This window comes from Pseudoalteromonas luteoviolacea NCIMB 1944 (assembly GCF_001625565.1).
GTDB lineage: Bacteria > Pseudomonadota > Gammaproteobacteria > Enterobacterales > Alteromonadaceae > Pseudoalteromonas > Pseudoalteromonas luteoviolacea_F.
Window position 1 is genome coordinate 57,672 of the sequence record NZ_AUXS01000032.1, and the last position, 230,686, is coordinate 288,357.

The 230,686-nt window shown below is 41.6% G+C and carries 184 protein-coding genes and 1 pseudogene (2 of these 185 only partly in view); 84 read left to right on the forward strand and 101 right to left on the reverse strand.

Features of this window, described 5'->3' with window-relative positions; all coding sequences use genetic code 11:
- The 6 genes in view from N483_RS11710 to N483_RS11735 are tightly spaced (at most 9 nt apart) and all read left to right on the forward strand, a layout consistent with a single transcriptional unit that may run on beyond the window.
- Positions 1-1,777, forward strand: the 3' portion of a protein-coding gene (locus N483_RS11710; RefSeq protein WP_023401665.1) for a methyl-accepting chemotaxis protein. Its footprint begins 206 nt before the window's first position; only the last 1,777 of its 1,983 coding nucleotides appear in the window; the start codon falls outside the window, past its left edge; its stop codon occupies positions 1,775-1,777.
- Positions 1,778-1,782: 5 nt separating this feature from the next.
- Positions 1,783-2,373, forward strand: a complete 591-nt coding sequence (locus tag N483_RS11715) for a chemotaxis protein CheW (protein ID WP_023401664.1) — start codon at positions 1,783-1,785, stop codon at positions 2,371-2,373.
- Positions 2,366-2,911 (forward strand): chemotaxis protein CheW, encoded by a 546-nt coding sequence (locus tag N483_RS11720; protein WP_023401663.1) that lies wholly within the window; start codon positions 2,366-2,368, stop codon positions 2,909-2,911. The genes N483_RS11715 and N483_RS11720 overlap by 8 nt, the downstream gene beginning before the upstream one ends.
- A gap of 9 nt (positions 2,912-2,920) precedes the next feature.
- Positions 2,921-3,724, forward strand: a complete 804-nt coding sequence (locus N483_RS11725) for a CheR family methyltransferase (protein ID WP_023401662.1) — start codon at positions 2,921-2,923, stop codon at positions 3,722-3,724.
- Positions 3,721-4,794, forward strand: coding sequence for a protein-glutamate methylesterase/protein-glutamine glutaminase (locus N483_RS11730; RefSeq protein WP_023401661.1), 1,074 nt, complete (start codon positions 3,721-3,723; stop codon positions 4,792-4,794). The genes N483_RS11725 and N483_RS11730 overlap by 4 nt, the downstream gene beginning before the upstream one ends.
- A 2-nt stretch (positions 4,795-4,796) precedes the next feature.
- The gene (locus N483_RS11735) at positions 4,797-6,422 is read left to right on the forward strand and encodes a bifunctional diguanylate cyclase/phosphodiesterase (RefSeq protein ID WP_023401660.1); all 1,626 of its coding nucleotides are present in this window, start codon (positions 4,797-4,799) and stop codon (positions 6,420-6,422) included.
- Positions 6,423-6,439: 17 nt separating this feature from the next.
- Here N483_RS11735 and N483_RS11740 read toward each other — a convergent pair whose 3' ends face one another.
- From N483_RS11740 to N483_RS11750, 3 genes are read right to left on the reverse strand one after another with little or no spacing between them, the layout of a single operon-like run.
- Positions 6,440-7,669 carry a lipoprotein-releasing ABC transporter permease subunit gene (locus N483_RS11740; protein WP_023401659.1) on the reverse strand — a complete coding sequence of 410 codons (1,230 nt, stop codon included), beginning with the start codon at positions 7,667-7,669 and terminating at the stop codon, positions 6,440-6,442.
- Positions 7,662-8,369, reverse strand: coding sequence for a lipoprotein-releasing ABC transporter ATP-binding protein LolD (lolD, locus tag N483_RS11745; protein ID WP_023401658.1), 708 nt, complete (start codon positions 8,367-8,369; stop codon positions 7,662-7,664). The genes N483_RS11740 and lolD overlap by 8 nt, the downstream gene beginning before the upstream one ends.
- Positions 8,362-9,564, reverse strand: a complete 1,203-nt coding sequence (locus N483_RS11750; RefSeq protein ID WP_023401657.1) for a lipoprotein-releasing ABC transporter permease subunit — start codon at positions 9,562-9,564, stop codon at positions 8,362-8,364. Before N483_RS11750 ends, lolD begins: the two co-directional genes overlap by 8 nt.
- 156 nt (positions 9,565-9,720) lie before the next feature.
- Between N483_RS11750 and N483_RS11755 the strand changes: the two genes are divergently transcribed.
- The gene (locus N483_RS11755; RefSeq protein ID WP_023401656.1) at positions 9,721-11,385 is read left to right on the forward strand and encodes a SulP family inorganic anion transporter; all 1,665 of its coding nucleotides are present in this window, start codon (positions 9,721-9,723) and stop codon (positions 11,383-11,385) included.
- Here the strand turns inward: N483_RS11755 and N483_RS11760 are convergent.
- Positions 11,382-12,257, reverse strand: a complete 876-nt coding sequence (locus N483_RS11760; RefSeq protein WP_023401655.1) for a LysR family transcriptional regulator — start codon at positions 12,255-12,257, stop codon at positions 11,382-11,384. The genes N483_RS11755 and N483_RS11760 overlap by 4 nt on opposite strands.
- Positions 12,258-12,355: 98 nt before the next feature.
- Between N483_RS11760 and N483_RS11765 the strand changes: the two genes are divergently transcribed.
- A complete protein-coding gene (locus N483_RS11765) occupies positions 12,356-13,477 on the forward strand; it encodes an S-(hydroxymethyl)glutathione dehydrogenase/class III alcohol dehydrogenase (RefSeq protein WP_023401654.1) in 1,122 nt (373 codons plus the stop codon).
- 81 nt (positions 13,478-13,558) lie between these two features.
- On the forward strand, positions 13,559-14,401 hold the full coding sequence (gene fghA, locus N483_RS11770; protein WP_023401653.1) for an S-formylglutathione hydrolase: 843 nt from the start codon (positions 13,559-13,561) through the stop codon (positions 14,399-14,401).
- Between the two features lie 65 nt (positions 14,402-14,466).
- Here fghA and N483_RS11775 read toward each other — a convergent pair whose 3' ends face one another.
- Positions 14,467-16,368, reverse strand: a complete 1,902-nt coding sequence (locus N483_RS11775; protein ID WP_023401652.1) for a beta-ketoacyl synthase — start codon at positions 16,366-16,368, stop codon at positions 14,467-14,469.
- Between the two features lie 120 nt (positions 16,369-16,488).
- Here N483_RS11775 and N483_RS11780 point away from each other — a divergent pair, with 120 nt between their 5' ends.
- A complete protein-coding gene (locus N483_RS11780; RefSeq protein ID WP_023401651.1) occupies positions 16,489-17,478 on the forward strand; it encodes a GlxA family transcriptional regulator in 990 nt (329 codons plus the stop codon).
- On the opposite strand, the gene N483_RS11785 is transcribed toward N483_RS11780, so the two are convergent.
- The 7 genes from N483_RS11785 to N483_RS11815 all read right to left on the reverse strand — a co-directional run bounded on the left by N483_RS11785 (position 17,467) and on the right by N483_RS11815 (position 26,076).
- Positions 17,467-18,066, reverse strand: a complete 600-nt coding sequence (locus N483_RS11785; RefSeq protein ID WP_023401650.1) for a class I SAM-dependent methyltransferase — start codon at positions 18,064-18,066, stop codon at positions 17,467-17,469. The genes N483_RS11780 and N483_RS11785 overlap by 12 nt on opposite strands.
- 234 nt (positions 18,067-18,300) lie before the next feature.
- Positions 18,301-18,564, reverse strand: a complete 264-nt coding sequence (locus N483_RS11790) for a hypothetical protein (RefSeq protein WP_023401649.1) — start codon at positions 18,562-18,564, stop codon at positions 18,301-18,303.
- Positions 18,565-18,673: 109 nt separating this feature from the next.
- Complete coding sequence (locus tag N483_RS11795) at positions 18,674-19,201, reverse strand: GreA/GreB family elongation factor (protein ID WP_231105448.1); 528 nt, start codon at positions 19,199-19,201, stop codon at positions 18,674-18,676.
- Between the two features lie 9 nt (positions 19,202-19,210).
- Complete coding sequence (locus tag N483_RS11800) at positions 19,211-21,100, reverse strand: hypothetical protein (protein WP_023401647.1); 1,890 nt, start codon at positions 21,098-21,100, stop codon at positions 19,211-19,213.
- A 9-nt stretch (positions 21,101-21,109) separates the two neighbouring features.
- A complete protein-coding gene (locus tag N483_RS11805) occupies positions 21,110-22,162 on the reverse strand; it encodes a hypothetical protein (protein WP_231105449.1) in 1,053 nt (350 codons plus the stop codon).
- A gap of 81 nt (positions 22,163-22,243) precedes the next feature.
- The gene (locus tag N483_RS11810; RefSeq protein WP_155735412.1) at positions 22,244-25,309 is read right to left on the reverse strand and encodes a hypothetical protein; all 3,066 of its coding nucleotides are present in this window, start codon (positions 25,307-25,309) and stop codon (positions 22,244-22,246) included.
- 482 nt (positions 25,310-25,791) lie between these two features.
- The gene (locus N483_RS11815) at positions 25,792-26,076 is read right to left on the reverse strand and encodes a hypothetical protein (protein WP_155250821.1); all 285 of its coding nucleotides are present in this window, start codon (positions 26,074-26,076) and stop codon (positions 25,792-25,794) included.
- A 505-nt stretch (positions 26,077-26,581) separates the two neighbouring features.
- On the opposite strand from N483_RS11815, the gene ccoN reads away from it, so the two are divergent.
- The 11 genes from ccoN (at position 26,582) to N483_RS11870 (ending at position 40,108) form a co-directional block, all read left to right on the forward strand.
- The gene (gene ccoN / locus N483_RS11820; protein ID WP_023401643.1) at positions 26,582-28,015 is read left to right on the forward strand and encodes a cytochrome-c oxidase, cbb3-type subunit I; all 1,434 of its coding nucleotides are present in this window, start codon (positions 26,582-26,584) and stop codon (positions 28,013-28,015) included.
- Positions 28,016-28,027: 12 nt separating this feature from the next.
- Entirely contained in the window at positions 28,028-28,648 is a 621-nt protein-coding gene (gene ccoO, locus N483_RS11825) for a cytochrome-c oxidase, cbb3-type subunit II (RefSeq protein WP_023401642.1), read from the forward strand.
- 6 nt (positions 28,649-28,654) lie between these two features.
- A complete protein-coding gene (locus tag N483_RS11830) occupies positions 28,655-28,840 on the forward strand; it encodes a cbb3-type cytochrome oxidase subunit 3 (RefSeq protein WP_023401641.1) in 186 nt (61 codons plus the stop codon).
- Positions 28,837-29,802 carry a cytochrome-c oxidase, cbb3-type subunit III gene (ccoP, locus tag N483_RS11835; protein ID WP_023401640.1) on the forward strand — a complete coding sequence of 322 codons (966 nt, stop codon included), beginning with the start codon at positions 28,837-28,839 and terminating at the stop codon, positions 29,800-29,802. Before N483_RS11830 ends, ccoP begins: the two co-directional genes overlap by 4 nt.
- 124 nt (positions 29,803-29,926) lie before the next feature.
- Positions 29,927-30,418, forward strand: a complete 492-nt coding sequence (locus tag N483_RS11840) for a FixH family protein (protein WP_023401639.1) — start codon at positions 29,927-29,929, stop codon at positions 30,416-30,418.
- Between the two features lie 5 nt (positions 30,419-30,423).
- Positions 30,424-32,796: a heavy metal translocating P-type ATPase gene (locus N483_RS11845; RefSeq protein ID WP_023401638.1), complete on the forward strand. Its 2,373-nt coding sequence runs from the start codon at positions 30,424-30,426 to the stop codon at positions 32,794-32,796.
- Positions 32,793-32,966 carry a cbb3-type cytochrome oxidase assembly protein CcoS gene (ccoS, locus tag N483_RS11850; RefSeq protein ID WP_023401637.1) on the forward strand — a complete coding sequence of 58 codons (174 nt, stop codon included), beginning with the start codon at positions 32,793-32,795 and terminating at the stop codon, positions 32,964-32,966. Before N483_RS11845 ends, ccoS begins: the two co-directional genes overlap by 4 nt.
- Positions 32,953-33,624, forward strand: a complete 672-nt coding sequence (locus N483_RS11855) for a sulfite exporter TauE/SafE family protein (protein ID WP_036977240.1) — start codon at positions 32,953-32,955, stop codon at positions 33,622-33,624. The genes ccoS and N483_RS11855 overlap by 14 nt, the downstream gene beginning before the upstream one ends.
- A gap of 185 nt (positions 33,625-33,809) precedes the next feature.
- Positions 33,810-34,538 (forward strand): FNR family transcription factor, encoded by a 729-nt coding sequence (locus N483_RS11860; RefSeq protein WP_023401635.1) that lies wholly within the window; start codon positions 33,810-33,812, stop codon positions 34,536-34,538.
- Between the two features lie 95 nt (positions 34,539-34,633).
- On the forward strand, positions 34,634-35,557 hold the full coding sequence (gene uspE / locus N483_RS11865; RefSeq protein WP_023401634.1) for a universal stress protein UspE: 924 nt from the start codon (positions 34,634-34,636) through the stop codon (positions 35,555-35,557).
- Between the two features lie 456 nt (positions 35,558-36,013).
- Entirely contained in the window at positions 36,014-40,108 is a 4,095-nt protein-coding gene (locus N483_RS11870; protein ID WP_023401633.1) for a GEVED domain-containing protein, read from the forward strand.
- A gap of 429 nt (positions 40,109-40,537) precedes the next feature.
- Here N483_RS11870 and ccoG read toward each other — a convergent pair whose 3' ends face one another.
- From ccoG to dapB, 6 genes are all read right to left on the reverse strand, one after another.
- Complete coding sequence (ccoG, locus tag N483_RS11875; RefSeq protein ID WP_023401632.1) at positions 40,538-41,920, reverse strand: cytochrome c oxidase accessory protein CcoG; 1,383 nt, start codon at positions 41,918-41,920, stop codon at positions 40,538-40,540.
- 138 nt (positions 41,921-42,058) lie between these two features.
- Positions 42,059-43,498 (reverse strand): sigma-54 interaction domain-containing protein, encoded by a 1,440-nt coding sequence (locus tag N483_RS11880; RefSeq protein WP_023401631.1) that lies wholly within the window; start codon positions 43,496-43,498, stop codon positions 42,059-42,061.
- A 167-nt stretch (positions 43,499-43,665) separates the two neighbouring features.
- A complete protein-coding gene (gene greA / locus N483_RS11885; protein WP_023401630.1) occupies positions 43,666-44,142 on the reverse strand; it encodes a transcription elongation factor GreA in 477 nt (158 codons plus the stop codon).
- A gap of 46 nt (positions 44,143-44,188) precedes the next feature.
- Positions 44,189-47,407 (reverse strand): carbamoyl-phosphate synthase large subunit, encoded by a 3,219-nt coding sequence (gene carB, locus N483_RS11890; RefSeq protein WP_023401629.1) that lies wholly within the window; start codon positions 47,405-47,407, stop codon positions 44,189-44,191.
- Positions 47,408-47,425: 18 nt separating this feature from the next.
- Entirely contained in the window at positions 47,426-48,562 is a 1,137-nt protein-coding gene (gene carA, locus N483_RS11895; RefSeq protein WP_023401628.1) for a glutamine-hydrolyzing carbamoyl-phosphate synthase small subunit, read from the reverse strand.
- A gap of 210 nt (positions 48,563-48,772) precedes the next feature.
- Positions 48,773-49,573, reverse strand: a complete 801-nt coding sequence (gene dapB, locus N483_RS11900; protein WP_023401627.1) for a 4-hydroxy-tetrahydrodipicolinate reductase — start codon at positions 49,571-49,573, stop codon at positions 48,773-48,775.
- Between the two features lie 386 nt (positions 49,574-49,959).
- Here dapB and N483_RS11905 point away from each other — a divergent pair, with 386 nt between their 5' ends.
- From N483_RS11905 to N483_RS11935, 7 genes are all read left to right on the forward strand, one after another.
- Positions 49,960-51,273 carry a Na+/H+ antiporter NhaC family protein gene (locus N483_RS11905; protein ID WP_023401626.1) on the forward strand — a complete coding sequence of 438 codons (1,314 nt, stop codon included), beginning with the start codon at positions 49,960-49,962 and terminating at the stop codon, positions 51,271-51,273.
- 112 nt (positions 51,274-51,385) lie between these two features.
- Positions 51,386-52,171 (forward strand): hypothetical protein, encoded by a 786-nt coding sequence (locus tag N483_RS11910; RefSeq protein WP_023401625.1) that lies wholly within the window; start codon positions 51,386-51,388, stop codon positions 52,169-52,171.
- A gap of 294 nt (positions 52,172-52,465) precedes the next feature.
- A complete protein-coding gene (locus N483_RS11915; protein WP_023401624.1) occupies positions 52,466-52,981 on the forward strand; it encodes a hypothetical protein in 516 nt (171 codons plus the stop codon).
- A 539-nt stretch (positions 52,982-53,520) separates the two neighbouring features.
- Entirely contained in the window at positions 53,521-57,570 is a 4,050-nt protein-coding gene (locus N483_RS11920; protein WP_052027444.1) for a protein kinase domain-containing protein, read from the forward strand.
- A gap of 14 nt (positions 57,571-57,584) precedes the next feature.
- Entirely contained in the window at positions 57,585-58,448 is an 864-nt protein-coding gene (locus tag N483_RS11925; RefSeq protein ID WP_023401622.1) for a hypothetical protein, read from the forward strand.
- Positions 58,449-58,497: 49 nt separating this feature from the next.
- Positions 58,498-59,727, forward strand: coding sequence for a YcaO-like family protein (locus N483_RS11930; protein WP_063383349.1), 1,230 nt, complete (start codon positions 58,498-58,500; stop codon positions 59,725-59,727).
- A complete protein-coding gene (locus N483_RS11935; RefSeq protein ID WP_023401620.1) occupies positions 59,724-60,815 on the forward strand; it encodes a TfuA-like protein in 1,092 nt (363 codons plus the stop codon). The genes N483_RS11930 and N483_RS11935 overlap by 4 nt, the downstream gene beginning before the upstream one ends.
- Here N483_RS11935 and N483_RS11940 read toward each other — a convergent pair.
- Both N483_RS11940 and N483_RS11945 read right to left on the reverse strand, forming a co-directional pair.
- Positions 60,812-61,177, reverse strand: a complete 366-nt coding sequence (locus N483_RS11940) for a VOC family protein (protein WP_023401619.1) — start codon at positions 61,175-61,177, stop codon at positions 60,812-60,814. The two genes, N483_RS11935 and N483_RS11940, sit on opposite strands and share 4 nt — an antisense overlap.
- A gap of 598 nt (positions 61,178-61,775) precedes the next feature.
- On the reverse strand, positions 61,776-62,378 hold the full coding sequence (locus tag N483_RS11945; RefSeq protein WP_023401618.1) for a short chain dehydrogenase: 603 nt from the start codon (positions 62,376-62,378) through the stop codon (positions 61,776-61,778).
- 112 nt (positions 62,379-62,490) lie between these two features.
- Here N483_RS11945 and N483_RS11950 point away from each other — a divergent pair, with 112 nt between their 5' ends.
- Positions 62,491-63,369 (forward strand): LysR family transcriptional regulator, encoded by an 879-nt coding sequence (locus tag N483_RS11950; RefSeq protein WP_023401617.1) that lies wholly within the window; start codon positions 62,491-62,493, stop codon positions 63,367-63,369.
- Positions 63,370-63,400: 31 nt separating this feature from the next.
- Here the strand turns inward: N483_RS11950 and N483_RS11955 are convergent, their stop codons facing one another.
- Complete coding sequence (locus tag N483_RS11955; RefSeq protein WP_023401616.1) at positions 63,401-65,173, reverse strand: winged helix-turn-helix domain-containing protein; 1,773 nt, start codon at positions 65,171-65,173, stop codon at positions 63,401-63,403.
- Positions 65,174-65,290: 117 nt separating this feature from the next.
- Between N483_RS11955 and N483_RS11960 the strand changes: the two genes are divergently transcribed.
- Complete coding sequence (locus tag N483_RS11960; protein WP_023401615.1) at positions 65,291-66,778, forward strand: amidohydrolase family protein; 1,488 nt, start codon at positions 65,291-65,293, stop codon at positions 66,776-66,778.
- Positions 66,779-66,829: 51 nt separating this feature from the next.
- Here N483_RS11960 and N483_RS11965 read toward each other — a convergent pair whose 3' ends face one another.
- Positions 66,830-67,198, reverse strand: coding sequence for a cupin domain-containing protein (locus N483_RS11965; protein ID WP_023401614.1), 369 nt, complete (start codon positions 67,196-67,198; stop codon positions 66,830-66,832).
- Between the two features lie 98 nt (positions 67,199-67,296).
- Between N483_RS11965 and N483_RS11970 the strand changes: the two genes are divergently transcribed.
- The 4 genes from N483_RS11970 to N483_RS11985 all read left to right on the forward strand — a co-directional run bounded on the left by N483_RS11970 (position 67,297) and on the right by N483_RS11985 (position 73,716).
- Positions 67,297-68,220 (forward strand): LysR family transcriptional regulator, encoded by a 924-nt coding sequence (locus N483_RS11970; RefSeq protein WP_036977239.1) that lies wholly within the window; start codon positions 67,297-67,299, stop codon positions 68,218-68,220.
- Positions 68,221-68,342: 122 nt separating this feature from the next.
- Positions 68,343-70,874: a TonB-dependent receptor plug domain-containing protein gene (locus N483_RS11975; RefSeq protein WP_023401612.1), complete on the forward strand. Its 2,532-nt coding sequence runs from the start codon at positions 68,343-68,345 to the stop codon at positions 70,872-70,874.
- Between the two features lie 1,982 nt (positions 70,875-72,856).
- The gene (locus N483_RS11980; RefSeq protein WP_023401610.1) at positions 72,857-73,054 is read left to right on the forward strand and encodes a hypothetical protein; all 198 of its coding nucleotides are present in this window, start codon (positions 72,857-72,859) and stop codon (positions 73,052-73,054) included.
- Positions 73,055-73,449: 395 nt separating this feature from the next.
- A complete protein-coding gene (locus tag N483_RS11985; protein ID WP_023401609.1) occupies positions 73,450-73,716 on the forward strand; it encodes a hypothetical protein in 267 nt (88 codons plus the stop codon).
- A gap of 280 nt (positions 73,717-73,996) precedes the next feature.
- Here N483_RS11985 and N483_RS11990 read toward each other — a convergent pair whose 3' ends face one another.
- On the reverse strand, positions 73,997-74,365 hold the full coding sequence (locus N483_RS11990; RefSeq protein ID WP_023401608.1) for an IS3 family transposase: 369 nt from the start codon (positions 74,363-74,365) through the stop codon (positions 73,997-73,999).
- Positions 74,366-75,107: 742 nt separating this feature from the next.
- On the opposite strand from N483_RS11990, the gene sbcB reads away from it, so the two are divergent.
- Positions 75,108-76,577 carry an exodeoxyribonuclease I gene (sbcB, locus tag N483_RS11995; protein WP_023401607.1) on the forward strand — a complete coding sequence of 490 codons (1,470 nt, stop codon included), beginning with the start codon at positions 75,108-75,110 and terminating at the stop codon, positions 76,575-76,577.
- 40 nt (positions 76,578-76,617) lie between these two features.
- Here the strand turns inward: sbcB and N483_RS12000 are convergent, their stop codons facing one another.
- From N483_RS12000 to N483_RS12035, 8 genes are all read right to left on the reverse strand, one after another.
- A complete protein-coding gene (locus N483_RS12000) occupies positions 76,618-77,787 on the reverse strand; it encodes a cystathionine beta-lyase (RefSeq protein WP_023401606.1) in 1,170 nt (389 codons plus the stop codon).
- A 3-nt stretch (positions 77,788-77,790) separates the two neighbouring features.
- Positions 77,791-78,744, reverse strand: a complete 954-nt coding sequence (nudC, locus tag N483_RS12005) for an NAD(+) diphosphatase (protein ID WP_023401605.1) — start codon at positions 78,742-78,744, stop codon at positions 77,791-77,793.
- Between the two features lie 258 nt (positions 78,745-79,002).
- Positions 79,003-79,797 (reverse strand): glucosamine-6-phosphate deaminase, encoded by a 795-nt coding sequence (gene nagB, locus N483_RS12010; RefSeq protein ID WP_023401604.1) that lies wholly within the window; start codon positions 79,795-79,797, stop codon positions 79,003-79,005.
- 253 nt (positions 79,798-80,050) lie between these two features.
- Entirely contained in the window at positions 80,051-81,178 is a 1,128-nt protein-coding gene (gene nagX, locus N483_RS12015; protein ID WP_023401603.1) for a transmembrane glucosamine N-acetyltransferase NagX, read from the reverse strand.
- 67 nt (positions 81,179-81,245) lie between these two features.
- Complete coding sequence (nagA, locus tag N483_RS12020; protein WP_023401602.1) at positions 81,246-82,364, reverse strand: N-acetylglucosamine-6-phosphate deacetylase; 1,119 nt, start codon at positions 82,362-82,364, stop codon at positions 81,246-81,248.
- A gap of 2 nt (positions 82,365-82,366) precedes the next feature.
- A complete protein-coding gene (gene nagK / locus N483_RS12025) occupies positions 82,367-83,278 on the reverse strand; it encodes an N-acetylglucosamine kinase (RefSeq protein WP_023401601.1) in 912 nt (303 codons plus the stop codon).
- Between the two features lie 246 nt (positions 83,279-83,524).
- Positions 83,525-84,367, reverse strand: coding sequence for an isopenicillin N synthase family dioxygenase (locus N483_RS12030; protein WP_023401600.1), 843 nt, complete (start codon positions 84,365-84,367; stop codon positions 83,525-83,527).
- A 180-nt stretch (positions 84,368-84,547) separates the two neighbouring features.
- Positions 84,548-85,657, reverse strand: a complete 1,110-nt coding sequence (locus N483_RS12035) for a response regulator (protein ID WP_023401599.1) — start codon at positions 85,655-85,657, stop codon at positions 84,548-84,550.
- 108 nt (positions 85,658-85,765) lie between these two features.
- Here N483_RS12035 and N483_RS12040 point away from each other — a divergent pair, with 108 nt between their 5' ends.
- Positions 85,766-89,548 (forward strand): response regulator, encoded by a 3,783-nt coding sequence (locus N483_RS12040; RefSeq protein ID WP_023401598.1) that lies wholly within the window; start codon positions 85,766-85,768, stop codon positions 89,546-89,548.
- Between the two features lie 52 nt (positions 89,549-89,600).
- Here N483_RS12040 and N483_RS12045 read toward each other — a convergent pair whose 3' ends face one another.
- Positions 89,601-90,287, reverse strand: a complete 687-nt coding sequence (locus tag N483_RS12045; RefSeq protein WP_023401597.1) for a DUF3334 family protein — start codon at positions 90,285-90,287, stop codon at positions 89,601-89,603.
- Positions 90,288-90,404: 117 nt separating this feature from the next.
- On the opposite strand from N483_RS12045, the gene cmoA reads away from it, so the two are divergent.
- Complete coding sequence (gene cmoA, locus N483_RS12050) at positions 90,405-91,130, forward strand: carboxy-S-adenosyl-L-methionine synthase CmoA (protein ID WP_036977273.1); 726 nt, start codon at positions 90,405-90,407, stop codon at positions 91,128-91,130.
- Positions 91,131-91,140: 10 nt separating this feature from the next.
- Positions 91,141-92,109: a tRNA 5-methoxyuridine(34)/uridine 5-oxyacetic acid(34) synthase CmoB gene (gene cmoB / locus N483_RS12055; protein ID WP_023401595.1), complete on the forward strand. Its 969-nt coding sequence runs from the start codon at positions 91,141-91,143 to the stop codon at positions 92,107-92,109.
- Positions 92,110-92,156: 47 nt separating this feature from the next.
- On the opposite strand, the gene N483_RS12060 is transcribed toward cmoB, so the two are convergent.
- Positions 92,157-93,710: an AbgT family transporter gene (locus N483_RS12060; RefSeq protein WP_023401594.1), complete on the reverse strand. Its 1,554-nt coding sequence runs from the start codon at positions 93,708-93,710 to the stop codon at positions 92,157-92,159.
- 213 nt (positions 93,711-93,923) lie between these two features.
- On the opposite strand from N483_RS12060, the gene N483_RS12065 reads away from it, so the two are divergent.
- From N483_RS12065 to N483_RS12075, 3 genes are all read left to right on the forward strand, one after another.
- Positions 93,924-94,766 (forward strand): HDOD domain-containing protein, encoded by an 843-nt coding sequence (locus tag N483_RS12065; protein ID WP_023401593.1) that lies wholly within the window; start codon positions 93,924-93,926, stop codon positions 94,764-94,766.
- A gap of 251 nt (positions 94,767-95,017) precedes the next feature.
- Complete coding sequence (locus N483_RS12070) at positions 95,018-96,568, forward strand: response regulator (RefSeq protein WP_023401592.1); 1,551 nt, start codon at positions 95,018-95,020, stop codon at positions 96,566-96,568.
- Between the two features lie 173 nt (positions 96,569-96,741).
- On the forward strand, positions 96,742-98,043 hold the full coding sequence (locus N483_RS12075; protein WP_052027441.1) for a metal-dependent hydrolase family protein: 1,302 nt from the start codon (positions 96,742-96,744) through the stop codon (positions 98,041-98,043).
- Between the two features lie 278 nt (positions 98,044-98,321).
- Here the strand turns inward: N483_RS12075 and N483_RS12080 are convergent, their stop codons facing one another.
- Positions 98,322-99,128 carry a helix-turn-helix transcriptional regulator gene (locus tag N483_RS12080; protein ID WP_023401590.1) on the reverse strand — a complete coding sequence of 269 codons (807 nt, stop codon included), beginning with the start codon at positions 99,126-99,128 and terminating at the stop codon, positions 98,322-98,324.
- A 43-nt stretch (positions 99,129-99,171) separates the two neighbouring features.
- Here N483_RS12080 and N483_RS12085 point away from each other — a divergent pair, with 43 nt between their 5' ends.
- From N483_RS12085 to N483_RS12125, 8 genes are all read left to right on the forward strand, one after another.
- The gene (locus N483_RS12085; protein WP_023401589.1) at positions 99,172-99,567 is read left to right on the forward strand and encodes a DUF4345 family protein; all 396 of its coding nucleotides are present in this window, start codon (positions 99,172-99,174) and stop codon (positions 99,565-99,567) included.
- 327 nt (positions 99,568-99,894) lie between these two features.
- On the forward strand, positions 99,895-100,311 hold the full coding sequence (locus N483_RS12090; protein WP_023401588.1) for a VOC family protein: 417 nt from the start codon (positions 99,895-99,897) through the stop codon (positions 100,309-100,311).
- Between the two features lie 562 nt (positions 100,312-100,873).
- On the forward strand, positions 100,874-101,107 hold the full coding sequence (locus N483_RS26990) for a hypothetical protein (protein WP_023401586.1): 234 nt from the start codon (positions 100,874-100,876) through the stop codon (positions 101,105-101,107).
- 142 nt (positions 101,108-101,249) lie between these two features.
- Positions 101,250-101,657, forward strand: a complete 408-nt coding sequence (locus N483_RS12100; RefSeq protein WP_023401585.1) for a hypothetical protein — start codon at positions 101,250-101,252, stop codon at positions 101,655-101,657.
- A gap of 93 nt (positions 101,658-101,750) precedes the next feature.
- Positions 101,751-102,470, forward strand: a complete 720-nt coding sequence (locus tag N483_RS12105) for a glycosyltransferase (protein ID WP_023401584.1) — start codon at positions 101,751-101,753, stop codon at positions 102,468-102,470.
- 907 nt (positions 102,471-103,377) lie between these two features.
- Entirely contained in the window at positions 103,378-103,800 is a 423-nt protein-coding gene (locus N483_RS12115; protein ID WP_023401582.1) for a hypothetical protein, read from the forward strand.
- A 105-nt stretch (positions 103,801-103,905) separates the two neighbouring features.
- Positions 103,906-104,400 (forward strand): hypothetical protein, encoded by a 495-nt coding sequence (locus N483_RS12120; protein ID WP_023401581.1) that lies wholly within the window; start codon positions 103,906-103,908, stop codon positions 104,398-104,400.
- A 244-nt stretch (positions 104,401-104,644) separates the two neighbouring features.
- A complete protein-coding gene (locus N483_RS12125) occupies positions 104,645-105,451 on the forward strand; it encodes an alpha/beta hydrolase family protein (RefSeq protein ID WP_023401580.1) in 807 nt (268 codons plus the stop codon).
- Positions 105,452-105,845: 394 nt separating this feature from the next.
- On the opposite strand, the gene N483_RS12130 is transcribed toward N483_RS12125, so the two are convergent.
- The 4 genes from N483_RS12130 to N483_RS12145 all read right to left on the reverse strand — a co-directional run bounded on the left by N483_RS12130 (position 105,846) and on the right by N483_RS12145 (position 111,554).
- Positions 105,846-106,919, reverse strand: a complete 1,074-nt coding sequence (locus tag N483_RS12130) for a hypothetical protein (RefSeq protein ID WP_023401579.1) — start codon at positions 106,917-106,919, stop codon at positions 105,846-105,848.
- Between the two features lie 448 nt (positions 106,920-107,367).
- Positions 107,368-107,769 carry a hypothetical protein gene (locus N483_RS12135; RefSeq protein ID WP_023401578.1) on the reverse strand — a complete coding sequence of 134 codons (402 nt, stop codon included), beginning with the start codon at positions 107,767-107,769 and terminating at the stop codon, positions 107,368-107,370.
- 17 nt (positions 107,770-107,786) lie between these two features.
- Positions 107,787-109,097, reverse strand: a complete 1,311-nt coding sequence (locus tag N483_RS12140; RefSeq protein ID WP_023401577.1) for a hypothetical protein — start codon at positions 109,095-109,097, stop codon at positions 107,787-107,789.
- A 435-nt stretch (positions 109,098-109,532) separates the two neighbouring features.
- A complete protein-coding gene (locus N483_RS12145; protein WP_052027440.1) occupies positions 109,533-111,554 on the reverse strand; it encodes a winged helix-turn-helix domain-containing protein in 2,022 nt (673 codons plus the stop codon).
- A 280-nt stretch (positions 111,555-111,834) separates the two neighbouring features.
- On the opposite strand from N483_RS12145, the gene N483_RS12150 reads away from it, so the two are divergent.
- Positions 111,835-113,664, forward strand: a complete 1,830-nt coding sequence (locus N483_RS12150) for a spermidine synthase (RefSeq protein ID WP_231105451.1) — start codon at positions 111,835-111,837, stop codon at positions 113,662-113,664.
- A gap of 123 nt (positions 113,665-113,787) precedes the next feature.
- On the opposite strand, the gene N483_RS12155 is transcribed toward N483_RS12150, so the two are convergent.
- The 4 genes from N483_RS12155 to N483_RS12170 form a co-directional block, all read right to left on the reverse strand.
- A complete protein-coding gene (locus N483_RS12155; RefSeq protein ID WP_023401574.1) occupies positions 113,788-114,171 on the reverse strand; it encodes a nuclear transport factor 2 family protein in 384 nt (127 codons plus the stop codon).
- Positions 114,172-114,527: 356 nt separating this feature from the next.
- Entirely contained in the window at positions 114,528-115,769 is a 1,242-nt protein-coding gene (locus tag N483_RS12160; protein WP_023401573.1) for a hypothetical protein, read from the reverse strand.
- Between the two features lie 178 nt (positions 115,770-115,947).
- On the reverse strand, positions 115,948-117,000 hold the full coding sequence (locus N483_RS12165) for a hypothetical protein (protein ID WP_023401572.1): 1,053 nt from the start codon (positions 116,998-117,000) through the stop codon (positions 115,948-115,950).
- Positions 117,001-117,592: 592 nt separating this feature from the next.
- Complete coding sequence (locus N483_RS12170; RefSeq protein WP_023401571.1) at positions 117,593-118,561, reverse strand: aldo/keto reductase; 969 nt, start codon at positions 118,559-118,561, stop codon at positions 117,593-117,595.
- 124 nt (positions 118,562-118,685) lie between these two features.
- On the opposite strand from N483_RS12170, the gene N483_RS12175 reads away from it, so the two are divergent.
- The gene (locus N483_RS12175) at positions 118,686-119,576 is read left to right on the forward strand and encodes a LysR family transcriptional regulator (RefSeq protein ID WP_023401570.1); all 891 of its coding nucleotides are present in this window, start codon (positions 118,686-118,688) and stop codon (positions 119,574-119,576) included.
- Positions 119,577-119,703: 127 nt separating this feature from the next.
- Positions 119,704-120,879 carry an NRAMP family divalent metal transporter gene (locus tag N483_RS12180; RefSeq protein WP_052027451.1) on the forward strand — a complete coding sequence of 392 codons (1,176 nt, stop codon included), beginning with the start codon at positions 119,704-119,706 and terminating at the stop codon, positions 120,877-120,879.
- 60 nt (positions 120,880-120,939) lie between these two features.
- Here N483_RS12180 and N483_RS12185 read toward each other — a convergent pair whose 3' ends face one another.
- The 11 genes from N483_RS12185 to N483_RS12235 all read right to left on the reverse strand — a co-directional run bounded on the left by N483_RS12185 (position 120,940) and on the right by N483_RS12235 (position 135,118).
- Positions 120,940-121,218: a YfcL family protein gene (locus N483_RS12185; RefSeq protein ID WP_023401568.1), complete on the reverse strand. Its 279-nt coding sequence runs from the start codon at positions 121,216-121,218 to the stop codon at positions 120,940-120,942.
- Between the two features lie 13 nt (positions 121,219-121,231).
- Positions 121,232-122,353: an ATP-NAD kinase family protein gene (locus N483_RS12190; protein ID WP_023401567.1), complete on the reverse strand. Its 1,122-nt coding sequence runs from the start codon at positions 122,351-122,353 to the stop codon at positions 121,232-121,234.
- Positions 122,343-122,897: an elongation factor P hydroxylase gene (locus N483_RS12195; protein ID WP_023401566.1), complete on the reverse strand. Its 555-nt coding sequence runs from the start codon at positions 122,895-122,897 to the stop codon at positions 122,343-122,345. Before N483_RS12195 ends, N483_RS12190 begins: the two co-directional genes overlap by 11 nt.
- Positions 122,898-123,045: 148 nt before the next feature.
- Entirely contained in the window at positions 123,046-123,741 is a 696-nt protein-coding gene (locus N483_RS12200) for a TorF family putative porin (protein WP_023401565.1), read from the reverse strand.
- 2 nt (positions 123,742-123,743) lie between these two features.
- On the reverse strand, positions 123,744-124,961 hold the full coding sequence (locus N483_RS12205; protein WP_023401564.1) for a BCCT family transporter: 1,218 nt from the start codon (positions 124,959-124,961) through the stop codon (positions 123,744-123,746).
- 172 nt (positions 124,962-125,133) lie between these two features.
- Positions 125,134-126,786, reverse strand: a complete 1,653-nt coding sequence (betA, locus tag N483_RS12210; protein ID WP_023401563.1) for a choline dehydrogenase — start codon at positions 126,784-126,786, stop codon at positions 125,134-125,136.
- A gap of 9 nt (positions 126,787-126,795) precedes the next feature.
- Positions 126,796-128,259 (reverse strand): betaine-aldehyde dehydrogenase, encoded by a 1,464-nt coding sequence (betB, locus tag N483_RS12215; RefSeq protein WP_023401562.1) that lies wholly within the window; start codon positions 128,257-128,259, stop codon positions 126,796-126,798.
- A gap of 1 nt (position 128,260) precedes the next feature.
- Positions 128,261-128,851: a transcriptional regulator BetI gene (gene betI / locus N483_RS12220; protein ID WP_023401561.1), complete on the reverse strand. Its 591-nt coding sequence runs from the start codon at positions 128,849-128,851 to the stop codon at positions 128,261-128,263.
- A gap of 465 nt (positions 128,852-129,316) precedes the next feature.
- Positions 129,317-132,421, reverse strand: coding sequence for an efflux RND transporter permease subunit (locus N483_RS12225; protein WP_023401560.1), 3,105 nt, complete (start codon positions 132,419-132,421; stop codon positions 129,317-129,319).
- Positions 132,418-133,734 (reverse strand): efflux RND transporter periplasmic adaptor subunit, encoded by a 1,317-nt coding sequence (locus N483_RS12230; protein ID WP_023401559.1) that lies wholly within the window; start codon positions 133,732-133,734, stop codon positions 132,418-132,420. The genes N483_RS12225 and N483_RS12230 overlap by 4 nt, the downstream gene beginning before the upstream one ends.
- Positions 133,721-135,118, reverse strand: a complete 1,398-nt coding sequence (locus N483_RS12235; RefSeq protein WP_023401558.1) for a TolC family protein — start codon at positions 135,116-135,118, stop codon at positions 133,721-133,723. The genes N483_RS12230 and N483_RS12235 overlap by 14 nt, the downstream gene beginning before the upstream one ends.
- 379 nt (positions 135,119-135,497) lie before the next feature.
- On the opposite strand from N483_RS12235, the gene N483_RS12240 reads away from it, so the two are divergent.
- On the forward strand, positions 135,498-137,339 hold the full coding sequence (locus tag N483_RS12240; protein ID WP_023401557.1) for a S8 family serine peptidase: 1,842 nt from the start codon (positions 135,498-135,500) through the stop codon (positions 137,337-137,339).
- Between the two features lie 550 nt (positions 137,340-137,889).
- On the opposite strand, the gene fadJ is transcribed toward N483_RS12240, so the two are convergent.
- Positions 137,890-139,992 (reverse strand): fatty acid oxidation complex subunit alpha FadJ, encoded by a 2,103-nt coding sequence (gene fadJ / locus N483_RS12245; RefSeq protein ID WP_023401556.1) that lies wholly within the window; start codon positions 139,990-139,992, stop codon positions 137,890-137,892.
- Complete coding sequence (gene fadI, locus N483_RS12250) at positions 139,993-141,303, reverse strand: acetyl-CoA C-acyltransferase FadI (protein ID WP_023401555.1); 1,311 nt, start codon at positions 141,301-141,303, stop codon at positions 139,993-139,995.
- Positions 141,304-141,595: 292 nt separating this feature from the next.
- Here fadI and N483_RS12255 point away from each other — a divergent pair, with 292 nt between their 5' ends.
- The 9 genes from N483_RS12255 (at position 141,596) to N483_RS12295 (ending at position 150,726) form a co-directional block, all read left to right on the forward strand.
- The gene (locus N483_RS12255) at positions 141,596-142,552 is read left to right on the forward strand and encodes an AAA family ATPase (protein ID WP_023401554.1); all 957 of its coding nucleotides are present in this window, start codon (positions 141,596-141,598) and stop codon (positions 142,550-142,552) included.
- A 16-nt stretch (positions 142,553-142,568) separates the two neighbouring features.
- Positions 142,569-143,510 (forward strand): DUF58 domain-containing protein, encoded by a 942-nt coding sequence (locus tag N483_RS12260; RefSeq protein ID WP_023401553.1) that lies wholly within the window; start codon positions 142,569-142,571, stop codon positions 143,508-143,510.
- Between the two features lie 5 nt (positions 143,511-143,515).
- Positions 143,516-143,950 (forward strand): DUF4381 domain-containing protein, encoded by a 435-nt coding sequence (locus tag N483_RS12265; RefSeq protein WP_023401552.1) that lies wholly within the window; start codon positions 143,516-143,518, stop codon positions 143,948-143,950.
- Positions 143,943-144,929: a vWA domain-containing protein gene (locus N483_RS12270; protein WP_023401551.1), complete on the forward strand. Its 987-nt coding sequence runs from the start codon at positions 143,943-143,945 to the stop codon at positions 144,927-144,929. The genes N483_RS12265 and N483_RS12270 overlap by 8 nt, the downstream gene beginning before the upstream one ends.
- Before the next feature lies 1 nt (position 144,930).
- Entirely contained in the window at positions 144,931-146,817 is a 1,887-nt protein-coding gene (locus N483_RS12275; RefSeq protein ID WP_023401550.1) for a VWA domain-containing protein, read from the forward strand.
- Positions 146,811-148,457 carry a BatD family protein gene (locus N483_RS12280; protein ID WP_023401549.1) on the forward strand — a complete coding sequence of 549 codons (1,647 nt, stop codon included), beginning with the start codon at positions 146,811-146,813 and terminating at the stop codon, positions 148,455-148,457. The genes N483_RS12275 and N483_RS12280 overlap by 7 nt, the downstream gene beginning before the upstream one ends.
- 51 nt (positions 148,458-148,508) lie before the next feature.
- The gene (locus N483_RS12285) at positions 148,509-149,024 is read left to right on the forward strand and encodes a sigma-70 family RNA polymerase sigma factor (RefSeq protein ID WP_023401548.1); all 516 of its coding nucleotides are present in this window, start codon (positions 148,509-148,511) and stop codon (positions 149,022-149,024) included.
- The gene (locus N483_RS12290) at positions 149,024-149,749 is read left to right on the forward strand and encodes a DUF3379 family protein (RefSeq protein WP_023401547.1); all 726 of its coding nucleotides are present in this window, start codon (positions 149,024-149,026) and stop codon (positions 149,747-149,749) included. Before N483_RS12285 ends, N483_RS12290 begins: the two co-directional genes overlap by 1 nt.
- A 110-nt stretch (positions 149,750-149,859) precedes the next feature.
- Entirely contained in the window at positions 149,860-150,726 is an 867-nt protein-coding gene (locus tag N483_RS12295) for a Tim44 domain-containing protein (protein WP_023401546.1), read from the forward strand.
- 216 nt (positions 150,727-150,942) lie between these two features.
- On the opposite strand, the gene N483_RS12300 is transcribed toward N483_RS12295, so the two are convergent.
- From N483_RS12300 to pgi, 14 genes are all read right to left on the reverse strand, one after another.
- Positions 150,943-151,785, reverse strand: a complete 843-nt coding sequence (locus tag N483_RS12300) for a putative kinase (protein WP_023401545.1) — start codon at positions 151,783-151,785, stop codon at positions 150,943-150,945.
- On the reverse strand, positions 151,786-152,457 hold the full coding sequence (locus N483_RS12305; RefSeq protein ID WP_023401544.1) for a response regulator: 672 nt from the start codon (positions 152,455-152,457) through the stop codon (positions 151,786-151,788).
- A gap of 84 nt (positions 152,458-152,541) precedes the next feature.
- Positions 152,542-154,017 carry an ATP-binding protein gene (locus tag N483_RS12310; RefSeq protein WP_023401543.1) on the reverse strand — a complete coding sequence of 492 codons (1,476 nt, stop codon included), beginning with the start codon at positions 154,015-154,017 and terminating at the stop codon, positions 152,542-152,544.
- Positions 154,018-154,226: 209 nt separating this feature from the next.
- Positions 154,227-154,523: a PilZ domain-containing protein gene (locus tag N483_RS12315; protein ID WP_023401542.1), complete on the reverse strand. Its 297-nt coding sequence runs from the start codon at positions 154,521-154,523 to the stop codon at positions 154,227-154,229.
- A gap of 9 nt (positions 154,524-154,532) precedes the next feature.
- Positions 154,533-154,916 (reverse strand): response regulator, encoded by a 384-nt coding sequence (locus tag N483_RS12320; RefSeq protein WP_036977231.1) that lies wholly within the window; start codon positions 154,914-154,916, stop codon positions 154,533-154,535.
- 85 nt (positions 154,917-155,001) lie between these two features.
- On the reverse strand, positions 155,002-158,883 hold the full coding sequence (gene hrpA, locus N483_RS12325) for an ATP-dependent RNA helicase HrpA (RefSeq protein ID WP_023401540.1): 3,882 nt from the start codon (positions 158,881-158,883) through the stop codon (positions 155,002-155,004).
- Between the two features lie 79 nt (positions 158,884-158,962).
- A complete protein-coding gene (locus tag N483_RS12330; RefSeq protein ID WP_023401539.1) occupies positions 158,963-159,391 on the reverse strand; it encodes a CBS domain-containing protein in 429 nt (142 codons plus the stop codon).
- Between the two features lie 87 nt (positions 159,392-159,478).
- Positions 159,479-160,471 carry an isoaspartyl peptidase/L-asparaginase family protein gene (locus tag N483_RS12335; RefSeq protein ID WP_419555109.1) on the reverse strand — a complete coding sequence of 331 codons (993 nt, stop codon included), beginning with the start codon at positions 160,469-160,471 and terminating at the stop codon, positions 159,479-159,481.
- 223 nt (positions 160,472-160,694) lie between these two features.
- Complete coding sequence (locus tag N483_RS12340) at positions 160,695-161,405, reverse strand: SapC family protein (protein ID WP_023401537.1); 711 nt, start codon at positions 161,403-161,405, stop codon at positions 160,695-160,697.
- Positions 161,406-161,744: 339 nt separating this feature from the next.
- Positions 161,745-163,265, reverse strand: coding sequence for a tryptophan halogenase family protein (locus tag N483_RS12345; protein ID WP_023401536.1), 1,521 nt, complete (start codon positions 163,263-163,265; stop codon positions 161,745-161,747).
- A gap of 54 nt (positions 163,266-163,319) precedes the next feature.
- Positions 163,320-165,998, reverse strand: coding sequence for a TonB-dependent receptor (locus N483_RS12350; protein WP_023401535.1), 2,679 nt, complete (start codon positions 165,996-165,998; stop codon positions 163,320-163,322).
- A gap of 896 nt (positions 165,999-166,894) precedes the next feature.
- Positions 166,895-167,605, reverse strand: a complete 711-nt coding sequence (gene pgl, locus N483_RS12355) for a 6-phosphogluconolactonase (protein WP_023401534.1) — start codon at positions 167,603-167,605, stop codon at positions 166,895-166,897.
- Positions 167,605-169,077, reverse strand: a complete 1,473-nt coding sequence (gene zwf / locus N483_RS12360; RefSeq protein ID WP_023401533.1) for a glucose-6-phosphate dehydrogenase — start codon at positions 169,075-169,077, stop codon at positions 167,605-167,607. The genes pgl and zwf overlap by 1 nt, the downstream gene beginning before the upstream one ends.
- A 320-nt stretch (positions 169,078-169,397) precedes the next feature.
- Positions 169,398-171,044 carry a glucose-6-phosphate isomerase gene (gene pgi / locus N483_RS12365; RefSeq protein ID WP_023401532.1) on the reverse strand — a complete coding sequence of 549 codons (1,647 nt, stop codon included), beginning with the start codon at positions 171,042-171,044 and terminating at the stop codon, positions 169,398-169,400.
- A 371-nt stretch (positions 171,045-171,415) separates the two neighbouring features.
- Here pgi and N483_RS12370 point away from each other — a divergent pair, with 371 nt between their 5' ends.
- Positions 171,416-172,477, forward strand: a complete 1,062-nt coding sequence (locus N483_RS12370; protein ID WP_023401531.1) for a LacI family DNA-binding transcriptional regulator — start codon at positions 171,416-171,418, stop codon at positions 172,475-172,477.
- Between the two features lie 21 nt (positions 172,478-172,498).
- On the opposite strand, the gene N483_RS12375 is transcribed toward N483_RS12370, so the two are convergent.
- From N483_RS12375 to N483_RS27690, 3 genes are all read right to left on the reverse strand, one after another.
- Positions 172,499-174,553, reverse strand: coding sequence for an aminotransferase class V-fold PLP-dependent enzyme (locus N483_RS12375; protein WP_023401530.1), 2,055 nt, complete (start codon positions 174,551-174,553; stop codon positions 172,499-172,501).
- Positions 174,554-174,706: 153 nt separating this feature from the next.
- Complete coding sequence (locus N483_RS12380) at positions 174,707-175,774, reverse strand: AI-2E family transporter (protein WP_023401529.1); 1,068 nt, start codon at positions 175,772-175,774, stop codon at positions 174,707-174,709.
- A complete protein-coding gene (locus N483_RS27690; protein ID WP_023401528.1) occupies positions 175,767-176,006 on the reverse strand; it encodes a sulfurtransferase TusA family protein in 240 nt (79 codons plus the stop codon). Before N483_RS27690 ends, N483_RS12380 begins: the two co-directional genes overlap by 8 nt.
- 261 nt (positions 176,007-176,267) lie before the next feature.
- Between N483_RS27690 and N483_RS12390 the strand changes: the two genes are divergently transcribed.
- The 5 genes from N483_RS12390 (at position 176,268) to N483_RS12410 (ending at position 179,845) form a co-directional block, all read left to right on the forward strand.
- Positions 176,268-176,933 (forward strand): hypothetical protein, encoded by a 666-nt coding sequence (locus tag N483_RS12390; protein WP_023401527.1) that lies wholly within the window; start codon positions 176,268-176,270, stop codon positions 176,931-176,933.
- Position 176,934: 1 nt separating this feature from the next.
- Positions 176,935-178,383, forward strand: coding sequence for a M48 family metalloprotease (locus tag N483_RS12395; protein WP_023401526.1), 1,449 nt, complete (start codon positions 176,935-176,937; stop codon positions 178,381-178,383).
- 126 nt (positions 178,384-178,509) lie between these two features.
- Complete coding sequence (gene arsC / locus N483_RS12400; protein WP_023401525.1) at positions 178,510-178,857, forward strand: arsenate reductase (glutaredoxin); 348 nt, start codon at positions 178,510-178,512, stop codon at positions 178,855-178,857.
- A 2-nt stretch (positions 178,858-178,859) separates the two neighbouring features.
- On the forward strand, positions 178,860-179,411 hold the full coding sequence (wrbA, locus tag N483_RS12405; RefSeq protein ID WP_023401524.1) for an NAD(P)H:quinone oxidoreductase: 552 nt from the start codon (positions 178,860-178,862) through the stop codon (positions 179,409-179,411).
- A complete protein-coding gene (locus N483_RS12410; RefSeq protein WP_023401523.1) occupies positions 179,408-179,845 on the forward strand; it encodes a DUF2069 domain-containing protein in 438 nt (145 codons plus the stop codon). Before wrbA ends, N483_RS12410 begins: the two co-directional genes overlap by 4 nt.
- A 69-nt stretch (positions 179,846-179,914) precedes the next feature.
- Here N483_RS12410 and N483_RS12415 read toward each other — a convergent pair whose 3' ends face one another.
- Together N483_RS12415 and N483_RS12420 are read right to left on the reverse strand one after the other, a co-directional pair.
- Positions 179,915-180,229, reverse strand: coding sequence for an RnfH family protein (locus N483_RS12415; RefSeq protein WP_023401522.1), 315 nt, complete (start codon positions 180,227-180,229; stop codon positions 179,915-179,917).
- On the reverse strand, positions 180,230-180,664 hold the full coding sequence (locus N483_RS12420; RefSeq protein WP_023401521.1) for a type II toxin-antitoxin system RatA family toxin: 435 nt from the start codon (positions 180,662-180,664) through the stop codon (positions 180,230-180,232). It abuts the gene before it with no gap.
- A gap of 141 nt (positions 180,665-180,805) precedes the next feature.
- Between N483_RS12420 and smpB the strand changes: the two genes are divergently transcribed.
- Complete coding sequence (gene smpB, locus N483_RS12425) at positions 180,806-181,285, forward strand: SsrA-binding protein SmpB (protein ID WP_023401520.1); 480 nt, start codon at positions 180,806-180,808, stop codon at positions 181,283-181,285.
- Between the two features lie 61 nt (positions 181,286-181,346).
- Here the strand turns inward: smpB and N483_RS12430 are convergent, their stop codons facing one another.
- From N483_RS12430 to fabB, 3 genes are all read right to left on the reverse strand, one after another.
- Positions 181,347-181,853 (reverse strand): hypothetical protein, encoded by a 507-nt coding sequence (locus N483_RS12430; RefSeq protein ID WP_023401519.1) that lies wholly within the window; start codon positions 181,851-181,853, stop codon positions 181,347-181,349.
- Positions 181,854-181,870: 17 nt separating this feature from the next.
- On the reverse strand, positions 181,871-182,308 hold the full coding sequence (locus tag N483_RS12435; RefSeq protein ID WP_023401518.1) for a hypothetical protein: 438 nt from the start codon (positions 182,306-182,308) through the stop codon (positions 181,871-181,873).
- 197 nt (positions 182,309-182,505) lie between these two features.
- Positions 182,506-183,720, reverse strand: a complete 1,215-nt coding sequence (fabB, locus tag N483_RS12440) for a beta-ketoacyl-ACP synthase I (RefSeq protein ID WP_023401517.1) — start codon at positions 183,718-183,720, stop codon at positions 182,506-182,508.
- 181 nt (positions 183,721-183,901) lie between these two features.
- Between fabB and mnmC the strand changes: the two genes are divergently transcribed.
- Positions 183,902-185,887, forward strand: a complete 1,986-nt coding sequence (mnmC, locus tag N483_RS12445; protein ID WP_023401516.1) for a bifunctional tRNA (5-methylaminomethyl-2-thiouridine)(34)-methyltransferase MnmD/FAD-dependent 5-carboxymethylaminomethyl-2-thiouridine(34) oxidoreductase MnmC — start codon at positions 183,902-183,904, stop codon at positions 185,885-185,887.
- Between the two features lie 25 nt (positions 185,888-185,912).
- On the opposite strand, the gene N483_RS12450 is transcribed toward mnmC, so the two are convergent.
- Positions 185,913-186,755, reverse strand: coding sequence for a flagellar protein MotY (locus N483_RS12450; RefSeq protein ID WP_052027448.1), 843 nt, complete (start codon positions 186,753-186,755; stop codon positions 185,913-185,915).
- Between the two features lie 244 nt (positions 186,756-186,999).
- On the opposite strand from N483_RS12450, the gene rnt reads away from it, so the two are divergent.
- Positions 187,000-187,665 carry a ribonuclease T gene (gene rnt / locus N483_RS12455; RefSeq protein ID WP_023401513.1) on the forward strand — a complete coding sequence of 222 codons (666 nt, stop codon included), beginning with the start codon at positions 187,000-187,002 and terminating at the stop codon, positions 187,663-187,665.
- A 49-nt stretch (positions 187,666-187,714) separates the two neighbouring features.
- Here rnt and N483_RS12460 read toward each other — a convergent pair whose 3' ends face one another.
- Entirely contained in the window at positions 187,715-189,346 is a 1,632-nt protein-coding gene (locus N483_RS12460) for a DUF342 domain-containing protein (RefSeq protein ID WP_023401512.1), read from the reverse strand.
- A gap of 617 nt (positions 189,347-189,963) precedes the next feature.
- On the opposite strand from N483_RS12460, the gene N483_RS12465 reads away from it, so the two are divergent.
- Positions 189,964-190,383: a hypothetical protein gene (locus tag N483_RS12465; protein WP_023401511.1), complete on the forward strand. Its 420-nt coding sequence runs from the start codon at positions 189,964-189,966 to the stop codon at positions 190,381-190,383.
- A 317-nt stretch (positions 190,384-190,700) separates the two neighbouring features.
- On the opposite strand, the gene N483_RS12470 is transcribed toward N483_RS12465, so the two are convergent.
- Both N483_RS12470 and N483_RS12475 read right to left on the reverse strand, forming a co-directional pair.
- The gene (locus N483_RS12470) at positions 190,701-191,201 is read right to left on the reverse strand and encodes a hypothetical protein (RefSeq protein WP_023401510.1); all 501 of its coding nucleotides are present in this window, start codon (positions 191,199-191,201) and stop codon (positions 190,701-190,703) included.
- Positions 191,202-191,364: 163 nt separating this feature from the next.
- A complete protein-coding gene (locus N483_RS12475) occupies positions 191,365-192,126 on the reverse strand; it encodes an isocitrate lyase/PEP mutase family protein (protein ID WP_023401509.1) in 762 nt (253 codons plus the stop codon).
- 150 nt (positions 192,127-192,276) lie between these two features.
- Between N483_RS12475 and N483_RS12480 the strand changes: the two genes are divergently transcribed.
- The 7 genes from N483_RS12480 to N483_RS12510 all read left to right on the forward strand — a co-directional run bounded on the left by N483_RS12480 (position 192,277) and on the right by N483_RS12510 (position 199,455).
- Entirely contained in the window at positions 192,277-193,179 is a 903-nt protein-coding gene (locus N483_RS12480; RefSeq protein ID WP_023401508.1) for a LysR substrate-binding domain-containing protein, read from the forward strand.
- 292 nt (positions 193,180-193,471) lie between these two features.
- On the forward strand, positions 193,472-194,278 hold the full coding sequence (locus tag N483_RS12485) for a hypothetical protein (RefSeq protein ID WP_023401507.1): 807 nt from the start codon (positions 193,472-193,474) through the stop codon (positions 194,276-194,278).
- Complete coding sequence (locus tag N483_RS12490) at positions 194,268-197,024, forward strand: Ig-like domain-containing protein (RefSeq protein ID WP_023401506.1); 2,757 nt, start codon at positions 194,268-194,270, stop codon at positions 197,022-197,024. Before N483_RS12485 ends, N483_RS12490 begins: the two co-directional genes overlap by 11 nt.
- A gap of 307 nt (positions 197,025-197,331) precedes the next feature.
- Complete coding sequence (locus N483_RS12495) at positions 197,332-197,979, forward strand: DUF2589 domain-containing protein (protein ID WP_023401505.1); 648 nt, start codon at positions 197,332-197,334, stop codon at positions 197,977-197,979.
- A gap of 71 nt (positions 197,980-198,050) precedes the next feature.
- The gene (locus N483_RS12500; protein ID WP_023401504.1) at positions 198,051-198,545 is read left to right on the forward strand and encodes a DUF2589 domain-containing protein; all 495 of its coding nucleotides are present in this window, start codon (positions 198,051-198,053) and stop codon (positions 198,543-198,545) included.
- Positions 198,546-198,568: 23 nt separating this feature from the next.
- Positions 198,569-199,234 (forward strand): DUF2589 domain-containing protein, encoded by a 666-nt coding sequence (locus N483_RS12505; RefSeq protein WP_023401503.1) that lies wholly within the window; start codon positions 198,569-198,571, stop codon positions 199,232-199,234.
- A gap of 11 nt (positions 199,235-199,245) precedes the next feature.
- Complete coding sequence (locus tag N483_RS12510; protein WP_023401502.1) at positions 199,246-199,455, forward strand: hypothetical protein; 210 nt, start codon at positions 199,246-199,248, stop codon at positions 199,453-199,455.
- Positions 199,456-199,540: 85 nt separating this feature from the next.
- Here N483_RS12510 and N483_RS12515 read toward each other — a convergent pair whose 3' ends face one another.
- Positions 199,541-201,466: an alpha/beta hydrolase family protein gene (locus N483_RS12515; RefSeq protein WP_023401501.1), complete on the reverse strand. Its 1,926-nt coding sequence runs from the start codon at positions 201,464-201,466 to the stop codon at positions 199,541-199,543.
- Positions 201,467-202,066: 600 nt separating this feature from the next.
- Here N483_RS12515 and N483_RS27625 point away from each other — a divergent pair.
- Positions 202,067-203,188: pseudogene (locus N483_RS27625) on the forward strand (methyl-accepting chemotaxis protein); the annotation flags it as partial.
- Positions 203,189-203,751: 563 nt separating this feature from the next.
- Here the strand turns inward: N483_RS27625 and N483_RS12525 are convergent.
- From N483_RS12525 to N483_RS12570, 10 genes are all read right to left on the reverse strand, one after another.
- Complete coding sequence (locus tag N483_RS12525; protein ID WP_023401499.1) at positions 203,752-203,949, reverse strand: hypothetical protein; 198 nt, start codon at positions 203,947-203,949, stop codon at positions 203,752-203,754.
- 317 nt (positions 203,950-204,266) lie between these two features.
- Entirely contained in the window at positions 204,267-204,611 is a 345-nt protein-coding gene (locus N483_RS12530; RefSeq protein ID WP_155250819.1) for a hypothetical protein, read from the reverse strand.
- A gap of 72 nt (positions 204,612-204,683) precedes the next feature.
- A complete protein-coding gene (locus tag N483_RS12535; RefSeq protein WP_023401497.1) occupies positions 204,684-205,058 on the reverse strand; it encodes a hypothetical protein in 375 nt (124 codons plus the stop codon).
- Positions 205,059-205,162: 104 nt separating this feature from the next.
- The gene (locus N483_RS12540) at positions 205,163-206,638 is read right to left on the reverse strand and encodes a cytochrome P450 (protein WP_023401496.1); all 1,476 of its coding nucleotides are present in this window, start codon (positions 206,636-206,638) and stop codon (positions 205,163-205,165) included.
- Between the two features lie 3 nt (positions 206,639-206,641).
- Positions 206,642-207,250, reverse strand: a complete 609-nt coding sequence (locus N483_RS12545) for a chorismate--pyruvate lyase family protein (protein ID WP_023401495.1) — start codon at positions 207,248-207,250, stop codon at positions 206,642-206,644.
- Between the two features lie 18 nt (positions 207,251-207,268).
- Positions 207,269-208,816 (reverse strand): NAD(P)-binding domain-containing protein, encoded by a 1,548-nt coding sequence (locus N483_RS12550; protein WP_023401494.1) that lies wholly within the window; start codon positions 208,814-208,816, stop codon positions 207,269-207,271.
- Positions 208,817-208,927: 111 nt separating this feature from the next.
- On the reverse strand, positions 208,928-210,484 hold the full coding sequence (locus N483_RS12555; protein ID WP_023401493.1) for an amino acid adenylation domain-containing protein: 1,557 nt from the start codon (positions 210,482-210,484) through the stop codon (positions 208,928-208,930).
- Entirely contained in the window at positions 210,481-211,623 is a 1,143-nt protein-coding gene (locus N483_RS12560) for an acyl-CoA dehydrogenase family protein (protein ID WP_023401492.1), read from the reverse strand. The genes N483_RS12555 and N483_RS12560 overlap by 4 nt, the downstream gene beginning before the upstream one ends.
- A 42-nt stretch (positions 211,624-211,665) precedes the next feature.
- On the reverse strand, positions 211,666-212,886 hold the full coding sequence (locus tag N483_RS12565) for an NAD(P)/FAD-dependent oxidoreductase (RefSeq protein ID WP_023401491.1): 1,221 nt from the start codon (positions 212,884-212,886) through the stop codon (positions 211,666-211,668).
- Positions 212,883-213,959: an alpha/beta fold hydrolase gene (locus N483_RS12570; protein WP_023401490.1), complete on the reverse strand. Its 1,077-nt coding sequence runs from the start codon at positions 213,957-213,959 to the stop codon at positions 212,883-212,885. Before N483_RS12570 ends, N483_RS12565 begins: the two co-directional genes overlap by 4 nt.
- 285 nt (positions 213,960-214,244) lie before the next feature.
- Here N483_RS12570 and bmp8 point away from each other — a divergent pair, with 285 nt between their 5' ends.
- The 3 genes from bmp8 to N483_RS12585 are packed head-to-tail and all read left to right on the forward strand — an operon-like array spanning position 214,245 to position 216,425.
- Entirely contained in the window at positions 214,245-214,835 is a 591-nt protein-coding gene (bmp8, locus tag N483_RS12575; RefSeq protein WP_023401489.1) for a tribromopyrrolyl-2-carboxylate decarboxylase Bmp8, read from the forward strand.
- 10 nt (positions 214,836-214,845) lie between these two features.
- Positions 214,846-215,166, forward strand: a complete 321-nt coding sequence (locus N483_RS12580; protein ID WP_023401488.1) for a 2Fe-2S iron-sulfur cluster-binding protein — start codon at positions 214,846-214,848, stop codon at positions 215,164-215,166.
- An 11-nt stretch (positions 215,167-215,177) separates the two neighbouring features.
- Positions 215,178-216,425 carry an NAD(P)/FAD-dependent oxidoreductase gene (locus N483_RS12585; RefSeq protein WP_023401487.1) on the forward strand — a complete coding sequence of 416 codons (1,248 nt, stop codon included), beginning with the start codon at positions 215,178-215,180 and terminating at the stop codon, positions 216,423-216,425.
- Between the two features lie 308 nt (positions 216,426-216,733).
- On the opposite strand, the gene N483_RS12590 is transcribed toward N483_RS12585, so the two are convergent.
- From N483_RS12590 to N483_RS12605, 4 genes are all read right to left on the reverse strand, one after another.
- Complete coding sequence (locus N483_RS12590) at positions 216,734-219,865, reverse strand: efflux RND transporter permease subunit (protein ID WP_023401486.1); 3,132 nt, start codon at positions 219,863-219,865, stop codon at positions 216,734-216,736.
- The gene (locus N483_RS12595; protein WP_023401485.1) at positions 219,862-221,214 is read right to left on the reverse strand and encodes an efflux RND transporter periplasmic adaptor subunit; all 1,353 of its coding nucleotides are present in this window, start codon (positions 221,212-221,214) and stop codon (positions 219,862-219,864) included. Before N483_RS12595 ends, N483_RS12590 begins: the two co-directional genes overlap by 4 nt.
- Entirely contained in the window at positions 221,198-221,854 is a 657-nt protein-coding gene (locus N483_RS12600) for a TetR/AcrR family transcriptional regulator (protein WP_023401484.1), read from the reverse strand. Before N483_RS12600 ends, N483_RS12595 begins: the two co-directional genes overlap by 17 nt.
- A gap of 80 nt (positions 221,855-221,934) precedes the next feature.
- Positions 221,935-222,834: a sulfite exporter TauE/SafE family protein gene (locus tag N483_RS12605; protein ID WP_036977227.1), complete on the reverse strand. Its 900-nt coding sequence runs from the start codon at positions 222,832-222,834 to the stop codon at positions 221,935-221,937.
- Between the two features lie 513 nt (positions 222,835-223,347).
- On the opposite strand from N483_RS12605, the gene N483_RS12610 reads away from it, so the two are divergent.
- The gene (locus N483_RS12610) at positions 223,348-224,016 is read left to right on the forward strand and encodes a helix-turn-helix domain-containing protein (RefSeq protein ID WP_023401482.1); all 669 of its coding nucleotides are present in this window, start codon (positions 223,348-223,350) and stop codon (positions 224,014-224,016) included.
- Positions 224,017-224,193: 177 nt separating this feature from the next.
- Here N483_RS12610 and N483_RS12615 read toward each other — a convergent pair whose 3' ends face one another.
- The 5 genes from N483_RS12615 to N483_RS12635 form a co-directional block, all read right to left on the reverse strand.
- On the reverse strand, positions 224,194-224,694 hold the full coding sequence (locus N483_RS12615) for a GNAT family N-acetyltransferase (protein WP_023401481.1): 501 nt from the start codon (positions 224,692-224,694) through the stop codon (positions 224,194-224,196).
- 172 nt (positions 224,695-224,866) lie between these two features.
- Entirely contained in the window at positions 224,867-228,061 is a 3,195-nt protein-coding gene (locus N483_RS12620) for a hypothetical protein (RefSeq protein WP_023401480.1), read from the reverse strand.
- A gap of 622 nt (positions 228,062-228,683) precedes the next feature.
- Positions 228,684-229,304 (reverse strand): hypothetical protein, encoded by a 621-nt coding sequence (locus tag N483_RS12625; RefSeq protein ID WP_023401479.1) that lies wholly within the window; start codon positions 229,302-229,304, stop codon positions 228,684-228,686.
- A 149-nt stretch (positions 229,305-229,453) separates the two neighbouring features.
- Complete coding sequence (locus N483_RS12630) at positions 229,454-230,068, reverse strand: hypothetical protein (RefSeq protein WP_023401478.1); 615 nt, start codon at positions 230,066-230,068, stop codon at positions 229,454-229,456.
- A gap of 282 nt (positions 230,069-230,350) precedes the next feature.
- Positions 230,351-230,686, reverse strand: partial view of a uridine kinase gene (locus tag N483_RS12635; RefSeq protein WP_023401477.1) — the 3' portion only. 222 nt of this gene lie beyond the right edge of the window; only the last 336 of its 558 coding nucleotides appear in the window; its start codon lies off the right edge, out of view; the stop codon is at positions 230,351-230,353.

Here is a 230,686-nt window from a genome sequence, read left to right on the forward strand (position 1 = left end):
GGAGTATATTGCCGGGGAGTCTGACGAGAGCGAGGATTTTCGCTCGAATTACAATGAGTTTATTCGTTACTTAGAAGATTTGAAACAACTTGGGACGGTGAATAATTCTCTATTGAGACAACTGGAAGAATTAGTAACCCGCTACGCCAATGAAAATCAAGAGTTGATTTTTGACCGCTTCGACCCATTGTTAGAAGCAAAGGCGATTGATAAATACGACTACTTAAACAAAGAGTTTGCTATCCCGCTTGAGCAACTTCTAGATACATTGAAAGAAGAGGAAGTCGCCGATGCAGGCAGCAGCGGTGATTTCAATGAAGTGGTGAACGATGACCTACCTGGCGTTCGCTATTACCTAGAGTTAATTGATGAACAAGGCGATATGATGAGCTCCCTAAATGCTTATATGCGCGGTGCATTAGGTGCAGACTCAGCATTTGAAAAAGATGCTAGAACATTCTCTGGGTTTTTAGCTGATATCAAGCCCCTTGAGAGAAAACCGCCAGAAATAAAAGCACTGAGTGAGGTCGAGCGGATGTACCTCGAGCTATACAATGGTGGTAAAGAGATTTTTGCCATGTATGATCCGCGCAATAAAATCAAGGCATCTAAGGATGTTGACCGTCTAGAACATGAGGTATTCAACAAAATCGAAGACCTCTTGGAAGAGATATCAAATGAAGCCATTCAAGAAGGTGATGAATCTCTCAACGCTTTAGTCACCGCAGCTCGAGAAAGTATATCATTAGTCTGGGCTCTATTAGTTGTGGCCATTGTGCTGGCTACAGCCACAGCTGCGTTTCTGATCCGGGGTATCGTTATCCCCATTAACGCACTCGCTGAAGCAGCAGAAGACTTGCGATCAGGTGAAGGAGATCTAACAAGGCGCATTCCTGATTTTGGCAATGATGAAATAGGAGAAACTGCACGCAGCTTCAATGGCTTTATTGAGCGTCTGCAAAATATCCTGCTAGACATTCAAGAATCTGTTGAATCTATTGCCCACAGCACTAACGAAGTGGGAACAACATCTCGAATGCTCAGCTCTACGTCGAACCAACTCGCAGCAAGCGTAGAGGAAACCTCCGCATCCTTAGAGCAAATGAGCTCCTCTATCTCTATGAATACAGAAAATTCTAAGGTAACCAATGACATTGCCAAGCAATCAAGTAGCGAAGCAAACGATGGTGGCCGCGCTGTAAAAGATACCGTTAAAGCTATGACGCAAATTGCTGAAAAGATAGGAATAATCGAAGACATCGCCTACAAAACTAATTTACTTGCACTCAACGCCGCAATTGAAGCGGCAAGAGCTGGGGAACATGGTAAAGGGTTTGCTGTGGTAGCTGATGAAGTCAGAAAGCTTGCAGAACGCTCACAAGTGGCTGCACAAGATATCAGTACACTGGCAGATAACAGCGTGAAAATAGCGCAACATGCAGGAGGAATGCTTGACAGAATGGTGCCCAATATTGGTAAAACCGCAGATTTGGTACAAGAGATCACCGCAGCGTCAACAGAGCAAAGCACGAGTGTTGCTGAAATCAACCGAACTGTCTCGCAATTAGATGAAATTGCGCAGCAAAATGCGTCAGCATCGGAAGAACTAGCTTCAACCGCCAAAATGGTGCAAGACCAAACCAGTGATATTCGCTCTACAGTGAACTACTTCAAACTCAGTAACGATAGGCAAATGATGAAGTTGAGACGTTCTGTACAAGAAGCAAAGTCATCAAGTTCAATGCCAGAAGAAGGCTATACACCGTTTGATGAGTAAATGTTATGACAGATCATACTAGTCAAAGTAGTTTAGTCGACAAAGATAAGTATTTGGCGTTTGAGCTCAACCATGCCTCTTATTCCATCAACATCTCTTTGGTCAAGGAGATCATGGAATATATTGAAGTTGATCCGATCCCCATGGCACCCGAGTTTATTATTGGCGCGATTAACTTACGCGGAGAGGTTATTCCAGTTTTTGATCTCTCCTTGCGCCTTGGTAAACAATCTCAAGAAATCACCAATCGAACCTGCATAATTATTGCCGAATGTCTGTTCAATAATCAGGAAATTACAATTGGCTTGAAAGTGGATATGGTCACCAAAGTGCTCGATATTTCCGGTGCAGACATCGATGCAGTGCCAAGTATTGGTGGTCAGTTTCACAGTCGATTTGTACTTGGATTGGCCAAGTTGCCCGATAAGCTAATGACAATCTTAGACATATCTAAAATTCTCACGTTAGATGAGCTAAAACTCATTGAGGACCTCAATAACGCAGATCTCAACGAAACATCCCTAGAATCCGAAGACAATATAGAAACACAAGAAAACTTAGATGAAGAAGCACCAAATGAGGTAAACCATGAGTGATGGCCATCAAGAACTGCCCCATATTCAACAAAAAGGTGAACTGAGATACTTGTTTGTCAAGGTAGGCCATGATCACTTTGGGATCCCTATCGACTCTGTAAAAGAAGTCATTGAATTGGTTGAAACAACCATGGTCCCAATGTGTTCTGATGTAATTCGCGGCGTGATCAATGTCCGTGGCAGCGTGATACCCGTGTTAGACCTACAAAGCCGCCTCGGTCTAAAATCAGTAACCCCTTATGACAAATATAGCTGTATCGTCTTGTACGACTTCTTTGATCAATCATTGGAGGAGTCAATGACGCTTGGCATGTTAGTGAACAGTGTCGTGTCTATCGAGTTTATTGACCTGAACAAGCTCGAGTCCTCCCCTTCCTTTGGTTCTAACATCCCTCGCCACTTTGAGTGGAAAATGGCAAAGATTAATAACAAGTTGACCACATTATTGGACATTGCAAAAGTGCTCAATGTGAATGAAATCAACTCTACGTTAAAACATGAACAAGAGCAGTTCTTTATCAATTACTGCCAAAGGTAACTCTAGTACATGACCATCAGCCAGCTGGAGTTCAATCAATTGAACAGAGTGCTCGATGAACACACGGGTATTCGGTTGAACAATGCAAAGGCCGATATAATGGCTAGCCGCTTGAGCTCCCGGCTTAGAGCGACAAAATGCACCACACATAACCAGTACTACCAGCTAATTACCAGTCCTAACGGACACAAAGAACTTGATATATTTATCGACAAGCTGACCACTCACGAAACTTACTTCTTTCGTGAACAGTCTCAATTCGAGTTTATGTATGAATACTATAGAAACAGGCGTAGTCGCAACGTGCCTATCAGAGCTTGGAGTGCAGCCTCTTCGACCGGGGAAGAAGCATACTCAATAGCCATGGTGTTAGATGACTTATTCTACAATGGACGCTGGTCTGTAACAGGCACTGACATTTCTCCAACTTCTGTAGAAATGGCCAAAGAAGCGTGTTTTGCTATTTCAACCGCACAAAAAATTCCTAAAAAATATCGAAAAGCCTATTGTTTAAAGGGCATAGGACCAAATGAGGGAACGTTTACGCTCAATAAGGCAATTAAAAGCCACTGTACGTTCGATGTAGACAATTTGCTGCACTTACGAAAGGTAGACTACTCTTTTGATATTATCTTTTTACGCAACGTCTTAATTTATTTTGACGAAATTAAACAAAAAGCAATTATTGATAATATTGTGCATCGGCTTAATCATGGTGGTCTTTTGTTTTTAGGGCATTCGGAGTCATTGAGAAAAAAGCGCCCAGGACTGGAATTAATTCAACCCTGTATCTATAAAAAGGTTAGGTTATGATCAGCGTATTCATCGTTGACGATTCTGCGGTAATGCGGCAACTCGTTGGCGAAATCATACAGCATGATAGAGAATTAAAACTTATTGGTTCAGCACCTGACCCGATATTAGCTGAGCGAAAAATGAAAATGAATTGGCCAGACGTCATTTTGCTCGATGTTGAGATGCCAAAAATGGATGGCATCACTTTCTTAAAAAAAATCATGCAAGAAAAGCCGACCCCTATTATCATGTGCTCGGCACTCACGCAAAAACACACTGAAACCGCGATGGAAGCACTTGCCTCTGGTGCTGTCGATGTTATCGCCAAACCAAGTCAAGGCCTGTCAGATTTCCTTAATAATCAAGGTATCACGCAAATCATTGATGCGATCAAAGCGGCGGGTAAGGCGAAAGTCAAACCGCTGCGTTACTTAGCTGAAGAATCAGTACGCCATAATCACACCGTCGACGAAATGCTGCCGCCTACAGCACCAAATGAGCTTAAACCACCAATAACACCAGACAAAGTCATTGCGGTTGGCGCATCAACTGGAGGCACTGAGGCCCTCACGGGGTTTTTGTCTCTTTTGCCACCCAATACTCCCCCAATTGTCATAGTTCAGCATATGCCTAGCAAGTTCACCCATGCGTTTGCACAACGGCTCAACACGGTTACTCGCCATACTGTCGTTGAAGGTGAAAATGCCATGAGATTAAAAGCAGGTCACGTATACATAGCGCCCGGAGGTAAGCATATGTTGGTAAAACGTCAAGGTAGCGACTACTATTTAGAAGTACGAGATGGTCCCTTGGTAAGTAGGCATAGGCCTTCAGTGGATGTGTTGTTCAGATCAGTCGCACAGTCAGTCGGGCGAAACGCAATTGGCGTAATACTAACAGGTATGGGCGATGATGGTGCATCAGGCATGCTAGACATGAAAAGTGCCGGCGCAATAAATTTTGCCGAAAGTGAGGCGAGTTGTGTTGTGTTTGGTATGCCAAAAGAAGCCATCGCGCGAGGCGCCGTTGATAAAGTCTTTTCACTAAGCAATATCCCGTATCAAATTTTAAAAGTGTTAAGGTGCTAGCTATGCAAAAAAGCCTTTTAGAACTGCTAAATATCATCTACGTTGCTTACGAGCAAGACGGTACAATTACAGGCATCTCAGACAAAGCTAGCAATTTAATCGCACTAAAAGTAGGTGACAATATTGTTGACAGCCCTACCTTAAAATTTTTCGACGAAGACTTTAATGATTTAAAAAGCCAAGACGTATTATTTGAAACCTGTTTTGACCAGCTAGAACTCGGAGTGAGTGTAGACAACAGCAATGTGCACTGGGTTCGGTTTAGCTATACCAGAAAAAACTCTCTCACTTTTGTCAAAGTCGATTTAATAGAAGAGCTGGTTGCGATTCGGCGACTTAATAAACAACTGGCAATTCGCGACCCGCACACTGGCCTCTTATACAGAGAAGCTTTTGTAGCAAAAGTACAAGAGTTAGATACCGCTGGTGTAATGTGCTGTATTCGCATTTGCAACTATCAAAGGATCTCTGAGGTTTGGAACATTGGTGTCGCAAATCTTGTATTTATGGAAGTATTGTCACGCTTCCAAGGGGAATATGAACAAGGTGTATTTTCTAAACACTCGTCCGATTGTTTTTGTGTATTTGTTCCCAACTCCTCTTCCCTCAATATCGAAGCCTTATATAACCACCTAAATGAGCCATTTGAATTTAATGACAGTAGCTTTTATAGCAATGTCGCTTTGGGGTATTACAAAGAGACAAGTAAAGACGACCATGAATTAAGCCTCAACAAAGCTGAAATGGCAACTTTTGACGTCTTATCGGAAAAGCTGAGATTAGTTGAATTTCAAGAAGGGTTAGCTCGGCAAATCGAACGGCAAAATAAAATAGAGACTGCGCTAAGAGATGCTTTGCATAACGAAAAATCAAAAAATGCTTTTAATGTTGTGTTGCAGCCTTTGCACGATACCAAAACGGAATGTTTAATTGGCGCCGAATGCTTGATGAGGTGGACACTTGACGGCCAACCTGTCTCACCAGTTGAGTTTATTCCTATTGTGGAAAGCACAGGTGATATCAATAAGCTTACCATGTTTACACTTTCACAAATAAAGGAAGCCAAAGACAAGCTCAGACGAGAAGGCATTGATCCCAAAAATTACATGTTTGCTATCAATATCAGTGTCGTAGAGATATTAGATGTCAACTTTGAAAGTAAATTGCTTACCGCTTTATCAGAGTACAACATAGATCCGCGCTGCATCAAATTAGAACTTACCGAATCAGCCCTGATCGATAACTTTTCTTATGTAAACGAAGTCCTCATATCCTTACAGAGTAAAGGGTTACTTATTTCTATTGACGACTTTGGAACTGGGTTTTCTAGCCTGAGTTACTTGTGTAAGCTTCACTTTGATGAAATCAAAATTGACCGCTCGTTTGTGACCAATGTGGTCAAAGATGGAAAATTGCAATCCGTCTTTAACTCAATTGTATCTTTGGCAAAAAACCTAGATAAACCCCTCGTTGCAGAAGGTGTAGAGGACATGGAGCAAATGATTTACGCAAAAGCCAAAGGCGTCCAATATGTTCAGGGATACTATTATAGTAAACCCCTTCCAATAGACGCCTTTATCGAATATGTACTTGAAGACAAGTCGAGTTACTTACACTTTGAGAGCTAACTGTCGCGTTGCCTCAATTACCCACCGCCAAGCACACGTGCAGGCTGCACCTTAGTAGCCTGCCATGCGGGATATACACTCGAAATAACCGAAATTACGACCGTCGCCAAGAGTACAATTATGATATCCGCAAATTCCAATTTACTCGGTAAGAACTCAATAAAGTAAACCCCTTGCAATGGGTTACTCCCGTCTATTGAGGTCCAAAGAGCAAATAAATCTGACACGTTAAGCGCAATCACGGTGCCGACAATTAACCCAAAAAATGCGCCCACTAATGCATAACTTAGCCCTTGTACTGCAAAGGTCATAAAAATTGTTTTGTCTCTTGTGCCCATCGTTTTTAATATGGCAATGTCAGCTTGTTTTTCTTTAACTTCCATAACCATTGACGAAATAATATTAAAACTGGCTACTGCAATAATCAGAAAAACAACAAGATAGACAATGGTTCGCACCATTTGAATGTCTTGATATAAACTACCTTGTGTTCTAAACCAACTTTGTACATAAACCAAGTCCGGTAAAATTCTGCCTGCGTCCATTGCAATTTGGTGCGCATTGAAGACATCATCAACAGTTAGTCGCAAGCCCGTAACAACCATTGGTTCCAATGAAAGCGCCTGTTGAATCTTCGCAATGTTAACCAGAGCCAAATTTTTATCTACTTCCCCGCCCATTGCAATCAGACCCGCGACGTTAAAAGACACACGTTTAGGGGCGGCAAGCGCATTTTTTGCATGCTGATTTGCGATCAGTACAGTGACCTTATCCCCTAGGTTTACATCTAAATGAGCTGCAATCCCTTGCCCTAAGACAATTTCATCAGCTGCAAGGTCTTTTAAGTTTAATGGTTGAATGTATTCGTGGATGCTTGAAACTTTGACATGCCGACTAGGGTCAATTCCTTTTAACTGAGCTGCTTTTAATTGGCCTTTGAACTGTACCATACCGGTTAAATTTATTTCCGCCGTTGCAGCGACCACACCAGGTTGCGCTTCAAGCAGCTCCACTTTACTCGGCCAATCCGTAATTGGATCATAAGGCGCTTGATAACTCACATGTGGTACAACAGAAAGTAATCTTTCTTTGAGCTGCTGCTCAAACCCATTTATAACGGACAGAGCTACTATCAGTACAGTAACACCAAGAAACACACCTATTGTTGAAGCTTTACTGAGAAAGCCAATAAAGCCGCTTTGATGCTTGGACTCTCGCAGCCGTTTGCTCAAAAACAGACTAAGCATGCACACTCCTATCTGCTTTTTGGTAATCAACCAGCACACCGTCATCCAGCTGAACGACACGTCCTAACTTTTCAGCCAGCTCTAAATCATGAGTAACAATGACAAAGCTGGTATCGAATTCCTTATTGAGTTCATTCAGTAACTCGTAAATTTTAAGGGCATTATGTTTGTCTAAGTTACCAGTCGGTTCATCTGCAAGCACCAATGATGGCTTGGTTACGAGCGCTCTTGCTATTGCAACACGCTGTCTTTCTCCGCCAGAAAGCTCAGATGGCCGATGTTCAGCTCTGTGCCCAAGCCCCACTTTTTCAAGCATTTTTACAGCTTCATTTTTTGCTTCTTGCTTTGATTTACCCGCGATCAAAAGTGGCATAGCCACATTTTCTAGTGCGCTGAAGTCCATTAACAAATGATGAAATTGGTATATAAACCCCATATGACGATTACGAAAATCAGCTTGTTTTGCACGCGAAAGAGACTGAACATCTACACCTTTAATTTTTAGCGTGCCATCTGTCGCTGCATCCAATGTGCCCAGTATATGTAGCAGCGTGCTTTTGCCTGAACCTGAACTACCCACAATCGAAAGCGTTTCGCCTTGCTGCAAAGATAAATTGACCCCTTTTAGAACTGACACTTGATTGCCAGCTTCTTGATAGGACTTGTTGAGCGCTTGGCATTGGATCACTGGATCATTCATATCTTAAAACCTCTGCAGGCATCACTTTGGCTGCTTTTTTCGCAGGGTAAAGCGTTGCTAAAAAACTTAATAATAAACTGGTGAAAATAATAAAGGACAAACTCACAGTATCAAACTTAACAGGAAGAGCCATTCCCCCTAACAGGGATAGACCAATCAAATTCAGAACTTCATTGATGTTCGCAGCAAGTAACAGTCCTAAAATCGAACCTATCAAAGTGCCAACAACACCATTGTATAAACCCTGGATCATAAAGACTTGAGCAATTTTACTAGGTGTAAACCCAAGCGTTTGCAAAATCGCCACTTCCCCTTGCTTTTCACTTACCATCATGGATAACGCAGAAACGATGTTGAATACCGCGACAATGACGATCAATGCCAATAGTAAAGACATGACACGTTTTTCCATGGCGACGGCTGCAAATAATGCTCCTTGTTGGACTTGCCAATCTTGGTAGCTAAACTGAGACAATAATGCCTGATGATCAGCTTTAAAATCTGACACAGAAAATGCATCATTTAGGGTCAAACTCACATCGTATTCTCCAGGCTTTTTCTTCAGCATCTTCATTAAGCTATTGCCATCAGCAAAGGCTAAACTCGTATCGGCCTCACTACGTGAATTGTATATGGCTGCCACTGTAAATAGTCTTTGCTTGGGGACTCGGCCAAGAGGAGTGTAACTCGTAATATCAGGAAAAATAACCCGCACTTTACTGCCGAGCCTAACGTCCAGCTTATTTGCCAAAAAACGACTTAACGCAAGCTGATACCTAGCATCATGAAGCGACTTCACACTGCCTGATTCAATGTGAGGGCTTATCGCGGTTGGGTAACCATCAAACGAGCCTTGCAGCCGCACACCGACCAGCTCTTTATTGGTCTGTAAAATCACATCCGAAGTCACATAAGGAGAGACACGTTTAACACCTGAAAGCGATGCAAGTGCATCCAACTTTGTAGCTGGCTGGTTATGTTCTTTTGCCGATAACTGTATGTGCGGAATGAGATCTAACATGGCATTTTTTAGGCTTTGTTCGAAGCCGTTCATAACCGAATTAACAGTTATCAAAGACATTAATCCAAGGGCAATTCCCGCTATAGAGAAAAAAGAGATGAATGAAACAAATGCATTTCCCTTGGATGAGCGACTATATCTAAGCCCAACAAATAGGCTAACCGATTGAAACATATTAAAATTTAATTATTTAATTTCTTCTAATTTGGTAATGCTAACACAGATAAGATCTACTGGTCACACCTAGTTGTGTAAAAAATTTTTAATTATCCGCTACTTAATGTCTCAATTTGGTGTAAAATGCGTGAAATCTTGCGGTATGGAAGTTCTATGTTATCCCTAGACAGATTTAAGCATATGAATTTTAAGGGGGATTTGTTCGGTGGTGTGACCACTGCGATTATTTCTCTTCCCCTAGCCCTCGCCTTCGGGGTTGCTTCTGGTGCCGGTGCAGAAGCTGGAATGTGGGGCGCTATTCTCGTCGGTCTTTTTGCTGCCTTATTTGGTGGTTCTACCTCTTTGATTTCTGAGCCTACAGGTCCGATGACGGTTATTATGACCGCAGTTTTGACCACCATGATGGCACAGTATCCCGAAAACGGATTAGCAATGGGATTTACCGTTGTTATGATGGCCGGGGCATTTCAAATATTGCTCGGAACTTTAAAGTTAGGTAAATATGTTACCTTGATGCCATATAGTGTGATATCCGGATTTATGTCTGGTATTGGTGTCATACTCATTATATTGCAGTTAGCTCCTCTATTGGGCCATCAGGCGCCAGCCGGTGGTGTTTTGGGTACTCTCAGTGCCTTACCTGAACTCATATTAGACCTGCATTTTGCTGAGTTATTTTTAGGGATCCTTACATTAGGGATCTTGTTTTATCTGCCACAAAAGTACCGCCAATATGTCCCTGCACAATTGGTCGCACTTGTTGCAGTGACTCTAGTATCTATACTGCTATTTGATAAAGATAGCATTAGCCGCATAGGCGAAATTCCAAGTGGTTTACCTTCTATCGTATGGCCAACCTTCACCACCGAGCAGTTTACCTCCATGGTTATTGATGCTCTTGTACTTGGTACGTTAGGTTGTATAGATACGCTTTTAACTGCGGTTATCGGCGACAGTTTGACGCGAACAGAACACGACTCTGATAAAGAGTTACGAGGTCAAGGTATTGCAAATATGATCTCTGGCTTGTTTGGCGCATTACCAGGTGCCGGCGCGACTATGGGAACTGTGGTCAATATTCAAGTTGGAGCTCGCTCGCCACTGGCTGGCATCATTCGTGCCCTGATTTTGATGGCTGTGGTATTTGTCGCAGGCGGTTTGACTGAACCCATCCCGATGGCTGTACTTGCAGGCATTGCAGTATATGTTGGCTACAATATTCTGGATTGGAGTTTCATCCAACGTGCGCATAAACTAAGCCTTAGCCAAATGGTTATCATGTATGGCGTTATGTTATTGACTGTATTTGTCGATTTGATCGTCGCTGTGGGTTTAGGTGTTTTCATCTCTAATATCATGGTTATCGAACGATTGAGCCGTGTTCAAGAGCAGCATGTCAAAGCCATCAGCGACAGTGATACAGATGAAGATGTGCCGCTCAATAGCCATGAAAAGGCGCTACTAGAGCAAGCACAAGGCCAGCTATTATTTTTCTATTTGTCTGGGCCAATGATTTTCAGTGTGTCAAAGGCAATTGCACGCCAGCACAGATATATTAGTGAATACAAAACCATGGTTTTGGATTTAAGTGATGTAGCTATGCTTGATGTAACAGTAAGTTTGGCCATAGAAAATGCCATCACAGATGCAATTGATGCTAATGTTCAAGTATTCATCTATTCTCCTAACCAAGAGACCAGCGAAAAGCTGAATAAGATCAATATTCGCGAAAAACTTGGTAAGGATGCATTTTGTCACAGCCGTGAAGCTGCTTTAAATAAGGCATTAGAAGCAATGTCACTAGGAAATGACAACTAGTCTGACATTAAGCCTTCTGCTAAAAACTCAAGCAGCTCTCTGACCGAGGTAGGCAAGTAACGTCTGGGTGGATACACTGCCCAGACCCCTTCCGCCTCAGGCCTAAAAGTGTTCAATACTTCCACCAACTCACCCTTTTCAATTTCTTCACTTAAGTAATAATGGGGAAGCTGTGCCAAGCCCAAGCCTTGCTTGGCTGCATCGACAAGCGCCCAGCCACTGTTACAACGCAACCGCCCCTTGACGCTTACCTGGCGCTCTTTACCTTCATCAACAAAGCGCCAGACACTCGACTGTCCTACCAAACAAGCGTGGTTATCTAAATCAGTAATGCTTTTGATTGGTTTATTGTTATCTATATACGCCGGAGCACCACAAACTAGAGTTTGTCTATGCGTCAGTAACCGGGCTCTCATTGATGAGTCTTTCAAATTGCCCAAGCGTATCGCAAAATCAAAGCCTTGCTCAATTAAATCAAGCTGATTGTTATTGAGTTCCATATCAATTTGAATATTTGGATATAAAGACATAAATTGATTTACCAAAGGCATAATATACTGCTCGCCATACATCACGGGCGCTGTCATTTTAATTTTTCCAGCAGGTTGACTGTCTCTCTGTCTAAGGGCTGAAGTTGCATCATCTAAGACATGTTGCAGATGCTTGGCATGTGACAGAAAGACATTTCCTTCCGTTGTCAGTGATAACTTTCGCGTTGTGCGATTCAACAACTGGTAGCCCAAAGTACTTTCAAGTGCTTTTACTCTACGACTTACTTGCGCAACAGATGTATCTAATTGCTCTGCAGCTCCTGTGAATGATCCGCATACAGCAACGGCGACAAATTCATCTATACCTACCCATCTATCCATTATTACATATCCGTAAAAGTCTTTTATTATTTTCGAGATTATCAAATTTATAATAAAGGTTATACTTAAGCCTCTCTATAAAACAGGAAAACAAGAACATGACACAATTCATTAAATCCAAAGCCGCCATTGCTTGGGGACCAGGAAAACCACTCAGTATTGAGGAAGTGGACGTCATGATGCCCAAAGCTGGCGAAGTGCTGGTGAAAATTACTGCGACCGGTGTATGCCATACCGATGCCTTCACCCTTTCAGGTGAAGATCCAGAGGGTGTTTTCCCAGCAATTTTAGGCCATGAAGGTGCAGGTATTGTTGAAGCCGTTGGGGAAGGCGTTACCGGTGTTGAAATCGGCGACCATGTGATACCACTTTACACGCCAGAATGCGGTGAATGTAAATTCTGTACTTCAGGTAAAACCAACCTTTGTCAGAAAATCCGAGAAACCCAAGGTAAAGGTTTAATGCCAGACGGCACGACTAGATTCTACAAAGATGGTGAACCTATTTATCATTACATGGGGACATCTACTTTCTCTGAATACACGGTTTTACCAGAAATTTCATTAGCTAAAGTAAATAAAGAAGCACCGCTAGAAGAGATCTGCTTATTAGGTTGTGGTGTGACAACTGGTATGGGTGCGGTACTAAATACTGCTAAAGTTCAAAAAGGCGATACGGTTGCCATATTCGGCTTAGGCGGCATTGGTTTATCTGCGATCATTGGCGCAACCATGGCCGGAGCCAGCCGTATTATCGGGATCGATATAAACACCGACAAATTCGATTTAGCAACCAAGCTTGGCGCGACTGATTTAATCAACCCGAACGACTATGACAAACCAATTCAAGAAGTCATTGTAGAAATGACAGATGGTGGTGTCGACTTTTCTTTTGAGTGTATCGGTAATGTCAATGTAATGCGCAGTGCTCTTGAGTGTTGCCATAAAGGCTGGGGCGAATCGGTGATCATTGGCGTTGCAGGTGCGGGTCAAGAGATCTCAACACGTCCATTCCAACTTGTTACAGGTCGAGTCTGGCGTGGTTCTGCTTTTGGCGGTGTAAAAGGTCGCTCAGAGCTACCTGAAATTGTAGAGCGTTACATGGATGGTGAATTTAAGCTAAATGACTTTATTACCCACACGATGGCATTAGATGAAATTAACGAAGCTTTCGATCTGATGCACGAAGGTAAGAGCATTCGCTCGGTCATTCATTACTAATTGTGATTTCGCGCGGCAAGTCTACCACTTGCCGCAGATTTCCACTCGAATCTTTATTTATCTCTAAATAGCGTAAAATATATGGAATTAATCAGCGAAAACAAAGTGTTTGGCGGCGTGCATAAACGCTTCAAGCATCAGAGCTCCACTAACAATTGCGAGATGACCTTTGCTATTTTCTTACCAAAGTCAGTAAGTAACGACACTAAGCTCCCCGTTTTATATTGGCTTTCAGGGCTGACATGCACTGATGAAAACTTTATGCAAAAAGCCGGTGTATTCAAATATGCCAGCGAACATGGGCTTGTTATTGTCGCGCCGGATACTAGCCCTCGTGGTGAAGACGTTGTTGACGATGAAAATGGTAGTTACGACTTTGGGCTAGGCGCAGGTTTCTATTTAAATGCGACACAGGCACCTTACTCAACGCATTACAACATGTATGACTATGTGACAAATGAGCTGCCAAAACTCATTGAATCAAACTTCTTTGTCAGCACTAAAAAAGCAATCAGTGGTCACTCTATGGGCGGTCATGGTGCATTGACCATCGGCCTTAGAAATAGTCTCCAGTACGAGAGTATCTCGGCATTTGCTCCCATTTCAAACCCAATCGATTGTCCTTGGGGTGTCAAAGCATTTAGAGGTTATTTGGGAGATGATGAAGCCACTTGGGCACAATACGATGCAACAGCGTTATTGAGACAAAATACCATATCTAGACAAGTCCCAATCAAAATTGACCAAGGCGCTGATGATACTTTTTTAGTAGACCAGCTAAAACCTGAGGCACTGCTCAACGCAGCTAAAAATATCGGCTATGACATTGAGTATCAGTTGCACGGTGGCTACGACCACAGCTACTTTTTCATCAGTTCATTTATCGAACAACACATTGAGTTTCATGCCAAACACTTGCGTTGATCACCAGTACTCAACGCACAAAAAAAGGCGCTATTCCCTAGCGCCTTTGTTGCTTAACATTAATTCTATTTGCTGATATCAGCATACTGATTATTACCAGTTAGCTTAATCGCTTCTTCAAAACCAGGAATGCGCAGCTCGTTTTGGTCTAAGGTCAGTTGTGATTCATCCACCATGCCGTTACCAAAGCGATAAATCAGCTCATATTTACCTAAATCTGCGGCTTCTTTATATGCTTGCTGATTCTCAGAAGTTTGCGCTAGTTTTTGCTGATACACATTTATTGCATCTTCGCCATGACGCTTTGCCAGTAAACTATGCGTTACTTTTGGCGAAAACACGGTTGCTGTAGCATTGTTTCCACCAAAGCCTTTGGAGTTGATGAACGCAATGTCCATGTCGCCACAATCATAGTGGTAATTACGTATGTCTAAATGCTCATCATGGACATCGTCCGCAACTTTATCAATTGTCGTAATACCCGGCATAATATTATGGCTAAATACCCCCAAAGCCATTGCTAACTGGTCACCTGATGCCGGCGCAATTGTATGCCCAACATAGGCTTTTGGAGCCGCAAGCTTCCAGCCATTAATCGAAAATGCCTCTGCGACTTTATGGTAAATAGCTGACTCTGTAACGCGATTTTGCGGAGTACTTGAACCATGAGCCAAGATAAAGCTACGCTCTTTTAGCGATTCTTCACCTGCAATTTCCTGTGCTAATGCCACAGATTTTGCCATCGTAATATAATTACCTGGCCCTGGCGCTGTAATTGACTTTTTGACGCCATCAGCATTTACAAAAACATCTACGACTGAACCCATTACTTCAGCACCGAGTTCTAAGGCAAGTTTGTCATCCATCAAAATTGCAACCTGTGCACCTTCACCAATAGTGAAACCACAGTTTTCACCAAATGGGCGACTCGTTCTGCGATGATCAACTTGCTCTGTATTGTCCAGCTTTTTCAAACCTTCTTCATTTGCAAGCGCGCCCATATTACCAAAGCCTTCAATCACTTCTGGTGTAAGCGCACATTCAACACTGGCCACAACCGCTACACGTGTACGGCCTGTTTGAATGTCATTAACAGCCGCGCGTAAATTGTAAAGGAAAGTGGCACACGCCCCTGCTGTCGAGAATGTTGTACCTACGCTTCCTGTTACATACGCATTGATAAAGTCAGTTGACATAGTATTTAATCCTAATGCCAACTGCTTAGTACTTACACGCTCACCTTTCAGTCGACTTCTTACCAGCCCGCCAAGACCTTCATTATCCATCTGTCCCGCAACGGACGCTGAGTAAGTGCCTATTTCATCAGGCTTAACACGAGACATAACACTGTCCCAATCAAGGCCTGTTGATTTTATCGCATCAGTTGCGGCAAATATCGTGGCTTGTAATCCACGTGGTTGGTAACGGCTGTTGTACATCTTTGCAGGTTCAAAGCCTGTAGGTAACTGGCCAGCAGCTTTAATTGGGTTGTCTCTGAAGCTGTCGTGTTTAACTTCTAATTGCTCAGGAACGTGGACGTTAACCGTTTTTGCATCTACCTCTTCGACCAACCAGCTACTTGGCACAGGTGTAGGCAAGTCTTTTTTACGACAGGTAAAGCGGATCCCCTGCTCTGTATTAGCCGTAATCGTTAGCTTCTGCTGCCAATGCGTTGCGTCTACATCAAAGTGGTTCTTTTCTATTCTTCGAATTAAAGTACCAGCTATTACTTGCTCACCAACTTTGGCTTCAACTTCTGACTTACTGATGACATCGCCATTGTGGGTGACAAGACTGTCTCCTTCCACTGACACTAAGTTCATCAAAGTCGCCAGACCTAAAAAAGTATCTGCTCTTGCGTCATTATCTAATTTATCTAGCACAATTCTGCGATACGCTTGGTGAAAAGATGTTCTACCTGCGGCATTAATACCACCCATACCGACAATAATAGGTAATGCTGTCATACTTAACTCTTTAATACATATTTGTTGCAATAATTCTAGAATGAAGTAGATAATATAACTTTACACAATTCGCCACTGAATTGACTTTTTTCGCCAACCTAACCAGATCCGATGAGTTTTATGGAAATAATAAAAATAGCCATCACTTTATATGAGCAATTATTGATCACCAGCGTTACGCTGCCTATTGAAATGCTCAAAGCTGGTGAAGCTTATGCAAAGCGGCATAAGGGTCAAAACTTTAAACCCCTCGCCATAGAATGCTTAAGTGAAGATGGAAATCATATAACAACGAATGTTGGTATCAATATGGCTGTACAATCTGACTTTCAGTCTTTAACTAGCTACGACTATATTATTGTGCCTAGTATTTGGAGAAACCCGAGGCCCGTTGTTCGGCACAACCCCCAACTAGCCACAAATTTGGCCTTTGCGTGGGAGCGAGGCGCAACTGTTATTGGCGTGGGCACAGGGGTGTGCTTTTTGGCCGAGTCAGGTATGTTAAATGGTCACTCAGCAACGACACATTGGCACTATGCTAAGCAATTTATGAAAAGCTACCCTGCTGTTGAACTCAAACCCGACTACTTCATAACCCAGTCTGATAGGTTGTACACTGTAGCCAGTCTCAACGCCTTGGCGGATGTTGTGGTTCATTTGATCGGTCAGTTTTATGGCAAAGACGCAGCAAATCACGTGCAACAAAATTTTTCCCATGAGATCAGAAAGCCCTACGAAGAGCAACGTTATTTAGAGGGTGCTGTCGATCGGCACAGTGACGAACAAATTGCCGCTATCCAGTTTTGGCTAAAGAACAATGCGAGCTCCGCCTTATCACTGGCAGAAGTTGCGCAGCAATTTGGTATAAGTTATCGAAGCTTCAACCGCCGATTTAAAGCTGCCACAGGTAAAACGGCCATTGCATATTTGCAAGAAGTTAGACTCCAACAGGCATGCGAGCTATTGGCCTCGAGTAACTTAAGCATTCAGGAAGTTGCCTTGACGGTTGGCTTTAGCTCACAGAGCCAGCTATCTAGGGCTTTTAAAGAGCAAATGAACCAAACACCGAGCGCTTATCGAAAAATTGTCAGAAAAAAGCTATTTTCTTAGCGCAACTCGAGACCAAGTTACATTGTGTTTATTTGGCATCTTGCTGGGCTGATCTTCTACATGGAACACAACTTCGAGCCCACACTCCTTCGCATACTTGAATAGTTCATTGCAACTGGTTGGAAAGATATGGGTGCCTTTTCCTGCCGGACCATTTCTCAAAGAAATAGCGCAAACGCCGCCAGGAGACAACAAATTAGACAATCTATCGATACAGCGCTTTCTTTGCGAATAATTTAAATGATGCCAAACGCCATCCATCAGAATAAAGTCAAATAGCACATCACGGGGTGTCAGCAGCTTCAAATCAGGTAAACTATCTTGCTGCCAGTTAATTTCTAACTCTGGAAACTGCAACTTAGCTGCTTCTAGAAAGGCGCCTAAGGGCTCTACAGCAACAACATCGTAGCCCATTTTAAACAGTGCCGCAGAGTTCTGTCCTACGCCGCACCCAGCATCGAGTACTCGTGCTGGTGCACCTGGTAAGAAAGGTAAAAACTCTTTGTTTATATACTCAAACTCAAGTGCGAAACTCACCTTTGCAAAGGTCAAAACATCTCTTTCATACCCTATTGTACCTGCAACCATGGTGTTAGCTCCTTATTCAACTATAGTGATGACGTATACAATGATGTGACGATATCACAGCGAAACTCAGTATCCCGCCCCGTTCGGAAAAAGTACTTCTTCAGTCACGGGCGCTTCGACAACCAGCGTCAAAACTAGATTTTTGAACGATAAAATGCCAGTACATGCGTAAAACTCTTCATTACTCAAGTCGCAAATTGCTTATCAACTATTGCAACGACATCTAACAACGATTCAACTTTGTTTGCGCTTAGCTTGCCTTTCTTTAATACAAAAATAAAAACTATAAACAATACCCATCAGGCAAAGCGAAGCAATCAAAGCCGCAGGAATGAAAATAAGTAACATACTCGCCTTATAGCCAACAACAGCAAGTACGCAGCAGATAACACCAACTATCAACTCGATTGAAATCAGCTCCCAATCCACTGTATGGGTTCTTTTTATTGTTTTTGCCGCATAGTGATTGACTTTAAAACCCATTGAAAAAACTTCCATTAAAATGCTCATCATGGTGATGATTGTACCATATCAATCGTGAACTTAAGTTCGGCATATTAGAGGTTGCTTAACAATAAATGAAATCTGCTTTGACGTATAAAATCGACTATATAATCTCGTCGATATAAAAAAACTGTTTTGAGCCATTAAAATCGAACTCAACTTCATCGTCTAGCTGCTTACCCTTCAATACTTGCCCTAATGGAGATTGCAAGGTAAGTACTAATATCTGCGTGTTCGAGATTGTGACTTTAAGACCACCTTCGGTCGGCCCGATAAAATACCAATATAAATCACCTTCCTCGTCACTAAGCTTAACCAGTGCCCCCTCTACCACAGAGCTGATTTTGTCGGTCTTAAACACTGACTCAAATGCATTGATTGCAAAATGTGCCTGCTCAACACGTTCGCTTTGCCCTTCTGCCAAATAACCCGACTCAATGCTCAATGAGTCATACTGTGTTTCAGCAGCACTTTGCTCATGAATCGCATCCATTCGTGCACTATCAGCTGCGGCTTGGGCTTCATACAATTTTTTTTCTAAAGCAAGCCTCAACGTTTCTACAACAACGACTTTTTTCACTCTACAACCACCAAATAAAAAAGGGCCATTGTGGCCCTTTATTTTGTTCATTCAAAACAATCAGAACAAGGATTCAAAGCTCCCATCAGGAAATAAAATCCCAGGGATGCCTCTGATTGTTCGTACATCTCCCACGAGTTTATCACCAAAATAGAACCCTCCGGTATACAATTCCTTCTTTTTCTTGATGTCGACCCAGTAACCATCTCGACCACGTACAATTAGGTTGATATTCCCTACCAGGTTTGTAACTGTTACTTCACTCACGTGCCCACCTAAAATAAGTGAAACATCCGCGGATGTGAAATCGGATAACATATCAGGCTCGCCTGAGAGTTGAATCCTTAAATCCTTTCCACCGTTCAATGGAAGCTCCAATTGCGCACCAAAAACGAGATCCATATCAGAACGCATTGCCAACGGCGAGCGCTCGTTAGCATACAATCTGATTGGCGTCACTTGATTTGGGGTTGTTAAAACACCATCAATTGATAAATATGGGATCACAGCTTTGATAGTGCGGACGCTTAATCGATTTCTCAAATAGTCGATTTCGATATCACCGGACAAAATCGAGCTCCCTTGAGTCAATTTTACATTGCCAGTAGCATCTGACACCCCTACAACTTCTTCTATGTTGTTCGGGTCAAAACGTCCTTCAGTTACAATTTCAAATTGATCAAAAACGAAGTCTAGCGCAATATCAGGTTTAGTTACCGACCCTTTACCAGACCCAACAATTTTATCACCCAATAATGGGCTGATCCGCCATTGAGGCACAGTAATATCCATATCAACCTCAAATCCACGTCTGACACCCGTTATGATCCACCGAAAACCGTTCTCTGTCTGATATTCGATGTTGAGTCCAGGCAACGAGTACTCACCAGCCACTGAGCCTTCAAAAGGAGACACATGCTTCACTACATCGCCGATGACTTCTAGCGAAGCTAAAAATGCATTTTGCGCATCCGAGTTTGCTAAGTCTTCAACTTCCTCAAGCTTCGATTTTATTTCCTCGCTATATTGATCGTCTTGAAGACGCAGAACACCCAACGCATTTCTTACTTCAGTAAGTAATTCATTAGTATACGGCTTTATCTCAGTATGTAGTTCTCTAGAAGAGTTTAGTCTAAGTAGCTCATTCACTTCTAAAAGTACCTTAGCTGAGTATACTCGGTACACAGTGTTTGACTCTTCTGACAGTAATGTCTCCGATAAATACTGATTAGCCAATTGTTTGTATACTGATATCGCCTCGCTATTACCACTTACTCCCTCTGCAATTGCGTTTGAGAACAGCGAGGTATCTTTTTGACCGGTTGTATGCTGCTGCATAATATCTGCGTAGGTTAGTGCGTTTGCGACATACTCAGCTTTTTGCTCATTGAGTATGGTACTTTGCGTAATATGATAGTTTGGCGCTGCGGTTAAAGACCAAATAGCACTATCTAACTTAGCTGACACCAATGCACTTGAAAACGTAGAGAATAATAATTGATTGAGACCGGGCACAGGCAGCGCAATTGCCTCATAGCTAATTTCAGCATTAATTGGTTCGCCAAAATCAATTTCGTTATTACCGTTCAGATCATTTGGGTCATTTAACAATGAACGCCCGCAACCTTGTTCTCTAGGGCAGGACACTTGGCTATTATCTGGCTCAAACTTAAAATGATATTGGCCATCAACTGGTAAGGTCAAAGAAAAGCGATTTAGCGATTCAACTTGATGACGTGTTTCAACATTACCTTTGAGGTTTTGTATTATCAGTTCACCTTTTTGGCTAATAAAACTTGGCGCATAAAACCGCATATCAGCTTCAAAGCTCTCAGTTATATCATTGCCAAACCCTGGTTGAATATCAGAAACTTGTGGAACTTCATCGCTACTTCCACCACACCCTGCTAGACCAGTAATGAGTAGGCACAGTACACTTCTTTTTATCATAATTACCTCCTACAACACCAAACGGACAAACCAGTTAATGTTTGCATAGTGCGCATCATCTAAATCCAACTTGTCAGTTTTGACAGAAAAGCCGAAATACTCATTCGCAACGCCCAACTCTACAGCTTTGGAATTCGATTCATACCCTGAAAATACACGCCAACTATCATTAAAGTGATAATTCACGTTGCCTTGTACAAATGTGTCTTTATAAAATCGTCTTGTAAATACATCAAACGATACGCGACCATTTAAACGATAGGATACATCTAGATAATATCTGGCATCGTGTTCAAATGTATAATCGACTTCTCGGTTAAACGCAGATGTACGCAAGCGAATTGAAGGTTCAGTGACAATACTGTCCCCTTCCTCAATAAAAGGCACATCGGTTGTCACACCATTGACAAAGCCCACCCCCTCGTATTTAGTTTCATTGACTAAATCGAGCGCTTTAAATGACACATTCAAATCATCACTAATTTGCCAATCAATCGATAAGTCGAAAGAGTAACCTTTGCCTTCAGGGCTTTGGTCAGGTGTGAAAGACTTAAATAAAATGTCTTTAGAAAAGAAGTACTGTGTTTGTAGATCACCTTTTATTTCATCACTAAATATGGTGCCATCAACGGTCGCGTCTTGGAAATGAGCACTCTGATAATAGGTTACTTTGGGCGTGATAGTCAGTGAGTTATCAAATAAAGCCACATCATAGGCAAGAAAAACGCCATGTGTTGTTGACTGTTTACCCTTTAGTAAATAACGATAGTTTCTCTTTTCAAATGGAAGGTCATTTTTCTCTAGGTAGGTAAATAGCGCAGTGTCTGGATCAAACTCAAGTGCATAGTTATACCGACTTTGAGCGCCCAAAGAGACCCCTTTATACTTAACACCAAGTTCAAAAACATTGAAAGTAAAAGCACTGTCGCCAGATTCAAGGGGTTTATTAAACTCATCAAGAAATGATTTGACTGGTTGAGCTTCAGTATATATTTCAGAGTCGAAGTTGTTAATTATTTCGAAATCGTTGGCATACGAAGAAGTAGAAAAAAGTATTGCCAAAAGAAGAGCATTGGGTTTTGTCATAAATATTAAGTTAAAGGCGGTATAAACCGCCTTCCTTTTATTATTGTGAAGAATAAACTAGTTGGTATTTTGTCCTAGGAAGTCGATATCAGTATAATCAATGACAGAGCCATCGTTATAAGTCACTCTAAATCCATTTGTAATTTCAATCACATCACCAACTTTCACAGGCGTTGTATCATTGTATAGTGTTACATCACCAAGCAATGGACCATCTGTATCGACGAGATCTACGTTGAATACATAGCCATTAAACTCATTTAGCATAATTTTCGCTAAACCAAGGTCATCATTGTTGTCTTCGTTCTTAAGCGCGAAGTCCGCAGTGAACAGAAGACCCTCTGTCGTTCCTGATACAACAATGCTTGCGTGTTCAATTGCGTCATTAACAAATAGTGGAATTGAATTACCTGCACTATCAGTTGAAGTGAGTTCTGAATATAGAGTACCGTCAAAACCGTATTGACCATCGACAAATTCAACAATATTGAATGTCTGCGCTTTAGATGCATCAAAGTTTCTAGCATCTTCAATTGTGGTAATACTGCCATCAACAAAAATCACGGAACATGAAGCATTTGGTTGTGCAACTACATCTAGGGCCCAACGCTCACACTCAGCCAAATCAGATGATTTAACTTGAACTGTTTGACCTTCCGTCGATTTCAACGTACCAGTCCACGTTAAAATAATTTTACTCGTTGCGCCCGAATTTACCTGAGCATTAGCAAGAATATGTTCATCTCCTTGCGTATTCGTCAACTCAACTTCATAGGTCTCAGTGTTATAACGATATGTCCACTCAGGGTAGTTAGGCGCTGTGCCATTATGAGAACCAGAATCAAGGTTTTGGTCCCAAATGTCTCTCACAACATCGTATACAACTTCACCTGCATTAAATACCGCATCAGCACCTTCTTTTGTCACAAATGCGATTGAAGTCAGTTTCTCTGTACCTGACTTACCTCTTGCAGTATCAACAGCTGAAGTAACATTTGTTCTCAAAGAACGAATACCCTGTTCACTCGCCTTAAAGTTATTGATGCCATTTGTTACATTGGTTTGGACTAATGTCGCATCTGCGAGTAGTTGCTCAGCACCTTCTTTTAATGCATCAGTTGCTACTGCCACATATTCGTCAGCACGAGTTTTAGCTGTATTTACATCAGTTAAAAACCCATCTGTTAGTGCATTCAATGCATTGAATTTTTCAACGGCGTTTTCAGCTGTCGCCAATGCTGTTTCAAGCGCAGCTAAATTACTACCTGCGGCGGCAAACTGACTAGTTGCTTCTGCAAATAGTGCTGACACCTCAGCATTGCTTGTATTGAAAGTCTGCTCACTTGCTTTAGCCCTTTCTAGAGCAGCTTCAGCAAGTACTTTTGCCGCATTCGCAGCATCGTCAATGGCTGCAATCGCTTTTTCGCGCTCACCATTAGCGGCCGTTATTAGTGCTGCTACGTTTGTGTTAAGTGTGTCTGAGTTTGTCACAAGCGCTTGTGAATTCGTAACCGCACCTTGAGCATCTTGCGTCAATGTTAGTAGGCCTTGTGCACTGGTCAAAAGCTGGCCAGCCTGAGAAACCAACGCAGTGACATTTTGTTGTAGGTTCAGATTTGCAAGAGCCGCAACAAGGTCATCAGCCGCTTTTAGATAAGCCTCTTTTTGCTCTTGAGATTCTGCCGCTCCACCTAGTGAAACAACAGTGCCTAGAACTGTATTTTGCTCTGTATATGACTGATTAAGCGCTGTAAATTGCTCTTGTGCCTGAGTAAGCGTGGTCTGTAACTCTGCTAAACTGTCATTGATCAAGGTTGTATCATCAGTGTTACACTCATCCCCTTGACAGCCAAGGTCTTCAACGGCTTTCTTCGAATCTTCCGCCGCATCTTCAAGTGCGTCTTCATCGGTAGCACCTGATTCAATCGCTTGGTCGCGCGCATCTTTTGCTTTCTCAGCCAATTCATTTAATGCGTCATCACTGAGATCCGGCGCGACTTCTTTCAGTGCTGCTTTAATTGCTTCAACATCACCGCTGGCGATAGCAACAAATACCGTCGCTGTTTTATTAACTTCTTCTTGGAGTGTTGTAGCAAGCGCTGCAACCGCTTCATTATTACTGTCTTTAAGACTTCCATCACTGACACCTTGCTTTAGAGTTGTCAGTACAGACTCTAAAGAAGAACCGTCATTTGAGCTAGAAGCGATATTTTGAATTGTTGATGCAACATTAATCAGTGCCAATGTACCAGCATCAATTGTGTCTTCAGCAGTTACATTTGTAAAATCAACGGCACCGCCAAGAGAAATATCACCTGTCAGTAAAACCGCATCTTTTGTCGCTTCTGGACCCATCAGCAATAACAAAGTGCTCAAACTTGCATTTGAGACACTATCAGAATCGATCGCGCCACCATCTTCAGATACTTTTTGTAAAAGTTCAGAAGCAAGCGTTGTAAATATGGTTGCGTTGGCCGTGTATGCCTTAGTTGTGCCTTCTGCACCCCTTGCCTGACGACTAGCTTGAGCAGTGATCTCTTTTACCACATTTAGTGTCAAATCGTCTTGATACCACTCATTAAAGTCAACTTTTGAGTTTGAGTTAACATCATTTTCGTTTGCTGCAGTAAAGTCACCACACCCTAACAGCGCGTCACATTTTATAAATCCACTAGACTTGGTCGTTTTAATCGTAATATAAAGAGCACCACTAAACTGTTGGTCAATGTAAAAACCATACGTACCGTCGTCTGCTGTAACCAAAGATGCCGGGCTTTCACTGACTATTTGGCTTTTTGCTTGCGCAACTGCTTCAGCTTCAGACGCTGCTGTTGCTTTCTTTTCTACAGTTTCTAGGTTGCTTCTATAAGCAACATCTACCAGCTCGCCACCTTTTAACTCTTTAACTACAAGCTCTGCGCCTCTTAATGTACCTTTTACAGCTTTACCAGAAACAAAAACATTGAAGTCAACCGACGCAGTACCTTCAACGTCAGCTGGTTGTACGGGATCAACTGGTACTACCGTGGTCGAGTCTTCGCTCTCAAACAGGCTACAACCAGACAGGCCAAGTGAAAACGCAATTGAAGCGGAGATAGGGGTAAGGTAAATTTTTTTATTCACCACAGGAGGCCTCCTTAAATGCCTATAGATTTTTCTTTTATTTGTTTTAAGCGTAGTTGTTATAGAGTAATTCTCTAGTGCTCGGGCTAATTTTTTCAAAATTTCTTGTTAATTCATTTGTACTTAGCAAAAAAAGCGCATGTTTATTTTTGCATTTCTTTGGCTAATGACCTCCAAAAAAAACAACAATTCAGAAACCACGAATATACACAAACTCCACATTGTTACGCATATGAAAACAAACTAACCAATAAAAATCAACAAAACAATACAGAGATCGTTACTACTAAATCAGAAAAACACCTGAAAATTAACCCAAACGCCCTATATTTCGTATGTTTAGAGTAACAAACCCAGAATAATATCCACCTTATGTTTCAATAACACTGCAATATAAGTTACAGTAAAATTACAATATTAAAGAAAGGGGGTAATTTGTAGAATTGCAATTTTAAGAAAAGTTGGGGAAAGTGTAGTATCAATTATTGACGATAAGAGAATAGGTAAGCTGGTCCGCTTGATGACAGTTTGCTATTATCAGCGAACACAATCCGCCACTTCATTTCCGTTAAATTACACGATCCGAGCATTGCATCTGCTTTCCATCTCCCAGTTTTCACTTCATGGAAAAAAATGGGGATTTTTCCCATGTACATAGACACGCCTTCAATATGTGCACCTTGAATTTGCATATCATGGGGCGCTTCAATAAAGATCTCGAAAGGCTCCTCTGCCTTAAGTTGAGCATTTGACATCCAATATCTCACACCATTCCCCAATTGACACGGTTCAGACTGAACGCAATTTTTAGTTTTGACTGAACGTTCACTTTTTTCTGAACTTTCATGTATACTTATATATAGGTCTGAACAAGACGCAAGTAAATAAATTAAAAATACCAAAGCGAATGTTGAAAAATAGCGCATAATTTAAGCTGATAATTCGTCTTATACATATGCCTATGATACTACGCTTATCAAGATTTAGGAGCCAGCTGAGGTTGAAATTAATCTCGGTTGGCTTGACCGTGGTCATGAAAACTCAGCGGTTTTTAACTACCTGCTGAAAACTTGATTGATGTCATGCTTTGGGGTGTTTTAGGTATCTTTTGTTTTGCAAAAAAATTATTATTTCCTTGCAAAAATAAGGGTTTCTCAGGCTTGCTTTGTCTTATTTAGCGTACGCAAAGCGGGACTGTTGAAATATAAAATATAGGGCCTGTTTTACAGGTTAATCATTTCTAAACGCATTAACTGCAGCGGAATCCAGAAAATGAGCCAAACAGTAGCATCACAAACTGAGTACAATTATAAAGTTGTACGCCAATTCGCTATAATGACAGTGATTTGGGGCATCGTTGGCATGGGTGTAGGTGTCTTTATCGCAGCGCAACTTGCTTGGCCTGCTTTAAACTTCGACATTCCATGGTTGACTTACTCTCGACTTCGTCCGTTACATACGAACGCTGTTATTTTCGCATTTGGCACAAGTGCATTATTCGCAACGTCTTACTACGTTGTGCAACGTACTTGCCAAACGCGTCTATTCTCTGACAAATTAGCTTCTTTTACATTTTGGGGCTGGCAGGCAATTATCGTTGCAGCCGCAATTACCCTGCCTTTGGGCATTACAAGCTCAAAAGAATACGCTGAGCTAGAGTGGCCAATTGATATCGCAATCGCGGTTGTTTGGGTAACCTATGCTGTTGTCTTTTTTGGCACATTGATTAACCGTAAGGTCTCTCACATATATGTTGCCAACTGGTTCTATGCAGGATTTATCATAACTGTTGCTGTTCTTCACATAGTTAACAGTATGGCTGTACCGGTGTCGCTTACAAAATCGTATTCAATCTATGCAGGTGCTGTAGATGCCATGGTTCAATGGTGGTACGGGCACAACGCAGTAGGCTTCTTACTCACCGCGGGCTTCTTGGGTATGATGTACTACTTCGTTCCAAAACAAGCAGGTCGCCCGGTTTACTCGTACAGATTGTCAGTTGTACACTTTTGGGCACTTGTTTCTCTCTATATTTGGGCCGGTCCTCACCACCTTCATTATACTGCCCTACCTGATTGGACTCAGTCTTTAGGTATGGTGATGTCAGTCATTCTATTTGTCCCTTCATGGGGTGGTATGATCAACGGCATCATGACGCTATCAGGGGCATGGCACAAGCTTCGTACAGACCCTGTTTTACGCTTCCTTGTTGTATCTTTGTCTTTCTACGGGATGTCAACATTTGAAGGCCCAATGATGGCAATCAAGTCTGTAAATGCGCTGTCACATTACACCGATTGGACTGTAGGTCACGTACATTCAGGTGCATTAGGTTGGGTTGCAATGATATCAATCGGCGCTATCTACCACTTAATCCCTGCTCTTTTTGGCCATGCAAATATGTATAGCGTCAAGCTAGTCAACACACACTTCTGGTTACACACTGTAGGCGTTGTTCTATACATTGTCGCAATGTGGATTTCAGGTGTAATGCAAGGTTTGATGTGGCGAGCAGTGAACTCTGACGGCACACTTATGTATAGTTTTGTGCAGTCTTTAGAAGCATCATACCCATTCTATATCATGCGCTTCTTAGGTGGTGTGTTCATCGTAGTCGGCATGCTAGTAATGGCTTATAACGTATACCGTACTGTTACAGCAAAAAGTGGCTCTTTGGCTACTGATGCAAACACACAAATGGCTTAAGAGGTATCGAATATGAGCAACAATAATTCGACAAACAAACATGAGATTGTAGAAAAAAATGTCGGCTTGATGGCGATTCTAACTGTGTTTGCAATTAGCTTTGGTGCATTGGTAGAGATAACGCCGCTAATGTTCCAAAAGGACACAACACAGCCAGTAGATGGTTTGCGTCCGCTCACGGCACTCGAAATGGAAGGCAGAGATATTTATGTACGTGAAGGTTGTTACAACTGCCACTCACAAATGATCCGCCCATTTCGTGACGAAGTTGAGCGATATGGACACTACTCTGTTGCCGGTGAATCTGTTTGGGATCACCCTTTCCAATGGGGCTCCAAACGAACTGGCCCTGATTTAGCTCGCGTAGGTGGTCGCTACTCTGACGACTGGCACTACGCGCACTTAATCGACCCTCGCTCCGTAGTTCCTGAATCTAATATGCCAGGTTACCCTTGGTTAGAAGAGAACATACTGGATGGTAAATTAACCGCTAAGAAACTTGAAGTCTTCAAAAACTTCGGTGTGCCATATACCGATGAAGATATTCAAGGTGCAAAAGCAGCTGTGGAAGGCAAGACAGAAATGGAAGCGCTCATAGCTTATTTGCAACAACTTGGCACGCATTTGAAGTAATTTATTATGGATTACGGCACATACAGAGGCATTTTAACTCTGGTAATTTTAGTACTGTTCATTGTGATTGTTGTGTGGGCATACAGTAAGCGAACGAAAAGTCGTTTTGACGACGCTGCGAAAGCCATTTTCGACGACGAAATAGAACACGACAACACAGTCTCAAAAGAGGAAAAGGAGTCTGAAAAATGACTAGCTTTTGGAGTATTTGGGTCATTGTATTGACCTTAGCATGTCTGGCTCTAATCTTTGGCCTACTGATTTGGAACCTGAAAAACTACACAGGGGTCGAAGAAGGTGCCAGTTGTGGTCATGAGTTTGACGGCATTGAAGAGCTTAACAATCCATTGCCAAAGTGGTGGACTTACATGTTCTTCGCAACGTTCGTTTGGTCTGTGTATTACCTTGCGATGTACCCAGGTTTGGGCAATTTCGTAGGTTTGTTAGGCTGGACAAGTTCTAACCAAGGGGTCACCTCCCTTGAAGAATCTAAACAAGCGATTTTGGAAGCCAAAGACAAAGGTCTATGGGTTCAACTCGACAAAGAGTTCGAAGCGGCAGATGAACGCTTTGGCCCTATCTTTAAAGCATTTGCAGAGCAAGATGTATTAACGCTTGCAAACGACTCAGAAGCGCTTGAAATTGGCCAAAGACTCTACGCACAAAACTGCGCTCAGTGTCATGGTTCGGATGCGCGCGGTGGGTTGGGCTTTCCAAACCTAACGGATAAAGATTGGCTTTATGGTGGCAACCCTGAGCAAATTAAAGAGACTCTTTTACAAGGTCGCGTTGCAGCTATGCCTGGCTGGGAAGCTGCATTAGGAGAGCAAGGCGTAAAAGAGATGACCGCTTATGTTTTGAGCTTATCAGGTCGAAAGGTTAACCAAAAAGACGCCGATGCAGGTCAAAGCAAGTTTGCAATGTGTGCTGCCTGTCATGGTATGGATGGCAAAGGTTCAGTTGCCCACAACTTACCATTTGGCGCGCCGGACTTAACGGACAATATTTGGCTATATGGTGGCTCCCAAAGAGCCGTTGAAGAGTCAGTTCGTCATGGCCGTGCAGGTGTAATGCCAGCTTGGAAAGACATTTTAGGTGAAGATAAGGTTCACCTGCTAACAGCCTATGTTTACAGTTTGTCGCAAGACAAATAAACAGTTAGATGAAATAAGCAAGCTTCCGAATTTGGAGGCTTGCTCTTTAAAATAAAAATAGAGCTTAGATATATAAATCTTGCGATAAAGTAGATACAACAACATTGTAAAGTAGTGAACAATTATGAATCCAACCCCCTGGTATAAGAATTTTTGGCCTTGGTTTTTGATGTTTTTCCCGCTCGTTACCATCATCGCGTGCGTTATTCTAGTCACTGTTGCAGTGGGCAATGGACCTGATATGGTGGTGGATGATTATTATAAAAAAGGTAAAGCGATTAACCTTGAATTGAGCAAATTCGACAAAGCTAAAGCACTATATTTACACGGTGACCTCGTTGTTGAAAATGAGCGCGTGAGTTTTAATTTTACCAAGGGAGATCACAGCAAAGTTAACGCACTTAAAGTCTCCTTCTATCACCGAACAATAAAAGAATATGATTTTTCACTCACGTTGCTGGCAAATGCCAGTGGAGCATTTACGGCACTACTAGATGAGGCACATCACGGTGCATTCACCGTGTTTATCGAACCTATGGATAGCAGTTGGAAAATGAAGGAAAACCTACAGTTACCGACTGACAAACCGATTTCAATTACACCTCAATACAAGTAAGTCTTATGGCAAAAAGTTGTTTTCATTGCCTCGAAGCCGTACCTCATGGATTTCAAGGCGAAGTAATGTTTGAAGGTGTTGCCAATCCTGTGTGCTGCACAGGTTGTCAGGCCGTTGCTGAGACAATTCTCGCTCAAGGCATGAGTGATTATTATAAGTTTCGTACTGAGTCTAGTGGCAAAGTACAAGAACTTGTCCCAGAACAATTAAAAGAACTGCTCAGTTACGACAATCAAGATATTCAAAAAGACTTTGTTGCCGACCAAGGCAGCAACAAAGAGGTATTGCTTAGCGTCGAAGGGATCAGTTGTGCTGCATGTGCTTGGCTGATAGAAAAACAACTACTTGCGCTTGCTGGCGTACAGCGTGTAGATGTAAACACTTCCACCCACCGAGCTATGGTTTTATGGCAAGACTCAAGCACAAAACTGAGCGAAATAATTGGCGCTTTATTGCAGATAGGATACAAAGCCTATCCATTTCAAGCTGATGAAGAAGCAGCACAAAAGCAGGCCGCAGCAAAGGCATATTTGCGCCGACTAGGTGTAGCTGGGTTAATGACGATGCAAGTCATGATGTTTGCATTCGCCATGTATTTTGGCATGTTCTCCGGGATGGATGAAGGATTTGAGCAATACTTCAGGTGGATAAGCCTAATTTTAGCGTCACCCGTTATCCTCTACTCTGCCCTGCCATTTCTTGCCAATGCGATTAAAGGTCTTAAAAGCCGTCAACTGAATATGGACTTACCTGTCTCTTTGGCTATTTTTGGAGCCTATGGCGCAAGCTGTTACGCCACTGTTATGTCTGTAGGTGAAGTCTACTTCGAGTCAATTTGTATGTTTACCTTCTTACTATTACTTGGGAAATACCTCGAGTTTAGAGCCAGAATGAAGGCCAGTGAGTTTACCGCAAACTTACAAAAACTTATGCCACTCACTGCAAGAAAGATAACCGGCGCCATTGAAGAGGTCATTGCTGCAAAAAGCTTAGCTCTTAATGATCTAATTCTGGTTAAACCTGGAGAAACCATTCCGGCCGATGGTATTGTTGTTGAAGGCACCAGTACCGTCGATGAGTCGATGATGACAGGTGAACATTTACCAATTAAAAAATTTGTAAACCATCAAGTTTATGCAGGAACTCTCAATCACGACGGCGCTATCACTCTAAAAATTAATAAAGTAGGACAAAATACCCTACTAAACCAGATCATTAAACTGCAACATAATGCACTCATGAAACGACCAAAAATTGTTGAAGTAACTGACAAGGTCGCTCAGTGGTTTGTGGCGTGTTTGCTCATTTTTGCCTCAATCACCGCAATTGGCTGGTATCACGTTGAGCCTGAACATGCGTTTTGGGTCACTATTGCTGTTTTGGTTGCTACCTGTCCTTGTGCACTCAGCCTTGCTATACCCACAGCGCTAACCTGTGCTGTTGCCACCTTAACCAAAAAAGGGATCCTTATTAAAGAAGCGCATGTGCTAGAAACGGCACCAAAAGTAACTCGTTACGCGTTTGATAAAACCGGTACTCTTACTGAAGGACGATTTACGATTTTGAAAGTAGCCGTTTTGGACGAACAGTATACTGAACCAATGATAATGGCCCTTGCTTGTGCATTGGAACGTTACTCTGAACACCCTATTGCAAAAGCGTTTATAGACAAAAGCGAACATTTCATTGAAATTAAAGATGCAGTAGTCGCCACAGGACTCGGTGTTAGCGGTAATTACGACGGCAAAGACGTTGCTATCGGCAAGGCAAACTGGTTTGGCAGCCATGCCTCATTTTCTCAAGCAACGTTATTCATAGATAAACACCCCGTTGCTGATTTTTATCTTCAAGATAAGGTTAGGAGCAGTGCACCTGAGGTCATTGAGTTTTTACAAGCACAACAGCTTACCTGCCATATGCTAACGGGCGATAGCTCCAATGCGGCAAGTAATCTTGCCAATGAGTTGGGATTAGATTCCTACAAACAAGCTTGCTCGCCAAAGGATAAACAAAACGTGGTCGCACAGTGGGCTGATAAAGCGCATATTGTTGCAATGGTTGGAGATGGTGTGAATGATAGCCCGGTTTTCAATACCGCTCATTTATCAATTGCGATGGAAACAGGTGCTGATATTTCAAAAAATACAGCCGATGTAGTACTGTTAAATAGTGATCTAAATTCACTAAAAACACTACAAAGTGTTGCCATTAAAACAAAGCAAATAATCAGACAAAACTTGACTATTTCTTTGCTTTACAACGGATCCATCCTACCTATGGCAGCACTTGGGCTGGTGCCGCCTTGGCTTGCTGTGATTGGCATGTCTGCAAGTTCAATCGTGGTAATAACTAACTCATTAAGGTTACTAAAGCTATGAGTATAATTTACATATTGATCCCCATCGCCATCTTATTTGTCGTCATCGCAATTGGTGTGTTTTTCTGGGCTGTCAGAAGTGAACAGTTCTCTGATCTAAACAAGCAAGCTCACAGTATTTTATTTGAAGATGACAAAGAGCAGCACAAAAAGAGTAATGATGGAAATTAGTTTTGCCAGTGCATTTTTTATGGGCTTGATGGGCAGCGGACACTGCTTGGCGATGTGCGGTGGAATTGCGTCAAGCTTGCAGTTAGCACAAACAAAGCAAAAACCACTAGTTGTCGCCTTTTTATACAACCTGGGGCGACTAGTGAGCTACGCTGTAGCGGGGTTACTTGTCGCTTCGCTGGGTGTTTCATTGGCCAAACAACACACTTCTTTTGCGCTGGCTTTGTCTTACTTAAGCGGCTTTTTTATGTTGTTAGTCGGTTTATACATCATGCGAATTGCAGGTACTTTAAACTGGTTAGAAAAACTTGGTAACTTCATTATCTGGCAACGAATTGTGAAGTTAAACAAACATATTTTGCCAATTGATACCAAGACAAAAGCATTAGCATACGGCGCACTTTGGGGGTGGCTGCCATGTGGCCTAGTTTACACCGCACTATTGTGGAGCCTACAAGCCAAAAGCGCTCTTTACGGAGCGCTTACTATGGTAGCTTTTGCCTTGGGTACCTTCCCTGCACTCTTGGTTGCGGGGCAGTCAGCGCAGTTGCTGAACAAATTTTTGAACCACACAATTACGCGCATTGCGCTAGGAAACCTTTTTGTGTGGTATGGGTTTTACTTGATTATCATTACTAGTAATAAATTAGTAGATTAATCTAGTTTTATGCTTGCGAATATTAGATAATAGCAAGCATCAATTAAGCTTTTAAAAGCAGGAGTTTTTAAAGGCTTGTATCGTGAAAATTTCGAAGTACTGAACTTAATTGAAATATTTAAGTTTTTATTTCATGCAATTTTTGAATTTATTTTTTATGTGCGTCTAAGAGTAATGGATTAATTATGGATTTAAATAATCGCTCCAAAAGTCAGTGTACAATAAGTTGTACAAATTGCAGTATAAGCCAGCTTTGTCTGCCTTATTCACTTAACGGCAACGAAATGGATAAGCTCGATGAAATCATTGAGCGCAAAAAGCCTCTTCACAAAGGAGACTTTTTGTTTGAGTCTGGCTCACCACTTCAGGCTATCTTTGCTGTGAGATCTGGCTCATTTAAATCTTACACCCTGTCTGAACAAGGTGACGAGCAAATTACAGGCTTCCATCTTGCTGGTGATTTGGTGGGCTTTGATGCTATCAATAAAATGCAGCATCAAAGCTTCGCTCAAGCACTTGAAACGTCCATGGTATGCGAAATACCATTTGATACACTGGACGAGCTCGCTGGTAAATTGCCAAAACTTAGACAGCAGATCATGCGCTTAATGAGCAATGAAATCAATTACGATCAAGAGATGTTGCTGTTACTCAACAAAAAGACCGCTGAAGAAAGGCTCGCAACATTTATCTTTAATCTATCTAATCGTTTTGGTGAACGTGGTTTTTCTCGTAAAGAGTTCCGCTTTACTATGACTCGAGGCGAAATTGGTAATTATCTTGGCCTCACTGTTGAGACAATTAGTAGGCTACTGAGCCGATTCCAAAAAGCTGGTCTTATCAAAGTCGAAGGCAAATTCATTACTATTTTAGAGTCACAAGGATTAGCTGCTGCGGCAGGTATTACTACTTGATCTAAACCAATTTTTCCATCGAAATAGCTTTATACCTTGGCTATATCAGTTACACTCAAAGTATATTGATTAGCCAAGTGCCACAGGAGGCTTGTATGGATAAGATAAAGAGAATCCTTACTGTTATTGACCCGACTAAAGAGCAGCAAAACAGTCTTGAGCGCTCAATTAGTCTCGCGCAAACAACCGGTGCTGAAATAACGGCGTTCCTTTCCATCTATGATTTTTCCTATGAGATGACAACAATGCTCTCTAAAGAGGAGCGTGAGGCCATGAGGCTTGCGGTCATCAAGGATAGAGAAGCGTGGATCAATGTGTTGATAGAGCAATATACAGATCTTGATATACGAGCCAAAGTGGTATGGCACAATCGGCCGTATGAAGCCATTATTGAAGAAGTACTCAACGAACAGTTCGACATCGTCATTAAGTCCACACATCAACACGACACTCTAAAGTCAGTGATTTTTACGCCAACTGATTGGCATTTAATAAGAAAGTGCCCTGCTCCCGTTTTGCTGGTTAAAGATCAAGCTTGGCCTGAGCATGGTGAAATTATTGCTGCGGTCAACTCTGTAAGTGACAATGAACAACATCAAGAGCTCAACCAACGAATAATTAAAGACGCAAAATTCATTTGTAATTTAGCAAATGCGTCTTTAAGTTTGGTTAATACCTACCCAGCAACTCCGGTGAATATTGCAATAGAGATCCCCGAGTTCAATCCGTCTCAATATAGCGAAGCGGTGAAAAAGCATCACGAAGACGAAACATGGTCTTTGGCCAACCAGTTCGAAATTGCCAGAGAAAAATGCATTATTGAAGAAGGTCTCCCTGAAGATGTGATCCCCTCTGTCGCAGAGAAAAAGTCAGCTGAGCTAGTTGTCATTGGCACAGTTGGACGCACAGGGTTGAGCGCAGCATTAATTGGCAATACAGCAGAGCATGTGATCGACAGTTTGGACTGTGATGTGTTAGCACTAAAACCAGATGGCTACAAGAGCCCACTAGACCACTAACAAAAGAAAAGTCCGATATTAGTATCGGACTTTTTTCTCCTAGCTGTATAACACGCCCATGTGAAAGCTTCGTTCGTTACCATTAATGTACAGCCACCACTTTCGAATTAAAAACTCCCTCCTACTTATAACAGCAAGTCAAACACTCGTTTACATAAAAAATAGTAAATTTTTTTCTGTCCGTACCTAGATTTGTACCTCTTTGATTTTGTTAATGAAAAAGGAACTTAAAATCCTTGTTTCTTATTTAAACACCTCATTACGTTGATAATAATTCAACAAAACCATGTACAAATCTTAATCGCATACTATATATTGTATACAATCATACTTTATAAACTGTCATTAAAGTATGGTATGCAAGAGGTACGTCATTGAAATCAAACGGCTAAAAACCTCTTTAACAACATGTGAAGCATATTTTGCTTTACCCATACTCGTTAAAGGAAAGTTACAGTGCGACAAAAAAAACAATTAAGAAAGCTAGCCCTAGCTACGGCTATCACTGTTTCATTTTCAGCATCTGCTCAAGAAACCTATCTATTTGATAGACAATTGAGTTTCGAAAATGAAATTTCAAACCTAGTGGTGTCATCAACAAATGAACCTACCCAAACAAAGCAAAAGCTAATTTTAGATTCAATCAAACTAAACAGCGCTTTGGGTGAAAACCTGCAAGTAGGAAATTCACTTAGCCTTACAATTGATGGGCAGTTTGTACAAATTCACCTGTATGAAGTAACAAAACAAAATAGTAAAATAACCTATATAAATGGCCGCTCTTCCGACGGGCATGCCAAGCTGTCAATGATAAAAACAAATAACAGCTACAGCGCGAAGATTTATATTGGCAATGCTGGCTATTTATTAACCCCCGCGGGAAATGGACTTTATAAGTTAAGTAAATTTGTCCAAGATAACTCCCCTATTGACTCTACAGCTGATAGACCTGGTTTGGAGCACGGGGACTCTTCACACGGTTTAGTCGGTCACACAGAGATCTCGCCTTTCTTACGCGCAGCACCAAACAGCGATGCCAATGCAACGCCTGAAGTAACCGCCGTAGTTGCCTATACAGATAAACTCGCGGCCGAGGTTGGCGATGTCGATGCATACCTAGCACTAATGGAAAAAGACACCAACGACAGCTACACAGCTAGTGGTATTAACGCCAGCGTCAGAATCATACACTCCTACCAAACTGGCTATGTATCTACCGGAGACATGGCAGAGGACAACTCGTTACTACTAAATGAAGACACAAGTAGTTGGCTGGAAGAACCTAACCCACTGGCCCCAAACGGATTTGGCGTAGAACTGAAAAGTATTCGAGATGAACACCAAGCAGATATTATGGTGTTTTTAGCAGACCAAAATGCCAGCTCTCCTTGGGCTGGATGGGCAGGACAAATCGGTACGGATGCTGAGAGCGCCTTATTTACTTTAAGTAGCTGGGGTACTTTTAAAAATACATTTGCTCATGAACTTGGACACTTGTACGGTGCAAGACATGACAATGATTCGACGACCACACCTTTTGCTTTTGGCCACGGATATTGTAATGAGTCTAAAACGTGGCGCACACTGATGGCTATTAGCGATTGTGGAGAAAGGCTAAATGTGTGGTCAAACCCCAACAGTACCTATAAAGGAGAAGCTGGGGGGACTGTTGAAGTCAATGACAATGCACGAGTACACAATGAACGCGCTACATTTATGGCTGCTTTGCGAACATCGGCACACAACGCACCGTCAGCTACAATTACGCAAACTACCATAACACCTGGTAGCCTAACAGCTAGCTTCTCTGGTCAAGCTAACGATAGCGATGGCAATATTGTTTCTACGCTATGGGATTTTGGTGATGGTGTATACAATAATAAGCCATATGCACAAGGTGACTCGGTTACCCACAACTATCTATTCCCAGGCACGTACATTGTTAGGTACACAGCTACCGATAACCAAGGCTTGATCCATTCAGCTTCTCAGCAAGTTACCATTACCTCCACGCCTGGCCAAAGCTACTGTGGGGTAAAAGGAACAAATGCCGTCTACCAATATACACAAAGTGTATCTGTTAATGGTAAAGCACATCAATCGGACAGAAGGCAGTATACCGATCACACTGCACTAGAGCCGTTTACTGTTTACGCCGGCTCAGCAACAGGAATTGAGTTGCAACAAGGTACACGTGGCAGTAAGTTTGGCCCCTACTCCGCATATTGGGCTGTCTACATTGATTTAAACCAAAACAATAGTTTTGATGATCCCGGTGAGCTCATTCATTTTTCTGAGCCGCTAGCTAAATCTTCTCCAGAGCCCATACTTGCCAATATCACCATTCCCGACAGCGCACTAGCTGGCACAACTCGAATGCGTGTTATTCAATCCAACACGCTACGTGATGGAGAGACACAACTTGCAGCGTGCGGTGATTTCAAGTTTGGTGAAGCTGAAGATTACAGCATCACCATAATAAAAGAACCAAACCCAGCTGAGTTTACTGCGTCGATTAACAACAACGATTTTAACGTAGGCTTTGCTGTCGACTCTGCTGATGTTGCTTCGGTCAAGTGGGACTTTGGCGATGGACTATTCAGTGACTCAAGCACCAGCACCTCGCTGAGTCCAAATCACCAATATGTTTTTGGTGGAGAGTACACAGTAACGCTCACCGTTACTTTGAAAAATGGTGAAACATATACACATTCAAAGGTAATTACGGTATCGGCACCTGCTGGCCAAGATTATTGTCGCGCATATGGTAACCAGCCAAAGTATCAATACAACGCGAATGTAACACTTAACGGCAATAGCGTTACTTCAGGCTCAGCAAATTATACAGACCACACTGACAAAGTACTTGGCGCAGTTAGAGGTGATAATATTCTATCTGTACGTCAAGGTGCTACTGGATCTAAATCTTCTTATAACGCCGAGTGGCGTGTTTATATTGATATGAACCACAACGGCTCTTTTGAGGATTCTGAAAGTGTTTGGTACTGGGTCGGCGCGAATACTGCGAATGACATAGAAAAAACAATTTCTATTCCTACAACTGCATTGACGGGTAAAACCAGAATGCGTGTGCTACAAAGTTATGAAGAGTTGAAATCTCCATGCGGCCGCATCAGATGGGGTGAAGTTGAAGATTTCACAGTCGACCTTCAGTCTGATAACCCAGCTGATTTCTCTGCCAATGTAACTGCGAATAACCTTACTGTTAACTTTACTGACTCGTTTGGAAGTAACGCTGAAATTGCTTCAATTGAGTATGATTTTGGCGACAGCGCGGTAAATCCAAATCATACCAGCACTCAAAGTAGCCCTTCACACACTTACCTATATTCAGGTACTTACCCTGTAAGAGCAAAAGTTACATTGCAAAACGGCGTAAGCTATATGAAAGAGCAAAACGTCGAGGTTAGTGGCGCTGCTCACTGTATTGCATACGCCAAGTCAACAACTCAATGGACAAGTAAAGTACGCGTTGGCAACTTAAGTAATAGTTCAGAAAAGAGTAAGTTCAGCCACTTTGAAAATGCTGGATTCAAATTTAAGAAAGGCGACGCAACAGAGATTGGTTTGACACACGGTTCAAATGGGCCATACCTTGCAAATTGGGCTGTTTATGTAGATCTTAACCAAAACAATAGCTTTGACGACTCAGGGGAACTATTAGTTCTAACTAACGCGACTACCTTTGATGAAGTGGTTAACTCAGTAACGATTCCAGCTTCTGCTACAAACGGTTCAACAACAATGCGAGTGATCCAATCATATGAATTAACAGATGGGAAATTACCCGCATGTGGCACCTACGGTTGGGGTGAAGTTGAAGATTACTCCGTGACAATTACTGACGAACAAGGTCCTGAATCGGACTTACTCAATGGAGTGACTAAATCAGGTATTTCAATTGCAGCAAAAGAAACTAAAACCTTTACGTTTTTCGTTCCTGAGGGTGCTAAAAACATCAAGGTTGAGATGGGTGCGGGAACTGGTGACCCTGATCTATACGTAAAATTTGGTGATTCAGATACTGCAAACAACTGGGATTGTAGACCATATACTAGCGGCAATAGAGACGAAACATGTGACAGCAGCAAATTAACTAAATCCGGCGGTATTTACTATGTTTCGGTCGTAGGCTGGACGGCTTCTGACAACGTTACATTGACCGGTTCATACACAGAAGGTGATGTCATTGAACCACCTGTCAATGCCTGTGCAACTAAGACACCACAAACTCGTGGCAACTTGTCTAATAATGATGCCATCTGTATGGGCAGTAACACAGTCTATGTCGCCATTAACGTTCCAACTGGTCAGTCTAAGCTAACAATCACTACTTCAGGTGGGGACGGCGACGCTAGCATTTACCAAAACGCAGCTGGTTGGCCAAGCACAAGTAACTTCCATAATTCAGCGACTACTCAAGGTAGTAGCGAAGAACAGATAGTGATCAATAATCCGAGCTCTGGATGGCACTACTTAATGGTGTCTGGCCAAGGTACTGGAACACAACTTAACGCAAAGTTTGAATAAACAGATAATCTTCTCACTGGCCAAAGCCTCTTAGCAATAAGGGGCTTTTTTATAAAGCAAACACGGGCACTCCCCCAAATGCTCTCAAACAAAACAGCACTTTCGATACAATACTAGGCCTCCTATTTTTATCTCTTTCGTCTTTAAAAAAGCCAAAATTTTAACTAAGTAGCGCTTTTAGTGAGGGCATTTTTGTTAGTCATGGCACATCAAAATACCGCATCTTTAACCAGAGTTGCCGTACTCACAGATATGTTTATAAACTTAGAACCAAACTTTTACCCCGGTATTACTAACTAAATAGGGCTGGCGAGCTGATATCAAAATATTGCTTATCGATGAGGACAACCCAGCTTTTAGTCCAATTATACAAGAATTAAAAAAGGGCCTATTGGCCCTTGAGGAATAACCCAGTGCTCTACTAAAACACTAGTTTTTATAAAAATAGCTGTCCTTCGTAATCGAAATACTGCTATCTTCATTCGCGGAAATGGTGAACTGAATTGGCGTGCGCTTTCTCTGAATGTCATAACCATCGGCAGCAATGGTGACAGGAACGAGTAACATCTTACCCCCTTGAATCTCAATCTCTTGTGGCGCACTTAATTCTGCACCTTGTAGCCCATTGAAGCTAACTTGGTAATGCAAAGTTTGCTGGGTTTTATTGATGATGCTTAAGGTGTAAGGGTTTTCAACTAAGCCTTCAAAATTTACTCGATACAACGCATTTCGGTCACGGATCACGGATGCTTCTATCGGTGTGCGATTAAATGCCCAAATCGCCATTGTCGCAACAATCACAGCAAATAACCCCGCGTAACCTATGAGCTTTAACCTAAATGGACTGGAAGTTTTTCCGCCAGCTTGATTTTCACTAGCATATTTGATCAACCCAGTAGGATAACCAAACTTATGCATCGTATCATCACAGGCATCAATACAAAGCCCACAATTGATGCACTCGTATTGCAAACCATTTCTTATATCGATCCCTGCAGGGCAAACCTCAACACACAGGTTGCAATCAACACAGTCTCCTAAACCTTTCGCTTTGTGATCAGACTTACGTTTGCGTGGCCCCCTGTGCTCCCCTCTTTGTGCATCGTAGGTAACAACCAAGGTGTCTTTGTCAAACATTACCGATTGAAAACGCGAGTATGGGCATGCGACATTGCACATTTTTTCTCTTAAGAAGCCTGCGTTCCCATATGTACAAAAGGCAAATAAAAACACCCAAAAGCTAACTAGCCCAGACCATTCCAATGTAAACATATCCATGTATAAAGTTTTGGCTGGTACAAAATAAGCCATAAAAGAGGTCGCTGTAAAAAGTGAAATCACAAGCCAAATGGCGTGCTTAGTCACTTTCCTAGCTGCTTTTTGTGCGCCCCAGCTCGCCTTGTCTAATTTAATCCGTTGGTTGCGTGTTCCTTCCACACGGTGTTCAACCCAAGTAAACATTAACATCCAAATGGTTTGTGGGCAGGTATAGCCACACCATACACGACCAAGCCAATTTGTTACGAAGAAAAGGCCGAAGGCCCCGGCCATAAAGATCCATGCTAGGATCATAAAGTCGTGAGGTAAAAATGTTTGACCAAAAATCCTAAATTGCTGACTCGCAACATCTAAAAGAATAGCTTGTTGACCTTTATAAGGGATCCATGGAATAGCGACAAATACAAACATTAGGATCCAACCAAGATAGCGACGGACTTTTTGGAAGAACCCTTTTTGTTCACGGATATAGATTGGGCCCTCTTGCTTGTAGGGCTTGATAATCATATCCTCTTCTTTTATATCAAACTTCATATTACTTGCTTACAATGAGTGAAACACCCCTAGCTATTTGCAACTTTCAGACCAAACTGAAACTTCAGTATAACATTGATTTATAAAGATTTTTATTTTTAACTTGATTTGTAAAGCGTGATATATCACGAGTAAACTCTAAATATCGCGATTTTTAACAATTCCAAGCTTTTTCATTTTCGAGCGCAATGTGCTTTCATTCAAACCAAGCTTATCTGCAGCCCCTTGGCTTCCTGATATTTTCCAATTACTCTGCTCGAGCACTTCGATAATGTGCGCTTTTTGAATTTCATCAAGGCGTAAGCTGAGCTCGCTTTCTTCCTTTCCTCCCTCTTCAATGCGTAATGGCTGAGAAAGGTGCAGAGTGTGGCCGCTAGCCAGTATAGCTTCTCGTTCGAGTATATTTTGCAACTCTCGAATGTTGCCCGGCCAGCCATACAGCTGTAGCTTTTTAAGTGATGTTTTGGCGATTCCCTTGATATGTTTTCCCAAGCGTACATTCAATTTGTTGATCATGTTGGCACATAACATCGGGATATCTTCTCTTCGCTCCCTAAGCGGAGGCACTTTAATGGGAAAGACGTTCAATCGGTAATATAAGTCCATCCTAAACGCCCCTTGCTCAACCATCTGCCAAAGATCTCTGTTGGTAGCCGCTATAACGCGAATATTAACAGAGATGGTTTTACTGCCTCCAACACGTTCAAACTCTTGTTCCTGCAATACACGCAACAATTTACTTTGTGCTTCTTGGGGAAGCTCTCCGATTTCATCTAAAAATAGTGTTCCGTTGTGGGCCAGTTCGAACCGCCCTTTCCTTCTATCATGAGCACCAGTAAAAGCCCCCTTTTCATGGCCAAACAGCTCTGACTCTAACAAACTCGGGGAAAATGCCGCGCAGTTGACCCTCACAAATGGCAGGCTAGAGCGTGTACTTAGCGCATGCAGGTTGCGTGCTACTAACTCTTTACCTGTGCCATTTTCGCCAAGTATAAGCACGGTACTGTCTGTTTTACTTACTAACTTAATTTGCTCTAACATACGATTGAATACATGACTTTCACCGACGAGACCGGACCCTTGCCAGTTTTGATTGATTTCAGACAATAAATAGCTGTTTTCATCTTTAAGTTGCTCAGAAAGAGACTGAACTTGCGTCAATGCGTCACGAAGTGCCTGCTCCGTTTCAACCTGCTGTGAAATATCACGAAAAATAGCCACGGCACCGATTACTTGGGCATCGCGGTACACTGGCGTTGAGGTATACTCCACTGGAAAGCAAGAACCATCTTTGCGCCAAAACACCTCGCCTTTGACATACCGAGTCTCCCCATCAAACATGGTTTTATAGATCTGACATTCGTCTGCGGGGTATTCACTCCCATCAGCATGGCTGTGGTGATGATATTGATGGATTTTTTTCCCGAGTAACTCGTCAGCGCTCCAACCTGTCATTTTCTCTGCGGCTGGATTAATAAATACAGCATTGCCCGATAAGTCAAAACCGTAGATCCCCTCGCCTACCGCGTTTAATAATAACTTAGGGTCATTTAAAAAATGCTTAATAACTGATGACATCATCTTTCCTCGTGATATTTCACGATTAATACTACGCCAATCTACCTACTCAAACTAGGGACCGGTCTGTAAAGAATGATCTAGGTCAATCGATGACAATAAAAAGGAAGGGACATAAAAAAGCCCAGTAACAGTGTACCGGGCTTTTGGTCTATAGGTTAGACTAATTAGACATATTCAACTTCGATGATTTCGTATTCAACACTACCGTTTGGTGTTTGAATATTAACTGAATCATCCAACTCTTTACCAATTAAGCCACGTGCAATCGGAGAGTTAACAGAGATTAAATTGTTTTTAATATCTGCTTCGTCATCACCGACAATTTTGTACGTTACTTCTTCGTCAGTATCGACATTTACAATAGTTACTGTAGTGCCGAAAATAACTTTGCCATTGTTTGCCATTTTTGTGACATCAATAACTTGAGAAGTTGATAATTTAGCTTCAATTTCTTGGATACGACCTTCACAAAAACCCTGCTGTTCACGCGCAGCGTGATACTCAGCGTTTTCTTTTAAGTCACCGTGTTCACGCGCTTCTGCGATGTCGGCAACAATTTTAGGACGGACCACTTTTTTTAGATGGTTCAGTTCTTCACGAAGCATTTCTTCGCCTCGTACAGTCATCGGAATTGATTGCATAAGTCTCTCACTTGCAACCAAGGCCAAAGGCCTTGGCTTATATCCATTAGTTCAATCGCTGGTGTAGTTCTTGTACAGAGTTTACAGAGCTTCTGTCGTCTGCGGCATGCGCAGTACAGTTTGCAAACGCTGCATTTAGCGTGGTGGTGTAGTTAGTCTTATGCTGAAGTGCACCACGACGTAACACCTTCGAATCTTCAATCGCTTGGCGACCTTCTGTCGTATTTACGATGTAGCTGTACTCACCATTCTTGATGCGGTCAAGAATATGAGGACGACCTTCGAATACTTTGTTCACGCGACGTACTTCAATACCTGCTTCTTCTAAAGCTTTAGCTGTACCGTTTGTTGCATCAAGCTCAAAACCGATAGCTTTCATTGTCTTAGCAAGCTCAACTACGCGTGACTTGTCGCTGTTACGGACAGATAGTAACGCGCGACCGCCACGTGGTAAAGCGTTTGATGCACCTAATTGTGCTTTCGCGAACGCTTCGGCGAAGTTTTCACCAACACCCATAACTTCACCCGTTGAACGCATCTCTGGGCCACGAATTGGGTCAACACCTAAGAACTTAGCAAAAGGAAGAACTACTTCTTTTACGCTGTAGTATGGTGGGATAACTTCTTTCGTTACGCCTTGGCTCTCAAGAGACTGACCAACCATACAACGTGCCGCTACTTTTGCGAGTGCAACACCAGTTGCTTTCGAAACAAATGGTACGGTACGCGCCGCACGAGGGTTAACCTCGATTAGGTATACTTTGCCATCTTTCACAGCAAACTGAGTATTCATTAGACCCACAACGCCAAGCTCTAGCGCCATGTCACGTACTTGCTTACGCATAACGTCTTGAATATCTTGCGATAGAGAGTGTGCTGGTAATGAACATGCTGAGTCACCTGAGTGTACACCTGCCTGTTCAATATGCTCCATGATACCGCCGATGATCACGTTTTCACCATCACAGATAGCATCAACGTCAACTTCGATTGCATCATCTAAGAAGCGGTCAAGAAGAACCGGTGCTTCATTAGATACAGATACCGCTTCAGTCATGTAACGACGTAGGTCATCTTCGTCATATACGATTTCCATCGCACGACCACCTAGTACGTACGAAGGACGTACAACTAGAGGGAAACCAATTTCTTGAGATTTAGCTACTGCTTCTTCTAGTGAAGTCACCGTCGCGTTCTCTGGCTGAAGAAGGTCTAGACGCTCAACAAGTTGCTGGAAGCGCTCACGGTCTTCTGCACGGTCGATCGCATCTGGAGAAGTACCAATTACTGGCACCCCATTCGCCTCTAAGTCACGTGCTAGTTTAAGTGGCGTTTGACCACCGTACTGAACGATAACACCTTTAGGCTTCTCAACACGTACGATTTCTAGTACATCTTCAAGTGTAATTGGCTCAAAGAATAGACGATCAGACGTGTCGTAGTCAGTAGAAACTGTCTCAGGGTTACAGTTAACCATGATAGTTTCATAGCCATCTTCACGCATCGCAAGTGCTGCGTGCACGCAACAATAGTCGAATTCGATGCCTTGGCCGATACGGTTAGGACCACCACCGATAACCATGATTTTGTCTTTTTCAGACGGTGCAGCTTCACACTCTTCGTCATATGAAGAGTACATATAAGCCGTGTCTGAGCTGAACTCTGCTGCACATGTATCAACACGCTTGTAAACAGGTAAAATCTCTAATTGATGACGTTTTTTACGGATTTCTTTTTCAGAAACACCTGCAATTTCAGCGATACGCGCATCAGAGAAACCTTTGCGTTTTAAGCGGCGCAAGAAGTCTTTGTTAAGGCCCGCAAGGCCTGCTTCTGCAATTTTAGCTTCATCTTTGATGATGTCTTCAATCTGAACTAAGTACCAACGGTCAATTTTAGTTAGGTCGAATACATCGTCAACGCTCATACCGTGACGCATTGCATCTGCAATGTACCATATACGCTCTGCACCTGGCTCACGTAGTTCACGAATGATAGTTTCTTTTGCTTTAGGGTCATCAAGTGCAACGATTGGATTGAATCCCGTTGCGCCAACTTCTAGGCCACGAAGTGCTTTGTGAAGTGACTCTTGCTGATTACGACCAATCGCCATAACCTCACCAACAGACTTCATCTGAGTCGTTAGGCGGTCATTTGCACCTGCAAACTTTTCAAAGTTGAAACGAGGGATCTTAGTCACAACGTAGTCAATTGAAGGCTCGAAAGATGCTGGTGTTGCGCCACCAGTGATGTCGTTTTGAAGCTCGTCAAGCGTGTAACCTACAGCAAGTTTTGCTGCGATTTTCGCGATTGGGAAACCCGTTGCTTTTGATGCAAGCGCTGATGAACGAGATACACGTGGGTTCATCTCAATGATAACCATTCGGCCATCTTTTGGATTCACACCGAATTGTACGTTTGAACCACCTGTTTCAACACCAATCTCACGCAGTACCGCCATAGAAGCGTTACGCATTAATTGGTATTCTTTATCAGTGAGCGTCTGAGCAGGTGCCACCGTGATTGAGTCACCCGTGTGAACACCCATTGGGTCAAAGTTTTCAATCGAACATACAATGATACAGTTGTCGTTTTTGTCACGTACAACTTCCATCTCATACTCTTTCCAGCCCAATAAGCTTTCATCGATAAGAAGTTCATTTGTTGGCGATAAATCTAAACCACGTGTACAGATTTCTTCGAACTCTTCCATGTTATAAGCAACACCACCACCGGTACCACCCATTGTGAAAGAAGGACGAATAATACATGGGAAGCCAATGCGAGTAAGTACGTCTTTCGCTTCGTCCATAGAGTGTGCAATCTCTGCGCGAGGACACTCAAGGCCAATGTTTTTCATCGCGATGTCGAAACGCTCACGGTTTTCAGCTTTGTCGATTGCATCAGCTGTTGCGCCAATCAACTCAACATCATGCTTGGCAAGTACACCGTGCTTGTCTAAGTCCAGCGCACAGTTAAGCGCAGTTTGACCACCCATTGTAGGAAGGACCGCATCTGGCTTCTCTTTTTCAATGATTTTTTCTACAACTTCCCAGTGAATTGGCTCGATGTACGTCGCATCAGCCATTTCCGGGTCAGTCATAATAGTTGCAGGGTTCGAGTTTACAAGAATTACTCGATAGCCTTCTTCTCTAAGCGCTTTACAGGCCTGAGCACCAGAGTAGTCAAATTCACATGCTTGGCCGATAACAATTGGGCCTGCGCCCAAGATTAGAATGCTTTTTATGTCGGTACGTTTTGGCATTGTTACTCCAGTAATAAATTAGGCTTTACGCGCTTGCATTAATTCAATGAAGTGGTCAAACAACGGTGCAGCGTCGTGTGGACCAGGACTCGCTTCAGGGTGACCTTGGAAACTGAAAGCAGGCTTATCAGTGCGGTGAATACCCTGTAACGTACCGTCGAATAGAGACTTGTGTGTTGCGCGAAGGTTGTCAGGAAGACTCTCTTCGTCAGCAGCAAAACCATGGTTTTGAGCAGTGATCATCACAACATCACGATCTAGGTCTTTAACCGGGTGGTTACCACCGTGGTGACCAAACTTCATTTTTACTGTTTTTGCACCAGATGCTAATGCCAGTAATTGGTGACCTAGACAAATACCAAAAATTGGAGTGTCTGTTTCAAGGAAAGACTTGATAGCATCAATCGCATAAGTACATGGCTCTGGGTCGCCAGGTCCATTAGAAAGGAAGATACCATCAGGGTTTAACGCCAGTACTTCTGCAGCGGAGGTTTCTGCAGGGACAACGGTTAGTTTACAGCCGCGGTCAACTAGCATACGTAAGATATTTTTCTTTACACCAAAATCGTAGGCAACAACGTGGAACTGCTCTTCACCTTGGTCAAGCGTTTTAAAGCCTTCGCCTAGTGTCCAGCTACCTTCATTCCATTGGAAAGAAGACTCTGTTGTTACTACTTTTGCTAAATCCATTCCTTTCAGGCCAGGGAATGCCTTAGCCGCTTCAAGCGCCTTTTGCTCATCGACATCATCACCAGCGATGATACATCCATTTTGAGCACCCTTATCACGTAGGATACGCGTCAATTTACGCGTATCGATATCCGCTATCCCTAGAATATTACGTTCTTTTAAATAATCACTTAACGATTGTTCGTTACGGAAATTACTTGCAAGTAATGGTAAGTCACGAATCACAAGGCCTTTAGCCCAGATTTTGTCCGCTTCTTCGTCTTCACTGTTTGTACCAGTGTTTCCGATGTGCGGGTAAGTTAAGGTGACAATTTGTTCCGCATAAGACGGATCTGTCAAGATTTCTTGATATCCTGTCATAGACGTATTGAATACTACCTCACCAACAGATATACCGTCGGCGCCGATGGCAGTACCGCGAAACACCGTACCGTCTTCAAGGACTAACAGAGCGGATTTAGTCAAGTTAACCTCCATAGATATGAAAAAACGGGATAAGCAAACACGCTTTTTTCCCGTCTACAAAGCGCTTGGTAACACGCAGTAAATAAATTTTTGGCAAATTCGTTATAGTCTACAGTACTTTCTTCGATTCGTCTAACAATTCAATCAAAAAACTCGAAAATAAGCTGTTAAAACTCTTTTTTAATTGAAACCGCCAAAAAAATAAACAAACTACTTCAAACCTAGCACATCTTGCATATCATAAAGTCCTGCTGGTTTGTTTTTTAACCATTGCGCAGCCCTTACAGCGCCTGATGCAAACGTTAATCGAGATGCTGCTTTGTGGGTTAATTCGAGCCTTTCACCCATGGTTGCAAAGTAAGCGGTATGTTCACCAACTATGTCACCTGCTCGGAGGACTGAATAGCCAATTTCATCTTGACTTTTAGCCGTATGATCACCACTGCGATCATAACGAGCCACTTCATCATGGTCCCATCCTTTAGCCTCTGCAATCGCTTCACCAATTGCTAATGCAGTACCTGATGGAGCATCAATTTTATTTCTGTGATGTGCTTCAAAGATCTCTATGTCCATTTCGTCGGCAAGCTTAGTCGCAGCAGTTTGGACCAAGTTAAGGAGCAGGTTAACACCCACACTAAAATTACGCGCAAAAACGATCGGTATTACTTTCGCAGCTTCTCGTAGCTGTGCCATTTCATCATCAGCTAGACCTGTAGTACCAATCACCATCGGTACTTTATTGTCAATCGCTGTCTTCAAATGTGCCAACATGCCTTGCGGCAAAGTGAAATCAATTAACACCTCAGCATGACACACCTTCGCCTCTTCATCAGAAAACGTTAGCTCTGATGAATGTACCGGTTGTAACGCTTTAATTGGGGTTTCTAAAAAAGGCGAGCTTGATCTAACAAATGCAGCAGCCAACTGTGCTCCTTGTTCTATTTCCACAGCTTCAATTAAAGCTTGACCCATTCTGCCGTTGGCCCCAAACACACCTATTTTTGTCATTATTCTCTCGTTCCTAAAATTATACGTGGTTATAAATCACACTAATCATTCTCATCTAAACTTTACTCGACAGCTGTCGCTGCTAGCGGCTTTGCGAGAACGAATCACATAGCTATTCAGTAAAATCACTAAGTTACATCACTAACTGTGATCACCTCAAGCTTTGTCAGGCCTAGAGTTTAGCCCATCTCTATGTCATAGTCAGTTATTCAATAATTATAATAAAGACCGTAGACTTTAGACGTCTAAACATTTAAACTTCCGCATTCGCCGATTTAATTATTGCGGGCGTTGAAGTTTAAATACAGCTAATAATAGCCCTGTTGGCTGTGGTTATTTCTACTTACACATTGCAATTAAGTAGATACTGTTTTTTGGGGAGTGCTATGCAGCCATCTTTTGACAACACAAAAGCAAAGTTATCTTTGCTACCTTTACTAACCTTCGTTGCCCTATTTTTAGGTGCAGGTCTATATTTACAATCTCAAGGTGTCGACTATGCTTTTTACCAGCTACCCGCACCAGTGGCGATATTGCCAGCTATTGTGCTCGCATTTTGGTTAAACAAGACTTCTATTAATCAAAGTGTCGAAACCTTTATTAAAGGTGCTGGACATAGCAATATCATTACAATGTGTCTGATCTATTTATTGGCAGGCTCTTTCTCTGCTGTAGCCGGAGCAACGGGCGGTGTTGACGCAGTTGTGAACGCAGGATTGTCTTTAATTCCTCCATCTTTCTTACTTCCTGGTTTATTCCTTATTGCTGCTGTTGTTTCAACAGCCATGGGGACGTCAATGGGCACTATTGGTGCAATTGGACCTATTGCTTACGCTGTATCAATCAAAACTGGCATTGACCCAGCTTTGATGGCTGGCACCATAGTATCAGGAGCCATGTTTGGAGATAACTTGTCTATTATTTCGGATACCACAATCGCAGCAACAAGAACACAAGGCTGCGAAATGAAAGACAAGTTTAAAGAGAATTTGAAAATCGCTTTGCCCGCAGCATTTTTTACGGTATTGCTTTTGGTATTTTTAACGCCAGAGCCACAGGCGGTTGAAACCAAGCCTTTTGATTGGCTGCTCGTATTACCTTATATTTTTATTTTGGTATTAGCAGTGATGGGCCTCAACGTATTTGCAGTGTTATTCAGTGGCATTATTTTTGCCGCGGCAGTGGGCTTCGCTGGTGATTACGAAGGTGGTGCTTTTGTAAAAGACGTCTATAAAGGCTTTACTGACATGCAAGAGATCTTTTTATTGTCGATGTTTATTGGTGGCCTGTCTGAGTTTATTAGAATCAATGGCGGCTTAGAATATATCGCTAAAAAGATCCACAAAGTAACCTCTTCACTCGGAAAGCTAAACAGCAAAGTTGCCGATCAGCTCGGTATTGCCGCTTTAGTTATGACCAGTAATATGTGTATCGCAAACAATACCGTGAGTATTATCGTCGCAGGCCCCGTTGCAAAAAAGCTTGCCGATGACAGCGGTATTTCCCCTAAACGTTCTGCCAGCTTGCTCGATATATTTGCATGTGTCATGCAAGGATCTTTGCCATATGGTGCTCAAGCATTGTTGCTAGGTGCAACATTCAGTATAAGTCCTTGGGACGTTTCTACTTCTTCGTTCTACTGCTTTATCCTTGCCTTCACGGCCGTAGCAGTCATTATCTTAAGAAGAAATAAAGCTTAATATTCGCTTGTGCACTCGATCAACTTGGGTGCACATTCGCTCTTCATTCAATTCACATAATTCAATTACTTAATATATAATTACAAGGTTTATCAACTTTGAAGATATATTAATGAATAAAATACGCTCTCTGACATTCATCACAGCTTTGACTTGCGCGTCCTCAACAGTACTTTCTGCAGATTGGAGTAATACGCAACTCCACGTCAACCATGGTGACTTTAAAAACCCATTTAGTACAAACGAGGCAAGCACAACAGTATATTCATTGCAGCATAGCTCGGGTTATAAATACGGCGATAATTTCTTTTTCATTGACTATATTGTTGATGATTTAGACGACAATTATCAAGACAGAGACTTTTATGGCGAGTGGTATTCCAACTTCAGCTTGAGCAAAATAGGCGGCTTAGACATTAAAAGTCGTTATATTAAAGATATTGGCATTGTTGCCGGATTCAATATGGCTGGTGACTCCAAAGTTATGAAATACCTGCCGGGATTAAAAGTTTCTTGGGATGTTAAAGGGTTTTCTTTTCTTTCTACTTTATTTACTGCTTACATTGATGACAGCGAAGGCCTTGCACAAGGTGGAGCGCCAGCGCAAACTGATAGCTGGATGATAGACATCGCATGGGGATACCCATTTACCATAGGTAATCAAAAGTTTGAAGTAACTGGCCATGTAGAGTACATAGCAGAACGTGAGAGTGAAACAGGCTCAGATGTAAAAGGTTGGCTGTTAGCTCAGCCGATTATTCGTTGGGACCTAGGTCACGCGTTAGAGATGCCATCAAATCAATTATATTTAGGTGTAGAGTGGCAATACTGGCGTAACAAGCTTGGCACTGATACGAATGAATCTGTACCTCAAGTGCATGTAGCTTGGACGTTCTAGCAGCTCTGCTGTGAATTCATGCTAGGCGTACACCCCAATGTGCGCCATGGTTTGCGTTCTTATCAAAACCTACCGGATATAGTGTACATAACAACACTAGACTACTACCCAAACTAACTCACCTTTAATTAGCAAAGTCTATATTTGTAATAACATGCTGGGGTCATCGTCAAATTTTATTGAACCAATACATAATTATTATTTTTGTCTAAAGTATTTCGTCACTTCGCCGATAAATACTTTGGTATCGTATACCCGTCTAATTTTACTGGCTGTTATATCAAGGATTTTTTGATGAACTTATTACATGAAATGAGTGTGGCTTATGGCCATATGCTAGCAACGGATCTCATGAACAAAGCGAAAGAGAGAGAACAAGCGGCTGCTGCCGAGCAGAATGAAGACGCCTCTCAATCATCTGAAGAAGCCAAAAATACTGAGAAAACTGAAAAACCTTCAGAATTAGAAGGGGCTCATAAGCTGTCTCATGAAGAAAAAGAAAAACTTTCTGGACGAGAAGCACAAGAAAAGAATGAAGATAAGTACGGCGATTTACCCGACCACATTCGTAGAATGCTAGAGCGCTTAGAAGAAATGAAAGAAGAGCTAGATCTTGTTAAGCAAGAAGTTGCTGAGCTCAATGCAAAAATTGATCACAATGACGAAGCGCAAAAAGCATTCTACGACCAAAGAAACCAATATTTTTTGCAGCTACAAACTCAGTATTTTGACATGATAAAAAATGTCAAAGATGCGATGAAAGAAGCTGGTGTGACTGATATGAGTGTATTAATAAAGGTGATTGCCTAGCAACACCCTCTCCATATTATTGCTATTTTCGTACTGTTGAGCAAAATTAATACCACTCATATCACTAATGCAATTTTGTGATCATATTTATTGTTGAAAAGTCGCAATAAATATCAAAGCTCTACATTGTCAGTAATACACTTTAAACAAACAAATCAAATCCACTTTTTCTCATATAAAATGCTGACCACAACTGGGATGAGCTGCATTTTATTACACTACATTACACAGGTATTTACTGTGATCTCATTTTGTGGAAAATAAAGGCGTGTTCCCTGATGAGTTTATTGATTTTTTATAAATAAAATAACTATCTTTTTCATTAGACAAAGATATATGATGATTCTTTTATTAATACTAAAAGATGAGTGCCTACACTGCGATACCGAAAAGACTAGCGTTAGAAAAAGCAATAGTTATAATTTGTTCTCTTATAATTAGTTACGTTTGCTATACCTCTGCTATTAATTCACTTTCATATGTCAGTTGTATATCGCAATAAAGACACAAACTTAAATGAAAAGAAGCTTTTTACAATCATGTCATTAACTCAATTCTCTGACTCCCACATTCTTGAACGCTTTGAATCTTCAAGATATGAGTTGTTAAATAAAATAGGTGAAGGTGGCTTCGGGAAAGTCTTTAAAGCGAGGCAAGTAAATACTGGTCAATATGTAGCCATCAAGTTTTTGGCTATTGACCAGCACTTCGACGAACAAAAAAAGCAAAGGTATATTGATAGGTTTAAACGAGAAACTGACCTAAGTAGCCGACTAGAGCATCCGAATATAGTTCGATTACTCAATAAAGGGCAGATTGACGAAGACCTGCTTTACGGTGTTTTCGAATTTGTCGAAGGACGATCACTGCGCGAGCATTTGCTAATAGATGGTGCATTTGAGGCATTGGAAGCGACTGATATTATGCTTCAAGTATTGGATGCGCTTATACATGCCCATGACAAATGCATTGTTCATAGAGACATTAAGCCTGCCAACATTATGCTTACCAGAGCCGGGGCTAAGTTGCATGTTAAAATTTTAGACTTTGGTATCGGCACTTTTACTCAGGACAATAGGCAATCAGACTTTAGAACGCTAACACTCACACAAGAAACGCTAGGCACGCCCTCTTATAGTTCACCAGAGCAATTACGCGGAGAGCCTGCTACAACCAAAACTGACTTATATGTCTGGGGTTTGGTGTTCCTTGAATGTTTAACTGGCTCACCAGCTATGAATGGTACAAGCGTCGCCGCCATTTATCATAAACAGCTTAGCGAAGCTCATATTCCCTTGCCGAGTGCCATTCTTAGCCACCCTATTTCTGAGTTACTTAGACGTGTCCTAAAAAAAGATGTCTCAGAGCGAGTTGTAACCGGCGCCGAAATATTTGATGAATTAAAGTCCACTAATATGTCAAATTTAGTGGGGCTCGCAGCACCAACAGCAAATCATCCAAACTTTGACGACGAAACCGTTGTTTTTCGGCCCGAAGACGCCACCGCGTTATCATCAGCTAGCATTCAAACAGTTAGTAGCGAAAAAAAACAAATTACGGTGCTCGCCATTCGTTTTAGCACCAGCTTTGTCGACAACAGAAAGCATGATTTAGAAGTTTTAGATACTTTATTTAAATCTCAGCGAAACCACTTCATTGATGTTGCATCAAGATTTGGCGCCTATCACGTCGGTAGTATTTCAGATACTTCACTATTTTACTTCGGTTACCCGGCAAGCAGTGACAATGACGCACGTCTTTGCGCCAGAAGTGCTTTGGAAATTCTCAGTGAGCTTGCAACACGAAATGCCTTAATGAGAGAAGCCCATGGAGCCCAGCTAAACATTCATATTGGCATGCACACAGGCATGTTTTTAACCTATGCGAACGCAACGCCTGAAGGGTATGTTGCCAGCGCTGCAATGACTTTGGCTAGAACAGCCAAAGAAAAGCAGATCCTATGTAGCAATGACACCACAGCATTGCTTGAACCGTTTTGTGAGCTTGAACAGTATGTTCAGTTAAAGTTGGGCCAAACCTATCACCCTGAACAAGTATTCTCACTTATTGGAGAGCGTAAAGCGGAAGCATTTGGATTCTTGAGAGGCACACGAAGTAGCCATGAATTTATAGGCCGCCAACAAGAGCTTGCACAGATCCAGACTGTGTTTAATGGCATTGGTTCTGATAACCGCTTTATTCATATTGAGGGCGAAGCAGGCATGGGGAAATCTCGTCTGCTGTTAGAAATAACAAATAGAAATGCCGATTTTGCTTACCAGCTGGCACAGTGTTTACCCGAACATCAAAACAATGCACTCTACCCTATTTTAAATTTAGTAAAACACAAGTTCGGGCTTGAAAAGCTCAGTAGCCATGAGGCTTATCACCTTTTTAAAAGTACGCTGTCAGACAAAATTGAGCAAGTTAACTTAGACCAAGCACTGTCGTCTTTACTCATTTGGCTCAATATTAAATTAGACGGCAAACAACTTCGAAGTCCAAGCTCAGCACAGATGCAAAAAGAGCTGCTTTTTTTATCTTTGTATTCTTTGCTTTTTTCTCTAAAAAGTTTTGCCCCGAAGCGCAATTGCCTTGTTATCGAAGACCTTCACTGGGCCGATAATACCACATTAGAGTTTCTTAAATATGCAACGCCGCAGCTTACATCCGATAGCGTCGTGATAGCCACATCAAGGGAAAAGTTGCCTAAATCATTGGCAAACAAAATTTCTTATACCTCTTTGACATTGGCCAAGCTAAGTGAACCTGATGCGCGCGAGTTTATTAGCAAACTTTTTTCAAATAAACCCGTTTCCAATGAGCTACATAATACCTTGATCAGTCGTGCCGATGGCGTACCTTTATTTATTGAAGAGTTAGTTGGTATGCTCAAACAAAAGGAATATGTTGAGCTCAAACACGGTGAATACTGCTTCTCAAGTCCCGAGCACATTGCTCAAGTGCCGTTGACTTTAAGGGAGTCACTGCAAAGTAATTTGGAATCATTAGGCTTTGCAAAAGACACAGTTCAAAGAGCTGCTCTGCTTGGGCGCGAATTCGAACATCAACGTTTATTTAACCTTGTTGATATTACAGAATCTCAATTGTCTGCTGATCTTCAATTGTTAGTCGAACAAGGAATTTTAGTTAAACAACGTCAAGCACACTCAGACAATTATATTTTCAGACACGCGCTGATCAAAGACGTATCGTACGACTCAATCGACAAAAACCATCTAATAAAATGGCATTTAAAAGCTGCAAAAGTAATAGAACAAGAAGTTACTCAAGACCCAACACTTAGTTCTGAAGTAGCCAGACACTACGAAGCGGCCAACGATATTTCCCAAGCTCGTTTATGGTATTACAAATCAGCTAAATATGCCGAGGTTAAGTATTCACTTGACGAGGCAATCACTTTTTTCGATAAAACGCTTACGTTGAGTGAGTCACAAAAATTAAATAGTGACGATATATACTTACAGAGCTTGTACCGATTAGGGTACAACTACTCGCAAATTGGCCAACAGGAAAAAGCCCGAATTTATTTGAACCAGCTTACTGATAAGCTGGCCCACAGTGACTTCAACGAGCTAACAGTACAAACCTATCTAACCCTTGGAAAAACGTTTGAAATCGTTCATCAACACGGCGATGCATTGGAACAATATGAAATTGCCGACAACATACTGGAAACACTTCCACACACTGAATCACCACAAAACAACAGCTGGTGGCAGTTGTGGTTGTCGTTAAAAAGTGCTCAGTTATATGTCAACTATTGGCTCGGCAATAAATCATCAATGAGCAGATTAGTTGATCAAACGTCTCCGGTTGTAGAACTAATTGGAACTGACGCCGTGAAAGCAAAATTTTACGATGATTTATTACACCTGAAGTTTCGTGAAAATAGATACATTCTTGGCGACGATGATCTGCACATTGCCCAGTTAGCGGAAAACTCAGCTAAAGCAACCGCCGATACGTCGCTTTACGCTTATGCGTTGTTCGTCAACGGCTTTTCACTCTCATTAAATAAAAGGCATGATGCCGCCATCGATAAGTTGAATCAAGCAATTGAAATCGCGAAAAAGCTTAACGACAAGGTTACTTTAACTCGCTGTATCACTTATCAAACGATTTCATATCGACTGGCACAAGATGTGGATAAAACACTCGCTTGCGCAACCTTAGCACTTAAATATAGCCAAGAAACGGATATGGACGATTACAAAGCAGCTGCACACGCCAATTTGGCATGGGTTGCATTTAAACGCGGCAACCCGACTGAAGCCATCGAGCAATTAGAATGTTGCTTTGCTATTTGGGAAGAGCTCAGCAAAACATATTCTTTTCCTTTCAGTTGGATTGCTTATGCGCAACTCATTTCATTGTCCGCACAGGATCCACAGGCGCGGGAAATGTACCAACCTAAATTGAAACAGATTTGCCACTCCTTGTGTGATGTCAACCAGATGTTCTTAGGTTCTCAAATACAGTCTTTACTAGAAACATATAGTAAAAACAGCGACAACCAACATTTGATAGATATTACGGATGCATTAATTCAATCTAAATACCTATAAAAAGGAAATACAAGATGTCTCAAGCACAAAACAATAAACCAAGTTCTAGAAATGATATTTTTAGAACTTCAAATGCGCCAAAAGTAGCTCAGGGTTTAACTGAAGAACAAATTGCAGAGCAATGGCGCCAAGTAGCACACAATATGTTTGTGCTAAGACAAAATGGCGAAATTGTATACCTAGATGTAGATTTCTATACAGAAGGCTCACGTCTTATCGAGTGGGTGCACTCAGAGCAAGATATTCATAAGTTTTTCCTAAACGAAGACAACCTATTCCCACTCAATTTAATGGGTCCTGCAGTTACAAAAGTGATCCCTTGGAACCTTGCCGAAGCAAAAGACAAGCTACCTACTACATTTGCAGGACAAGCGCCGTTAAAACCAGGTTACATGATTGATTTACGTGTGATCCAGCTGAATCGCCTAAATGCAAACGACCCTAACTTTGCAAGACTTTTAAATTCGGGTCTTGATATTCCAATTCAACTTGAGTCAAACTCATTTGATCCTATCTACCCTGTGCCTCACGAGTTTGAACATCAGTTAAGTGCTCCAATCGAAGAAGAAAACTTATATATCGTATCTTTCAAGAACCCAGAAAGAATTAGAGGTATTGATGACTTGTATGGATACCAGATCAGCTATATCAGCAAAGAAGAGCTCGACAAGGTAGATAATTATGTGCCTAATGAGGACGACAAAAACGAAGCATTAAAGCTAGATGAACTGAAAAAAGAGCAAACAGGTCAGTATTTAGAACGCTATTATGGTGATACAAACGCACAGATCGGGGCAATAAACCCGCGTGATATGGCACCTCACCTTTTAGGCGCTGCATGTTATATCGCTAACTTGCGCACTATGAAAAAAGACTAACTAAGTCAATGAGGCCCTGTTTTCGATGGGGCCTTCTCAAGTTGAAAAAATGAAAAAACAGTATTTTGAAGGCACGCATCGTGTCCTAAGCCCTCAGCAAACACTAGATAAAATTTCTCCCATGCTCAAAACGATGGGGATCACTCGCATCGCAAATGTAACTGGCTTAGATAATATCGGTGTCCCTGTTGCAACCGCCTGTCGTCCAAATTCTAAAGCCGTGGCAGTTTCACAAGGCAAAGGGGCAACACTAGCTGCGGCTAAAGTCTCAGCGGCCATGGAAGCTATCGAGACTTATCATGCAGAAAATATAGACTTGCCACTTAAGTTTATGAGTTATAACGAGTTAAAGCAGGAGCACTCCTTCGTAGAAATAGCCTCACTACCTAAATTGAGTGTGAAACCGTTTTGCCCAAAAGAAAAACGCCTTTGGATTGCAGCTGAAGCCTTTGATGACAAGTGCGCTTTATATGTACCCTATGACTTGGTACATTGCGATTATACACTGCCATTGCCTGCTGGCAGCGGCGTTTTTCAAATGAGTACCAATGGACTTGCCTCTGGTAACACCATAGAAGAGGCACAACTTCATGGGTTGTGTGAGGTGATTGAACGAGATGCGCTGTGCTTATGGTCATTGAAAGAGAGCCATAAATACCAAAACAAACGCGTGGATTTAAAAACGATTACAGACAGTTCAATCTCTGAGCTACTGTCAAAACTCTCTATTGCTGGTGTATTATGTGCTGTATGGGATATTACCAGCGATATTGGCGTTCCAACTTTTTTAGCAACCATCATTGATGAACAAGAAAACCTATATAGGCCCCTATATTCGGCCTCAGGAGCTGGAACACACCCAAATGCTAACGTCGCGCTCTCAAGAGCAATAACTGAAGCGATCCAAACGAGGCTCACTCTTATCTCTGGCTCCCGAGACGATATTAACCTCGCCAAATATGAGTCTAAACGTCAATTAGAGGCTATGTCTGAGCTACGTAAACTCCTACAAGACGAACCTGAGCATCAACTAGACGTTAATTCGCTTATTAGCTTTCAAAGTGAAACCATCGAAGATGATCTTAGTCATGTTCTTCTCAAGCTCAAACATTGTGATATTAATCCCATTTATATCGATTTAACCAAATCAAAATACCAGATCCCAGTTGTCAGAGTTATTGCACCAAACTTAGAAGGAATTCATGACACCCCAGGGTACGTTTTTGGCCTACGAGCGAAGCACGTAGCACAATCAAACACAGAGAGTCTCATCCCATGAAGGTAATTGTATTTGCAGGACCAACAATCTCAGAAAGTGAGATTACTTCAGTACTCCCAAACGCGACTGTCCTTCCTCCCGCAAAACAAGGAGATATACTCAAGTCCAAAGCGCTAAAACCAAATATTATTTTGCTAATTGATGGAATATTTGAGCAGCACCCAGCTGTTTGGCATAAGGAAATACTGGATGCGATTGACAGTAATATCGTGGTAATTGGATGCTCGAGTATGGGTGCTTTGCGCGCAACTGAGCTTGCTTTATATGGCATGATAGGGGTCGGTGACGTATTCGAATCCTTTGATTCTGGAGAAATAGAGGATGATGACGAAGTCACTTTGCTTCATACCGATAAATCATATGGATACGGGCATATTTCAGAGGCACTGGTAGATATAAAATTCACGCTTAAGTCCAGCGTTAAAGCAGGTATTATTAGTGACGAAGTCGCGACATCTATCGAGAGCAAATTAAAAGAAACATGGTATCCCTATCGTACCTATACGCTAGTATTCGAAGCAGCGGCTCAACTTCTTGAGGAAGAAGGCTTAAATCAGTTTATCCACTTTGTGAATAATGCCCCTTCGTTGAAAAAACTTGACGCACTTAAGGCGCTAGATCTTATCAAGACAACGACCGAAAACAAATCTGTATTTCCTCCTGCGCCTAACTTTGATTTTAGCTTTACTGACGCTTGGCAAATGATGCTAGATGAATTCAACGTAGAAGAAAAAACACCGTATTATTCTAGTCATTTACTGTCCAATACGGCAATAAACCATGATGGCTACGAAACTCAAATCTTAAGCCGTTATTTAGCCAAAAAACTCATAAGTGAAGTTTCAAAGGAAGAAACGCTACCAACGATGCACAAAATTGCGCAAAAATGGGCATGTAGCAGTAATGGACAAACGGATTTCAATAAACTTGGAAAACGTTTAGATAGTTTATCTCTTACGCCTGACGAGTTTATTCAGTTTATTGAACGGGAAACAGCTTTAGATCTTTTGAAAGCGAAACTCAGTGATCAGTCCAGTTTCGCAATCGATGAAATTTTAAGTTCAGGTGAACTGGATAAGTTGAACTAATCTTTCATTTGAATGATTTCAATTACATTTCCACTTGGATCTGCAACAGCAATATAGTGTGCAACAGGACATTCTTGCGCACTTTCATGCAGCAAATTTAAATTTTTTGCCTTCAAATCAGCTAGCGCGCCTTCAAGATCAGTCGTGACGAGATTAATGATCATTTGAGATTGATCTGGGTATGTGATCTCTTTTGGCTGCTCAACTTTATTTAAGATAATTGTTAAATCATCTTTTTTCACATACATAGCTTGCGGTAACAGATCATCTCCTATGACCTCAAAACCAAGTCCATTAACATAAAAATCTCTTGCGGCTTCTACGTCATGAACACTCACTTGCAATGCAAAAAGCTTTAACATATTTTTCTCTCATTATTTTATTGAAGTTCATAATTTAATTAAAATGGGTCCGTAATTCAATATACACATGATTTTAAAAGTAATGTTTTCAATTTATAAGCATACAGTTCAATCACAACTCTTCTGCCCTGACGATATCAATACGCGCTTTGTTCATTTCTAAAGCTCTCTTCTCATTCCCACAGAAATGCATAAATAAAAAACAGCCCCTCAAACACAGTATGTCCGTCTCAAAAAATTCTAACAGAGCTATGCCAATTAACACCTATACGAAACCAAAATGGCGCTGATTAAAAGCCAAGATCTTGAAACTATCGTATTTGACTATTCTCGAGAATCAACCCCAATCAAAAACGGTAAGAGTTTTCGTTCCCTAGCTCTGTCATATCTGGCGCCAATCAGGCAATCAGGCAATCAGGCAATCAGGCAAAGATTGTACAATGTGTCAGTTAGGCTAGGAATGCGAGCTAAATCTTTAAAAGAGACAAAAGTAACTAACAAGGGTTATATATTTTGACCCTTCTAGGCACTTATAAATACAAGTACCTAGGCTTTCTATCCTGTTTATTTATATACAAGAATTTTTGTAATCTAGTATTTAAACAAACTCCCTCACATCAAGCACCTGCCCTGTCATAACCCCTTCTATCGCCGCTTGATAAGTAACTGCCGTATTTGCAGCCGACATACCCGTGCTGCTATCCATACCCATCATTTCCATAGTTTCTTTTACAAATATGGGGCTTACTGCGTTTATTCTTAGAGAATCACCCAACTCTAAGGCCGCAGCTTTTACAAAAGCGTTGAGTGCACCATTGACCGCACTAATGGAAGCAGAGCCAACCATAGGTTCTTCTGAAAGCATGCCTGAGGTCAAAGTTATACTGCCACCAGCGTTGACGAAACCGGCACCGACTCTATACAAATTGATTTGACCCATCAGTTTATTTTGCCAACCTAACTCATACTGCTCATCAGTTAACTCACTTAATGGAGCAAAGGCTGCCATACCTGTGGTTGAAATTATGGCATCTACTTCTCCCACTTTTTCAAACAGCGCCTGAATTGACAATTTACTTTGTAAATCCACCTGAAATTCACCATCTTTATGGCCTACCGTGAGCACTTCATGCGATTGTGCCAAACGTGCATGGACCGCTTTGCCGATAGTACCTGTTGCGCCAATCAATAAAATTTTCATAGTCATTCTCCAAATTTAATAAGTTGCTTTGATTTGATGAATGCAGTGTAGATAATTCATAAAATATGATAAATAATGACAAAATAAACTCTCTTTTCACTTTTAATGCACAATGAATCTATTTAAATCTATGTTGGTATTTCAAAAGGTGTGTGAATTAGGCAGCTTTAGCCAAGCCGCGGACCAACTTAACTTAGTCACTTCTGCGGTAAGTCGCCAAGTAAACGAACTTGAAAAGCATTTTGGCGTGAGGTTACTGCAAAGAACTACCCGCTCAGTTACACTCACAGCGGATGGACGTCAATACCTTACAAAAATATCTGAAATAACAGACAGTGTGCAGGCGTTGGAAGCAATTCATAAAGACGATGTGGTTTATAGAGACCATATTCAACTCACGGTCCCGCCAATCCTCAGTAAAATAGTACTTACTCCCTTATATAACTCGCTACTAAAGAAACACCCTGAAATTTCAATTTCAATCACCCAAATTAATCGAACAATTAATCTCGTAGAAGAAGGCTATGACTTCGCGATTAGAGTCGGACACTTGGAAGACTCCAATTTAGTCGCCAGAAGTATCTCTGAACTGAAACTGGCTTTGGTCGCAAGTCCAGAGTATTTGAATACACATGGCAAACTCAACCATCCGAAAGAGTTAATGCAACACAACTGCCTGATCAATACCATGCTCACGCACCCTAAGCGTTGGTCGTTCAAAGAGCACAAACGTTCTTTCACCGTAAAAGTAGATGGGCAATATGATGTAAATGATGATTCAGCGCTTTGCGAAATGGCGCGTGCAGGACTTGGCATAGCCTATCTGCCCCTCCAAATTGTTGACGCGCATCTATCAACTGGTGAGCTTGTCCAAGTGTTATCGGATTTCACAGTCGAGCCTCTGCCCATTTCATTGGTATATCCAAACCGCCAATTACTCAGTCCTGCTAAACGTAAATTAATTGAATACCTGACAGATGCGTTTTCTTAAAGACTTGCTTGGTGCTTTACCAATGATCGGGTTATTGCAGATCCGCTTGCGTGGTATTCAACATATTTAGCCACATATCACGTAATTCTACTTCATCAATCAGTTCACTATGCATTTCTATAGCAAAGATGTTGTCATTGGTATCGGGCAGCCATCCACTATCCAATAACTTGAATAGTGACGTTTTCAGTTGCTCTGGCTCTTCGTTTAGGGAATACCAAAAGGGTTGATATCGAATATCCAATTTCGTCGACCCATTTAAGTGATCAGCAATAAGTGCTCTTATTTCCTGCACCTTACTCCCCTGTTCCAGCTTCTTTAAAATCATTGCATAAAGCAAATAAACACCAACATGTTCGTTAACGTTTCGATTCAAACTGCTAACTGACCTAAAGTGCTTTTCAAATAGCTGCTTTGCGGCACTATACTGCCTAGTTTGATAAAGCCCCATGATGTATGGCATTGCATAGTGATTGTCTTCTGGGGCAAGTAAATAGCGCTGCTTTAACAATCCAATTGCGCCCTGTTTATCTTGTTGGTACCACTTTAGCCCTGCACGTACGTAGAGGTTAAATGACGTCACGTTTTGTCGCGTTATTTGGATTTCTTCTGATTTTTGTATTGCTTCTTCTAAGTTTCCAGTACTCAGTAAAAACAAAATATGCGAGAGCTTATGCAAAGGGTACACTCGACTGTACTCTGTCATGTGTCTTTCGTACCAAACTTTATACGCTTTCGCTCTTTGCTCGTTTAGCAGGTAAAAATCTAATTGATAAAGCGCAATGTGTTTAGCGTGGGGCGCGATTTCAACACTACGCTCAAAATACTTTCGTGCATTTTTTAAGTCTCGACGATTCAAGTAGGTGTATGCTAATCCTCTTAGCACCGTTGGGTTGTTAGGGGCTAGCCTAAATGCTTTTAAATGGGCATCTAGCGCTTTATCTAGATTGTTTTTCTCTCGGTGAAAGCGTCCGTACCAATGCCATAGCATGGGTGATTCATTTGACAAAGAAAGTGCTTGTTCAAAATACACTTTCGCTTGATCAAACTTTCTACTCAAGGTCTCTAATCTCGCAAGCGAAGTAAGTACATCTGCATTGTTGCTATCAAGCTCTAGTGCCTTAAATAAAAGTGGTCGGCATAAAGCATCTACCTGTGATTCAGGAAGTGAGCCATATATTGCCAAAGCCATATGCGTATTACATAAACCACTCATCGCCACAACATGTTCAGGACTTCCTTCCAAAACTTCGGTGTAAATTTGTTTCGCCTTAGTAATTCTCTCTGGTAGTTTAGATTTAGTAAGGTGCTCAGCTAAAGATATAGCCTCAAAGTGTGGGTCACTTTTTAAATCATTTTGTTGCCTTTGGCCAAAAACATAGATAATCAGCAATACTATGAGTAACGCAAATAGAGTGCTTATATACAGATACGCATGTGTCTTTTTCTTTTTATCCACCACGTTGGAGTCTAAGTTAAACACGTCAATTTCAGTAGACAGTCGATATCCTTGGCCAGAAATACGTTCGATATAATCAATGTCGCTTTCTTCATTGAGCACTTTTCTAAGCATTGCTACCGCTTGATAGACTGAGTTGTCAGACACCACTCTGTCAGGCCAAACTCGTTGGGCAAGCTCATCAACGCTTAAAGGGCTATTGCGATTTTCAATCAAGGTCGTAAGAAGCGCCATCACTTTTGGCGTCACAACATGTACGTTAGCCGAACTAGCAAGTTGTATTTTGTTCAATCTAGGTATTACAACCCATTTCCCAACCCGAATACTTTCTATCGTTGAATTCATATTAGCTTTTGTTTTTATTGCTTTTTATTTTTTTAAGACAAATTTAAGATTTATATTATTAGTTTTTCATTACATCACTGGCAGTTTTTATAAGCTCTGTGTAACAACGGAGGTCCTATGAAAAAATATATTCAACTTACTGCTCTATTGACTACGACCAACCTAGCTTACGCTAAAGTTGACTTGCTAATCACTGATGCAACGATTATATCACCGATAACCCAAAGCGAAGTATCAATAAAAACCAATCATTGGCTATCAATTAACAATGGGCGAATAATTGAGGTTTCAGATAAAGCGAAACAGCCATCAGCCAAAAAAATCATAAATGCCAATGGACAATTTTTAATTCCCGGGCTAACTGATAGCCACACACATTTACGAACTATGCCTGGACTTTTAAAAACAGACCAAAACGCTCAAAAAATGCAAACATCCTATTTAAAACGCCAAGGTAGTAACTACTTATACTATGGCGTAACACAAGTAGTAGACCCTGCAAATACAGCGCAGGGCATCGCTGACTTTAAAAAGCTTAGCATGTCACCCAATGCCTATTTTTGTGGTGCAATGCCAATATATCAGGGCTACTCTGCTCAAGGTATTAAATATCAACACCTTAATGAGCATAGGCCTTATTATGTTCATCAACATGGCGACCCAACTCATCTAATCACTACATCCGTTAACTCACATCACGAAGCCCAAGCGGTTGTCAAAAGAATAAAAAAAGACGGGGCAATCTGCGCCAAAATATTTTTAGAAGATGGATTTGATAAAGCGACAAATATTCGCCTCATTGATAATGAAAATGTAGAACAAATAGTTGATGAAGCGAATCGCCAAAATTTGCCGGTGATGGTTCACGCCAATGCGACTGACATGCATGCAATTGCACTCAAAAGTAATGTTGATATTTTAGCTCATGGCATTTGGAATTGGTTGGATGAACACCAGCAAGGGGACGATATTTCCCTCGCTTTACCAAAAGATGTTCAACGCGTTGCTAATGGTATCTTAAAAGCCCAGACTTACTACCAGCCCTCTCTAAATGTCATGCGCAGCCTCACTGATGTAATGGTGCCCAATCATTTGGACAACCCCAAATACAAAACAATTTTACCTAGTTGGCAAATTAGCTGGTATACCTCTGCTAATGGCCAATGGTTTGCTCGTGAAATGGTATCCGGCTGGCAAGGTCTGACGCACCAACAAAAAATTGATTACATGCGCAGCAAACAAACTAACGGCAAACGTGTTTTAAATTATCTTTACCGAAATGGCGGGAAAATACTATTAGGCTCAGACACACCACCTGCCCCGACCTACGCCTCTCAACCTGGGCTATCTACTTTTTGGGAGTTGCAGGATATGCATGACTCAGGTGTCGACCTAGTCGGACTGTTAGCCAGCGCAACAATAAATAATGCCAAGGCATATGGCTTGGAGTCAAAATATGGAACAATTCAACCGGGTAAAATTGCAAACATATTACTGCTAAATTCCAACCCTCTCATATCTGTCGATGCGTATGACGATATTCACAGCGTCATCCTAAACGGCCATGCTCACAAAAGAGCAACCTTTCACATTCGCAATTTATGATCGTATTGAATTTTACCTAGCATTGAGTGCCCATCTCAATGCTGGGTTCATTCATATCCATATATCATTTTTTGCGGTCAACTTACCACCAGCGTCGCCAGTATTGACAACGCCTTTTGGCTCTATGAGTAAAATTTCACACTCTTTTTCCGCTACAGGTTTATGTTGTTCTCCCTTTTTCACCACAAGCATTTCCCCGCTTTTAAGCGTCACAACTCTATTTTCGAAATGAATGTCCAACTGTCCTTTCAAAACCAAAAACAGTTCATCGGTATCATCGTGTTGATGCCACGTAAACTCTCCAAGTACTTTAACCACTTTTATTTGATAATCATTCATTTGTCCAATTACTTTAGGTGACCAATGCTCTTCAAAAAGTGCCAGTTTTTGAGCCAAATTAATTGCGACGTTATCGTTCATGTATAAAGCTCCTTAAATTGCCTTCTCTGTAGATTAAGTTGCAATCAAACATGAATCAAATGTACATTTTTCAGATAAATATGAATTTGGTACATAGAATGAATCTAAGACAGTTTGACCAAAACCTGTGGTTAGTGCTTGATGCGCTATATCAAACTCAAAGCGTATCCGGCGCTGCAAAAAGCTTAAGCTTGAGCCAATCCGCGATGAGCCATGCATTAAAAAGGCTTCGAATTGCATTTAACGATCCTCTTTTTGTTAGAGAAAACGGTAAAATGCTTCCAACTCAAAAGGCACTAAATATACAGCCACTCGCACAGCAAGGTCTTGCACTTTTAAACCAAGTTGCGAATGGTCTTGATAGCTTTTGTAAAAGTACGTCAAACCGGCAGTTCGTTATCGCCGCCACTGACTTTACAACTAAGCTATTTATTTACCCTTTGCTCAATATGTTATCCACACTTAACGGCAATATACGAATTAAAGTCATTGATCTGAGCTCTGAAATCCCAACTAGGGAGTTGTCTTCCAATCATATCGATTTGGTGCTGACATTTAGTCACGCACATGCTTTTGAAAATACCCTTAGCCAACAAAAATTAATTTCTGGGAACTATCGTGTCATTGCTAGGAAACAACATCCGCTCATTTCAAATAATCTCTCTTTAGAAACTTATTTAAGTGCAAAACATGTACTAGTCTCTCCTTGGGGGGCAGAAACCGGAAGTTTAGACAATGAACTGGAAAAGCTCGGAAAGTATCGTCATATAGCGGCTACAGTACCACATCTTATGAATGTGGTAGAACTGGTAAGCAACAGTGATTTAATCGCTACGGTCCCCGCTCTCTCTATCAGACAACATGAAGTAAAAAATGTACAGATATTAGAGCCACCACTTGCATTGCCTGACTATAAATTGTTCATGGTCTGGCATCCATCTTATAACTTAGACCAAGGTCTAATATGGCTGAGATCTGAACTCGAAACTATTGCTACACAAATACTTGAAGGTTTTTCATAGTCATGCGTTCGACATCCTGTTTACATATTTAGAACAAAAATATTGCGCTTGAGTTTTATTTGTGACAACGTCTAAGACAGGCAAAGCCGTTAAAACAAAAAATAATTATAGAGTAGTAAGTTATGACAGGATCTCTCAAGCTATCACCAATAGCATTAGCACTATTGGCCAGTACCACGATGGCGCAAGCCAATGAGCCAACTGAAGAAAAAATTGAAACCATTTCAGTCCTTGGCTCAAAAGTCTCAAACCGTACGGCCACCGAATCAACCTCTCCAATCGATATTTTAGATACTGAACAACTCAACAAAGGTGGTTACACAGAATTAGGGCAAAGTTTGCAGTCAATTGCACCCTCTTTTAACTTTAGTCGAACACAGGTTTCTGATGGCTCCGACCTTTTTCGCCCTGCGACGTTAAGGGGACTCCAACCCGACCAAACGCTTGTACTTATTAATGGTAAAAGAAGACATAACCAGGCCATATTTGGCTTAACAGGCACAGTAGGGGCTGGTGCAGCTGGTACAGATATGAACTCCATACCCATGATGGCACTAAAAAATGTTGAGATCCTAAGAGATGGCGCCGCCGCTCGATATGGCTCGGATGCCATTGCAGGCGTGATCAACTTATCTTTAAATGATTCTACAGGTGAAACGACAGGTTTCTTCCAAGGCAGCTCAACTGGAGAAGGTGACGGCGATACCTATGCTTTTGGTTTAAATAGAGGTTTTGATATTGGTAGCGAAGGCGGCTTTATCAACTTATCTCTAGAGTACAGAGACGCTGATGGCACCAACCGAGCTGAGCGCGATACAGGTGGCTCTTCAACCATACCTGCTGGCGAATTATCAGATACTGTCAGGTGGCGCCAAGGTAATTCTGACAGCGAATTTACCTCTCTATTCTTTAATGCTGCTCTCCCCGTAGGAGACAAAGAGTTATATTCCTTTGGCGGCTATTCAAATAGAACAGCGTTTGGAAATGGCTTTTACCGAGATTTTAACCGTGCAGAGCGCAATGTCCCTCAAGTATATCCTGATGGCTTTTTGCCACGAATTGACAACGAAGCTGATGACATTTCGTTAGCCGTTGGCTTTAAAGGGGATATAACGCCTGATTGGAGTTTCGATTTTTCAAATGTGTACGGTCAAAACAAATATGACTACTCCTCTTCTAACACAATCAACGCTTCTTATGCAGCTGAGTACCTAGCCAACAATCCAAATGCGACTGACGAACAGGTTAGAGACAATGCAGGCCCTCGAGGCGGATATTCTGGTGGCTTCAGATTTGATCAATGGACCACAAATTTGGACCTAAACGGTGTTATCGATCGCGCTGATGCTGAGCCAATTTATTTGTCGATTGGTGCTGAGTACCGTAAAGAAAATTACGAAATTGTCCCGGGAGAAGTTGCATCTTATGCGTGCGGCTTCTCAAACACTTCTAGCTCATTCCCTTCTGTGATCGATTCTTCCGTATTTGCTGATTGTGGTTTTCAAGCTTATCAAGGTTTGAGGCCTGACGCTGCAAACAAAGCTGACCGCTCAAGCCATGCAGTTTACATTGAAGCAGAAACCCTACTTAACGAATATTGGTTGGTCAGTGGTGCGCTTCGTTATGAAGATGTATCGGACTCTGGCGATGATATTATTTGGAAGCTTGCAACGAGATATGAAGTTACCGAGGACTTCGCACTTCGCGCAGCGGCCTCAACAGGTTTTCGAGCGCCTTCGCTGCAGCAATCTGGTTATACCGCATTTACGACCAGCTTGGGGGGTGATGGGTCACTTGCTACATCCTATACGGCAACAGCAGGTTCACCTTTCCCAGAAGCTCTTGGTATAGAAGGCCTACAACTTGAATCTTCCGACAACTACAATTTAGGTTTGGCTTGGGACGTGAGTAATGACCTTTCGATCACGCTAGACTTTTACCAAATCAAAATTTACGACCGTATCAATTTAGGCAGCTTTATAGGTGCAGACAGTGACGAGTTGAACAACTTCCCAGATGCCAATGCAGCGCTCAAAGCATCGGGTGCTGTACAAGCTAATTTCTTCTCCAATTCACTGGACTCGACAACTAAGGGCATTGATTTAATTGCTTCTTACTCTACTGAAGTGGCCTCTGGAGAACTTGAAATAACTTTTGCTGCCAACAAGAATAAGACCACCATCGACAAGGTTAACTCTCCACAGGGAATACCTGAAAGCATCGCGTTAGATGAACAAACACGTTCATTTTTAACTCACGGCCAACCGCAAGAGCGTGCAACATTGACATTTGACTATAAACAGGACAAATGGTCATCACTGCTGCGCTTAAATTACTTTGGCAAAACCGAAGTCGCTTACTTCTCTGGTAAGCACATTGAATTGCCGGGCTTTTTGTCTCCTACAAATAGCTGGCAAGATCACAGCGTTGTCGAGTCAGCGGTACTGGTGGATATCAATCTCGGCTATCAAATAAACGAACACTTTGATGTGTCTTTGGGTATCGATAATTTATTTGATAAAACACCTAATGAGTTAGGTGAAGATGAAGTCTTGAACTTTATCACTAATGGCGCAATGCGTTACCCGCTTAGAGCATTACCGTACGGCTTTGATGGAATGACTTATTACGCCAAAGTGAACTTTAGATTTTAAAAATTGAAGTAATGTATTGAGCACTCGCTCAATACATTACTTTTAGCAATAACCCACACCATCAAGATTCTGTACGATAATCCAGCACACCATTCAATATCGCTACAAAGAGTGTTAGTAACTCGTAAGATCTACATAAATACAGGTCAGCTCAATTCAAAAATAACTACCTTGATTTTTATAAACGCAAGCCTAATAAACTGAGAGAAACATTAAAAAGCACCAAAAGTAAACCAGCCAACTTACACAATGGATAAAAGACTAAAATATTATAGAAAATATAAAAACAGGAATTTATTATAAAGATCTTTATTCGCTCACCATATAGCATTTTATTTAAGTTAATACATTAACTTCGCTAGATTTTATATACATACTGGGCAAATGAAATAGAAGGATATCTCTTACTTTCGTGTATACAAATATCAAATTCTGTACATGTCTTCTTGGTGATATTGGATGCTGTCCCAAGTTCCGCTAGGCAATATTGTGTACACATTATCATTAATGTTGGTTTGGTCTTCGCCAGAATTCACACTGATAAAAGGTAAGCAATAAGTGATAAAGAGTTTGTCGGTTGTGATATTGCACACTACTCACTTCTGTTCGTTTTTAATTCTATAGCATCCATGATGACCAATTGAGTAAATATTATTGGTACTAGCTATGGGTTCTTTAAACGGTGCACAACCGCAATAATCTTTTCACGATAGATAATAGCACTGTAAAGCCAATCAACATCCGTTCTTTAAGATCTTCCAGAAGTTTGAAAACTCAACCCCTTCTTCCCTTCAGCACGCCAAAACCTGTTCAGCAAGCGGGCAATCTGTGCCCAAGGCATGTAAGTATAATGTTGCTTAAATCAACTTCTAGAATAGCTTGATTAGATACGCGTTAATATTAAAAAGATAGGTCGACAATTTGCCTAATACAGCTTAGCTGTATTTACCTCATATAGTTTCAGGTTTTACGATGCGGTTTGAACAGTAACGGTTAAGAGTGTCTTGTTATTCGTTTTCCATCACTTTGTGACTTTCTATTGTCGTACAAAAGTCATCCATACACCTGTGGCAGAATTTTAGAGCTGATATATAAGCCAGCATTTGGCTATATTTTTCGTATAAAAAACAGCAAAACCCTAATCACCAACTAGGATTCGATAAGAAGTTAAACCAATTGAATCAAGCTAAGCCTACTAGATTTTCAACTCTAAGACGTCAGCAGCGTTAAGGGCTTCAAATAGACCTAGCCTTTCATCCTTTTCCTGTGCTCCAGAAAAGTAACTACAACCTATCCTGCAGCATTTTGCGGAGGCGGCTCTTTTGCAGTATTGGACGCAGTTAGCCCCCCAAATACTAATGGCAGTTGATTCCGATTGAGAACTATTAAGTTTTTCTTTTTAAGTTTCATTTATTGTGTCCTTATTTATTTTTATCTCGCGCATTTATTCAATGCACAACACGCTTGCTTTTTAAGCACCTGTTAACGATCTCAGTATTGGCGACTAATATATATCCAATATACTACAACCTACTTTCAACCGCATATCAGATGATAATAAGTCATGGCCGTTTTACGCAAATGAAAAATGCATTTATCTTCAATTTATGAGCCTTTTAATAATCTGATGGTTAATTTTACTTTTTTTTCCCAAATAAAATAGAGCAGTGCCTAAGTAGTACCTTATAAATACCACTTTTGGATCTAGTCAGAATTAACATTGTGGCAAATTTTCGACATGCAAATTGATGCAACTCCTTATACCGACTTCTAGCATTTGTTTAGGGGCCACGGACTTGATAGCTTTAATTGAGAATTTGCCCCAACGAGGATAGAGAAGCTACTTTTGACATACTTCTGTTTCAGGGCAATTGCAAATGCGACTACTAAGATTTGGCCTTATTTCAAAAAACTTGATAAAAAGAACCAATAACGATATGTTAACTTTTGATTGTCAACTAAATTACAAAAGGAAATAACAAATGCAATTAAAGCTTAATAAGAAGAAAATAAAAACTTTATCCGAAGACAAAAACTCAATCCCTCATGCTCAAACACCAGCTGTCGGTGGCGGTAATATTTCAGAATCGCTTTGCGTATCATTCAGTCATGGTGGCTGCTGTGGTACGGTTGCTCCCTCAATACGTGTGTGTAGTGCTGGTATAACTTGTCAGCCATAATCACAGATACGAGCTTAGGGACATAGCCCTAAGCTCTTTAGATAAACCAACTGTAACTACCTCAATTTTAGTATAATGCGCAAGTAGAATTGAGCTTGGAGCTATACTCTTAACACTCGATTAAACGCGTCACATCAAATGCCTCCATTTCACCAAAAATGGAGTGCTATCGGCATAAAATGCGCGACTCCGCCTTTTGCCTCTCCATAAAAAACGCGACCAAAGAGCTATCGCACATTTCTTCGATTATGAACGTTTCCTCTTTATCTAAAACACAGCCAAGTGATGCCTATAAGAATCTGAGATATCGCTGTATTTTTCATAAAACCGGCCAGTTATATTTTAATGGTTCCAGCTACTTTGGGCACTGATTAAACAAACATAGGATTTTAGATATGGAATCTACATTCAAGCCTTTAACCACCACGCTGATCCCGGTCAAAGATTACCAAGGTATGTATAACTTACTGATTGTTGAGGGTGACGGCAATAAAGATGGAGACAGAAAAATCAATGTACATTTCAATAAAGAAATAATCGAATATGGTAGCTCATGGGTAAAAGGTACTAAAGGCTTTGATAAAGCAGCTCCATTTATCGAACAATATGGCTTGAGCGAAATGATCAACGAAGCTGTTAATAGATTGCGTAAGCTAATCTAATCAGCACTAGTTCAGACAAGATCTGACTTACCTTCTTAAAATGTTGAGAGTTACCCGTTTAGATAGAGGTGCCAAATTTTTAATCAAAACAAAAAGGTAATTCTCATTCTTCATACTATCAATCCGATCATCAAACACAAAGCAGAGTTAGGCAACCTAATCGAAGAGCTTGGCAATGTTTCTAGTGTAACTACCCCGGCTTTTGTACAGCTTATTAGTATATAGCCCTTTGGAGTTTGATCTTCTTGTACATCGTGAGGACATTCGTAATTATAAATATCTAACCATTCATCTGTAATGTCACGAACCTACAGCAGTGACTCAAATAGATATAAATCCAATACTTCTTCTCGATAGCTGTGATTAAACCGTTCTGATTTGGACTTCCCGGTTTAATAAACTCAAGTTTAATGCACTTCTCAGTAGCCCAACTTTCCAGAGCACTCGATGTAATTTCAGGACCATTATCCACTCGAATTTGATTTGGTTTTCCAGGCCATGCAATGAGCCGTTCCAGCACTCGAATAGCCCGATCAGCCATGAGGCTTGTATCAACCTCAATCGCTAATAGTTGGCGGTTGTAATCGTCCAGCACGTTCAGTGTTCTAAAACGATGTCTGTAGTTGAGCGCATCACTCATAAAATCCATCGGCCACGAGTCATAATATTTTCTCGGCGCACTTTTTATTCCATACTTTGCTTTGATACCTAAGTCATTTAAACAATTTTGGCTTACCTCATCTTAGATGCCGCTCAACAATTTCTAACAAAAAATCAATCACATCATCATCCGACGACGGTCGCTTGCATCTAAAGTAATTAACGCCACGACTCAAAATAGCTACGTCACAAGCAAATGCCACCTTGACCTCAAACCGTGCTCGTAAGGCTCGATCCAAGCTCTGTGTCTACTTGTTTTTAAAGCTTTTTTGAGATGGTTTCCTCAAGCATTGAATATTTTAAACTGTGAGTCGTAAACATACCTTATAGCTTGCAGTTTGCTTGCAGTTTTCATCTCCAAGTTCATGTCGTGATTGCATCCAACCTTTTTGTATCGGTACAAAGTTTTCCATATCTTTTAAACTAACTTGAGGATAATGACCTATCGATATGATGATTTGTTTACCCTCAAACCATAATCAGCACTGCCACAATACGATACAGTAAATGTTTCGTTTTACGCGTAAGCCGTCTCTGTGAGACAATGTGCATAGAGAATCTTTTTTATTAACGAGATTACGTAGTTTCGCGTCAGTAAGTGCTGCCATAATATGCTACCGTTTTATACACACGTAGTGGTTTTTATATACACACATATACACACTTGATCGACATTGCAAAAAACTCGAACAAAAAGAAAACAATACAGTTTTAATGTAAATAGTTGATTTATGAACAAAACAGACCAAAATCAGACGCAGCAAACAGACGAAAATATACCTACAATTTATTGGCACGATTATGAGACATGGGGTGCAAGTCCTCAAAAAGACAGGCCTAGTCAGTTTGCTGGTATTAGAACTGACTATGACTTGAATATTATTGGCGAGCCACTGATTGAGTATTGCCAGCCTGCGCCTGATTATCTTCCGCACCCTGAGGCTTGTTTGATCACTGGGATCACGCCACAGCACGCGCTAAAACATGGGCTGCCTGAAAGCGAGTTTATGGCTAAAATACATGCCGAATTTAGCCGACCAAATACCTGTGTAGCCGGATACAACAGCATTCGTTTTGATGATGAAGTCACCCGCTATAGCCTTTACCGCAATTTTTATGATCCGTATGAACGAGAATGGCAAAATGGGAATAGCCGTTGGGACATTATCGATTTAGTAAGAGCTTGTTACGCTTTACGCCCAGAAGGCATTGAATGGCCAAAAAAAGAAGACGGCTCGCCCAGCTTTCGCCTCGAAGAACTGACCGTTGCCAATGGTATTGAACACAGTGCAGCCCACGACGCGCTAAGTGATGTCACCGCCACAATTGCACTGGCAAAACTGATTAAAGAAAAGCAGCCCAAACTGTACCAATTTTTCTTTAACTTAAGAACGAAAAAAGCACTGTCTGACATTGTTGACGTCTTCAACATGCAGCCTTTAGTTCATACTTCTTCAAGAATTCCTGCTACGCAAGGGTGCACTACTTGGATTGCACCAATGAGTTTTCACCCAGTCAATAAAAATGCTGTTGTGTGCTTTAATCTAACGCACAATCCTAGTGTACTGCTTGATCTGTCTGTCGAAGAACTGCGCGATAGACTTTATACCAAACACTCTGAGCTTGAAGAAGGCATGTTACCTGTGGGTTTAAAACTAGTTCATTTGAACAAGTGCCCAATTATTGCACCAGCAAAAACATTGCTACCAGAAAATGCAGCAAGGTTAGGGATAGACAGAGAGCAATGTTTAGAACATTTAAAATTCTTAAAAGCACACCCAGAGTTGCGCGATAAGGTGTCACAGGTATTTGCAGAACAAGGTGATTTTAGTGAAACCACTAACCCGGACTATCAGCTATATAACGGCTTTATTAGTAAATCTGATAAAGCAAAGTTGGCGATTGTTCGCAGCGCATCCCCTGTTGAGCTAGGTAGCCTTGCGTTAGAGTTTGAAGATCCTAAATTCCATACTCTATTGTTTAGATACCGCGCACGCAATTGGCCTGAAAGTCTGTCTCAGTCAGAATTAGAAACTTGGAGAAAGTACTGCCAAGGTAAGCTTATGCACGGTGAAGATAACCCTTCCATCAATGCGCAAGACTTTATGCTCACCCTTGAGAACCTAGTTTATGAACATGAAGGAAACGAAAAGAAAGTTTCGATTTTAAAAGCCCTGTATCATTACGCTCAGAGCCTTTAATATTAAGAGGCTGTGTATTTGCAGCCTCAACCTACCTTATTTAAAGATGAGATTCGTACACAGCTAATGCTTGCTCTAAGTCAGCTATTAAATCTTCCACATCTTCCAAACCAATATGCAAACGAATAATGGGGCCGTGCTCCCAACCAGTGGTTGTTCTCAGCGCAGCCATAGAGCGGTTGGCTGTCACCAAGCTCTCGAACCCACCCCAAGAAAAGCCCATTTTAAAATGGTGTAAACTATCTAAAAAGCGGTTAATGGCTTTTTGGTTTCCCGTTTTCATAACAAATGAGAACAGGCCATTACTGCCGTCAAAGTCACGCTTAAAGTGTTCGTGACCGGGATTCGACGGCAATGCCGGGTGACGTACATGATCAACCAGCGGATGCTTTTCAACCCACTTTGCCACCGCTAACGCGCTTTTTTCATGTTGTTGCAAGCGAACAGGCATCGTTCTTAAACCACGTAACGCAAGATAGGCATCATCTGCGGATGTACACTGCCCCAACAAATATGAGTTTTCTCGCAGTACTGGCCAATACTCCTCATTAGCTACAGCGACACCCATCATTACATCTGAGTGACCAACAATATATTTAGTTGCGGCTTGAATGCTGATGTCTACACCGTGTTCCAATGGACGATAGTGCCAGCCATTTCCGTATGTATTATCAAGCATAGTGATCAAACCATGGGCCTTGGCTTCTTTCACTAAGGCGGGAACATCTTGTACTTCCATTGTGATAGAGCCTGGAGATTCCAAAAAAAGGACTTTGGTGTTTTCCTGGATCAAGTCTTTAATCCCTGCCCCAATCATGGGATCGTAATAAGTGGTCGTAATACCAAGACCAGATAAAATTTTATCACACAGATCACGAGTCGGCTCATAAGCGGTATCAACCATAAGTAAATGGTCACCAGACTTTAAGAAAGACAGCAAACTCTGGCTGATCGCAGCTGCACCACTGGGATAAAGTGCACAACCTGCGCCATTTTCTAGCTCTGTGAGTGCGTCTTGCAATGCATAGTGCGTATTGGTGCCTCGACGACCATAAAACAATGTGCGATTACCACGTTCTTTAATTGCTTCATGCATATCTGCTACTGAGTCGAAAACAACAGTCGAAGCACGTTGAACGACAGGGTTCACTGTACCTTGCGTATATTGAGGTTTACGGCCTGCACTGGCTAGTTTGGTATTCTTTTTCATTCTTTACTCTTTTTCTGGAAGTTGACGCCAATGTTCAACTAAGTAACGTGATATTGAATCTGGTCTGGTAAGTTTAAAGCCGGGTTTGTCTTCACCCCACTCTCCAAATGTATCGAGATCGGCGCGCGAAAACCATTGCGCTTGCTCAAGTTCATCTTGCTCAACAAAAATGTCAGTGCTTTTCGCAGTCGCAATAAAACCGAGCATAAGTGATGATGGGAACGGCCAAGGTTGAGATGCCAAATACTGAACATCATCGACTAGCACGCCTGCTTCTTCCTCCACCTCTCTGGCTACCGCTTGTTCCAATGACTCGCCTGGGTCCACAAAGCCAGCCAATGTCGAAAATACACCGTCAGGCCAATTCTCTTGTCGTCCTAATAGGCAACGCTCCACCCCATCTTTAAAAGTATGAGTGACTAGCATGATCACAGCAGGATCCGTTCGAGGAAAAGTCATATGATTGCAGCTTTTGTTAGTACAAACCCTCGCATGTCCCGCTTCAACAGGGATATTCTGATGTCCGCAACGGCCACAAAAACAATGTGTTTTGTGCCAATAACACAGACCTCTGGCTAAGACTCCAATAGATGCACTCACATGCTCAAGCTTAGGGCCTACCTTTCTCATATCGTCAAAACGATATTCGCCATCATCATAATCGTCTGAACAGACATCTATATGCGCTCGTAATTCGCCCAAATCAATTTTAGAAACATCCAGAGCAAAATAAGCGTGTTGTTCATCTTTGCCCAAAAATACAGCTTGGCTTTTATCTAGCTGTTCTATTTGCGATTGCTTTAAATAGGCTAACTGACTCAGATCTTCAGAGTATAGGTTTTTATCATTATGAATAAGCAACCAGCGGCTTTTATCTCCGTATTGAGTCAACAGCCAGTTTTTATCTTTTCGCTGAGCAGACGCCCTGTCTAACGTCATTTGTGTATAGTACAACAAGCACTTTATCCTTTAATGTGAGTTACCTAATATGATAAGCAGATAATCCTAGATTGTATGAATTAAATTTAGGGCTCAAAGCCAAACACGCGTAGCGCCATCCAAATTCAACGCAAAATCAGAGAAAACACGACCAATAATTAATAAAAATCAAATTTTAGTTTCTACGCTGTCACGCTAACAATAGTCGCGTTGTTTGCCAAGTATTTAGGCAAAAAAAAAGCCCGTAAGGGCTTTAAACTACAGTGTGAATTCACACTACAGAGAGGCAAGGTGTGCTTGAAGCTTTTGATTCTCAGCTTCGATATGTTTGTAAAACTCAATATGCTCTAATTTGCTGGCAGCGGCTTCATCTATCACAACTACCGCATCACGGTGCAGTTGCAATGCAGACGCCGGGCATGAAGCCGTTAGTGGGCCTTCAACCGTAGCTTTAACGGCTTCAGCTTTATTTTCACCAGTAGCCAGTAAAACTACCTTTTTAGCATCTAAAATTGTCCCGATACCCATAGTAATTGATAAGTGTGGTTGATACTCATCTGGGCCAAAGAAACGTGCATTATCGTCAATTGTTTCTTTAGTCAGTGTTTTAACACGTGTTCTCGAGGTTAAACCAGATGAAGGCTCGTTAAAACCGATATGTCCATTGCGACCGATACCCAAAAGCTGAACATCCACACCGCCAGCTGCAGCGATCTGTGCTTCATATTCCTGACACGCTTCAACCGGGTTTTTCGCGTTGCCTGGAGGCACATGTGTATGGTCTTTATTGATATCGATATGATTGAACAATTGCTCATTCATGAAGTAACGATAGCTTTGTGGATGCGTACCTTCTAAACCTAAATACTCATCAAGGTTAAACGTCACAGCATCTTTAAAACTGATTTCGCCCTGCTTGTTTTTTTCGATAAGGTTTTGATACAACGCAACAGGTGTCGATCCAGTTGCTAAACCCAACACAGACTCTGCTTTGCGATTCAATTGTTTTTCAAATATATCTGCACCATAAGCAGCGACTTCAGCAGCATTTTTTAAAATTACTATTTGCATGATATTAAAGCTCAATGTTGAGTTTGAAATAAGAAAAATGGGATCTGAGCCCTGCTTCGCGTGCAATCAAAACAAGGCCAGATCTAAACCTAATTGGGATACACTGTATTAGGTTATTACCATTATGACAACGCTGTCATTATTATCAGAAAAAAAGCCTTTGTAAAGTAAAAGTGAAGAAAAATTTGTATTTTTTTTGAGCCAATAAAAAACGGCCATCAAAATGACAGCCGTTTTTGCTCAAAATTTGGAGTTATACGCTGACAAATATTTTACGTTTGTACATCCAGTGAAGAACCAATAGCTGCACCAGTAACAAAGCAATCACCGCAAATAGAGGCTGCCAATCAGGACCAACTGCATTGATAAACCCACCAAATACGCTCTTGCTAACAAATTCCCAATTCACCAAGCTAGAGGCTAAGTAAATAATAATTGAGTTCGCGCCGATGATCACAAATGGATAGGCAAATCTCTGGCCGTTCAGAATATCTACCAATGCATAAAATAGCGCGAGTAAAATAGCACTCCAACCTACGGTCACAAATACAAATGAACTAGTCCAAAGTTCTTTGTTGACCGGAAATTGTAAATGCCACAACCAACCAAGCGCCACACTGATTGCGCCGGCTCCAAATAGGTAGCCCGCAGTTTTCCACTGTCCTATTTTGTCGACACGGGCAATAAGCTGACCCGCAAATACACCTGCAATAGCATTGACAATGGCCGGGACGCTAGAAAGAATGCCTTCAGGGTCAACCGGGCGATTTTGATATGTAATGCCAGGAAGTAAGTTTTGGTCAAACCAAGCATTCCAGCTGTATGTGCCAGGTGCAGCAAGTTGTCCAGCACTTCCACCAGGGACCGGGATAAAATTCAATAACACCCAGTAGCCGAATAAAATAGCCCCAGCCACAATGCCTGTTGTCCGTAAACTCGTATGCCACACCAACATAGCACAGAAGAACCAAGCAATTGCAATACGGCCCAAGACACTTGAATAACGAATTTCATCGAGCGCTAGTGGAATACCTGTACCCCAGCCATGGTTGTACATAATGCCCAAGCCACATAATAAAAATAACCGTTTAATAGCTTTTTGATAATAAGGCTTTCTTTCACTAAATGGTAAATGGTCTATACGCTTTGGGGATAACCCCATAGCGACGCCAGACAAAAAGATAAACAGAGGAAATATTAAGTCATAAAATGTAAAGCCATGCCATGGGCTATGCACAGTGTGCGCTTCAAAGAGTTTCCAGCCTTGCCAGCCAGTAAGCACAAAAAGCGCTGCGAAAATAGACTGACCACCTAAGATCCAAAACATGTCCATACCACGCAGGGCATCTAATGAAGCCAATCTTTGTTTTTTATTCGTCATCAATACCTTTCCTGTAAAAACAAAAAATCCCCGCTAAACTGCAGCGGGGTTTTTTACCCAGGGAACTTTAAATTTTTTTTCCGCCAATGAAGTTACTTAGAACTTCTTGACTGTTGTTTAATACTACAAAGTCTGCATCAGCCCCTTCCAATAGGTGGCCTTTGTCAGATAACCCTAAGTATTGAGCAGGATATAACGAAGCCATTCTCAATGCTTCTGTTAGCGTTATATCAAGTGTATTAACTGTATTTCTCACAGCGCTTGCCATATCAAGCACGCTACCCGCTAGTTCGCCAGTTGTTGAATTGAGTCTGTCACCCGTTCTAATAACTTTTCGACCGTCAAAAAAGTCAAACTCCATATCATCAGTACCCACTGGAGGCATTGCATCGGTGACAAGCATAATTTTACCACGTTGTTTAGAACGTATCGCTAGTTTTGCTGATGCTGGGTGCACATGGTGACCATCGACAATCAAGCCACACCAAGCATTATCTTCCCATAGTGCGGCCCCTACAACACCCGGCTCTCTTGAGGTATACGCAGACATTGCGTTAAATAAGTGAGTAAATCCGTCAACGCCCACTTCCAATGCCGCCATTGTAGTTTCAAAGTCCGCATTTGAGTGACCCACACTGACCTTCACGCCCAAATCAATTAAGCGTTTGATATCTTCTAGGGGCACAGTTTCCGGTGCTAGGGTAACCATCTTTATACCGAGGTCTTGCCTTGCATAAATCGCAAACTCTTCTTCAGAGATAGGTCTGATGTACTGCTCACTATGCGTTCCCTTTTTAGGGTGAGATAAATGTGGACCTTCGAAGTGGATCCCAACAACACCAGGCTCCCCTTGTGCAATTGCTTGTGCAGTTGCATCCGCAGCACGTGCCATTACTTCAACTTTATCGGTAATAAGTGTTGGCATTAACGCCGTTGAGCCATATTTCGCATGGGCTGTTACAATGGTTCTCAAGCACTCGATGGTTTGTTCAGCATTAAAGAAGCCGCCGCCGCCCCCATTTACTTGCACATCGATCAAGCCCGGCGCGACTAACCCTTCAAGGACTTCAGGGTTTTCATCACAGTTTTGAGCTACAAATGAAATTTTTCCATCTACTACCAAAAACTCGACATTATTTCTTAATTTGTGCCCATCAAAAAACTGGCGTGCTAAATATTTCTTCATTTTTATACCGCCTTTTCGGACTGCTGCTCAACACTTTGGATTGCAAAGAAAATTGCGCCCATTTCCGGCGGCTGTTTTGGAGATTCAACAATCTTTGCAATTTCAGGGTCAAGCCATTTACGCAATGGTTCAGAAAGACCACCTATCATCGATAAACGAGGCGGGTTATTTTCCATTAAGCGATGCGCTAACTTACTAATATAGTCAGCCCCCTCTTTGACGATATTTAAGGCAACGTCGTCTTTGTCTTCAGCAGCTGCCAAAACAAATCTTGCTAACTGAGCATAACTGCTGGAAGGTTTACCAGCCATCTGTTCGGCAATACCCATCGCTGTTGTGGTGTTGAAATGCTGTTTTAAAGTATCACTTAAAGAAGTAGTTGGACCGAGTTTATCAATTGCCAGTAAAGCAGCCTTTACCGCTTCCAGACCCATCCATGCACCACTGCCCATATCACCTTGTGCAAAACCGTGTCCGCCATAATTGACCGATACACCATCAACCATTGCAAAACCACACGAGCCCGTGCCCGTTATAATTACTGCTCCATCTCCACCTTCGTGGGCACCGATGCACGCAGTATGCAGATCTGTAGTTAAAAACATTTGTTTAAATGGATGATCCCATCTCATTATTTTTTCGTGCAATGCTGGAAGGTTCACACCCGCAAGACCTAAGCCCGCATACAAATTGTGAACAGTTTCAATTCTAAGTCCTGCATCCTGCAGTGCTAATTGAGTCGATACCATTATCGACTCAATGGTTCTTTCAAAACCATGAAGAGGATTAGCAGGCCCACCTAGACCAGTTCCCAAAACGCCGTTTTTGATTGAGTAGATGGTAGCGCGGCACTTTGTCCCCCCTCCATCAATACCTATATACAACTGGTCTTGTTCAACCTGTTTAGCCATCATTAAGCGACCCCTAAAAAAAAGATATGAACGCAAATTTCTTCGCGACACAGTATTCAGTCATGTTGATTTGATGTTACACAATAAATGACAGCGTTGTCATTAAGTTTTTTATTATTTTTTCTCAGTTTGAGAAATTTTAATATTGCACACTTTGACGTAATTGTCAGGAAAAATTCAAAAATCAGGGCTATTAAAATATAAAAAAGCGGCTATAACAAAGCCGCTTTTTCATTTTAAATCAGGGTGTTACTTAACACCTAGTTCTCTTAGTCGCTCTTGCAAATATGAGTCCGCAGTATAACGTTCTGACAACACTACTTCCGGCTTAGGGTGTAAAAACAGCGGTAGTGAAATTCGAGATTTGTCACTCGCTTTACCCGTCGGGTTGATCACTCGGTGAATTGTTGATGGGAAGTATCCACCTGATGCCTCTTGCAGCATGTCACCGATGTTGATGATTAGTGAGCCAAAATCACATGGTACATCTAACCAACTACCATCACCTTTTTGCACCTGTAATCCAGGCTCATTTGAAGCTGGTAATACCGTTAATAAGTTAATATCACCATGCGCTGCTGCACGAATTGCTCCAGGCTCTTCGTCACCAGTCATTGGTGGGTAGTGTAAAACACGTAACAGTGTTTGATCTGAGTCTTTGATCATATCTTTTAGATCGATCGAAAACTTAGCACGTACATCTTCAGGCGCTTCGGATTGAACCCAGCTTAAAAGCTCGGCAGCAAACTCGTTTGCTAAGCGATAGTATTCTCTGATCTCAGCATCTAACTGAGCAGGAACACGGCCTTTTGGATAAACGTGAAAATATTCCTTAATGTCTTTTACAGTAAAGCCTTTTGCGACTTCTGAAACTTCCGGTGGGAAATAGCCATCTTGAGTGTCCTTGTCAAATAGGAAGTCGTGCTTTTCTTCTGTGTAGAAGAACTCTTGCCAGTTTTTATATATAGACTCTACAAGCTCTTTAGGAATTGGGTGATTTTTAAGAACACCAAAACCCGTATTGCGAAGAGACTCAACAAATTCTTTTGCTGCTGTAGCTGACGTATAATCAACTGTAGGTAGCTGTTGCATAATGGTTCCACCAATTTTTTTGCGTGACTTCAATTCAAAACATTAACTATAAGAATTATTTATAATTAACCCCTCGAACAAAGATATAATATCTTTGTTCGCGAGCTTAGTGAAATAAAGGCACCTACATAAGGACTTATGTCCGCTTCACTCTCGATAATTGTTAATCGTTGATTCAGATCAAGCTGAATCTAATGGAATTTCAATTGCCCACTCTAACCCTCTACCTCGGCTAGATAACTGGTAAGAGCCGCCCAGCGCACTGCCAATTAAATTGGCAGTAACAGAAGCGCTCAGCCCCACATGTCCGCTATTACCTCGCTTAGTTGTAATAAAAGGCTTTATAACCTCTTCCGGGGTGATATCAACTAAACCTTGCCCATGATCGTAGTACAAAAACTCAATATGTTGCTCTTTTAATGTCACTTCTATGGAAATCGCTTGGCCATTTTTCAGCGCGCCATGGGACAAGGAGTTATCTATTAGATTATCAAAAATGGCCAGTAAAATGTCCCTGTCAGCCATAAAGTTTGCATCCATCGCACGCACTTCAATAGAGGTGTTCTTTTTGGACCAACGACTTTTCAAATCATTTAATAAAGCAATAACATTAATTGCTGAAGGCGTTGTTGGACGCTCAACTCGTGCGATCTCTTTGAGCACTTTAACAAACTGTGCAACTCGTGATAGATTTCGCTCACACAGATCTACACCTTGCTTAGATTCTTCGAGCCCTGTAGCAAGCTGCTGTGCACTGAGCGTTTCATTGCCAAATGCGTCAATCAATTGAGATAAGATACCTTCAAAATGCGTCACAGCTGTAATAGCAGCACCGAGAGGCGTATTGATTTCATGCGCGACACCAACCACCATTTGGTTCATTACATGGGACAGTTGCTGACGCACAGCCAGTTTGTGCGCATCTATGAGCTTTAATTGTGTATTTACTCTTGCTAATACTTCTGGGGGCTTAAAAGGCTTAGTAATATAATCGACACCACCAACTTCCAATGCAGCGACAATGTTGTCCGTCTCTCGCTCGGCACTAACAAATATTATTGGGATCTGTGTTGTTCTTTGTGTTTTCTTCAATGTTTTACACAAAGTAAGACCATCCATACCAGGCATTTTGATGTCGGAAATAATCAATGTAGGAAGATGTTCGTTTGCTATAGTCAAAGCAACTTCACCACTTATCGCAGCAAACACCTTATGCCCGTCGTTCCTTAAAATAAGTTGTAAGATTTGCAAGTTTTCTGCAACATCATCAACTATGAGTATTTCCGCCATCTTTTGACACCCTTCACATTTTGTCAGCTCCCTAGGCCATATCACGCCGCTTGTTAATTACGCGCGTGCGACTATTGTTAATATTAGTCAAGATTTGGAAAGTAAGTTATGTCAATAAAAACAATGTTTCATTCGTTTTTTGTAATACTCCCTACCTTACTCGTCGCCAACTTAGTTTTTATGTCAAACTGGGAAAGCGAAATGACGTCACAGAAACATCACATCAGCCAACTCAGTGCGCGTTATGACGCACTAAATCAACTGCAAATGACGAACTTGACGCTGCTGTTTAATATAAAAAACCATGTATTAGACAACTCTGAAACCAAAACACAACTCAAACAACAGCTGATCCGCTCTCGAGTCTCATTGGAATCACTCCAAGCAAATTCCCAGCCTCTCGACAACAATAGTAAGCTCACTCAAGCATTTAACACCTATATGGTGATGCAAACACTATACGAAACACTCTTTGAACAGCAGATAAACATTCAACAACATACTTGGGACAAAAGTTTGATGCCTGCGCACCAGCAATCAACCAACGCAATTGAACTTGCCTTAGATGCGACCCAAGCACAATTACTTTTAGCAAAGCAACGTTTGTATCAAAGCAGTAACAAATTGCTGTTTTATCTCTGGGTAAGCCTAATGAGTTTGTTGTTTATTACGTTGTTTATATTGTATTACTTGAATAAACGCTTTATTTCCCCTTTTACTTTATTGCACCGCGCTTTTTGCATAGACAAAAATTACAATGGCCAGAGTATTTCATTACCCGCTAATTTACAGGGAGAAGTCGCGGACATAGTGCAATCTGTTTCACTGACGTACCAAAACCTCGACGAGCGGGCTGATACAGCAAAAATAAGGCATGCTTTTAGCGGCGAAATACGCCACTGTACCTCTCCCTCACAAATGAACCAGATAGCTGCAAAATTTATTGCAGAACATTTCCAAAGCCCAAGTGTAGCCCTGTACAGATATGAGAATGAAAAGTTTACGCAACAGTCCGTTATAGGTTTCCCAGCCTATTTTGACGAACAATCAATTCAAGTTAATAAACTCGTGTCAGAAAAATGTGTGCAAGCCTTCATCAGTGAGAATCAAAACGCAGTGTTACACAAAGACGGGTTAACTCTTGAAGTACATACCATACTGTACTTACCACTCATTATTGGCGAGGATCTCACTGGGAGTGTAGTAGTCGCCTTTACTAGCCCTTTAAAAAATGCCCATGAGCAATGTTTAAAACTCTTGTGTGAAGATCTGAGCATACAGCTAAGACTGAGTGAAAATACGCAAAAACAAATTGAAGCAGAAAATGCCTTGGCCGCTCATTTAGAGCTCACATTACACATTATCAATGCGATCCCCAATCCAACCTATTACCGAGATACAAACGGCATTTTTATGGGAGTCAACCGAGCCTTTTTAGCATTCATCGATAAATTTGAAGTCGAAGTCACTGATTCCCACTTAAACGACGTATTTGATGATAAAACTGCGACCTACTTGGATGCAAAGTCCCAACGTACGATTGCAGAAAAAGACGCTCACTCATTTGCGCTCTCTATGGAAAATAGCCTCAAAGACCCACGAGAGCTCATTGTATACGAAGCACCATTTTTTGACAGTCTAGGTGATGTCGGCGGTGTTGTGGGCACTTTCTTAGATGTCACTGAGCGCAATGAGCTTGAACGCCAGATGTTAAATGCCAAAGAAGAAGCAGATAAAAATGCGCAGGTAAAAGGGGAATTCCTTGCCAATATGAGTCATGAAATCCGCTCTCCAATGAACGCGATTATTGGCATGGCTCACCTCGCTCTTAATTCAGATTTGTCACCAAAACAGCATGGCTACGTGACCAAAATTGATTATGCAGCAAAACAGTTACTAAAATTGATCAATGACATACTAGACTTTTCCAAAATAGAAGCAGGCAAAGTCGACATTGAGCATATTCCCTTTGAGTTGGATAAAGTACTCGACAATGTAACGACCATTGTCGGACTCAAAGCACAAGAGAAACAGCTCGATCTAATATTTAATGTACCAACAGATCTACCCAACAACTTTGTGGGCGACCCGTTGAGACTGTCACAAATACTCATCAATTTAGCTGGCAACGCGGTTAAGTTCACCGAAACGGGCGGTGTAACTCTTTCGGTATCAATGCTTAACAAGCAATCAGATCAAGCTAAGATCACTTTCTCCGTCAAAGACACCGGAATTGGTATGAGTAAAGAGCAACAAACGAAGTTGTTTCAATCTTTTTCTCAAGCAGATACATCAACCACCCGAAAATATGGCGGTACAGGACTGGGACTGACCATTTCTCAGCAGTTGGTAAAATTACTCGGGGGCGAAATTTTCGTTGAAAGTGATTTAAATTGTGGTTCTGAGTTTTACTTTACTCTGCCAATAGCTATCAATAACTACGCATCAACACCGGTGAAAAGTGGTCAAAGCTTTGAAGGTAAATCAGCTTGTGTGATCGATGACAACGAAGATGCCAGAGACATCATGGAAACCATGCTCGAATCTCTGGGTTTTAAGGTGTCACTATTCGAAAGTGGAAAATGCTTTATCGAGCAATTGACGCAATCACATCATGAACACGATATCTACTTTGTAGATTGGCATATGCCAGATATAAATGGTGTGGACACCATAGAGCAATTGAAGCAAAAAGATCTATCAGGCTTTTTTGTGCTCGTCACCGCTCACGGCCATGAAGTTGCGTTCAAAGAGTCACACAAAAGCATGATTGATAGTATGCTGCTTAAACCATTTAACCCGTCAAGCTTGCTAGACTGTATTCAAGTTTGTTTTGGCGCAACACCCTCCCCCTCAACACAACAAAAAATTGAAGATAATCAACAAGTGCTTGCAGGTCTGCACATTTTAGTGGCAGAAGATCAACCAGTAAACCAAGAGATCGCCGTGGAGATATTAAGCTTCCATGGTGCACAGGTAAGTGTCGCCTGCAATGGTGAGGTGGCGCTTAAAGCTGTGCAAGACAATGATTACGATATAGTCCTTATGGATATGCAAATGCCTGTCCTAGATGGGGTCGAAGCGACAAAAGCCATCCGTAAACTTATTCCTATAGATAAACTACCAATTCTCGCAATGACGGCCAATGCAATGGGACCTGATATTCAACTGTGTTTGGATGCGGGGATGAATGGGCATGTCTCTAAACCGATAGATGTCGAGGGACTGCTCAACACCATTGTCCATACTTTAGCATCGATACAACCCTCGGAACAAAAAGTCGACCTTATTACAGACGTCCCAAACCAACCGCAACCTGAAGCCATTAGCAATATTGAGCTGATAGGAATTAACGTTAACGAAGGCATACAGCGCGCGGCAAACAACGAGTCGGTTTATTTCAAGTTATTAAATAAATTTATAACCCAACAGATTGAAGAGGTGATCAATTTAAAGCAGGCCGTAAGCATGGGAAATTCAGAGTTATCACTCGATATTCTTCATGCTATGAAAGGCGCTGGAGCTAACTTATCAATGGAGTACTTTGCAGAAATTGCACATGATATTGAAGAGCAAGTCAAAACAGATACTGTAGATCTCAATAAGCTGGAACAGCTATCAGACTACTTAGCCGAGACAAAAAACAAGGCTTCTTTATTACTTGAACGAAAAAATGAGAAAGCAAGCCAGCAGCATCAATACTCTGTCAATGAATTTGCTGTGGCGCTAAAAGAGTATGACTCAAAAGCAACTGATATTGTAGAACACCTTGAAGAGACCGAAGGTTTAGACGAGCACACCATTAATGAACTCAAAATTATGGTTGCAAGATTTGAATTCGCCGATGCGTATAAATTACTGCAAAGTGTTACAGGCGAGCTAGAAAGCTAAATGGGTTTGCTCGTGACAAGCTGCCTTGCACGGCAAACCCAGATTATTAATTTTACAACCCTAACTCTGCCATGAAGTCATCATCTGCCGCGTCTTCCTGCGTCTGCGCTGGCTGCTTTGTTGCTTTACCTGAAGTCGCATTTTGATTTGCGATGATATCATCTGGGTCTACAGCTTCTGAAATATCAAAATCATGAAGCTTAATAAACTCAGTTTTATCCATCGCTAGTTCAAGGTAAAAAATGTTCTGTCCCTGTGTAGTAAACGTAACTCGTCTCGCTTGAGGCCTGTCCATCGTTGTATCTACCGAGATTTGCACCTGTTTGTTAATCGCCATCATCTTCGGCTGGTTTTGGGTAATGGAAGTATGTAGCTGCTCCCGCACTTTACCAGTAAAGTCACCCACTATCTGGTTCATCAATTCGCCCATCACGTTGGACACATCGTCAGATAAGTGGCTTTGAGCTATTTCGCTTTCAGGCATTCCCATATTTCGCATGTAATCCTGATACACTTCCATTGCCGCCTGCGCTGTAAAATTCGTCACGACAAGACCTGTAAAACCACCGTCGAACAAAACAAAGCAACCGATATCTGGTCTCATACACGTACGAGTGATTTTTTGAACCATTGCTGAGTAGGATATTTGATTACCGCTTGCAGAAGAAAGCACCTCAGTAACTGAGTGACATAGGGTGGATAGGATATCTTCTGTACTGACAACTTTATTTTTCGCCATTTTTTATCTCATTTTTTACTTCTTATGACTAATAGTAGCCAAGCTACTCAATTTATCACTGACTATCCAGTATAAAATGCTAAAATGGCAAGATTATTTTTGTATGAGAGTAGTATTGTGACTGGCAAAGACAGTATTTATGCCGCAGAGCAAGAAGTAAAAGACTTTACATTTGACGCTAATGTCGTTGAAGTGTTCCCAGATATGATCCAACGGTCTGTACCTGGATACGCCACAATGGTGAGCACTATGGGTAAATTGGCGGGTCAATTTGCACAGAGTAATTCTAATTTATATGACCTTGGGTGCGCATTAGGTGCCGTTACCTTGAGCATGCGACGTAATATTGACAAAGAAAACTGTCAGATTATCGCGGTTGATAACTCAGCCCCTATGGTCGAGCGCTGTAAGCTCCATCTTAAAGGTTTTAAATCAGAAGTGCCTGTCGATGTACTATTAGGCGACATCAACGATATAGAAATACAAAACGCCAGCGTTGTTGCAATGAACTTTACCTTGCAATTTATCCCTCAGGAGCAGAGGCAAGCTGTACTTGAAAAAATCTACGCAGGGTTAAAACCCGGTGGTGTTTTACTTCTATCCGAAAAGATCAAAGGCGAAAATGATGTAAAAGACAATCTCTTGATTGACTTACACCATGACTTTAAACGCCAAAATGGCTATTCGGAGCTAGAAATCAGTCAAAAAAGAACCGCCATTGAGAACATTATGCGTACGGATGCATTAAGCACTCACCTTGATCGACTCAATACCGTTGGATTTGGAAACACCCAAGTTTGGTATCAATGCTTTAACTTTTGCTCAATGGTAGCAATCAAATAACGAGAACATTATGAATACCTGGTTTAACGACTTTTATGCAGCTATCGCCAAAAATCAATTGTGTCATTGGTTAGATACTTTGCCTGCACAATTAACGCACTGGCAAAAAGAAGCACAGCACGGTGATTGGCCAAAGTGGGAAAAAGTCCTTAAGAATTTACCACAGTCACAAACAAACCATATTAATATCACTGACCGTGTTGAGTTTGGCCTCAGTGAGGAACTTTCAGAAGGCCATACGAAACAGCTGACACACCTGCTCAAACGCATGATGCCTTGGAGAAAAGGCCCTTTTCATATACACGGAATTCACATTGATACTGAGTGGCGTAGCGACTGGAAATGGGATCGCTTATTACCACATATTAGCGATTTGCACGGCAGAACGGTATTGGATATCGGGTGTGGCTCAGGTTATCACCTATGGCGTATGAAAGGCGCTGGGGCTGAATTTGTCGTTGGTATTGACCCATCAGACTTATTCTTGAGCCAATTTCAAGCAATCAAACACTTTAACCCAGATCCGAATGTACATTTGCTGCCACTTGGAGTGGAACAACTGCCCGAGCTAAAAGCATTCGATACCGTATTTTCTATGGGTGTACTTTACCACAGACGCTCACCTATCGACTTTTTAAGCCAATTACGTGCGCAATTACGTAAAGGCGGTGAACTGGTGCTAGAGACCTTAGTCATTGAAGGTGATGTCAATACTGTGTTGGTCCCGACAGACCGCTATGCAAAAATGCGAAATGTTTGGTATATACCGAGTTGCGACGCTTTAAAGCTTTGGCTTGAACGTGTTGGATTCAAAAACGTCAGGGTCGTTAACGAGGATACTACGTCATTAGATGAACAGCGAAGAACAGAGTGGATGGAAACCGAATCACTGGCAGACTTCTTAGATCCATTAGATCCAAGTAAGACCATTGAAGGATACCCCGCTCCACTGCGTGCAATTTTTATCGCAGAAGCTTAAACAATCCAAATGAAAAAAGCCGCTCGATTGAGCGGCTTTTTTATGACTTACCCAGCAGGATATATGTAGCTTGATTGCAAGCCTAATGGAATGCTAAGACCCCAATAAGCTAACAAGAAGATACTCCAACCAACTAGGAAAGCGATAGAGTACGGGATCATAAGAGCAATTAGCGTACCAATTCCCGTATTTTTAACATACTTCTGGCAGTAAACAACAACCAGTGGGAAATACGGCATCAATGGTGTAATGATATTTGAGCTAGAATCACCCACTCGGTATGCCGCCTGCGTCAAATCAGGAGACAGACCTAGTTGCATCAACATAGGAACAAAGATAGGACCCAACAATGCCCATTTTGCCGAGCTTGAACCGACAAATAGGTTTACAAACGCTGTTAAGAAAATAATACCAACAACCGTTACAGAGCTTGGAAGCGCAAGTGCTTTAAGTACTTCAGCACCTTCAATTGCAAGTAACGCACCCAAATTAGACTGACTAAATGCACTGATAAAGAGCGCACAGAAAAACGCCATAACAATGTAATACGCCATGCTACCCATGGATTTACTCATTGCATCAATCATATCTTTAGATGACTTAAATGTGCCGACAAGGAAGCCATATACAGCACCGGGGATCCAAAACAGCAAGAATATAAGCGGCACAATGGATTGCATTAATGGGGCACTAAATTCAGTTAACGCACCACTTGGGCTTCTAAGTGCTGAATCTTCGCCACTTGCCGCATAAATTAGCAGAGCAATACCTGAGAGCATAACGCCAGACGCTGCTAAAAACGCACGTTTTTCTTTTGCATTTACTTCGTCAAAAGAAGGCAAGCTATTTGTGTCACCATCAATTTCAGTATTTTTTAAACGAGGCTCGATGATTTTATCTGTAATGTACCAGCCTAGTAAGATGATGAATAAACTAGAAGCTGAAGTGAAAAACCAGTTATTTAATGGATTCACCGCAATATCTGGGTCAATGATTTGCGCCGCGCTTTGCGTGAAGCTCTGCAACAAAGGGTCTATTCCAGATGGAATAAAGTTTGCGCTAAATCCACCACTCACACCGGCAAATGCCGCTGCAATACCAGCTAGCGGATGACGGCCCATCGCGTAAAAAATAACACCGGCAAGAGGGATAACCAATACATACCCAGCATCAGTTGCCGTGTGGCTAACAATCGCAATCAAGATAATTGAAGGCGTTAGTAGCGCTTGTGGTGTACGTTTTAACATGAGCTTTAAGCCCGTATTGATGTAGCCAGAATGCTCAGCTACACCCACACCTAACATAGCAACCAATACAACACCTAAAGGCGCAAAACCTGTGAATGTTTTAACCATGTTGGCTAAAAAGTTAGCAAGTGAATCACCGCTTAGTAGATTGTGGATCACAATAGCCTCACCGGTACGAGGGTCTATTGCATCAAAAGTAGTACTTGAAAATATCCAAGAAAGGAACCATATCAGCAACATTGCCGACAAGAAAATAATAGCTGGATCGGGCAGTTTATTCCCTACACGTTCGATCCCGTTAAGAAAACGCGCAACTGCCCCACTCGGCGCTGCCGTTTCAGGTGATTGACTCATAATTATTCCCAAACAATAAAATTATCTAACCTTAACTTAACAAAGCAAATGAAAGCAATAAAACGTCCCTGAATTACCAACTGGTTGATTATTTAACAGGCAAAAAACACAAAATCTGCTAAGCTCGCTCAAAAATTAACAAGGTGGGACTATACTCAAATACAGTCAGTGTTAATATCTCAGTTAGATGTCATTCATCACAATGGAAGAACTATGATAGAAATAGACAATGTTGTTCTAAATGATGTAGAAAAAGGTTTTTCTCTTCCTCCAAAGCCTGAATTACTTTCAGATCTACACGATTTACTACAATCAGATGAACCAGAGTTAGGTCAAATAGCAGATCTCATTGCCACCGATGTTGCAACGTCAGCAGCGGTATTAAAAGTCATCAACTCTTCATCTTACGGCTTCTCGCGGACGATCACAGATATTCGGCAAGCGGTAATGTTCCTCGGTTTAAACAGCGTCACTCACCTAGTAACCGGCTTTTTGCTCAAGCAAGCTTTTGATCAATCCCAATGCTGCATTAGTTTGGAACGGTTTTGGGATACTGCGAACGAAATATCTGAAGTCGCAATGATAATTGGCCGAAAGATCCCGGTAAAAATACCGTTAGAAAGTTTGCATATGTTAGGGCTATTTCATGATGCGGGCATACCTGCAATGGCACTCAAATTCGATGATTATGCCAATGTTTTGTCCTGTGCAAACAGCAACTATGACATGTTATTAGTAGACCAAGAAGAGGCCATCTATAACACCAATCATGCAACCATAGGATACTTTTTGGCAAACAGCTGGAATTTACCAAAGCCAATTTGCAAACTCATCCTAAGACATCATGATATGGAGTATTTCAAAGAAAACCACGAACAAGAGCTCGCTTGCACCATGGCCACTTTAAAGATGGCAGAGCATTTAGTGCAGATTAATAAACGCTTTGTATCTGTTCCTGATTGGGCCCATATAAAAGCAGACGTACTACATGTTTTAGAGCTTGACGAAGACGCATATCAAGATATCAAAGATGATGTAGAAGAAATATTCAATTAGACCTTATCAGACCAATTGTGTTTTGCATCACAAGTGCTTATTCAGTCAAGTGACATGTGGTGCAACAATTACTCAACATTACAAAATAACGGCCCTTTCCAGTTAAATTTTAAATAAATGTAAATGAAATTACATTTAACGCTATGATTATGTGTGTAAAGCGATTAGAATAGTGAGTTCCAAATTTAACTACAAACTGGATGTTTTTTCAGCATTGTCAACATTGCTAAAGACTGAACAAGGGAAAAAGAGTGCAGTATACAGATCTAAAAATTGCAATAGTCGATGATAATAGCGACAACATCAGATTTTTAGAGGCTTTGTTGAATAAACAAGGTGTTTCTCATGTTCGTTCGTACCGCTCAGGCAGCGCTTTTGAAATTTCAGCGAAACAAAATACCTATGACATTGTCTTTTTAGACAACCGAGTCGACACAATAAAAAACCTATATGACCTTGTTAGTGAGTTGGTATATAACGAAACTTTACCACCAACCACACGACTCGTTTATATGGCCAAGCGGCAAAGTGCTTTTGACTATGCCTGTGAATACCCATTTCACAGTAATCAACACCTTGAAGTACCTTACACGCCACAAGATCTAGCGACCATATTGGAAGAGCATACCCTTCAGGTTCAAGAGTTCAAAAGTGCCTATCAATTTATACGCAATAAACAGTATAAAAATGCCCTACTTAAACTTAAAGAGCTGCGCAAGCAAGAGTATCCTAACTATTTAAAAAAGGCGCGCAATCAATTACTCGTTAACTTATTGCTTAAATTGGGCCATTATTCTCTGGCTAAAAAACTGCTATTGCCACTGACGGAGCGTAATATACAGTGGGCAAAGTGGTCGCTATTTCATGTTAATTATGAACTTAAAGATTTCGAAGCATGTAAATCTTTCTTGTCGGAACCTCAAACTAGGTTGGACTACCCAGTACGCGTATTTTATTGGCAAATTTACATCGCATTTCAAATGAACAACCGGGAGCTTGCAACAGCTCAGGTACTTGCATTTCCCATAGAGGATATGTCACCAAGTATGTTCCGGTTGAGTTTAATGGTTTTGCATGTTTGTAATGAGCGCGATGCAGTAGACAATTTGATAAAGCGCAAAGAGCGAACATACCAAGAAGATGCAGCGCTGACAGCACTGCTATCCGCCTTAACTATCAAGATTAGTCTATTAGAAACCCTTAATAAAAAAAGCACCTTAGACGCTAAAGTGTTCAAAGTAATACAGGGAGACTTAAAGTGCGCTCTTACTAGAAACGCTAGCAACATTCAAAAGTATTGCCCTGATGAGTTCAATCTATTGCTGATCATGATGATGCTATTGGAAAACAAAACCTCAGGTGCAAGTGCTAAGCTTTTACAACTAAGCCAAACTTTGATGGATGACCCCTGCGCCATTACTGTCATTGCTTATCTGTTTTATTTTGTCGACGATATGGAACGTGCCAAAGAGATGCTTTTCAACGCACATAGAGCGCTTGGTAAACAACATAGAAATAGTCATTATGTTCTGGCTGGTTTAATGCATCGGGAGATCTTCGCTCGAATTTATACGGTAGAATCCGAACAGCAGGATGCGTATATGCAATTTGCTTCTCGACTATTCGAGTCTGGTGAATACAGAGACACCATAAAAATGTGCAGTAAAGCACTCAGAAGCGGCATAAATAACCAAGCTTTGAATGATTTATTACTTCGCTCTAGCCGTGAAGCCGGTCTAAAAGAGCAAGATTATCTCCACTACCTTCAATTGAGCAAACCGCGAGAAACGATTGTTAGTTAGCTAACTATCTGCAAAGTATCGTAGATCCCCAGCCTTTTACGGATTTACAGCAATACCGATTGGTAATATTAAAATACCCCTGTAGTTACAAAAACATCACATATTTTATGCCACCAATCGTAAATTGCTTGCGCACAAAAAGCGCCAATGGATAGACTGTAGTCGAAAAAATAATGATAAAAGAGGGGATAATTTTGAAATCAACGCTTATTGGCACAGCCTTACTATTTACCACCACCAGTGTGTTTGCCGATACACTTATTCTCAATGCGGATGCCGCACTTGATGTCAAAACCGGTAAGTTGATTAGTCCAGCGACTATTGTCGTCGAAGATAACACCATTGCATCTATCTCTAAACGAACGCCTAGAAATGCCCCAAAAAACGCTACAATCATTGATTTAGATGGCCACACGCTCATACCTGGTTTATTTGACATGCATGTTCATCTAACTGGGGATGCACAGGTTCACGGCTATAAAAGATTGCGCCGAACAGTGCCTCGCTCTGCAATTACCGGAGTTAGAAATGCCAAACGTACCCTAGCAGCTGGTTTTACCTCAGTGCGCAACCTAGGCGCTGGTGGCTATGCTGATTTGGCGCTACGCGATGCGATTTATGACGGCGATGTACCCGGCCCTCGTATATTTGCGTCTGGGCCTGCGCTAGGTATCACTGGCGGTCACTGTGACAACAACCTGTTTACCCATGAGCATCAAGTCACTGCGGCAGGCGTCGCAGACGGACCATGGGCTGTTCGAAAAAAGGTCCGAGAAAATATTAAGTATGGCGTCGATGTCATTAAATTCTGTGCCACTGGCGGTGTTTTATCAAAAGGCACAAAAGTTGGTGCACAACAATACTCGCTCGAAGAAATGCAGGCGCTGGTTGCGGAAGTGCATTTAAGAGGCCTCACTGTTGCCGCCCATGCACATGGCACTGATGGTATAAAGTCTGCTATTCGAGCTGGTGTTGATTCAGTTGAGCATGTTAGCTTTTTAGATGATGAAGCCATCAAGCTCGCTCTTAAGCATAGAACCTACTTCTCAATGGATATTTACAACACTGAATATATCCTAGGCGAAGGAGAGAAAGCGGGAATATTGCCAGAAAGCCTCGATAAAGAACGTAAAGTCGGAGCGAAACAGCGCGCCAGTTTTTCAAAAGCGGTTGAGGCAGGCGTCAATATGGTATTTGGCTCAGACGGTGGTGTCTACCCTCACGGTGACAATGGCAAGCAGTTCAGTCGCATGGTTAAATTCGGTATGACCGAGCTACAAGCATTGCAGGCGGCAACGATAAACTCTGCAACTTTACTAAAACAACAAGAGAAACTCGGCTCACTCGAAGCAGGCAAACTCGCGGACATTATTGCCGTGCCAGGTAACCCGTTGGACAACATTACGGTAATGGAGCAAGTTACTTTCGTTGTCAAAGACGGTAAAGTTGAAGTTGATAAGCGCCCTATTGAGTAAACGCAGACTCAGGCTGTCAGATTTAACTCTAGGTTAAACCTGACGGCCCAGCGCGATTTTGAAGGCGCTCAAATCGACATAATACGTACATGTTTAAATTAAGGTGAGTCTGCCTGACAAATAAGTTAACTGTATAGAGGGCCTTCGTTACATTTACTTACGTGACCAGCGTAATTGATGTAAACAGGTAGCGCACGCAAATTTGATGCTTGGTACAAATTAATAGCAATCATGCTAAGGATGCTAGCAAACCCAATTTCCACAGCCAAGAAGCATGGTTATTTAAAATGTGTTTCTCTCAAGCCATCGGCAGGTTTTTTATTACGCTCTTGCCGTCGTATTTTTTCTTCAAATTGAGCTATAGGTATTAAGGTAAAGCCATCCTCTCTCGCCTCAATTGCGGCAATGCGGTCGCATCGAAATATTCTCATATCATTGCGAAGATGGTCCCAAGCCAGCACATACCAGACCGGATAACTTAGAAACAGATAGTGTGGCTCAATCACTCGAACCGTTTGATTGCCCTTTTCATCTGAGTACTTAATTTCAATATGTTGCTGCATCAAAAACGCTTGGTGCAACAATTCAACGGACGACTTTTCTGGCGCACTGAAGTGAGCAAGTACATTTTCAGATGCCGACTTACCAATGATTATTCGCGATTTTATACCGTTTACTTTGTGCTTCATCGAAGGAGAAAACGACGCCATCACCTTGTGACGTACACTGCTTAAGTGGGCCATAAAAAGAGGCGAGTTCATCTGCTCAGCAATGGCCAGACTTATCATCAAATCTACCGCTTCGGTATAATTAAGTTTGATGCGACCAACGCCCCAGCGCCTATCAAGCCGGATCCCTCCGCCGCGGCCTGCATCAGTTTCAATTGGCAAACCTCGCGTTTTTAATACTTCGATATCACGATTTAACGTACGAGTACTGACGCCCATTTCTTTGGCGATCTCTCCAATGGTGGTTGGCTCATCGGTTTTTAATCGGGCAGTGATCGCTTCAAGCCGATCTATTCTTGAAAGTGTTGAATTTCGCATAACTAAACAAATATGACATAAAGTGTCATATTTATCCATATTCTTCTCGCCAGTTAATCGTTACAACACATCTGGAAAAGTTATGACAAAAAGAAACATTGGCAGAACATTACTTGGGCTTCTTGCAGCATTTTTTATCCCTGCGGGCCTCATGTTTATGTTTGCCCCAAATACCATGCTTGCACATGTCTTTATTAGCCCTATAGAAACGGCAAGCGGCCTGTCCAGTGTCAGAGCATTATGGGGAGGTACTGCAACGGCAATATGGATAAGTGTGCTGGTTGGTGCTTTTACACTTCGCAAAGAGTACTGCCTTGTTGGCATTCTCTCACTATCGCTGGTGCTGCTTGGGAGGCTAGTAAGCTACATTGTGGATGGCAGCTTTTCAGAGCTTGCAGTTAACCTTATCCCCACTGTCGTTGCGCTCTCTTTACTTTTAGTGGGTACTAAACTTATCAGCAGCCAACACTCAGATTAATTCTTTACATAAAACTAATTAAAGGCTGAAAACCATGGTGAAGCTCAGCCTTTAATTCACTTCCATTACCTTTCAATCACTTAACCTTCATTAATGGCATTGCACTCGCCCATTTAAATTAAGCTTGAAAATTGCTCCGAACAAACCTTGCTAAAAGCTCGAACACTTTTAGATAACATATTTTTAAGGTGTTGTTATTGTTATGGGTAATTAAATGGCATGAGTGAACAACCGCTGTTATGCGACATGATTCGCGCTCTAGCTTTGCGACATTTGTAATAGATTAAAATGTTATGCTGACGGTCAAACTCATCAATAAGGGATACTATGAAACAGAACATTGTCCGCATCGCTTTGGTCGTGAAAGGCTATGATGAAGACATTAATTTTTACGTGAACAAACTCAAATTTGAGCTTATTGAAGATACCTGTCAACCTGAGCAAGACAAACGCTGGGTGGTTGTAGCTCCACCGAATTCTCATGGTGTTACATTGTTATTGGCCAAAGCCTCGAAGTCCGAACAACATGGTTTCATTGGTAATCAAACAGGCGACCGGGTATTTCTGTTTCTAAATACAGATGATTTCTGGCGAGACTTTGAGCGTATGAAATCGATAGGTATTAACTTCGTCCGCGAGCCTGCTGAACAAGACTATGAAACGGTAGCCGTGTTTGAAGACTTGTATGGAAATTTGTGGGACCTTCTTCAATTAAACCCAGACCATCCAATAGCAAAAAGATAGCATAAGCGTTCAATAGGACAACCAACGCTTGTGAGTTTTGGCTCACGGTTTAGCATTAGTATTTATGTCAAAATGAGTTGAGTATGCGGCAGCATTGTCTACACATTAACTAGGCGTTAGGTACACTATGCAGTGTTTTGAATTTGAAATATTTGCCGATTACTTTCAGTTTTACGTCCAAGATGATAATAAATCTGTTACTGTAATAATACAGGCTAATAAATCGGCTAAAAATATAGTGATTTTTGACACAATCTGAATAATAAAATCAATGGGCTATCAAGTGTCGAAGTAACCCTAACAAGCACATTAAGCAATGGGACACGTAAAGTTTGGCTCGGTTTCGTTTTGTTATATATTTAAGCCAAACATTACTTAGCCGCTTATACGGGGGTTATATACACTTATGAAATACCTAATTACTCTCTTGCTATTATTAGTTGCTCCACTTGCTACTGCATGTAAATGTATAGAATTCAATGTTGGCCAATACCTGTCAAATGCAGAAAAAGTGTACCTTGGTCGTATTATTAGTTCCCAGATGCTTGGGAGTAAAAGCCACATGTCTGCAACTTTGAAGGTAGCTGAAAAGTACCGTGGGGAAGTATTCGATCTAGAAGAAGTCGTTCAGAGAAACAGCAGTTGTTCGTTATATTTTACTTTAAACGAGGAATACCTAGTGTTTGAAGGGAAGAATGGCGAAGTTAATCAGTGCAGTATGCGAAATACCCGACATTTTCGTGATTTAGAAAATCAATTAAAGGCATTGCGAGCAATTGCGAAGTTGGGTATATAACAAGGTTGTAAACGCGGATAAATAGCAGTGGGTTTAAGGCGGCATTAGCCGCTATGAAAACTCATTGAATGTAGGTGGTCGCAAAAAGTCGCTAAAAATTTATGGATAACCATTAACCTTAAGAAAACTTGGAGTTTCGGTAATGACAAAGATCTTAGATAAATTTTTTATATTTCTCGTTTTGTTTGGTGCTGTTGGGTTTGGAACAATTGTTTTGGCAACTTACACTTTTCCAGATTCTATTAACTTCTTGAATATGCCTAAATCATTTTCTTTCGAACAGCTTTCATGGCCAACTATATGCCTTATTTATTTGTTGGCTGGTTTGATTAATGTTTGCCGAGTTCTTGAACCATCAACTGTTTTAAATAGGGCCTGTATATTGGCAAATTCATTGAGTTCTATTTATGCAATTTCGCTGTCTTCTTTGTCATTACCGGTAATTTTTATTCCCGCTTGGGTTAATACTTGGATACTAGTAATGATGACCATTTTTTCAATTCTTGCTAGTCTTAAACACACCCCGAGACAAGTAATGCAAGAAGCTTAAGCTTTTAAAATGCCAGCTTACAAGCTGATTAATAGGATAAACTTAACTGTTCCGCACTACGCATCAAAAAACAAACTCCGACAGGTGGTATAAATGAAAATTAGCATTGTCATTCCAGCCCACAATGAAGAGAAGTATATAGGTCGTTGCTTAACATCAATAAATGACCAGATAGCTCCAAATGACTTGCAAGTTGAAACGATAGTTGTTTTAAATCGGTGTACTGATAAGACAGAAGAGATTGCTAAACTCCACGGGGCTACCGTTGTTAGCAACGACTCAAAGAATTTGTCGGAAATCAGAAATACGGGTGTTGCTCATACAAAAACAGAGTGGGTAATAACTATTGATGCCGATAGCTGGATGTCCAAAGGAGTTTTGGCCGAAATATATAAGCACTCTAAACTTCCAAACTCTCTTGGTGGCGGTATAAAAATTGTCCCCGAAAGGTTGTCACCAGGAATAGCAGTTGGGTATGGAATGATGCTAGTTCCTGCTTTTTTTCTTGGACTATCTTTTGGAATGTATTGGTTCAAAAGGTCTGACTTCGATGCTATTGGAGGCTTCGACGAAAAGCTACATATCGCAGAGGACGTAGATTTTCTTAGAAGACTAAAATTACACGGGCGCAAGAGTGGAAGACGGCACACAACCATATCAGTAGAGTCGGTTACAACATCCTGTAGAAAATTTGATGAATTTGGGGACTGGCATTTTGTTCGTATATTCGGCAATCCACTAAAAGTGAAAAGAGCGATGCTCGGAGGGGAGCGAAAGTACCTTGATAAGTACTGGTACAATGTCAAACGTTAGTGATTGTGTAGGATGAATGCATAACAAAACCATCAAGCGCACGTATTTACGTATAGCTCAGGGTAACTGCTTCTATATCATAACCTAATCGCTTCGTTACCAAGTCTTATACTCAAAAGAACAGCACGCTCTGTGATTATATTTGCCTAGAACTTTAGTTTCCAATTTGAATGCTGAGCATTCAGGCCATTCCTCCAGAGGACAATAGTAGCCAGTCAAGCAAGTAATAACAGTATATAGAACTCGCTGGGACATCGGCTTTTACTATGTCTCAAGCCCATTTCGTAATGGGAACATCAAGAGCTTTCTTCGATGGGAACATTGGAAAGTCTCGAGTTCATTGCAATTTATCAAGCTCTGTTAGCTTACAATCACTTATTCTTCTTTAAAAACACCGCACTCGCCTCTTTTAGATGACATATTTTTAAGGTGTTGTTATTGTTATGGGTAATTAGATGGCATGAGTGGACAACCGCTGTTTTGCGACATGACTCACGCTGTAGCTTTGCGACATTTGTCGGAGATTAATGTGTTAGGAGGCGTGAATGTCAGAGCATTATTGTCCAAATTGTGAAGAAAAATCTTTTACTTGGTCTATTGACGAGGAGGTTTCATTAAATACAGTTTGGAATTGCTCACTTTGCGGCTTTCAAGCTGAAGAAAATGAATCACTAGAGAGTGTATGTGAATCTTGTGGAACTAAGAATAATATACATTTAAAGAGCTCGGCTCATAATTTTTGCTATTGCACCCATTGTAAAAAGCAAACAAAATCAGGTGAGTGGTAGCGCCACTTAACAAGCCATAAAAGCAGGAAAATTTACAGCTGGCAGTTTTCACTGCGTTCAACATTTTAGCCAGCTATAAATACCCTCTTAATGAGGCATTATGATTAAGGAATATATCTGTGATAAAAGTGCTAGTTTTTTTAGTTATATTGACTCTAGCAGGTTGTGGCACGCCACAACTTTATAATCCAAATAATATAGACAAGCATGAGTTAGCTACTCTTAAAACCGAAGCAGGCAAGGAGATATTCGTAACGGATAATTATGTTGTATGGATTTTATATATCTATGATGTTAATCACTCCGAAATCACGAATAGAAGTTCATTAAGTGCAAAAATAAATGAAATTTCACTACCAAAAGGTGTATACCGAATAGCAGCAGAGTGTGTAAAACGTAGATATATTGCTACACCTTCAGCTGTTTTTGCAATAGAAGCTTCGAAAACTTATGAAGTGTTTTGCGATATGATACAAGATGAAAATTCCTCAGGAATGGCCGTAGACTCTAAAGTTCAATTAAAAATAAAAGAAGTTAAGTAGCCTAACAAACACTTTAGTCAATAAACGTAAAACAGCGGGCTTGTACTCCTTCGCCGCTAAGTTTAACCTTGCATTATGCGGCGTTATACATCTAAGGGAACCTGGATGAAAATAAATGAATTTGTGGAAGTATCATTCAAAAAAGGTGCGACCTTCATTTTTAAAGTTGACTCGAATGAAATAGTGTATAAATGTAGCCCTTTTTCAGGTAAAGAACTTGTCTCTGTTAATGGAAACCTGGTTTCTGAAAGCCAGAGCTACAAATTGAAATCTAGCCATCGCTTTGTAGTGGACGGTGTTAAGTATGAGGTTAATTTCGAGAGTAAAGACCTGATTAATGGTGACAATGAATGCTCTTTGGTTAAAGAAGGCCAACTTATCAAACTTTATAAGCTAAAATATATAAAACCGCCTAAAAAGCCAATTTATTACTGGATCCCTCCATTAGTCTTGGGTGCTCTAGCAGGAGTGGGTATTACTCAAGGAATCCTTCCTATTTGGTTATGCATTGTATTTTCCGTGTTAGCTTTTGTTATAGTTTTCATTTTTGAACTCATATCAAATATGGAAAATTGGGAATGTGAAGTTGTCGATGTATAACAAAACCTTAAGCTACAAAGAGCGAAACATAGCTGGCTTTCACTCCTTCTCCGCTTACTTTAGTCTACTCTCTTTTTCCATTTATTAAGGCGTTAAACCTCTCAGATATATCCAAATCGTTTCTTAGTGTTAAATTCCAATACAATAAAGCTATTGACATAAGGTGCATTGTTTTATCTCATACGCTGAAGGATTAGATACAAGTTTTTTTACATAATTAAATAAAAGTAAAGGGAAGAAAATTATGAATTCAGTAGTTACCTTAATTAGCTTACATATAATATTAATGACATTTAGTGTTCAAACTCATGCTAAATGTAAAGATATAGAGAGCGGAGTTTTGGTGAATAGCACGTGTACAGTGGTTGAAACATATAAAAGTACAAAGCTGACTGCATCACCTACACTAGCAATAGTACTTCATGGTGACTCCCCATTCTGGAATCCGAGTGTTCAGTACAGAGTGGCTCAGTATTTAGCAGAGAAACAAGAAAATGTAATTTCTATTGGTATGTTAAGGCCAGGCTATACGGATGACTTTAATAAAAAGTCCGATGGTGAAAGAGGTGAAACCGTAGGAGATAATTACGATGATCAGCGTGTTAGTCAAGTAGGAAAGTCGATTAGAGCTTTAAAAAAACACTATAGTGCAAAAAAAGTTGTGGTAATTGGTCATTCTGGTGGCGCAGCTATTACAGCTAAGCTTAGTGGGGATTTTCCTGATTTAGTAAATCATGCTGTTGTTATTTCTTGCCCTTGCAACATCAATGCTTGGCGAAAAGATATGCTTAAACGGAATAAATATGAACTATTTAGCGGTGATTTAAACATTTCTTCCCCCGTAGAACTAGCTAAGAAAGTGTCAATAAATACTAAAGTTGATCTCATTGTTGGTAAAGATGATGACATTACCAAGCCTTATCTTACGAAAGAATACTATGAAGCACTTCAAAAGCATGGCAAAAATGTGTCACTGCACGTTATTAAAGGTGATCACAATATTTTTCAAAATGAGCAAGTGATCTCAACGATGCTAGCGGCTATAAAGTAGCTTTGTGATGTTACAAAAAGTGCATGTAGCTAAAATTAATTTTAGTAGATGATTAAAAGTATACGTACAGATATAAACTTAAATCTATTGCCGAGGCATTATATTTCTTGGAACACTAGTTAGTACGTTACGAATAGAATGAAAATTTAAAGTATTAACTCTGAAGTTCTGGGGGAAGGATATTTTACCGTAATCCTTTAGGTTATTTGTCGCCACCATTTGAATGAATTGATTCAATTTAACGCTCACTCTCCCTTGAATTCAGCATTGAAACTATAGACTGGGCTAATCACCCAGTCAATATTGAAAAAGCCATATAAGGTCAAACCCTTGGCAATTTATAAAAGTGCCAGCTCTGGATTTATACATAACCGCGCACTTTTGAGTAATTCACTTATAGTGGGTGTATACGATGACTGATTGTATTGGTATTCCATGTTTCTGGCGTGCCCCAGCCATACCCAAAGCAATTATCTCTATACCCCGACTTGCTAAATACAGTACCTGATGAATACTCTCTTTTAACCGCATATTTCTTAGTTGAATATTGGTCAACTACAGGGTATATACGGGTATTTCTACATGTAGGGTCTAGGGTTTTATCATGGTTGAAATGGTTTCCGAGTACTTCCATCCCCTTACCCATAACTCTTATGCCATTCACATAATAATCCGTACATTGATTATTTAAGAACTTAATATTCTTGTTATTGACACTTGATTGGTAAAAGCAAGCTCCGCCCATCGGTGAGTACGCTGTTTCAACCCCAGAATTTCTGAGGCGGAAGGTATTATTAGACAATGTGAGATTATTTACATTTAGCATAGCTAGTACGCCGACCTTTCGGGTCGCACTAAAATACGTGTTGTTAATTAAACCTTTATTGATATTGCTAATCGTGATCCCGGACCCTTGTGGTCTGACTCCGTCGCTTTCTTTACGCCCAGCTAACCCAGATTCAATTAAACTGCCGATAACAATAGATACTTCATTGAAACCATTTAGGTTGATTAAATCCACACCAGCATTACGCAGAGATACACGATACAAATTAAACTTACCCTCTTTAGCCTCTGCCCCTGCATTTATTAGATTACCTTGATTACCTGAGGCACCAACAATCTCAACGTTCTCAATAGAGACGTTTTTCATCCCTCTAAAATCCCAGCCACGACTTGAAGCATTTATTCTGACTTGATGCATACCATCTCCAGTAATTTTAAAACCTTCATAAATCACTTGCCCACTGAAATTCCAACGATAGAACCCAATATCGTTATATACCCCTTTTGTGAAGTGTACCGTGCCATTTGGTCCAGCCTGATTAACCGCTCTGATAAAGGCTGCCTGACATTGGTTATTGACATCGGTAGCGACACTACATGAAGGATCCATATTAACTGTCGCAGCCAAGGCTGGTTTAATTAGCATTAAGCTCAAAGAGCCAAGTATTAATGGTTTATACATAAAATCATTCCTTTTTTATTGTTGCAATAACCAATGTAAAACAAAACATCGAGACTGCAAAGCTAAAATCGGTCAATTAACAACCATAAAGCACTAATTATTATAATGACCTCTGATGTAAGAAAATGAGAGAAAATAAGAGAGGGAGAAGTGAGATAGACACAAAGGGTTATATACTGTTATTACTCGCTTGCAGGCTACCATTATCCTCTATTGGTTCGCCCTGTATGCTCAGCACGCAAATAGACGACGAAGCGATTATGTTATAACAGGGAAACAGATGCACTGCGCTATACGCGAATATGTGCACTTGATAAATCGGCTTGGGAGCCCTCTATTATGAGGAGATCCCTTAACTCCCCGCTAGTAGGCAATAAAATCAGCTGGTTATACTTTAGAGAGTCGAGCTATCAACCAACTGGTTTATGCCCTTTTCTTCAACGGCTTGTTATATGCCGCTTAACCATGAAGTATATTCGATATTATCAAAAGCTGAATTTGGTTCGTATTCTTCTCCCCTATACACCCAACTTGAACCGCTCCAATTTCCATCTTTATACCAGCTAACAATCTGAATTTTATTAGTGATTAAATTATCAATGAATTGCAGCACATCTCGCCACTCTTCTTCTATATTTTCAAACCCTAGTCCATCCCAATGGCAATGATATTTTCCAAAACCGATAATAACTTCTTCTTCATCGGTATCAATAGTAAGTTCCAGTTCGGGATAATCAGGACTAGCAATCTCTAACTCAAAATATCCATTCACTTCTCGAGCTAAACCTTGCCAATTAGGATAAGTTGATTCAAGTAAGTGTAAGAAGTTTCGGCTAAATTTATTCATCATGGGCACTGAACGCCTCCCTAAGCGGTGAGTAATTTTCTAAGTATTGAATATTCCTGCTTAATAAGCTTGTGAACACTTTTTCTTGTTGGCTTACCTCTTGCCATTCTTTCCGACTTTATTGGTTCACTGTAAAGATACTCTAACTTTTTGTCACATCCATGGTGCCTAAAATACTCCATTGTATTAATCTTCGGAATTGGAAGAAGTGTACTTTCTGATTTACTGTATACCGCACCTTTTACTGGGTATAAAGACAACAGATTCCTCAACTTTTTATCGAAAGAAATAAACATAGGTATAAAATAACGACCCTCTCCAATACCATTCATAGCTACAATTAATTTTTCCATAAATCTAGGAGAAGCCATATCCCAAGCTATATTATCCAACTGTTTTAAAAGCCTAATAGTTCCTCTTCCTTTTTGAATTTTATGAAAGATTTCAACATTTTTTCTGTCTAGAAAGTACTTATGAGCTACTATAGATTCCCTGTCAAAATATGCTCCAACCACCTCATGAATATAGTCAAAATACTCAATCATTTTGTTCTTAGCATTTCTGTTAGAAGACAACTGTATTCGAACCATACCTATCAGCTGAAGTAAGATAAGCCTTTGGATAATTAAAAACTCAACTAAGTGTTCTTTACCAGCTTTTGACATATAAAAGTCATAACTGAAGTCTATTGCTCTTTTAGCGGCTTCCCGGTAAGAAAAAACGGGTTTAGGATTACAGTTTTTTTTATATTCTTTACAATCAATGCTACTAAACAATTGTAAGCTTATTAGGTTATTCCGAAAATCCTTGTTCAAGGACTTCCAGAAACTCATCTTTGACATACCTCCACTTTCGACTAAGTGAAGTAAATCTTTTACATTCTCAACCATGTAAAATAATGAATCGAAATTTAAATCATCATTCAGAATTTCATCTACAAGCGTAATTATTTTAGGCTGTAATTTTCCTAATGGTTCGCCTCTAACCAGTCTGTTAATATAACTAGCAATATTGGTATCGAACATAAGAGTGTAGTCTATACCAAATTTGATTTCTTTCGAATCAAACATGTCAGACAGTAGTTCATCTTCAAGAAAATATATATGGTGCGTTTCGAAATAGGGCACCAAGTATTCGATAGGTGATTTTGTATATTTCTTAATACTTAATGGTAGCGCACTCCTTTTATATGATTCCAAACACACAAACCCGACCAAATCAGAGTGACGACCTTGTAGCGAAGTCCACGCTAATACTGCATCACTAGGACTTTCAGCTATCGACAATCTGGATAAACATTCTTGTACACTACTTTGTCTTAAATCTTCCATATTTCTAAAACCAACCCCGATACCGGTGCTTCTCTTAAGCCCTAACGCCTTAATAACTGTAACCAACGGAATGTACGTGCGTCCAGCACCGAAGGCGCGAAGTTAATTGACTTGTTAGGCACGTCAGCTAATTGTGCCTATCCAAACACCTGCTAGTAAAGATAAAGTACTAAATGCCCATTTTTGGGTTTCATCATTGTATTTCTGCGACAAAACCACGAACAAAGCTACCAAACCAAAAACTATCGAAAACCCAAGTTTGATCCATAATTTTGTCTCTTCAGCTATCTTGACGAGCTATACAAGACATATTTTTATATTACCAACCACTTAGATATGCCTGTCCGTAAGAGTCCTTCGTTATAGTACCCACCCCATATTTGAAAAACGTTAGCACCTCGGGGACCTCGTAATTTGCGCCCCCTACACTACTCACTACTTCAATTTAACGAGTGTTTTATTCCGCTTAGGTTCAGTCAGAAATAACAGCTGGGAATAATCATGGTTTGCATTGATCAACATTTTCTGTTCTTTATTGCCAAGCGGGAATTCTCTAGTATCGCCGGACAATAGGTTGTGCTCCAAGAGCGTATATTCATTTTCTTTTTCTACTGTCACAAACAATGTATTTTCTTTTGCTGTCACCCCAATTATGCCTTTATTTTGAGACTCCCAAACAGTCTCTACTTGGTTGCGCTCAGATAACTTAAAAACGCCTGACTCATTTGAAAAATACACGGTATCTTTGTCATCAAGACTCATCGAGTAGCATGAAAGGCGCGCACCAGACGCTTGATATGCACTAAGCTCGCCGGTATCTAGTTCAAACTTTGCAACATGAAAACCGTTACCATTTTGAGCACGATAAGAAACCAGTAACGCATCTTCATTCCTGAATGCCTCTCGAAGATAGAATGAGTGATAGGTGTGAGGAGTTTCGCTTACAACACCAGAGCTAATATCAATACGAAAAATCGCATTTTTGCTGGCAGTGAACACCTCTTTGCCATCTTTAGACCATGCAATTCCAAATAACTCATGATTGCTCGGGTTATCAAACAATAATCGAGCCTGACCACTCTCATATATAAATAATTGTTTTAGCCCAAAACGATGAGATTCGAACACAAATTTAGATGAATCTGGTGAAAATACAGGTAAGTAGTCGACAGAAGATGAATCGATGATGGGCACTAGCTCATTGGGGTTGTCTCGCGTGCTGTTGAGTATATCCACGTCTACATTTACCAGCTCCATGTATATTTCACTACCATCAGCAGAATAAACAGCATCTCGAACTATTTTGTAGTTTTTAAACTCAATAGGTTTTGTATCCCCAGCCAAATTTACTGATAGTAGTTTGTCGCGATTACTCAACAAAATGCTTTTGCCATCTGGATGCCAACTTAGCCCACTCAACCCGTTCTCAATTGTTACTAGCGTCTGAATGTCATTTTTTACCAGATCAAGCAAATCGATTCTGTACATATTCTGCCCAGCTTCAAACCCAAGAGCCACATGTGTTCGATTAGGTGATAGCGCCTGCATCAGCAGCCAATCTTGTCCTACAGACTGATTTAGGATTTCTTTTTCTCCACTGATCAAATTAACTGTAACAAGTTGCGTATCACTATTTTCTCTGCGCTTCTCAGTAAAGTAAACGACATGATCGTTGGCCCAATCCAGCTTGTGACTTGAGATCATAAAATCTGATGTCGTATAAATTGTTTTATGTTCAGGGTTTACGGTTGAGTCTAGGTTGATAATAACCAAAGAGGACGTTTTTTCATCTCGTTTAGCAAATACGAGACCTTTACTGTCTGGTCGCCAACCCAAACTAGTGTAGTCTGCTGGTGACTTGGTCAAACGCTTTTCAATACCTGTCTGTAGCTGCTTAACCCAAATATGTTTACCACCTTCTTGCTCGCGCAAAAAGGCAATATGCTCTGCATTTGGTGCAACAACAAATGAAAACTCATTATGTTCACCTGTGCTGATCGGTAATAAAGTCAAAAATTCGGTTTTGTTGGTTGGTTGCTTCTGCATAAAGAGATAAATTGAGGCCAAAAGCAAAGCCACAATTACGGCGCTTCCTATGATAAGCAGCTGCTTTTTGGACTCGACTTTAGGCAGCTCTAAACTGTACCCTCGTTTAGAGTGTGTAATGATTAACGATGGGTTTTTCGCATCATCCCCAAATGCCTTTCTGAGAATTGCAATGCATCTTTGTACTGAGCTTGGGTTAAATATTGCCTGTGGCCAGACCGCGTAAAATATGTCCTCTTGACTTACAACGTTGCCTTGGTGTGTATGTAAGTACACAAGTACATCCATCACTTTTGGCTCGATGGTTTGAACCGAGTCAAACTCCCTGATCTGGCAGCGCTTTACATCAACATGAAAACTCCCTATCTCAAACTTCGACACATACAACTCCAAAATAAGCTTATTATTCATATATTAAGCTTTTCTTAAGACAAACTCTAGGGATATTACATTGCTACTGACTCTAGGAACTTAGCAAGCTGTCGAGTAACTTTAACGATATTCACAATAAACTATGATACCAGCCCTTTTTACTTCGATTATAGTACTCAGCGCATTTTTGCTGTTTCAAATTCAACCAATTTTATCTAAAGAACAACTGCCTCTATTCGGAGGGGGAGCTTCTGTGTGGTCCGCAAGTTTATTTTTTTATCAGTCTTTTTTACTTTGTGGTTATCTTTATGCGCACTACATGAGCCGAATAAAGGTAAAAACACAAATATGGCTGCATCTAATTTTAATGGCCATAGCCACTGCTCTGACATTTTCTCAAGTGGATAAAAGCACATTGACAATGCTACCTCCAACCTGGTCAGTTCTGATTAATTTACTGACACAAGTTGGACCTATTTTCATTATATTGAGTGCAACATCTATTCTAATGCAGCATTGGTATAGTGCAATTTTCCACAAATCGGTGCCTTACCATTGGTACGGATGGTCAAACTTAGGCTCCCTTGTCGCCTTACTCTCTTTTCCGTTTATTTTTGAAGTCTATTTAGACCTGACCATGCAAAAGCAAATATGGATAACCGCCCTAGCCTCACTTGTTATTATGGTGTTCATGCTCTCAGTCCTTTTATTCAAGCATAAATCTCAAATGCCAGATCGAAAAACCTCGACCAATTCAACAAACTTCAATGATAAACGGATCCTATGCATTGTGCTGGCGGCGTGCAGTTCAATGAGCTTGATCTCCACAACACAAATGATCAACGTCAACATCCCGCCAATGCCCCTTACATGGATTATTCCGTTAGTCATATATCTACTTACTTTCATCGCCGCCTTTTGGTTACCAGCACCAAAACAGAGCTTTTATACTTTAGCCGCACTCATATTCGCCGTTTTTGCAGGCGTAATGATGTATTTTCTTGGTGGACAATTTAGTGCAATTGAACAACTCAGTATGTACTGTTTGATACAGCTTATTTGCTGCTTTGTTTGTCACCGAACACTCAAATCAATTGCGCCAGCTAGCCAGTCAATGACCTCTTTTTACCTTTGCATTGCCGTTGGCAGCGTTATAGGCAGTCTCTTATGTTCAATTATTGCCCCCATAATCTTTAATCAATTACTTGAATACCCTATTACATTATTTTTGGTGATCTTCATTCACTTGCCCAGCCTTAAAAAAGCAACAACTACAAAATCACTTCAATTTATATACGCCCTAACTCTCGCTGTAACCGTCTGTGGTTTTAAACTATTAAACCAAGCATATACGAAGTTAGACATCGCTAGCGAAAGAAACTTCTATGGCTATATTTCGGTTAAGGACGTCCCCCTAAACACGGCTATAGAACGACGTTTGATTGACGGGACAACAATTCATGGCACAGAAGTACTCGAAGGACATCCAAATAATCAAAACAGCTACTATCACGCGCAAACTGGAGTCGCCAAAACACTTAATGCTCTGCAATCGAATGGTCCACTGAACATAGGCATAATTGGTTTAGGGGCTGGTACATTATCAAAATATGCAAAGCATCAAGACAAACTGACTTTTTATGAGCTTAACCCTGCGGTACATCATATGGCCCAGCGGTACTTTAGTTATTTACGAAGCAGCCGAGCAGATTTGGAAGTGAAAATAGGAGATGGACGCCAGCTTATCGCTGATGAAGTAGCTAAGCTCTTCCCTGCTCAAGATGCCATTATCATTGACGCCTTTTCCAGTGACGTCATCCCAACTCATTTATTGACTGAAGAAGCAATGACCATTTATTGGCAACGAATGAAACGCAACGGTGTTTTGCTCATGCATATTTCCAATAACCATATCGATTTGATGCCAATTTTACTCAGTCATAGTCAGCAATTTGATAAAACGCTTTTGCTATTTGAACACTTAAATAACAACCCAGCTCAGTTAAGCTCCAAGTGGGCAGTATTAACTAGTAACGAGCGTATCATTGCCTTGCTATCAAATCGTGCCACTACCGTGGGCACCGAGGATCATAACATGCTCACTTGGACCGATGAAAAGCATAGTTTATTGCCATTAATTATGTTGTAGGCTGGTGTAGTCTGTTTTAGGTAGCTTAACCTTAGCCGGAAAAGTTTTGGACTAAGGTTATTGCAGCCTAGACCCTAGCGCTCCCTTTAATATCCAACATACTCAGACAATAATAAATCACCATCAGCTTACATCTTTGATGTAACTAATTTTACCATTGCAAAACTCGAAAAAAGATTGCCCTTTTACCGATAGTTCGTCGCCAGCTTTAAGCCCATTTGGCAGATCTACATCGAGTACGCCTAAATAGTCGATGCTGATTTTCGCTTGAGTCTCATCAATATATAGATCCGTTATCGTCTGATTACGCGCGCTAAATAGCTTGGCTGACTCCTTTGCAAGGTTTTCAAATTCCACCTTGCCTTCTGCCCTCACGTTTACTTCGCCATTTGATTCATTCTCAAACACAATGCTGTCATCAAACAATGTCAGCATTTGTTCAATATTAAATGCATTATAACTATTGATATATTGGTCGATGAGTGCCGCTTTATCATTATACAACATGCGCATATCCCTATACTTTCACTTTGCAATTCGGTCAAATAACAAACTACAGACAAATGGATAAAAAGCAAAGTGTTCGCGTTAAAAAGAAAGGTATTTTATCTGGATAAATAGCGGCTTTATTTATCGGCATGCAAAAGAGCGTCAGTCCAAAGCTTCGTGCAATTATCTATAAAAAATCATTGAGGTTGGGAGTGAAAACGGTCAACAAAAGCAGCCTGAAATTCTTTCAACGCTTTAACCTTAATACGAGGAGAGCATGCGTATGATGAGCTTCCTCCTCAATACAGGGTTCGCTCACCTGAGCGAAAACCGCACCCTATTTGCTGAGGTGCGGTGATCTCCTTCCTAAGGAGTTAGTACTTAAAGCGAGCAGGTACTGTGGCAGCAGCGTTGTTTCTTCCACCGCATACAATTCCTGTGTCATCCAGCGCACATACGTAGCCATAATCAAAGTCTATATCGATTGGGTTGACCAATTCTTGCATCTCATAAGGCCCAATCTGCGCAGGGCGAGTTGACCAACCAGACATACCTCGTTCATCGTAAGAGTTAACCCCTGGATAGCCAAACCTTAGCTCAGTGTGAGGTAAAAGCTCAGGTGCGTTAATATCTGCCGCAGGTGCTTGGCCCCAGCATTTCACACCTTCATCCCCTTTCGCACACGCATAGCTTAAACCAACAACAAGGTGAGTTGGGTTCGTGAAAGTCGGTACGTCAGATACCAAGGGCAAGCTTTTTGCTCCCCAGCAGTCAATACCGTCATCATGGCGAATACAGGCAGCTGAACGACCAACTTCTATATCACTTGGATTTCTTAGCTCTGAGTATCTAGGCGGTGCAGTATTTACCGCACCTGGATTCCATTTTCCTGAACTCCAGCAGACAATCTCGCCACTGTCTATCGCGCAATAATTTTCTGAAGTATGGGCTACAAATATTTTTTGCGGATCGGTGAATGTCACAGCTGTTGGCAGTGACTTCCAGTAGGAATCAACCCTATATCTTGAATGCCTGTTGGTCCAACATTTGACTTCTTGGCCAACAATCGCACAACCAGATTTATGATTGATTGCGATATCCTTGATATCAAATAACGGCTCCGGCGTTGGCATATATTGAGTACCGTCGGTTAATTTCCAACATAAAGTACCAGTCATATCTGTACCACACGCGATGCTGTGACTAACATCCACATCGATGATGCGGCTTTTCTTTTCAAACGTCACACTGTCACTCAGAATTTGACTATTGTCCTGATTGTACACGCTGTAATGATAGCTATAACTACCACGAGGGAAGCTGGCAGGCACATTTAGAAGCATGTTGGCATCTGCATAACTCTCACCTGGTGCTAGGTATAACTCAGTTGGAATAGCATCTACGTAGGTTTTTCCGTCTGGAAATACAACATGGCTATATACTTTGACCGATGCGTCAGCTGCACCGTTGTTTGTCACTGTTTTTTGAACCTCAAGTACACCGCCTTCCTTTCTTATTGAGGGGTTTTCTGACTGAGTTGTTAGTTGAATATTAAGTTGGGCATTGACTGAAAAAGCTGCAACTGCAAGCCCTGAGAAGAGAATTGGGAACTTCATTGTTTACTCCAAATAAATAAAGAAAATGCTGGAAAGGTATACATGTCCTCTGTAGTACCTAAATTCCAGACTTCATCACTTTATACAATATTTTATTCAAAGCAAAGGGTTAGAAAATAAAAAAGTGGCTAAAGGGCATATATTCCCTTTAACCACTCGGTTTACTGAGGGGGAGACGTTACTGAAAATACTCGTCCAATGCAGCTTTAAGGTGTCTCTGCATTGCATCACGGTGGTACTTTCTAACACCATAACTTTGTTCAAGGTGAATAAATCGTTTTGAAGATGCATCTGCGCTTTTGTGACAGCTATCAACCGAATCGTTGCTATGACGACCTTGGACATTCCATGTGCCACCTAAGCTTTTGGTATCATTCCCGTAAACACACGCTTTAATAACGCCTTCACTTTCTACACTGCGGCGAATTGAATGCAAAATACTATGCTCTTGTGGGTTTGTAGAGTAACGAACTGTTTCGCTTAAATTCAGCATTAAATCATTATCAGTACCGCACTGCGCCTGAAGCTTAGCGCGAGTCGTTTTTCCAAACCCATGGTATTGGATAAATATGGTGCTCAAATCAAAATCACTCATATATTCGTGCACTACTTGGAACAATGACTCTGTTTGATGTGCTACATCACTGGCCGAGTAGTTTGTACCAGTACATTCGCTCACATCATGGCTGCTATCTCGCCGTGTGCCTGCCAGCATAAGTAACTTAGTTTGTGTATATAAAAACGCATCTATGGCTTGTGTACCAGTAAATGAGTCTCTTTTTGGGTGTGGCGCTTGCAAAACGGCATTTGTGCCTTGTGTGTTAAGTACATACGTACCACCACCGATAAACTTGTCGCTGGGTAGCTGATACTTTTCTTGAAGCAAATAGTATGTTTTATCGGTATCGACATCGTTAAACTGGATCACTTGGTAATCTAACCCAGCGGCCAACTCACTGGCTAGCGGCCAGTTTTGCTGATGAAAGGCAGCAAACAATAGCCCAAACCCCTCTTGAAATTCATGGCTTGGCTGAACCCACTTATTATCCGCTTTTGTACCATAATTGTAAGACTTGAGATGCTTGTCTAATTCACCTGACATAATCACCAAGGCTTTGCTTGGAAAGCTCAAAACAGTCAACAATAATAATAGTAACGTAAAAAGTACGTATATGGCCAAAGGCCGAGAGCCATTGGCTAAGCGAGATGTATGGGTTTCAAATAGTTGCATATAACACTCCAGTGGTGTGTAACAAGCTGTATAAAGCAAACATCCCTGGACAACCAGTACCAAAGTACCAAAATTCAGCTAGTGACCATGTCAAAAGTTGCAATTATTATTACCAATATCTAAACAAAAGCTCTAGCTAAACTGTGAAAAATGAGCTTTTGGTATTACATCAAAAAAGGCACAAACAGTGAGCAAAAGGCGGAAAAATTTAACTCATTCAAGATCTTAAAGCACTGATACGACCACTAGTACTTTTTACATAAACACGGCAAGGCGAAAACGCTTAAAAAACCAAAACAATAGTATTAAATATCAATAACTTAACTAATTACCAAAGATTTCAACGCCAATGACGACAGATAATTCCAGTTAAAAAGAGTATTAGATTTTTATGACAAGACTAATACTCAAGACGGATAACTTACTTCAAAAACCTCGACGAAGAGGTTTCACACTATGACAATCATCTGTTAAAACGTTTTACGCAGTCAGTATATTTGCATAGAAGGGTTTAAAGAGGGTAAAAGAGCTGTTTTGCAAATGGCTATGTTGTCATAGCCACAGTGCTCTATCTTGTACCTAAGTTACTTTTCTAAGGCAGTGGCCTTCCTCTCGAAGTTACATACAGATTGTACCAATCACTTCTTTCAAGATGAATTGTTAGCGCCTGTATTGCACTTTTGATCCGTGTTACGTGAGTTGTGCCAATCACAGGTTGGATCTTAGCTGGATGCCGTAACAAAAAAGCAAGCAAAATAGCTTCCGAACCAACCTGATATTTATTCGCTAGAGTTTTGACCAGCTCGGCTGTTGCTCTTACCTTTGGGTCGTTAGAATCAATACCTTGCTCAGAATACAGCCCTCTTGCCAAGCTCCCCCACGCTTGCAGCTGGATCTGATGTCGTTGGCAGTACTCCAACGTCCCACTGACAAAGTCAACTTGGCTATTGCGCTCACTACCGACAGATACCCCATCATCAAGCCAGTCTAATCTTTGCAAACTCATTTCAATCTGGTTGCTGACAATGGGCATGTCTAACGCGCTTTGCAAAAATGAAATTTGGTGTAAGTTCATATTAGATACAGCGATATGATTGATTTTCCCTTGCTTTTTAAGGCGTAAAACCTGCTCCGCTAGCTCGTCTAGGACCATCAGTGGGTCGGGCCTATGCAGCATCAATACATCTATATATCCCAAGTTTAAACGCGATAAAATGCCATCTACAGATTCCCTTACCCAACTACTTGAAAAATCATACCGACCAACTTGTGCACCATCTTTTTTCCGAATGCCACATTTAGACTGAATGATCATACTTTCTCTATACAAAGGGTTTTCAGTCACTACTTTTCCAAATACCTGCTCAGCTCTGCCGTCGCGATAAATATCAGCATGGTCAAAAAAGTTGATGCCAGAGGCCAGCGCAAACTCAATGACCTCACGTGCTTGTTTGACATCACTATCTCCTATGTGCGGCCCGTTGCCGCCAAGGCCCATACATCCGTATGCTATGGGGCTTGCTAGAGGAAAGTGTTTGTGTAAGGGAATACCTGTATTCATACGTTACTCTTACTGGTAGAAAAGTTTATGTGCCTATATGATATTGTTCTTTAAATTGAATAAAAGAGATAAAAAAAGAACTCTTTGTTCAAAATAGTAAACAATGAATTTTAGGATAGTAAAAGTGAATGAGCATAAGCGCATTGAATTGCTGCTGCTTTTTGTCAAATTGGCAGAGGAGCTTAGTTATACCAAGGCAGCACTCGCTCTTGGGATCTCTAAAGGACAATTATCTGAAAAAATAAAGCGATTTGAGCAGGTATTAAACACGCCTCTGTTAGTAAGAACGACTCGAAATGTGAAACTGACTCAATATGGTGTGCAAGTATATGAGCAAGGTAAATTGATCCGAGCCCAGTTATTTGAACTCGAAAGAAGTGTAAATAATGACGAAATATCAGGGGTCATTCGTATCACCGCTCCGCGCATGTTTGCACAAGTTTACCTGAGCGAGATCTGCTGTGAATTTAAAAAGCGCTACCGTGAGATAGAATTTGAAATTGATGCAAGTTACCGCACACACAATTTAAACGTCAAAGACTATGACGTAGCCTTTAGAGCCACTGTATCTCCTCCTCAAGATATGGTTGCCATAAAACTTTTTGACTATCAACATATTATCGCAGCCTCGCCTAACTATTTAAGTGAGGCAGACTGCTTAACTACACCATTAGATTTAGCCCACCACACATGTATTGTGGTCAATCAACAAAAGCAATGGCCTTTTAAGGAACAGTCTATTTCCGTTACGGGATGGCTTTCAACAAATGATAATAACTTGGTGAAACAATACGCGCTGCAAAATGTAGGACTTATCCGCATCGCTGACTACTTTGTGAAACAAGAGCTTAAAGCAGGAAAGCTAATATCCGTGTTAGATGAATTTATAGAAAAACGCAGTAACGGCATGTATTTGTTTTACCCACAAACAGCACAACCTGCGCATAAACTCAGAACTTTTATTCAATTTGTTAGAGCATATTTCGAACAAACCAACTGTGATAATAAAAATTAACAAGCTGTATCATAAAGTTTTCACTTGGATAATTTTTTTCACGCGCTAACATAGCAAACAAAAACAAGGAAACAACGTGTTATCAGGCATTATTTCTAAAAGTAAGTCGTTAGGTCCCGGTATTTTAATGGCGACGGCGGCCGTAGGTGGCTCTCATCTCGTCGCAGCAACACAGGCTGGCGCATTATTTGGTTGGCAGCTGTTGTGGCTTATCATCATCGTCAATGTGCTCAAGTATCCATTTTTTCGTTTTGGTGTTGAATATACAATACATAGCAAACAGAGCTTAGTACGTGGTTACAAAGACAAGAACCCCTCTCTTTTCTATCTGTTTTTTATCATCAATTTACTCGCTGCGGTGGTAAACACAGCCGGTGTATTGCTGTTAACAGCAGCGCTCTTACAATATATCTTGCCCGGTGACTTGGCATTAACCACCTTGAGTTTTGGGCTTTTGTTTGTCTGTTTAGGCATACTCATTTTTGGCCATTACAAGCTACTAGACAGTGCTAGCAAAGTAATTATGGCATTTCTATGTATAGCAACAACAGCTGCGCTGGTAGTGGCGCTGGCAAACGGGCCTGCACATCCGACTCCGCAAATTGCGCCTTCTCCCTATGAACTTGCATTACTGGGATTTATGGTGGCATTGATGGGGTGGATGCCTGCACCTATTGAAATATCAGCCATCAACTCTCTGTGGTTGAAAAGTAAATTGAGAACAAGCAATCTCACCAAAAAACAAAGCCTATTTGATTTCAACCTCGGCTACGCTTTAACGTTAGGGCTCGCGTTGATGTTTTTCATACTCGGCGTGATGCTGCAATATGGCCAAGAACAGAAAATTGAATTGGCAGGTGTCGCATTTTCAAAACAACTTATTGATATGTATGCTCTGACTATCGGAGAATGGTCTCGTTGGCTTATCGCTGTGGTGGCTTTTTTATGTATGTTTGGTACGACACTTGCCGTATTAGATGGCTACGCACGAACATTGGATGAAGCTATAAAAGTCATAAAACCACACGAGAAGAAATATAGCTTGTCTCTGATAATTGGCTTGCAATCAGCCCTTGGTATGGTGGTTGTCTTATTCTTCAAAGGCAACCTAAAAGATATGCTGATGTTTGCCATGACTATGGCATTTTTGACCACCCCATTTTTTGCTTGGCTCAATTTGTCTTTGATCAAAGGAGAGATTTATGACTCACAACCAAAAGCAGTTAAAGTACTAGCTACACTAGGTTTATTCTATTTGGTGTCATTTTCAATGCTGTTTGTAGTTTGGCGCTGGGTATTGTAATTGGAAGAGAATGCCGCAAGGGGTAACACTCATGACTTTTAAGTCATGAGTGTTAAAAGATTAAGCGGCAAGCGCTTTTACTTGCTCCCAAATGCTGACAACATGCTCTTTGTCTTCATCTGTTAATTCGCCATTTCGATACGCTTTAACCAGGCTCTCTTCAATTTTGCTGTTTAATTCTTGAGGTTGAAGATCAAGCTCCTCAACTTGTGCGTACCCGACTGCTAAGTCAAAATGACCACGTAAATAACCACCAGCAAACAGCTCATCATCATCTGCACGGTCAACTAATTCATCAAAAAACTGCTGTGCAGCCTCTACATAGGTTTCAAATGACATTCCGTCTCCTCACTTATTCTTGATGCCCAACGGCATACATCACATGGTCATTGTACCCTGTGACGACTTTAATATATCCACTTAACTCATCATCAAGTGCTTGATCGCCCGTATCTGCAATGAGCGGACGGCCATTTAATGCTTGTAGCTTGCGTTTTGTCGCAACCACAATAATATTCTCTTTGCCAATTTGCCTGATTAACTCAGGACTCAGCTGCTGGTTACCTCGCCCAAAAATGTGGCCTTGGCCACCGATTAATGTGATCACGAGTTTAGTCTGATGACCTTGGGTAAGCTCAAGTAATTGCGCTGCGGTCAAATCTTGACCCAGCAGTTCATGATCTTGAACCAGATCGACACCTAATAAAGTGTTTTCTAGGCCCAATTCCTCCATGACAGCTTCTACTGTAGAGCCGGAGCCCATAATGTACCTCTGATCTTCATCCATCTCAGAGATCACATAAGCCGCAATGTCGGCAAGGACCAGTTCGTCGCTTTCTTTACCGCCATTTTTAACACTTTGGACAAAACGAACTTCACTGGGTACTTGCATTTCACCGTAGCGCTTAGCCTTGACAGTGCCTTGTCTAAAAGCGGTTTCATCTATGTCCATCACATCGGCTTCAGCCAAAGTGACCAACTCGCCTTTAATCAGCATTTCGACAACTCGACCAGCCGCTTTAGGTGTAATGGCATAAACACCACTGTGAATTTTACATCCCGCAGGAACACCTAGCACTGGGGCTTTGTCTTCAACCACAGCACAAATATTTCTTGCCGTGCCATCACCACCAGCAAACAAAATAAGATCAACGCCCTGCTCTATAAGCTTTTGGGCCGCTATTTCAGTATCTTGTGGTGTCGTTTCATCATCAGCATGATATACAACGTGCGTTTCAAAGCCCAACTCGCCCGCGATGCGCTCGCCCATTTCTCCTGAAACAGTGAAAATAGCAATATTGTCTTTAAATGGTATCAATTGCTCCAAAGCAAGTTTTGTGCGGTTATTGGATTTCGGTTCAGCCCCCAAAGCTAATGCTTTTTGCGCTGTGTCTGCGCCATCGCTGCCCTTTAAGGCAACGGAGCCCCCTAATCCTGCAACTGGATTTACAATTAATCCGAGTTTAAATGACATTTTCTAACTCCTGTGGACAATCCCATGAAAACTGTGCCTGCTGCAAAGGCCAAGGCGTGTTATAAAACCTCGACAAAGCGCTAAGCAGTTGCTCGGTACGCGCATTAAAACCGTGCTCTAGCAGCAGTAATACCTGTTCATGCACTCGCTTTTGAAAGCTAAATCGACATGTTTGTTCGCCGTTTAAGTTGTCTACCGATACATTAAAATCGAAACCAGCTGCGACGCTAAGCGCCCACTCGATGGCTTGCGGTTTAACCTCAACCTTTTCAAATTCTGCTTGTTTGGCCTTGTCTCGACCATCTGGGCAGTACCAATATCCATAATCTTCTAGTAAACGTCTCGCTTCACCAGCGACAAGCCAGTGGGCAATTTCATGTAATGCGCTGGCATAAAAACCATGGGCAAAAACCACTTGATGAAATGAGCACTGCTCGTCGGCGGGTAGATAAATTGGCTCATCGTCACCTTTGACCAAACGCGTATTGTGCGTGGCCGCAAACTGTGTGTCGAATATATTTTTGAGATCAGATATTTGGTGCATAAACGCAATTAGAGCGCGGTCATTCAATGGCGGGAGATTGTACGTACTTTTGGCATGAAAGTAAAAAGATGCGGCTGTAAAACCCTAATTTAAACACGTCTTTTGCTACCTTTAAACACCTTCCTTGGTGTTAAATTTACTTAGCTGGTTACATGGAAAATGAACGAGATACAGAAACAACGACCCTTTCATCTGCTGTATCAATATCTAAACTCGTATTTTCTGCCGCTACTTCAAGATTAAACTCATCAATACTTGTTTGATAGGCTAATCGATAGTGATGATATGATTTATCATTTTCCTTCCACAACCATTTTTCTCCATCTAGAGAATTGGATACATCAAAGCTCGCTTTTATAGCATGGTTAGGAGCAACTTCAACTGTATGAGCTATCATAGCTATTGTATGGCCCGCGCCTGAACCGAAGTAGTCCCAGCTGTACCAAAAGTTAAATTCAGTATTGCCCAAAGCATTGTCATAGCCAAATTTAGCATAAGCTTCTGGATAGTTTCCGTCATTTGACTCGCTCGCGCCATGATATGTGTAATAAGCAATACCAAAGTCAGCACTCCACAGTGTGTTGAGCTCTATAAACTTACCAACATAAAAGTCCCACTCAATATCTGTATCACCAAAGTCGACATTAGATGCCCAAGAGCCAGCATATACGCCGTTATCAAATGCCTTGTCCAAACTCCCTTGAATAGCCGGGTCGTTTTGCGTCTGACTTACACCATTGAAGGTATAATCGGACGCAGCTGTCACAGTTGTACTCCAGTCTGCCATCGCCAAGTTAGAACATAAAAGTAGTGGAAGTAGATGCGCTTTTTTTGAAATATTCATAATTAACTAACTGTTTTTATCTTATTAAAATCGATTTTGTTATCTTCAGGCGAGCTCTGAATCTTACGGACCATTTGCATCTTTTTGCTGAGGATAAACCCAAAACACGCAAAAAATATAGCAATAACTATCGCCCCAACCCATTGGATTTGTAGAAAATTCAACTGAAATAAAAGCGTCAATAATGACAACGAGATAATATTGAGCAATATATAGTTACGCTTTCCTAACCGTTTAACTGTTAGGTTTAAGTTATCGGTGTACAGTCTGACAAGTGAATCCAAGGAATTGATAACAAACACCACACCCACAAACACCATTGCAAAGTTAATTAATCCATCGGTTGCGATTCCGGCTTCATGGTAGTGGTACAATACGGCAAACCATGCTGCAATCGGGATAGATGGAAACACAAGCATGGCCGCGAGTACTTGATAAGTTTTTAATCCGCCTACAAAGCGTGCCGTAAATTGACCTATCATAATGCTCCATGCAAACCACCAAAATAAGTAGAATTCGTGATAATCATTGAGAGGTAATACAAACTGATGCATATTTGCAAAATAGTCACTCATTAGCGCTAAATTACTGAAGTAATTACTAACAGTGCTATCTCCAAATACAAATGCATTTAACCAAAGTAAGACGATAAGTCCAATAAAAACCCACGCTGTCGAAACACTGAGCAACTTTACGTATTTAATGTCAGTGCTTGAATACACTGCCAACGAAATAGCAACAAAGACAATAAAATAGAATGAAGTTACTATGGACTCACCATCTCCCACACTTGGTAAGTACCATGGCAAATTAGACAGTAACAAATAGGCTGTGAATGCACACGTACCCACAATGACAACATTGTTAACTAGCTTCACCAATGGAATTTCAAAAAACTGAACTTTAGGTTCAATTACGCAGAAATAAAAACAGGTAAGGAAATAAAACCCCCAGATCAAAAAGCCCCAGTAGCCAAATTCAATAGCCAATGGGTTGGTAAATCCATATTCTGGGCTTGTGTTTATGTCTGCGTAACCAGCAAACTCGGTTAGTGGGAACATGATCAAACCAACATCAAGCCCCGAGGTGAACAATATTGCAATAAAAGTAAATGTTTTTACGGGTGTGACACCAACAACTTGAACACTGCCCCATTTGTATAGGATAAAAGCGATAGAAAGCAGGGTAAAAAGAACACCTGCACTAAGCCAAATGGTCATTGTCGCCCTCCCAAAATAAATAAAAATAACTCATTTTTTTTTCCCGTATAAGGTTGTTATTGTTTTGTTTGCCTGACTGACACAACCTAACTTTTGCAATGTTAGTGATGCACTCACCTAAGCAAACAGGTGCCCGGCCTTGGTGGCCAAGCATCAGGTGAGAATGAACAAACTAGCGCTGTTGTTCTTGCCAATTGGGATGAATATGCGCACTAGCATTGGCAATTGGTAAAGGCTTGTTACCTAAGATTAAATCGGCCGCTTTCTCTGCAACCATGATTGTTGGTGCATTCAAGTTGCCATTTGGTATGGTTGGATAAATAGATGAGTCGACGACTCTTAGACCCTTTAAACCGTGTACACGAGTTTGTGAGTCGACAACTGCCATGTCATCATCACCCATCTTACATGAGCAAGATGGGTGGTATGCACTCTCTGCTGCTTGACGCACAAATTCATCGATCTCTTGATCGCTTTGAACATGCTCTCCCGGCTGAATTTCTCCATCACGATATGCGTCAAAAGCGGGCTGTGAAATGATCTCACGAGTCAAACGTACACATGCGCGAAACCCTTCAATATCATCTTGATGCTGTAAATAGTTAAATTGGATCTTAGGAGAGACTTTTGGGTCTTTTGACTGTATTAGCACGGAGCCTCGGCTTTTTGGTTTGTTATGTCCGACATGGACCTGAAAACCATGACCTTCAAATGCTGACCTACCATCATAACGGATCGCAGCTGGCAAAAAGTGATACTGAATATCGGGCCATTCAACACTCGCCTTAGAACGAATAAACGCACAAGACTCAAAGTGATTGGTTGCGCCCAAACCAGACTTGTTCAACAACCACTGTGCCCCGATTAAACCTTTTGAAAACAAGCCCAACTTACCATTGAGTGTAATGGGCTGCTTGCATTTGTATTGAAAGTAGAACTCTAAATGATCTTGTAAATTTAAGCCTACACCTGGCAAGTGATGTTTCACCTCCACCCCTGCACTTTCGAGCGTTTTGGTATCACCAATACCCGACAGTTGCAAAATATGCGGAGATCCTATTGGCCCGGCACTTAAGATAACCTCTTTGCTAGCCTGTACGGTCACATTTTGACTTTTATACGTATATCTAACACCAGTTACTTTTTTGTCTTCCAGCAGTACCTTATTCACCAATGCGCCTGTTACTACCGTAAGATTCTTCCGACTTTTAACAGGGTCCAAATAAGCTCGACTAGTAGAACTGCGATAGCCGCCTTTTACAGTCATGTGCATTGGTCCAAAACCTTCTTGCTGCTCTCCATTGTAATCAGCGGTGACGGGGTAACCCGCTTGCTCACCCGCCTTTATAAAAGCGCCGTATAAAGGGTTGGCCATTTCATTTCCATTGTTTACGCCCAGTTCTCCATTGCCACCACGGTAATCATCTTCTCCTTTAAGCCAAGTCTCAGCCTTTTTGAAGTAAGGTAGGCAAGCTTGATAATTCCACCCCTTTGCCCCATGAGCTTCCCATTCATCAAAATCTTTGGCATGACCACGGACATAAACCATGCCATTGATGGAGGATGACCCGCCGAGTACTTTGCCTCTAGGGCAATGCATCTTTCGATTGTTTAAATATGGCTCAGCTTCAGTATGAAACTGCCACGCATACTTATCGGTATTCATCGGAATTGACAATGCCGTTGGCATTTGGATGAAAATACTTTTATCTGAACCACCAGTTTCTAATAGCAAAACTTTGTTTTTGGGGTTTTCAGATAAACGATTGGCCAACACACAGCCCGCAGAACCTGCACCAACAATAATATAATCAAACGTTGACATGAGGCCCCCTTAAAATGGGCTGTCGATTTTGCTCATACCTACATAAACAGACTTTGTCTGAGTATAGTTATTAAGCGTTTCAACTCCATTTTCTCTGCCTATTCCCGATTGCTGATAGCCTCCTACAGGCATTTCGGCAGGTGAATTACCGTAGCTATTGATCCAACAAATACCAGCTTTAAGCTGATGGATGACACGATGTGCACGTTGGATATTAAGACTAAAAACACCAGCACCTAAACCTAGCTCGGTATCATTGGCTCTGGCAATAACTTCATCTTCATCCTCAAAAACAAGCACACTCATAACTGGGCCAAAAATCTCTTCTTTGACAATAGTCATTTCATCTGAGCAATCAATAAACACGGTCGGAGCAACAAAGTATCCGTTCGGTGCTGACTCAGGTTTAAGTGCATGACCACCGGTTAACAACGTCGCACCTTCTTGTTTTCCCTGTTCAATGTAATCTAGCACCAACTGTTGGTGCTTTTTCGAAATAAGCGCTCCAAGGTTTACATTAGGATCAAGGGGATCTCCTGCAACAATATTTTGCTCTGTACGTGTTTTAAGTTCAGTCAAAAACTCCTGATATATGTTTTTATGTACATAAACACGTGTACAGTTTGTGCAAATTTCACCTTGTGTGTAAAAATTGCCAAGCATTGCTGCACTAACCGCTTCAGATATATCGGCATCATCAAATACAATTAGAGGTGATTTACCACCAAGTTCCATTGTGACATCTTTCAAATTTGATGCTGCACTTTGCATTACTTTTTTCCCGGTCCCAACTTCGCCGGTAAAAGATACCTTTTCTATATCAGGGTGTGTTGATAGCCATTCACCTACTTTGGCTGCGCCCTGTACAACATTGAACACACCTGCAGGCATACCCGCTTCAATAAAAATTTCTGCTAGTTTAATCGCCCCTAAAGGGGTTTCTTCTGATGGTTTGAAAATCAGTGAGTTACCTGCAGCAAGAGCTGGACCAGACTTCCAGCAAGCAATTTGCAATGGATAGTTCCAAGCTCCAATTCCTGCACATATACCCAGCGGTTCTTGACGAGTATAAAAAAAATCTTCCCCTACAGGTTGCTGTGCGCCCATTTGCGTAGGAGCAAGACCTGCGAAGTATTCGATAACATCCGCACCGGTTTGAATATCTACACAGTCAGCTTCTTGAATGGGCTTACCGGTGTCTAACACCTCAACTTTCGCCAGCTCATCATTTCGTTCTCTCAGTAAATATACAGCTTTATTGAGTATCCTACTGCGTTCAACTGGCGTCATTGCCGACCACTTTGCAAAACCTTGCTGAGCACTGCCAATTGCTTGTTTTTGAATATATTCATCGGCAACCTCAACGTGATACATCACTTCATCAGTCGCAGGATTTACAACCGGAAATGTTTCTTTTGATTGGTTAGCGACAAAAGCGCCATGAATAAAATTTTGATAAACCACTGCGGTCATTTTAGACTCCACGAGACGAAATTAGAGATAAGATATATTGCTTTGCCAACTGTTCAGCTTCTGCGAACGCTGTTTCATTTGCTTTACTAAGCACTGCTCGAAGCCACAAGCCATCGATCATTGCTGCGCTCAGCTTCGCAGCTCTTCGTGCATCCTCTTTGTCGAGAAGGGCAAAGAAAGAATAAGATAAGTTACTGTAAAGTCTCTTAGAATTGATCCTTTGTAGCCGATGCAACTGTTCATCATGCATCGACTGCGCCCAAAAACTCAGCCAAGTTTTTGTCGCACTTGTTTGCTGCTGTACGACAGAAAAATTCGCCTCAACGATGAACATCAGTCGCGCTTTTGCATCGCAATTTGAATGTGCTTTAGATATCAAACTGGTTTTTAAGCTAGTAAGTAAATATCGAACAGTGGCCTCGATTAGGCCCTGCTTACCACCAAAATAGTGACTAATTATCCCAGAAGATAACCCTGCTCGTTTACTAATACTGTTAATCGTAGTCGCGTGTAAACCAAGCTCCGCAACTGACTCTAACGTCGCCTCAATTAGTTGTTGACGACGTATCGGTTCCATTCCAACTTTAGGCATAATATTTTTAATTGAACGTTCAATTAATATAAATTATATAGAGCTCTAACTATTATAACAATATGAAATTTCTCACACGGCAAGTTAATGGAATCTTCACAAAGAACAAAAAATCAATAAACATAACCATAAACATCTGTTTTTATTGTTTTTAATTTACATTGAATATTTTCAAATGTGATACTGATTGTTTCACATCTTTATTTTTTGTACCCAAAAACACCAAAAATATCATGCCCTCAAACTATTAGATTTCAATATGAACTTTTAATTTTCTCTGTATAAAAGTCCAGATGCGCATAGCGAAATGACACTGCAACCTAGAGATAAAAAATGTCGAAAAGGGAAATGATGAGAAAAACAAGGAATTGCGAGTTCGCACGAGCTCACTTTGGCTCGTCACATAGTCGCATGGTCACAGCTTTACCGAAAAATAAATATGTGACCATGCGACACAACATAGAATTACGCTGTTCTGTAGCTCAATCGGCTTCCGAATGCTTTTATGCGCTCTACCAGTAAATAGTTCACCGGCACTAAGATAAGGGTAATTAGCGTAGCGAATATGATGCCAAAGCCCAAAGACACCGCCATTGGAATTAAAAACTGAGCTTGAGTTTGCTGCTCAAACAACAGTGGCATTAAGCCAAAAAAGGTTGTGATACTTGTAAGCATTACAGGCCTAAATCTCGCAGCCCCCGCTCTAAGCACAGCGTTCATTAGTTCAGCACCTTTCGTTCTTTGTTTGTTGATGTAGTCAACAAGTACCAAGGAGTCATTTACCACAACACCAATTAAGGCCAGCATACCCAGTAAACTCATAATGGTCAGCTCCATTGACATGATCCAATGACCAATCACAGAGCCAATCAAACCAAAAGGGATCACACTCATTACAATTAACGGCTGAACATAGGATTTAAATGGGATAGCGAGCAGCGTATAAATGATGAAAAAGACAAAAAGCAGCGCCCAGCCCAGTGAGCCAAATGACTCCCTTTGCTCTTTGGCCTCCCCCTCCAGGGAGTGTGTTACGCCAGGATATTGTGCAACTAGCTGATCTAAAAAGACCTTTAACTCCTCCTGTAACACAGTCATATTAGTGTTTTCCTTTTCAATATCAGCGGTAATATTCACGGTTCTATATCTATCTATTCGATAGATACTCGAAGGACTTTGTCCGGGAGTTAACGTTGCCACATGATTTAACGGAACAGCACCTTGATTTTCGATATTGATCAATAACGTATTAAGCGTTGCTAGATTGCTGCGCTCAGATAGTGGCAGCCTCACCATCACACGCACATCATCACGGCCTCGCTGGATCCGTTGCACTTGAGCACCAAAAAATGCACTGCGGATCTGATTTGACACTTCCGTACGAGTCAAACCAAGTGCCTTCCCTTGCGCTGTGAGTTCAATTTGCAACTCTTCTTTGCCATCACTCAGGCTATCTGTAATATCAAACACAGTTGGGAAAGTCGCCAAATTCGCTTTGACTTGCTCAGCGGCTTCTTTCAACACAGCCAAGGAAGTACCAGTCAACTGCACATCAATTGGATCACTCGAGCGGCCAATTTCAGCCCTAAACGTCAAACTTTCTGCACCCGGGATCGTACCAATCAATACCCGCCACTCTCTCACCAATTGACGAGAGTCAACACGCAATGAACGAGTTTCAGGCGGTGTTATCTCAAACCGAACTCGGCCTGAATTAGACGCCCCACCGCGTCCACCTGTTGTTGCTAAAATATGCGTGATAACACTTTCCCCGGTGTCAGGGTCAACATATTTTTCTTTTAAAACCTGAGCTTTATCAGACATTAAATCGATATATTTGGCGGTTACCTCAAATGGCGTACCTGTTGGTAGTGTCAAGTTAGCGCGCACTGTCTCACTGGGAATACGAGGAAAGAAAATAAACTTAGTCCAACCACTCATGATGAGCGCTAAAATCACCAAAAATACGCCAATAAATCCACTTAAGGTGGCCATTTTGTGTGATATTGCCACTTTTAATATTGGTTGATAATACTTGAGGATCCCGCGCTCAAAACCATCTGCAAACCGTTGCTGAAAAGCACTAAAGCGGCTTGGTTGCTGAGCATTTTTACGTGGTTTTAGGTTTTTTAAATGAGCAGGTAAGACAAATTTTGACTCAACCAAGGACATTAACAAAACAGGGATCACAACAGCTGGGATCTGCGCAAAAATAGCGCCCCTTGCACCATCGATAAATGCCAACGGTAAAAATGCAGCAACAGTAGTCAAAATACCAAAAGTTACAGGAGTCGCAACTTCTTGCGTGCCCCTTATCGCCGCCTCTTCTCCCGACTCTGAGCTATTAAGATGTGTATAAATATTCTCTCCTGTGACAATTGCATCATCAACCACTATCCCAAGCACGAGAATAAAACCGAACAGACTCATAATATTGAGACTTATGCCAAAAAATGGCATTGCTAAAAATGCCCCCATGAAAGACACGGGAATACCAATAAAGACCCAAAACGCAATGGCTGGGCGCAGAAATAGTGTCAACAGTGCCAACACCAATATGCCACCTTGCAGTGCATTAGAAGTTAAGGTCGAAATACGGTTTTTTACTATGACTGAATCATCATCCCAATAGCTTAACTCATAACCTTTTGGCAAGGTCTCTTGGCGTTGTTCGATATACGCTTTAACTTTATCCGCAACCTCAATAGCACTTTGTTGGCCAATGCGATAGACCTCTATAAACGCAGCTTGCTTACCATTAAATCGCGTGCGCACTGGTGTTTCTTCAAAGCCATCAATAATATTTGCAATATCAGACAAGTATAAAACGGAACCGTCTGTATTTGTCTTAATTGGAATGCTCGCAAACTCATCTTTACGATAAGCCTGCCCTTTTGAGCGAAGTAAAATATCGCCACCAGAGGATTTTAGGTTACCCGCAGAAATATCTGCGCTAGATTGGCCAATTAAATTCGCCACCTGCTTTATCGTTAAATTGTATTGCCTCAGTTTGTCTTGGCTAAGTTCAATGGCAATTTCATAATCACGCACACCGTCTAAATCAACTTGCGTCACCCCTTCAATACGCAACAAGTCATCTCGAACCTGCTCGGCGAACTCTCGCGTTTCCTTTTCAGAATAACTCCCAGCGACCGTGACTGTGATGACATCACGCTTGCGCTCAGCAAGTGATATTACTGGCTTTTCCGCATCTGCTGGAAAGGTATTTATGGCATCAACCCGACTTTTTACATCCGCCAACATTTCTCTTGGGTCATAGCCGTTGTCAACTTCAATATTTACATTGGCGCCGCCTTCTGAAGAGCGGCTAGAAATTTGTTTTATGCCCTCTAAGTCTTGTACAGCCTCTTCAATACGAATAGACACTCCCTGCTCTACATCTTCAGGGGTTGCACCGCGCAATGACATGCTGATGCTAATTCTATCTGTTTCAAAAGAAGGGAATACTTCCAGCGGGATCTTGGTCGACATAGCAAACAAACCACCAAACAATATTGATAGCATCAATAAGTTTGCTGCGACGGGGTTGCGTGTAAACCAGGCTATCATATCCCAGTCTCCCGAGCTTGGCGCTCTCGCTCTGCAAGCAGTTGCTTAATGCTTACGCCGCGCTCCGCTGCTATTTTTTTCAATCTACGCTTTTGTTTGTCTGTAAGTTGCTGCCACTTTGGGGATTCAAAAGCCGACCCTTGCTCACCTTGATCATTGCGCAGTGCAACAGGTGTACCCGAACTTACTTGCCCCAAAGACGTCGTTACTAAACGCATTCCCTCACTAATTCCGGAGCGCACAATCGCAAACTCATCGTTTTGCCACGCCAACGAAATATCTCTACGCATAAGTAAGTTCTGCTCATCTAGTACATACACGTAGCTGCCTTGATAAATGGCGCTGCTTGGTATGGTAATGGCATTTTCTAGGGTTTTTCCTTCAATTTTTGCATTAACGTATTGGCCAATCTTAATCGCAAAGTCACCTTGTTGATTAACAGAAAATGGATCGTCTATTTGTGCGACCACGTACAACTGCTGTGACAACTCACTAATTGCGCCTTCTGTACGGACGATTTTACCTTGCCATTGCTGGGCTTTGACCAAATCCGAATACAAAGTAACAGACAGGCTGTTTATGTGGTCGTCACTGTCTCTGTAATGCTCAGGCAAACGCATAAATGCCAAGTCTCGATTGTTTATGGGTAGCCTTATTTCTACATAATCCGTCGCATAGATTTCAGCTAGTTGGCTATTACTAGAAACAACCTGTCCTAAATCAACCTTCTTATTTAAAATGCGACCCGCGAATGGGGCTAGGATACGTGTGCGTTCTAACGCTAACTCGGCCTTAGTCAATTTGGCTTGAGCGGACAATACATTTGCTTTTTGCGCTTCTAACTGCGGCTTTCTGAGCACAAGCTCACCGGCCTGCCCACCATCACCTAAGCGTTGCCAGTCAATTTGTGCTTGCTTCCCCCTTGCTTGCTCTTCTAATAAACTTTGTTTAGCGCCGAGTAATGCGGCTTTGGCAACCTGAACTTCTGCTTGATAATCTCTATCATCAATTTGTAATAACAGTTCCCCTTTTTCAAAAAAACCACCATCTCTGAAGCTATTGCTAATAAAGCTGATTTCACCTGAAACCTGTGCAACCAATACACTTTGTGTACGCGGCTTAACAATCCCATAACTATCAAGTGCCATAGCAAACGGTTTTGCTTGTATCACTTCAAAATCCACCACCATTTGCGCCTGCGCTTTACTCTTACCTCTTTTTGCTTGAGGCGGATTAGAAGTAATAAATACAACCAGTAGAACAGACATTGTCAGTATCGCTACAGGTAAGATTATTCGTTTAGCCAATGTCATTGTTTACATCCTTAGGCTCTGTTTGCTGAAAATCACCACCCAATGCAAGGTGCAGTTCAACTCGATTTTTAATTAACTCGTTTTTGATAGAAATGAGGCTGCTCTTTGCATCAAATGCACGTTTTTGCGCATCTAATACCGTGGTGTAACTCACCAAGCCTTTTTGATATTGTTCAAATGAAAGTTGCTCAGCTAACTGAGCGTTTTTTTCTGCGATTAAGGTTTCTTGATAGCGCTTTTTCAGCGCAACTTCCGCGCTGATACCATTTTCAACATCACTAAACGCTTCTTGCAGGTTGTTCAAGTATTGAAGCTCCAGCGACTTAAGCTGGGCTCTGGCGATTTCTTCCCTCGCAGCCAGTTTGCCCGCATTAAATAGCGGCGCAGAAATACTCGATAACAGTGACCAACCAGCCGCAGAAAAAGACAATACATCGTCAAGTTGCTCGCCACTGGGTCCATAACCGGCGCTCAATTTTAGACTTGGGAAACGCTGTTTGTGAGCAAAAGCTAGCGCAGCATCTTGTGCTAATAGCTGATACCAGCTAGCCAATAGCGCGGGCTTGCGGCTAACCAATGTAGATGGTACGCCCGTTGAAAGCGTTGAATCTAACAGCGGCAGTGGCGCGTTAACAGCTAACATTCCACTTGGATACTCTCCTACCAAACGCTCCAACTTTCGAACCCGAGTCTCTACCACTGATTTCTGTTGCGCTAATTTTGCTTGCTCATTGTTGAGCTCTGTGCGAGCGAGATAAACATCGAGTGCACTGTTAAGACCTTGCCTATACCCAGACTCAATGATGTCCAAGTTTTGCTCAACCACAGCCAAACGATCATTTAACAATTGCTGTTGAGTTTGCCCTTCTATGACAGCAAACCAGCTAATTACGACATCTGCGACCAAATTATGTGTTTGCTGCTCATAATTTGCCAAACTCGCCATCACTGTAAGATTGGCTTGCCGTTCTTCTTCACTCAGTTTGCCCCAAAGATCAAGCTCATAGCCAACTTTAAGATCAAGTGCATGTTCAGTTGAAAAGGTGTTAGACGACGATTTACGCCTCACGCTATCAAGTGATATATCGAGTGTTGGCCACAGCGCACTGCCACTGACAACCAACTGCTGCTTCGCAACGTCTATGTCTATGGCCTGCTGCAACAAAACCAAGTTACTGCTCAATGCAGTTGTTACCAATTGATGTACTTGAGGTTCGGTAATTTGCTCCAGCCAACTTGGTTTTACAGGGCCGCTTGTATGTTGATACTTCCACGACGCGGGTATTTTTAATTTTGAACGATACTCTTCGTCAATTTGATGCGTCGATTGGCAACCGAGTAGTAAGCTCGACAATGCTATCGCCAACGAGGTTTTTAGCCACATTATTACAATTCCTATAGGCTCAACTCTACTATTCTATTTTAGTGTACTGTGTGAAATTGCACGTCCTCAATGAACTTTACATAGACTTACATTACACTAACTCCATGAGCGTAAAAGCACAGCATTCATACCATTGTGAGCCTCTTATAGATCAGTTTTAATCGTTTTTAGATGGCAACAGTATGCTGTTCAGGAATTCAAGCTTAGGTGTGGAAACTTTTATCGGAGAAAATAAAAATCAACTTATAAAGTATTTTAATTATTAAATATAACCTCTTGGAATATAGATAATCGAAATAATTTTTTCATTCGAACTGTTATTTCTTGATCAATCTGCTTGTTTATTAACGTGAACGATTCAACAGATTGGAAATATATAATGAATAATAAATTAAATATTGTTACCGCCGGTTTACTATTAGCACTTGGGCAAGCAAGCGCACAAACATTTGATAATAGTGTGCAAGAATATGACCCGACAAAACATGTCTGGGAATACACTTATAAACTGGCTGATGGCGACCCTCTTGTTGTTCATCAATGGCACCTTCAAAACACGGGCCAATCTGCTGGTGCAATTACTCCTGGAGTGGCAGGTATTGATTTGAACTTAGACTTTACACATCGCCGTGGTATTTTGGGTCAAGGGATCAATATTGCTGTTATTGATGATGGCCTTGCTACCTACCACCCAGACCTTGCGCCAAACGTGGTACAAGGCAACACGCCTAATCCTAACCCTTACATCTATCAGTACGAATCAAGAGGCCGTCTGAGTATTGACGACCACGGTACAAAAGTTGCTGGGATCGCGGCAGCTGCTGCATACAACGGCCAAGGTGGCCGAGGAGTAGCACCGAATGCCACGCTGACAGGTGTAAACTACATAGGTAAAGAACGCAATATTAACAGCCGCACGCTTGCCATCCGCTCTGTTATGGATATGGATGGTGCTGTTCAACCTATGAATAAACTCACAGATGCGCGCGTTATCAACCAAAGTATCGGTTATTCATTTTCTGACGCTAGCATCTATGGTGATTACCGTGCATTCTTTGATGATATTGACGCTGTAACTAAAAGAGCAGTAACGGAGAGTCACGGTGGTCGTGGTGCAATGGCTGTTAAATCAGCAGGTAATAGCCACTACATTGGTGGTCGTTGGCTAGACAGAGACAATGGTCTTTTGACACTAATTTACCCTAATGGCTATGCACTGCCAGCATATGACGCGTCAATTGCAGATCCGACAAATGCCAATTTCTGGAACTTAACGGTTTCTGCACTGAATGCAAAAGGTAATTTAGCGGCTTATTCTACAGGTGGTTCAGCGGTGTTACTTACAGCGCCAGCTGGTGAATGGGGACGCTATAGCCCTGCGACAGTGACCACAGCTCTACCTAAGTGGTGCACAGATGCGACAGAAACACAATGTGAAGAGCCAATGTACGCATTTAACATGAATGGTACTTCAGCTGCAGCACCTGCTCTATCTGGCGCGGTTGCACTTATCATGTCGGCAAACCACCAGCTATCTTGGCGTGATGTAAGACACCTAATGATCACTACTGCAACAAAAGTAGATGCTGATGCACAACCTCGCATGATTGGTGATTACGAAGCTATCCCAAGCTGGCAAGTGAATGGTGCAGGTCACGCGTTCCATTATGACTATGGTTTTGGTTTGGTTAATGTAGATGCGGCAGTTGAAAAAGCACTACAAACAGGTCCTATCCTAGGTGACCTACAAATCAAGTCATATGACGTGCCGGTAAAAGCAGACGCGTTTATTTACGATGGTGATTTCACTGGTACTGAATCAGTTCACACACAAACTGATGACCTAACAGTTGAAGCCGTTCGCGTACACTTAAGCTTAGATCATGAGCGTCTTGGGGACTTATCTGTTGAGCTTATTTCACCTAGTAACACGCGCAGTGTCATCTTAACCGCTGGTACGGACATCGAAGGCAATAAGTTCAATGACAATGTGATCCTTTCGAACCATTTCTATGGTGAGTCAGCAAAAGGTGATTGGAAACTACGTATCATCGATACAAATGCAAAAGACTCATGGTCTGAAAGAGTATACGACCTAGGTACAGGTAAGTTTGTTGAAGGTTCAAAAACGGTTATTCCACAACGTGGCGATAAAGTACAACCTAACAATACTAAACCAGGTCAGTTAACTGGCTGGAGCATTACGTTCTACGGTCATTAATAAATGATTATAAGAGAGCTATACCTATAGCTCTCTTATAATTTTAAATTGCGTTCACCATTAGATAAACACTGGTAATATTTATAGGTTTCACGTAATTAAAAAATGCATATCCACATCGAATTTAATTAATTTAACCTCTCTCGTAGTAGGAATAGTATTCCGGCCCACAACCTGATTTTCAACGCTCCAACAAAGTAATTACAACTGAATTAAATACATTTCATAGTGTGAAAATCCATCTGTATTTTCTTTCCCTTCCTTAATATCACTTGCCAACCAAATTGGCTTAAATGTTAATAAAAACCATATAACCCCATAGTTTATATAGAAAGAACCGAACTCCACAGACAAGATTTTTATTACTAATTCTATTGAAACCCTTGTGGTTTTCAATCAAAAATGGAGACAGAGATAATACTTCAACTTAAATCATTTTATATTTAATGATGGAACTAAATAATGCGACTAGGATATGGATGATGAGAAAAAAAGTAACAAAAGACATTTTAGGAAGTACCAATGTAGGTGGTACTTCCTAATTTTCTATTTAACTATAGTATGCTTCGCCTGCTTCCGCTTTCGCTTTCAGCGGCTCTGACGGCGTGAATACATCGTTTTCAGTTGCATAAGTAGACAACTCTGAACACACTTTATTGATACCGCGTTTATCCATGTAGCTAAATGGACCGCCTAAGAATGGTGGGAAGCCAATACCAAAAATTGCACCAATATCGCCATCTCGAGCAGAGGCGATAATCCCTTCATCTAAACATCGAGATGCTTCATTTAGCATCTGCGCAACACAGCGGTTAGCAATTTCTTGCTTATTCAAACGTGGAGCCTGCGTGATCCCTAACAAAGCATAAACCGATTCGTCGACAGTCTTGCCTTTTTTCCCTTCATAAGTATAAAAACCGCGTCCAGTTTTCCTACCTAGGCGTTTATTGTCTATCATACGTTCAAATGCATTTGGCGCTTTGAAACGATCACCAAGCTCTTTTTCAAGAATTGGCGCGATTTTAGACCCAATGTCAATGCCGACTTCATCGAGTAGTGCAAGAGGCCCAACCGGAAAGCCAAACTCTACAAGTGCCTGATCGATTTTCTCAATTGGTTCACCGGCAAGCAGTAGATTAGCAGCTTCATTTACATACGGTGCCAAAATACGATTCACATAAAAGCCTGCTTTATCTTTCACTACAATCGGTGTTTTACCCTGCTTTCGTGCAAAGTTCACTGTCTTTGTTATGGTTTCTTGAGACGTACTCATATGAGGGATAATCTCAACCAACGGCATTTTCTCTACTGGGGAGAAGTAATGTAATCCAATCACATTCTCAGGGCGCTCAGCTTTTTCTGCAATTTGTGCAATTGGCAGCGATGAAGTATTACTGGCGAATATCGTTGACTCTGAACACTCACGCTCAATATCTGCAACCATACCCTGCTTCAATGCTAAGTCTTCGAAAACAGCTTCAATAACAATATCAACATGCTCAAAACCACTGTAATCTGTCGTGCCAGTGATGCTGTTCATGGTCGATTGCATTTCGGCTTTAGATAAAATACGGCGTTTTTGCTTTTTAGATAAAATCTTGTAGCTGTAGTTTAGGGCATTGCTGATCCCTTGATGCGCTACATCTTTAATACGTACTCGTACGCCTGCTTTTGCAGCACTAACATGGGTGATCCCCGCCCCCATCAAACCGCCACCTAAAACTGCAGCACGTGCGATGCTTGTCTTGTCGTCACTTTGCCACTCTTTTTTCATCTCTGTGGTAGCAAAGAAAATTCCACGCAAAGAGCGTGACACATCTGTCATTACAAGATCTGCAAAGCCTTCCGCTTCAGTTTTGTATGCTTTTAATTCATCTAATTCGACAGACGCCCTTACTGCCTTAATGATTGCTAGTGGAGCCGGATAGTGACCCCCAGTCTTCTTCTCGACATTATCTTGTGCTTTTTTGAAGATAATATTTCGGCCAAATGGATTGGATTCAAGCAGTTGACTGAGTTTATCTAGCTTTGGCTTGCGAGCCTTTGGCTTACCTTTTCGAGCTAGTTTGACCGCGACATCCATCAAAATGCTGTGCGGAACACTTTCATTGACCAGACCAGCTTTTGCAGCTTGTTTTGCGCGCACTTGTTTACCCGTTAGCATCCATTCTAGCGCTTTTTGGATACCCACCAACTTAGGCAAGCGTTGTGTACCGCCACCACCGGGTAACAAACCAAGTTGCACTTCTGGTAAGCCCAACTTTGTTTTGTCATCATTTGTACACACGCGATAGTCACACGCTAATGCAAACTCCAACCCGCCGCCTAAAGCTGCTCCATGGATGGCCGCGACTGTTGGGAAAGGCAGTGCCTTCATTTTAAAAAATGCCTGCTGACACATTTCTGATAGGCGCAATGCATCTTCTCGTGTATGCGCATTGTCAAGCATCTTGATGTCTGCACCTGCAATGAAGTTGTCAGATTTACCACTGACAAACACCATACCAGTTACGTCATCTTTTTTTCCTTTTTCAAGAATTTCGAGCAACTCATCGGCGAAGGAATCACGTAATGTATTCATTTTTTCGCCCGGCACATCAATTGTTACCAATGCAACTTTATGGCTGTTTAATTCATAACTAAATACTGACATTTATGCACTCTCCAATACAAATGCTGCACCCAATCCACCAGCCGCACAAGCTGTTGTCAATGCGAGCCCACCACCTCGGCGTTTTAATTCATTTAAGCTTTGAGTGATAAGCCTCGCGCCTGTTGCCGCAAATGGGTGACCATAAGCTAAAGAGCCACCATTGACATTAAACTTGTCCATATCAATCTCACCTATTGCTTTACTGCGTCCAAGTTTCTCTTGAGCAAACTTATCTGAAGCAAACATTTTGACGTTAGCCAACGCTTGGGCTGCAAACGCTTCATGCATCTCAATTAAGTCAAGGTCTTTTAATTCGATACCAGCTCTATCTAGGGCCAACGGCGTTGAATGAGCTGGACCCATGAGCATGTCTTCATGTACGCCAATCGCAGAAAACGCATATGAACGCACATAGCCTAAAATTTCATATCCTAGGGCTTTTGCCTTACTTTCACTCATCATCAATACAGCTGCTGCACCATCAGTAAGAGGCGTCGCATTAGCCGCGGTCACAGAGCCATGTTTTCTGTCAAACACAGGGCGAAGTTTTGCATACCCTTCAAGTGACGAGTTAGCACGAATGTTATTATCTTTGTCGATAAAACCTTTATATGGTTTTACGTGCGCGGTCATAACTTCTTGCGACAATAGCCCTGCATCCCAAGCTTTTGCAGCTAAAGAGTGAGAGCGGTGCGCCAATGCATCTTGCTCTTCACGGCTAATACCGTGTGTTTTTGCCATTTGCTCAGCTGTGTCACCCATTGACAAACCTGTTGAATATTCAGCAACTGCTGGGGGAACAGGTAATAAATCTTTTAAGCGCAATTGAGAGAAAATCTTCAAACGCTGGCCTAATGTTCTGGCTTTGTTTAAATCAACTAGGCTACCTGCTAGTTTTTTGCTTACACCGATCGGCAATACTGAAGAAGAGTCCGCGCCACCAGCAATACCGACAGCGGTATGACCTGCAATGATAGACTCAGCAACATTAGCAACCGCTTGAAAGCTTGTCGCACACGCTCGAGAAACCGAATACGCATCAACGGATACAGGCATACCCGTGCCAAGTACTATTTCCCGTGCAATATTCGGTGCTTCAGGCATCTGTACAACTTGCCCAAAAACTAACTGGTCGATTTCTTTTTTATCTATGTTTAGGCGTTCCAGCATTTCATTGACCACAGTTTTACCTAGGTCTAGTGCAGGTACGTGGTGGTAAGCCGTGGCTTGTTTTGCAAAAGGAGTACGTAGGCCACTCACAATAGCGATACGGTCTCCGTTTATTGTTTTTAGAATGTTTTGTTCAGACATGAATTTTGCTCTCCCGCTGACAGGTCTGACCTGTTATTTTAATCCGATTCTAAACAACCGAATCCATTCTGCCAATAGAAAAATGGAAATTGTCTGTAAAATCACAGCGCAAATTAAACTTAGCGTGAATTTTGAACAAATCAAAAAGCGTCTGAAAAATATATTAAAAATATGGAACTAAACCAAATAATACGGTCTAAGAAAAATGTGAAAATCCACCTCAAAAGCTTGAGTTTTCCGTTTCAATCCATATAAATAAGCAACAAATTTGTCATAACAAGGACAAACAAGCATGGCAGTTAATGAGTTTACTGAATTAAAAAAATACTTAGACACCCAAATTTTAGGTCAACCTGACTTAACCGAAGCACTTTTAATCGCAATTTTGGCAGACGGCCACCTATTAGTTGAAGGCCCACCAGGGCTTGCAAAAACTCGTGCGGTGAATGCACTCGCCAAAGGCATAGAAGGCAGCTTTCAACGCGTTCAGTTTACACCTGACTTGTTACCGGCAGATATAACAGGCACTGATATTTACAGACAACAAACCAGTGAGTTTGTATTTGAGAAAGGCCCGCTTTTCCATAACCTTGTACTTGCAGACGAAATTAACCGCGCACCAGCTAAAGTTCAATCAGCTTTACTTGAAGCCATGGCAGAGCGTCAGGTCACTGTGGGGAAGACAACTTATCCACTTCCTGAACTCTTTATGGTTATGGCGACTCAAAACCCGTTAGAGCAAGAAGGTACCTATCCGTTACCAGAAGCACAACTAGACCGCTTTTTATTACACCTCAATATTGACTACCCACAAGCGCAAACAGAGTTAGAGATCCTACGTTTGACACGCGGTGAAGCGCTAAGTACAGAAGTGGTGAAGTTTAGCCCGATTAGTCAACAAACGTTATTCGAGGCAAGAAAGAAGGTGCTAGAACTACATTTGGCCGAGCCGCTTGAGCAATATTTGGTACAACTTATAATTGCAACCCGTGAAGCAGCCAAATTGGACGCACAACTTGGCGCTTGGATTGAACTAGGTGCAAGTCCAAGGGCGACAATTGCTTTAGATAAATGTGCCCGTGCCCACGCTTGGTTGCAACAACGTGACTTTGTCACGCCAGACGACATCCAGGCCGTTTTACATGATGTTCTGAGACACCGTATTATTCTGAGCTACGAAGCCCAAGCGGATGGTATTACCAAAGATCAAGTGATCAGCCGCATTCTCGAGCTAGTGCCCGTACCTTAAGGTTTAAACACCACCTATGAAAGCAAATATTGATATACAAAGCTGGTTTGCAAATTGCCATAGCAATGGTGTTGAACTTGGGCTCAAAGAGTTACTCTACTACAAGAGTAAATCTCGACTTCTCGACTTAAAACCTAAAGGTCATATTCGCAGTGCGCAAGCGGGACAATATCTCGCACCGCATAAGGGTCGAGGTATGGAATTTGCCGAAGTGCGTCAATACCAATATGGCGATGATATTCGCGCCATAGACTGGCGCGTCACGGCGCGAACAGGAGAAGCACATACCAAGCTCTATCAAGAAGAAAAAGAGCGCCCTGTTTTTATCTTTACAGACTTATCAAATAGCATGCTATTTGGTAGTCAACTACTGCTCAAGTCCGTACAAGCAGCACATTTGAGTGCCCTCGTCGCTTGGTCGGCGTCTCAACGAGGCGACAGGTTAGGCGGCGTGGTCTTCTCTGAACACAGCCACCATGAGCTCAAACCAACGGCCAGAGACAAAGGTGTACTCGCGTTTTGTCACCAATTGTGTGACGTTCATGAAACAAGCTTAGTTAACCGCGACAATAAAAACACCAGTCGTTTTAATGATAACCTGAAACGCCTTAAGCATTTGGCAAAGCCGGGAAGTTTAATTTACCTCATTTCTGATTTTTCCGAGTTAAATGATGAGAGCTTTTCATTACTCGAAGGCTTGAGTCGCCATTGTGAGTTAATAGGCTGCCAAGTAAGTGATCCGTTTGAGCATGCTCTTCCTGCATACAGTGAAGCAATCGAAGTCCAAGGCACCAATAGCGCATGGACCTTACCCTTAAGCGACAAACAATTCAGAGACAAATTTGCCAAACGTGCGCAAGATGTCTTTAGTGCTCGGTTAAAACGTTTGCAACGCGCAGGCATGACGATGCTCAACTTCTCGGCCGATACGCCATTAGAATCTCAGCTTTCTAGGTAACTACAATGAATCCATCTCCATTAGATGCCTTACATGATGTCTTGCCACCTGAGCAGGTAAATTGGTGGCCCCTATCACTGCCAACATGGGCACTTATTATCACCTCAACGCTGATACTTTTGCTATGCAGCTTCTACTTGTATCGCAGCTGGCAATACGGCGCAGCTAAGCGAGAAGCTATCAAGCTCAGTCAATTAGAAATAAAAGATGCACTGGCATTACACGGTTTACTAAAAAGGCTAACAAAACACTACTATGGTGCCACGGTGGCGGCTCAATCAACGTCCAATTGGTGCCAAACCTTGAACTTGTTGTCAAAAGCACAGTTTAGTGAACAAGATATTGCTTCATTATATAAATCAGATAACAAAAACGATCAGGTTGAAAAACTAATGATGGCAATAAAGACGTTTAAAACCAAGGAGCGCTTAGATGTTTGAATTTGAGTGGCCACTGGCATTTTTACTGCTGCCACTACCTTGGCTCATAACCAAATTAAAACCCATTCCGGCTAGAACCCAGCAGAAAATCCGTATGCCCAGTTATGCAAGTCTGGGCGGCATGGGTACGCAAGAACAATCGTTTTCCCGGAATAAAAACTGGCTTGAAATGCTCATCTGGCTGTTACTAGTTACTGCACTGAGCAATCCCACTTGGTTAGACGACCCTATTACGTTACCAAGCGAAGGCAGAGATATTATGCTCGCGGTCGACTTATCTCACTCAATGGCGGAAGAGGACATGGAGTATAACGGCCGTTACATAGACCGCTTATCAGTTGTAAAAGCTGTACTGGGTGACTTCATAGAGCAGCGCCAAGGCGACAGACTTGGCCTTATCTTATTTGCTGATACCGCATTTTTACAAACCCCCTTAACCAAAGACATAAATACAGTTAGTCAAATGCTTCAAGAGTCACAAATTGGCTTGGTCGGTAGAGCAACCGCCATTGGTGATGCGCTAGGCCTTGCAGTAAAACGATTCAACCAAAAAGAAGAAAGCAATCGCATTTTAATCTTACTCACTGATGGTCAAAATACCGCTGGAAACTTACAACCGGAAGAGGCACTCATCTTAGCGCGTGAAGAAGGTATTAAAGTGTACACCATTGGCGTTGGCTCAGACGGGCGCAGGAATATGGGGTTCTTTTCTTTGGGCAGCATGTCAGGAGCAAGTATAGATGAGCAAACACTCACCCATATTGCCGATGAAACTGGTGGTCGCTACTTTCGAGCTAAAGACGTGCAAGGTTTACAACAAATTTATTCTGAGCTAGACAACTTAGAGCCTATTTCTGCTGAAGACGAAACCTTTCGACCCAAGCTCGCACTATTCTATTTGCCTTTAATGGCTGCATTAGCAATATGGGCCATCGCCCTATTGATTCGTTTTGCAAAACAGTGGAGGCGAGGTAATTAATATGACCGAATTTCAATTTATTCGACCTGACCTGCTTTGGCTGCTGCTCCCGTGGTTGGTGATAAGCCTACTGCAGTGGTATAAAAGAACAAGCAACAAGCAGTCTCAAATTATTGCCCCTCATCTGGCGAAAGTAGTACTTACCGAAGGAGAGCAGACTAAATCGAGCCATTCCTCATGGCTAACCAGTTTAATCCTGTTGCTGGGCATACTTGCTGCAGCGGGACCAAGTATTGAGAAACAAAGCGTCCCTGTATTTACCACAAAGCAAGCTCGCGTTTTAGTGATGGATATGTCTTACTCCATGTACTCAACCGACATTGCGCCTAACAGGCTTACACAGGCCCGTTTTAAAACTCTGGATATGTTAAAGCAATTTAATGAGGGTGATACCGCGTTAGTCGCTTATGCGCAAGACGCTTTTATTGTGTCACCATTAACCAGTGATGTTAATACTTTAGAAAACCTAGTGCCGAGTATTAGTCCAGCCATTATGCCAGGCAAAGGCGCTAACGTTTTGGCAGGTATAGATCAGGCAAAGAATCTACTTGAGCAAGCAGGATACCCATCGGGTGAAATCGTTCTTATCACTGACGAAGTTGAATTGGAAGATGCCCAAGATATCCATAGCATGTTGAGTGGAACAGGATACACACTCCATGTTTACGGTGTTGGCACAGCCCAAGGCGCTCCGATCAGCGTACCAGAGGGTGGATTTTTGAAAGACAGATATGGGCAAATTGTAGTACCCAAACTATACGTAGATAGGCTTCGTTCGCTAGCACAACGTTTAGGTGGAAAATATGCAACTTATTCGCCAGACAGCTCGGACATTGAAACTTTTGCCTCCAACAATACTCAAGATATTGAAACACCCAAAGAGCCAAATGAAACGCTATGGCGTGTCGATGCCGGTAAATATCTTTTATTCGTCATCGTACCTTTGGCATTGATCGCATTCAGAAATAGCGCTGTTGCTTTGAGTATATGTGCCTTAGCTTTTCTACCCAGTCAACCAACTTACGCGGCGGATTGGCAATCATGGTTTAAAAATACGGACCAAAAAGCCCTTTCAGCATACCAAGCTGAAGATTTCGAACAGGCAACTAACGCTCAAAACGCAGCTCTCAAAGGTGCTGCACTGTACAAACAAGGCCAGTATGAGCAAGCTGCACAGGCACTTCAACATGCCAATACCGCAATCGGCCAATATAACTTAGGGAATGCGCTAGCTCACTTAGGAAAGTTAGATGAAGCAGTTGAAGCTTATGAACAAGCGCTAAATTTGAACCCCAACTTGAATCAAGCGCAAGAAAATAAAGAACTGCTTGAGCAGATCAAAGAGCAACAATCGCAACAAAATCAAGATCAAAGCAACCAAGACCAGAACCAGCAGTCCTCCGAGCAACAGCAAGACAATCAGCAAGGTGAAGGACAGGAACAGCAGCAATCAGACCAGCAAAATGGTCAAAATAGCGAATCTCAAGACGGCCAAGAAAATGAGTCTGAACAAGAGCAAAATGAGCAGTCAGATCAAACAAATAGCAGTGAACGGTCTGAGCAACAAAATCAAAATAACCCAGAATTAGCTGACAAACAGTCAGGTAAAGAAGAGGAACAATCACAAGAGCAAGCTGAGCAAAAAGCAGCGCAACAACAAGCTCAACCTCAGCAAGCTGAGCCGCAAGAAGGTGAACAAACACAAAGTTTGACACCTTCACAAATGAGGGAGCTCACCCCTGAAGAAAAGGAAAAGGCGCAACAGTTGGACCAGCTTCTGCGCAGAGTGCCGGATGATCCGGCTATTTTGTTAAAGAACAAAATGCTTTTAGAATCACGACAAAGACAACAACAGAGACAACCAGTAGGAGCTGAAAAATCATGGTAATGCGATTTGCAATCTGTTTTATTATTTTCGCTGTCGCACTGCCCGCTTTGGCCATTGACAGATTGACGGCCAGTGTTGACAAAAACCCTGTGTTGGTTGGTGAATACTTTACGTTGACAATTGAAGCCAATGGTAAAGTCTCAGGGCAAATGCCTGACACTTCAGCCATCGCACAAAACTTTATTACGGGCCCTGTTAGTACCAGCTCACGTACTCAGATCATCAACGGTAGTATGAGTAGTGCAACAAGCTGGCAAATGCAGGTTATGTCTCGAAGTGCAGGTGAGTTCACTATTCCTGCATTTGAAATATCAGGTGCCAAGAGCCAACCAATCAACCTGCGCGTTGTAGCCAGAGAGGCGGATGACAGCCAGCAAAAAGACGTATTTGTCACCACAGAGCTCAACCCTCAATCGTTATATGTGCAACAAGCAGCACTCTATACAGTAAAACTATTCATTGGTAAGGATTTACTTGAAGCACAAATGACCCCACCATCAATGGAAGATGGCTCTATCACTGCAATGGGTCAACAAGAAGAAAACTACGAAGTGCTAGATGGTCGCCGTTATCGAGTTATCACCAGAGAGTATTTAATACAACCACAAAAAAGTGGTAGTTATACAATCGAAGGGCCCATTTTCAACGGCCAAGTACGGGAAGGATATCGCAGAATGGCCGTAAGTGCCGTCGGTGATTCAATAGATGTGGAAATAAAGCCCATTCCTGATAACTATCGCGGCGCATGGCTGCCAAGCGAATTAGTTAATCTTGCAGAAGAATGGCAACCCGAGGATAACCAAGTAGTTGTTGGTTCTCCGATTACTAGAACATTTACATTGACAGCCTTAGGTATAACCAAAGAACAATTGCCCGATATTGAAGTACCCAGTGTAGATGGTTTTAGAATTTATCCAGACGAAACAGACCGTAATCAAATGGCACGTGATGGGCGAGTCATTTCGCAAATGGTTGCATCTTATGCCCTACTCCCGCAAAAACCGGGGACATATACACTGCCAGAACTAAAACTCCCTTGGTTCAACACAGTAATAAATCGCGTGCAATATGCCACTTTACCAGCCAGAACCATTGAAGTTGTCGCTGATCCCAATCAACCACAACAACCTATCGCTCAATCACAACCCAGTATGGTTTCCCAAACGCCTGCGCAACAATCCATCACTGACCCCCAAATAGTGTACAAGGAAGCAGAAAAATCTTGGTTAGACTGGGGACTAATGGGGTTAGGCTACCTTTTATGGTTTGTAACCTTGGCCTTGTGGCTTTTGAAAAAACCAGCCAAACCAGTAGCTGTTCCCTCAAGCGGATCAGAGGTTGCCGCTAATACAGATGTGACAGTGAGACTAAAACAATTGGGTAAAGCGGCCAAACAAGGCGACAACAGTCAGTTTTATACTTTGCTACGCCAATATGTCGAACTTGCGTTTGACCAGACACTCAAATCATGGTTAGACCAGCAAAGCCCCGAAATTCGGGAACAAATTGCAAAATTGCAGGCTTGCCTTTATAGTGCAAATAAGCAACAAGTCGATCTAGTGGCGCTATACAATCAAGTGTGTAAAATTAAAAAGCGTTCAAAATCAGATACTAAGAATAGCTTAGAGAAGTTGTACTAAAAAATATGGCAAAAAATGAAATAATATTGCTAAAGGCAAGGTCTAGTTAGCATGACCCAAAAACAAAAACGTTACGAATCTTTGGTTCAGGTTTACCATACGGAGTTATACCGCTTTGCTTATTGGTTATGCCAAGATCCAACCATTGCAGAGGATTTGGTTCAGGAAACATTTTTACGTGCATGGCGCTCATTAGACGCACTGCAAGATGAAAAAGCAGCCAAATCCTGGTTATTAACTATTTTACGACGAGAAAATGCACGTCGTTTTGAGAGAAAACAATTTGATTACGCTGATGTCGAGAACGACACATTGGTCGACACCAAAAGTACAGCGTTAGATGATGAAATGGAACAAACTGTCGTACAAAGGCAAATTAGTCGATTAGCTCCAGAATATAGAGAGCCACTTTTACTGCAAGTTGTGATGGGGTGCTCAGGAGACGAGATCGCGGACATTTTAGAATTAAACAAAAATACAGTAATGACAAGACTGTATAGAGCAAGAAATCAGCTAAAAGAGGCACTAACTAACGTGAATGAATCAGCAAAGGGGGCATCAAACTGATGGATGATTTAGAATTTCGCCGTCGCCTGTTCGCCGATCCAAGCGATGAGCAACTTATAGACGAAGCGGAACAAGATCCAGCTAAAAAGCGTTTGCTTGACGAGGCGCAAGATTTCGACGCCTTGCTAGGTAATGCGTTAAATGTGCCTGTACCCGATGATTTGCAGGCAAAGCTGCTGAAAAACATGGAATCTGAGTCTGACACACAGTCATCGGAAAACGTTGTACAGCTATCTTGGTATAAGCGTTTTACTGTGCCAATTGCCTCAGCTGCATCGGTCGCTTTAGCTGTAATGGTGTATTTCAGTACAGTTGTGCCAACGCCTTTATACGCTGGCGAGCATGCTCTAGAACACGTTTATTATGAAGAAAGCGCTTTAAAGCTGAGTAAAGAAGTCACTTTGCAAGTGGTTAACGAAAAGCTTGCTATGCTCGGTGGTAAACTTGAGTCACTTCCCGGTAAAGTAACATATGCTACTTTTTGTAATTTTAAAGGTCAGCGCAGCTTGCACTTAATCTTTCAATCAGATCACGGGCCGATGACGGTATTTATTGTACCAAGTGAAAGTAATGATTACCGTCAAGGTGATACTCAATTTAACGATGATCGTTACAGTGGCTCAATCAATAAAGGAGCAAATGCAGACACCATTTTAGTTGCAAAATTGGGCGCTCCTCTCGATAAATATCAAGGAGAAGTCAACGACTCCTTACGTTGGCTGTAAAACAGGGCGTGTAAAGCGCCCTTTTTGTTCCCGAATCAATCCTATTTCAGTTCAATTTCTTGTCTAATTTCATTAGAATGACAAACAGTATTTAAACTTAGAGGAAAACCATGAAACAATTTTTTGTTTTATTGACTATCGTTTCGATGTTATTTGCAACAGCTTTTGACGCTGAGGCTCGTAAGAAGTTTGGCGGCAAGAAAAAAGGCAAAACACATCAGACATCCACTGTACAACAAAAAAAGCAAGTTGATACTAAATCTCTTGCTGCACAGCAAGGCACTAAAAAGAAATCGAGTAAAAAAGGCATTATGGCTGGTGTTTTAGGTGGTCTGCTAGCAGGTGGCCTGATCGCTGCAATGATGGGTGATGATTTTGAGGGTTTCCAATTCCTTGAGATGATCCTATTCGCCATCGCAGCATTTGTTCTTTTCAAAGTCATAATGGGCTTTATGCGCAAAAAGCAACAGCCACAAATGGCAGGAGCTCCTAACTTTGGTCAGCAACAACAGCAGCAAAACCAAAGCTTCTCGCAACCTCAGCAATTTCAAGCAAACCAGACTGGCGGAGGATTTGGAGCACAACAAGAAGTACCATTTAACTTGCCACGTGATTTCGACGTAAACGGCTTCCTACAAGGTGCTCGTTCGCACTACCAAACAATTCAAACCGCTTGGAACAAGAAAGACTACGCAACAATGGCTGAATACTTGAGCCCAGAGCTTGTTGAAGAGTTCCGTCAAGAGCGTGAGCAGCAAGGCGACGTGGCAACGGAAGTTATGTTTGTTGATGCAGAACTTGCTCGTGCTGATGTAAATGCTGACAAGTGGGAGATCAGCGTGATGTTCCGAGGCAAATACCGTGACTTAGGTGATATGCAAGAAGAGCCAATTCACGAAGTTTGGCACTTAGAGCGCAAAACACAAGGCGACGCGCCTTGGCTTATCGTAGGTGTTGAAGACCTAATTGAAAGCTAATTATAAGCGTTAAAAATGGGCTCTAAAGGAGCCCATTTTTTATCTGTCTGTTTTGTAAAACTATTTTTAAACTATCAGCACATAGACCACATATACAAAAACACTCGGTATCTCACGACTTTTACGTACACATACGGGCTATTTCAACAATAAACAAACTAGGCCAACGCCCAGGCTCAAGCAGAGCTGTTCACCACATTCATATTTAATCCTGTATTAACTTATTCCCCTTTCCTCATCAAGCTTTAGCTCTAGGTCGCATATTGCTGGTAAGGTGGCAAACCCCCACTCAGTTAACCTCTGATAAGACTGGATGAAATCGAAAACTTGACGATTTGTCATGCCAACTCCTTTAGCCGCAATCAGCTTTTTTTCTTGCTCTAGACGCCACTTAAAAACTCGTTCAAAACTCTGACCATTCAAAAAAACCAATTTATCGAAGAGCTTGAACAATATCTGATAGTCCGCCGCTAAAAAGTGGTTTACCTGCGTACGATACTGGCCCATAGCATCGTTTTTCTGTTCAAATACGTTACAAGCACCTTGTATCAAATCTGCTGGTTGCACAGGTAGACCAAGGCACCACCCTTCAATGATAAGTACATCAAGCTTGGAAGACACCCGTTTCCATGCTGAAACTGGATAAGGGTTATCTGTCGATTTATCAAACTGAGGTAATATAAAAGGTTGACACTGTTTAAACTGTGTGATGGCTGATATTGCAGCTTGCACATCATGAGTGCCGGGTGCACCACGAGTCGCGAAAGGAGCACTCAGACGTTTCGCAAGGTTTTGACGTTCAGATTTACCGTAATAAAAGTCATCAATTGATACAAACTCGGCCAGATAGCCATGTGCACGTAAGTATGCAACATAATATGCAGCCAAAGTGGACTTGCCACTCCCTTGGCAGCCACTTATGGCTATACATTGAGGTTCAACTTGGCTATTAACTGTACTTTTAAACCAAGCGAGCGCTTTTTCAGTTTGCTGTATATATTGAGTGGGGACTTTGTGTGTTTCACAAAACAGCCTTTGCCACGATGCCAAAGCAGACATTTACATCACTTCAAATTTGTATCCAACACCATAGATAGAGTGGATAAACTCGCTATCAGGGGCAATGTCTTGTAGCTTTTTGCGTATTTTTTTTATGTGGCTATCGATAGTCCTATCACTGACCACACGGTCATCATCATAGATTGAATCCATTAATCGTGCACGGTTGTAGACACGTCCTGGGTGCTTAAACATAGTCTTTAGCAACATGAACTCGACATGCGTTAAATCGGTCCGTTGACCGTTATAATTAACAAACAATGTCTCTTCATCCAACACTAAACCTGTTTGTATCGGCGTTGAACTACTGGTACGCCTAAGAATAGCTTTAACACGCGCAACGACTTCTTTTGGACTGTAAGGCTTGCATACGTAATCATCAGCGCCGACCTCTAAACCAAGTAGTCTATCGATTTCTTCGACTTTCGCGGTTGTCATAACAATTGGTACATCTGAATCTTTGCGTACCTGTGTACAGATCTCAATGCCATCAACAGAAGGCAGCATTAAGTCCAATAAAATAATGTCGGGTGTAAAAGTTCGTACTTTTTTTAATGCTTCAGCACCATCCATAACAATATCGAACTCATATCCAGCTTGCTCAAGATATTTACCTAATACAATTGCTAGTTTTTCTTCGTCTTCGACAATTAGTACTTTTTGTTTATTCATTTCAATGCCTTGGTGGTACTTTTCTGCTGTTAGTTTTGAATATATCAGCAATATTTACAAAATCCAGGTTAACCAAACTGCCATTTATTGCTCAAGAGGAAGCAAGACATCGACGCTAACACCGCCCAACTCGCTTTCACTCGCTTTGATAGAGCCATTATGTGCTTGAACAATACTGGCACAAATAGCGAGCCCCAACCCAGAACCTCCTGAAGCCCTATCTCTAGCCTTATCCACTCGGTAGAGTCTATCAAATAGTTTTGGCAGCAATTCAGGATCTACACCCGGGCCACTGTCTTGCCATCGGATCAACAGATGGTTTTCTTCTTGAGAGATCACAACCTTAATTTTGCCGGCTAAGGCATCGCTAGAGTCAGTATAACGCAGCGTATTTTGCATAAAATTACCAAACAACTGAGAAAGCCGCGCTTCGTCACAATACAGCACTGTCTTTGATTGCACATCGATCGCCCACTCAAAGTGCTTGCTCTTCAGTGTGGCTAAGTGCGCATCAAAAGTATGGCCAATTATCTCTGAAATATCACACTCTGACATGTGGTAACTGAGCGATCCTCTATCTGACATAGAAAGCTGGTGTAAATCATCAACCAACTTTGTTAGCCGATTAATCTCATCATAGAGTGAATGAAGCTGAGCTTCGTCTGACTCGATAATGCCATCAATCATCCCTTCAAGCTCAGCCTTAAATACCGCGATCGGCGTTCTCAACTCATGAGAAATATCAGCGATCCACTGCTGTCTAGAGTGCTGGTTTTCCGCCAGTGTAATTGCCAATGTGTTTAAATCTCTAGCAAGCAGCCCGAGCTCATCTTTACTATATGATTTAAAAGGTGCTTCGTAATTGCCTGACGCTATTTTTTTTGCCGCAGCTCTTAACGATAGAACTGGCGCGACTAAAAAGCGGCTAAATGGAATAGCTAATAGGCTACTAACCAGCATCGCTATAATCGCAATACCTAAAAACCAATGCTGCTGCCTGTTGGCGAAAACTGAATCTAATGAATTGCTTATTTCGAGGCCATTTTCAAGCCCGATATACCCGAGAAGCTTGCCTGAGTTGTCTTCATTTTCATACACTTCGAGCCAAAGTGTTTTATTTTTACTGTCCTTTTTTCCTTTCAATAGCTCACCAGTAGCTGACTTAAATACCAACCTAGCTTGTGCCCCTCGCATGTGCCTAGGAGGGCGATCTTCTCTTCCCTCACGTCTTTCAGGCTCAGCCGGTCGATGATGTCTGGGCGGCCCTCTTCGTGGGCGCCTTACCATGTCGTCTATCTCATCTTGTGAGCGACCGTGAAACTCTCCAACCAATCTTGTCCAATGGGGGTTTCTTCTCGTCATCCACCCTTCACCGTACATTTCAAAGTTCTCTCTGATAGTTGGCAAAATTGCGGTTAATTTAGCACGGCTACTGTCTTGCAAGTATTCTTTAAAGCTCTTTTCAAATGCCAGCTGATTTGCATAGTACACTGCCGATATAAGCACTGCGTTAACTAACAGCAATATAGCTAGCAGCTTTCGTCTTAGGGTTAACCTCATCGACACTCCATAAAAATCAAAGATACAAGCAGTAACTTAGCACCTAGCCTCACGATTACTGTTATATGGATCAATGCAGGTGGCGTAAGTCGCATATACAAGGCTGGTTTGTAGTCTACTGCAGAAATTATCAAATAAGATTGTGCAAAAATAGTGGAAGTTAGGTAAGCGAAGGCGATGAATTTACCTTCGCAATGGGTTAAAACGCCTTAGTTAAACTGAACGATTTCTAGGCCGACAACGTAACTGTCTTCTGCGGATTCATTACTGCTGCAACGAACAACTTTAGCACTGGCATTAAACGGAGGAATCGTTGTGCTTTTGCTGTTGATGAACACCGCAACCATCTCTCCAATTTCCAATGGGTGTTCAATTTCGATTGACAGCCCCGTAGCACTTAGGTCTTGACAAGTTCCAAGTAATTTTTCACCTGACTGGTTAACAGTCAACTCTGCTTGCGCATTGACCATCATACGCATAAAGCGACGCTTATCTTCATGGATCATAGTGAGCTCCTAGACCATATTTTTTATTTTTTCCAAAAGCGATTGCATAGCGAATGGTTTTACCACATATTCATCACAACCTGCTTCATATCCTGCTTGTTTTTCTTGTTCAGATTCTAGACCTGATACCATCATGACCGGAATATCTTTGGTTTCGGGTGTATTTTTCAACATGCGGCAAGTGTCATACCCGTCCAACCCGGGCATACAGACGTCTAACAAAATGACATCAGGTGGATCAGCTATCGCATTAGATAAACAACTGATCCCAGATTCCGCATAACTGAATTTAAACGCATCTGACAAAGCCATCGACAACATTTCGTAGTTAAAGTACTCATCATCAACAACTAACACATGCGGTGTTCTACTCCGTCTTTGCTGCGTGGACATAGTCAATGTCGCTTCCTTATCACAATCCAAAAATTTAAATCCTCTTATTAAGGTAATTGGCTGAAAGCAAAATGCAAGTCAATTCCTATAAATCCAACTCATTTAACGCATTCATAACACGCTTAGCTGAAATTGGATAAGGTGTACCTAAGGTTTGAGCGAACAATGACACTCTTAGTTCCTGTATCATCCAAAAAATATGCGTCAAACCATCTGGTGTTGGCATTCCCTTGGCAACTTTCTTACACTTTTGAGCATACAACTCAGATACCTTATCTAACTCTAGTACGCATAAGCGATCTCGGTTAGGGTCTACAGGTAATTTTTCTAATCGTTTTTCTATTGCCCTGAGATAACGCAATAAATCTGGCATTTTGTCTGCACCATGCCCACTGACAAATCCCTTAAATATGAGCGATTCTAATTGAGATTTGATATCGCCATGAGCTGTGATCATGGTTAAATCTACCCTGCCTTTCATTCGCTTGTTGACACTATGTGCAATACTTAATACCTGTTCAACCTGTGATGCTATTTCAACGACTTTGTCACCCAGTTCACCGCGAATAAACTCTTTTGCGGTTTCAAACTCAGCCTCATCTCGGATGGCTTCAAACTGTCTCAATAGACTGTCTACACCTGCAGCTGTGCAATCAGCAATAAGATCATGGATCTTACCAAAAGGATTGAAATATAAGCCTAGCTTCGCTTTATTTGGCAAGTGCTGTTGTAAATACTTCACCGGAGATGGAATATTTAACAATACTAACCGTCGCAAGCCCAGTTGATGCGCTTGCGCAGCTTTTTCTGGGTGGTCAAACAGTGTGATGGCTGTGCTGTCTTTTTTATCAACTAAAGCAGGGAAAGCCTTAATCTCATATCCACCTTGTGTTTTGGTATACTCTTGGGGTAGCTCACCAAAAACCCACTCTGTTAAGTTTTCTTGCTCAATTCCCTTTTCTGCAACTTTAGAGAGAGTTTGTGACACTTTGCCTTGTAATTGCTCTTTCAATGCGTCGAGATCAAATCCATGGGCAATCACTTTTCCACTGTCATCAACCACTTCAAATTGCATTTTCAGGTGTGTTTCAAGTGACGCTGTATCCCAATCATCTTGTGAAACTTTAACACCAGTCATTCGCAATAGTCGCGTCGCGAGCGACTCTAATAGAGAGCCTTGCAACGGCTCTATAGAGGCCAATACAGCATCTGCATAATTTGGCGCCGGTACGAAGTTTCTTCTCAGCGTTTTTGGTAAGCTTTTAATCAGCGCGCAAATTAAGTCATGTCTCAATGCCGGAATATGCCAATCAAAGCCTTCGTTTTGTACTTGATTCAATAGAGCTAAAGGGACATTGACAGTCACACCATCTACCGATTTACCTGGCTCAAAATGATAGCTCAGAGGAAGGATCAAATTGCCTTGCTGCCACATATCTGGGTAATCAAAAGCTGTTACTTTATCAGCACCATGCTGCATTAGAGACTCTCGGTTCATGTGCAAAACTCGTTTGTCACTTTGCTTTTTGAACCAATGATTAAATGCAGCGCGGTTGTTTACATCACTAGGAATACGCTCGTCGTAAAACTCAAACATGGTTTGCTCATCAACCAAGATATCTCGACGCCTAGCTTTGTTTTCTAATGATTGGATCTCTTCTACAAGAGATTGATTATATTCCAAAAACTGCGCTTTTTGACCAAGCTGTTGGCCTATTAAGGCCTCTTTAATGAAAAGCTCTCGGCTCATCACTGGATCAATTTGGCTATAGACCGTGCGCTTTCTCGAAATAATGGTTAAGCCATATAAAGTTTGCTGTTCAAACGCGATAACCGCACCCTGTTTCTTTTCCCAGTGTGGTTCACTATAGCTGCGCTTTACCAAATGTTGCGCGAGTGGCGCAACCCAAGCCAAATCAATCTTGGCATTGATCCGGGCATACAGCTTGCTGGTTTCAACGAGTTCTGCAGACATCAACCATTTTGGACTCTTTTTGAATAAAGCAGAGCCTGGGAAAATATGAAATAAGCTATTTCGTGCCCCTTTATAATGCTGTTTCTCGTCTTTCATGCCAATATGACTGAGCATGCCACTTAGCAAAGATTGATGAATAGCCTCAAAACTCGCTTCATTTCCCGACCCTTTATAGTCCATTTCATCACAGACTGTTTTGAGCTGATAAACAATGTCTTGCCACTCTCGAATACGCATGTAGGCTAAAAAATCTTTCTGACATTGCTTTCTAAACTGACTTCGAGAAAGCGCCTCTTGCTGCTCCTCTAGGTACTGCCAAAGATTCAAAAATGCCATAAAGTCTGAATTTGGATCTTCAAATCTACCGTGTTTTTCATCGGCAGCCCCCCGTTTTTCCTGCGGCCTCTCTCGTGGATCTTGGATAGACAAAGCCGCTGCTATAACAATCACTTCATTTAGCGCACCTTGATCGACTGATGCCATCACCATTTTTGCCAAGCGAGGATCAATTGGTAAACGGCTGAGCTTGCGACCCGATTGTGTTAACTTTGCGTTCTCACGGCGCGAAGCCGCCTGCACAGCGCCAAGCTCTTCAAGTAATGCCATACCGTCTTTGATATTTCGGCTATCGGGTGCTTGCACAAAAGGAAACTTTGCAATGTCACCTAACCCCAGAGCCAACATCTGAAGAATAACGGAAGCGAGATTCGTTCTCAGAATTTCTGGATCGGTAAACTCTGGTCGAGATACAAAATCCTCCTCAGAGTACAGTCGTATACAAATACCTGCGGCGACACGTCCACAGCGCCCCATTCTTTGGTTTGCACTTGCTTGGGAAACCGCTTCAATCGGCAGTCGCTGCACTTTGGTGCGATAGCTGTAGCGACTTATTCGTGCGGTACCTGGGTCAATTACATACCGGATCCCAGGCACTGTTAACGACGTTTCTGCAACGTTGGTTGCAAGCACAATTCGGCGATGGCTATGAGGGGCAAATATACGGTTTTGTTCAGCATTAGATAAACGTGCAAACAAAGGTAAAATTTCAACCCCTTTTAAATTGCGTTTTGCCAGCGCATCGGCTGTATCTCGGATCTCTCGCTCGCCATTCATAAATATTAATATATCACCCGATCCAGCTTCGCACAGTTCATCAACTGCATCGAAAATGCCTTGAAGTTGATCGTTTTCTGCTTCGCTTTGATCGCCTGAAACATCAATTACGGGACGATAACGTACTTCAACAGGGAAAGTCCTCCCCGATACTTCAATGATTGGGGCATTATTAAAGTGCTTAGAAAAACGTTCTGGATCTATGGTTGCTGAAGTAATTATGACTTTAAGATCGGGCCTTTTTGGCAATAGGTTTTTCAAATAACCAAGAATGAAATCAATATTTAAACTACGTTCGTGCGCTTCGTCAATGATGATGGTGTCATATTGGTTTAGGAATCTATCTTGCTGAATTTCAGCAAGCAAAATACCGTCAGTCATCAACTTTACGTAACTTTTATCGGATACTTGGTCGCTAAACCTGATTTTAAAACCAACTTCCTCACCGAGCTCACAGCCAACCTCTTCGGCTATGCGGTTAGCAACGCTTCGAGCTGCAAGACGGCGCGGTTGAGTATGTCCAATATACCCATCAATACCACGACCTAGCTCTAAACAAATTTTGGGGAGCTGAGTCGTTTTGCCTGATCCTGTTTCACCAGCGACGATCACCACTTGATTTTCAGCAATCGCTTTCTTAATGTCTTCTTTTTTCTGGCTTACAGGTAATGACTCTGGGTAGGTTACCTCCGGCAACCCTTCTTGGCGTTGTATTTTTAATTGTTGGCTACGTGCAATGGATTCGCCGATCTGAGCAACTACTTTTTGCTGCTTTTTTTCATCGGCTATTTTTTTAACACCTTGCAGACGTTTTTTAAATAGAAACTGATCCTTCTTTAAACAGAAAGGAATATCTGAATATAACGACTTTAAGTCCACTACACGACACCTTGAAAATTCCAAAATCGCCGCGTAGTCTATCAAACCCTAAGGGTTCTACCCAAATAAAAACAGACTTTTAGACAAATCTGTTCCCAGATTCATAGGTATCGTGTAAATGTTTATCGAATGCGAGTAAAACATGAGCACGAGTTATCACGCCCATTAACCTGCCATCTTCGTCACAAACTGGGTATAGCTTAGGTTTATCGTTCGACATTTTATCCGCAATTTGCAAGATACTATCATCTGGACTCACACACACTGGCGCGGTATTCATAACGTCTGACACAATGCTATGGGACTCATTTTGATAGGTCGCTTCCAACATTTTTTTAATACAGTCTTGCTCAGACAAAAAGCCAATTACTTTATGATGCTCATCTAACACTGGACCGCCAGACTGCCCGCTTTGTAAAAGCTTTTCAACCGCCATTTCTACACGCATATCTGAACTAAAGGTTACGGGTCTGTGATTTAGATAATCTGCTACTTTAACTGATTGCATTGTTTATTCCCCCAAATAAAATGCCAGCCATTATTATAATAGTAGCTGGCACTGAAAAATTTGCCTAAGAATCAACAATTGCTAACATTATTTAAAAATTCCCACATAAGTTGGCGAGTGGCTAGACTTACTTGCTCTATACATCCCTTTAGTGTTAAACGGCATACTGACATTACCTTTTTTATCAACAATGATGACACCGCCAGTACCACCTGCTTTATACATGGGCCCGAAAATCACCTCTTTGCCAGCTTTGTCTATTGATTTATTTTGATATGAAACCCGTGCGCAGATATCCGCCGCGACATTGTATCGAATAAAATACTCACCATGGCCGGTTGCGGAAACAGCACAAGAAGCGTTATCAGCAAATGTACCAGCTCCTATGATGGGTGAATCGCCAATGCGACCGTAGCGCTTTGCAGTCATACCGCCAGTTGAGGTTCCCGCAGCTAAGTTGCCGTTTTTATCTAGGGCGACCGCGCCCACAGTACCCATTTTAAAGGCTTGCGGCAATGCATTGTGCAAGGCTTGATAATCCTTGGTGCCGCTTTCTTGCTGCTTGAGCTTTTCTTTGGCACGCTGTAACGCTTCACGTCGGTGAGGCGTATTAAAGTATTGTGAGTTAACCAGTTCTAGGCCTTGCTGTTTTGCAAAAGTTTCAGCTCCCTCGCCACTGAGCATAACATGCACGGAGTTATCCATGATCTCACGCGCCAAGTTGATTGGGTTTTTAACGTGCTTTACACCGGAAACAGCGCCTGCTTGGCGATTCTTTCCATCCATAATGGATGCATCGAGTTCGTGATGACCGTCATAGGTATAAACAGCGCCTTTACCAGCATTAAAAAAGGGAGAGTCTTCTAAAATATTGATAGCTCGAGTAATGGCATCCAAACTATCGCCCCCCTGATTAAGCACCTGATACCCCGCCTCAACAGCTTCTTTTAATTTTGCTCGATAAGCCTGTTCTTGTTCTGTCGTAAAGCGACTTCTCTCAATTGTGCCTGCCCCGCCATGGATAGCAATGGCAATTGGACTAGCTGATTGCGTTTGTGCTTTAGCATGTATAGAGGTCATTAATGAAAGGGCGGCGGCTAGAACGGTTAACGTGCGCATTCTGTGTTCCTTATTGTTTTTCGTATTTACACATCACTTTATTTTGCAAGATAAACACAAGGAAGGAAGACTGCAACATTATGCGTTGGAAATGTACATTATATTGATAGGTTGATTTAGTGTGCGCTGCACTTTAAAACAAAAAAGCGCCATAAGGCGCTTTTTAGAATCAAAACATTTAAAATTAAGCTTCTTGTGCTTGAGCTTTTAAACGAGCTAAACGTGCAACTTGGTGAGTTGACGTTAGGAAAGCAAAAATTGGTGCTAGGTAGCCACGCTTACGTAGCTCTAGGAAATCTTCGTCGCTTAGTTCATTTAGCTTACGCTCATCTACAAGGTAGATACCGTTGATGTCTTTCTTTTCACCAGCGATTTCAACTGTCAAAGTTTGTTGAACCAGTAGTTCTTTTTCAGCAAGGTACTGAGTGAATACTTCAGTAACACGTGCAAACTCAACGTAGTTTACTAGTGCTTCTTTACGGCGCGCTAGGTACTCAGTTTCTTTGCCATCAGCGAATAGCGCATTGCCTTCTTCTTCGCTTACAAGCGGGCTTGCTTCGTCAATAACGATACCAAACTGATCTTCTTCAGGGTGCTTTACTAGACCAAATGGGTAACGTGCTGCTGCAAGAGGTGCGAAACCAGCTTGCCATTGGTCATCTTTAACGTAAAGGTTTTCGCCTGGCTCTAAGCCAAATAGCGCAACAGCTTGAAACTTACCCGACTCAGTGTTTTTAACAAACGCCATTGGGAACTCAGTCGCTACACGCGCAAACTCATGCGCAACAACTGGGATTAGGTGCTGTGATTTTAGAAATTCAACGTTGATGCCATTTTTAACTTTTAGGTTGGCATGCTTCTCGTTGTGTAAAGGCTGCACTTGTTGCTCCGCCATAATACTACTCCATTCAAATTCGTATTTATTACTTTTAGTGGCCCTAAGGCTATAGGTTTTAGAAACAAAAGAAAAGAGTATTAAAGCTTTAATTTTGATTTATTAACAAAAAATTTTTGTTCAACATTTCAGGTTGTGTAAAGCAGTGTCTGGGTATTAAAGAGAGTGTGTGAAAAACATGCTAACTTTGAGTGATTAACAGGCTATCATAGGGCCTTGTAAAGCTTTGGCAAGGAGACATGAAAAATACTGATAATGGCGTAAGCTATAAAAAAGTTGCAAAAACGCCTAATAAAACCATATGTCCTGAGAGGCCGCATGGGCCTCAGGCGGTTTGCTTTATTGTTTGGCCAACCCAAATTGATGGATTTTTTCAAGCAAAGACTTATTGTCAATTGCTAACTCTCTTGCCTGTTTTTGTTGATATTTGATTGTGCCAATTACGTCAGACATTCTTCTAATTTCAGCTGGTGAAATGAGATTTGAATCGACACAAGTTGGATAAGACATGCCATATAATACATACAGATAGTTATCTATATCAAAAACGTCAAATTTACCACCAAAGTCATAATTTGTGGGCACTTTATATTTCCAAAGTTCCAATTTTTCCCGCAGTGAGTCAGGGATAGATTCAGGCGATCTATTGTCAAGCCAAAACTGACTATCACACCTATCAGAAATGCAATAATGAAGCTTAATAAAATCAATGACCTTGCTCCACATATTGGTCACTGTATTGTTAAAGTGTTTTGCTACAGTTTCAAAAGCCAAAGTGCTAGTTGGTAACGTATCTGCCAACATTTTAGCTGTCACGTCAAATACCAATAACCCAGTTGCCTCCAAAGGCTCTACAAAACCTTGAGAAAGCCCTAGTGCTACACAGTTTTTGCTCCAAGCCTTACTTCTATACCCCACTTTCATATCAATATTGCGTACATTTAGACTGTCTAAATTAGTGCCAATATAGCTTTCTAGTTCGGCATATGCTTGTGTTTCAGTCGTATGGCTCGACGAGTACACATGACCAATACCTTTGCGGCTGTATAAGCCAATATCCCAAATCCAGCCAGCGGTCTGTGCTGTTGAACGAGTATAAGAAGGGATTTGCTCATTGTCTGCGTATGGAACTTGGACTGCGAGCGCTTTATCTGCAAACAACACATCGCCTTTTGCCACAAAAGGCGTTTTCATAGCAGTGCCAAGCAGTAGTGACTTAAATCCGGTGCAGTCAATATACAAATCGGCGGTTTCAACACCGGCGTCCGTCACCAAATGGGAAATCGCACCATCATTGTCTAAAGCGACTTCATCTAGTTCATTGTAGTGATGAACAACCCCCAAATTATTGATTGCATTCTTTTTTAGCAATTCTGAAAATGCGCCTGCATCGAGATGATAAGCATAGCTTGCGGCACCATCAAATTGCGGTTGAGTGATTAACTTTGGTGCTAAATTATGATCGCAAAGTGTCGATTGAAACCCGACAAAATCGGCAAAGTGGATACCAGAATTGTCATTAAGCCATGCCGTCACTAGGCCTAATTCAGAACTAAAAAAATCAAATGGGTGATAATATCGGTGAGTCTTACCAGCTTGCGGGGCCATCCAATTCTCAAATGAGATCCCCTGCTTGAAAGCAACATTACACTCTTTGATAAATTCGCCTTCATCAATACCAAAATATTCGAGCGTCTGTCTCATCATTGGGACCGTGCCTTCTCCAACACCTATGGTAGGAATATTTGCCGACTCAATTAATTTAACAACGGTTTCAGAACCTAAAAAACGCTTCCCCAGATGGTTGGCTGCTAACCAGCCTGCGGTGCCACCACCAACAATAACGATTTTTTTAATCATAATAAATACCAAAAAAGGAGCCGAAGCTCCTTATTTTCTAATAATTACTAGTTATTAGTAACGTACAGAAACGCCTACGCTGTAACGAGTAGCTTGCTCATATTCGTATAGAGGGAAGCCATCGTGGAAACCATTTCTAGCTACATGGTCAACAAACGTATTGTTACCATACTGCTCTGCTGATTCACCAGTTAAGTTCACAACATCAAATTTGAAATCAATGTTTTCGTTGAAGTGATAAACTGCACTTAGGTCAACTGAACCAAAGCCATGGTGTAAACGGTTACCGTAACTTCCTGTTTCACGGATCATATAGTCACTACGGTAGTTATATGAAAGACGCGCATAGAACAAGTCATTTTCATAATAACCAGATACGTTATAAGCGTACTTTGAGCTATCGCTTAATTCAATGTTACCATCAGTGAATACGCGAGTCACCTCGCCGTTACCATTAGTAAACTCAGTAGCGTCAGCTTCACCTTTTGTATAGGTGTAGTTAACCATCGAACCGAAACCATTACCAAAATCTTGCTGGTACTGGAATTCGATACCTTGTACTTTACCACCTGGACCGTTGAAGTTTTCTTCAATTGTCCAACCATTTGCAGCTTCTTCAGGAGATAGCGCTGGTAAGCCAAGTCTAGTGATATCGTCCGCAGTCGCGCTACGACGGTTGATAACGATAAAGTTGTCTACGTCTTTGATGAAAGCTGTTAGCGCTAATAGTGAGCTTGAGTTGAAGTACCATTCAACACCAACTTCTGCTTGGTTCGCTGTGAAAGGAACCAGACCTGGGTTACCAAGAGCAACTCTTTGGTCATTGTCTTGTTCGTTCGCAACACCCGATAGTGATGGGTTGAAATACATGTCATTGTACTGTGGACGCGTCATTACTTTTGATGCCGCGATACGTAAAATCTTATCGTCCGCTAAGTCATAAGCAAAGTTAACACTTGGTAGTACTTCACTGTAGTCTGCTGCTTCAACTGTACGCTGATTTGCTAGACCTTCTCTGTAATAAATTGATGAAGCGTCAGTTTGCGCATAACGGATACCAAAGTTACCACGGTAATTCTCGCCGCTGTACTTAGCCATTACGTAGATTGACGTATTTTCTTCTTCAATGTGGCTGTAAGCACCAAAGTCTTCAGTTCTACCCTGAATGCTTGCTTTAGCCCAGCTCTTCATTGCATCGATGTCATAACGACGGATCTTAAGGTTGTCAGCACCAACATCGAATGTACCGTGGTTTGTACCGTCAAGCTCGTATACTGGGTTGAAACAACCTGTCGTTACGTCTTCAGTACATAGATTTTGGTTAAACTCAAAACGTCGGCTTGTCGCTTCATGCTCTGCATATCTAAAACCAACCTTAACAGAGTTGATGAAGTCATGGTCAAGCATATATTCAAAATCTGCTTGGATAAACTGCTCTTCGTCAGTCTTAGGCGTAGCATTGAAGTTACTACCAGTTCCCATTGCAAATGCACCATTAGGTGTATCTGCTGTTACACCTGGTGTGTAAGTCGCTAGGTCAAAGTCTGATGGGAAAGCCCATTTGTGGTGTCCTGACGTAAAGTCATAACTACCATTAGAAAGGTCAAAGTTTGAATTCGGGTTCATAACCATTTCAAAGTCAGTACCACCAGATGAGGTAGTCTCACCGATCACAAACTCTAGTTTATAATTGTCACCTGCATACTCTACTTTCAGATCTAGGTAATCTGAGTTCATCGTCGCTTCACGAGGACGCATTTGAGCGAAGCCTACGCCAAGTGCACCAGCCATAGGCACGCCAGGAGTCGCTTCTGAACCATTACCGTGAATATACGCCGTTGTCGCATCATCCGCACCACGAGTTAACCACATCGCATAGTTTGTGTTGTTCGCGTCCATCTTCATGTCAAGATAGTTAACAACAAAACTTAACGAATCTGTTGGTGCGTACTCAACGGAAGTTGTGAAAGCACTACGCTCACGCTCTTGCTCAAAACCTACTGGGCCTGCACCCCAAGCCCAAAACGCCTCGTTACCTTGACGTTGTAGTTGACGAGTTTGCTGTACAGCCGAGAATAAGAAACCTAAGTTCTCATCATCGTTTTTCCAGCTATACATGCCTGAATATTGTGGATCAGTTTCGCCTGAATCATCAGAGTGTGCAAACTCTAATGAACCATATACTGTGTTTGCATCTAGCTCAAGTGGAGTGCGAGTCTTAACGATTACTGTACCACCTACACCACCTTCAATGATATCTGCTTGAGAAGACTTATAAACTTCCAAGCCACCAACTAGCTCTGATGGTAAAAGTGTGTAGTTGAATGAACGCTTAGCCGGCTCTAGTACGAACCAACCTGTTGAAGCTACATTCTGACCATTTAAAGTTGTTTTAGTGAAATCAGCACCTGCACCACGGATAGAAACCGCGTCGCCTTCACCAAACTGGCCTTGAATTGTAATACCAGGTACACGCTTAAGTGACTCTGCAATGTTTTTATCTGGAAACTTACCAATGTCTTCTGCAGTAATTGCATCTACAACACCTTCAGCGAAACGCTTAGTATTTAGAGATGCTTCTAAAGAACGACGGATACCACGTACTTCAATTACTTCTACGTCTTCTTTGGCTTGAGTACCGCTATCAGCAACTGCTACACCAGATACACCTGCGGTAAACGCAAGACCAATGTTTGCAGCTAGTAAACTTTTCTTAAAATTATTAGCTAACACAGGATTCCCCTTGAATCATTTTGTTGGTTTTTAAATCACTTCTGCCCAGTGATGATGACAACGCTGTCATCTAATAACAAACCATACACCCAAAATTACATAATCGCTACATGTTTTTTAAACAAAAACGTTAAAATTTTTCACTTAAATTTATAACGCATTGATTAATATAGGATTATGTGTTCTTTGGTTATACTTTGTTACAAACGCGTACTAATATAACACATGATATGCATAAATCTGTAGTTTATGAGGTGATTGATACAAAAATTCTGTATCTAAATAAGTGACTGCATAATATTAATGCAATATCGGAAGAGTTGGTCAATATAATAGCCTGGGCAGAAGCTGTTCAAGGTGATAACCATTCTCAATGACAACGCTGTCATTTTAGAGTATTTTGCACTGCGTGTCCAGTAAAAGCTAAAAAACAGCTACCCTTGCGGGACTACAAACAAAAAATAATGGATCAGTTTGAAAATTAAGAAATTAATTTTCCATCTCAGCGTTAGAATGTCATTAATCGCAATAAACCCATTAAAGATCTCAGTGAAACACGCTCCTTTTATTATAACGAATACTAATAAAGTATGTATTTTTTAAAGATAAACCTTATGCCATTGAGGGTATTTCGGTTCACCAAAGGTGCATGCTGATTGCACTCTCAACAAATTCCAAACGAGCTTCTTTGCCAAGCTGCTATTTAGATTAATTGATTATTACTGTTGTCAAAGAGTTGTATGGAATTGTATTTAAGGTCAAAGCGGTGTTGATACAGTCAGTTTTTTCAATATAAACATGTATCAGAGTAAATTAGATAAGGAGGCCTAAAAGGAAATAAAGACAAAGAAATTAGGAAAAATGCACTCGAGGTGCAATTTTCCTAATTAAAAGACTTAAGGGCACCAAAAAACACTTAGCTTTAAATCAGGCAACCCCAAAACAGCTCTTAGGGGTATATCCAATTCTGAGCCCTGCTGTTTAGCTTGTTCATACATAGCGCGCTTTTCTTCGCCGCTAATTAACAAAATCGCATGTTGTGTATTTGCGATACCAGCCAACGTTAAGCTCATACGTTCAGTGATACTACCTGTTACTTCACTCTCATTAGCGTTAATTGCACAAACAAGTTGCTCTGTTTCCAATGCCGCATCTAAACCTTCGGCATGAGGAAACAATGATGCAGTGTGACCATCAGGACCCATGCCTAATATAGTAACATCAAATGGTGCCTTTAATGTTTGATAGCGCGCTTCCACTTCATCTTGACCAAGAACAGCCGTACTTGCGCTATTTTTCATGGTTACAAATTGGGCTCTAGATGCTTTTTCTTGTAATAGCGTATTTTGGATAAAAGCCTCATTAGACTTTTCATGACTCGGAGAAACCCAGCGCTCGTCAACCATAGCTACCGTAACTTTGCTCCAATCAAGATCCAAACTTGATAGACGCTTGTATGCTGGTGCAGGTGATGACCCGCCAGACACTAACATGCTAGCCCCAGAGTCACCTTCAAGCGCAGAGTTCAAAGTACTTTCTAAAATAGATGCCAAATGCTCAGTCATCGCATCTTTTGAATCAAAAAACTGTTCGTTTATGATAGCCATTAGCTATTTTCTCCAACGTTAAACCAAGCGTGGTCCTTTTCTGCTAACAATTCATCGGCTGATTCAGGTCCCCAAGAGCCCGCACGATAAAGTGCTGGAGTCCCTTTTTCCTGCCACCTTGCGATAATCGGATCTATCCACTTCCACGCTTGTCTTACTTCATCTCTGTGAATAAACAACGACGGGTTATTCGCCGCGGCATCTAACATCAAGCGTTTGTATGCATCTGAGTGGAATCCATTGCTGTATTTTTCACTCAATTCGATATTAAGATTAACTGGCTCTAGCTGCATTTCTAAGTTATCTAACCTTTTCGACATCAGTGTCAACTGAATGCTTTCCTCAGGTTGTAGCCTTATGATTAATCTGTTTGGTAAGATTGGCCCAACTGTGTCGTCATATACATTGTGAGAAACCGGCTTATACTCGACAACAATTTCAGCACAACGTTGCTTCATCCGTTTGCCCGTTCTTAAGTAGAAAGGCACACCAGACCAACGCCAGTTATCAATATGGGCACGAATTGCGACAAATGTCTCTGTCGTGCTTGACCCTTCCCCTAACTCTTCCAAATAACCAGGAACTAGATTACCGTTTAAATCTCCAGGAACGTATTGGCCTCGAACCACGTTTGAATCTACCAACTCGTCTGTAAGTGGTCGTAACGCTTCCAAAACTTTCAACTTTTCATTTCGAATACGGTTGGCATTTAGCTTATGAGGCGATTCCATTGCAACAAGGCAAAGCAGTTGAAGGAGGTGATTCTGAACCATATCTCTTAACGCACCAGCCTTGTCATAGAAGCCAGCTCGGCTCTCTAGACCAACAGTTTCTGAGATACTAATTTGGATATTATCGATGGTTTTAGCATCCCATAGATTTTCAAAAAGCACATTCGAAAATCTAAGTGCCATTAGGTTTTGAACTGTTTCTTTTCCTAGGTAGTGGTCAATTCGGAAGATCTGGTCTTCGTCAAAAAACTCAGCAATTTTTGCGTTTATTTCTTCTGCTGATTCACCACAATAACCAATGGGCTTCTCAACTACTACGCGTGAATTTTCGCTGATCAATAACTTTTTAGACAGAAGCTCACAGCAGGTACCGTAAACGGCAGGTGGTAATGACAGATAAAATACACGAGATTTATCTTTGTCATCTTGCTCTAAAATATTTCTTAATACATCCCAGTTGTCATCGGCTTCTGTAACATTGACAACAACTGGCACGATGAACTTAGAAAAGGCATTCCAGTCAGCTTGGTTGTATTCTCCCTGACCTAAATGCTGTTGAAGTGCTTTCCCTGCGGTTTCTACATATTCGTTTCTTTTATTTTCTTCTCGAACAGTCGGTAGAATACGGCTACCTTCGGGCAAGTTGCCTTCTTGATATGCACGATACATAGCTGGCAACAATTTTCTCAACGCTAAGTCGCCGCCCCCACCAAAAATTACGATATCAAATGGATTAAGCATAATTATTTCTCACAAGGTTAGGCGCGCAGTCATTACTCCAAAGAGAACACGCGCTACAATCAAAACCGTTTGGTGTTTTCGTAAACATGCCAAACACAACTTCACTTATAGGATTGAATTCGTTCTCAGACCACTATTTTGCTTGGGTTGAAGGTGAAAATTGCCAAGCACTCATTCAGTATATTTAAACGCTTTAGATATCTTTATAAAAATGAGTCTTAGGGGCTCTGTAATTCCTCTCACAAAAATACAGGCCCTAAGTACTCCAGCGCTACCCGTTCAAAGGTATTCTTTACTTTTGTTGCTATCAAGCAACGTAATTATTTGTTTCTCTTTTGCTTGTAGTAAGCAATTAATCCAGACGTCGAACTATCATGTTCGTGACTGATATTTTCATTCGTTAATTCTGTTTCGATGTTACTTGCCAAGCCCTTGCCAAGCTCTACGCCCCATTGGTCAAATGAACAAACACTTAAAATAATGCCTTGGCAGAAGATCTTATGTTCATACATTGCAATTAAACGACCAACGGCTTTCGCATCTACTTTATCTAAAATGATTGACGTAGTAGGACGATTACCTTTGTGAATTTTATGAGCGACTAATTGCTCAATTTCACTCTCAGACTTGCCCTTTTCTTTTAGCTCTGCTCGAACTTGATTTTCATCTACTCCAGCCATCATCGCTTCAGTTTGCGCGAAAAAGTTAGACAGCAATACATCATGATGCTTTCCAAGCGCGATTTGAGGCTCTACCGAAGCAATAAAGTCCGCAGGTACAATGACATTGCCTTGGTGTAAACATTGATAAAACGCATGCTGTCCATTAATTCCTGTCATGCCCCAAATAATTGGCACAGTTGTATACGGAACAGTTTGCCCGTTAAATGTTACATGTTTACCATTGCTTTCCATTTCGCCTTGTTGAAGGTAAGCTGGCAACATATGTAGAGCCTGATCGTACGGCAAAATCGCTTGCGATGTATGACCTAAAAAGCTTGTATTCCAAACACTTAATAACGCCATTATAAGAGGAATATTTTGCTCAAACTCAGCCGTTTTAAAGTGAGTATCTATCTCAAAAGCACCTTCTAAAACCTCAACAAAGGTTTCATAACCAAGGTACAATGCGATCGGTAGACCAATTGCACTCCACAGGGAGAATCGTCCACCTACCCAATCCCACATGGTAAATACATTTTCGTCGGCAATACCAAATGCACGCGTTTTTTCTAAGTTGGTACTTACCGCAACAAAGTGTTTTGCTACGGCGCCTTTGTCTTCGGCGCTTTCTAAGAACCAGTCAACCGCAGAGCGCGCATTATTCATGGTCTCTGAAGTAGTGAACGTCTTAGAAGAAATCACAAATAAAGTCGTTTCTGGCTGAATTTTTTTCAATACCTGTGCCAGCTGCACGCCATCCACATTCGATACGTAATGAACGTTTAGTTTACCGTCACTATATGCATTTAAAGCTTCCGTTACCATCTGCGGGCCTAAGTTTGAACCACCCACACCAATAGCGACAATATCTTTTACAGCTTGACCCGTATACCCTGTCCATTCACCACTTCGAACCCGGTCAGTGAAGACTTTCATCTTTTCAAGTTCAGCTTGGACTTGCTCTGTCACATTCACGCCATCAACATAAATTGGAGACGCATCTCTATTTCTAAGTGCCACGTGTAAGACGGCTCGGTCTTCTGTGAAATTAATTTTTTCCCCAGAAAACATCTTGTCACGCCAAGATGCTATATCAGCCTCTTTCGCCAGCTGAATTAATTGTTCGAACGCAAAGTCATTGATGAGCTGTTTAGAGAAATCAAAAAGTACGCCAGGTATTTGGCGAGAAAATTTATCGAAGCGCCCACTATCAGCCTCAAAAAGAGTCTTTAAATGCTGTTCTTTTAGTTGTTCTGATGCTGCTGATAATGCTTGCCAACTTGCTAACGTTGTACGGCAATTCATAATTTTTCCCCTAGCGATGATAGTGTGCCAAATACATAAAATACACACATAAACATATTCGAGCGTTAACCATAAGTTAAAATGACAACGCTGTCAAACTGCATGTTCCTCATTTTACTTTGCATATAATAACTGATTTTTTATTTTTTGACACCGGTATCATTAAATTTATTAAAGTTATTCAGTAACTGTTAAAATGCAGCGGGGTCTAAATTTGATCGTTTCATGAAAAGCTGAAATATACTATATTGCCTTATAACTACTAATTGGCGTTGTAATTTAGTATCAAAAGCCAGCAAAAAAGAGTGATTACAAATAAATGACTCAAAATTCGGCCACAATTTAAGCCTATTTCCTATAGAAGAAAAAAAATGAAAGTAACCATCAACGACGTCGCAAAACATGCGGGCGTGTCAATGAAAACTGTATCAAGGGTTATCAATAAAGAACCCTCTGTAAGAAAAAAAACTTATGATCTGGTTATGCAAGCTGTTACAGAACTTAACTATCAGCCCAATACCGCAGCGCGTAACTTAGCAGGCACCTCTTCATTTGCAATTGGCCTAGTTTATGACAACCCAAATGCCTACTACGTTATTGATATGCAAAATGGTGTGCTCTCTCGATGCAAAGATGAAGGCTATGAACTTGTCATTCATCCTTGTTGCGCTCAAGATCCCGAGATGCACAAAGAGATTGCAACAATGATCCAACGCTCTAGGCTGGCTGGATTAGTATTAACACCTCCTCTTTCTGAGCAACAAGATATTATTGAAATGCTTGATGAACTAGGTATAGCGTATGTGCGCTTACTATCAGGACAAGATAAAACGCCCAAAAACCAAACAGAAACCCCAACAAGCCCAAAAGCTAATAACTGCATTTACGTAGACGATTATGCTGCTGCATATGAAATCACAGTCCACTTAATTAATTTAGGCCACAAAACCATTGCATTTGCATGTGGGGACGCAGAACACAAATCAACAACTGAGCGCTTAGCCGGTTATCAAAACGCACTTAAGGACCATAACCTGACAGTAGATGAGAACCTAATATATGAAGGTAACTATTCTTTCGAATCAGGTGTAGAAGGCGCAAAAGCGCTATTGAAAAATAATAATGAGTCCAATATAACCGCGATTTTGGGCGGTAACGATGAAATAGCGGCTGGAGCATTATTTGCCGCCCGATTGATGAATATTGCGATACCCGAACAACTATCGATTTCAGGGTTCGAAGACTCGCCTTTCTCGAGGCAAACTTGGCCTAAATTAACAACGGCTCATCAAGCAAATAGTGTCATATCTGAACATGCTGCGAGGTTGCTGTTTTCAAAAACACGAGGCAGTAGAAAACAAGATAAAGATATCATTACGACCTTCACACCAAGTGTCGTGATCCGAGAAAGTACAGGACCAGCACCTAATTAACACAACAGAATTAGTTGGCGCTCACAGTAGCGCCAACCCTCTTGTGACATTTGCTACGCTGGTAAACCCTAAAGATTTTAATGCCTCAGCCACCTTCTGTGAACGTCGGCCACTTCTACAAACAATGACATAAGACTTTCGTGGGTCAAGTGTACCGTCAATATAAGCATTAACTACACGGCCTGCAGGCACATTCATAATACGCCCTTTATCGTTTGGACTGAGCTTTTTGGTTAATTCAGTCGTAGAAGCTTGATGTTCCCCTCTCTCTCTTATATCGAGGATCTGAGCGTCATATTTATCTATCCAGCTTGTCACGTCCTTTCGCGTTATTAACGCGACGGGCTCAATTTCTTCTTGTTTCAAACTGCCGTGATTTCGTTCTATTTCTTGTTTGCTTAAATATATATTTCCCTGAGAAATCACTACCTCGCCATCTGCAAGCTTTTTGGATTTAAATTGTTCAGGTGACAAATCTGCTAGGATTACGCCTTTCTCACCCTCATAGCAGGTCCACTTAAAAATAACGCCCTGCCTTTCAGTCTCAAATTTTGATGTTATCTGCCAGCCTTTACCTGACACTGAAATTTCTTCTGATCTCGAGTTTTCGAGTTTCAAGATATCTGCACTATTGCCAAAAACACGCTTTATGTTTCTTTTAATATGTTCGTCTTTGCAGGTATCATTGGTCAGCAGAAAAACCAATCGCTCAGTGTCGATTGCATCGACGTAATATTTCAATTTCGCCAATAAAGGGTCAATTGGGTTTATTACAATCATTTCCTTTTTTTTAGATATAAATAACCAGCACCCTGTAGATTGGTAATTTAGCCAAGTAAAGCCGCCCCATTGCGAATAGTTTAAGCCATTTTCTTCTACCCAAGCGTCTTCAGAGATCAATAAAGACTTCATTTTACGGATAGCTTTGCATGCTTTTTCAATAAACTCAGTGCTGTCCGCAGGACCAAATGACATACGAATTGCATTTGAACACTGCCAATCGCTCAACCCCATTGCTTCCAATACAAAACTGCGGGAGACACCTGAACTACAAGCAGATCCGCCGCTGACTCGAATACCTGCCGCGTCAAACAAATCTATCAGTTCTTTGCCTGTGAGATAGTCAACTGAAAAATTCAACGTAGTCGGTACAGACAAGTCAAAAGCGTGATGAAAACAGATATTAGTAAAAGTGTCTTTTAGAGCCATTACAAGCATATCTCGGTGCAACTGCAATTTGTTGTGAGGCTGAAAGACTTCATTTTGACCATTTAACAGTGAAAATAGAGTATGTAGACCTGCAATCCCTGGTAAATTCTCCGTGCCCGAACGCATCCCTGACTCCTGCCCACCACCTGCGATAAAAGGGATATATGGTCGCCCATCGCGAATATACAAAAACCCAATGCCTTTTGGCGTATACAGCTTATGGCCTGAGAACGCAGCATAGTCGATTGAAATCGAATCCATTTGCAACGGTACTTTTCCCAATGCCTGAACACAATCGACAAGCCAAGCCACCTCTGGATTATGATCCCGAATCACCTTCTCAAGTGCTGTTAAATCTTGCGTAACCCCAGTCTCATTATTAACAGCCATCGTACATATCACCACAGCCTGTGATACATGCTGTGCAATAAATTGATAATCCAATATGCCCTCACCATTTACCGGGATCTCCAAAACATCTGCATTGAGGCCAAGTATGGCATTCCAATGCTTTAACGTGTTTGGTACCGCTTTGTGCTCTGTCGCGCCATATAAAAGGACCGGCTTCGATATACTTTTGTGCACCGTTTGCAGATATTGATTCAGCGCAGAAACAATGGCGGTTTGGATCCCTTCTGTTGCTCCAGAAGTAAACAGCAACTCACCATCTTTGCTGCCAATCAACCGTTTGCCGAGTTGCCTTGTTTGTTCAAGCAAGTTTTTTGCTGTTAAGCCTGCAATATGTGAGCTAGAGGGGTTACCAAAGTTTGTTGTCATACTTTGCATCACACTATCTGATATTGAAGTCAGAACAGGTGTCGTTGCATTGGCATCAAGGTAAATCTGGGCAGAAGGAGAAGTGTTCACGTGTACCGCTTATAACTATATGTACTAAGTTATTCCATTTTACACAAAAACATCTACTTCGTTAAGTTCAATAATGTATTCATATTGAAGTCGAACTAATACAAACTAAAAAGGAGCGCTGTGCGCTCCTTTTATCAACTCTTATCGATTAGATTAACCGACCTGCATGTGTCGTTGACTTGATGACCATGCATTACCCAATGCTTTGACCAAGGATGCCAAAGGAATTGCAAAAAACACTCCCCAAAACCCCCATAGCCCGCCAAAAAATAGGACAGCAACAATAATGTATACAGGGTTAAGATCTACCGCTTCTGAAAATAATAGTGGCACCAATAAATTGCCATCTAAAGCTTGAATAATGCCGTATACAATTAATATGGTCCAAAATTCAGGTGCCATGCCAAATTGAAATAGTGCCACTGCTGCTACTGGAATAGTAACTAGCGCAGCACCAATAAAAGGAATAAGTACAGACAGTCCAACCAAAGTACCAAGCAAAGCAGCATAACGTAGATCAAGTACCGCAAATGCAATAAAACTAGTTCCACCTACAATCACTATCTCTATCACTTTTCCGCGAATGTAGTTCATTATTTGATGATCCATTTCTTCCCAAACCTGGGTTATTAGCTTTCGGTCTTTGGGGATCAATTGCTTAATCCCCGACGTCAAGGTTCCTTTATCTTTAAGCATGAAAAACACCAACAAAGGCACCAAAATAAGATAAATGAGCCATGCGACTAAGTCTTTAATCGAAGTCAGTGATACCGAGACAATTAACTCTCCTAACGCGAGAACTTTGCTTTCAACACCTGTAACAATGTTTTGTACTTGTTGTACTGAAATTAAATTGGGGTAGTCTTCTGGTAAGTGGAGCAGATAATCTCGACCTTTTTCCACCATACTTGGCGCTTCCTGGACGAGATTACTCGCCTGAGACCATAAAACAGGAACGATGACTAATAGCAGCGCTAAAACGACACCAACAAAACCCAACATAACTATATTTGTCGCCATCAAACGACTAGGCATAACTCGCTGCAACCGTGTCACTGGCCAATCGAGCAAATATGCGATGACCAAAGCCACAAGAACAGGAATGACAAAAGAGCCAAAAAAGTACAACATGGTCGCTGTAAAGACGAGCATCAACAATAAAGTGACCGAGTCTGGATCCGAAAATTTTTCTTGATACCAAGATTTTATTAACTCAAACATCCGTGATGTGTACCTCAATAAAGTTAAAGTTGCCTTCTTCTGTTAAGACATGGCGATACGCTTGGCGAGATAAGTAACGCTTTATATCGGAAAGATCTTGAGTTCGACTGCAAATAAATCTGATTTTTCCAATATTCAGGTTCTTCAACTGCCATTTAAATTGGACAAACAATTGAGGACAATTGTAATGCCTTAAATCAATTGTTGTTAGTTCTATGTTTTGCACCTTCATAGGCTACGAAAAGCCCCACCCGTTAACTTTAGGTTAAAAACCAACACTTATAAAACGCTATAAATACATTTTAAATACATTGGAAACGCAATATATACTTTTAATTTTGATTCAATATCATGATACCGCTTTATAAGATACCTCTATAGTAAATAGCAAGCGAATAATCCTGTATTTTACTCATATTCCAGCGTCTTTCTGTAGCTTGAACTAGGGCAATGGTTTATTCTTATAACAACAACAAGCTTTACGGGAAACAATATGCCAAAAGCACACAACAAGGCACGTTTGCCGGCGAACCCCACACTTAAAGAAATCAATTGGTACAAAAAGCAAATCAATTGGGGGGAGCTCCCGCCGTTTTATCATCTTGTCGCTTCTTCAGTCAGTGAGAGTGAAGGGATTTTTCAGCACGGATTTGATAATGCTATCAAACGGTTATTAGACAAGCGTAATTGGAATTTACAGCTTTTGGACGGTTATGAGGACGATAACGGCATCGTCCATTGTAATAGTGCACCAAAAATTACTCTACACCAGGCATTTACAGATCGCGGATACGAGCTTTGGGCTTTTCCAATTGCTCGCAATGTAAAAGTCGACACATATCTAAAAGACAATAAATATCTTGAGTTTAATGTGTGGGACCCCCATACCATGAAGACACTCATTAGATTTAGTCAAATGCATAAATTCATTCGATTTTATTTTGAGCGCGGTGACATCGCGGATAAAGCGTTGATCTTGCACGCACACAAGGTTGTACATCAAACTATCTCCCTTTTGAAAAGAGAATTGAACGTTGTGAGCGTTGACGGTGTCTCAATAAAAGATTTTTACCTGTTATGCGAAAAAGACGCCCGAGCCTGTGAAGACGAAATAAACTTAGCTAAAATCATGCTCGGTGACGACTACAAGAAGGATTAGAATGCGATTTAAAAAAGCACTTGCAACGACTTTATGCGCACTCGCACTAAGTTACTCTACAGCCAATAATGCATCCGAGTTTAGGCTCCCAGACCTTGGTACGTCGGCAGTGCAAGTTTTACCAATTGAAAAAGAGCAAGCCATCGGTGAAGTGATGATGATGCAGATCCGCTCTAGCTCGCCCTTAGTTCAAGACCCTGTTCTCAATGAGTACCTGTCTGCACTAGGCAATAAACTCGTCGCCAGTGCTAATGACGTTAGATTTCCATTTAAGTTCTTTTGGCTGAACAACAAAGCGATTAACGCTTTTGCATTTTATGGTGGACATGTAGGAGTCCATACGGGCCTGATAGCGCAGTCTGATAATGAGAGTCAACTTGCATCAGTACTGGGCCATGAAATAGCCCACGTTACGCAAAGGCACTTGGCAAGAAGAATCCAACAGGCCAAAGACAACAGTGCGCTAACTATCGCTGGCATGATCACAGGGATTTTGGCCACCGTTGTAGCACCTGACGCCGGCATGGCAATCCTTGCAGCCAATAGCACGCAAGCCGCTTTGAGTCAGTTAACCCACAGCCGAAAAGCAGAACAAGAAGCAGATAGATTTGGTATGCAAACGCTGCAAAAAGCTGGCTATGATCCGTATGCCGCCAGTGAGTTTTTAACTAAGCTTGCATCCCAAGTTCGATTTAAAAACAAGCCCCCTGCATTTTTGCTTACTCACCCCTTACCGGATTCTCGTGTATCTGATGTCAGACTGCGAGCCCAGCAATACCCAAAACGCTATGTGCCAAGCAGCGAAGATTTTCATTACGCACAAAATCGGGTAATGGCTCGCTACCAGCTAAGCAAAGAAGATGCTCAGGCCTATTTTGAAAACACTTTGAGAACCAGTACAGAGCTCGACAAGAGTCATTATGAGTACGGACTGGCAATATCATTGCTTGATCAAAAAAAGTACGACCAAGCTGAGGGAATTATAAATAAGCTCTTAAAATTAAAGCCTAATAACTTGTTTTTCTTAGATGTTTATACAGATATTAAACTCGGTCAAAAAAAATATGACCAAGCTCTGTCACTGTTAGAACAGAAGCACCAGCTTCGCCCGAACAATCAGGTCATCACTTTAAATTTAGCTAACACAGCCATCAAAGCAAAAATGTACGAAAAGGCAGAACAACTGCTTAAAGTGTTTTTATTAGAAAAGCCAAATCATGTACTCGCCAAACAATTGCTCACAGAAACTTATGAACTGAGTGAAAATAAAGCGGCTTATCATGAATCGCGCGCTAGTTTACTATCTCACTACGGTGCATTCATGAAAGCGGCAGATGAAGTACAAAAAGCACTTAACTTCATTGAAAAAGAAGATGAAATTAAAAAATTGCGCTTAAAAGCTTTGCTCACAAAATATCGAGGCATGCAAAAAGAGCTTGCTAAATTGTAACCCTACATGTTGCCTATCCACTCACTTATGGGCAATATTTTGTCCATATATAAAGATAGGCACACCTTTTTCAATCAGTTACAATCAAACAATACAACTATAAGTTACAGTTTCAAAAGGTCCATTATGTCAGTAACTATTTACCACAATCCTCGTTGTTCGAAATCTCGTCAAACTCTTGCATTGCTTGAAGAAAATGATATTCAGCCAGAGATCGTAGAGTATTTAAAAACCCCCATTGATGAAAGCACCCTTGATACATTAATATCAAAATTAGGGTTTGATTCTGCACATCAATTGGTGCGCAATAAAGAAACCATCTATAAAGAGCTAGGCCTAAGCAAGGACAGTGACGAGCAGACGCTAAGAAACGCCATGCTTGAAAACCCAAAGTTGATAGAGCGACCAATTGTGGTAAAGGGTGAAAAAGCAGCACTGGGCCGCCCACCTGAGTCAGTATTAGATATTATTTAAATATGGCGACAATACTCGTTTTATACCATTCTAGCCATGGCTCAGTCGAAGCCATGGCTAACGAAATAGCCGAAACACTAAGTGCCCAAGGTGCAACGGTCCGTTTACGCACCTTTGTACAAAGGCAGCCTCACGATATCGTAGTAACGAAACAAGACCTTATTGAATGTGATGGACTTGCATTTGGTACACCAACACGATTTGGCATGATGGCGGCTCAAGCAAAAACGTTTTGGGAAACAACCAGTGATGTTTGGTTAAAAGGGCAGCTTATAGATAAACCAGCATGTGTGTTCTCGTCATCAAGTAGCATGCACGGCGGTAACGAAGCGACATTATTGAACTTGTCTCTGCCTTTGTTGCATCACGGTATGATGCTGATGGGCGTCCCCTACGATGTACCTGAGTTATTGTCTACCGAAAGCGGAGGGACACCATATGGTGCAACTCATGTTGCAGGGCTGGACAACAGCGACCAGCTAACAGAAACTGAAATAAAAATATGTCGAGCCGTCGCTACTCGCCTATACACGGTTGCAAAAAAGTTATTATGAATCAGACTCCAAAACAACCTAAAACAAAACAATTTCACCAACTCGCTCTATTTGGCTATTTTGGTTTATTGTTGCTCATGCCTATTTGGCTATTTTTGGTTTCTCCAAGAGAGGGACATAGCGTTGGATTTATGTTTGTTGTGTATATTCTTCCTCTGCTGTTACCTTTGAGAGGCATACTGCAAGACAAACCTTATACATTTGCGTGGGCAAATTTTGTCGTGCTCATATACTTTATACATGGCTTTACCCTATTGTGGATTGCCACCGATGAGCTATTGTGGGTTATTCTAGAATTGATATTCGCCTCTGCCATGTTTGTGGGATGTACTTATTACGCAAAGCTAAGAGGCCAAGAACTCGGCCTAAAGATCCGCAAACTTAAAGACGATTTAGCCGACGAAAAAGCAGCGCACGAGCCCCAAGAAAAATAACTCGTTTATTATTTTAAAAACATAAAGCCACTCATTACAGTGGCTTTTTCATTTAAATCATTTGGTAGGTTAAGCTCGACCACCGGTTATTTTATTTGCCCTACCCTCTTCTTTGGCTTTGTCTGCTCTTCGACGCCTTGCTTCTTTTGGATCAGCGATTAGCGGTCTATATATCTCAATGCGATCACCTTCTTTAACCACCTGATGTAACTTGACAGTTCTATTCCAAATCCCCAAGCTTAAGTTGGTTGGATCGATTTCAGGGCATTGCTCTAATATTCCTGACTGCATCACAACGTGCTCAGCAGAGGTACCTTCAGCTACATCTACTGTTAGGCAAGTCGCTTTATCAGGTAACGCAAATACAACTTCAATCTTAATCATTTACCTAGCTCCGTAGACAGACTTTGCGCGCTTAGTAAACGCAGCCACCATATTTTTAGCGACTTCATTAAAAACCTTGCCAAAAGCAAGCTCTATCAATTTGCTGGCAAATTCGAATTCTAACTTTAAATTTACCTTACAGGCATGTTCATCTAATTCAACAAACTCCCAGTAGCCTTGCAAAGATTTAAAAGGACCATCAACAAGCTGCATTTTCACTCGATTGCCTTCAAATTGATTTTTAGTTGTGAACCACTTAGTCAGACCTGCCTTCGATATTTCTAAACTCGCCGTCATTTCATCATGTGAACTGCTTAGCACTTTCGCGCCAGAACAGTTAGGTAAGAAATCAGGATAAGCGTTTACATCATTGACCAGATCAAACATCTCTTGTGTGCTGTACATCACCAATGCACTTTTTTCTACTTGTGGCATACGTTCTCCAAACTTTACTGGCCCAATTTTACCAAGCTTTTAAAGATTTATCTTGTTTGCAGCTCCACTGTGAGCGAAAATATGCCATAAAAATTAAATAACACTGTTTTCCCATTCGATTTGTAGGTAGACTAAGCCATTATGGCAAAGAAAAAATCAAATAAATCAACGAGCAATACCATAGCGCTGAACAAAAAAGCACGCCATGAGTATTTTTTACACGATAAGTTCGAAGCAGGTATGGAACTACAAGGCTGGGAAGTTAAAAGCATCCGCGCTGGTAAGGTTAATATCTCAGAGACTTATATTCATCTTAAAGACGGTGAGGCATTTTTGCTAGGCAGTCAGATTCAGCCATTAAATAGCGCCTCTACCCACGTTATCTGTGATCCACTTCGCTATCGTAAACTGTTACTCAACAAAAGAGAAATTGATAGGCTGATTGGTGCAACCGAGCGAGATGGTTTCTCTTTAGTTGCAACAGCAATGTACTGGAAAAAGTGCTGGGTAAAACTCGAGTTTCATTTAGCCAAAGGTAAAAAGATGCACGATAAACGTGCTGATATTAAAGACAGAGATTGGTCGCGAGACAAAGAGCGATTAATGAAGCACAAGGTTTAAAATGCTCACTAATTTACAGCCTAATTATCTTAGGCTGTATGTGAGTTTGCGCTGCAGTCTTTTAGGGTAAGATTGCCCCAGTTTTAGCATCTATTGTTAAAACAGCTTCTGTTTTTGGATCTTTAATTTTTGCCGTTTCTTTATTAACTAGTGCGCTGCGGGGCACTTGGATTTTACTGCCTGTATCAGGGTTTACTACGATTAAAAATCGAGAGGCTTTTTGCGCGATTTCTTTTGCACCTTGGTTTTTGACAAAGTGGATATCTAGTGTCATTCCCGCTGTTACACCAGCTGTAGCCGAAACTCTAAAGTTATTAATTTCATACTGAGAGTTACTCGACAGTAAATCGTTATCTATATCTTCAACGGTTTTTACTGATGCCTTGGTAAAATCCTTTACCTTATTCATGACCGAGATATCTTTAAGGTTGTCTTTTGCATCCGTCGCTTTTTGTTTTATAGAAGCCGTTAGCCCCTCACCTTTTTCCTTTATATTAACGCCCACTTGGCTATTCCCTTCCTCATCCGTAAAGTTTTTTGTCGCTGTTTCTTTTAATTTATTGAACATATCTTATTCCCTTAAGCTTAATAATCGTCAAATCCGTCGTCTTCAATAATCATGGTATCTGCTTCACCGTCAAAGTCAGTGTCAGCAATAATGGCGTCAACATCTCCGTCACCATCAAGGTCCATTGCAACCGCGTCTATTACACCATCGCCATCGGTATCCATTGCGACAGTATCTATGATGCCATCTCCATCTGTATCAACACCGACGGTATCTACATATCCATCGCCATCGGAATCTATCGCCACGGCGTCAACAACACCATCACCATCTTCATCAATCATCACGGTGTCAACATAACCGTCTCCATCGGAATCTATCGCCACAGTGTCAACAATACCATCACCATCTTGATCAATTCCTACGGTATCAATATAGCCGTCACCATCTACATCGGCGACAACTCCATCACTGATACCATCTCCATCAACATCTACTTCGTATATATCTTCCATAATTATCCCTTTCACAATAGTGTGCATTTTATATGCACAAAGCATTTTCTAGCATAGCCAAATTTATTATTCAACAGTTCAAAAAATAGTAATAAATTTATTTATAAATAAGAGGTTAGATTGATAGAAAGGTAGATTTTGACGCATAAAACGCAAAAAAGCCCCGCAGGGCTTTTTATAAAGAAGCTACTTGTGATTTAGCTTTTGTATTTCTGAACTACGAGTGTGGCGTTAGTTCCACCAAAACCAAAGCTGTTTGACATAACAGTATTTAGTTCAACGTCACGACGCTCAGTTACAATGTCTAAGCCTTTAGCTTCTTCATCTAATTCATCAATGTTGATAGATGGTGTGATGAAGTTATTTTCAAGCATTAGTACCGAGTAAATCGCTTCGTGAACACCCGCTGCACCCAGAGCGTGACCTGTCATCGCTTTTGTTGCGCTGATCGCCGGCGACTTCTCACCAAATAGTTCTTGGATAGCACCCAGTTCTTTCACGTCACCAACAGGTGTTGAAGTACCGTGAGTATTTAGGTAATCAATTTCACCATCTACAGTAGCCATTGCTTGTTTCATACAACGCACAGCGCCTTCACCTGATGGTGCCACCATGTCGTAACCATCTGAAGTTGCACCATAACCTACGATTTCACCGTAAATGTGTGCGCCACGAGCCAATGCGTGCTCAAGCTCTTCGATTACCATGATACCGCCACCACCAGAGATAACAAAACCGTCTCGGTTTGCATCATAAGTACGAGATGCTTTTTCTGGCTCTTCGTTGTACTTAGTTGACAATGCACCCATGGCGTCAAATTCCATTGCCAGCGTCCAGTGAAGTTCTTCACCACCACCTGCAAAAATTACGTCTTGTTTGCCTAGTTGAATTTGCTCTACTGCGTGGCCAACACAGTGTGCAGATGTAGCGCATGCTGAGCTAATCGAGTAGTTAACGCCTTTGATTTTAAATGGTGTTGCTAGACACGCAGATGTTGTACTTGCCATAGTACGCGGCACCATGTAAGGACCTACACGCTTAACGCCACGCTCACGCAAAATATCAGCAGCTTCTACTTGGTATTTAGAAGAACCACCACCAGAACCAACTACAAGGCCAGTACGTTCATTCGAAACTTGATCTTCTGATAAACCAGAGTCTTCGATAGCTTGTGCCATCGCGATATAAGAGTATGCAGCTGCGTCACCCATAAAGCGGTGCGCTTTACGGTCAACTAGTGCCTTAACATCAATATCAATTTTACCTGACACATTGCTGCGCAAATTCATGTCAGCAAACTCTTGGTTAAAAGCAATACCACTTTTACCCGCTTTCAAAGATTCTAATACTTCTTGCTTGTTGTTACCGATGCTTGAAACAACACCGATCCCCGTAATTACGGCTCTTCTCATGGGTAATTCCCTTAGGACTTAAAAAATTTAGGTGTATTCTACGCGTAAAAGACTGATCAAGTGGTCAGCTTTCCAGCGTACACACGTACTCTGAACTGATATTTGCAAAAATGCAACGGACTAATGCAAATAAAACCAGTAAAATACTTGTCATCAATGAGCATTATACCAACGTATTTCTATGATAAGTAACGCACAAATTCATTTTAACGATTCTGGCACACCTGTCGCCGATAATTTTGATGACGTTTATTTCTCCAACGACGATGGCTTAGCCGAGTCAAATTATGTTTTCTTTGAACAAAATGGGCTACATGAACGATTTAAGAGCCACCCAAGAAAACACTTTGTTGTCGCTGAGACAGGCTTTGGCACAGGCCTGAACTTTCTAAATACTTGGGCTCGTTTTAAGCAAAACGCACACATAGATGGTGTTGAACGCCTTTATTTTATGTCGTTCGAAAAATTTCCTATCAAGTTGAGTGACCTCAAACAAGCACTAGACGCCTGGCCTGCATTGGCGCCACTTTCAAAACAATTATGCGATCAGTACCCAATGGCATTACAGGGATGTCATCGATTAGAATTTGAACAGGGCCGTGTAGTACTCGACTTGTGGTTCGGCGATGTGCAAAGCTCATTGCCGCAAATAGCATATCAGAGCAAAGGCATTGTCGATGCGTGGTATCTAGATGGTTTCGCGCCTAGTAAAAATCCTGATATGTGGCAGCAATCTCTATTTGATGCCATGGCTCATTTGAGCCAACAAAATGCAACTTTTGCCACCTTTACCGCAGCTGGCTTTGTCCGAAGAGGCTTGCAAAGTGCAGGGTTTGAGTGCAAAAAAGTGAAAGGCTATGGCCGTAAACGAGAAATGGTCGTCGGTACACTTATCGCCACTACAGAGCATGCAACTACGCCACGATACTATCAACAAGACGCAGCAGCACTTTCACATGTTGCCGTTATAGGTGGCGGCATAGCGAGTAGCTGTCTTAAATATCACCTTGCAAAGCGTGGCATTAAAACACACTTATTTTGCGAAGATGATGCCCTCGCAAAAGGCGCTTCTCACAATCTACAAGGCGCTGTTTATCCAAACTTACAAAGCGAATTTGGTATTCCATCTGAGTTTTATGCCCATAGCTTTTTGTATGCCAGACGCTTCTATGAACAGCTGAACAAAGCCGGCCATTCATTTGACCACCAATGGTGCGGTGTTTTACTCCAAAGCGTTAACGATAGCAAAAAAGCACAACACGAAAAATTGGCGGCTAGCAAAGTTTTTCCAGAACAGTTGATACGCCAAGTCGATAGCGCAGAGGCGCAGTCGCTCTCAAGTATCGACACGCCATATGGCGGTCTGTTTATTGAGCAAGGGGGTTGGGTAAGCCCTGTACAGCTTACAAAGTCGGTTTTTGACGCAGCTGAGTCTTTAACGCCAGGCGAAAACCTCTTTGCTGTCCACATCGAGCAACTAGAACACAAAACTGACGGCTGGTATTTAAAGTCGAAGCAACAAACATTTGGCCCTTTTTCTGATGTTTTTGTCTGTGCAGGCGAGCATAGCGATAGATTTGAGCAAACCAAAGATATTGGTATTCACGGCGTGAGAGGCCAAGTCTCTCATATCAATGAGGGAGCTGCCTCTTCAAAGCTTTCCACTGTGTTATGCCACAAAGGTTACTTCACCCCTAGTCAGAGCGGGTTGCATTGCATGGGGGCAACTTTCGAAAAGCACAGTAAATCAAGGGTTGTCACCGAACAAGATAATATCACCAACCGCCAACAGCTAGCTGGATTTTATGAAGGTACTGAGTTTGATAAAAGTCTTGGCAATATTGACAGTGCTAAAGCAGCAGTAAGATGTTGTTTTAACGATCACACCCCAATGATTGGGCAAGTGCAAGACAAAGCGGACTTATTGCAAGCTTATGACAACATCAAACGCGGTAAATATTATGGCTTCACCTCTCAATCGATGCCACATAAAGGATTACATATTGCCACTGGCTTTGGCGCCAGAGGGTTATGTACAGCACCACTTGTTACGGAACATCTGGTTGCGAGTTTATTTCAAGAACCCCTCCCTTTTAGTGAAAGAGTGCACGAAGCATTACACCCTGCTCGACTCACTATAAGAGATATGATCCGAAATAAAATATAGCTTCACGCAAGCTCCAAGCCCGCTATCAGGGCTTGGAGATTTGAATGATCACTCGGCGGTTGGCTTCGCGGCCAATTGGAGTTGTATTAATTGCAACATGGCGTTTTTCACCGAAACCTTCTGTCATGATTTTCTCTGCTGGCACACCTTTGCTCGCCATATACTCTTTAATTGCCATCGCACGCTTTTTAGAAAGGTTTAAGTTTACATTGGTTCCGCCATAGCTATCTGAATAGGCGGATATGTAAATTGAGTCAATGTCGGGATCATTGTTTAAATACTCCCCTATCATATCGAGGCGCTTTCGCGAGGAACTGGTTAAATCACTTGAGTTTTTACGGTAGTTCATCACCACAAAAGCAATGTCTTCGAAGCTATAAGGCAATAAGTTATCTCTACACTGTAAAAAGTCCCAATAAGATTTCTTAAAGTTGACCGAAGACAACGCGACGGAAATTTGGTCTTGCTTATTGTGCCAATCTTGATAATAAAAAGTAGGCTGATAACCCTTTTCTAACTCTGTCAGCATTTCCCAAGCAACTGGGTTCGCAAGCTCACCATCAAATTTTTTAAGTAATGCCATTTTGCCCATTGAGCGAGCTGGTAAGCCTGCCCGCCAGCTTGGCGGCACAGATTCAAGACCTGCAAAGTCATAGTCCTCCGGTCGGATCACCATGTCGAGATTGAAAGTAAGATCTTTATTCTTACTGGCCGATGCACTAAATACTGCTTCTCCATAATAGGGAACCGTATGAGAAAGTGTGCAAGATAATCGAGTCGTTCTATCAACCATCCATTTAGAATCATCGACAGTGGCACTATACTGCCGCATCGCACCATATGCATTGGTAGCTAACACAAGCGTCATAACGGCCGCTAAAGTATTGAAATATAGCTTCACTTTTCTCACTCCAAGTCTATTAAGCCAAAAACAGACTCTATTTTTGTGCCTTCATTCTGATTCACCTTACACATAAGCAATAAACATACCGAATCGATATGCCAATAAGTCGACTCCATTAAAAAATATATTGAGGATCCATCGATCCCAATTAGCATCTTATCTCATGATCAGTATAATAGGCGCCTCATTTTAGAAATCCAAGTTTATCATGGCAGAACAAGAGCAAACCCTATTCGCAAAACGCTTCAGAGGCTTTTTCCCAGTTGTAATAGATGTTGAGACCGCAGGGTTCAACAAAGAAACAGATGCCCTATTGGAAATAGCGGTCAGCTTGTTAAAAATGGACGATAACGGTGAGCTCAGTATTGATAACACTATTCACTTCCATGTCGCGCCATTTGAAGGCGCTAATATTGAGCAATCGGCCATTGAGTTTAACGGAATAGATCCATTTTCAGAGCTGCGAGGTGCCGTTGAAGAGAGTGAAGCAATTAAAGAGATTTGCAAAGCTGTTAGAAAGGCGCAAAAAGACGCTGGCTGCCAGCGCTCTGTCATCGTTGCACATAACGCGGCATTTGATCATGGCTTTTTAAACGCGGCGATAGAACGCAACAATATCAAGCGTACGCCTTTTCATCCATTTGTTAGCTTTGATACCACTTCCTTGTCTGGCCTTGCACTAGGGCAAACTGTGCTGGCGAAAGCATGTCGCGCGGCGGGTATTGAGTTTGACAACTCCCAAGCACATTCAGCACTTTACGATACTGAACGCACAGCTGAACTATTTTGTTACATCGTAAACAAATGGCAAGCACTTGGCGGATGGCCGCTACCTCAAGTAGACCAAGACAGTGATCAAGAAGAACAAAGTTAGTTGTCGCTTGTAAATTACAAAGCTAAAAAAAGCAGCCTAAGCTGCTTTTTTAATTCTGGAACTCTTGCGTGATTTTTCCAGCGTCTAATTTAACTGAATGAGGTGGGTAGATTCTTGAAAAAGATCGACTATCCTTCGCGATTGTCAATTCTATACCCGGGTGCATTAGCTCATTTACTTTAACTCGGCTCAGTTTAACCAACCGAAGTAGCTTTTGTGCCACCAGTTTACAATTACGAACATTGCGTTTGTAATGCGCATCTAAACGCTGCTCTGTGACAGCAAGCTTTTTCAAATAGCTGTCACGTTTATCTGACGCAGGTGTTTTTTTTGCTTTTACTTGAGCTCGCTTAACTGCCAAAATTTTATCAGACAACAATTTATCTAGCTCTTTAAACTCTTTTTCTTTTTTCTTTAAATCATACCAGTCTTGGGCGAGGACTATTCGAGTCCTAGTGCCTGAGGGCGCGCCGACTTCGCCGGCTTCAATACGCATCGCATTATAAACGTTACCGCCTATAAGCTTGCCACGCGGCGTGTCTCCCTTACCAACTCGGATCAGGCGCTTAGACTTCAAGTCACAATGCAGCGCCTGGCGCTCAATAAATAAGTCCTGTTCAGATTCTATATGGCAATATTGCCCATAACCCACTGAAATAGTTCGTTTTGCTTTGATAATGCAAGAAAACTCTTCGCCATCAAGGCGTTTTCTGCCAATCGCACCTAACATGACCGTCACCGCACTGTCACTTTCCAAGTGCGCTGACTCAACAAAACCAATAACAGTAATATCACCTGAGGCTTTGATTTTCATGCCATCTTTCACATCACCGCTAACAACGACACTGCCATCAAATTCGATATGGCCGGTTGTGACATCTACATTGTCATAGCATAAAACATCATCAACTCGCATCCCTCTTGGCACCGCTACAGGCACACCTTTTGCGTCAGCAATTAACAAATTAGGGTCTTCAGGGCTGATTTTTGTGCCTTCAGATACCTGCAGTGTGAAATCTTTGCCTGGCTTAGGCTCTAATACATCACCAAATACTGAAAAGCCTTTCTCTCCTGGAGTAGGAGGAACTCGCTTCATTAGCGGGCTGCCTGGTTTAACTGTGATAATTGCACCTAAGTCACGCATATCTACTTTGCCACCAGACTTTTCCTGTGGACTAAGTATGCGGTCTTGCGCTGTCATGCATAATCTTACAAATCTTGCATCTGTGCCGTCTTTCGCACGAACACCATGAGCCACAATCCCTGAATACACACTCCCTGGAGATTGCTCAAACTGCTGCCCCAAAAAGGTGTCTAGTGCCCTTTCATTGATCCCCTTAACCACGCCTGCATCGGTCAATGCATCTCTTGCTTCATCAATTGTTATTAGCTTACCGCCTCTCGCGGTTGTTAAGCGCGCTTCCGCAAGCATGTTGTTTTCTTCAACACGAATAGAAATTGAAGCATCAACTGCTCTAGCAACAATTAACAGATCTTTCTCTCTGTCATCAGATGGAGAAAATAATTGACCAATATTAGCGTGAATGACATCAAAGTCGGCATAAGAAGACTGCTCCAGCATTTCAACTAGCTGTGCAGCACTAGCGGGAAACCCCGAGTGCGCAGGATGTTCCTTTAAAGAAACATACCCAGACTCCTCATCAAATTGAAACAAAGACATCACTTCCTTCCTAAATACTATTGCATATTTTACTTTTTTTTATGCAGCTCTCGCCATTTCAGCACATCGCTCTCACAATGTTAAGTTTAAATTGGCCACTTTCTAGGCAAATTATGAATGATTGTAAACGCTCTTGGCGCTTAAATTACACAAGTTGCTATTATTACTAAATTTATCGGAAAAATGCGTGATTTCTTTAGTAAAATTCGCAATATGAGACTTTATCATTAGCTTTAGTCAGGCTTGAATATCGACAATTAAGTGAAATATTTATTCCATTAACTGCGATATTTTATTGAAAACTACGTAAATTCCAATTCAATACATTTAGTCATTAATAAAAATAACCGTGAAATTTTATGCATTTTTTACGCCACAAAATACATCCCTACCACTTCTCAGAGCACAGACCTCTTTACTTGGAGCGCAAAGCACTTATTAGAAAGTTCAGATGAATGCCAATCACTCATTATTCACTATCTTCTTCATAGGTGTTCTCAATAATTGGTGTAATACTTGCTGACTAAAATTCATAGCTGATTAACGCGTCTATATTACGTAGTTGCTATTGACGCTAAACGGCTAAACTTGACACAGACTTTTGCAGGGAGACAGGTATGAAAACGCAAATATTAAAATTAGCTACTCATGGTCAAAGTTTTGGGTATGTAACCGTAAACGATGATTCATCTGGCGTTTTTTATGGCAATGGTCACATAACCAATGCAGCTAAATTTGAGTTAACCCCCTGTGCTAGAGACGAACAAGCGTTTTATTACAAGCTGGTCGGCTCTAGTAGCAGCTACATGGACTTTTCACTCGCATCTAAGGTCGTAAAAATCACGCGCTCTAAAAGCCCGGAAGCATCAAATATTTGTGCATGGAAAATGTTAAACGGCGCATTGTGTGCGATTATTCCCGGGACTAGTGTATTTAAAGCCCTCAGCCGCTCCACATTCAAACATGGATCAAATGTACTATTTGCTACTTCCCCTTGCGATCAAGATTTTTGCAAGATAAGTATTATCACCCATTGAATGCTTGGTCGCGTTTGAAACAAACGTTTTTGGTTTCAACTATTTCAAAAACGTAGTATCTATTAGAATGAATAGAGTAACACAAGGCATTACACCTTGATGGCGTTTGAAAATTGATTGCTTGGGTTATTAGGCTGCATTAAAACATTGGGGATAATTAAACAACGCGGGCAACCCAGATAACGCCGATAAAAGCGGTAGTACGTTTCTCTAACCTCTCTCCAATTAATAATGGCAACTTACTAAAAATATTGGTTCTCACTGTTACGGCCATTTTGCTAAAAGTTCAGGTGCTTTTTTGAAAACAGCCGTATAATTTAATTGAGACACGCCCCACTCTTTCCACTTTCAAGTGCAATCGCTTTAGCCGGATTTTCGACTTGATAATACAATGACATGATTTGCCACTGCTGATCCGCTTTGTAGAGTTGAATGCTATTCACACCAGTAAAATCAGGATTCGTTTGGTCTTTGTTAAAGCGAGTTTCAGCGACACTGTAAACGTGAGAAAACCTATCATAAGTTTGAATCTTGCGGACAATTTCACATTCATAAAAACCCTGCTCAGATGTTTTATCCAGTAGCTTTATAAATTCCTGCCCTGTCAGACTCATCAGGCTAGGCATTCCCTTTTTTAAATGCACGCCAAATACTTTTGCCTCAGGATGAAAGAGCTGTTTCAGTTTGTCTATATCCGGTTTTTTCTGTGGCTCATGTGACATAGCTTGAAATAGTGAATTAACCGCGCTCTGGGGTGTATCGCTCGCAACACTGCCAAAAGCTAAACAGACTAAAGAAACCATAAATAGAAACCACATGACCTACTCCTTTGTTATAATTGTTTTTTACACTCGATCCATTGCTAGGCCAAGTCCATCTATATTTACCATTTATGATGCGAGCTTTTCAACTTCCCAAAACGACAGCAAGTATCGACTCCTCCCTCACAAGAAGTCGACTGGAATATAACAGTGCTGAGGTTTATTCAAAAAGTGACTGGCAACTGCCTTGTGTTTTAATTTGTGTCAGTGTTGCACTCAACCGCTCATAAATAGCCATATGTGCAAAGTTACCAGTGCTGATCCGCTTAACTCCCAACTCCGTCAACTTGGCCACGCTTGGTAACTCCGGCATCGCCATCACATTGATAGGTAGTGACGTAGAGCTAGTAACTTTACGTATATCTTGCTCAGCCGTGATACACGGGAAAAACAATCCATCCGCACCAGCCATTTGGTAGCTGCGGGCTCTCATACAGGCCTCTTCAGCTGCACCTTCAACACCTAGTAGAAATACATCACAGCGAACATTAATAAAAATCTGCACATCGCGTGCTGTTAAGTGCGCGCAAACTTGTGTTAATAATTCTGAAAACTCATCTTTGTCACATAACCTACGAGAGTCCTCTACCCGGCTATCTTCAATATTGATACCTACCACCCCCAACTCAGCAAGTTGCTGAATATGATTGGCAATCACGAGTGGATCGCTGCTAAACCCTGACTCGATATCTACGCTTAGCGGCAGAAGACTTGATGCAGTGATCCGCTTAACCACAAACAGAAGCTCTTCAAAAGGGATGTTCTCACCATCTTCGTAGCCAAGCACAGCAGCCAGTGCTGCGCTCGATGTACCCATTGCTTGATAACCAGCTTGCTCAGCACATTTTGCGCTGGGCGCATCCCAAACATTTGCCAATAGAAGTGGAGTAGCTTGTTGGTGCAGCGAATAAAATTCGTTCATTGTCGTTCCTTTTTATTATTTGGTTTAGTAATTACGGTTTGTTGCGATACGTGTATTCTTGCAACCACGCAGTAAAAAGACCAACGATGAAAATCGACTTTTAATATAAGCATTGCTTATAATACAAGGTAGATAATAAGAATAAATTGTGTGCGTGTGTTTAAAAATATTAATCTTCTAGTCACTTTCGAATGTGCCGCCAGACATCGAAGTTATAGTCTAGCGGCAAAAGAGCTCTGTATTTCTCAAGCTGCTGTCAGCCAACAAATGCGTCAACTCGAATCTACACTCGGTACTCGTTTATTTATCCGTAAAGGCAAGCAAATGCAGCTCAGCCAATCTGGCCAAACTCTTTTTGAACACGCCCAAAAGGGATTAACCATATTGAGCCAAGGAGTAAGCCAACTACAAAAAGAAGAAATCGACGGTGAATTGACCATCACTTCAACTCAAGCGTTCATCGCTCTGTGGTTGATGCCAAGGCTGCAATCCTTTACAGAGCAATATCCAAATATTCAAATCACTATTTCATCTTCGGCAAGCTTCGTTGACTTAAAGCAAAACCACCTAGATTTAGCCATCAGATTTGGTCAGTCTGTAGAGCAAAATACGCCGAGCAATTTAGTCTGTGATTACTTCGGTGAATCTGCGGTGTATCCCATTTGTTCGAGTCAATTTGCACAACAGCTAAATTTCAACTCACCCGAAAACCTGTTATCACAGCATATAGTAACTTTAGAAAACCCTGGGCCTTATGACTGGCCAACTTGGTTTAAGGCAGCTGGCGTATCAGGCGTTGAATGTCACACCCAGTGGACTAAGGTTAACTCGACGGATATGGCAATCAGTGCTGTCGCAAGCGGCCACGGTGTTACTCTTGCAGTTCCTTATTTGTGCCAACAACAGCTCGACAACGGTACGCTGGTAATTCCTTATAAGCTTGCCCATCCAAACACCGTCAAACGATACTTTGTATATGATGCAAATTCCCCAAGACTTGCACGGCTGAAGGTATTTACCGACTGGATCAATAAAGAAATGGAACAAGACTAAGCCTTTGTTACTTTAATTTTTTAGAGCTCCTTTTATAGCGGTCCTCGCGCTAACATTGAGTTCTTTACTGGTGCACGTTCACATAAGCCTCTTATGACTTAATTCCCCACTTGATAAAATCATCATCAAACCTCCGTCTCTCAATAAACCGAAAAACGGATATTTGTGGCTAAAATATGACCAAGAACAATAAACGCGCCGTAACATCGCTTTGATAGCACAAATATATTTACAAAATATGACATACAAATTATATTTCAGCACAAATTTGGTACAAAGTTAGTTCTAAAGGATGAGATCTAGTTTATTAATTTCCATTTTACTGTTTTTATCGGCGTGTCATGACAACGCTATCATTGAGTCGTTTGAAACATTCCCCTACAACCCACAGAGTCAATATTATTTATCCAACAATCGAATAAATACTGTCTCGAACGACCACCCTATTTTTAACACATGCCAAATTCATGGTTGGGATTTTTATGCCCTTTATGACCTTGAAAAGCACATACTCGTATGCATAGATAAAACCGAACATAAGCCTAAGTATCACTTGTTGTCAAAGAGCCAACCCCTCGATTTAGGCCACTCACCACCACTCAGTATTAAGTCAAACTATCTGATAACTCAACAGCTTTCGGTTTATAAAATCGGCCGCACGATCAAAAAAGTACTATCGAGTAAGCACACCTTATCTTATCGCTCCGCCGCTATTCACAGGGAGCAATTCAATGACGTAATAATTTTGAAAGGCGCATCAATATATACATTTAATGGCTCAGAGTTCCATCGCCTTTTGCCTTTAAAGCAAGGACTCATTAATCAATTCACCGTCCACGATTTGGCCCTCAGTACTGATGAACACACTCTGTACCTTATTTCCTCTTATGGTAATCGGGGGTTAAAAGATATCTATATTCACGCATTTGATTTGAAAAATTTAAGTTTATCAACGCAATCCAAAGTTGAATCTAACTGTATCTGCTTTCAACACACCCTTAACTATGAACAAGGAGGTCCAGTATTTTTTTATATAAACAAAAGTAAAAAGTCAGTTGTAAAAGGAAAAATAAAAGGAAAGGAAAATTATGAAAAATAAACGCTATTTAACACTGCTCTTGGTTGCTTTGACCTGCACAAAAGCATTGGCATTCAAACAAGGCATACATGAAAACATCACTGATACGGTACTTAAAAAAAACGATTTTCACCCGGGCTCCACAGATGAGGTCTCTGACTCTAACTACTACACTGATGTTGCAGAACCACATGTAGAAGCTGCCCATGCAGATAACAATGTACTGGATCTTGCCTCCTCACGATTAACAGAAAAAACCAATGAAATTATAGCGGCACTGGAAAATTGTGATAAACGTAGAGCACTTGATGCACTTGGAGAAGCCCTTCACACAGTACAAGATATTGTGTCTCATAGTAATACTGTCGACAATAAGCACAATATTGATGACATGTTCGCACTGCAAAACGGTGCTCGATTCCATTGTGACCAAGATAACAACTTTGCGCCTGATGGACTTGTTACGGGCTATTTTTCTCTTTCTGGGTTTCTCTCCCTAAAACCTGGGGTCACACAATGTACGGGTATGCCTGATGGTGAGTGCTGCCACAAGTTTTTGAATAAGGATAATGATAGCCAACCAAATGGCGATAATTTTACCGCTGCTAAAACAGCCGCTGAAGAACTGACACAACGATTTCTAGATAACCTCTATCAAAAAATCGACCAGCAATTTTCTACACACGCTGAATACTACAAAAACATGCTTAAAAAAGAGCAATCGAAGATTTATTTTGTGATTGACGACACAGGTAGTATGGGGGCCGATATCGCCGGTGTTAAAGCGTCGGTAAATAGCTTATTAGATAGCAAATTGGCGTCAGGAGAATCCCCCACATTGGGCCTTGTTACATTTAAAGATAGCCCGTCAGATCATGGTCTAGTCTGTGATATTGAACGCTTCAGAAGTAAAGTTAATTCGATTAGCGTTTGGGGAGGGGGCGATTGCCCTGAAGCCTCCGGGGCAGCGATACACACAGCACTCAACCAATTTACTGTTAGTCGTGGAGATCTCTACGCACGAGGTGGTGAGATTGCGCTATTTACCGATGCTTCGCCCCGCAGTCCAGCTTTAGTCGGTGCAGCACGCGCTCGCGCAATCGTTCAAGGTGTTAAAATCAATACTTTTTTAACGGGTACGTGCTCTTCCTTTCGCTCGGCTGAAAGTGTTGAGCAACAAAATACCAGCATCGATTTCCCGATTGAAACGGCACCTAGAAGCCTCAGTTCAATCGATCAATTTGAAAGGCTATCCTACGAAACAGGCGGTCTAAGCTTTAAGGTCAATCGACGCGAAATTGCCAGTGTACTGCCTATTTACTTAGAATTGAGCGACCTCGAAAGTACCACTTTGGCCAACCGTCAAGTCACCTCATCCGCTGAAAAGCCAGGAGTTGAAGCCATAAATGTAGATAAAACAGTGGCAGGCCACCCCCTTTCTGTGATTATTATGAAAGGGAAAAACACCAATTTTCCAGGGGTCAAGCTCCTTGACCCTACAGGCAAAGATATCACTAATGATGCCAAAGTAGTAACACGTCAATTTAGTAGTCTTATCGCTATGTCTATTTCAGATACACTCTCAGGCTCTTATCAATTGATCTTGTCTGGTGCAGACAGTACATACCCAATACGCGCTTTTGCTAAATCGTCATTTAGAGTCAATGATGTAAAACTGTATCAAGTTCCAGAGAGAGAAATACGGCATGTCGAGTTAGTACCTCTCGTTGGGCAACCTACGATCGGGCAAACGGTTCACGCCAAAGTGCGTTTTTCTCAAGCACCTAGAGACGCTACATTGCAGTTGGTTGATTACACAGGAAAGCTAATAAAGCGCATCCCTTTGCTCAAGGAGCCGACACATCATAGACGTTTTAGTGCCGAATTTATTGTACCGGAGCAAGCTTTCCAACTCCATCTTACTGGTCAATTGGATTCTGGTGGAACCTTTACCCGAGAGTTACCCAACGTGATTTCCACACAGCCTTTTTTCCTCAAGGCAACGCCACAGTGGTCAACCGCAGAGCCGGGAGAAGAGAAAATAATTCAAGTACTGCTTACTAATCGCTCAGAGCTACAACACAAAATTGAATTACATGCGACTTCCACCTCAGGCTCAACACTCTCTTTTGCTAAAGACCATAGCATTGGGGCAAATAGCACCAAAACCATTGAGTTAAAAGTGAAAGTACCTGCTTCTTCTACCATAGGTAATTATGACGAGCTGATTATAGAGGCACGAAGCAAAGAAGACGCAAACGTATACAACACCACCGTCGCCAAAATACTAGTTGCTGAGAACCACGCCCCCATTGCAGTGAACGACCAATTAATCTCACCACCCAACGAAGAAGCAACAATATCGGTACTATTAAACGACCGAGACCCAGATGGTGATACTTTGGTTATTGAATCTTTCCAAGGTACCTCAGCACAAGGAGGCACAGTCACACTTGCTGGTGATAGCCTAAATTATATGCCGCCCGCTGATTATCTAGGTCCGGATAGTTTTAGCTATACCATTAATGATGGTCGCGGATTGTCTTCAACCGCTCAAGTATTGGTTTCGGTGGAAAAAGCATTACCTAAATGCGCCGATCACCAACACTGGGAAAAAGGGAGAGCTTTTGTTAAAGACAGTATTGTTTACCTAAATGGCATGCTGTACAAAGCCAATTGGTGGAGTTACAACGATGATCCTAGGTTAAACTCCAGCGACAGCCCATGGATGTTCGTTTGGCAAAACCTATCAGAATGTAGAGAGTAATTGTTGCCCAAAAGCGACAGTACGTAGTACATGAAACAAGGGAAGCGCTAGTGATCGGCTTCCCCCTTAACTTAGCTAAGCGCCCACACACTGAAGCCAAGTAAAACGAAAGCGCGGGTAGATTGTTCTTTCAGTCACCGCGGTACTTTCACACATCCTGACTTTCCCCGTATTTATCCTCGCTTTCGCCAATTCCCCACCCTCTATGCTGTTTATCATTACCAGTCAAACGTGCATTGCAGATTTGGCTCAATAGGCCATTTGTGGAAATAACTCGCTAACGCTCTATACAACTAGGAGAAAATATATGTCAGGACTCGTCTCTATGGCCCAGCAGTTTAGCGGCCTACCAATGAAATCTTTAATTGGGGGACCGCTAAAGGCCGCAACAGATGCAAACGGTATGATGGCACGTACCCAAACCCAATTTATGCTTAGTACATGCTTTGAAAACGGTGGCGGAGGCGGTGGTAACCCACCAGCATCTGGCAGCAACAGTAAACTCACGCCGATAATGGTCGAATTTGCGCTTAGTCGCCCAGTTATTAAAGCAGATGGTACTGACGGAAAAGATGCCACTATCACCTTAAAACTGCCATTGCTGACACTTATTCCACTCAACTCCCTAGCTGTTGATGATGTCAAAATTCATTTTGAGATGGAAGTCTCAAGCTCAACGTCAAAAGACAACGAAAAAAGCAGCGAGCAAGAAACAGCTGCAAAAGCCGATATTACTGCAAAATATAATGCTGGTCTGTTTTCTGTGGAAGTGCACGGTTCAGTATCACACAGCAGTAAGTCAACCTCGAAGCAAAAAGAGCACTACGAAGCGTCAAACAAGGCAAAGTATGAAGTCGATGTACACGCCGGGCAGCTTCCTTTGCCTACGGGGGTAACAACCATTATCAACGCATTTACTAAAAACATTGACCCTATTATAGAAAAAGAGCAATAGCGTCTGACTTTAAACACTCATCAGAGGAAGCACATCACTTCCTCTGCAAATACTAATAAGAAGAGACCACCATGATCGAATTTCAATCGCTGATGAAAGCCATTCATAAAGGGGTTAAGGACGCTGCTAAGTCCGTTGAAGGTGAAACCATTGACTTTGTTAAGCGCTTTTTCGATGAACACCAAAATGAACAAGGGTTGCCACCAAGTTACTCTCCTAAAACCTGCACAATGCAATTTCCTAGCAGAACTGAAAATGGCATTGATACAGTTAATGCAGAGGTTCCACTACTGGCCTTGGTGCCTATTTCATCTCCTAGAATAACCGAAGTTAAATTTTCTACCGATCTGGAAATTAGCACAAACGAGCAAGATCAACTTTTAGTAGCATTTGCCAAAAATACGACCAAAACAGGCCTTCGAGATAAAATCATTGGTACAAGCGGTGGAGAAAATACTGCCAATGCGCACCTTGAAATCACACTCACAGGTAATGAGCCTCCAGAAGGATTAAAAAAGCTCATTGAAGGTTATGAACGTGCTCTTCGAGCTCAAATCCCTGGCTAAAATAAAACATAGAAGGATTTAGCATGAACACCAACATTGCCTCCCAATTTTCCGGTCTGCCAATGAAAGCCCTCATTGGCGCACCGTTGAAAGCAGCAACAGACGCCAATGCAATGATAGCCAATGCGCAAACCCAATTTATTTTAACAACGTGCTTTGAAAAAAGTAATGAAAGTGGTGATCAGCTTGTTCCAAAGATGGTTAACTTTACATTGTCTCGCTCTGTGATTGAACAAGATGGCAACATCAGTAAACAGCCAATAAAAATGGACATTTCAATCCCATTGATGACGTTAATTCCGATTAATTCGCTGGCCATCGAAAAGCTAAAAGTCTCTTTTAACATGGAAGTTAAAAGCTCACGCGAAATCAAAAAAAAGGCAACGCAAGAGCAAAAAGAAGTGCCCTCGAAAAGCCGCAGAACAACAGTTCAGGGACGCCGGCAAAGAAGCGCTCAAAGCAAAAAACAAAACAGCGAGCCGAGCTCAGAGCCACAACAAGCACATGACTTCGAGACCGAATTACACGGCTCTTTGGCGAAATCAGCACAAGGAGAGCAACAATCCAGTGCGGCTCATGCCAGCTATGAAGTGACCTTAGAAGCAGGTCAACTGCCATTGCCAAACGGTATCACCACCATATTAGAAATATTCTCAAAAAACATGATGCCATTACCAAGCAAACAGTAAGGAATTTAACAATGAGTATAAAATCCAAATTAGACTGCCCCGAATGCGGTGCACCAATTTACTTTGAGTCAAACCTATTGCTCACAGGCCAATCATTTTCATGTTCTAACAGTCTTTGTGATGTTTCCATCGCCTTAACAGCGACAGATAAAGAGGTGGTATCGGATGCATTCAATAAATTTGAACAAATTCGAAATACCGCATCTTCACAAGCCGGATAACACGACAGTTCAACAAAGCACACATGCCAAACGACAGACTCGTGTTTGGCATGCCTCAAGTCTATTAGCGCTCAATACCCATGGATTATTTAAGCTGTTTATCAAAAAATGCCAACATGGCTTCAAGTGTAGTAATACGATGGGGCTGATAACTCAAGTGGTGATCGCCATCTTCAAGCTCTATGTAAGTGACATCTTGGTTGTGTTCTTTGAGCGCTTTTGCCATTTTTTGACTGTGTTTTACTGGTACAACTGAGTCTTCGCTACCGTGGATCAGAAGTATCGGCTTGGACACCAAGTTGGCAAAATTAATCGGAGATATGTTTTCTAATTTATCGCGGTCTTTTCCTAGTTGTTTGCGGATCACTTCTTTGCTAGTGAAGTACCTGGCCTGTGAATATATAGATGCTAAATCAGTGACACCTGCAAAACTGGCCGCACACTTAAATGTGTCTGGGTGCTTGATCAGGGCCATTATTGCTGCGTAGCCACCATAGCTACCTCCGGCAATGCACATTTGACTCTTATTCGTATAACCCTCGTCAATCAGCCACTTGGCTGCGTCGTCTAAATCGTCCTGCATAGCTTTGCCCCAACCTCCAATCGCAGCTTGCGCAAATTCGAAGCCATAGCCATATGAGCCTCTGAAGTTTGGTTGGAACACAATATAGCCGTGAGAAGCAAAAAACTCAGACCAATAATCATAGCTTTGATAGTCACGTGCTGCTGGGCCACCATGTGGTAGTACAATTGCGGGGTAGTTTTTCCCTGATTTATAACCCTGCGGTAAGGTTATATAAGCTTCTATTTTGATGCCATCTCTTGCTGCATACTCCACCTGTTGCTTGCCCAAATAGGTCTTTTCATTGATCTGCGGATATACCTGAGCTAAATAATAAATCGAGTTGTTTTTTCTATTTCCCAATAAATAACTGCCAGGATCCTTGCTAGATTGGCTATATACTATATAGCTGTTTCCGTGGTTATCCATGTCAGTGATGACGTTAGTTGCATTGGGTAACACCTGAGAAATAGAGGTTTGCAGCGTTCGTAATTCCTCATCCCAATAGTGAATAACATTGTCTATGTTCGAATGAGAATACCCTGCAACAGCTCCTGTTTTTGGAGAGTAAACTAAAGAACCATCAGCGTCATAGTTTGGATCGTGAAACACCAATTCACGAGAAAGAGCCGGATCTGTGATATCCACCTTAAAAATTGACTCTTTATCTTTATGAATGGCTTTTATATAAAGCGTATTCGGATCTATATCAAAACCAAGCACAGCGACTTTATTTTTAGAGAAAACTTCGTAATCGAATATTGTTTTCCATTTATTCGTTTTACTGTCTAGTAAACGATAAAACACACGGGTATCATCCTGATGATATGAAATCCTTACATTGCCTTGTTGATCAGCTATCCAATCAACCACATGCGCTTTAAAGCTCATAACCCGTTTTAAACGCCGCTTCTTTACATTCAGTTTGTAAACACCTGGGCGGTTTCGTTGTTTAAGATCAATAGAAACCAACACGTGATCTGGGTCATCAGGTAGCATACTGATCACATTGTCTTTGAATTGAGAATTATTCTGCCCTCTTTTCGGTCGAATAACCGCTTGCGTGCCTTTTTTCTTTTTCGTTAAGTCATAACTTAGTAACTCTGTGCGCGTATATCTTATAAGGCCTTGTCTTTCTGTGTATGAGACGCCCAATAATAAAATGTCCTCATTAACCCAGTCGAACCAATTAAGTTTTGCATTTAGGTTGTCGGTTTTTGTCACTGGGTAAACTTTGCCTGTTGTCGCTTCTTGTATTACTAAAATTAATACTCCGCCACGATTTACTACATAGGCATATTTAGAGCCATTTGGAGAAAGGTTAAATTGGCTTACATTCGGCAAGCTCGCATGAGCTTCAATAGGTAGGATTGGCTGTTTACTAGCTAACACACCGAAATGAAACGTTGTTATTATTATTGCGATGAAGATCCAAAGCGGCTGACGCATTATATTCCTATTGTTTAATTAATTCCCAAACAGGAATTATCAAACACATTAAATCCACTTTCTACAACTTTTCCTAAAGCATATCGAAAAAAGCCTATTAATTACAAAAACAAAATAAAAAGAAAAGAAAAACCAACAACCTTTAACTTTATTTTAATGATGCATCATTTGAATACACGCCCTCATTGGCCCTCAACAAAAGACAAATAAACGCACCATTAAGAATAAATTAAACACAAAATTATTAATAATTAGGTCAAAAAAAGCAGCAATAACACCTTAACTAAAATAACCTCAATTAGAGACGCCCCTTTCAACACACAGCCAAGTCATTGTTTTTATTATCTTAAATCACAAAACTCACGAAGAAAGCGTTTATAATTGGTACTTAATGATGAAATTTAGCGTCAAATATTGACTTTTAAAGCCACATCACAATAATTCGCCAATCCTGAACAATCATCACAAGGTTTACGAACATCAATGTTTAGTATTGGAAAAGAGAGAAAAGCACTTCAACAAGCCCTTGCTATAGAGAAACAAGATCGACAAGCTCTAGAGCAAACCCTTTTTTCTGTCGGCCGCTCTACTGCTATCATTGAGTTCACTCCTGACGGCAAAATCATTACTGCCAACGATAACTTTCTTAAAGTTATGGAGTATGATTTAAGCGAGTTAATAGGTCGACACCACCGAATTTTCTGCGATAAACAATATTCAAGCACTGCCGATTATCAAGCCCTATGGAATAGCTTAAACCGAGGTGAATTTTTCTCCGGTACTATTGAGCGTTTCACAAAATCGGGTAAACAACTGTGGCTTGAAGCCAGTTACAACCCTGTTTTTGACGCAAGTGGAAAACTGTTCAAAATCATTAAATTCGCATCGGATGTGACAAAACGAGAGTATACAGCCGTATCGCAACAAAATCTCATTGATGCTTTATACCGTTCGATGGCAGTCATCGAATTTGATACTTCAGGCAATGTTTTATCGGCAAACGATAACTTTTTGGCTGCGACAGGCTACCGGCTAGATGAAATTAAAGGCCAGCACCACCGTATGTTTTGTCCCGAACATATTGTACGGTCTTCTGAATACAACGCCTTGTGGAGCCAATTGACCAATGGACACTATTTTAGTGGTCAGGTTGAACGTCAGAATAAGCACGGACACGAACTGTGGTTGGAGGCGAGTTACAATCCAATCATAGATAAAAGTGGTAAAGTTATAAAAGTAACTAAATTCGCCTCTGATATAACTGACCGTATTGTAGGTACTCGCCAAGCACAAGAAAAAGTTGGCCAAGCCTCTAACTTGGCTGATAGTGCAGCTCAAAGTGGATCAAAATCTGTTTCAGGCGCAATAGACCTAATGCGATTACTTAGTAAAGATATGGGCACTGCCCTCACTAAAATTGAGGCACTGAATAAGCAGTCAGACCAAATCAATAACATCGTTTCAACCATCAGTGCAATTGCTGAGCAAACAAATTTACTGGCGCTAAACGCAGCAATAGAAGCGGCACGAGCCGGAGAACAAGGTCGAGGGTTTGCGGTGGTTGCCGATGAAGTGCGTCAACTGGCAGCAAGGACAAGCAGTTCAACGACAGAAATCGCCGATGTGGTAAAAGAAAACCTGGCCCATTCAGCCGAGGCATCCGCTTCGATGCGAAAAAGCGCAGAACAAGTCGCTTCAGGCGTCGAGTTAATTGAAGAGCTCAACACCACAATCAATGAAATTAATCAGCAAGTTGACAGTATTGTAAATACGGTCTCAAGGCTTAGATAGCCCATTAAGCAGACTGTACTTGGTGTGATTGCCGTATTTGGATCGCACCTTTTGATTTAGTAGTCGGTTTTCATTACTCTGAGTAATATGTTTTCACCAAGCGATTGAGCTTTACGTGGGTGTATGACGCTCCTTCGTGTCATTTATTCGACCCCCTCATTGCCTATAGCTTTGTATTTTTATCTTTAATACTAAACACTCTACAGCTCCAAAGCCCCGATATTCGAGAAACCCGCTTGGATTTAGAGGAATTTTACTCTATACCTCTTCGCTAATTACTATTATTAGATGGTATATACTCTTATTTTAAAAAAGGGGAAATAACCCCATAAATGTGGGTCAACACCGAAATCAAGCCAAGCATATAGATTCATATAGAGGAAGACTTAACGACAAAGTATATTAAAAATCAGAAAGAAGTAGGCTGGAGAAAGTTAAGGTATAAAATCTACATAAAGGCCAGCAAGTTCTGGCCTTATAGATATTTCGATTACTTATGCACAAGTATTAGTTGTACAGTTCGTATCATTCGGGTCATTTGATAGGCAACCTGTTGATGTTGGTCTATCGCACTCGTTATAAAATGAAATCCATCTACCACCACCAACAATGCCTCGTGTCGCTTTTGTAGGTAATGCAGCTTTGTCGTTTGAAAGAGTCTTAAGTTTTGATTTTTTGAAGTTGAGTTTCATTATAATTCCTTTAACTTTTATTTTTAATTGGCAATAACCCTGCCATAAATTTTATTAGCTCACACTTAATAAAGTACGACCCAAATTAAAATAAACAACAAGAAATATTCAAGCTATTTAATTTAACGACAACAACCTTGTCACAAAAAAATACAAATGTAAAGTCAACATCATAAGTTTTGAAGGTTTCATTTTCTTACTAGTATACCCACCTATATACGGTGGGCGCTAAGTAAGTTTTTGAACCTAAAATCTCGATTTAGCTTTAATCTCCACTTCTTCAGGTACTAAAAATACGCCAGAAATTGCTTTTAGATTTACCTGTTTACCTTCGGGTATAGAAAATTCAAACTTATGTGCCAACTGAGCAAATAAAGTGTGAATAATATACTTACCAAATAGCTCTCCCAAACAATTTCATCTAGCTCCTTTTGCACACGCGCTAGATATTCAGGGAAAGCGGCAAGATATAACAAGGCCCAGCGCATCGAGAATGCGCCAGCGCCCGCAACTTGGGTTAAAGATCCTACGACAATTCCATTGAGGTTAGAGCTAAACTTCTCGATCGCATCACCATATTGTTGATAGTACTTTTCTTGTAAATCCGTAGGCATTAATTCATGGCGCGTGTTGTTTATAAAGCCATTCGGCAACCAGCTCAAACTCTTTTATCGAAAATACTCAGTTCAAATTCACCAAAGCTATCATCAAACATGACTGATACTCTGAACAATTTATAACTTTACACGGGCAATAGACGGACGACTCTGGCCATGTTCAAAGCCGCTAGTACCACAGTGGTTTGCATCAATCGCGATACTCACAGGCTGTTGCGCTGTTTTTGCTGCAAGTAACATAGGATATATATGGTCAACATTGGCATTGTTAGGGTCAACTATGAAAAAGTTACCACTTACTCTGGCGCAGTTTTTAGGATTTGTGAAAACGCTACTACCACCCTCTGTATTAAAAGACACCAATAAATAACCTTCTTTATATCCTGCGCTCAACTCAGCCACATTGACATTAACCAGCCATTTATCAGCACTGTGCGCTTGGGAAATTGAAATGAAAGAGAGAAAAAGTACTACAGAAAAAAACCGAATCATAAAGTATAACAACCATTAATATTAATAAACCACTTATTTTATGATTTTTTAAGGATGGATGCAAAACCATCCTAAGTAGGATGGCCTTGTAATTTATTGCTGAGCTATAATCTCGATTTAGCTTTAATATCCACTTCTTCAGGTACTAAAAATACGCCAGAAATTGCTTTTAGATTTACCTGTTTACCTTCGGGTATAGAAAATTCAAACTTATGTGCCAACTGAGCAAATAAAGTGTGAATAATATACTTACCAAATAGCTCCCCCAAACAACGACGCTGACCTAGACCAAATGGAAATGCCTTGCCCTGTTGCTTTTTACTCAGTTCACCATTGTCATCTAAAAAACGCTCGGGGATAAATTCATCTGGGTTTTCCCACAGCGTCTCGTCACGGGTAATACTGTAATTATTAATCACCAGCGGCGTGCCTTCTGGAATAAAATAACCGTCTAACAAAGTATCTTTGCTAGTTGCATAATTCGCCGCTGGCATAGACGTAATAGAACAGTGACGTAGCACTTCAGCGATAAATGCTTGTGTATAAGGTAAGTCAGCTTTGTGCTTATTGAGCGGTACCTCATCATCCCCAACAACTTCATCTAGCTCCTTTTGCACACGCGCTTGGTATTCAGGGAAAGCGGCAAGATATAACAAGGCCCAGCGCATCGCGAATGCCCCAACGCCACCGCCAGCACCCGCAACTTGGGTTAAAGATCCTACGACAATTTCTTTTTCTCCGATATTTAAGCCCGCTTTAGTCGCATCATCAACACTATCATTCGCTGCGAACAAATAATCACATAAATCGCGATACTCCCCGGCCACATAGTCTTCTTTACGGCGATTCACGTTAAATGAAACATATTGATCTAGACCATTGAGGTTAGAGCTAAACTTCTCGATCGCATCACCATATTGTTGATAGTACCTTTCTTGTAAATCCGTAGGCATTAATTCATGGCGTGTGCTGTTTATAAAACCATTGGGCAACCAACTCAGACTCTTTTCATCGAAGATACTCACTTCAAATTCACCAAAGCGATCATCAAACATGACTTTATGTAAAAAACTGGCGAGCTTTAACGACACCTCGCGATTGGGGTCAAATGATACATCTCCTTGCGCTTTCCACACGGCGGCAATGTCGTTAACCTCTGTGGTCATCCAAGTTTCGATTTGGTCCCAACGGGTTGAAAAATACTCACGCATTGCGTTTGCAAACACTTTTCGGTGGACCTGCCACTGTTCTCCGGCTTCTAATTCTAAAAAGTGCTTTTGTGGTGCGATTTGCAAAATTTCATAGTCCGCTCGAACATTAAATACATCGTTTTGAGCGACCAATGCTTCGCGTACATATTGATAACCATTCAGCGCCACTATTGGGCCCTTGGCTGTTTCTACCGAGTAGATATCTCCATATTTTTTCGACAGAGATTCGATTATTAGGTGAAAATCCTCACCCCAAAAAAACTGCTGTCCATCCTCACTGTCAAATGAAATATGAGGAATTGTCGGAGTTAATTCGTCTAGATTTAATTTGCTTTGTGGTAAAGCTTCTGCTGTATCGGTGTTTTTCATTGGTCAAATCCCACTGACTAAGGTTGATAATTCTGGTGTTGCAAATTGATTGTCGAATTGCTCTGACTGCATGTACCAAGCAAGTGGAAATTTCTCGGTAATGCGAAAAATTTTTCTACCTTGTGAATACACTAAGTAAGTGCGGTACAACACAAGATCTTTGGGCTCTATGGCAAAATGCTGAGACAGCTCATTTGCATACTCAAAGCCCCAAGCGAGCAATGTCTTATACGTTTCTATTTGAAATTTTTCCCATGCTTTGCCAATGGGAATACGTGTTTCAGTTAATGCACGAGAAAAATTCACATTCATATTGCCGTGGTACACTAAAGAGTCTGCATACAAATAAGGCAACCCAGTTTGGTCACCATTAAGCGTGATCACACGCCGCTGGCAATGCATCTCTTCTTCATGTGGTACTACTCCAACTTCCGCTTCGAGCAATTTGTCGACGACAATTTTTTCCCCAACAATGCTTTCTAGCAGCTGGGTTACAGTTCCATCAGTACCTAGAATAATTTTTTGTAGGTAGCTGAGGTTACTCAGGTTATACGCTTGCGTGCTTAAACTATCGTCTAAATTGCACAGGCTTTCATCTGACAATCGAATCATGTCCTTTCCTCGTACTATTTACTTGCTGATCTCGCGTAACCCGTCTAAACGCAAGCGAGACAATAATTTCTGTGCGGCCAGTGCCACTTCAAAATGAATAATTCGCGGCCAGGAACTTATGTTTGGAAAGCTAAGCAAAAATTCTCTTGCCGTGTGAGTCATGTTATTTGGCCCATCAAGACGGTATTGGGCTGCAAACTGCGGATTGTGTAACAACTTTACACGTAACATAGGGTCTTTAAATAAGCTGGGAATTTGAGGCATACAACCAACCAGCTTCGCCACTGAGTCCATGTAGTGACAATAGTTCACAAGAGAAGCGACATGTGGTGTGATCTTGTACTCAGTTTGCCAATGTTTCGTATCGTACTTAATCACGTCATGCATTTCTGATAGTGTTGGCAACTGCGCCTCACCACTTGCGAGCTTGGACAAATAACGGCATTGCATCTCTGCGATAACAGGAATGCCGCCTTGTTGTGGCCTGACAAAGCCAATAAATGATAGTGAATGCCCCATTTCAGGTATAAACATTTGTTTGTAGAGGTCACGCATGTTGGCAATACTGACATCCAAAAACGGGAAGCTCAGCTGATAACCTGTGCAAAAGACAACCGCATCAATCTCTTCACGCGTCCCGTCTTTAAATACTACTGCATTTTTCTCAAACCGTTCTATACCACCAATATTTGGCGTAACCTTACCGTCGGCAATAGGACGAAATAATCGTTCATTTTTAGTCACAGCTTGATGATGAGATGGTCCGGACTTTTTCAGCCACTCACCGCGAATACGCACATGGTCGTTGCGGCTCGTCACATACTTATTGAAAATGCCCTTGGTGATCCCACCGTGGTATCTATGCGGTAATTTATTTACGATCCGTGATGTGAGCCATGATGTATCTATTGTGAAGTACGGATCTTCTTGGAAAGCCATATATCGAGGCGCCACCGCAGGATACCGACGCAGCGATAAAATACACTTTCTCGCCACTTGCGAAATTTCTGATGTGATGTCTGCCGAGCTTTCGCCTAAGCCAACACATAATACCCGTTTGCCAGCATAGTTATGTTTGTCGCGATAATCATTCGAGTGCTCAATGTTTCCTTGATACATATCCAAACCAGGTAAGTCTGGTAACTTAGGCTTTTGGAAATGTCCTGAGCAAACTGCAACCATATCAAACTCTTTTGTTTGTTCGGTATCGGCATTCTTGTAGGTGACGAGCCATTTATCACCTTGCTTTTGAACACAGCATACTTCATGGTCATAATGAATATGCTTAGCTATATCAAAACGTTCAATATATTCGCCCAAGTAGTTGATATACTCTTTTTTTGACCAAAATTTCAACTTTTGATGGTTGGGCACATAGTCTGAGTAGGCCATAAAATAGTTTGAAATAGTCAGGTGTAAGTCGTCATAGATTTTTTTATCTGCGAAAACACCTCCAAAACTTTCTGCTTTTTCAAAACAAGTTACTTGATGGCCGCCATCTGTTAGCTGTTTGACGGCGGCAATACCAGATAAACCAGCACCTATCACTGCTATTGTCTTGTTCATAATTCTCTCCGTGTATAGCAAGGAACTGCACACCACAGCCATAACGGCTCTGCATAAAGCCATATGATATTTGTACAATTCCGAGGTTAATGTTTACTTTGTGTAAACTGGTTACGCACCACTTTGCACAGTATTACTCCCGTGCCGTGGGCGAGTTTCTGATAAGCTTCGACGCGATAATTTGCCGTTACCATTGCGTGGTAATGCATCCCAATAAACAACATGTTCTGGTAGCATGTATTTCGGCAATCGTTTGGCGCAATGCATTTTTAACGTCAGCAATGACGGGGGCTGGGAGCCACATGCGATGTGCGCGATAAGGTTTTTATTTTCATCCAGCTCTACCAAACATTCCTTTATTTCAGGATGCTGATACAAGGCGCGTTCAACCTCACCCAAATGCACTCTGTAGCCTTTAACCTTCACCATATGGTCTTGACGGCCGATATACATCAACTCTCCAAATTCATTGATATAACCAATATCACCCGTGTTATATGCTGCTTGCTGGCGTAACTCTTTGCCCCAATAGCCATCAAAAACAGTTGGACCAACGACAGTTATAAATCCTCTTTCACCTATCTCAACGCCATTACCTTGTTGATCACAAATGGCGATACGAGCCCCACTTGCGGCATAACCGATAGGTAATTCTTCAGGTACACTGTCTGGTACTTTGTAGTAGCTGCATACATTGGTTTCAGTTGGCCCGTAAAAATTAAATAAGTCACTTAAGGGAAACTGCGCTCGCAATAAGGAGAGCGACTTAGTGTCAAAAGCTTCACCTGCAAAAATAATGGTATGAAGCTGCTTACACTTTTGACCAAACTGAGGGTCTGCATTCATCATCATGGTTAATGCCGTTGGCACTGAATACCAAATAGTAATTTCTCGCTCAGCAATAAAATTAACTAACTTTTTAGGCACATAGCTGTCCAGCTCAGAGACAAGGTGCACACTCGCACCTGTTGCCAATGCCACGTAAATATCCAGTACAGACAAATCAAAGTGCCATGGCGCATGATTTGAAAACCTGTCAGATGCAATGGGTTTGATCTTGTCGATCACCCACTGTACAAATGCCAAAGCATTGGCATGACTAATACGAACCCCTTTTGGTACGCCCGTTGAGCCCGAGGTGTAAAGCATGTAGGCTAAGTCGTGAGCGCGCACATCAGAGTCGCTTTTAAACCTCGAGGGCTGACAAACTTCTATATCATGCCAAGTGCAAACTGAATTCAGTTCACAGGCTTGTGTTGCCGCAGCGCTAAGCTCCCCATCACTATCAAGCACGACAAACAGACAGTCATCAGCACGTGTATCGCGATATTGCGCTAATTTCGTTTGGGTCGTAAACATTGCTTTCATCGTGCAGTCGGTGCGAATAATATCAACACGGACCATGGGGTTCATGGGGTCAATGGGCACATATACACCACCCATCTTGGTCACGGCCAACATAGCAGCTAAAGCGCGACATGATTTATCAGCCCAAATGCCAACCCGATCACCCGCTTTTAGGCCTTTGCTTTGCAAAAGTACGGCTATTTGTGTCACTGCAAGAGATAAATCACCATAGCTATATGACTCGTTATTATCGGCCACCGCCAGTGCGTTATCACCTCCTTTGCAGAGTCCCTTGTGTAAAACATCACTGAGTATTTTCATAGCAAGCCCAACCGATTACAGATAAGTTCTCGTTGAATGTCTGAAGTCCCTGAAAACAGCACTGACCCCAATGCGTCGCGAATACTCGAGTCCACACCACTTTCTTGCAGATAACCTAGAGCACCATGCACACGGATCGAGTCTATCCCTGACTGTACAAAAGCTTCACTGATCGCAAGCTTGCTTGAAGCAACGGCTTTGGTGTTATCAACATTTTGTGACTTTTGCCAAGCTGCAAAGTACAGCAGCAAACGGGCACTTTGTAGACGGACTTCCATATCGGCAATACGGTGAGATACAGCTTGAAATTTGCTGATGGTTTGATCACCTTGCTTACGCGTATTTGCATAGTCAATACAGCGCTCTAAATCACGCTGCATCACGCCAATAAATAAAGCAAATAAGCAGCAACGTTCCCAGTCCATTGACGCGGCAAAAATTCTCGCACCTTGCCCCTCACTGCCAAGTACATAATCTTTGTGCACTTTAACTTCATCGAAAAAAACTTGATTAAGTTGCGCTGAGTTTAAGCCCAGTTTTTTATAGCTATTCCCTACTTCAATGCCTGGTAAATCCGCAGGCACCACAAAAGCGGTTTGGCCCAGGTAACCGAATTTAGCATTCGTAGTGGCATACAGTACAAAGTAGTCAGCCACACCGCCGTTTGTCACATACGACTTCGCGCCCTGAATGATGTAATAATCACCCTCACGCCATGCCTTAGTTGTTAACTTTGCGATGTTAGAACCAGCTTCTGCTTCAGAAATCGCATTGGCAGCAATCTTTTCTCCGCTTGCCAATAAAGGCAGTAACTGCTGTTTTAATTGTTCACTGCCATGCTCATAAATCGGCATCGCACAGGCAAACGTGTGTGCTGCACCCGCAAATAAAATACCGGTATCTGCGCAGCCTTGACCCAAGCCTTCTAGGACTTTGACCGTTGTCAAAATGTCAAAGCCGCTCCCAGATGGCGAATACTTGCTGTCGATTGGTAGTCCAAAGTAGCCAAACTCGCCAAGCGCACGCCATGCATCCATTGGGAACTCCCCCTGCGGCAACTTAGAAAAATCTAAGTCTTGTGCAAAGCTCAGTGCATGCTCAAACAACTCGAGCTGATCCTCATTCCACTCAAAGTTCATAATCAATCCTTCCCTTAGAAGGAAAAGCGCAGTGCTTTTCCTTTACCCTACCATTTGCTTGCGATCGTACTCTTCAATGGCATTTCTGAAGATTGTTGGCGCTTTCCAGCCCTCACAATCAAAACAGCAGCCACCCAGAAGTCGAATAACTTCGTCACGTAGATCAGGGTTTTGCATCTGATAACCAAAGAAAATTGGGTAGATCCAGAAGTAGCGGATCAAATCTGCTGCAATTTGCTGCCCACCGTTACTCCAGTCTCGATAAGCATAAAATGGGGTTTTCCAATCATTTCCATCGATGGCTTGCTTGATTGCATCCGCAGCACGGATCCCCTCCTTCATAGCAAAAGACACACCGTAAGAGAAAATTGGGTCCAAGAATCTGTGCGCATCACCAATACACAGCCAGCCGTCACCAACAAAGGGTTCAATGCGGTATGAAAAGTCAGCCATGGACTGAGAATCACCGATACGCTCAGCATTTTGGAAGCGACGTCTGATCTCTGGGCTAATATTTTCCATTCCCCATTCGATAGCATCATCTGGGTTTTTACATTCTTTGTAGTAGAGGTCTTTTGGGATCACTATCCCTAAGCTGTCAGTATCTGGTGAAATAGGAATGATCCATGACCAGTGGTATTGTTTTGAATACAAAATGGTGGTGTTTGTCGAAAACGGCGGCAAATCACGTTCAACCCCCTTATAGTGTGCAAATGAAGCAATCTGCTGGGAAAAGAACTCAATCTCACGCTTTCCTGCGATGCCCTTTCTCGATAAGAAGGTATTTTGTCCACTGGCATCGACCAACACTTTTGAACGCACTTGGTGTTCCATATCATCAGCTTTGTATATAGCGCCAACAACTTTGCCGTCATGCTTGATCACATCCTTAACTAAGCCTTGTTGGTATTCAACACCATGTTCTAACGCCTTACGCTTGAGCATATTGTCAAAGTCACTGCGTTTAACTTGCCAAGTAGGTGCCAAAATTGGAATGAAGAACTCGTTTTTAGACAATGATCCGATAACATTTACACCCGGTTTATCAGGAAAACCAGCTGCATCCATTTCTTCTGCCAGACCTAAGTCTCTGATGATCTGACCAGCGTTTCCTGTCAGCGACTCGCCAATATGGAAGCGCGGAAATTCATCTTTTTCAATGCATAAAACTGACAGACCTTTTTTACGACATTCAATGCCACATAAGCTTCCAGCAGGACCACTGCCAATAATAACTACATCGTAACTCTTAAATTCGCTCATGCCATGTCCACCTTAGTTAAGAAGTCTTCAACAACCCAGACAAACTCTTCTGGACGCTCAGATGCCGAAAAGTGACCACATCGAGATAACCGAGTGACAGTGGCATTTTCAAGTTTTTCGGCGGCTTTTTCGCTCCATTCAGGTGGAATAATTTGGTCGTGGTTTCCTGCAACAAACAAGGTCGGAACAGTGACATTATCAAATGTCGTTGCCATCGACTTTTTCGCATATTCATCTAGGAAGGCGTGATATGCCGGGCGAGACAGCACATCATTTAGCAAGTCTTCCAAAGCTGGTGTCATTTTTGGTGGATGGTAATACGCTGCGGCCAAAAACTGTTCGGGGTTAGCAGACATTTTTTTCAAATCTCCCCACCAGCTCTCTACATCTTCAACCAAACCAAATCCGGTGCAGACCAATGCTTTAACTTTGTCAGGGTGGCGCCTAGCAATTTCCGTTGCAATCATGCTGCCGGCAGAGTTCGCAACCAATACCCAATCTTTTTCTTCCAGTGTTTCAAGATATTGCAACGTATATTCTACGTGGTCAACATATGAAGGAGAGTCGTTTTCACTCTCGCTTAGGCCAAACCCTGCTAAATCAAGTGCAACAGCGTTGTGACGTCCCTGAACGGAGCGCAGTGTAGAAGACCAAGACGTCGAAGGGTTACCTAATGCTGGAAGCAAAATCCACAGAGGACCGTCTCCTTTGACGCGTAATGTATGCTGTTTAAAGCCACTGCCCGCTTGCACCAATTCACTTTGAATACCGTAGCTTTGCTGCAGTTTAACTAAGCGGTCTAGCTCAGAGCTTGCTTCTTGTGTCTGGCTTTGCTCCTCAGTGCTTAACACTTTGATTAAAGCGCATAGGGTCTCAATATTTTCAAAGTGTACTGGCGTAATATCATGCTCTGGGATTTTGGCACCATAACGCTGGTCAACATGAGCGAGCAGCCTGACCATGGATAAAGAGTTTAAAATTCCAAGTTCCAGTAATGGGGTATGTTGATCTAGATCGGGTGCCGCCCCTTCTAGTAAGTCTTGATTTATAAATTCAATAAGTTCTTCAATCATCCTAGTTTCCTATCTAGTCTGGCAATATTGTTAACCCTCAAAAAACATTCAAAACCAAAATTTGGTTTTGCGTATCATCAGGCAGATTTTCTTTTGGCACTCAACTCAAGCAACCTTGACTGTGTGCTTGTGCTTAATTCGTTCGCCTATAAAAACTCTATCGCTATCTAGTTTTTTACAACATAGCCCCAGTGGACTATCCCTTTGGTCCGAACGGACTATAGGCAGCAATGAGTAAAAAACTTACTTTGTTGGCATGATCACTAAGTTAGGAAACAAGGGAATATGAAACAGGGTAATAACCATTTGGTAACTCCAGTAGAAAGAGCTGCAACGCCACATCTGGAACCAATCTATCAAGCTATTGAAAACAATCTTGGGTTTATCCCAAATGGCATTCTCACCATGGCTAAAAACCCAATGCTTGCACAAGCATTTGGACAACTATTTGGCTGTTTGAGTAGATTCGAGCACATTAACAGCGAGCTTAAATGGGCAATTGCAACCATCAGTAGTAATGCTGCGGGGTGCCAATACTGCCAAGGCCACTTTTCTCACATCGCCAGTCGTGTAAACGTCAATAGAGCTAAGGTTTTGGCGGCATTTGAATTTGAAACAAACGTGCTTTTTGATGACGCAGAACGTGCTGCACTGCGCTTTGCTTTTGCATGCAGTACTTCACCTGCACACCTTGAAAAATCACACTACGAGACATTGGGCAAACATTACTCAGAAGAGGCTGTAATTGAAATTGCTGCTGTGATTGCCATTTGTGGCTTCCTTAACCGCTGGAACACCGCCATGGATAGCCAACTTGAAGCGGATCCAGCTGCCATTCTCGACGAAATAAATCAGATCACTAAATTTACCGTATAAGGACAACATTATGCCTGAGATTACATTTATAGATTTTGCAGGGAACGAAACCAAGGTAGATGTACCAAATGGCACATCATTGATGCAAGCTGCCATGGAAAATATGGTCGAGGGCATTGAAGCTGAATGCGGAGGCTCAGGTAGCTGCGCCACTTGTCACTGTTACTTGACGACTGATTGGCAAGGAAAAATTGCCGAACCCAACAGCAATGAAAGCGATATGTTGGAATTGGTTGCTGAGCCAAAGGATCTAAGTAGGCTAAGCTGCCAAGTTATGGTTTCAGATGAACATCATGGCTTGCAAGTCCACTTACCAAAATCGCAATACTAAAGGAGCTAAAGATGCAAAGGTGTGTCATTATCGGTGGAGGTCATGCGGGCGCCCAAGCGTGTACCAGCTTACGAAGAGAAGGATGGACGGGTCAGATCATATTACTAACCGATGAAGACAGCTTGCCGTATCATCGCCCACCACTGTCAAAAACCTATCTACAAAACAAAGTCAGTGCCCAGCAGTTACTTATCCGGCCGCTAAATGCGTATAGAAAGGACGACGTCGAAGTAAAATTAAATACGCGTGTTGAGCGTATCGAGCCCGCCATACAAAGTATTGTGTTACAAACCGGCGAGCGCCTAAGTTACGACAAGTTATTAATTTGTACTGGCAGCCGCGCAAGGAAAGCGGACTGCATGGGAGCTGATCTTAACAATGTTTTTTATATAAAAACCCTCAAAGATATTGAAAAGCTATCCGCATCAATAAATTCCGAAAAAGGGAAACCGAATAAACGTAGAATTGTCATGGTCGGTGGAGGCTACATCGGATTGGAAACGGCTGCGGTGCTTAAGAAAATGGGCCATGATGTATCTATTATCGAGCGGGAATCAAGACTATTGGCTAGGGTGACAGCTCAAAGTATTTCATCCTTTTATCACAAGCTACATAAAAGCAATGGCATAAAAATATTCACCGATACCAACGTCATTGCTTTTCAGGGCAAAGACACCGTTAGTACCGTGTTATGCGAAGACAAAGTGATCCCTGCTGATATTGTGGTTGTTGGAATTGGTGCTAAAACCAACGTCGAGCTGGCAAAAAGTGCAGGGTTATTAATTGAAAATGACGGAATTGTCATTAATGAACTCTGTCAAACCACAGATAACAATATTTATGCCGCAGGCGATTGCACAATAGGTATAGAGCATCATAGTGGATTGGCCACTAGGATAGAATCCGTGCCCAATGCTCTAGAGCAAGCAAAAACAGCCGCCGCGACGATATGCGGTAAACATAAACCTGTCACAGCAGTGCCTTGGTTTTGGTCTGATCAATTCGATTGTAAAATTCAAATTGCCGGACTTAATCAAGGTTATGACGAAACCATTTTACGTCAATGCAACGAGCAAGCACTGTCACTGTGGTACCTCAAACAAGGTAAAGTCATTGCCGCAGATTGCATCAATTGCGCCAAAGAGTTTATGGCCGCAAAGAAAATCATTGCACTAAAGTTACCCATACCCAAAGAAACATTACTTAATACCGACATTGACCTATTTCAAGCACTGGCCCAACTCACACAGCCAAGCTAGCCATCTCACATAAAACGGCGCACACCCCAAGCGTGAAAGCCAAAAGAGCCCGTCAAGGGCTCTTTTTTTCCTTAAAGGCTCATTTATTGATAGTTAAAACCCCAGCTCAGAATCAAAACAAATTGAAATACGCTCTAGGATTTTGCCCGCCACAACGAACTCATAGTTAAAACTGGCTTATCAATTAATGAGGGCTTACTTAACATCGAGTATCTCGATGGCGTCCCCCTTGCCATAGCCGGCGCAGAATTAAATATGAAGATCAATCGCGTGCATATCGTACTGCGCTATATATGCACGCAAAATGCTTAGACGTGAACTGACTTATGGGAAGTGTGTGGCTTTGCGACACCAAAGTCTTCTAAGATACTGTAAAGACATGGTAATACCAAAAGCACCAAGCATGTGGATGCCATAATGCCAAAAACAATACTGGTCGCCAGTGGTATCAATATCTGAGCCTGCAGACTGCTTTCAAACAATAAAGGAGTCATCCCTGCAATAGTTGTGACAGACGTGAGTACCACGGCACGAAATCTATCATGGCTTGCCTGAGCGGCAGCATCATGTACGCTCATTCCTTGTTTTACTCGGCTTTTAACAAATTGAACCAATAATATAGAGTCGTTTACGACAATGCCCGCAAGTGAAATAAACCCCATGAGCGACGGCATAGAGAAGTTGATCCCCATAATAAAATGTCCCCAAATGACCCCTATCATTGCAAGTGGAATTGAAACCATCACAATAAGAGGTTCAACATAGCTATGGAATTGCAGTGCGAGTAGCAAGAATATGCCAATCATGCCCAAAAGCATTGCTCGACGCATTGAGTTTTGAGTTATCCCTGCGTTTTTAACCTCCCCCTCTATGCTGTATATCAGACTTGGATAATGCGCTTGTAGGTCAGATAAAAACTGCTTTTTCAGATCTTGAACCACAGCAGACGCCGTATTGAGATCACTGTCAACATCTGCATACACAGAAACACTACTCAGGCTATCGATGCGATTTATCACCGCAAAGCCACGCGTTTGTTCAATATCAACCAATGCAGAAAGGGGAATAGCCACCCGAGAAGCCGGGTGAATAATTGGAAAGTTATCAAAGTCGCTGTACTCATCCATACTGGTTTCACTCAACTTGACCGTTACTTCGTAGTCTTCAAGTCCAATATGCGTTTCCAGCAATTTGGTCCCTTGAAATGCAGGCCTTAGTTGGTTGGCAATCGTAGCTGAATTAATCCCTAGCTCCAGCGTGCCTGGCTTTAAAGTTAAAGTATATTCGGGCTTACCTGGCCGCAAGTTATCAGTAATATTTTGCACCCCGTCATACCCTTTTAACCAATTCTTTAGATCATAGGCCGCATGAACAAGTTCAGTGGTGTCCTCACCCATCAATCGAATATCAATCGCACGACCTTGCGGGCCAAGTTTTGGCTCTTTGAAGGACAGTGCCAGTGCTTCTGGCAAATTTCCAAGCTCCGCTCGCCACATATCAGAAAAGGTTTGGATGCTTGTATTTCGTTGCTCTGCGCTCAGTAAATCAACAGATATATATGCCAAATTCGCCCCATGATCTTGGTAGTCAGGGTTTTCACCGTAGGTGATAGTCATAGCCTGTACCAACTGCGCTTCTTCGCCCTCACTAAGCTTTTTATTGGTGCGTTGTAACGCAGCTTCAATCTTTGCCATTGATTGCCGAGTCACCTCAAACGGGGTGCCGTTTGGCATCAACAGCCGCCCTTGCAGTACATCGCCATCAATATCGGGAAACGCCGTAAATTTTAAGGTGCCCGATACCAACATACTCAACGAAAACAAAAAGCACGCAATCACACTTCCAATCACCAAATACCTGTACTTAATAAGGCGATTATTTAAGCCAAGGATTGCATCATTCCAATGCCTAAATTTGCTCTCAAATCGACTGCGGATCACCACCACTTTTTTCGATAGTGCCGTGTCTTTAGCTTTAGATTGCAACGCATGAGTTAAATGATTTGGCAGAATTAAAAACGCCTCTATCAGTGATACCGTGATCACCGAGATAAGCACGATTGGGATCACCTTTAAAATTTGTCCTAAATTTCCCTCGATAAACACTAAACCAACAAAAATACACAAGGTTGTGACAAAAGAAGAGATAACTCCTGGCAAAACCACCATAGTGCCCTGCAACACCGCTTCTTTTACGGCTAAGCCCTGCTCTATTTTGGTACCAATAGACTCAGCGATCACAATGGCATCATCCATTAAAATACCGAGTGCCAGTAGCAAAGCTACCATAGAGAGCATGTTGATTGAGATGCCAAAATGCAGCATTAAAAAAAAGCTTGCTAAGAATGATACAGGTAAGCCCATCACCACCCAAAATGCATATTTGAACGAGAAAAATAGCCACATCACGCCAAACACGAGTAGTAATCCTTGCCACGCATTACTGATCAGTAATGAAATTCTGTCTTTAACTAAGCTGGTATTGTCACTCGTTAATGTTAATAAAACGCTGTCAGGTAAGTTCAATCTGACATCAGCCAATGCAGCTTCTGTCGCCTGTAGTACTCGCAAACTATCGTCTACAGAATTCTTTTTAACCGTTAAAATGGCTGCTTGACGGCCATTGTAATAAATTCGATTTTCATCTTTTTCAAACATGTCTTGAACTTGGCCAAGATCAGCTATGGTCACATCGTTGCCTTGCGTCCCTGACGCAACAACAATATCACTGAGCGCCTCGGTGTCTTTCCTTTCGTCCATTAAGCGGATCTGAGTATCTGCATAAGCCGTGTTGAGTGTTCCAAGGGGTAATTCAATATTTTGCCCAGTTATTCGCTTCCCGAGCTCCTCCATACTCAAACCGTGTTGGCGAAGCATTTCTTGGGACGCCGTGACTCTCAATTGATGCTTTGAGAAATCATTAATTTCAACAATGGGTATATTTGGGTCCCGTAGTAACTGTTGTTTGACTTTTTCAGCCAGTGCCTTCAACTCTACACGGGATAGATCGTTGTGTTTTGACGCAAGCGCTATGCTCACCACCTCTTGTGTTCTACCGCGCTCTTGGATTGTCCACTGTTCAACTTGAGAAGGAAAATCATCAATGGTATCAATGGCATTCTTCACATCGGTAGTAAACTGTTCAAAGTTGCCCTGCTCATACATTTTGACCGTCATTTGGCCAAGGTTTTGCCTTGCAACACAGTGCCGCTCTTCCATGAAGCTAATGCCATCTAATGCATTTTCCAAGCTCAAGCAAATCTTCTGCTCAACATTTTCTGCAGTTGCACCGGGATAAGGAACCAAAATATCGATTTGATAAGTCTCAATTTGCGGCAAAGTTTCGCGCTTAATCTGTGGCAAACTGAAAAGGCCAATGGCCAAAAACAACATCATTAATATATTTGCCGCCGTTGGGTGAGCTATAAAAAAACGGATCATTGATGACGCTCCCTATCGGTAACATCACTGAGTTGCTCAGAGGCTGTTAAATTCAATCGAGTACCTTCAATTGCAGGGAACAAATCGGTTGTAATTAGTCTAGCGCCACTTAGCTTGGGGTTATCAATCAAAAAACTACCAGACTGCTTTATTGCCCCGCGTAATAATACCTTAGTTAATTTGTTATCATCACTCGCAATAAGTGCATGACCATCTCTAATAAAATACCTAGGTACAACAACAAAATCTTGCTCACTTGCCGACAAGGTTACTTTTGCCCTCATCCCTGCAAGTAGTGGCGGCTTTTCACCTAATTCAATTTGTTTGTAACTGTCACTAATTGACACTACGACGCCGACCGTCTGGCTTTGAGGATCAATTTCATCACTGAGCCTTTCAATTGATGCCTTCCAATAAACACCTGGTTGCGCAAGTATTTCAACTTTTGCCTCTAATCCCTGCGCTTTCAAGTAGCTTGCCATGCCACGCTCGGAAATAGTTTGCATACTCGGAGTCCGATTGAAAAAGCTTGAGAACTGGTTAAACGTTTGATAGGTATATTGTGCATTGATCAGCACTTTTTTGATGTCACTGGCACGGAATAAGCTCGTGCCCTTGGTCACCAGCTGCGCTCTTTCAATGTTGACTTGGTGAATACGGCCAGTAAATGGTAAATGAATTTTTGTGCGCTCTATGTCTATACGCGCTTTATTAACATCCGCCTGGGCTTTTTTTACCTGAGCTTGCAGTGCTTTTACTTCCAGTGGCAGTACGTTTTTTTGATTTACATAGCGCTGTAATTCTTGCTGCTGTGCCAGCATATTTTGTTGTGCTTTATCCAGCTCAGCTTGAGACACGCTAGCGTTGTCAAATAAACGTTTTAAACGCCTATGCTCATCGCTAGCAATTTTTAATTTGTGCTCGCTAAGCTTGATGTCTAGTAGGTTGTTCTTTATCGCCGTTCGCTTAACAGCCAGTTCAACTTCAGCGCTAGCTAGACCCGCTTCTGACTTGGCTAACTGCAATTGATAGTCACTGTCATCAATCTCTATCAACAAAGTGCCCTCTTTGAAGATTTCTCCTTTTTTTAATGCCGGGTGCAAATAAGTTACCACCCCCGACACTTGCGCAAGGCTATTGAGCTGAATATTTGGTGTTACCTTGCCATACCCCACAATTTCAGGCCTGATAGCCTGCATGGTGAGTACTTGATACTGGGCAAGTTGGCCAACTTCTTCAATGTCATTATGTTTGGTCGATGATGTTAATCTTACAACTAACAACACCAGTACTATCCCCACTAGGACGGCGATAGGCAGGTTTTTTTTTGCGCTAAAATTCCACCTCATTGATGTTACTCTCCTTAAGTCCATATATGAAATGCCGGTATAAATCCTTCGCCCACGCTTCACCTTGGATCTCGGTATCATCTATTTGCCAAGCTTGCTGACGCAAGGTTTTCAAAATATAGGGAGACACTAAAAGTGTAATGAGCTGAAAAGCGGCTAACTTCGCTTTTTTGGTATCTGAAATGCCTGTTTCTTGTTGAATAAGTGGTGGTAAAAATTTAGATACTCGTGCAGGGAATGCAGCCATAAAAGCCTGAGCTAAAGGCGTTGTTTTATTTAGAACTTCTTCGCTTAACAAATGCACAATACCCGGGTGAGACTGCAAAATTTCGCCAAAACGACGAATAAATAAATACACGGGGTTTTTGTGCTCCCCCAGATCTTCAAACTGGGAAAACTGCTCATCAGCAATAGACTTTATCAATTCAACAAATAAATTCTCTTTGCCACCAAAATAATATTTAATCATTGCCGAGTTGATGCTAGCTTCAGAGGCTATATCTCGGATCGTAATTTGGCTGTAAGACTTAATATTCAGTAATTGCTTGGCTGAGAAGATCAGCTTAGCTTTTTGCTCAGCTTGCTTGACCTCGCATACAGGACGGCCCCGTGTGACTTTTTTTGTGGTCTTTGATTCCATTGTCTATTCTTATTTTTTTAATCGCACGGTTAATTAAATAGAAAGTCGCAGCTACAGTCAAACAAATGTTTAAACTTTGCTCAGACTAGAACACTTCCAGACCACAATTCGTAGCTCGTGAAAGACACTTCCAAAACGATAAGTAACAGTAAGAAACTCACAAGTTGGCCAACTTTCACTTTCGAACAAACATATGCGCCCAGCGGTGCCCCAATGACCACAATAGGAATAGCGGCCAATAAATAGCTTTCTATTTGAGGTGTAATGGCACCTAAATACCAAGCGTTCATGGCGCTGCCAACCAAAGATGTAAACGCCATAACAACCACAGACGTCGCGGTCGCTTTTTTAATATCCGCATTGTAGGCAATGACCAGTAGGGCAAACAACGCAATATCTGATCCAGACCCAACTAATCCACTGGCTATTCCGCCGACAAACGCTACCACCATAAATCGCAAAGTGTTTGGTTCAATCCGCTGTGCGCTGCGCTGATGATGTGCTTTTCGCCACCAACGCAACAACATAGTGACCGCGAAGCACAGCAGTAAAAAGCTGAAAATAGACTTTACCAGTAGCCGAGGTGCGGTAGGTGCAACAAACATTAAGCTTAAAACAACACCAAATGCCGACATTGGCAATGCTAGTAGAACTAAATTTGTATAGATAGGAATACGACGACACAATATTGTAATTGTCGCAGCTGTCATACCAAAGCTTTGAATAGCCAAAGAAAATACTTTGGCAGTACTTGGCTCAATAGCCAGTACCTTGGTCATGACAGGAAATGCTACCGCCCCGCCTCCAAGTGCGGTCCCCCCTGCGACAAAAGAACCCAATGCCATAGTCAATGCAATTTCGAACTCCTGCAATACTTGCAACATCGCGCTTGAAAAGCCTTGCATCCAAATTAGAGTCGCGTAAATCAACAAAGTGAAATAAAGCGGCCAAGTTGCCGGCTGTCTCAATTTTTCTATCATGGTGTTTTTATGTCCCTGCAATCATGACTCGCAGTTTAACAAACGAAAAATAGCCCTGCGAATAGTCTGATTGGACCATTAGGGGTAAAGCCCCACTAGCCATTTGTAGAAGTTTTAAACAGCCTTACGCTTTCGTTAAGTATTAACTTATTTTGTACCTACTTACATTTGACTTAGATCAACTTGACAAATTAAAAACTCGACCTAGCAATACTAAGAACCCAATAATCGGATTAAAAACATAGACTTAAAATTCTAAGACTCTTGGCAACTTTGTTTAAAAATAAACCATATAAAAAAATTAATAACCGTCACAAACACATAAAACAACACTTTTTTAAAATTTAACACTTATTTACCACACAATTCGTTCACTTTTCGTTGATATCAATTAGCCGTTCATGTTTAATTAATCACACGATTAATTAAATAGGTATCGTCACCAATCGTACTTACTGAACACCAGAAAAGTCGATACGCCTATCGAAATCGTATTTGTAAAGGAGAATGCATATGTTTTTGGGCTGCACAAAAGAGCTTTCTAGCGTACTTAAAGCAATAGAGTTGCTTAAAACGTCAATTATTGAACGCTCACTAGATGGAATAGTATTTCAAGAAGCGATGTCGTTTGCCGAATCGGATGAGCTGTATTTAGCTTTAATTGATAAATCCAGCTTAGAAGTCAAAACAGAGTGCTTACGCTCATTTCCACAAGATTTTAAAGAGGATTTACTCACTGTTGCGAAAGTGAAGAAATTCACAAACATCAATATATTGAAGAGCTTATGCAAGGATAGAAACCCATTATCTGATATCACTATTTATGATTTAGATAATCCAAATTCAAACTTTTTAACACTGGTTGCGTTCAACAACAAGCGTTCCAATCGAACTGCGCCCGCTTCTTACTTAATTGAGTTGGTCCTGCCTTACCTGCACAAAGCTCAAATTTCTCGTTATCAAAATGACAAAACCTCTCGCTCCCCTATACAATCACTTACGAACCGAGAAAAAGAAGTACTGGACTGGATATCATCTGGTAAAACAAATGGTGAAATTGGCATGATCTTAGGAATTAGCCAGTACACAGTAAAAAACCATGTTGCAAAAATACTAGAAAAGCTCAATGCCCCAAATCGTTCTGCGGCGATGGCGTTGACCAAAGAGCTGAGCTTTAGCTAAACATAGTTACCTTACAAATACCCGAAACTATTAATAAATTCATTTGGCTGCAGCACTTGCTGCCAAATGAATAACAAGCATACAAACGAAACACACCATGGATTGATTTTTTAGCCTGTAGATATAGGCGGCTTTACGTATTCCCCTGCTCACATGTCATCTTTTAGCATACATGCTCTAGAAGTGAACAGCCAATATCACACTATTTTGCGAACCTGCACTGCGCTTTTGCGGATCATGAAACGTATCAACAACTAAGAACCCGGCTTTTTTCATCATGCCAGCGGAGGCAAGGTTTTCTTCATGCCTTTCAATGAACACCGCTTTTGCACCTTTATCTTTAGCCAACTCGATACAGTGATTCAAAAGCTGTGTGGCTATCCCTTTGCCATTGTGTTCAGCTGACACAACAACATCCCCTATAAATGAGATATGTTCTAAATCTGCATATTTAGTAAGGTAATCAGGGCTAGATGTTCCATCGATCAAAACAGCCATACCGACGACTTCATCAGCTTCCAATGCCACCATAGCCTCTGCACTAGCGCACTCTACCAATGCAAATTCATCATCAACACCGTCAGGGGTTAGACAATTCCACTCGTTAGGACCGTGTTTCCATAATAGTGATTTTAGATTGGATAATTCTGATAGTTTTGCTTTTCTGTAAGTGATCATTAAGTGAATACTCCTTTGGGACTTAATTTACACCAATCATTATATAAATGAATTGCTTAGTAAATAATTTTAGAGCACTGTAAACTTAAAAAGCCCTATATTGCTACGCAAAAATAGGGCTTTTAGTTGTTGCTTCAAGAATACAACTTATATCAGCTGATACAACAAAGGGCTATTGCTTTGTCATTTTGCTCACTGCACCATGGTTAAAATACGTCGCATAATAAGACAATTGATGTAAATCACCCATTTGATGTATTAACTGAAATCCATCAGATACTTTTTTGGTCAAAGTAAAGCGATAAACCCATGGAAAGTCGAAGGTAAGCGTTAAAACGTTGCCATCAATATCCCAGGTAAACTCGCTGCGATTTCCATTCTCAGAGAGAGAATATCCCACTCCATCTTCAAAGTGGTAAGTACTCAATTCATTACCGAATTCATAATATTTTTCGACAGACCAAGTACCAATTATTTCATCCTTCGACACATTTAGCCCCTGCTTAGCGTCAATCTTCGATAAAACCTCTTCCGTTGTGGTTTGCTCGCTCAATTGGCCATCTGAATATCTGTCAGTGGTTACTGTCAACACTACATTTTCATTTTGCTCTTCAATTTCAACCTTACTTAAAACTTCGAGAAAATAGTCAGGTATATCTGTTACTGGGGCACCTGTTAAGGATATTTTCCCATTAGACAACGCATAGTCCATATCCCATTCTGTACTGGATGTACGTCTGAAGGCCACTTTGCCATTTATCATTTGCTCGATGGAGTAATGCTTAGAATTGAACTGCGTGGTGTCAAGCAGATGACTTCTTTGCCGGGGCACAGCACCGGGCTTTGTATACCAAGTCTGATGTTTATCGTCGCTGCAACCTGCTTCAAGTTCATAAACACATACACTGATAAAATTATCAGTCTCTTCAAGTAGAGATACTTGCATTTCAGTATCGCCATCAGAGTATTGAAGAAGGCCATTTACAATCTGCACTGGGTAGCTAGCATTGTTTCGTGTAATTGTGCTGATGAATTCGTCATTGTTGAACCCCTGCTCTCGAGATATTTCAATTGTTGGCGAGCTTCCCATCTCTGATTCAACATAAAATCGTGTGAAATCACTCAGCATTTCAGATGAGAACTGCTTATACGTATATTCTGGTGTATAAATGTAGTGATAGATACCTTCACGGGTCTGACCTTCCTGCTCAGTGCCCACTTGCTCGACCATACGGCGATAGACTAAGTAATCACTTCCCTCTACAGCCAAAAACTCATATTCCATATACGCAGTTAATTCACAGCCTTCCGTTACCTGTTCACATACCCGGAAGAGGTTATCTCTAAAATATTCTCTATAGAAGTGGTTGTTTTCCAACTTGCCATGACGGTATCGCGTTGACCCTGAAGCTCCTACTCTCACATCAAGCTTTTCTGAGATTCGAAGTTCATGCAAAGCCTGTGTACGACCGATAAAGCCAGTCCATCGTCCAGCAATCTGCTCAGCAGTTACCGTCAAATCAGACTGCTTTGCAACCATAATTCCGCCATATGACACACTACGCTCATTCTCGTCGTCAACCTTGTGCGTTTCTTTGGCAACCAAAGTCACACCGATAGAGCCTGCATTTGTAGGCCATAATTGAAGAACTTTTGCCCCTTCTCCGCTTTCAATACTGACAACTAAAGCATTGCCTTGCAATTGCCATGTTGCAGTTTCACCTGCAATGTTTGAAGTAACGCTACCATCTTCATTGAACATATAGCGTTTGATAGTTTGGTCTTGCGATACAAAATCTCTGTCGAATAACTGTATCAACCACGTTTTACCCGCTACCTCATCAGCAGTTAATGAAGGGATAGATTGCTTATCCATTAGCCGATAAATATCTAGAGTATCAAGCTGTGCTTCTTGGTTTAGTTCACCATCAACAAATTCTTGAGTATGTGTATTCAACTCAATGATACTTGAGCCGTTGCTTGCCCGTAATGTATCTATCGATAATTTAGATGATTTATGTACAACCGATGCGTAAACCCGATTGCCTTGCTCATCAACTACCTCTGCACCGTTCTCATCCCTTTTTACTCTGCGGGAAGTATAAAGAGTTACCGGCTCTTCAAGCTCCATCACTGACAACCCATCTATCAAACTCAGCTTGCTCACCGCTACAGCAGTTTCAGCGACAAACTTACCTTGGCCATTTTCATCAAGGGACAAATGATAAGCAGATGTATTGTAATATTTAGATTGATATAGCAGATAGTCACCTTGAAGAGACACCACTGCATTAGACGTTAGGTTTTTATCGTCCAGTATTTGCTTCTTAACTTCAGAGAAGTACGCCGAATTGCTTGATTTGACCATTTGTTCAAATTCGCTGGCTTTCTCCTCGTTGCTTACCAAAGCTAAAGTCGAAGATACGCCTTCAGGTAACGAGTAGTTTTCAGAGTCGACAATCACCTTAATAAGCGTCGCCAGTGTTAACATCGACTCTCCATCAACAGCCTGTAAGGCATCATTTAGACGCTCATCACTCACCAAATCAATGCCTGTGCGCTGCAACAGTGCGTATTCAGCGGTGGTCACATTGGTCACGTTAACTGAAAAGTTTTCCTCATTGTTTAACACGCCATCATCACCCGCTTGTGCTTTTAGCGCGCCAATGGTGCCAAGTTGAGAAACAAACTCAACTTCCGGCTGTGCATCAGAGCCCAAAGCGACAATTTTGAGCATTTCATCGACTTCAGTTTCGTCAACTTCGATAGTTGCAAGATACTCACCTTTTTCATTAGCAATAACGTCAACATGCTGCTCACCTGCGACAAGCTGAACTTTTGCATGTTGAATTGGGCTATCTGTGACAACACCTTGAACCGTTAGGCTTTCTGTGATGCGGTTAATGTTAACTGTGTGTACTTGTTCAACTTTTTCATCTTCGTCATCAATAACAGTTACAGTAAAGTTGACGACGTGATCTTGATTAATATCAGGTACGGTAAACGTCGCGTTGCCAGTGTTATCCGTTACCTTTTCAAGATCGATACTCGCATCATGGGTCCATGCAATGGATTTAATTTCGCCATCGTCTTGGGCACTGAGCGTCAAACTAAAAGCCGCTTTTTCTTGAACGTCACTAGGGCCCGATATCGTGACAACTGGAGGTGTAGGCTCTGGTGTTTGATTGTCAGGCGCTGGCTGCGGTGTTGCCTTATCAGGTGCAGTAGGTGTAACCCCCTGATCAACAATTGTTTGGTTATTATTTTTTGGTTCTTCGTGTGACTCTGAGCTACCACATCCTGTTAGCATTATCGACGCAATCGCAGAGGCCAAAATTGGCATTTTATAGTGTTTTTTTGTATACATATTTTGCTCATTAATTAAGCAAGGCGCTTAAAGATTTCCTGTATTTTTTACTTGTTCGCAATATTGCAACAACCGCAAGATGCTAACAAAGTGAGCATAAAAACAAAACACCTAACAAAAAAAATTAAATTAAACATATAGACAACAAGAAGAGCCTCACAATTAACATTACCCAGCACAGTTACTATTTGCAAAACCCCAAGTGATACGCGCACACTTATCGAAGCGACGTGATTTCCTATTGGTATATCTTAATATTGATTAATATAGAAAATTTAACTTCCCGTACACTGGCGAGTTGCGATTTATTACTAATATGGAGAGTTTGCAGTCTGAACATTAACCTGAAACAAGTAGTTTGACAGGTAACCGGGTTGAATTATTAAGGTCTTGAATTAACCTGTGAAGGGTCTGCAGGCTCATTGGAATATTGAAATGGCGTTTTTTGTACGCATAGCCTTCAAACCATTTTCATCTGGCCAGTATTAACGTACCTAGTTAACGCTTTTTGAAACGCTGAGGGAGTAGCCCTTGTAACCACTGCCACTCCCTATTTTACTGAATTTACTCAGGGCTTTTTTTCTCTGGACGCTCTTCTGAGCGACCTATCGAACATCCCTATTTAGCTATTCGCTGCCGCCTTGTCTTTCGTAAAAATAGTCAAGTTAAGCTCCTCAATAAGCCTATCCAGCTTTGGGTGGTTTTCTTTATCTAAGATAGTTTTATAAATCCATGTATAGTATGGATTGCCTTGAAGTAACTCTCTAGCGCTACTTTCACCGATCAGGGAAGACATTGCTCGATACTCTAAATAGCAAACAAGTAAGTGTGACAGGGTGCCACCTTCGGTGCCGCTACCCAATGGCCTTTGATACTCGACTTTAGGAAACTCCTTTTTAATTGCACCTTGAAACTCATCAATCGTCCCCTTCCCGTTCAATACCACATGCCAGTGAAATTGCTCATGCAGAAAGGTAGATAACACTTTCATGTCACTTTTTAAATATGCATCAGCCGTATTCATGGTTAGTATAGGATGGCTGTGTGGTACCCTTGCACTTTCATTCACCAGTATATCTTTAGTATAAATCCAGTGCTCTATATCATATTCACCTACGAGAGCATGTATAGTATTTTTTATTTCAACTTCTTTTTCAGAATCATTCGCCATTTTTATTGATATCTTTGCATCAGAAAGAAAAGAAACCATAGTTAAAAATACAAATATTACTTCTTTAGTCATCAAACAACCTAGTTATTATTTTTAATTCACATTTAAAATACACTATCATTATAAACATAAAATGAACGATAGAATATATTGGAGTAATCAACTCAGTGTTATAAAAACCAGAAGCGCACAAAGCTTCATCGTATTGCATAAAGGAAAAGCTAACGTATTATGGCCTGGCCTGTTTTCGCAGTCACAAATGCGATAAGAAGAAACGCACAACCAATCACACCGTTTGTATAAAAATCTAACGATAAACCAGCATTAAAGCCTTGAGTAATAATTACTGCAAACATCGCTCCCCAACAAGTAACCGGGATCAGCAGTAAAAGTCCGATACTACGAGTAACTCGATTAACTAAAAACGCGGCAGCATTGAAAATAAAAGACAAAACCATGCATATCATAAAACTCCCTATAAGCAACGAAAAGCCAAACGACCGACTATCCGAAATACCCTCACCAAACACAGAAGAGATAAATATCCATATCGCAGCAATCAACAGCGATGCACTAGAACCATAAGCGAAGTAAGCACCACCTCTGGCATATAGTGGAGCTTGGATAGATACTCGTGGATATAACTTGAGAATGCCTAAAACACTTGCAGCAAGTCCGATGATCGCTGGAACTGCAGCCCAGAGCAAAGACATCTGGTATCCTGAAAAATGCCTGAGCCATAAACACACCGTATTTACTAGCATAAAAACGCCAGCGATTAAGAACAACTTCGTATCCCAATTTGTAGTGCATTTGGTCATTTTATTTGCGCTCATTATATATCTCTCCTTTCCATTTTTTTGTCAGCATCACGTTTTGCGATAGATTACGTTGCCTAGCTATTTAAGCGTGTATCGTAATTGTTGATGCTAGTATCCTTGAGAAATACGAAGTTATCGTCCTAACGGGCCCGTTCGAACTTTTTTATTGCAAATATTTTCAATAAGTTAGGAAGTTTTGGTTTTTTCATAAATTGCAGTTTCTAATACCATGGCAATCAATGTGGAATGCGGCTCAAGTTAAGTATGGTCTCTGGTTCAAAAGGCGTATCACGACGCCTAAACGAGCAATTTACTGCGTAGCTGTTGCAGTACAAAATTGGCTAACGCTTGTTTTGGCATTACATTGCTTATTTTTAGGTCACAGCGGTGCCGAGTTTGCTCAAGCACATTTAGATAGATATCTCTTAGGTAGTCTTCATATTCACATAGATATTTAGGTATGGCGGTCAGTGAATCACTATTTGGGCTGTTGATATTTCTTGAGATAACCCGTGCCAAGCAGATCTCAATTGGTATATCCAGCACAATGGTAAAGTCAATATGCAGCGCCATAGCGCGCCTGCATTGCCCAAACGGCTCTTCAATAACAATAAAAGGTGCGTCGGTATAAAG

Coding starts and splice junctions, on each gene's coding strand:
- N483_RS11715 (WP_023401664.1), top strand. CDS start 1,783: ATGACAGATCATACTAGTCAAAGTAGTTTAGTCGACAAAGATAAGTAT.
- N483_RS11720 (WP_023401663.1), top strand. CDS start 2,366: ATGAGTGATGGCCATCAAGAACTGCCCCATATTCAACAAAAAGGTGAA.
- N483_RS11725 (WP_023401662.1), top strand. CDS start 2,921: ATGACCATCAGCCAGCTGGAGTTCAATCAATTGAACAGAGTGCTCGAT.
- N483_RS11730 (WP_023401661.1), top strand. CDS start 3,721: ATGATCAGCGTATTCATCGTTGACGATTCTGCGGTAATGCGGCAACTC.
- N483_RS11735 (WP_023401660.1), top strand. CDS start 4,797: ATGCAAAAAAGCCTTTTAGAACTGCTAAATATCATCTACGTTGCTTAC.
- N483_RS11740 (WP_023401659.1), bottom strand. CDS start 7,669: ATGCTTAGTCTGTTTTTGAGCAAACGGCTGCGAGAGTCCAAGCATCAA.
- lolD (WP_023401658.1), bottom strand. CDS start 8,369: ATGAATGATCCAGTGATCCAATGCCAAGCGCTCAACAAGTCCTATCAA.
- N483_RS11750 (WP_023401657.1), bottom strand. CDS start 9,564: ATGTTTCAATCGGTTAGCCTATTTGTTGGGCTTAGATATAGTCGCTCA.
- N483_RS11755 (WP_023401656.1), top strand. CDS start 9,721: ATGTTATCCCTAGACAGATTTAAGCATATGAATTTTAAGGGGGATTTG.
- N483_RS11760 (WP_023401655.1), bottom strand. CDS start 12,257: ATGGATAGATGGGTAGGTATAGATGAATTTGTCGCCGTTGCTGTATGC.
- N483_RS11765 (WP_023401654.1), top strand. CDS start 12,356: ATGACACAATTCATTAAATCCAAAGCCGCCATTGCTTGGGGACCAGGA.
- fghA (WP_023401653.1), top strand. CDS start 13,559: ATGGAATTAATCAGCGAAAACAAAGTGTTTGGCGGCGTGCATAAACGC.
- N483_RS11775 (WP_023401652.1), bottom strand. CDS start 16,368: ATGACAGCATTACCTATTATTGTCGGTATGGGTGGTATTAATGCCGCA.
- N483_RS11780 (WP_023401651.1), top strand. CDS start 16,489: ATGGAAATAATAAAAATAGCCATCACTTTATATGAGCAATTATTGATC.
- N483_RS11785 (WP_023401650.1), bottom strand. CDS start 18,066: ATGGTTGCAGGTACAATAGGGTATGAAAGAGATGTTTTGACCTTTGCA.
- N483_RS11790 (WP_023401649.1), bottom strand. CDS start 18,564: ATGGAAGTTTTTTCAATGGGTTTTAAAGTCAATCACTATGCGGCAAAA.
- N483_RS11795 (WP_231105448.1), bottom strand. CDS start 19,201: ATGAACAAAATAAAGGGCCACAATGGCCCTTTTTTATTTGGTGGTTGT.
- N483_RS11800 (WP_023401647.1), bottom strand. CDS start 21,100: ATGATAAAAAGAAGTGTACTGTGCCTACTCATTACTGGTCTAGCAGGG.
- ccoN (WP_023401643.1), top strand. CDS start 26,582: ATGAGCCAAACAGTAGCATCACAAACTGAGTACAATTATAAAGTTGTA.
- ccoO (WP_023401642.1), top strand. CDS start 28,028: ATGAGCAACAATAATTCGACAAACAAACATGAGATTGTAGAAAAAAAT.
- N483_RS11830 (WP_023401641.1), top strand. CDS start 28,655: ATGGATTACGGCACATACAGAGGCATTTTAACTCTGGTAATTTTAGTA.
- ccoP (WP_023401640.1), top strand. CDS start 28,837: ATGACTAGCTTTTGGAGTATTTGGGTCATTGTATTGACCTTAGCATGT.
- N483_RS11840 (WP_023401639.1), top strand. CDS start 29,927: ATGAATCCAACCCCCTGGTATAAGAATTTTTGGCCTTGGTTTTTGATG.
- N483_RS11845 (WP_023401638.1), top strand. CDS start 30,424: ATGGCAAAAAGTTGTTTTCATTGCCTCGAAGCCGTACCTCATGGATTT.
- ccoS (WP_023401637.1), top strand. CDS start 32,793: ATGAGTATAATTTACATATTGATCCCCATCGCCATCTTATTTGTCGTC.
- N483_RS11855 (WP_036977240.1), top strand. CDS start 32,953: ATGATGGAAATTAGTTTTGCCAGTGCATTTTTTATGGGCTTGATGGGC.
- N483_RS11860 (WP_023401635.1), top strand. CDS start 33,810: ATGGATTTAAATAATCGCTCCAAAAGTCAGTGTACAATAAGTTGTACA.
- uspE (WP_023401634.1), top strand. CDS start 34,634: ATGGATAAGATAAAGAGAATCCTTACTGTTATTGACCCGACTAAAGAG.
- ccoG (WP_023401632.1), bottom strand. CDS start 41,920: ATGAAGTTTGATATAAAAGAAGAGGATATGATTATCAAGCCCTACAAG.
- N483_RS11880 (WP_023401631.1), bottom strand. CDS start 43,498: ATGTCATCAGTTATTAAGCATTTTTTAAATGACCCTAAGTTATTATTA.
- greA (WP_023401630.1), bottom strand. CDS start 44,142: ATGCAATCAATTCCGATGACTGTACGAGGCGAAGAAATGCTTCGTGAA.
- carB (WP_023401629.1), bottom strand. CDS start 47,407: ATGCCAAAACGTACCGACATAAAAAGCATTCTAATCTTGGGCGCAGGC.
- dapB (WP_023401627.1), bottom strand. CDS start 49,573: ATGACAAAAATAGGTGTGTTTGGGGCCAACGGCAGAATGGGTCAAGCT.
- N483_RS11905 (WP_023401626.1), top strand. CDS start 49,960: ATGCAGCCATCTTTTGACAACACAAAAGCAAAGTTATCTTTGCTACCT.
- N483_RS11910 (WP_023401625.1), top strand. CDS start 51,386: ATGAATAAAATACGCTCTCTGACATTCATCACAGCTTTGACTTGCGCG.
- N483_RS11915 (WP_023401624.1), top strand. CDS start 52,466: ATGAACTTATTACATGAAATGAGTGTGGCTTATGGCCATATGCTAGCA.
- N483_RS11920 (WP_052027444.1), top strand. CDS start 53,521: ATGTCATTAACTCAATTCTCTGACTCCCACATTCTTGAACGCTTTGAA.
- N483_RS11925 (WP_023401622.1), top strand. CDS start 57,585: ATGTCTCAAGCACAAAACAATAAACCAAGTTCTAGAAATGATATTTTT.
- N483_RS11930 (WP_063383349.1), top strand. CDS start 58,498: ATGAAAAAACAGTATTTTGAAGGCACGCATCGTGTCCTAAGCCCTCAG.
- N483_RS11935 (WP_023401620.1), top strand. CDS start 59,724: ATGAAGGTAATTGTATTTGCAGGACCAACAATCTCAGAAAGTGAGATT.
- N483_RS11940 (WP_023401619.1), bottom strand. CDS start 61,177: ATGTTAAAGCTTTTTGCATTGCAAGTGAGTGTTCATGACGTAGAAGCC.
- N483_RS11945 (WP_023401618.1), bottom strand. CDS start 62,378: ATGAAAATTTTATTGATTGGCGCAACAGGTACTATCGGCAAAGCGGTC.
- N483_RS11950 (WP_023401617.1), top strand. CDS start 62,491: ATGAATCTATTTAAATCTATGTTGGTATTTCAAAAGGTGTGTGAATTA.
- N483_RS11955 (WP_023401616.1), bottom strand. CDS start 65,173: ATGAATTCAACGATAGAAAGTATTCGGGTTGGGAAATGGGTTGTAATA.
- N483_RS11960 (WP_023401615.1), top strand. CDS start 65,291: ATGAAAAAATATATTCAACTTACTGCTCTATTGACTACGACCAACCTA.
- N483_RS11965 (WP_023401614.1), bottom strand. CDS start 67,198: ATGAACGATAACGTCGCAATTAATTTGGCTCAAAAACTGGCACTTTTT.
- N483_RS11970 (WP_036977239.1), top strand. CDS start 67,297: ATGAATCTAAGACAGTTTGACCAAAACCTGTGGTTAGTGCTTGATGCG.
- N483_RS11975 (WP_023401612.1), top strand. CDS start 68,343: ATGACAGGATCTCTCAAGCTATCACCAATAGCATTAGCACTATTGGCC.
- N483_RS11980 (WP_023401610.1), top strand. CDS start 72,857: ATGCAATTAAAGCTTAATAAGAAGAAAATAAAAACTTTATCCGAAGAC.
- N483_RS11985 (WP_023401609.1), top strand. CDS start 73,450: ATGGAATCTACATTCAAGCCTTTAACCACCACGCTGATCCCGGTCAAA.
- N483_RS11990 (WP_023401608.1), bottom strand. CDS start 74,365: ATGGATTTTATGAGTGATGCGCTCAACTACAGACATCGTTTTAGAACA.
- sbcB (WP_023401607.1), top strand. CDS start 75,108: ATGAACAAAACAGACCAAAATCAGACGCAGCAAACAGACGAAAATATA.
- N483_RS12000 (WP_023401606.1), bottom strand. CDS start 77,787: ATGAAAAAGAATACCAAACTAGCCAGTGCAGGCCGTAAACCTCAATAT.
- nagB (WP_023401604.1), bottom strand. CDS start 79,797: ATGCAAATAGTAATTTTAAAAAATGCTGCTGAAGTCGCTGCTTATGGT.
- nagX (WP_023401603.1), bottom strand. CDS start 81,178: ATGACGAATAAAAAACAAAGATTGGCTTCATTAGATGCCCTGCGTGGT.
- nagA (WP_023401602.1), bottom strand. CDS start 82,364: ATGAAGAAATATTTAGCACGCCAGTTTTTTGATGGGCACAAATTAAGA.
- nagK (WP_023401601.1), bottom strand. CDS start 83,278: ATGATGGCTAAACAGGTTGAACAAGACCAGTTGTATATAGGTATTGAT.
- N483_RS12030 (WP_023401600.1), bottom strand. CDS start 84,367: ATGCAACAGCTACCTACAGTTGATTATACGTCAGCTACAGCAGCAAAA.
- N483_RS12035 (WP_023401599.1), bottom strand. CDS start 85,657: ATGGCGGAAATACTCATAGTTGATGATGTTGCAGAAAACTTGCAAATC.
- N483_RS12040 (WP_023401598.1), top strand. CDS start 85,766: ATGTCAATAAAAACAATGTTTCATTCGTTTTTTGTAATACTCCCTACC.
- N483_RS12045 (WP_023401597.1), bottom strand. CDS start 90,287: ATGGCGAAAAATAAAGTTGTCAGTACAGAAGATATCCTATCCACCCTA.
- cmoB (WP_023401595.1), top strand. CDS start 91,141: ATGAATACCTGGTTTAACGACTTTTATGCAGCTATCGCCAAAAATCAA.
- N483_RS12060 (WP_023401594.1), bottom strand. CDS start 93,710: ATGAGTCAATCACCTGAAACGGCAGCGCCGAGTGGGGCAGTTGCGCGT.
- N483_RS12065 (WP_023401593.1), top strand. CDS start 93,924: ATGATAGAAATAGACAATGTTGTTCTAAATGATGTAGAAAAAGGTTTT.
- N483_RS12075 (WP_052027441.1), top strand. CDS start 96,742: ATGATAAAAGAGGGGATAATTTTGAAATCAACGCTTATTGGCACAGCC.
- N483_RS12080 (WP_023401590.1), bottom strand. CDS start 99,128: ATGGATAAATATGACACTTTATGTCATATTTGTTTAGTTATGCGAAAT.
- N483_RS12085 (WP_023401589.1), top strand. CDS start 99,172: ATGACAAAAAGAAACATTGGCAGAACATTACTTGGGCTTCTTGCAGCA.
- N483_RS12090 (WP_023401588.1), top strand. CDS start 99,895: ATGAAACAGAACATTGTCCGCATCGCTTTGGTCGTGAAAGGCTATGAT.
- N483_RS26990 (WP_023401586.1), top strand. CDS start 100,874: ATGTCTGCAACTTTGAAGGTAGCTGAAAAGTACCGTGGGGAAGTATTC.
- N483_RS12100 (WP_023401585.1), top strand. CDS start 101,250: ATGACAAAGATCTTAGATAAATTTTTTATATTTCTCGTTTTGTTTGGT.
- N483_RS12105 (WP_023401584.1), top strand. CDS start 101,751: ATGAAAATTAGCATTGTCATTCCAGCCCACAATGAAGAGAAGTATATA.
- N483_RS12120 (WP_023401581.1), top strand. CDS start 103,906: ATGAAAATAAATGAATTTGTGGAAGTATCATTCAAAAAAGGTGCGACC.
- N483_RS12125 (WP_023401580.1), top strand. CDS start 104,645: ATGAATTCAGTAGTTACCTTAATTAGCTTACATATAATATTAATGACA.
- N483_RS12130 (WP_023401579.1), bottom strand. CDS start 106,919: ATGTATAAACCATTAATACTTGGCTCTTTGAGCTTAATGCTAATTAAA.
- N483_RS12135 (WP_023401578.1), bottom strand. CDS start 107,769: ATGATGAATAAATTTAGCCGAAACTTCTTACACTTACTTGAATCAACT.
- N483_RS12140 (WP_023401577.1), bottom strand. CDS start 109,097: ATGGAAGATTTAAGACAAAGTAGTGTACAAGAATGTTTATCCAGATTG.
- N483_RS12145 (WP_052027440.1), bottom strand. CDS start 111,554: ATGAATAATAAGCTTATTTTGGAGTTGTATGTGTCGAAGTTTGAGATA.
- N483_RS12150 (WP_231105451.1), top strand. CDS start 111,835: ATGAGCCGAATAAAGGTAAAAACACAAATATGGCTGCATCTAATTTTA.
- N483_RS12155 (WP_023401574.1), bottom strand. CDS start 114,171: ATGTTGTATAATGATAAAGCGGCACTCATCGACCAATATATCAATAGT.
- N483_RS12160 (WP_023401573.1), bottom strand. CDS start 115,769: ATGAAGTTCCCAATTCTCTTCTCAGGGCTTGCAGTTGCAGCTTTTTCA.
- N483_RS12165 (WP_023401572.1), bottom strand. CDS start 117,000: ATGCAACTATTTGAAACCCATACATCTCGCTTAGCCAATGGCTCTCGG.
- N483_RS12170 (WP_023401571.1), bottom strand. CDS start 118,561: ATGAATACAGGTATTCCCTTACACAAACACTTTCCTCTAGCAAGCCCC.
- N483_RS12180 (WP_052027451.1), top strand. CDS start 119,704: ATGGCGACGGCGGCCGTAGGTGGCTCTCATCTCGTCGCAGCAACACAG.
- N483_RS12185 (WP_023401568.1), bottom strand. CDS start 121,218: ATGTCATTTGAAACCTATGTAGAGGCTGCACAGCAGTTTTTTGATGAA.
- N483_RS12190 (WP_023401567.1), bottom strand. CDS start 122,353: ATGTCATTTAAACTCGGATTAATTGTAAATCCAGTTGCAGGATTAGGG.
- N483_RS12195 (WP_023401566.1), bottom strand. CDS start 122,897: ATGCACCAAATATCTGATCTCAAAAATATATTCGACACACAGTTTGCG.
- N483_RS12200 (WP_023401565.1), bottom strand. CDS start 123,741: ATGAATATTTCAAAAAAAGCGCATCTACTTCCACTACTTTTATGTTCT.
- N483_RS12205 (WP_023401564.1), bottom strand. CDS start 124,961: ATGACCATTTGGCTTAGTGCAGGTGTTCTTTTTACCCTGCTTTCTATC.
- betA (WP_023401563.1), bottom strand. CDS start 126,786: ATGTCAACGTTTGATTATATTATTGTTGGTGCAGGTTCTGCGGGCTGT.
- betB (WP_023401562.1), bottom strand. CDS start 128,259: ATGACCGCAGTGGTTTATCAAAATTTTATTCATGGCGCTTTTGTCGCT.
- betI (WP_023401561.1), bottom strand. CDS start 128,851: ATGCCTAAAGTTGGAATGGAACCGATACGTCGTCAACAACTAATTGAG.
- N483_RS12225 (WP_023401560.1), bottom strand. CDS start 132,421: ATGATAGCCTGGTTTACACGCAACCCCGTCGCAGCAAACTTATTGATG.
- N483_RS12230 (WP_023401559.1), bottom strand. CDS start 133,734: ATGACATTGGCTAAACGAATAATCTTACCTGTAGCGATACTGACAATG.
- N483_RS12235 (WP_023401558.1), bottom strand. CDS start 135,118: ATGTGGCTAAAAACCTCGTTGGCGATAGCATTGTCGAGCTTACTACTC.
- N483_RS12240 (WP_023401557.1), top strand. CDS start 135,498: ATGAATAATAAATTAAATATTGTTACCGCCGGTTTACTATTAGCACTT.
- fadJ (WP_023401556.1), bottom strand. CDS start 139,992: ATGTCAGTATTTAGTTATGAATTAAACAGCCATAAAGTTGCATTGGTA.
- fadI (WP_023401555.1), bottom strand. CDS start 141,303: ATGTCTGAACAAAACATTCTAAAAACAATAAACGGAGACCGTATCGCT.
- N483_RS12255 (WP_023401554.1), top strand. CDS start 141,596: ATGGCAGTTAATGAGTTTACTGAATTAAAAAAATACTTAGACACCCAA.
- N483_RS12260 (WP_023401553.1), top strand. CDS start 142,569: ATGAAAGCAAATATTGATATACAAAGCTGGTTTGCAAATTGCCATAGC.
- N483_RS12265 (WP_023401552.1), top strand. CDS start 143,516: ATGAATCCATCTCCATTAGATGCCTTACATGATGTCTTGCCACCTGAG.
- N483_RS12270 (WP_023401551.1), top strand. CDS start 143,943: ATGTTTGAATTTGAGTGGCCACTGGCATTTTTACTGCTGCCACTACCT.
- N483_RS12275 (WP_023401550.1), top strand. CDS start 144,931: ATGACCGAATTTCAATTTATTCGACCTGACCTGCTTTGGCTGCTGCTC.
- N483_RS12280 (WP_023401549.1), top strand. CDS start 146,811: ATGGTAATGCGATTTGCAATCTGTTTTATTATTTTCGCTGTCGCACTG.
- N483_RS12285 (WP_023401548.1), top strand. CDS start 148,509: ATGACCCAAAAACAAAAACGTTACGAATCTTTGGTTCAGGTTTACCAT.
- N483_RS12290 (WP_023401547.1), top strand. CDS start 149,024: ATGGATGATTTAGAATTTCGCCGTCGCCTGTTCGCCGATCCAAGCGAT.
- N483_RS12295 (WP_023401546.1), top strand. CDS start 149,860: ATGAAACAATTTTTTGTTTTATTGACTATCGTTTCGATGTTATTTGCA.
- N483_RS12300 (WP_023401545.1), bottom strand. CDS start 151,785: ATGTCTGCTTTGGCATCGTGGCAAAGGCTGTTTTGTGAAACACACAAA.
- N483_RS12305 (WP_023401544.1), bottom strand. CDS start 152,457: ATGAATAAACAAAAAGTACTAATTGTCGAAGACGAAGAAAAACTAGCA.
- N483_RS12310 (WP_023401543.1), bottom strand. CDS start 154,017: ATGAGGTTAACCCTAAGACGAAAGCTGCTAGCTATATTGCTGTTAGTT.
- N483_RS12315 (WP_023401542.1), bottom strand. CDS start 154,523: ATGATCCATGAAGATAAGCGTCGCTTTATGCGTATGATGGTCAATGCG.
- N483_RS12320 (WP_036977231.1), bottom strand. CDS start 154,916: ATGTCCACGCAGCAAAGACGGAGTAGAACACCGCATGTGTTAGTTGTT.
- N483_RS12330 (WP_023401539.1), bottom strand. CDS start 159,391: ATGCAATCAGTTAAAGTAGCAGATTATCTAAATCACAGACCCGTAACC.
- N483_RS12335 (WP_419555109.1), bottom strand. CDS start 160,471: ATGACCTCTATACATGCTAAAGCACAAACGCAATCAGCTAGTCCAATT.
- N483_RS12340 (WP_023401537.1), bottom strand. CDS start 161,405: ATGGCGGAGCAACAAGTGCAGCCTTTACACAACGAGAAGCATGCCAAC.
- N483_RS12345 (WP_023401536.1), bottom strand. CDS start 163,265: ATGATTAAAAAAATCGTTATTGTTGGTGGTGGCACCGCAGGCTGGTTA.
- pgl (WP_023401534.1), bottom strand. CDS start 167,605: ATGGCTATCATAAACGAACAGTTTTTTGATTCAAAAGATGCGATGACT.
- zwf (WP_023401533.1), bottom strand. CDS start 169,077: ATGCTTAATCCATTTGATATCGTAATTTTTGGTGGGGGCGGCGACTTA.
- pgi (WP_023401532.1), bottom strand. CDS start 171,044: ATGAATTGCCGTACAACGTTAGCAAGTTGGCAAGCATTATCAGCAGCA.
- N483_RS12370 (WP_023401531.1), top strand. CDS start 171,416: ATGAAAGTAACCATCAACGACGTCGCAAAACATGCGGGCGTGTCAATG.
- N483_RS12380 (WP_023401529.1), bottom strand. CDS start 175,774: ATGTTTGAGTTAATAAAATCTTGGTATCAAGAAAAATTTTCGGATCCA.
- N483_RS27690 (WP_023401528.1), bottom strand. CDS start 176,006: ATGAAGGTGCAAAACATAGAACTAACAACAATTGATTTAAGGCATTAC.
- N483_RS12390 (WP_023401527.1), top strand. CDS start 176,268: ATGCCAAAAGCACACAACAAGGCACGTTTGCCGGCGAACCCCACACTT.
- N483_RS12395 (WP_023401526.1), top strand. CDS start 176,935: ATGCGATTTAAAAAAGCACTTGCAACGACTTTATGCGCACTCGCACTA.
- arsC (WP_023401525.1), top strand. CDS start 178,510: ATGTCAGTAACTATTTACCACAATCCTCGTTGTTCGAAATCTCGTCAA.
- wrbA (WP_023401524.1), top strand. CDS start 178,860: ATGGCGACAATACTCGTTTTATACCATTCTAGCCATGGCTCAGTCGAA.
- N483_RS12410 (WP_023401523.1), top strand. CDS start 179,408: ATGAATCAGACTCCAAAACAACCTAAAACAAAACAATTTCACCAACTC.
- N483_RS12415 (WP_023401522.1), bottom strand. CDS start 180,229: ATGATTAAGATTGAAGTTGTATTTGCGTTACCTGATAAAGCGACTTGC.
- N483_RS12420 (WP_023401521.1), bottom strand. CDS start 180,664: ATGCCACAAGTAGAAAAAAGTGCATTGGTGATGTACAGCACACAAGAG.
- smpB (WP_023401520.1), top strand. CDS start 180,806: ATGGCAAAGAAAAAATCAAATAAATCAACGAGCAATACCATAGCGCTG.
- N483_RS12430 (WP_023401519.1), bottom strand. CDS start 181,853: ATGTTCAATAAATTAAAAGAAACAGCGACAAAAAACTTTACGGATGAG.
- N483_RS12435 (WP_023401518.1), bottom strand. CDS start 182,308: ATGGAAGATATATACGAAGTAGATGTTGATGGAGATGGTATCAGTGAT.
- fabB (WP_023401517.1), bottom strand. CDS start 183,720: ATGAGAAGAGCCGTAATTACGGGGATCGGTGTTGTTTCAAGCATCGGT.
- mnmC (WP_023401516.1), top strand. CDS start 183,902: ATGATAAGTAACGCACAAATTCATTTTAACGATTCTGGCACACCTGTC.
- N483_RS12450 (WP_052027448.1), bottom strand. CDS start 186,755: ATGACGCTTGTGTTAGCTACCAATGCATATGGTGCGATGCGGCAGTAT.
- rnt (WP_023401513.1), top strand. CDS start 187,000: ATGGCAGAACAAGAGCAAACCCTATTCGCAAAACGCTTCAGAGGCTTT.
- N483_RS12460 (WP_023401512.1), bottom strand. CDS start 189,346: ATGTCTTTGTTTCAATTTGATGAGGAGTCTGGGTATGTTTCTTTAAAG.
- N483_RS12465 (WP_023401511.1), top strand. CDS start 189,964: ATGAAAACGCAAATATTAAAATTAGCTACTCATGGTCAAAGTTTTGGG.
- N483_RS12470 (WP_023401510.1), bottom strand. CDS start 191,201: ATGTGGTTTCTATTTATGGTTTCTTTAGTCTGTTTAGCTTTTGGCAGT.
- N483_RS12475 (WP_023401509.1), bottom strand. CDS start 192,126: ATGAACGAATTTTATTCGCTGCACCAACAAGCTACTCCACTTCTATTG.
- N483_RS12485 (WP_023401507.1), top strand. CDS start 193,472: ATGAGATCTAGTTTATTAATTTCCATTTTACTGTTTTTATCGGCGTGT.
- N483_RS12490 (WP_023401506.1), top strand. CDS start 194,268: ATGAAAAATAAACGCTATTTAACACTGCTCTTGGTTGCTTTGACCTGC.
- N483_RS12495 (WP_023401505.1), top strand. CDS start 197,332: ATGTCAGGACTCGTCTCTATGGCCCAGCAGTTTAGCGGCCTACCAATG.
- N483_RS12500 (WP_023401504.1), top strand. CDS start 198,051: ATGATCGAATTTCAATCGCTGATGAAAGCCATTCATAAAGGGGTTAAG.
- N483_RS12505 (WP_023401503.1), top strand. CDS start 198,569: ATGAACACCAACATTGCCTCCCAATTTTCCGGTCTGCCAATGAAAGCC.
- N483_RS12510 (WP_023401502.1), top strand. CDS start 199,246: ATGAGTATAAAATCCAAATTAGACTGCCCCGAATGCGGTGCACCAATT.
- N483_RS12515 (WP_023401501.1), bottom strand. CDS start 201,466: ATGCGTCAGCCGCTTTGGATCTTCATCGCAATAATAATAACAACGTTT.
- N483_RS12525 (WP_023401499.1), bottom strand. CDS start 203,949: ATGAAACTCAACTTCAAAAAATCAAAACTTAAGACTCTTTCAAACGAC.
- N483_RS12535 (WP_023401497.1), bottom strand. CDS start 205,058: ATGATTCGGTTTTTTTCTGTAGTACTTTTTCTCTCTTTCATTTCAATT.
- N483_RS12540 (WP_023401496.1), bottom strand. CDS start 206,638: ATGAAAAACACCGATACAGCAGAAGCTTTACCACAAAGCAAATTAAAT.
- N483_RS12545 (WP_023401495.1), bottom strand. CDS start 207,250: ATGATTCGATTGTCAGATGAAAGCCTGTGCAATTTAGACGATAGTTTA.
- N483_RS12550 (WP_023401494.1), bottom strand. CDS start 208,816: ATGAACAAGACAATAGCAGTGATAGGTGCTGGTTTATCTGGTATTGCC.
- N483_RS12555 (WP_023401493.1), bottom strand. CDS start 210,484: ATGAAAATACTCAGTGATGTTTTACACAAGGGACTCTGCAAAGGAGGT.
- N483_RS12560 (WP_023401492.1), bottom strand. CDS start 211,623: ATGAACTTTGAGTGGAATGAGGATCAGCTCGAGTTGTTTGAGCATGCA.
- N483_RS12565 (WP_023401491.1), bottom strand. CDS start 212,886: ATGAGCGAATTTAAGAGTTACGATGTAGTTATTATTGGCAGTGGTCCT.
- N483_RS12570 (WP_023401490.1), bottom strand. CDS start 213,959: ATGATTGAAGAACTTATTGAATTTATAAATCAAGACTTACTAGAAGGG.
- bmp8 (WP_023401489.1), top strand. CDS start 214,245: ATGAAACAGGGTAATAACCATTTGGTAACTCCAGTAGAAAGAGCTGCA.
- N483_RS12580 (WP_023401488.1), top strand. CDS start 214,846: ATGCCTGAGATTACATTTATAGATTTTGCAGGGAACGAAACCAAGGTA.
- N483_RS12585 (WP_023401487.1), top strand. CDS start 215,178: ATGCAAAGGTGTGTCATTATCGGTGGAGGTCATGCGGGCGCCCAAGCG.
- N483_RS12590 (WP_023401486.1), bottom strand. CDS start 219,865: ATGATCCGTTTTTTTATAGCTCACCCAACGGCGGCAAATATATTAATG.
- N483_RS12595 (WP_023401485.1), bottom strand. CDS start 221,214: ATGAGGTGGAATTTTAGCGCAAAAAAAAACCTGCCTATCGCCGTCCTA.
- N483_RS12600 (WP_023401484.1), bottom strand. CDS start 221,854: ATGGAATCAAAGACCACAAAAAAAGTCACACGGGGCCGTCCTGTATGC.
- N483_RS12605 (WP_036977227.1), bottom strand. CDS start 222,834: ATGATAGAAAAATTGAGACAGCCGGCAACTTGGCCGCTTTATTTCACT.
- N483_RS12610 (WP_023401482.1), top strand. CDS start 223,348: ATGTTTTTGGGCTGCACAAAAGAGCTTTCTAGCGTACTTAAAGCAATA.
- N483_RS12615 (WP_023401481.1), bottom strand. CDS start 224,694: ATGATCACTTACAGAAAAGCAAAACTATCAGAATTATCCAATCTAAAA.
- N483_RS12620 (WP_023401480.1), bottom strand. CDS start 228,061: ATGTATACAAAAAAACACTATAAAATGCCAATTTTGGCCTCTGCGATT.
- N483_RS12625 (WP_023401479.1), bottom strand. CDS start 229,304: ATGACTAAAGAAGTAATATTTGTATTTTTAACTATGGTTTCTTTTCTT.
- N483_RS12630 (WP_023401478.1), bottom strand. CDS start 230,068: ATGAGCGCAAATAAAATGACCAAATGCACTACAAATTGGGATACGAAG.